Origin of the sequence: Rhizobium sp. WYCCWR 11128 (genome assembly GCF_013416305.1) — a bacterium.
In the GTDB taxonomy this organism is placed as follows: Bacteria; Pseudomonadota; Alphaproteobacteria; order Rhizobiales; family Rhizobiaceae; genus Rhizobium; species Rhizobium indicum.
In genome coordinates, this window is the sequence record NZ_JACCEZ010000009.1 from 1 (window position 1) to 230,686 (window position 230,686).

Annotated in this window: 215 protein-coding genes and 9 pseudogenes (1 of these 224 cut by a window edge); 81 read left to right on the top strand and 143 right to left on the bottom strand. The window is 60.5% G+C overall.

Annotated elements, in window-relative coordinates; translation table 11 throughout:
- The 3 genes and pseudogenes from HX898_RS24115 to HX898_RS24125 all read right to left on the bottom strand — a co-directional run.
- Positions 1–136 (bottom strand): annotated as a pseudogene (locus HX898_RS24115) (electron transfer flavoprotein subunit beta/FixA family protein); the annotation flags it as partial.
- Between the two features lie 19 nt (positions 137–155).
- Positions 156–761 (bottom strand): dimethylsulfoniopropionate lyase, encoded by a 606-nt coding sequence (locus tag HX898_RS24120; protein ID WP_180195963.1) that lies wholly within the window; start codon positions 759–761, stop codon positions 156–158.
- Positions 762–809: 48 nt separating this feature from the next.
- Positions 810–2,846 carry an NADH:flavin oxidoreductase gene (locus HX898_RS24125; RefSeq protein WP_180195964.1) on the bottom strand — a complete coding sequence of 679 codons (2,037 nt, stop codon included), beginning with the start codon at positions 2,844–2,846 and terminating at the stop codon, positions 810–812.
- 147 nt (positions 2,847–2,993) lie between these two features.
- On the opposite strand from HX898_RS24125, the gene HX898_RS24130 reads away from it, so the two are divergent.
- The 7 genes from HX898_RS24130 to HX898_RS24160 all read left to right on the top strand — a co-directional run bounded on the left by HX898_RS24130 (position 2,994) and on the right by HX898_RS24160 (position 10,838).
- Positions 2,994–3,623 carry a TetR/AcrR family transcriptional regulator gene (locus tag HX898_RS24130; protein ID WP_003562222.1) on the top strand — a complete coding sequence of 210 codons (630 nt, stop codon included), beginning with the start codon at positions 2,994–2,996 and terminating at the stop codon, positions 3,621–3,623.
- Between the two features lie 10 nt (positions 3,624–3,633).
- On the top strand, positions 3,634–4,428 hold the full coding sequence (locus HX898_RS24135; RefSeq protein ID WP_180195965.1) for a pyrroline-5-carboxylate reductase dimerization domain-containing protein: 795 nt from the start codon (positions 3,634–3,636) through the stop codon (positions 4,426–4,428).
- A gap of 67 nt (positions 4,429–4,495) precedes the next feature.
- Positions 4,496–5,497, top strand: a complete 1,002-nt coding sequence (locus HX898_RS24140) for an ABC transporter substrate-binding protein (protein WP_164068472.1) — start codon at positions 4,496–4,498, stop codon at positions 5,495–5,497.
- A 208-nt stretch (positions 5,498–5,705) separates the two neighbouring features.
- Complete coding sequence (locus HX898_RS24145) at positions 5,706–6,593, top strand: proline/glycine betaine ABC transporter permease (RefSeq protein WP_138388626.1); 888 nt, start codon at positions 5,706–5,708, stop codon at positions 6,591–6,593.
- Entirely contained in the window at positions 6,586–7,665 is a 1,080-nt protein-coding gene (locus HX898_RS24150; RefSeq protein WP_180195966.1) for a betaine/proline/choline family ABC transporter ATP-binding protein, read from the top strand. Before HX898_RS24145 ends, HX898_RS24150 begins: the two co-directional genes overlap by 8 nt.
- 172 nt (positions 7,666–7,837) lie before the next feature.
- Positions 7,838–8,842, top strand: coding sequence for an Ldh family oxidoreductase (locus HX898_RS24155; protein WP_180195967.1), 1,005 nt, complete (start codon positions 7,838–7,840; stop codon positions 8,840–8,842).
- A gap of 994 nt (positions 8,843–9,836) precedes the next feature.
- Positions 9,837–10,838: a helix-turn-helix domain-containing protein gene (locus tag HX898_RS24160; protein WP_180195968.1), complete on the top strand. Its 1,002-nt coding sequence runs from the start codon at positions 9,837–9,839 to the stop codon at positions 10,836–10,838.
- 27 nt (positions 10,839–10,865) lie between these two features.
- Here the strand turns inward: HX898_RS24160 and HX898_RS24165 are convergent, their stop codons facing one another.
- The 7 genes from HX898_RS24165 to HX898_RS24195 form a co-directional block, all read right to left on the bottom strand.
- On the bottom strand, positions 10,866–11,150 hold the full coding sequence (locus tag HX898_RS24165; RefSeq protein ID WP_180195969.1) for a hypothetical protein: 285 nt from the start codon (positions 11,148–11,150) through the stop codon (positions 10,866–10,868).
- A complete protein-coding gene (locus tag HX898_RS24170) occupies positions 11,147–13,441 on the bottom strand; it encodes an FdhF/YdeP family oxidoreductase (RefSeq protein WP_180195970.1) in 2,295 nt (764 codons plus the stop codon). Before HX898_RS24170 ends, HX898_RS24165 begins: the two co-directional genes overlap by 4 nt.
- 81 nt (positions 13,442–13,522) lie before the next feature.
- A complete protein-coding gene (locus tag HX898_RS24175; protein WP_180195971.1) occupies positions 13,523–15,451 on the bottom strand; it encodes a diguanylate cyclase in 1,929 nt (642 codons plus the stop codon).
- Positions 15,452–15,861: 410 nt separating this feature from the next.
- Positions 15,862–17,301, bottom strand: a complete 1,440-nt coding sequence (locus HX898_RS24180) for a coniferyl aldehyde dehydrogenase (protein ID WP_180195972.1) — start codon at positions 17,299–17,301, stop codon at positions 15,862–15,864.
- 21 nt (positions 17,302–17,322) lie between these two features.
- A complete protein-coding gene (locus tag HX898_RS24185; RefSeq protein WP_180195973.1) occupies positions 17,323–18,429 on the bottom strand; it encodes an NAD(P)-dependent alcohol dehydrogenase in 1,107 nt (368 codons plus the stop codon).
- Positions 18,430–18,485: 56 nt separating this feature from the next.
- Entirely contained in the window at positions 18,486–19,310 is an 825-nt protein-coding gene (locus HX898_RS24190) for a p-hydroxycinnamoyl CoA hydratase/lyase (RefSeq protein WP_180195974.1), read from the bottom strand.
- Positions 19,311–19,351: 41 nt separating this feature from the next.
- Positions 19,352–20,938 (bottom strand): AMP-binding protein, encoded by a 1,587-nt coding sequence (locus HX898_RS24195; protein WP_180195975.1) that lies wholly within the window; start codon positions 20,936–20,938, stop codon positions 19,352–19,354.
- Between the two features lie 202 nt (positions 20,939–21,140).
- Here HX898_RS24195 and HX898_RS24200 point away from each other — a divergent pair, with 202 nt between their 5' ends.
- Both HX898_RS24200 and HX898_RS24205 read left to right on the top strand, forming a co-directional pair.
- Positions 21,141–21,626 (top strand): MarR family transcriptional regulator, encoded by a 486-nt coding sequence (locus tag HX898_RS24200; RefSeq protein WP_180195976.1) that lies wholly within the window; start codon positions 21,141–21,143, stop codon positions 21,624–21,626.
- A 123-nt stretch (positions 21,627–21,749) separates the two neighbouring features.
- Positions 21,750–23,156: an adenylate/guanylate cyclase domain-containing protein gene (locus HX898_RS24205; protein WP_180195977.1), complete on the top strand. Its 1,407-nt coding sequence runs from the start codon at positions 21,750–21,752 to the stop codon at positions 23,154–23,156.
- A 256-nt stretch (positions 23,157–23,412) separates the two neighbouring features.
- On the opposite strand, the gene HX898_RS24210 is transcribed toward HX898_RS24205, so the two are convergent.
- The 5 genes from HX898_RS24210 to HX898_RS24230 form a co-directional block, all read right to left on the bottom strand.
- Complete coding sequence (locus HX898_RS24210; RefSeq protein WP_180195978.1) at positions 23,413–23,880, bottom strand: hypothetical protein; 468 nt, start codon at positions 23,878–23,880, stop codon at positions 23,413–23,415.
- A gap of 320 nt (positions 23,881–24,200) precedes the next feature.
- Entirely contained in the window at positions 24,201–25,325 is a 1,125-nt protein-coding gene (locus tag HX898_RS24215) for a hypothetical protein (protein WP_180195979.1), read from the bottom strand.
- A 321-nt stretch (positions 25,326–25,646) separates the two neighbouring features.
- On the bottom strand, positions 25,647–26,915 hold the full coding sequence (locus HX898_RS24220; RefSeq protein ID WP_180195980.1) for an ATP-binding domain-containing protein: 1,269 nt from the start codon (positions 26,913–26,915) through the stop codon (positions 25,647–25,649).
- Positions 26,912–28,726, bottom strand: coding sequence for an AAA family ATPase (locus HX898_RS24225; RefSeq protein ID WP_180195981.1), 1,815 nt, complete (start codon positions 28,724–28,726; stop codon positions 26,912–26,914). The genes HX898_RS24220 and HX898_RS24225 overlap by 4 nt, the downstream gene beginning before the upstream one ends.
- Before the next feature lie 308 nt (positions 28,727–29,034).
- Positions 29,035–29,934: an AraC family transcriptional regulator gene (locus HX898_RS24230; RefSeq protein ID WP_180195982.1), complete on the bottom strand. Its 900-nt coding sequence runs from the start codon at positions 29,932–29,934 to the stop codon at positions 29,035–29,037.
- A 237-nt stretch (positions 29,935–30,171) separates the two neighbouring features.
- Between HX898_RS24230 and HX898_RS24235 the strand changes: the two genes are divergently transcribed.
- The 8 genes from HX898_RS24235 (at position 30,172) to HX898_RS24270 (ending at position 38,730) form a co-directional block, all read left to right on the top strand.
- Entirely contained in the window at positions 30,172–31,635 is a 1,464-nt protein-coding gene (locus HX898_RS24235) for an aldehyde dehydrogenase (protein WP_180195983.1), read from the top strand.
- Positions 31,636–31,703: 68 nt separating this feature from the next.
- A complete protein-coding gene (locus HX898_RS24240) occupies positions 31,704–33,023 on the top strand; it encodes an ABC transporter substrate-binding protein (RefSeq protein ID WP_180195984.1) in 1,320 nt (439 codons plus the stop codon).
- Between the two features lie 4 nt (positions 33,024–33,027).
- A complete protein-coding gene (locus tag HX898_RS24245; protein WP_180195985.1) occupies positions 33,028–33,783 on the top strand; it encodes an ABC transporter ATP-binding protein in 756 nt (251 codons plus the stop codon).
- A complete protein-coding gene (locus HX898_RS24250) occupies positions 33,780–34,508 on the top strand; it encodes an ABC transporter ATP-binding protein (RefSeq protein ID WP_180195986.1) in 729 nt (242 codons plus the stop codon). The genes HX898_RS24245 and HX898_RS24250 overlap by 4 nt, the downstream gene beginning before the upstream one ends.
- Positions 34,505–35,413 (top strand): branched-chain amino acid ABC transporter permease, encoded by a 909-nt coding sequence (locus HX898_RS24255; RefSeq protein WP_180195987.1) that lies wholly within the window; start codon positions 34,505–34,507, stop codon positions 35,411–35,413. Before HX898_RS24250 ends, HX898_RS24255 begins: the two co-directional genes overlap by 4 nt.
- Positions 35,410–36,435, top strand: a complete 1,026-nt coding sequence (locus tag HX898_RS24260) for a branched-chain amino acid ABC transporter permease (protein ID WP_180195988.1) — start codon at positions 35,410–35,412, stop codon at positions 36,433–36,435. Before HX898_RS24255 ends, HX898_RS24260 begins: the two co-directional genes overlap by 4 nt.
- 40 nt (positions 36,436–36,475) lie before the next feature.
- Positions 36,476–37,261: a coniferyl-alcohol dehydrogenase gene (locus HX898_RS24265; RefSeq protein ID WP_180195989.1), complete on the top strand. Its 786-nt coding sequence runs from the start codon at positions 36,476–36,478 to the stop codon at positions 37,259–37,261.
- 23 nt (positions 37,262–37,284) lie between these two features.
- Positions 37,285–38,730: an aldehyde dehydrogenase gene (locus HX898_RS24270; protein WP_180195990.1), complete on the top strand. Its 1,446-nt coding sequence runs from the start codon at positions 37,285–37,287 to the stop codon at positions 38,728–38,730.
- A gap of 55 nt (positions 38,731–38,785) precedes the next feature.
- Here HX898_RS24270 and HX898_RS24275 read toward each other — a convergent pair whose 3' ends face one another.
- A complete protein-coding gene (locus HX898_RS24275; protein WP_180195991.1) occupies positions 38,786–39,964 on the bottom strand; it encodes a hypothetical protein in 1,179 nt (392 codons plus the stop codon).
- Positions 39,965–40,227: 263 nt separating this feature from the next.
- On the opposite strand from HX898_RS24275, the gene HX898_RS24280 reads away from it, so the two are divergent.
- Both HX898_RS24280 and HX898_RS33055 read left to right on the top strand, forming a co-directional pair.
- Positions 40,228–40,449, top strand: coding sequence for a type II toxin-antitoxin system ParD family antitoxin (locus tag HX898_RS24280; RefSeq protein ID WP_348649480.1), 222 nt, complete (start codon positions 40,228–40,230; stop codon positions 40,447–40,449).
- Between the two features lie 53 nt (positions 40,450–40,502).
- Complete coding sequence (locus HX898_RS33055; protein WP_348649481.1) at positions 40,503–40,751, top strand: hypothetical protein; 249 nt, start codon at positions 40,503–40,505, stop codon at positions 40,749–40,751.
- Here the strand turns inward: HX898_RS33055 and HX898_RS24290 are convergent.
- The 8 genes and pseudogenes from HX898_RS24290 to HX898_RS24320 all read right to left on the bottom strand — a co-directional run bounded on the left by HX898_RS24290 (position 40,748) and on the right by HX898_RS24320 (position 47,953).
- A complete protein-coding gene (locus tag HX898_RS24290) occupies positions 40,748–41,818 on the bottom strand; it encodes a lipocalin-like domain-containing protein (protein ID WP_180195992.1) in 1,071 nt (356 codons plus the stop codon). The two genes, HX898_RS33055 and HX898_RS24290, sit on opposite strands and share 4 nt — an antisense overlap.
- A complete protein-coding gene (locus HX898_RS24295) occupies positions 41,808–44,210 on the bottom strand; it encodes an FtsX-like permease family protein (RefSeq protein ID WP_180195993.1) in 2,403 nt (800 codons plus the stop codon). The genes HX898_RS24290 and HX898_RS24295 overlap by 11 nt, the downstream gene beginning before the upstream one ends.
- Entirely contained in the window at positions 44,207–44,866 is a 660-nt protein-coding gene (locus HX898_RS24300) for an ABC transporter ATP-binding protein (RefSeq protein WP_180195994.1), read from the bottom strand. Before HX898_RS24300 ends, HX898_RS24295 begins: the two co-directional genes overlap by 4 nt.
- 164 nt (positions 44,867–45,030) lie before the next feature.
- Positions 45,031–45,321, bottom strand: a complete 291-nt coding sequence (locus tag HX898_RS24305; protein WP_138334890.1) for a hypothetical protein — start codon at positions 45,319–45,321, stop codon at positions 45,031–45,033.
- Positions 45,322–45,477, bottom strand: a complete 156-nt coding sequence (locus tag HX898_RS24310) for a hypothetical protein (RefSeq protein WP_173863028.1) — start codon at positions 45,475–45,477, stop codon at positions 45,322–45,324.
- 536 nt (positions 45,478–46,013) lie between these two features.
- A pseudogene (locus HX898_RS33325) lies at positions 46,014–46,109 on the bottom strand (LysR family transcriptional regulator); the annotation flags it as partial.
- 80 nt (positions 46,110–46,189) lie between these two features.
- Positions 46,190–47,074, bottom strand: coding sequence for a DUF72 domain-containing protein (locus HX898_RS24315; RefSeq protein ID WP_180195995.1), 885 nt, complete (start codon positions 47,072–47,074; stop codon positions 46,190–46,192).
- Between the two features lie 606 nt (positions 47,075–47,680).
- A complete protein-coding gene (locus tag HX898_RS24320) occupies positions 47,681–47,953 on the bottom strand; it encodes a DUF982 domain-containing protein (protein ID WP_246697981.1) in 273 nt (90 codons plus the stop codon).
- 449 nt (positions 47,954–48,402) lie between these two features.
- On the opposite strand from HX898_RS24320, the gene HX898_RS24325 reads away from it, so the two are divergent.
- The 3 genes from HX898_RS24325 to HX898_RS24335 all read left to right on the top strand — a co-directional run bounded on the left by HX898_RS24325 (position 48,403) and on the right by HX898_RS24335 (position 51,990).
- On the top strand, positions 48,403–49,299 hold the full coding sequence (locus tag HX898_RS24325) for a vWA domain-containing protein (RefSeq protein ID WP_180195996.1): 897 nt from the start codon (positions 48,403–48,405) through the stop codon (positions 49,297–49,299).
- A 19-nt stretch (positions 49,300–49,318) separates the two neighbouring features.
- Entirely contained in the window at positions 49,319–50,632 is a 1,314-nt protein-coding gene (locus tag HX898_RS24330) for a protein kinase (protein WP_180195997.1), read from the top strand.
- Between the two features lie 74 nt (positions 50,633–50,706).
- A complete protein-coding gene (locus HX898_RS24335; protein WP_180195998.1) occupies positions 50,707–51,990 on the top strand; it encodes a metallophosphoesterase in 1,284 nt (427 codons plus the stop codon).
- 821 nt (positions 51,991–52,811) lie between these two features.
- On the opposite strand, the gene HX898_RS24340 is transcribed toward HX898_RS24335, so the two are convergent.
- On the bottom strand, positions 52,812–53,084 hold the full coding sequence (locus HX898_RS24340) for a hypothetical protein (protein WP_180195999.1): 273 nt from the start codon (positions 53,082–53,084) through the stop codon (positions 52,812–52,814).
- Between the two features lie 60 nt (positions 53,085–53,144).
- Here HX898_RS24340 and rpsU point away from each other — a divergent pair, with 60 nt between their 5' ends.
- On the top strand, positions 53,145–53,384 hold the full coding sequence (gene rpsU / locus HX898_RS24345) for a 30S ribosomal protein S21 (RefSeq protein ID WP_003554884.1): 240 nt from the start codon (positions 53,145–53,147) through the stop codon (positions 53,382–53,384).
- 262 nt (positions 53,385–53,646) lie between these two features.
- Positions 53,647–54,060 (top strand): GNAT family protein, encoded by a 414-nt coding sequence (locus HX898_RS33555; RefSeq protein ID WP_348649482.1) that lies wholly within the window; start codon positions 53,647–53,649, stop codon positions 54,058–54,060.
- A gap of 388 nt (positions 54,061–54,448) precedes the next feature.
- Here the strand turns inward: HX898_RS33555 and HX898_RS24355 are convergent, their stop codons facing one another.
- Complete coding sequence (locus HX898_RS24355; RefSeq protein ID WP_180196001.1) at positions 54,449–55,039, bottom strand: hypothetical protein; 591 nt, start codon at positions 55,037–55,039, stop codon at positions 54,449–54,451.
- A 277-nt stretch (positions 55,040–55,316) separates the two neighbouring features.
- Between HX898_RS24355 and HX898_RS24360 the strand changes: the two genes are divergently transcribed.
- The 3 genes and pseudogenes from HX898_RS24360 to HX898_RS33330 all read left to right on the top strand — a co-directional run bounded on the left by HX898_RS24360 (position 55,317) and on the right by HX898_RS33330 (position 56,566).
- A complete protein-coding gene (locus tag HX898_RS24360; protein ID WP_138390815.1) occupies positions 55,317–55,925 on the top strand; it encodes a J domain-containing protein in 609 nt (202 codons plus the stop codon).
- 189 nt (positions 55,926–56,114) lie between these two features.
- Positions 56,115–56,183: pseudogene (locus HX898_RS33560) on the top strand (hypothetical protein); the annotation flags it as partial.
- 50 nt (positions 56,184–56,233) lie between these two features.
- The gene (locus HX898_RS33330; protein WP_246697982.1) at positions 56,234–56,566 is read left to right on the top strand and encodes a hypothetical protein; all 333 of its coding nucleotides are present in this window, start codon (positions 56,234–56,236) and stop codon (positions 56,564–56,566) included.
- A 173-nt stretch (positions 56,567–56,739) separates the two neighbouring features.
- Here the strand turns inward: HX898_RS33330 and HX898_RS24370 are convergent.
- The 19 genes and pseudogenes from HX898_RS24370 to HX898_RS24460 form a co-directional block, all read right to left on the bottom strand.
- Positions 56,740–56,902 (bottom strand): annotated as a pseudogene (locus HX898_RS24370) (IS66 family transposase zinc-finger binding domain-containing protein); the annotation flags it as partial.
- Positions 56,903–56,959: 57 nt separating this feature from the next.
- Positions 56,960–59,254 (bottom strand): PBP1A family penicillin-binding protein, encoded by a 2,295-nt coding sequence (locus HX898_RS24375; protein ID WP_180196002.1) that lies wholly within the window; start codon positions 59,252–59,254, stop codon positions 56,960–56,962.
- A 239-nt stretch (positions 59,255–59,493) separates the two neighbouring features.
- Positions 59,494–60,378 (bottom strand): DUF1236 domain-containing protein, encoded by an 885-nt coding sequence (locus HX898_RS24380; RefSeq protein WP_180196003.1) that lies wholly within the window; start codon positions 60,376–60,378, stop codon positions 59,494–59,496.
- A gap of 100 nt (positions 60,379–60,478) precedes the next feature.
- Positions 60,479–60,874: a DUF1236 domain-containing protein gene (locus tag HX898_RS24385; RefSeq protein ID WP_180196004.1), complete on the bottom strand. Its 396-nt coding sequence runs from the start codon at positions 60,872–60,874 to the stop codon at positions 60,479–60,481.
- Positions 60,875–61,001: 127 nt separating this feature from the next.
- On the bottom strand, positions 61,002–61,274 hold the full coding sequence (locus HX898_RS24390; RefSeq protein ID WP_180196005.1) for a BON domain-containing protein: 273 nt from the start codon (positions 61,272–61,274) through the stop codon (positions 61,002–61,004).
- Positions 61,275–61,638: 364 nt separating this feature from the next.
- Positions 61,639–61,788: pseudogene (locus HX898_RS24395) on the bottom strand (LuxR C-terminal-related transcriptional regulator); the annotation flags it as partial.
- Between the two features lie 67 nt (positions 61,789–61,855).
- Positions 61,856–62,070, bottom strand: a pseudogene (locus HX898_RS24400) (LysR substrate-binding domain-containing protein); the annotation flags it as partial.
- Positions 62,071–62,465: 395 nt separating this feature from the next.
- Positions 62,466–63,827: an amidase gene (locus HX898_RS24405; RefSeq protein WP_180196006.1), complete on the bottom strand. Its 1,362-nt coding sequence runs from the start codon at positions 63,825–63,827 to the stop codon at positions 62,466–62,468.
- Positions 63,828–63,838: 11 nt separating this feature from the next.
- Positions 63,839–65,059, bottom strand: coding sequence for an extracellular solute-binding protein (locus tag HX898_RS24410; RefSeq protein WP_138390794.1), 1,221 nt, complete (start codon positions 65,057–65,059; stop codon positions 63,839–63,841).
- Positions 65,059–66,129 (bottom strand): GTP-binding protein, encoded by a 1,071-nt coding sequence (locus HX898_RS24415; protein WP_138390793.1) that lies wholly within the window; start codon positions 66,127–66,129, stop codon positions 65,059–65,061. Before HX898_RS24415 ends, HX898_RS24410 begins: the two co-directional genes overlap by 1 nt.
- A complete protein-coding gene (locus HX898_RS24420; RefSeq protein WP_138390792.1) occupies positions 66,119–66,454 on the bottom strand; it encodes a hypothetical protein in 336 nt (111 codons plus the stop codon). The genes HX898_RS24415 and HX898_RS24420 overlap by 11 nt, the downstream gene beginning before the upstream one ends.
- A gap of 56 nt (positions 66,455–66,510) precedes the next feature.
- Positions 66,511–67,392, bottom strand: a complete 882-nt coding sequence (locus HX898_RS24425) for a polysaccharide deacetylase (protein ID WP_129420989.1) — start codon at positions 67,390–67,392, stop codon at positions 66,511–66,513.
- A gap of 41 nt (positions 67,393–67,433) precedes the next feature.
- The gene (locus HX898_RS24430) at positions 67,434–68,543 is read right to left on the bottom strand and encodes an ABC transporter ATP-binding protein (protein WP_138390791.1); all 1,110 of its coding nucleotides are present in this window, start codon (positions 68,541–68,543) and stop codon (positions 67,434–67,436) included.
- 75 nt (positions 68,544–68,618) lie between these two features.
- Positions 68,619–69,851, bottom strand: coding sequence for an extracellular solute-binding protein (locus HX898_RS24435; RefSeq protein ID WP_138390790.1), 1,233 nt, complete (start codon positions 69,849–69,851; stop codon positions 68,619–68,621).
- Between the two features lie 112 nt (positions 69,852–69,963).
- Positions 69,964–70,731, bottom strand: a complete 768-nt coding sequence (locus HX898_RS24440; RefSeq protein ID WP_138390789.1) for a glucose 1-dehydrogenase — start codon at positions 70,729–70,731, stop codon at positions 69,964–69,966.
- Positions 70,732–70,744: 13 nt separating this feature from the next.
- The gene (locus HX898_RS24445; RefSeq protein ID WP_138390788.1) at positions 70,745–71,488 is read right to left on the bottom strand and encodes a glucose 1-dehydrogenase; all 744 of its coding nucleotides are present in this window, start codon (positions 71,486–71,488) and stop codon (positions 70,745–70,747) included.
- Positions 71,488–72,333 (bottom strand): ABC transporter permease, encoded by an 846-nt coding sequence (locus tag HX898_RS24450; RefSeq protein ID WP_138390787.1) that lies wholly within the window; start codon positions 72,331–72,333, stop codon positions 71,488–71,490. The genes HX898_RS24445 and HX898_RS24450 overlap by 1 nt, the downstream gene beginning before the upstream one ends.
- A 2-nt stretch (positions 72,334–72,335) precedes the next feature.
- Complete coding sequence (locus tag HX898_RS24455) at positions 72,336–73,235, bottom strand: ABC transporter permease (RefSeq protein WP_180196007.1); 900 nt, start codon at positions 73,233–73,235, stop codon at positions 72,336–72,338.
- A 59-nt stretch (positions 73,236–73,294) separates the two neighbouring features.
- Entirely contained in the window at positions 73,295–74,368 is a 1,074-nt protein-coding gene (locus HX898_RS24460; protein ID WP_138390785.1) for an ABC transporter ATP-binding protein, read from the bottom strand.
- A 594-nt stretch (positions 74,369–74,962) separates the two neighbouring features.
- Between HX898_RS24460 and HX898_RS24465 the strand changes: the two genes are divergently transcribed.
- Positions 74,963–75,973, top strand: a complete 1,011-nt coding sequence (locus HX898_RS24465) for a GntR family transcriptional regulator (protein WP_171598354.1) — start codon at positions 74,963–74,965, stop codon at positions 75,971–75,973.
- Positions 75,974–76,044: 71 nt separating this feature from the next.
- Here HX898_RS24465 and HX898_RS24470 read toward each other — a convergent pair whose 3' ends face one another.
- From HX898_RS24470 to HX898_RS24490, 5 genes are read right to left on the bottom strand one after another with little or no spacing between them, the layout of a single operon-like run.
- Positions 76,045–77,016 (bottom strand): biotin-dependent carboxyltransferase family protein, encoded by a 972-nt coding sequence (locus HX898_RS24470; protein WP_138390783.1) that lies wholly within the window; start codon positions 77,014–77,016, stop codon positions 76,045–76,047.
- Positions 77,006–77,881: a carboxyltransferase domain-containing protein gene (locus HX898_RS24475; RefSeq protein ID WP_138390782.1), complete on the bottom strand. Its 876-nt coding sequence runs from the start codon at positions 77,879–77,881 to the stop codon at positions 77,006–77,008. Before HX898_RS24475 ends, HX898_RS24470 begins: the two co-directional genes overlap by 11 nt.
- Positions 77,881–79,266 (bottom strand): acetyl-CoA carboxylase biotin carboxylase subunit, encoded by a 1,386-nt coding sequence (locus HX898_RS24480; protein WP_180196008.1) that lies wholly within the window; start codon positions 79,264–79,266, stop codon positions 77,881–77,883. Before HX898_RS24480 ends, HX898_RS24475 begins: the two co-directional genes overlap by 1 nt.
- On the bottom strand, positions 79,263–79,505 hold the full coding sequence (locus tag HX898_RS24485) for an acetyl-CoA carboxylase (RefSeq protein WP_180196009.1): 243 nt from the start codon (positions 79,503–79,505) through the stop codon (positions 79,263–79,265). Before HX898_RS24485 ends, HX898_RS24480 begins: the two co-directional genes overlap by 4 nt.
- 20 nt (positions 79,506–79,525) lie before the next feature.
- Positions 79,526–80,302, bottom strand: coding sequence for a 5-oxoprolinase subunit PxpA (locus HX898_RS24490; protein WP_180196010.1), 777 nt, complete (start codon positions 80,300–80,302; stop codon positions 79,526–79,528).
- A 285-nt stretch (positions 80,303–80,587) separates the two neighbouring features.
- Between HX898_RS24490 and HX898_RS24495 the strand changes: the two genes are divergently transcribed.
- Positions 80,588–81,496, top strand: coding sequence for a LysR family transcriptional regulator (locus tag HX898_RS24495; RefSeq protein ID WP_180196011.1), 909 nt, complete (start codon positions 80,588–80,590; stop codon positions 81,494–81,496).
- A gap of 120 nt (positions 81,497–81,616) precedes the next feature.
- Positions 81,617–81,864, top strand: a pseudogene (locus HX898_RS24500) (chloride channel protein); the annotation flags it as partial.
- A gap of 181 nt (positions 81,865–82,045) precedes the next feature.
- Here the strand turns inward: HX898_RS24500 and HX898_RS24505 are convergent.
- Positions 82,046–82,246, bottom strand: a complete 201-nt coding sequence (locus HX898_RS24505; RefSeq protein WP_138331155.1) for a helix-turn-helix domain-containing protein — start codon at positions 82,244–82,246, stop codon at positions 82,046–82,048.
- Positions 82,247–82,684: 438 nt separating this feature from the next.
- Between HX898_RS24505 and HX898_RS33335 the strand changes: the two are divergent.
- Positions 82,685–82,807 (top strand): annotated as a pseudogene (locus HX898_RS33335) (DNA polymerase IV); the annotation flags it as partial.
- Positions 82,808–82,912: 105 nt separating this feature from the next.
- Here HX898_RS33335 and HX898_RS24510 read toward each other — a convergent pair.
- From HX898_RS24510 to HX898_RS24550, 9 genes are all read right to left on the bottom strand, one after another.
- Positions 82,913–83,851, bottom strand: a complete 939-nt coding sequence (locus tag HX898_RS24510) for a choline/ethanolamine kinase family protein (RefSeq protein WP_180196012.1) — start codon at positions 83,849–83,851, stop codon at positions 82,913–82,915.
- A gap of 11 nt (positions 83,852–83,862) precedes the next feature.
- Complete coding sequence (locus tag HX898_RS24515) at positions 83,863–84,831, bottom strand: phosphotransferase (protein WP_180196013.1); 969 nt, start codon at positions 84,829–84,831, stop codon at positions 83,863–83,865.
- 12 nt (positions 84,832–84,843) lie between these two features.
- Positions 84,844–86,130: a Zn-dependent hydrolase gene (locus tag HX898_RS24520; RefSeq protein WP_180196014.1), complete on the bottom strand. Its 1,287-nt coding sequence runs from the start codon at positions 86,128–86,130 to the stop codon at positions 84,844–84,846.
- The gene (locus tag HX898_RS24525) at positions 86,123–86,887 is read right to left on the bottom strand and encodes a DeoR/GlpR family DNA-binding transcription regulator (RefSeq protein ID WP_065277039.1); all 765 of its coding nucleotides are present in this window, start codon (positions 86,885–86,887) and stop codon (positions 86,123–86,125) included. The genes HX898_RS24520 and HX898_RS24525 overlap by 8 nt, the downstream gene beginning before the upstream one ends.
- A 114-nt stretch (positions 86,888–87,001) precedes the next feature.
- Complete coding sequence (locus HX898_RS24530) at positions 87,002–88,825, bottom strand: ABC transporter ATP-binding protein (protein ID WP_180196015.1); 1,824 nt, start codon at positions 88,823–88,825, stop codon at positions 87,002–87,004.
- Positions 88,822–89,745, bottom strand: a complete 924-nt coding sequence (locus tag HX898_RS24535; protein ID WP_171598350.1) for an ABC transporter permease — start codon at positions 89,743–89,745, stop codon at positions 88,822–88,824. The genes HX898_RS24530 and HX898_RS24535 overlap by 4 nt, the downstream gene beginning before the upstream one ends.
- Positions 89,745–90,725 (bottom strand): ABC transporter permease, encoded by a 981-nt coding sequence (locus HX898_RS24540; RefSeq protein WP_180196016.1) that lies wholly within the window; start codon positions 90,723–90,725, stop codon positions 89,745–89,747. Before HX898_RS24540 ends, HX898_RS24535 begins: the two co-directional genes overlap by 1 nt.
- A 130-nt stretch (positions 90,726–90,855) precedes the next feature.
- On the bottom strand, positions 90,856–92,439 hold the full coding sequence (locus HX898_RS24545; protein WP_180196017.1) for an ABC transporter substrate-binding protein: 1,584 nt from the start codon (positions 92,437–92,439) through the stop codon (positions 90,856–90,858).
- 283 nt (positions 92,440–92,722) lie between these two features.
- Positions 92,723–92,866: a hypothetical protein gene (locus HX898_RS24550; RefSeq protein WP_180196018.1), complete on the bottom strand. Its 144-nt coding sequence runs from the start codon at positions 92,864–92,866 to the stop codon at positions 92,723–92,725.
- On the opposite strand from HX898_RS24550, the pseudogene HX898_RS24555 reads away from it, so the two are divergent.
- A pseudogene (locus HX898_RS24555) lies at positions 92,819–93,303 on the top strand (LysR substrate-binding domain-containing protein); the annotation flags it as partial. The gene HX898_RS24550 and the pseudogene HX898_RS24555 overlap by 48 nt on opposite strands.
- Before the next feature lie 365 nt (positions 93,304–93,668).
- On the opposite strand, the gene HX898_RS24560 reads toward HX898_RS24555, so the two are convergent.
- A complete protein-coding gene (locus tag HX898_RS24560) occupies positions 93,669–94,589 on the bottom strand; it encodes a LysR family transcriptional regulator (protein WP_180196019.1) in 921 nt (306 codons plus the stop codon).
- Between the two features lie 108 nt (positions 94,590–94,697).
- Between HX898_RS24560 and HX898_RS24565 the strand changes: the two genes are divergently transcribed.
- From HX898_RS24565 to HX898_RS24610, 10 genes are all read left to right on the top strand, one after another.
- Positions 94,698–96,308 (top strand): GMC family oxidoreductase N-terminal domain-containing protein, encoded by a 1,611-nt coding sequence (locus HX898_RS24565; RefSeq protein ID WP_180196020.1) that lies wholly within the window; start codon positions 94,698–94,700, stop codon positions 96,306–96,308.
- Positions 96,309–96,455: 147 nt separating this feature from the next.
- Positions 96,456–97,607, top strand: a complete 1,152-nt coding sequence (locus HX898_RS24570; RefSeq protein WP_138390770.1) for a transporter substrate-binding domain-containing protein — start codon at positions 96,456–96,458, stop codon at positions 97,605–97,607.
- Positions 97,608–97,619: 12 nt separating this feature from the next.
- On the top strand, positions 97,620–98,228 hold the full coding sequence (locus HX898_RS24575) for an ANTAR domain-containing response regulator (protein WP_164048381.1): 609 nt from the start codon (positions 97,620–97,622) through the stop codon (positions 98,226–98,228).
- Between the two features lie 248 nt (positions 98,229–98,476).
- A complete protein-coding gene (locus HX898_RS24580; protein WP_180196021.1) occupies positions 98,477–99,727 on the top strand; it encodes a transporter substrate-binding domain-containing protein in 1,251 nt (416 codons plus the stop codon).
- 147 nt (positions 99,728–99,874) lie between these two features.
- Positions 99,875–100,768 (top strand): urea ABC transporter permease subunit UrtB, encoded by an 894-nt coding sequence (urtB, locus tag HX898_RS24585; RefSeq protein WP_138331144.1) that lies wholly within the window; start codon positions 99,875–99,877, stop codon positions 100,766–100,768.
- 1 nt (position 100,769) lies between these two features.
- Entirely contained in the window at positions 100,770–101,909 is a 1,140-nt protein-coding gene (gene urtC, locus HX898_RS24590; RefSeq protein ID WP_138331143.1) for an urea ABC transporter permease subunit UrtC, read from the top strand.
- Position 101,910: 1 nt separating this feature from the next.
- A complete protein-coding gene (urtD, locus tag HX898_RS24595) occupies positions 101,911–102,660 on the top strand; it encodes an urea ABC transporter ATP-binding protein UrtD (RefSeq protein ID WP_138390769.1) in 750 nt (249 codons plus the stop codon).
- On the top strand, positions 102,660–103,355 hold the full coding sequence (urtE, locus tag HX898_RS24600; protein ID WP_180196022.1) for an urea ABC transporter ATP-binding subunit UrtE: 696 nt from the start codon (positions 102,660–102,662) through the stop codon (positions 103,353–103,355). The genes urtD and urtE overlap by 1 nt, the downstream gene beginning before the upstream one ends.
- Before the next feature lie 28 nt (positions 103,356–103,383).
- On the top strand, positions 103,384–105,135 hold the full coding sequence (locus tag HX898_RS24605) for a nitrilase-related carbon-nitrogen hydrolase (protein ID WP_180196023.1): 1,752 nt from the start codon (positions 103,384–103,386) through the stop codon (positions 105,133–105,135).
- 11 nt (positions 105,136–105,146) lie between these two features.
- Positions 105,147–106,304 (top strand): iron-containing alcohol dehydrogenase, encoded by a 1,158-nt coding sequence (locus HX898_RS24610; RefSeq protein WP_180196024.1) that lies wholly within the window; start codon positions 105,147–105,149, stop codon positions 106,302–106,304.
- Between the two features lie 248 nt (positions 106,305–106,552).
- Here the strand turns inward: HX898_RS24610 and HX898_RS24615 are convergent, their stop codons facing one another.
- The 14 genes from HX898_RS24615 to HX898_RS24680 form a co-directional block, all read right to left on the bottom strand.
- Positions 106,553–107,197 (bottom strand): nucleotidyltransferase family protein, encoded by a 645-nt coding sequence (locus tag HX898_RS24615; protein WP_180196119.1) that lies wholly within the window; start codon positions 107,195–107,197, stop codon positions 106,553–106,555.
- 194 nt (positions 107,198–107,391) lie between these two features.
- On the bottom strand, positions 107,392–108,099 hold the full coding sequence (locus HX898_RS24620) for an XdhC family protein (protein ID WP_138331136.1): 708 nt from the start codon (positions 108,097–108,099) through the stop codon (positions 107,392–107,394).
- On the bottom strand, positions 108,099–108,428 hold the full coding sequence (locus tag HX898_RS24625) for an XdhC family protein (RefSeq protein ID WP_138331135.1): 330 nt from the start codon (positions 108,426–108,428) through the stop codon (positions 108,099–108,101). The genes HX898_RS24620 and HX898_RS24625 overlap by 1 nt, the downstream gene beginning before the upstream one ends.
- Entirely contained in the window at positions 108,425–110,788 is a 2,364-nt protein-coding gene (locus HX898_RS24630) for a glycoside hydrolase family 3 C-terminal domain-containing protein (RefSeq protein ID WP_180196025.1), read from the bottom strand. Before HX898_RS24630 ends, HX898_RS24625 begins: the two co-directional genes overlap by 4 nt.
- Before the next feature lie 39 nt (positions 110,789–110,827).
- Positions 110,828–111,307, bottom strand: coding sequence for a MarR family transcriptional regulator (locus HX898_RS24635; protein ID WP_029874443.1), 480 nt, complete (start codon positions 111,305–111,307; stop codon positions 110,828–110,830).
- A gap of 55 nt (positions 111,308–111,362) precedes the next feature.
- The gene (locus HX898_RS24640) at positions 111,363–111,962 is read right to left on the bottom strand and encodes an isochorismatase family cysteine hydrolase (RefSeq protein ID WP_138331133.1); all 600 of its coding nucleotides are present in this window, start codon (positions 111,960–111,962) and stop codon (positions 111,363–111,365) included.
- Complete coding sequence (locus tag HX898_RS24645) at positions 111,962–113,011, bottom strand: ABC transporter ATP-binding protein (protein ID WP_180196026.1); 1,050 nt, start codon at positions 113,009–113,011, stop codon at positions 111,962–111,964. Before HX898_RS24645 ends, HX898_RS24640 begins: the two co-directional genes overlap by 1 nt.
- Positions 112,998–113,777, bottom strand: a complete 780-nt coding sequence (locus HX898_RS24650; protein ID WP_003554934.1) for an ABC transporter permease — start codon at positions 113,775–113,777, stop codon at positions 112,998–113,000. Before HX898_RS24650 ends, HX898_RS24645 begins: the two co-directional genes overlap by 14 nt.
- A 10-nt stretch (positions 113,778–113,787) precedes the next feature.
- Positions 113,788–114,702: an ABC transporter permease gene (locus HX898_RS24655; protein ID WP_029874446.1), complete on the bottom strand. Its 915-nt coding sequence runs from the start codon at positions 114,700–114,702 to the stop codon at positions 113,788–113,790.
- Positions 114,692–115,768: an extracellular solute-binding protein gene (locus HX898_RS24660; protein WP_180196027.1), complete on the bottom strand. Its 1,077-nt coding sequence runs from the start codon at positions 115,766–115,768 to the stop codon at positions 114,692–114,694. Before HX898_RS24660 ends, HX898_RS24655 begins: the two co-directional genes overlap by 11 nt.
- A 363-nt stretch (positions 115,769–116,131) precedes the next feature.
- The gene (locus HX898_RS24665; protein WP_180196028.1) at positions 116,132–118,369 is read right to left on the bottom strand and encodes a trehalase family glycosidase; all 2,238 of its coding nucleotides are present in this window, start codon (positions 118,367–118,369) and stop codon (positions 116,132–116,134) included.
- 16 nt (positions 118,370–118,385) lie between these two features.
- On the bottom strand, positions 118,386–121,070 hold the full coding sequence (locus HX898_RS24670; RefSeq protein WP_180196029.1) for a carbohydrate-binding protein: 2,685 nt from the start codon (positions 121,068–121,070) through the stop codon (positions 118,386–118,388).
- A gap of 12 nt (positions 121,071–121,082) precedes the next feature.
- Positions 121,083–124,625: a molybdopterin cofactor-binding domain-containing protein gene (locus tag HX898_RS24675; protein WP_180196030.1), complete on the bottom strand. Its 3,543-nt coding sequence runs from the start codon at positions 124,623–124,625 to the stop codon at positions 121,083–121,085.
- Positions 124,622–125,161: a (2Fe-2S)-binding protein gene (locus tag HX898_RS24680; RefSeq protein WP_245456294.1), complete on the bottom strand. Its 540-nt coding sequence runs from the start codon at positions 125,159–125,161 to the stop codon at positions 124,622–124,624. Before HX898_RS24680 ends, HX898_RS24675 begins: the two co-directional genes overlap by 4 nt.
- A 358-nt stretch (positions 125,162–125,519) precedes the next feature.
- On the opposite strand from HX898_RS24680, the gene HX898_RS24685 reads away from it, so the two are divergent.
- The 6 genes from HX898_RS24685 (at position 125,520) to HX898_RS24710 (ending at position 130,626) form a co-directional block, all read left to right on the top strand.
- Positions 125,520–126,656, top strand: coding sequence for an FAD-dependent monooxygenase (locus HX898_RS24685; RefSeq protein ID WP_138331127.1), 1,137 nt, complete (start codon positions 125,520–125,522; stop codon positions 126,654–126,656).
- Positions 126,653–127,456, top strand: coding sequence for an alpha/beta hydrolase (locus HX898_RS24690; RefSeq protein ID WP_171598339.1), 804 nt, complete (start codon positions 126,653–126,655; stop codon positions 127,454–127,456). The genes HX898_RS24685 and HX898_RS24690 overlap by 4 nt, the downstream gene beginning before the upstream one ends.
- Positions 127,457–127,526: 70 nt before the next feature.
- A complete protein-coding gene (locus HX898_RS24695) occupies positions 127,527–128,279 on the top strand; it encodes an Asp/Glu racemase (protein ID WP_348649483.1) in 753 nt (250 codons plus the stop codon).
- 13 nt (positions 128,280–128,292) lie between these two features.
- The gene (locus HX898_RS24700) at positions 128,293–128,934 is read left to right on the top strand and encodes an N-carbamoylsarcosine amidohydrolase (protein WP_180196031.1); all 642 of its coding nucleotides are present in this window, start codon (positions 128,293–128,295) and stop codon (positions 128,932–128,934) included.
- 45 nt (positions 128,935–128,979) lie between these two features.
- A complete protein-coding gene (locus HX898_RS24705; RefSeq protein WP_180196032.1) occupies positions 128,980–130,011 on the top strand; it encodes a leucyl aminopeptidase in 1,032 nt (343 codons plus the stop codon).
- Between the two features lie 132 nt (positions 130,012–130,143).
- Positions 130,144–130,626 carry a MarR family transcriptional regulator gene (locus tag HX898_RS24710; RefSeq protein ID WP_180196033.1) on the top strand — a complete coding sequence of 161 codons (483 nt, stop codon included), beginning with the start codon at positions 130,144–130,146 and terminating at the stop codon, positions 130,624–130,626.
- Positions 130,627–131,020: 394 nt separating this feature from the next.
- Here the strand turns inward: HX898_RS24710 and HX898_RS24715 are convergent, their stop codons facing one another.
- Positions 131,021–131,920, bottom strand: coding sequence for a LysR family transcriptional regulator (locus tag HX898_RS24715; RefSeq protein WP_138331121.1), 900 nt, complete (start codon positions 131,918–131,920; stop codon positions 131,021–131,023).
- A gap of 120 nt (positions 131,921–132,040) precedes the next feature.
- Here HX898_RS24715 and HX898_RS24720 point away from each other — a divergent pair, with 120 nt between their 5' ends.
- The 7 genes from HX898_RS24720 to HX898_RS24750 all read left to right on the top strand — a co-directional run bounded on the left by HX898_RS24720 (position 132,041) and on the right by HX898_RS24750 (position 139,366).
- Entirely contained in the window at positions 132,041–132,973 is a 933-nt protein-coding gene (locus HX898_RS24720) for a VOC family protein (protein ID WP_138331120.1), read from the top strand.
- Positions 132,974–133,068: 95 nt separating this feature from the next.
- On the top strand, positions 133,069–133,761 hold the full coding sequence (locus HX898_RS24725; RefSeq protein ID WP_180196034.1) for a hydrolase: 693 nt from the start codon (positions 133,069–133,071) through the stop codon (positions 133,759–133,761).
- A 62-nt stretch (positions 133,762–133,823) separates the two neighbouring features.
- The gene (locus HX898_RS24730; RefSeq protein WP_180196035.1) at positions 133,824–134,114 is read left to right on the top strand and encodes a XapX domain-containing protein; all 291 of its coding nucleotides are present in this window, start codon (positions 133,824–133,826) and stop codon (positions 134,112–134,114) included.
- Positions 134,114–136,096, top strand: coding sequence for an amidohydrolase (locus HX898_RS24735; protein ID WP_180196036.1), 1,983 nt, complete (start codon positions 134,114–134,116; stop codon positions 136,094–136,096). Before HX898_RS24730 ends, HX898_RS24735 begins: the two co-directional genes overlap by 1 nt.
- A 182-nt stretch (positions 136,097–136,278) precedes the next feature.
- The gene (locus tag HX898_RS24740) at positions 136,279–136,722 is read left to right on the top strand and encodes a DoxX family protein (RefSeq protein ID WP_180196121.1); all 444 of its coding nucleotides are present in this window, start codon (positions 136,279–136,281) and stop codon (positions 136,720–136,722) included.
- Positions 136,719–138,317, top strand: a complete 1,599-nt coding sequence (locus tag HX898_RS24745; protein WP_180196037.1) for an MFS transporter — start codon at positions 136,719–136,721, stop codon at positions 138,315–138,317. The genes HX898_RS24740 and HX898_RS24745 overlap by 4 nt, the downstream gene beginning before the upstream one ends.
- 68 nt (positions 138,318–138,385) lie before the next feature.
- Positions 138,386–139,366 carry an alpha/beta hydrolase gene (locus HX898_RS24750; protein WP_180196038.1) on the top strand — a complete coding sequence of 327 codons (981 nt, stop codon included), beginning with the start codon at positions 138,386–138,388 and terminating at the stop codon, positions 139,364–139,366.
- A gap of 146 nt (positions 139,367–139,512) precedes the next feature.
- Here the strand turns inward: HX898_RS24750 and HX898_RS24755 are convergent, their stop codons facing one another.
- Positions 139,513–140,241 carry an AraC family transcriptional regulator gene (locus tag HX898_RS24755; protein WP_246697983.1) on the bottom strand — a complete coding sequence of 243 codons (729 nt, stop codon included), beginning with the start codon at positions 140,239–140,241 and terminating at the stop codon, positions 139,513–139,515.
- Here HX898_RS24755 and HX898_RS33340 point away from each other — a divergent pair.
- Together HX898_RS33340 and HX898_RS24760 are read left to right on the top strand one after the other, a co-directional pair.
- A complete protein-coding gene (locus HX898_RS33340) occupies positions 140,215–140,514 on the top strand; it encodes a hypothetical protein (RefSeq protein WP_246697984.1) in 300 nt (99 codons plus the stop codon). The genes HX898_RS24755 and HX898_RS33340 overlap by 27 nt on opposite strands.
- Positions 140,515–140,708: 194 nt before the next feature.
- Entirely contained in the window at positions 140,709–141,542 is an 834-nt protein-coding gene (locus HX898_RS24760) for an AraC family transcriptional regulator (RefSeq protein WP_180196123.1), read from the top strand.
- A 95-nt stretch (positions 141,543–141,637) separates the two neighbouring features.
- Here the strand turns inward: HX898_RS24760 and HX898_RS24765 are convergent, their stop codons facing one another.
- The 4 genes from HX898_RS24765 to HX898_RS24780 form a co-directional block, all read right to left on the bottom strand.
- Positions 141,638–141,931: a type II toxin-antitoxin system RelE/ParE family toxin gene (locus HX898_RS24765; protein ID WP_180196039.1), complete on the bottom strand. Its 294-nt coding sequence runs from the start codon at positions 141,929–141,931 to the stop codon at positions 141,638–141,640.
- Positions 141,928–142,170, bottom strand: a complete 243-nt coding sequence (locus HX898_RS24770) for a type II toxin-antitoxin system ParD family antitoxin (protein WP_028739446.1) — start codon at positions 142,168–142,170, stop codon at positions 141,928–141,930. Before HX898_RS24770 ends, HX898_RS24765 begins: the two co-directional genes overlap by 4 nt.
- A gap of 850 nt (positions 142,171–143,020) precedes the next feature.
- Positions 143,021–144,049, bottom strand: coding sequence for a PHB depolymerase family esterase (locus HX898_RS24775; protein WP_171598333.1), 1,029 nt, complete (start codon positions 144,047–144,049; stop codon positions 143,021–143,023).
- On the bottom strand, positions 144,046–144,501 hold the full coding sequence (locus tag HX898_RS24780) for an NUDIX hydrolase (RefSeq protein WP_180196040.1): 456 nt from the start codon (positions 144,499–144,501) through the stop codon (positions 144,046–144,048). Before HX898_RS24780 ends, HX898_RS24775 begins: the two co-directional genes overlap by 4 nt.
- Before the next feature lie 140 nt (positions 144,502–144,641).
- Here HX898_RS24780 and HX898_RS24785 point away from each other — a divergent pair, with 140 nt between their 5' ends.
- From HX898_RS24785 to HX898_RS24805, 5 genes are all read left to right on the top strand, one after another.
- Positions 144,642–146,093 (top strand): CHAD domain-containing protein, encoded by a 1,452-nt coding sequence (locus tag HX898_RS24785; protein WP_246697216.1) that lies wholly within the window; start codon positions 144,642–144,644, stop codon positions 146,091–146,093.
- An 84-nt stretch (positions 146,094–146,177) separates the two neighbouring features.
- Positions 146,178–146,633 (top strand): NUDIX hydrolase, encoded by a 456-nt coding sequence (locus HX898_RS24790; RefSeq protein ID WP_138331109.1) that lies wholly within the window; start codon positions 146,178–146,180, stop codon positions 146,631–146,633.
- A gap of 372 nt (positions 146,634–147,005) precedes the next feature.
- Complete coding sequence (locus tag HX898_RS24795; protein ID WP_180196042.1) at positions 147,006–147,476, top strand: transposase; 471 nt, start codon at positions 147,006–147,008, stop codon at positions 147,474–147,476.
- A gap of 277 nt (positions 147,477–147,753) precedes the next feature.
- Positions 147,754–148,350 carry a hypothetical protein gene (locus tag HX898_RS24800; protein WP_180196043.1) on the top strand — a complete coding sequence of 199 codons (597 nt, stop codon included), beginning with the start codon at positions 147,754–147,756 and terminating at the stop codon, positions 148,348–148,350.
- 498 nt (positions 148,351–148,848) lie between these two features.
- Positions 148,849–149,115, top strand: coding sequence for a DUF982 domain-containing protein (locus HX898_RS24805; RefSeq protein WP_138331106.1), 267 nt, complete (start codon positions 148,849–148,851; stop codon positions 149,113–149,115).
- Between the two features lie 204 nt (positions 149,116–149,319).
- Here the strand turns inward: HX898_RS24805 and HX898_RS24810 are convergent, their stop codons facing one another.
- The 19 genes from HX898_RS24810 to HX898_RS24900 all read right to left on the bottom strand — a co-directional run bounded on the left by HX898_RS24810 (position 149,320) and on the right by HX898_RS24900 (position 167,734).
- Complete coding sequence (locus HX898_RS24810) at positions 149,320–149,922, bottom strand: hypothetical protein (RefSeq protein WP_180196044.1); 603 nt, start codon at positions 149,920–149,922, stop codon at positions 149,320–149,322.
- 145 nt (positions 149,923–150,067) lie between these two features.
- Positions 150,068–150,508: a SyrB-like regulator gene (locus tag HX898_RS24815; RefSeq protein ID WP_138331104.1), complete on the bottom strand. Its 441-nt coding sequence runs from the start codon at positions 150,506–150,508 to the stop codon at positions 150,068–150,070.
- A gap of 286 nt (positions 150,509–150,794) precedes the next feature.
- Positions 150,795–151,556, bottom strand: a complete 762-nt coding sequence (locus HX898_RS24820; protein ID WP_180196045.1) for a metallophosphoesterase — start codon at positions 151,554–151,556, stop codon at positions 150,795–150,797.
- Positions 151,557–151,978: 422 nt separating this feature from the next.
- Complete coding sequence (locus tag HX898_RS24825; protein ID WP_180196124.1) at positions 151,979–153,232, bottom strand: MFS transporter; 1,254 nt, start codon at positions 153,230–153,232, stop codon at positions 151,979–151,981.
- A 120-nt stretch (positions 153,233–153,352) separates the two neighbouring features.
- A complete protein-coding gene (locus HX898_RS24830; RefSeq protein WP_180196046.1) occupies positions 153,353–153,772 on the bottom strand; it encodes a hypothetical protein in 420 nt (139 codons plus the stop codon).
- A 523-nt stretch (positions 153,773–154,295) separates the two neighbouring features.
- Positions 154,296–155,360 carry a maleylacetate reductase gene (locus HX898_RS24835; protein ID WP_180196047.1) on the bottom strand — a complete coding sequence of 355 codons (1,065 nt, stop codon included), beginning with the start codon at positions 155,358–155,360 and terminating at the stop codon, positions 154,296–154,298.
- A gap of 9 nt (positions 155,361–155,369) precedes the next feature.
- The gene (locus HX898_RS24840; RefSeq protein WP_246697214.1) at positions 155,370–156,251 is read right to left on the bottom strand and encodes a dioxygenase; all 882 of its coding nucleotides are present in this window, start codon (positions 156,249–156,251) and stop codon (positions 155,370–155,372) included.
- A gap of 17 nt (positions 156,252–156,268) precedes the next feature.
- Positions 156,269–157,327: an SDR family oxidoreductase gene (locus HX898_RS24845; RefSeq protein WP_180196048.1), complete on the bottom strand. Its 1,059-nt coding sequence runs from the start codon at positions 157,325–157,327 to the stop codon at positions 156,269–156,271.
- Positions 157,328–157,331: 4 nt separating this feature from the next.
- Positions 157,332–158,315 carry a zinc-binding dehydrogenase gene (locus HX898_RS24850; protein WP_180196126.1) on the bottom strand — a complete coding sequence of 328 codons (984 nt, stop codon included), beginning with the start codon at positions 158,313–158,315 and terminating at the stop codon, positions 157,332–157,334.
- 10 nt (positions 158,316–158,325) lie between these two features.
- Positions 158,326–159,339 carry a Gfo/Idh/MocA family oxidoreductase gene (locus tag HX898_RS24855; protein ID WP_180196049.1) on the bottom strand — a complete coding sequence of 338 codons (1,014 nt, stop codon included), beginning with the start codon at positions 159,337–159,339 and terminating at the stop codon, positions 158,326–158,328.
- Complete coding sequence (locus tag HX898_RS24860; RefSeq protein ID WP_180196050.1) at positions 159,336–159,620, bottom strand: YciI family protein; 285 nt, start codon at positions 159,618–159,620, stop codon at positions 159,336–159,338. Before HX898_RS24860 ends, HX898_RS24855 begins: the two co-directional genes overlap by 4 nt.
- 20 nt (positions 159,621–159,640) lie before the next feature.
- Positions 159,641–160,396 carry an SDR family NAD(P)-dependent oxidoreductase gene (locus HX898_RS24865; RefSeq protein ID WP_246697985.1) on the bottom strand — a complete coding sequence of 252 codons (756 nt, stop codon included), beginning with the start codon at positions 160,394–160,396 and terminating at the stop codon, positions 159,641–159,643.
- A gap of 15 nt (positions 160,397–160,411) precedes the next feature.
- Complete coding sequence (locus tag HX898_RS24870; RefSeq protein ID WP_138331062.1) at positions 160,412–161,485, bottom strand: 2,3-butanediol dehydrogenase; 1,074 nt, start codon at positions 161,483–161,485, stop codon at positions 160,412–160,414.
- Positions 161,486–161,501: 16 nt separating this feature from the next.
- On the bottom strand, positions 161,502–162,269 hold the full coding sequence (locus HX898_RS24875; RefSeq protein WP_180196052.1) for an SDR family oxidoreductase: 768 nt from the start codon (positions 162,267–162,269) through the stop codon (positions 161,502–161,504).
- A 14-nt stretch (positions 162,270–162,283) separates the two neighbouring features.
- Entirely contained in the window at positions 162,284–163,072 is a 789-nt protein-coding gene (locus tag HX898_RS24880) for a glucose 1-dehydrogenase (RefSeq protein WP_180196053.1), read from the bottom strand.
- Positions 163,073–163,090: 18 nt separating this feature from the next.
- On the bottom strand, positions 163,091–164,071 hold the full coding sequence (locus HX898_RS24885; RefSeq protein WP_246697990.1) for an ABC transporter permease: 981 nt from the start codon (positions 164,069–164,071) through the stop codon (positions 163,091–163,093).
- Positions 164,071–165,036 carry an ABC transporter permease gene (locus HX898_RS24890; protein ID WP_180196054.1) on the bottom strand — a complete coding sequence of 322 codons (966 nt, stop codon included), beginning with the start codon at positions 165,034–165,036 and terminating at the stop codon, positions 164,071–164,073. Before HX898_RS24890 ends, HX898_RS24885 begins: the two co-directional genes overlap by 1 nt.
- 10 nt (positions 165,037–165,046) lie before the next feature.
- A complete protein-coding gene (locus tag HX898_RS24895) occupies positions 165,047–166,534 on the bottom strand; it encodes a sugar ABC transporter ATP-binding protein (RefSeq protein WP_180196055.1) in 1,488 nt (495 codons plus the stop codon).
- 66 nt (positions 166,535–166,600) lie between these two features.
- Positions 166,601–167,734 carry an ABC transporter substrate-binding protein gene (locus HX898_RS24900; protein ID WP_180196056.1) on the bottom strand — a complete coding sequence of 378 codons (1,134 nt, stop codon included), beginning with the start codon at positions 167,732–167,734 and terminating at the stop codon, positions 166,601–166,603.
- A gap of 358 nt (positions 167,735–168,092) precedes the next feature.
- Here HX898_RS24900 and HX898_RS24905 point away from each other — a divergent pair, with 358 nt between their 5' ends.
- Together HX898_RS24905 and HX898_RS33345 are read left to right on the top strand one after the other, a co-directional pair.
- A complete protein-coding gene (locus HX898_RS24905) occupies positions 168,093–169,016 on the top strand; it encodes an NAD(P)-dependent oxidoreductase (protein ID WP_281411967.1) in 924 nt (307 codons plus the stop codon).
- A gap of 72 nt (positions 169,017–169,088) precedes the next feature.
- Entirely contained in the window at positions 169,089–170,810 is a 1,722-nt protein-coding gene (locus HX898_RS33345; protein ID WP_173863041.1) for an extracellular solute-binding protein, read from the top strand.
- A gap of 192 nt (positions 170,811–171,002) precedes the next feature.
- On the opposite strand, the gene HX898_RS24915 is transcribed toward HX898_RS33345, so the two are convergent.
- The 7 genes from HX898_RS24915 to HX898_RS24945 form a co-directional block, all read right to left on the bottom strand.
- On the bottom strand, positions 171,003–171,776 hold the full coding sequence (locus HX898_RS24915) for an SDR family oxidoreductase (RefSeq protein ID WP_180196058.1): 774 nt from the start codon (positions 171,774–171,776) through the stop codon (positions 171,003–171,005).
- Positions 171,777–171,884: 108 nt separating this feature from the next.
- On the bottom strand, positions 171,885–172,781 hold the full coding sequence (locus HX898_RS24920) for an ABC transporter permease (protein WP_348649485.1): 897 nt from the start codon (positions 172,779–172,781) through the stop codon (positions 171,885–171,887).
- Between the two features lie 146 nt (positions 172,782–172,927).
- A complete protein-coding gene (locus HX898_RS24925; protein ID WP_180196060.1) occupies positions 172,928–174,439 on the bottom strand; it encodes a sugar ABC transporter ATP-binding protein in 1,512 nt (503 codons plus the stop codon).
- Positions 174,436–175,461 carry an ABC transporter permease gene (locus HX898_RS24930; protein WP_210273232.1) on the bottom strand — a complete coding sequence of 342 codons (1,026 nt, stop codon included), beginning with the start codon at positions 175,459–175,461 and terminating at the stop codon, positions 174,436–174,438. The genes HX898_RS24925 and HX898_RS24930 overlap by 4 nt, the downstream gene beginning before the upstream one ends.
- 15 nt (positions 175,462–175,476) lie before the next feature.
- Complete coding sequence (locus tag HX898_RS24935) at positions 175,477–176,583, bottom strand: sugar ABC transporter substrate-binding protein (protein WP_245506073.1); 1,107 nt, start codon at positions 176,581–176,583, stop codon at positions 175,477–175,479.
- A 47-nt stretch (positions 176,584–176,630) separates the two neighbouring features.
- Positions 176,631–177,692: a 2-dehydropantoate 2-reductase N-terminal domain-containing protein gene (locus HX898_RS24940; protein WP_180196062.1), complete on the bottom strand. Its 1,062-nt coding sequence runs from the start codon at positions 177,690–177,692 to the stop codon at positions 176,631–176,633.
- A 120-nt stretch (positions 177,693–177,812) separates the two neighbouring features.
- Positions 177,813–178,847, bottom strand: a complete 1,035-nt coding sequence (locus HX898_RS24945; RefSeq protein WP_180196063.1) for a 2-dehydropantoate 2-reductase — start codon at positions 178,845–178,847, stop codon at positions 177,813–177,815.
- A gap of 513 nt (positions 178,848–179,360) precedes the next feature.
- Here HX898_RS24945 and HX898_RS24950 point away from each other — a divergent pair.
- Complete coding sequence (locus tag HX898_RS24950; protein WP_180196064.1) at positions 179,361–180,467, top strand: LacI family DNA-binding transcriptional regulator; 1,107 nt, start codon at positions 179,361–179,363, stop codon at positions 180,465–180,467.
- Positions 180,468–180,537: 70 nt separating this feature from the next.
- On the opposite strand, the gene HX898_RS24955 is transcribed toward HX898_RS24950, so the two are convergent.
- On the bottom strand, positions 180,538–180,843 hold the full coding sequence (locus HX898_RS24955; RefSeq protein ID WP_180196065.1) for a putative quinol monooxygenase: 306 nt from the start codon (positions 180,841–180,843) through the stop codon (positions 180,538–180,540).
- A 993-nt stretch (positions 180,844–181,836) separates the two neighbouring features.
- On the opposite strand from HX898_RS24955, the gene HX898_RS24960 reads away from it, so the two are divergent.
- The 5 genes from HX898_RS24960 to HX898_RS24980 all read left to right on the top strand — a co-directional run bounded on the left by HX898_RS24960 (position 181,837) and on the right by HX898_RS24980 (position 185,147).
- Positions 181,837–182,088 (top strand): glutathione S-transferase domain-containing protein, encoded by a 252-nt coding sequence (locus HX898_RS24960; protein WP_180196066.1) that lies wholly within the window; start codon positions 181,837–181,839, stop codon positions 182,086–182,088.
- 59 nt (positions 182,089–182,147) lie between these two features.
- The gene (locus HX898_RS24965) at positions 182,148–182,333 is read left to right on the top strand and encodes a mannonate dehydratase (RefSeq protein ID WP_281411969.1); all 186 of its coding nucleotides are present in this window, start codon (positions 182,148–182,150) and stop codon (positions 182,331–182,333) included.
- A 177-nt stretch (positions 182,334–182,510) separates the two neighbouring features.
- Positions 182,511–183,956, top strand: coding sequence for an amidase family protein (locus HX898_RS24970; RefSeq protein ID WP_180196067.1), 1,446 nt, complete (start codon positions 182,511–182,513; stop codon positions 183,954–183,956).
- A gap of 56 nt (positions 183,957–184,012) precedes the next feature.
- Positions 184,013–184,501 carry a DUF302 domain-containing protein gene (locus HX898_RS24975; RefSeq protein WP_180196068.1) on the top strand — a complete coding sequence of 163 codons (489 nt, stop codon included), beginning with the start codon at positions 184,013–184,015 and terminating at the stop codon, positions 184,499–184,501.
- Between the two features lie 73 nt (positions 184,502–184,574).
- The gene (locus tag HX898_RS24980; RefSeq protein ID WP_180196069.1) at positions 184,575–185,147 is read left to right on the top strand and encodes a TetR/AcrR family transcriptional regulator; all 573 of its coding nucleotides are present in this window, start codon (positions 184,575–184,577) and stop codon (positions 185,145–185,147) included.
- 398 nt (positions 185,148–185,545) lie between these two features.
- Here HX898_RS24980 and HX898_RS24985 read toward each other — a convergent pair whose 3' ends face one another.
- A complete protein-coding gene (locus HX898_RS24985) occupies positions 185,546–186,499 on the bottom strand; it encodes an NADP-dependent oxidoreductase (protein ID WP_348649484.1) in 954 nt (317 codons plus the stop codon).
- A 362-nt stretch (positions 186,500–186,861) separates the two neighbouring features.
- Between HX898_RS24985 and HX898_RS24990 the strand changes: the two genes are divergently transcribed.
- Genes HX898_RS24990 through HX898_RS25000 form a run of 3 tightly spaced genes read left to right on the top strand, consistent with a single transcriptional unit; the run spans position 186,862 to position 189,360 of the window.
- On the top strand, positions 186,862–188,247 hold the full coding sequence (locus HX898_RS24990) for a TadE/TadG family type IV pilus assembly protein (RefSeq protein ID WP_180196070.1): 1,386 nt from the start codon (positions 186,862–186,864) through the stop codon (positions 188,245–188,247).
- Positions 188,244–188,774, top strand: coding sequence for a TadE/TadG family type IV pilus assembly protein (locus HX898_RS24995; protein WP_180196071.1), 531 nt, complete (start codon positions 188,244–188,246; stop codon positions 188,772–188,774). The genes HX898_RS24990 and HX898_RS24995 overlap by 4 nt, the downstream gene beginning before the upstream one ends.
- Before the next feature lies 1 nt (position 188,775).
- Complete coding sequence (locus HX898_RS25000) at positions 188,776–189,360, top strand: TadE/TadG family type IV pilus assembly protein (RefSeq protein WP_180196072.1); 585 nt, start codon at positions 188,776–188,778, stop codon at positions 189,358–189,360.
- 37 nt (positions 189,361–189,397) lie between these two features.
- Here the strand turns inward: HX898_RS25000 and HX898_RS25005 are convergent, their stop codons facing one another.
- The 11 genes from HX898_RS25005 to HX898_RS25055 form a co-directional block, all read right to left on the bottom strand.
- Positions 189,398–190,243, bottom strand: coding sequence for a hypothetical protein (locus HX898_RS25005; RefSeq protein WP_180196073.1), 846 nt, complete (start codon positions 190,241–190,243; stop codon positions 189,398–189,400).
- 127 nt (positions 190,244–190,370) lie between these two features.
- Positions 190,371–191,126, bottom strand: a complete 756-nt coding sequence (locus HX898_RS25010; RefSeq protein ID WP_180196074.1) for an SDR family NAD(P)-dependent oxidoreductase — start codon at positions 191,124–191,126, stop codon at positions 190,371–190,373.
- A gap of 11 nt (positions 191,127–191,137) precedes the next feature.
- Positions 191,138–191,902: an SDR family oxidoreductase gene (locus tag HX898_RS25015; protein ID WP_180196075.1), complete on the bottom strand. Its 765-nt coding sequence runs from the start codon at positions 191,900–191,902 to the stop codon at positions 191,138–191,140.
- Positions 191,903–191,911: 9 nt separating this feature from the next.
- Positions 191,912–192,946 carry a proline racemase family protein gene (locus tag HX898_RS25020; RefSeq protein ID WP_180196076.1) on the bottom strand — a complete coding sequence of 345 codons (1,035 nt, stop codon included), beginning with the start codon at positions 192,944–192,946 and terminating at the stop codon, positions 191,912–191,914.
- Positions 192,943–194,433, bottom strand: a complete 1,491-nt coding sequence (locus HX898_RS25025) for an aldehyde dehydrogenase family protein (protein WP_180196128.1) — start codon at positions 194,431–194,433, stop codon at positions 192,943–192,945. Before HX898_RS25025 ends, HX898_RS25020 begins: the two co-directional genes overlap by 4 nt.
- 31 nt (positions 194,434–194,464) lie before the next feature.
- Positions 194,465–195,751 carry an FAD-binding oxidoreductase gene (locus HX898_RS25030; protein ID WP_180196077.1) on the bottom strand — a complete coding sequence of 429 codons (1,287 nt, stop codon included), beginning with the start codon at positions 195,749–195,751 and terminating at the stop codon, positions 194,465–194,467.
- A 22-nt stretch (positions 195,752–195,773) separates the two neighbouring features.
- Entirely contained in the window at positions 195,774–196,652 is an 879-nt protein-coding gene (gene dapA, locus HX898_RS25035) for a 4-hydroxy-tetrahydrodipicolinate synthase (protein ID WP_180196078.1), read from the bottom strand.
- A 31-nt stretch (positions 196,653–196,683) separates the two neighbouring features.
- Positions 196,684–197,349 carry an amino acid ABC transporter permease gene (locus HX898_RS25040; protein ID WP_180196079.1) on the bottom strand — a complete coding sequence of 222 codons (666 nt, stop codon included), beginning with the start codon at positions 197,347–197,349 and terminating at the stop codon, positions 196,684–196,686.
- 9 nt (positions 197,350–197,358) lie between these two features.
- On the bottom strand, positions 197,359–198,021 hold the full coding sequence (locus tag HX898_RS25045; protein WP_027664544.1) for an amino acid ABC transporter permease: 663 nt from the start codon (positions 198,019–198,021) through the stop codon (positions 197,359–197,361).
- Between the two features lie 27 nt (positions 198,022–198,048).
- Positions 198,049–198,831: an amino acid ABC transporter ATP-binding protein gene (locus HX898_RS25050; RefSeq protein WP_180196080.1), complete on the bottom strand. Its 783-nt coding sequence runs from the start codon at positions 198,829–198,831 to the stop codon at positions 198,049–198,051.
- A 60-nt stretch (positions 198,832–198,891) separates the two neighbouring features.
- Positions 198,892–199,725: a transporter substrate-binding domain-containing protein gene (locus HX898_RS25055; RefSeq protein WP_168264758.1), complete on the bottom strand. Its 834-nt coding sequence runs from the start codon at positions 199,723–199,725 to the stop codon at positions 198,892–198,894.
- Between the two features lie 200 nt (positions 199,726–199,925).
- Here HX898_RS25055 and HX898_RS25060 point away from each other — a divergent pair, with 200 nt between their 5' ends.
- On the top strand, positions 199,926–200,645 hold the full coding sequence (locus tag HX898_RS25060) for a GntR family transcriptional regulator (protein WP_027664541.1): 720 nt from the start codon (positions 199,926–199,928) through the stop codon (positions 200,643–200,645).
- A gap of 4 nt (positions 200,646–200,649) precedes the next feature.
- Positions 200,650–201,432 carry a pyrroline-5-carboxylate reductase gene (locus tag HX898_RS25065; protein WP_180196081.1) on the top strand — a complete coding sequence of 261 codons (783 nt, stop codon included), beginning with the start codon at positions 200,650–200,652 and terminating at the stop codon, positions 201,430–201,432.
- Between the two features lie 267 nt (positions 201,433–201,699).
- Here HX898_RS25065 and HX898_RS25070 read toward each other — a convergent pair whose 3' ends face one another.
- Positions 201,700–202,248: a cupin domain-containing protein gene (locus HX898_RS25070; protein ID WP_003550363.1), complete on the bottom strand. Its 549-nt coding sequence runs from the start codon at positions 202,246–202,248 to the stop codon at positions 201,700–201,702.
- 144 nt (positions 202,249–202,392) lie between these two features.
- On the opposite strand from HX898_RS25070, the gene HX898_RS25075 reads away from it, so the two are divergent.
- Positions 202,393–203,727 (top strand): aspartate aminotransferase family protein, encoded by a 1,335-nt coding sequence (locus tag HX898_RS25075; RefSeq protein ID WP_180196082.1) that lies wholly within the window; start codon positions 202,393–202,395, stop codon positions 203,725–203,727.
- 84 nt (positions 203,728–203,811) lie between these two features.
- On the opposite strand, the gene HX898_RS25080 is transcribed toward HX898_RS25075, so the two are convergent.
- The 3 genes from HX898_RS25080 to alr all read right to left on the bottom strand — a co-directional run bounded on the left by HX898_RS25080 (position 203,812) and on the right by alr (position 207,337).
- Positions 203,812–204,834: an AraC family transcriptional regulator gene (locus HX898_RS25080; protein ID WP_180196083.1), complete on the bottom strand. Its 1,023-nt coding sequence runs from the start codon at positions 204,832–204,834 to the stop codon at positions 203,812–203,814.
- Positions 204,835–204,923: 89 nt separating this feature from the next.
- Positions 204,924–206,174, bottom strand: coding sequence for a D-amino acid dehydrogenase (locus tag HX898_RS25085; protein ID WP_180196084.1), 1,251 nt, complete (start codon positions 206,172–206,174; stop codon positions 204,924–204,926).
- A gap of 29 nt (positions 206,175–206,203) precedes the next feature.
- Positions 206,204–207,337: an alanine racemase gene (gene alr, locus HX898_RS25090; RefSeq protein ID WP_180196085.1), complete on the bottom strand. Its 1,134-nt coding sequence runs from the start codon at positions 207,335–207,337 to the stop codon at positions 206,204–206,206.
- Positions 207,338–207,463: 126 nt separating this feature from the next.
- Here alr and HX898_RS25095 point away from each other — a divergent pair, with 126 nt between their 5' ends.
- Complete coding sequence (locus HX898_RS25095; protein ID WP_003550368.1) at positions 207,464–207,928, top strand: Lrp/AsnC family transcriptional regulator; 465 nt, start codon at positions 207,464–207,466, stop codon at positions 207,926–207,928.
- A 16-nt stretch (positions 207,929–207,944) separates the two neighbouring features.
- On the opposite strand, the gene HX898_RS25100 is transcribed toward HX898_RS25095, so the two are convergent.
- Both HX898_RS25100 and HX898_RS25105 read right to left on the bottom strand, forming a co-directional pair.
- Positions 207,945–208,670: a LuxR family transcriptional regulator gene (locus HX898_RS25100; protein WP_180196086.1), complete on the bottom strand. Its 726-nt coding sequence runs from the start codon at positions 208,668–208,670 to the stop codon at positions 207,945–207,947.
- A 162-nt stretch (positions 208,671–208,832) separates the two neighbouring features.
- Complete coding sequence (locus HX898_RS25105; protein ID WP_180196087.1) at positions 208,833–209,477, bottom strand: acyl-homoserine-lactone synthase; 645 nt, start codon at positions 209,475–209,477, stop codon at positions 208,833–208,835.
- Positions 209,478–209,657: 180 nt separating this feature from the next.
- Here HX898_RS25105 and HX898_RS25110 point away from each other — a divergent pair, with 180 nt between their 5' ends.
- The 4 genes from HX898_RS25110 to HX898_RS25125 all read left to right on the top strand — a co-directional run bounded on the left by HX898_RS25110 (position 209,658) and on the right by HX898_RS25125 (position 212,172).
- Positions 209,658–210,008: a helix-turn-helix domain-containing protein gene (locus HX898_RS25110; RefSeq protein ID WP_180196088.1), complete on the top strand. Its 351-nt coding sequence runs from the start codon at positions 209,658–209,660 to the stop codon at positions 210,006–210,008.
- Between the two features lie 177 nt (positions 210,009–210,185).
- The gene (locus tag HX898_RS25115) at positions 210,186–210,857 is read left to right on the top strand and encodes a hypothetical protein (protein WP_180196129.1); all 672 of its coding nucleotides are present in this window, start codon (positions 210,186–210,188) and stop codon (positions 210,855–210,857) included.
- 125 nt (positions 210,858–210,982) lie between these two features.
- Positions 210,983–211,699, top strand: a complete 717-nt coding sequence (locus HX898_RS25120; protein ID WP_180196089.1) for a hypothetical protein — start codon at positions 210,983–210,985, stop codon at positions 211,697–211,699.
- Positions 211,700–211,767: 68 nt separating this feature from the next.
- Entirely contained in the window at positions 211,768–212,172 is a 405-nt protein-coding gene (locus HX898_RS25125; protein ID WP_180196090.1) for a hypothetical protein, read from the top strand.
- 142 nt (positions 212,173–212,314) lie between these two features.
- Here HX898_RS25125 and HX898_RS25130 read toward each other — a convergent pair whose 3' ends face one another.
- The 17 genes from HX898_RS25130 to HX898_RS25210 form a co-directional block, all read right to left on the bottom strand.
- Positions 212,315–213,016, bottom strand: a complete 702-nt coding sequence (locus HX898_RS25130; protein ID WP_180196091.1) for an aldolase/citrate lyase family protein — start codon at positions 213,014–213,016, stop codon at positions 212,315–212,317.
- A 16-nt stretch (positions 213,017–213,032) separates the two neighbouring features.
- Entirely contained in the window at positions 213,033–213,836 is an 804-nt protein-coding gene (locus HX898_RS25135; protein WP_180196092.1) for an SDR family oxidoreductase, read from the bottom strand.
- Positions 213,837–213,845: 9 nt separating this feature from the next.
- Positions 213,846–215,522, bottom strand: coding sequence for a hydantoinase B/oxoprolinase family protein (locus HX898_RS25140; RefSeq protein ID WP_180196093.1), 1,677 nt, complete (start codon positions 215,520–215,522; stop codon positions 213,846–213,848).
- Between the two features lie 11 nt (positions 215,523–215,533).
- Entirely contained in the window at positions 215,534–217,597 is a 2,064-nt protein-coding gene (locus HX898_RS25145) for a hydantoinase/oxoprolinase family protein (protein WP_180196094.1), read from the bottom strand.
- Positions 217,598–217,789: 192 nt separating this feature from the next.
- A complete protein-coding gene (nac, locus tag HX898_RS25150; RefSeq protein ID WP_180196095.1) occupies positions 217,790–218,728 on the bottom strand; it encodes a nitrogen assimilation transcriptional regulator NAC in 939 nt (312 codons plus the stop codon).
- 78 nt (positions 218,729–218,806) lie between these two features.
- Positions 218,807–220,015 carry an aspartate transaminase gene (locus HX898_RS25155; protein ID WP_180196096.1) on the bottom strand — a complete coding sequence of 403 codons (1,209 nt, stop codon included), beginning with the start codon at positions 220,013–220,015 and terminating at the stop codon, positions 218,807–218,809.
- A gap of 34 nt (positions 220,016–220,049) precedes the next feature.
- Positions 220,050–220,793 carry an ABC transporter ATP-binding protein gene (locus HX898_RS25160; protein ID WP_180196097.1) on the bottom strand — a complete coding sequence of 248 codons (744 nt, stop codon included), beginning with the start codon at positions 220,791–220,793 and terminating at the stop codon, positions 220,050–220,052.
- Positions 220,783–221,556 (bottom strand): ABC transporter ATP-binding protein, encoded by a 774-nt coding sequence (locus HX898_RS25165; RefSeq protein WP_003550376.1) that lies wholly within the window; start codon positions 221,554–221,556, stop codon positions 220,783–220,785. The genes HX898_RS25160 and HX898_RS25165 overlap by 11 nt, the downstream gene beginning before the upstream one ends.
- On the bottom strand, positions 221,553–222,539 hold the full coding sequence (locus HX898_RS25170; RefSeq protein ID WP_180196098.1) for a branched-chain amino acid ABC transporter permease: 987 nt from the start codon (positions 222,537–222,539) through the stop codon (positions 221,553–221,555). The genes HX898_RS25165 and HX898_RS25170 overlap by 4 nt, the downstream gene beginning before the upstream one ends.
- A 43-nt stretch (positions 222,540–222,582) precedes the next feature.
- Complete coding sequence (locus HX898_RS25175) at positions 222,583–223,455, bottom strand: branched-chain amino acid ABC transporter permease (RefSeq protein ID WP_018444573.1); 873 nt, start codon at positions 223,453–223,455, stop codon at positions 222,583–222,585.
- Positions 223,456–223,476: 21 nt separating this feature from the next.
- Positions 223,477–224,670, bottom strand: a complete 1,194-nt coding sequence (locus HX898_RS25180; RefSeq protein ID WP_113546883.1) for an ABC transporter substrate-binding protein — start codon at positions 224,668–224,670, stop codon at positions 223,477–223,479.
- Positions 224,671–224,929: 259 nt separating this feature from the next.
- Entirely contained in the window at positions 224,930–226,276 is a 1,347-nt protein-coding gene (locus HX898_RS25185; protein WP_180196099.1) for an FAD-binding oxidoreductase, read from the bottom strand.
- 1 nt (position 226,277) lies between these two features.
- Entirely contained in the window at positions 226,278–227,165 is an 888-nt protein-coding gene (locus tag HX898_RS25190) for a dihydrodipicolinate synthase family protein (RefSeq protein ID WP_180196100.1), read from the bottom strand.
- Between the two features lie 48 nt (positions 227,166–227,213).
- On the bottom strand, positions 227,214–227,921 hold the full coding sequence (locus HX898_RS25195; protein ID WP_180196101.1) for a GntR family transcriptional regulator: 708 nt from the start codon (positions 227,919–227,921) through the stop codon (positions 227,214–227,216).
- Between the two features lie 229 nt (positions 227,922–228,150).
- On the bottom strand, positions 228,151–229,185 hold the full coding sequence (locus HX898_RS25200; RefSeq protein WP_180196102.1) for an L-idonate 5-dehydrogenase: 1,035 nt from the start codon (positions 229,183–229,185) through the stop codon (positions 228,151–228,153).
- 9 nt (positions 229,186–229,194) lie between these two features.
- Positions 229,195–230,601 carry a TRAP transporter large permease gene (locus HX898_RS25205; protein WP_029874539.1) on the bottom strand — a complete coding sequence of 469 codons (1,407 nt, stop codon included), beginning with the start codon at positions 230,599–230,601 and terminating at the stop codon, positions 229,195–229,197.
- A 4-nt stretch (positions 230,602–230,605) separates the two neighbouring features.
- Positions 230,606–230,686: the end of a TRAP transporter small permease gene (locus tag HX898_RS25210; RefSeq protein ID WP_003550385.1), read on the bottom strand. It continues 492 nt past the right edge of the window; only the last 81 of its 573 coding nucleotides appear in the window; the start codon falls outside the window, past its right edge — the gene reads right to left on this strand; the stop codon is at positions 230,606–230,608.

Consider the following 230,686-nt stretch of genomic DNA (forward strand, 5'->3'; position numbering starts at 1 on the left):
CCTCTTCCACCGAGATCTCGTCGAACGGGTTCATCGACATCTTCACATTGGCAAGCTCGACACCCGTGCCATCCGGCTTCACCCGGATCTTCACGTTGTAGTCGACAACCCGTTTGACTGGCACGAGAATTTTCATGGGCAACCCCCCTTTATTTCTAAACTGCTGGCCGTTCGGCAAGTAATGCCCAGAAGGCGAAGAGCGGCGTGTCGAGCGACCTCATGGCATGCTTGATTTCGGGGACATTGTAGAAGGATCCGCCGATACCAGGCGAAAACCAGTTCCCTTCCCCCTGCTGGAACTCTCCCTCGGACAGTACGAGGTAGACCTCCTCTGGCGCATGAACGTGGTCGGGATAGCGCACCCGAGGCGCCATCAACGTCACGCCGATCCACAGATCGCTCCGCTCCTCCAATCCTCCCGGGCCGATAATCATCGCATTGGCATGCCCATCGACAAAATTGTCGCTGGCCGTGTGGTCATACTTGGTGCGCCGATGCCATTCAAGCATTGGCTCGATGCCTTTGAACCCCTCGATCAAACGCGTCAGCGAAGGATAGGACGTATCGAAGGAAAGCGCCACATCAAGCTGAGCACACACGGGCAACCGGCTTCCCGGCCCCGCACGCGCAGCCCCCGGGCGCTCCAGCGCTGCAAAAATCTGACGGACCGAGCGGCGGGCTTCCGGGGCCTTGGCGAACTGGTCGAAAGCCGCGAAAGTCGCATCCAGGAAGATCTGGAGGCTTTCCTTGCGTAAACTCATGTCATAACCTCCCGAGACGATCCGCCGGCAAGCGGCCCGCTCCTGCGATCAGATATCTTTCGCGATGCGCAACCCGTCATAGACGGCGGCATGCGTGTTGCGTGCGGCGACCGCATCCCCGATCCGGAACAGTTGGAACTTGCCGTCGGGATTGCGGATCACGGACTGGGGTTCTCCGGAAAGAAGCTGGTCGTGCGACATCTCGCCGAGATTGCTCGAGTTGGGCTTCAGCTCGAAATAGAGATCATCGAGCGGAATGGTCCCATGATTGACGACGATCTGGTCGAAGCTGTGCTGCCTGGCAATCCCGCCGTAATCGCTGCCGACATGGGCGACGAGCTGGTTGCCGCTCTTCTCGACGGCTTCCAGACGATAGGTGACGGTGAAGGTCACGTCATGTTTCTGCAGAGACCGCATATAGGGCACCAGGTTCATGGCCATGACCTCTGGCGCGAAGGACCGGTCCGGCGTCATGATCTCGACCTTGGCGCCTGCCTTAGCGAGAAACTCGGCTGCCTGAAGGCCGGCATGGTCGCCGGCATCGTCAAAGATCAGCACGTTGGTTCCAGGCTTCACGTCGCCGGAGATGATGTCCCATGACGAGACCACCAGCTCGTTGCCGCGGGCGAGAACCTCGGTATGCGGCAAGCCGCCGGTCGCGATGATGACGACATCGGGGTTCTCGGCCTCGATGGTATCGGCTTCCGCCCAAGTGTTGAAGTGGAAGGTGACGTCGTATTTCTCGCACTGGCTCATGCGCCAGTCGATGATGCTGATCATCTCCCTGCGGCGCTCGCTCTGGGCGGTGAGGCGGATCTGACCGCCGGGATTGCTCGCCGCTTCAAAAACCACGACCTGGTGACCGCGTTCTCCGGCGACGCGCGCCGCTTCCAGACCGGCTGGGCCGGCGCCGACGATGACGACCTTTTTCTTGGCCTCGGCCTTCGCCACGATATGCGGCATGGTCAGTTCGCGGCCGGTGGCGGCATTGTGGATACAGAAGGCCGCCCCGCCCTGGTAGATGCGATCGAGACAGTAATTGGCGCCGACGCAGGGACGAATATCGTCTTCCCGCTTTTCGATGATCTTACGGACGATGTGCGGATCGGTCATGTGGGCGCGGGTCATGCCGACCATGTCGACCTTGCCGGAGACGATCGCGTGGCGCGCGGTGGCGACGTCAGGGATTTTCGCCGCATGGAAGGTCGGGAAATTGGTTGCGGCGCGAATTTCGCCGGCGAAATCAAGATGCGGTGAATTCGCCATGCCCTGGATCGGGATCACGTCGGTCAGACCCGCATCGGTATCGATGTGGCCGCGGATCACGTTGAGGTAATCGATCAGGCCGCTTGCCTTCAGGCGCCTGGAGATTTCGATGCCATCGCCCTTGCCGGTGCCGCCGGGAAGACATTCGTCGGCGGTGTAGCGCACGCCCAGAATGAAGTCGTTCCCCACCCTTTGCCGGATCGCCTTGAACACATCGAGACAGAAGCGCAAACGGTTATCGAGCGAGCCGCCATAGGGACCGTCGAGTTCGTTGGTGAGCGGAGACGTGAACTGGTCGATCAGGTGGCCGTAGGCTTCCAGTTCGACACCATCCATGCCGCCCGCCTTCATGCGCTCGGCCGCGTCGGCGAAATCCTTTATGATGCGCTCGATGTCCCAATCTTCCATCTTTTTCGGAAAGGCGCGGTGGGACGCCTCGCGCTGATGCGATGGCGCCACGACCGGCAGCCAGTCGCCCTTGTCCCAGCGCGTGCGCCGGCCGAGATGGGTGAGCTGGATCATGATCGCCGCACCCTCTTCATGCACGGCGTCGGTCATTTCCCGGATCCAGGGCACGATCTCGTCCTTATAGGCGAGCAGGTTGTTGAAGACCGGCGGGCTGTCCCTGGAAACCGCGGCCGAGCCTGCCGTCATCGTCAAGGCCACGCCGCCCTTTGCCCGCTCCACCGTATAGGCGCGATACCTCTCCTTCGGCATGCCGTCTTCCGGATAGGCCGGCTCGTGGGAGGTCACGATGATACGGTTGCGTAGCGTCAAATGCTTGAGCTGATAGGGCTGAAGAAGGGGATCGTTCGACATGGGCCGTGGTTCCGGATTAAAAACGTCAGAGGAGACGCTAAGCACAATGTACATATGTGTCAATATTGAAAACATATGGGTCTCCGTTTTCGACACTCATGTACATTTTTCTTGTGCGCGGCTTGATAATTTGATAGGAGATAGCCCATGGATCAGGCTTTGAACGACACTGGCTGGCGCGGATCACAGGAGGGATGGCTGGAAGCAGCTTACCACTCGCTGCTCGATTCCGGCGTGGATTCGGTGAAAATTCTGCCGCTGGCGAAGAAGCTCAACCTCTCGCGCACGAGCTTCTACTGGTTCTTCAAGGACCGGGAGGAACTGCTGGCCGGGCTCGTGGCGCGGTGGCGCGACAAAAACACCGGCAACATCGTCAAGCAGTCCGAAGCCTATGCGGAATCGCTTGCCGAGGCGATGCTTAACGTCTTCGATTGCTGGCTCAACAATGATCTGTTCGACGCCAGGTTCGAGTTCGCCGTACGCAGCTGGGCACTGCAGTCCGACGAGATTCTCGCCGAGGTCCGGCAAGCCGACCAGCTTCGCCTGGAAGCCCTCAAGCGGATGTTTATCCGCTTCGGGCTACCAGAAGCGACATCAGATGTCCGAGCGCGAACAACTTACCTCGTGCAGATCGGATACATCTCCATGCAAGCCAGGGAGGAACTCGCCGTCCGCATGAAACGGATCCCCGAATATATCGCGATCTACACCGGCGAAGTGCCGCAGCAGAGGGAGCTCGATCGCTTCTTCTCGCGGCATGGCTACAGGCCGGGTTAGGGAGAGCCGGATGAGCGCTTCCCTGAGGATCGGTATCATTGGCGGCGGTGGCTGGCTTGGCGGAGCAATCGCCGGCTCGATCCTTGATGCCGGCCTGGTCGAACCTCGAAATCTCTCCCTTTCCTATCGCAGTGAGCAGCCGCGCCGTTTCCCGAATTCTTTCCTGACCACCGACAATCAGGCGCTTGCCGACCGCTCGGACGTGATCGTCCTTTCCGTCCGTCCTGATGACTGGCATGCTCTCGATGTCGATGCCGGCGGCAAGCTGGTCATCTCGGTCATGGCGGCCATCCGCCTGGACGCACTTTCCGAGCGCCACAACACCGGTCGCGTCATCCGCGCTTTGCCGAACGCCGCCGCCGAAGTGGCCAGGTCCTATACGCCATGGATTGGCGCGAGCGATGTCACCGAAGACGACCGGGCGCTCGTCCGTGCTATTTTCGAGGCATGCGGATCTGAGGACGAGGTCGCAAGGGAAAGCGACATTGATTATCTCACGGGTCTTTCCGGGTCCGGACCGGCTTTCCCCGCATTGCTCGCCGCCGCCATGATGCGCGACGCCATCGCAAATGGCCTGCCGGCGGAGATTGCGCGGCGCGCCGTCAACACGGTGATCACAGGCGCCGGCCGCCTGCTGGAGCGCCATGACGAATGTCCCGATGACGTCGTTCAAACCTTTGTCGGCTATCGCGGCACCACTGCGGCAGCCATCGAAGGCATGCGCGTTGCCGGGTTCGACGCTTCGGTTGCGGAGGGATTATCGGCGGCATTCAAGAAATCGGTGAGTATGGGAGACGCTTCCTGACAACCGTTGGAGTGGGTCCTGCGGCGCCCCGCTCAGCAAAACCGGCCGCTAAACAGAGGGAACGAGAATGAAAAAACTATTCGCATCGACATGTCTGACGTTCGGCCTGATCGGCGGGGCGTCTTTCGCCAGCGCCGCCGAATGCGGCACTGTCACCATCGCCAGCATGAACTGGCAGAGTGCAGAGGTTCTCTCCAACCTCGACAAGTTCATCCTGAACGAAGGTTATGGCTGTGAGGCCGAAATCACCGTCGGCGATACCGTCCCGACGATCACCTCGATGGCCGAAAAGGGCCAGCCGGACATCGCGCCCGAAGCCTGGATCGACCTGCTCCCCGACGTCGTCAAGAAGGGAACGGAAGAAGGCCGGATCGTTCAGGTCGGCTCTCCGCTGCCCGATGGCGGCGTCCAGGGCTGGTGGATTCCCAAATATCTGGCCGACGCCCATCCTGACATCAAGACCATCGGCGACGTGCTGAAGCATCCGGAACTCTTCCCCGCTCCTGAGGATGCGAAGAAGGGCGCCATCTATAACGGGCCGCAGGGCTGGGGCGGCACCGTGGTGACCACGCAGCTCTACAAGGCCTTCGAAGCCGACAAGGCCGGCTTCACCCTCGTCGATACCGGCTCGGCTGCCGGCCTCGATGGCTCGATCTCCAAGGCCTACGAACGCAAGGAAGGCTGGGCCGGCTACTACTGGGCGCCGACCGCGCTGCTCGGCAAGTATGAGATGGTCAAGCTGGAAGCCGGCGTTCCGAACGACGCCGCCGAATGGAAGCGCTGCAATACAGTCGCCGATTGCCCCGATCCGAAGCCGAATGCATGGCCGGTCGACAAGATCGTCACCCTCGTTGCAAAGCCTTTCTCGGAAAAGGTCGGCCCTGAAGTCATGGACTACCTGACGAAGCGCTCCTGGAGCAACGACACGGTCAACAAGCTCATGGCGTGGATGACCGACAACCAGGCGACCGGCGAGGACGGTGCCAAGCACTTCCTCAAAGAAAACAAGGACCTCTGGACCAAGTGGGTCTCGCCTGAGGCAGCCACGAAGATCGAAGCTGCTCTCTAGAACAGGATGATTTTAGGCCTGTTCGGCCTAAAATCTGAACCCTGTTCTAAGTTAAATAGTGAGAGCATGATGTCGTCCGAAAACCGCTCACACTTTTCGGCATCATGCTCTGACGCCGACTACTGCGGTGCGCTTAATGCGCACCGCCTCTCGCTGCCGATAAAATCAAAAAGACTGCCACGGCTCTTTGAAGAAAAAGGGGAACCGAATGGAATGGTTTTATAAATTCCCGCATATGGATGACGACGCCCTTCGCAATCTGAAGAAGGCGATCGATGACGGTTTTCGCACGTTTACCCGCACCTATGGCGACGCGATCGAAAGCCTCTTCTCGCCGCTGCAGCATTTCCTGATCGCCGCCGACCGCTTCATGACGCAGACGCCGTGGCCGATCATTACGGCAATCATCCTTGTTATCGCATGGTTTGCCAGCCGCAGCCTGAAGATCGTCCTCGGCTGTCTCGTCACACTGCTGTTGATCGGCTATTTCGACATGTGGGACGATACGATGCGGACGGTCTCGATGATCTTCGTCTGTACCGTACTCTCCATCGCCATCGGCATTCCGATGGGGATATTGATGGCGCGTTCCGACCGGCTGCAGCGCGTTATCAATCCGATCCTCGACGTCATGCAGACGATGCCGAGCTTCGTCTATCTGATCCCTGTCGTCATGCTGCTCGGCATCGGCAAGGTGCCGGGACTGATTGCCGTCGTCATCTACGCCATCCCGCCGATGATAAGGCTGACCGACCTCGGCATCCGCCTGGTCGACAAGGACGTGCTCGAGGCAGCCGATGCGTTCGGAACGTCGAGTTCGCAGAAGCTGTTCAAGGTCCAGCTGCCGCTGGCGCTTCCCACCATCATGGCCGGCATCAACCAGACCATCATGATGGCGCTCGCCATGGTCGTCGTCGCTTCGATGATCGGCGTGCAGGGTCTTGGCCAGCCGGTTCTGAAGGCGATCGCCAACCAGTACTTCACGCTGGGTATTTTCAACGGCCTTGCCATCGTCGGCATTGCCATCATCTTCGACCGGGTCAGCCAGGCGTATGGCAAACGGCTCCAGAAGCATCGGGAGATCGTCCATGGCTGATCAACGTTTCGGCGGCATCAAGATCCGCCATCTCTACAAGATCTTCGGTCCCAATCCCGGCGCTCATGTCGATGCTGTCCAAAAGGGATTATCGAAGACCGATCTCAACGAAAAGCACGGCCACGTGCTCGGCCTGAAAGATATCAATGTCGAGATACCCTCGGGCCGCATCCAGGTCATCATGGGCCTTTCGGGTTCGGGCAAATCGACGCTCATCCGCCACATCAACCGTCTGATCGATCCAACATCAGGCGAAGTGCTTGTCGACGGCGTCGATGTGGTGAAAATGAACGAGACCGAATTGCGGACGTTTCGCCGGCACCAGACGGCAATGGTGTTTCAGAAGTTCGCGCTTCTGCCGCACCGGAATGTTCTCGACAATACCATCTTCGGCCGCGAAGTGCAGGGCATGGAGCGCTCGAAAGCCGTCGATGTCGCCATGGGCTGGCTGGAGCGGGTCGGCCTGAAGGGCTTCGAGAGCAAATATCCCAACCAGCTATCGGGCGGCATGCAGCAGCGCGTCGGTCTGGCGCGAGCCCTCTCCAACGATGCGCCGGTTCTGCTGATGGACGAGGCCTATTCGGCGCTCGATCCATTGATCCGCACGGATATGCAGACGGTCCTTCTCGACATTCAGAAGGAGATCAAGAAGACCATCGTCTTCATCACCCACGATCTCGACGAAGCCCTTCGGCTGGGCGACCAGATTGCGATCCTGCGCGATGGCGAAGTCATCCAGCAGGGCACCAGCCAGGACATCGTTCTGCGTCCGGCCGACGCCTACATCGCCAACTTCGTCAAGGAGGTCAATCGAGGCAGGGTCATCCAGGTCGATGCCATCATGACATCCTTGCATTCCGGTGCGGTGCCAGGCGGATTGACGATCGCATCAGGCACGACCGTCGAAGACGCCGTCCGGATCCTGGCATCGGCGGCGCACGACGATGCCAGAGTGGTTTTACCATCCGGGGAAGCCTTGGGGCTTGTCACCTTCCGCCAGCTCGCGGGCGCGATGGTGAACTCGCAGGAGGTGGCTCCCCGACGCGACAGCGCGCTCTCGGTCGCACTTTGAAGCTCCCAATGCGGCCGTCTTTCCGTTTCGTTGGCGACGCCGATATCAGGCACGTCGCCATCTCTGGAACTGGGAAGTCGGCCGCCTGACGCCTGGGGATCCCGATGTCAAAACTCTTCCCGCGTCTGTTTTCGCTGATCGGCCTGGGCAGACGCGCGGCATTGGAGCTGTGATGGCCGGGCAGAAAATGAGAATGCCGATCGACGAGCTCCGCCACCTGGCGCTCGAAGCCTGCCTCGCCTGCGGCGGCAGCCCGGCCATGGCGAAGGCTCTCGTCGATGCAACGCTGTCGGCCGCCTGCTTCGGGCGCACTGAACTCGGTTTTCCGCATTTCGTCGATTATCTCACCAGCCTGCGCGACGGGCGGATCAACGGAGACGCCAAGCCCCGCTTCGACCATGTGCTGCCGGCCCTGATCCAGGCCGATGCGGACGGCGGCATAGCGCAGCTCGGGTTTGACCTCATTTACGACGACTTCGTAAAGCGTGTGAAAACCTTCGGCATTTCCGTCCTCACGCAAAGAAACAGCTATACCGCCGGGGAATTGGGATATTACGTCCGGCGCCTGGCTCAAGACGGGTTGATATCCATCGCCGCCGCCAACGGACCGGCCTTGATGGCCGCCGCCGAGGGCGGGGAGCCCGTCTACTGCACCAATCCGCTCGCTTTCGGCGTGCCTCTGCCGGAACCCTTGCCGCCCCTCGTCATCGACCAGGCGACGAGTGCCACGGCATTCATATCCCTTGCCGAGGCGGCAAAGGCGCAGTCGCCGATCGCTCAGGGCATGGCCATCGACGAGACCGGCGCAATCACCACCGATCCGGTCAAGGCGATGCTTGGCGCTCTCCTGCCCTTCGGCGGCTACAAGGGCGGCAATATCGCCCTTATCGTCGAGATGCTCGCCGCGGGTCTTTCCGGTGCGGCGTGGTCGCTTGATGCCGGCCACTTTCTTTCGGGCGAACACCCGGTGAATGCGGGAATGACCGTGATCGCGCTATTCCCCGCGGCCGTGGATGCAGGTTTCCCGGCGCGCGCCAAGGCCCAATTGGAACGGCTGCGCTCCAAGGGAGTCCGTATCCCCGGAGACAGAGCGATGCCCGCGAGCGCCGTGGAAACCGGTAGTCTTGACGTCGACATAGGCGTGTTGGAAACGATCCGTCGCTTGTGCCCTCAGTGAGAAAATCATTGCTCAGCCCAAAGCCGAATGCATCGCGCCCGGCGGCATCATGCGAAGTTCCCATCGTTGGTGCGAATTGAGAAATTGAAGATCTCTATCCACTTTCCGCAGCTCGTTGCGCAAGACAGGCGGCTTTCAAGCAAGTGCTTACCTATACATTTTGCGCAAGGTCAGTCCAGACTGCGTCACGAAAAGCCGGTTGGCCGACAATATCGGGACGTGACAATTGCTCCATAGCTGAGGAACAGTAAGATCAATCTCGACCAAGGCCATGATGGTTTACGGTCCCAAAGCCAAGCCCGTCCATCCATCACCCCCCGGATGGAAGGGATCATACATACGCACTCCATCCCGTGCGTATGCCTGCGTACCTGTCTGCCTGCCGAAGGTCCTCTTTAAGCGGTCCACTAAGACCCTTCGGCAGGCGACTGCGCGGCTCGCGAATTGGGGCGCGCTCTACAAGCTTCAGATGACGCGCATCTCGGCAAGATCGCCGCGGTTGAACCTGTGGCGTGGCGGATACAGCTGTAAAATCGCTCCTTCAGCGTAATCGTTTTATCAGCGGGTTGTCGTCATCGCCGGCAGCGTGACGTCTTGCCAATGGCCGCGGGTTCTGTCAGTTCCTGATCTGGATGGGAACTAATGCATTCAACGGGTTGGTCTTTTTGACATTTACCATGCCCGAATTCGGCCTGCATCAGCTGGCGCAAGCCGCTGATCTCGATGCCGGTATCACGCGGAGATCCACCTGCTCCGCTACAAGCTGCTGCACTCTATCCAACAATCGTCTAATATACGTCCAAGGCCGCTCATCCATGCCGTCTACAGGCTCTGATGAAGCGCCGCGGCGCAGGACGACCATCCATGACGACTGGCAAGGCTGGCAGAGGTACGCGCACCAATCCGACACTCTCGCCGGCCGCGCGTCGCGCTGGCACCTGCGAGCGGCGGAGAAGAGCATGTCGAAACAGCCAGATCGAACAATGGGAGCAGGATGACGGAAAATAGCACTGCGCCATTCTCATTTCGATTTAGCGGTTCGTCCTTCGATAATATGGTCGAAACGCTGGGGGGCGCTTTTGGCGCATTTGATGCAGAGCCTGTCGGCCGCGCCCAGGACTTCCATTGGGGATTGGATTTCTCGGTATGTGACAAAGCCGTCCTGCTCACGGGTTATCATGAGGCGGAGTTTCAGTTCAATATCGAGCCGACCGTCGATACGGCGGAGTATCTGTCGATCGTCGTGCCGCGCAGCGGCGGCATGGGGGTAACCTATGGATCGTCCCGCATCGCCGAGGCCGGGCAAGGAAAATTGCTTCTCTATAACAATTTCGAACCCAACAGCGTCATCATGCATGGGCAATCGAACGTCATCGACGAGTTGCTGATCAACTGGCCTGTCATCCTGCAGACGATCGGCCAGACTTTCGAGATGCCGTTCAGCGGGTCCCTCGATCTGCTGCCGGAACTGGATCTGTCCAAGCCGGAAGGCCGGTTGATCGGCAATCTCACGGAAACGATCATCTCAGGCATGCGCGACGATGGCCCCTTGCTGCAGTCGCCGATCGCCATGGCGCATATGACACAGGCGCTGGCCGATCTGGTCGTGCGCCTGGTGCCGCACCGGCTGTCGCATTTCCTTGAGAATCGCCCCGCCCTGATCGCTCCCCGGCATGTCCGCAGGGCGATCGAATTCATGCACGCCAATATCGATCAGCCGATTACCATGCCGAAAGTGGCCGAAGCCGCAGGCGTATCCAGCCGGGCGCTCGAAACCGGTTTTCGTGCGTTCAGGGGGACCTCCCCCGCCGCCTATCTGCTGACGCTTCGGCTGCGTGCCGCGCGCCAGGAATTGCTCGATCCCGAGAGCAAGGAGACCATGAAGGCCGTCTGCCTCAAATGGGGCTTCTTTCATTTCGGCCGGTTTTCGGCAGTCTATAAAACCACCTACGGAGAATACCCCTCCGACACCAGAAAGCGCGTGATGCGACGATAGCGGCCATGGCTTGCGGCGCAGGGGTGTTTACGCCTCGTCCCGCGGCGGCAACGTGTAATGCACTCTCATTGTCCTTAGATCCCGCTTCACGATCCGCAGCATCCCTTCGCGTTCCGCCAGGACGTTGAGTTCCCTGAGCACGAGAGAATGCGCAACCCCCAGCAGGCGCGCAAAGGCGCGGCTGTCACGCGCAATCCCCAGATCCGCGGCGACCAGGAGACCGGCCTGGATGGATGTCAGCTTGTTATCCCTGCCTTGCGCCGCAGCGACGAGAGCGAGAAAGCGATCGACGTCGGAGGCCTCTTCGCTCACGCGGCTTTTCGCTGGCGGAAGGACACCATGATGGATTTCGAGGTGGGCGTATCGCTTTCCGTACCTGCGCTGCCAAGCGGCACGAGCACGTTCAGTTCGGGATAGTAGCCCGCGATGCTTCCTCGCGGAATGTCATAGGGCACAAAGCGGAAATTCTCAGCGATGCGCTCGATACCGTCATCATGCTCGCCGACCACGTCGACCCGGTCACCGGCCTTGGCATTCATCGCCGTCAGGTCGGCCGGATGAATGAAGATGACCTGCCGCTCCCCGTAAACGCCGCGGTATCGGTCATCGAGACCGTAGACCGTCGTGTTGTATTGATCGTGCGATCGGAACGTCTGCAGGGCGAAGCGCCCCTCGCCCTTTCGCGCCCGCTGATGCACCGTCTCCTCCGGAAGCGCCTCCGAAGAGAAGGATGCCTTGCCTGCCGGCGTATCCCACTCCCGATGGGCCGCCGTGTTGCACAGGTGGAAACCGCGCGGCTTGCGCAGGCGCGCATTGTAGTTTTCGAAACCTGGAATGGTCGCCTCGATATGATCGCGGATACGGTCGTGGTCGTCGGCAAGCTCTGCCCAGTCGACCACGGCGGAGCCGACCGTCGCCTGTGCGATGCCGGCAATGATGCCGACTTCCGAGAGGAGATGCGGCGAAGCCGGGCGGTTGATGCCGGCGGAACCATGCACCATGCTCATCGAATCCTCGACGCTTATGAGCTGTGAGTTGCCCGCCGCATTCAGATCCATCTCGGTGCGCCCGAGGCACGGCAGGATGAAGGCCGTCTCGCCGGGCATGAGATGCGAATGATTGGGTTTGGTGGCGATGTGCACGGTCAGCTTCAGCCGCCGCAGCGCCTTTTCAACGAGTGCGCTGTCGGGCGTGGCGCGGGCGAAATTGCCGCCAAGCCCGATGAAGGCCTCCGCCGAACCATCGAGCATCGCGCCGATCGCGGCAAGGACATTGTGGCCATGTTCGCGGGGAACGGTGAATCGGAAATGCTTCTCCAGCGCATCGAGAAAATCGTCCGATGGCTTTTCGTTGATGCCGACCGTGCGGTCGCCCTGCACGTTGGAATGGCCGCGAACCGGGCACAGGCCGGCACCCGGCCGGCCGATATTGCCGCGCAGGAACATGAAGTTGGCGATCTCGCGGATCGTCGCCACGGAATGCAGATGCTGGGTCACGCCCATCGCCCAGGTGCAGATCACCCGCTCGGCGTTGACATAGACATCGGCCGCCCGTTCGATCTCCTGCCGGCTCAGTCCCGACTGGTCCTCAATGTCAGCCCAGCTGGTCACCTCGACCGCTGCCCGGTATTCTGCAAAACCCGCGCAGTGTTCGGCGAGAAATGCATGGTCGAGAACGGAGGGCAGGCCGGCGGCGACGGCGGCGTCTTCCGCAGCCAGGACGGCCTTTGCCATCCCGCGCACCGCGGCCATGTCGCCGCCGAGCTGTGGCTGCAGATAAAAGCTGGCGATATCGGTCGAACCGCCGCGCAGCATCTCGACCTTGTCCTGCGGATCGGAGAAGCGCTCCAGGCCGCGTTCGCGGATGGGATTGAAGACAACGACGCGCGCGCCGCGGATCGCCGCCCGGCGCAAGTCGCCGAGCATCCTCGGATGGTTGGTGCCCGGGTTCTGCCCGATCACGAAGATCGCATCGGCCTTTTCGAAATCCTCCAGCAGCACGGTACCCTTGCCCACACCGACAGCCTGACGCATGGCGATGCCGCTCGCCTCGTGGCACATGTTGGAGCAGTCGGGAAAATTGTTGGTGCCATAGACGCGCACGAACAGCTGGTACAGGAAGGCGGCCTCGTTGCTCGCCCGGCCCGACGTGTAGAATTCCGCCCGGTTGGGATTATCGAGGCCTGTCAGAATGCTGCCGATCTCGGCAAAGGCATCCTCCCATGCGACCGGCAGGTAACGGTCGCTCGCCGCATCGTAGCGCATCGGATGGGTCAGACGGCCGTTGAGTTCCAGTTCATAGTCCGTCAGCTGGCGAAGCTGCGACACCGTCCTTTCCGCGAAGAAGGCGGGCGTGGCCCGTTTCTCCGTCGCCTCCCAGGCGACTGCCTTCACGCCGTTCTCGCAGAACTCGAATGACGATCCGTGCTCCGGATCGCCCCAGGCGCAGCCCGGGCAATCGAATCCATCCGGCTGGTTCGCCTTCAGCATCGTCCGCGCCCCTGAAATCGGCATGCCGCTTTGAAGCAAACGCTTCCCGCAGCTCTTCAAAGCGCCCCAGCCGCCGGCTGCCGCCGATTTCTTACCAATGAATTTTGTGTCCATGCGCCCTGTATTGTCGAAGCGGGGAAAACATCAAGGGCGCACGCGCGATGGCTCGATAGGAAAAACCTATCAAGGATTCGTCTAACCGACGTCCTTGATGGCGTGCCGCTCCTCGGGCGAATGTGCCAGGATGCGATTGCGGCCTTGCGTCTTGGCGTCGTAGAGCGCGGCATCGGCCTCGCTCAGGAGGCGGTTCGGGTTGATCCTCAAGGTGGCTCCCGTCGCACAGGATATGCCGATGCTGGCGGTCACCCGGCCGAATTCGCTGCCGGTATGAACGATATTCTCCTGGCTTAGGAGACGCGCGAATTGCTCGGCAACGATCATCGCCCCTTTCGCACTGGTTGCAGGCAGCAGAACCACGAATTCCTCTCCGCCGTAGCGTGCGACGATGTCTGCCGGGCGGCTTACGGACTGGCGCAGGCACCTGCTGACGACACGCAGGCATTGGTCTCCGACGGGATGACCATAGGTGTCGTTATAGGCCTTGAAGCGGTCGATATCGACCATCAGAAGGCTGAACGGCGTGTTTTTCCTGGCGCTGCCTGCGGTCTCACGGGCGAAAGCCTCGTCGAAGGCCCGGCGGTTGACCATGCCGGTAAGTCCATCGGTCTCGGCGAGCGACTTCAGTTGCTCGGCCGACAGCCGGAGGGCGATTTCCGCCTGCTTGGTCGCCGTGATGTCCGAGACGACGGCCATCGCTGTGCCGTCTTCCGCTAACCTTGTCCGGATGCTGCGCCAGTCGCCGTTGTGAAGCTGAACCTCTTCGTCCTTGTTGCTGTGCAACGTAGCACTGACGGCCTTGATCCACTCTTCGCGGTCAGCGTCCGGGATACCGGTGCGCTCGCCGGTTTCGGCAACACGGCGAAGGATGTCGCTGATATGGGCGCCAACCACGCGGGCGTCTCCGGATAGCGGAAAGGCGGCGCGATACTGGTCGTTGCAAAAAACGAGAAAACCCTTGCTGTCGTACATGGCGATGCCATCGGACATGCCGGCCATCGCATGTGACAGCAGGTTCTTGCTCTTGCGCAATTCCCGCTCCAGGGCAGTCCGCTCCGTCACGTCACGCGTGACGCCGGCCAGGCCGATCACCCGTCCCTGCCTATCCTTCAGCGGCACCTTGGAGGCGAGCAGGTATCTGTCTTCGATACGCTCGACGGAGTCGATCAGGGGCACACCGGTGTCCATGACCTGCTGTTCGAGATAATAAAATTCTTCGGCGCGCGGCCGCGAGATAAGATTGAAATCCGACAATCCGGTCATCTCCGCCGTGGTTCTGAAACGAAAAAGGCGGATCATATTTTCATTGACGGTGATGAACCGGCTGTTTCGGTCCTTCACGTAGAGATAATCGGGCGACTGCGAAAATGCGGTTACCAGGATGCTTCGCTCCAGCTCCCATTGTTGCGTCTTCAACAGAACGAAACCACACAGCACCGTCGCCAGGCAGTTCAATACCGTCATCGGCAGACCGATGATGGCCAATACGCGGGCGTGCACCAGGGTGGGAAGCACCGCCATCAAGACAATAAGTGCGCCGCCGAGCGCGAGGCTCAGCAGCGCAACGTCCAAGAGCTCGGGAGATCTCTTCCGGATCCAGACGTTGGCAGCCAGGCCGATACCGGTCGCGACAGCAATTGCGATCAGACCGTCGATCATTGCGGCGCCGCCGACCCAGAAGCGGAAGACCATCGCCAGCGACGCCGCAAAGGCGGCCGCGATCGGTCCGCCAAACATGCCCGCCAAAGCAAGCGGCGAAAAGCGGATGTCGATATAAATGCCGGGATTGACTTCGACGGCCAGCAATATGGACCCGATGGAGGCGCCGCCGGCTATGATTCCGAAGGCGATTTTTTCTTGTATGACCGAGCGACGCTGAAATTGGATCGAGAAATGCGCCCAGAGCGAAATCGCCAGGCACACGAATGACAGGTTGCCACCGAATTGCGTCCAGATGCCATTCACTGCGTTGGATCCACCTTCCAATACATGTACCGAACCAATCATAGGGCAACACTGGTTTGAGCTTCGTTAAATCAAAGACCTATCAAGCCATATTCCTTCGCAGACGCGTCTCCCGGCCGGTCGGCAGCAATGCGACGACAGGAAAGCAGCCGTCCGCCCCGACGATCAGGTATGGGCACCCAGGCCCGCTGCCAGATTTGGCAACATCAATAGAAAAGTCATGCTTCAGCACCGCAGGAGACATCATGTCCGCAACGCCCTGCGGTTCAACGGCTAGCAGCCGAAGCATAAGGCATGTTTAACAACAGCATCCTCTGCGTCTGGACATGGAGCCTGATGACACAATCTAGCGTTATCCGGATAAGACTGCGCAATCGGGCCATTCGTTGCGAGCAGCCATCCCGTGCCGTCAGCAGCCGCGGCTGCCGACGGCATCGCCCGCCACTTCTCTTCTACTTGCAGATCGCCGCCGCCAAAAAGCCGCGCATCGCCTCGCCATAGGGCGGCCGCATCATGTATTCCGCTTCCACCATCCTGCTCTGGTGATATACGGCGCGCGGATGCGAGAAGGCGAGGAAGCCGAACTTGCCGTGATAGGCTCCCATGCCCGAATGGCCGACGCCGCCGAAGGGCAGTCCTTCCGCCGTGACGTGGCTCATACAGTCGTTGACCGTCACCCCGCCAGAGGTCGTATTGTCGAGGACGCGGGCCTCCTCCTGCTGATCCTGGCTGAAGTAATAGAGAGCGAGCGGGCGCGGCCTGGCATTGATACGATCGATGACGTCGGCGATATCGCGATAGGGAAGGACCGGCAGCACGGGTCCGAAGATTTCCTCCTGCAGCACGCGCATTTCTTCCGTGGGATCGAGGATCAGGGTCGGAGGCATGCGGTGCGCCGATTGCTGGGAGAAATTCTCTGCCGCCGGGTTGATCTCGACGACACGGGCGCCCTTGGCCCTGGCATCGTCGATCAGGCCCTGGATTCGGGCGAGATGGCGGGCATTGACGATCGAAGTGTAATCAGGATTTTCCTTCAGCGCCGGATACATCGCGCCGACCGCCGCGACCGCGTGCCCGGCAAAGGCCTCGACGCTTTCCTCGAGCACATAGACATGATCAGGCGCAAGGCAGATCTGGCCGGCATTCAGCGTCTTGACGGTCATGATGCGCCGCGCCGCGTCGGCGAGGTCGGCCGAGCGGCCGACGACGACGGGCGACTTGCCGCCGAGTTCAAGCGTCAGCGGCGTCAGGTTTTCCGCCGCCGCGCGCATGACATGATGGGCGACCGCGGTCCCGCCGGTGAAGATCAGATGGTCGAAGGCAAGCGATGTAAAGGCCGTGCCCGTCGCCGGTCCGCCCTGGACCACGGCGATTTCCGTTTCGTCGAAGGCGCCGGCGATGAGTTCCGCCATCAAGGCGGCCGAGGCCGGCGTCACCTCCGACGGCTTGATCATGGCGCGATTGCCGGCGGCGAGAATGCCGGCAAGCGGCGCAAGGGCGAGCTGATAGGGGAAATTCCACGGGCTGAGGATTCCGACAACCCCCTTCGGCTGATAGACCACCTCGGCCACCGCGTCCGGGAACAATGCCTCGTGCTGCTCGGGCCTCAGCCATTCGGCAAGATGGGCCTTGGCGTATTTGAGCGAACCGACGCAGGTAAAGACGTCGAGAAGCAGGCTCGCATCGACGCTGCGGCTGCCGAAATCGTCCGACAGGGCAGAGGCAATCGCATCCTTATGGTCGACAAGAAGGGCGATGACGCGGTCGATGCGATCGGTGCGGGTCACAATGCTCGGCGGCCCGTCCTTCAGGAAAGACGCCCTTTGCCGGTCAAGCAGCGCCTTCATCGTTTCGGGATTGGTATCGGTGACGATTGGGGTGACGGTGTTCATTGTTTCCTCCCTTGAACGGTGTCAGACGGCCGGCTGGCGCACGACCGGTTTCAGCACGATGCCCTTTTCCGAATCCTCCACCGCCTGGTTGATGTCGGCGAAATCGTAGAAGGTGATCAGCCTGTCGAAGGGGAAGCGGCCCTGCCGATGCAGGTCGATCAACAACGGGATCAGCACGTCGGGATTGGAATCACCCTCGACGATGCCGCGGACCCGGCGCCCGCCCGACAGGATATGGGTGAGGTCGAGCGTCAGCGTCGCGCCGTGGGGCGAGGCCCCGACGATGCCGCAAGTGCCGCGCGGCGCCAGCACCCGCACGCACTGGTCGATGACGGCGGGCACGCCGGAGGCATCGATCGAATAATCGACGCCGGCGCCGGTCAGCGCCATGATCGCGGCAACCGCGTCGCTCGTCTTGCCGTTGACGATGTCGGTCGCGCCGAGTTCCGCTGCAAGCGCCAGCCGCGTCTCGTTGACGTCGACGGCGATGATCCGTGAAGCACCGACGATCCGCGCCGCCATCACGGCGGCAAGACCGACGGAGCCCATGCCGAAAACCGCGAGCACTTTCCCCGGTTCGACCTTGAGCGCGTTCATGACTGCGCCGGCGCCGGTCTGGATGCCGCAGGCGAGCGGCCCGAGCAGCGCCAGATCGGCATCATCAGGCACTTTCACGATATTGCGTTCATGGCACAGCGCGTGGCTGGCGAAGGAGGATTGCCCGAAAATATTGCCGTGAACCCGCTCTCCCTCGCAGGAGAGCCCGCTCGAACCATCGGCGCGCGCACCGAAGAAGTTGCGCGGGAAGAATTCGTGGCAATAGGTCTCCTCGTGATCGTTGCAGCTCGGGCAATGACCGCAGGAATTGAAGGTCATGACCACGTGATCGCCGGGCTTGACCTTGGCAACGCCCGGCCCGACACGCTCGACGACGCCGGCGCCTTCATGGCCGAGCACGACCGGCTGCGGCACCGGCAGGTGCTGGTCACGCATGACGATATCGGTGTGGCAAACCCCTGTCGCCACGACGCGAACCAGGATTTCACCCTCGCGCGGCTCCTCCAGATCGAGCCTTTCCAGCGAAAACGGCGTATGGGGCGCACGCGCCACCGCAGCATGGATCTTCATTGCTTTCCTCCTCCCGATAATCGGCTCGTGAAACGCCCGGCGAGCCGGGCCTGTCCTCAGCGGCCGCGCTTATAGGCGCCGAGCCCCGGCTGATAGGTCTTGTCGTCGAGGAACTGTTTCAGCCCCTCGTCGCGCCCCTTGGTCTTGTCGAGAAGCAGCATCTGCTCCAGCTTGGCGTAGATGTAATCGTCGGCGAGATCCCATGGCAGGTTGCGCACCCGCTTGTAGGTGTCCTTGGCGGCCTTCAGCGTCACCGGGTTCTTTTCGAGCAGGCTGGCGCAGATCTTGCGGACCCGGCTTTCAAGCTCTGCCAGCGGCACCGCCTCGTTGACGAGACCCATTTCCGCGGCCTTGCGCCCGCCGAACAGTTCGCCGGTCATGATGTAATAGAGAGCGTCGCGATGGCGCATCACTTCGGCGACCGCGCGGGTGACGTTGCCGCCTGGCAGAATGCCCCAGTTGATCTCGGAGAGGCCGAAATTCGCCTCCTCGGCGGCGATGGCGAGATCGCAGGACACCAGCGGCGTGAAGGCGCCGCCGAAGCACCAGCCGTTGACCATGGCGATCGTCGGCTTTTCGAAATACATCAGCCGGCCCCACCAGTTGCCGGACTGGCGCCGCGCCTTCAGCGTGATGTCACGCGGCTTGTCGTCATTGTCGCGGAAATATTCCTTCAGATCCATGCCGGCCGACCAGGATTCGCCGGCGCCACGCAGGACGAGGACGCCGCAGCGCTCGTCGCCCTCGAGCTCGTCGAGCACTTCGAGCATCCTGATATTCAGGGCCGGGTTCATCGCATTGCGCTTTTCCGGACGATTGAGGGTCACGAAGGCGATGCCGCTGTCGAATTCGACCAGAATCGGCGATTTGTCTTCAGTCATGAGGTTACTCCATGGGTTTCGGCGTGATGCCGGGGGCCGCTTCACAGGGCCTGTCGTTGAAGGGTTTCGTCGGAATGGAACTGGCGCAGGACATGTTTCTGCACCTTGCCGGAGGCGGTGCGGGGAATGGTCTCGACGAAGAGGATACGCGCCGGGCGCTTGAAGGCGGCGAGCCTTGCCGCGCAATGGCCGGCGATCTCGTCGCCCGTTGCCACGGCACCCGGCCGCAGCACGACATAGGCGACGCCGCATTCGCCCCATCTGATGTCGGGAATGCCGACGACCGCGGCATCGAGAATATCGGGATGGCTTGCGAGCGCTGCTTCGATCTCGGCGGGATAAACATTCTCGCCGCCGCTGATGTACATGTCCTTCAGCCGGTCGACGATGCGATAGAAGCCGTTCGCTTCGCGGCGGCCGAGATCGCCGGTGCGGTACCAGCCGTCGGTGAAGGCGGCAGCGGTTTCCTGAGGCTTGTTCCAGTAGCCCGGCGTCACCGCCGGCCCGCGCAGCCAGAGTTCGCCGATCTCGCCTTCATCAACCTCGCGGCCGTCCTCGCCGACGATGCGAATGTCGAGCAGCGGCGCCGGAAGACCGACGCTGCCGGGATTGTCCTGCACGGCGCGCCGGTCGATCGGTATATGCAGCACCGTTCCGGCCTCGCTCATGCCGTAACCGTTGACCAGTGCAACGCAGTCGTCGAGATAGCTTTCGATCAGCGCCTGCGTCAGCGGTGCACCGCCGACGAAGAGCGCATGCAGGCCAACCAGGGCCGCAGCGCTATAGGCAGGGTCGTTGCGTAAGGCGAGCGCGATCTGCGGCACGGCGAAATAGTGAGTGATGGCACGCTGCCGGTCGGCAAGAGCTGCGAGCGTCCGCGCCGGCGTGAAGCGGTCGGAGATGACAAGCGTGCCGCCCAGCATCAACGTGGTTCGTGCGACGGCGATCAGACCGATCGTGTGGAAGAACGGCAGGTCGCACAGGGCGATGGATCCCGGCCCGATCTCGCCGACGACGGAAAAATTGATGGCCGCGAAAAAGGCGTTGCGGCGGGTGATGACGACGCCCTTCGGCTGTCCCGTCGTGCCCGAGGTGTAGAGAAGGACGCAGGGTCCATCGGCATCGGCGGGCACCGGAGCGACCGGAAGGCTCGCCTCGATCCGCGCGGCGAGCCCGGCTGGACCTTCGGCCGTCGATATCACCGTCATCTCAGGATCGGCGCCCGCTACGCTGGCCACGGTTGCCGCGAACTCCTCGTCGTGAACGAGCAGAGCCGGCGCGCAATCGGCGAGAATCGGCCGAAGCTCGGCGGCGTTGAGGCGCCAGTTGAGCGGTACGTAGATGGCGCCGGCACGCTGGCAGGCAAAGGCAAGAACGATCGAATCCACGGAATTGCGCGCCAGCATGGCGACACGCGCCCCGTCGCGGCGCGCTCCGAGTTCATCGCTCAGGAAGCCGGTGCAGCGGGCGATCCGCGCATCGAGCTCGGCATAAGTAAGCTGCCGGCCGGTGGCGATCTCGAACAGAGCCGGACGGTCCGGTGCGACGCGGCCACGGTAAAGGATCGGATCATCCGTCACCAGTCCGCAATCCGCCGACGAAGCCATCCCGGAAAAGGAATGCGCCATTTTCTCCTCCCATGCCCGCTGCTCCCCGCGGCAGGCATCAAATTTGTATGCAACACATACTAATATCTTTTCCCGGCAGGATGCAAGAGGCTGTTTAAAGCAAATCCGATCGCTCGAATGGCGCGCGGAAATCCGCAATACGTATATTGACTAACCTGCTGATTTTGATGGTTATGGCGCCTGGACGAGGCGAGAACGAACGATGGCCACAAAATCACCGCAGGACGATTTCGAGGGCGAAGATGCGCCCGCGACGCCGGGCCTCGACGTCGGCCGGCTTGGCGACCTGCTGGGGTTTCATCTGCGCATGGCGCATGTCGCGATCTATCGCGACTTCGCCGAAACCATGGAGGAACTGGCGCTGACGCAGAAGCAGCTGGCGGTGATGGAACTCGTCGCCGGCAATCCGGGCGCATCGCAGATCGACCTTGCCAATACGCTCGGCACCGACCGGGCGACGATGATGGCCCTCGTCAACCGGCTGGCAGCCCGCGACCTGATCGAGCGCCGCCCCTCCCCGGCCGACCGCCGCCGCCAGGAACTTCATCTGACGAAGGCGGGACACGCAATGCTCGCGCGGGCGCGTGCGCTGATCGATAGGCACGAGCAGCGTTTCATCGACCTGTTTTCGCGCGACGAACTGGATGCGCTGCTGACGGCGCTGAAGCGGATATACAAGGGGAACTGAAACCCGCCTTCGATTGGGAAGCAAGCAGCATCCAAGCCTTTAGATTTCTATTGGGTAACCCCCGTGTTATGATCCCCATCCTGGCGTCGTCCGCCGTGGGTTCTGCACACGGAGACTTGTCTGATGAGCGAAGTGGACGTACTTTTTGCCTCCCTGCGACAGGCGGCTGACCCGCCGACGGTCGAGTGCATCGAAAACGTCGTCATGCATGGCTCGGATCGCGAGCTCAATCGCATCAATGCGCTCGCTTTCGCCGGCAAGCACCATCTCGATGAAGAGAAAACCATCGCCGCGTTTCTCCATGCAGCCCGCATAGGCGCGTTCGAGATGACCTGGAATGTCCTTTGCCCAGGATGCGGCGGCGTCCTTGATAGCGGCGCAACCCTCAAAACCGTCGTCCACGAGACGTACCATTGCGCGCTCTGCGCGGCCGGATACGAGCCGACCCTCGACGAGATGGTCGAGGTCACGTTTACGGTCAGCCCGCGCGTGCGCAGGATTGCCGCCCACGACCCAGATCGGTTGCCGCCGCTCGAGTACTACCGGCAGATCTTCTTCAGCTCCGGCGTCGACCTGCCTGACGATCTCGAAGCGAGGTTTTCGCGCATCCAGCTGGAGATGATCGAGTTGGCTCCGGGCGAGAAGGCCTTCGTCTCCCTGCAACTGCCGGCGCAGTTCGTCATCATCTTCGATCCGGTGACACACTCGGCGCAGTTCATCGACGTGCAGGGCGAGCCCACCGACGAACGTCAAACCCTCTCGATGATCATCAGTCGGACGCATGCGCTGAACGAAACGCTGACCCTGCGCCCGGGCTCACTGCGGCTCACGCTTGAGAACCACACCGATCGCAGGGTGGTGCCGAATGTCTGCATCGCAGGAGACGAGCTGCACGACCTCTTGGGCCGCAGACGGCCTTTTCTGACAGCCAAGCGGCTGCTGACGAACCAGAGCTTTCGGGACATCTATCGGACCGACACGCTCGACGTCGACCAGCGCCTCAAGATCACCAGCCTGACTTTCCTCTTCACCGATTTGAGGGGATCGACCGCGCTTTACGAGCGCGTCGGAGATCTTGCCGCTTTCGATCTGGTGCGGGCGCATTTCCGGGTTCTTCACGAGATCGTCGCCACCGAGGCCGGAGCAGTCGTCAAGACGATAGGCGATGCCGTGATGGCCACCTTCCCGAGCCCGGACCGCGCCGTGGCGGCGGCACTCAAGATGCGGGAGGCCATGCTTCGGTTAAATGCCGAACACGGCAGCGACGATCTTCTCCTGAAGATCGGCATCCATGAGGGGCCGTGCCTCGCCGTCAACCTGAACGACCGGCAGGACTACTTCGGCCAAACCGTCAACATCGCCTCCCGCGTCCAGGGCCTTGCCGATCCCAATGTGATCATGACGACGGAGGCGATCGTCGAAGATGCCCAAGTTTCAGAGATCCTGCGCGACAGCGGCATCACATCGGCCTCCCGGATGGCGGAGCTTCAGGGCATCGGGCGCGAGGTGAGGATTTTTGCGCTGTCGTGAGATTGGTCTTCTCGTCGACGTCAAGCCAACTTGAGCGGTTTCCGCTAAGGCCCTTTGTGGACTTTCATTGGGCAATCATTCTTTGGCAGCTTCGCGCCTTCATTTCGGTCGTTGAGACCGCGTTGATCCTTACCTGGCTACGGTTCAGTGTCGGCCGTCAGAGTGGCGATGAATGGATGGGAAGGGGACTGTCTGCTTGCGGGAGAAGTTCGCCTGAAAGCGGACGTTTGTTGCTCAAGCCGCGGGAGCTTCCGGGCTAATGTGTGTTAAAGTCGTTGTACGGCGTCGCCAGCGCGATGCAGACATAGGCTTCCAATAGTGCCTGACGAATCTGGTCGGTTTCTTCGACAAAGCGGAAGTCCATGGCGCGGATGCGCGTCTTGGCTGCCGTAAAGGCGTCGGCATACTCGGGCAAGAGTATCTTGTCTGCCCGCCCCTCGCCTTTGCGATAGGTGGCTGTGTGGTTGACTGCTTCGGCCATCAGCTTCCAGGCGAAGGACGCCTGATTTTGCTTTGCCGACAAGCCGCAATGAAGCGCGTAGCGGTAGGCAATTCGGTTTGAGCGGCCGACGTAAAGGTGTCGTTCCCCCTCACTGAACAGGTAGATGCCGCTTTTCGCTGTCGTCTTGCGATTCGGTGGCGTACTCCTCAGCGGCTTCATGGCCATCAGGCGCTCGAAAGACGGATGTAGGCTTTGAACGACTGTGGCGAACTTCGGGTGCATGGTAACTCCGGCACAAAGCCCAGCATGTGCTGTGTATTAGCTATCATGTCATCCTGCGTGCCATATCTGGCTCCGAATGTCAGCATGCCGTTGTGCACGCATTCACAGAAGCTGCCGCATCTTTCGGGATTTCGTTATTTACCTCCGAATGACCGACACGAGGTCGGCTCCTGCCACGTCAACGATTCATCATGCAAAGGCTCTACTTGGTGGAGAGCGGTCGTTTCCTCTGTCCTTGCTGGGCTTCAGCTTCGTGGAAGCGCCGTTCGGAAAAGACTGCGGGTGAAATCGCACGTACCTCAAAAATCGACCGCATGAAATCAACATTCGTCACGTCTAAGTTGGAGCGCCATCTGTTCTAACAGATCCCGTGTCCACACGTTGAAAAGGCCACAAATTGAGAGAATTAGAAAGCGTGCCACCTGCTGGACATTGTACACCTCGTAAGGCCCCAGACGCTGTGTGTCTTTTCCAAAGGCATGTGCCGTCATGAAATTCCGCAAGTAACTGCAGGCGTGAATTGCGTCGGGAAGAGGGAATTCGATGTCTCGGACTATTTGCCCATCGCTATAGTCTGAAAATCGATCGCGTGCCGGCTGGATTGTAAGTTCGGTCTCATCTCCTCCCCTCACTACCCAATCGACGGTTCTCTCCGGATCGATGCCAACCTTTTCGAGCCGAGACTTGATGTCCTTCAAGACTGTCGGGTTCCACGTGTATTTGTCGTCCAACCATCGCGGCTTCTCCCGGCTGGAATTCACTTGCAGTTTCATCTCCTCGATAGCGGAGAAGGCAAGGTTTATGGCAATGGAACTACGGACATGATCCGAGAACTCGCCGGAATGTTTCTCAAAGATCTGCCCATACCGCGGGTGCGCCGACCAGGGCGTAATGGCTTCTGTTTCGTAGCTTTTTGAGAGTTTGTGGATCGCATAGACAATCCGGCTATCTGACCAAGCGTTGACCGCCATCGCAACGGCCACCGGCCTCTCCATCTTGAACGAAAAAACCTCAAAGAGCCCGTTAGTCTGGAAGATGTTTTTGAAGATGCTTGCCTGCTCGGACGCATCGTCCGGTATCTCGAAGCCCGAAGGGTTTCCGTATTTCTGATCCGGGAACCCTTCAACGACAACATTGGCGGCGCGGATGAGTCGGATGATGTTGTTAGCCTCGGTCCTTTCAGCCTCCACCACCAACAACTGCCCGTGAGTTTCGCCTTCCCCGAGAGAACCGAAATCCGCCAACGCCCTAGGTTGCGCAACTTCAGAATGCCCACTTTTATGAAACTTATAGCGTTTTGAAGGATCAGGAATGAAGCGAACGTTCCAACCGGTGCCCCGACAAAGGGACATCACCAACTTAGTTTGACTTGGTTCGAATACGAGAAAGCTACAGAACGACGGCACACACCAGCTCCAAGTTTCGATCCACTCGATGGTCAGCATAATGGTTGTTCAGCGAGGTCAGCAAGATCGCGCGGCGATACGGCACGCCAGTCTGAAACACCGGTAGAAACCAGTTTGCGATCCAAATGTCGGTTAACAGCTGAAGCGGCCCGGTAGCTCTCAGGATGATAACGCGACAACCTGCTGTTTTAGCGGGCTTGTGTCGGCCATTTATCGGGCCGATCTCGAGGAAAATGGCGTCCGTGTCCTTAATGATGCGGTCAACGACGCACTTGCACCTCGACACGATCAAGCCGAAGGCGCGGGATTCTAAATGACGGAGTGTCGCGGCTATACTGCCGCGCCCCCGCTTTAGCAAATCTATACGAACGGCACCGCGGCGAGGATGTTCTGGCCCTGGACGATGATGTTGCACCAGCGCCTGGCCCGCGTCACGGCATTGTAGAGCAGCCGGCGCTTGTGCTCGACATCACCGCCGACCTGATACGGCCATATGATGACAACGCCGTCGAACTCGCGGTTCTTGGCCTGTTGCACCGTCATTGCGGTGAAGGGATGCGCAGTGCCACCGCCATACTGCCTGTGCAACGCCACGTTTCGAGCGATCACGGCCTCGATCTCCGCACGGGTAAATTCCGTCCGCCCGACGGCATGGATTTGATTCTCCACCCACAGGATTGCAGCGCGCACGGGCCCCGACGGTGGCAGCGAGCGCAGCGCAACGCATGTCCCCACGGCGGTCGCGTTGGCAGCGAGTACAAGCCCGCCGAGGATGACCTGCGTCTCGTCTCGATCCGTACCCTCCCAATGGATCGAATACGGTCCATTTTGCTGCTGTCCACAGGGGCCTTGCCCGACACGCGCTACTACAGACTGCACAAATCCGCCTTGCAGCGCAGGCGTGATTACTGCGACGTTGCCCCCTTGGCGCCACGCGATGGCGTTGGCGAGCAAAGTCGCGGCCAGAGGAACGCTTAGGCCCGGCTGCAAAATGCGGAAGCCCTGTCCATTCACCGGCGCCTGGCCGTTCCGGATCGCCGTCGCGGCCGCCAGGAGGCCCCCAATATTCGTCCGACGCACCTGGACCAGCGTTTCGGGCTCTGCCGCACCCTGTAGCCAGGTCACCAGAGGATTCGGACGCAGCGCCTGGTCGAGGCATTGAAACTCATCTGCAGCGATCAATGCTTGGGTCGCGCCGGAAAGTGCGACCAACATCCGCAGTCGCTGCGGTCTCAGGTCCTGTCCCTCATCCACCAGCACGATCGGAAAGCTCGCGGCCGTCCACGCCCGGACCTGCGGCTGCTCAAGAAGCAGTCCGGCAGCATCGCAGACCGCATCGAACTCGCCTTCCGTGGCAGGCGCGATTCCGAGGACCGTTGCAAGGCCGCGCCAGCGCCGGTAGATGCGCCATGCGAAGGCGTCGACCGTGCGGCATTCCACCCGCCTCAAGAGGCCGGCAACGGTCCGAAGCCGATCCGACAAGCGGCGCCTCGCTCCATGCATGAAGGTCAGCGCAAGGACGCGCTGCCCCTCGATCAAAGGATAGGCAGCGAGCGTCTCAGCGAGCATCTCCATGAGACGATACGTCTTTCCGCATCCGGCAGCTCCCTCGACCGCCCGAACGTTCATGGTTGAAACACCCTGATCGTCGGATTAGCCGCATCTGCAGCAAACAGCGGGTTGATCTCTCCCTTCACGACATCCGTGATCGCGTTGAGCAGCGACCGCGCTCGCGCGCAGCAGGCTTCACTGGCGCCGATCGCGCCCGCGATGATCTCGTAGGCGGACGTGTCCTTCTTCAGCCCCCCGGCGGCGCGATTATCGCTCTTCAGGCGCGCGACCAGTTCTGCCACTGTGGTTGCCGGTTGGTCGATCTGGATCGCCGGAAGACAGGCATTCGCATCCGCATCGATGATCCAGCCAATGGTGTCCTCAAGCATCTCGCCATTCGCCCACCGAAGGATCACGCCCGAGTTCGGAGATCCGGCCGCCACAAGCGCCCCGGCGTATCCGACGCCCTCCGCATCCCCATCGACCATTGCTACGATGCGCGGGTGCAACGGTGCCATGGCCTCAACCGTCCTGACGACCGCACCATCATGCGTTGGGATCACGCCGACAAAAGCATCGAACCGGCACTCTTCGGCCGCCGCCCAGCTTTGATGCAGATCAACGGCACGAACCAGCAGCCCGAGCCACTCGTAGTCTGTGCGGCCTTCAGGGACCAAGACAAACTCATGCATGACGGCGGCGATCGTTTCAACGCGGTTGACCTGAAACAGCTTCCGGACGCTGTTCGGCGTCTCAGCAGGCAGCGTGGACGTCAGCAAAGGAACTGCTGTCAGAACGCCGCCGTCATTACGGAGAACCGCGACGCCCTTTGGGTCTGCGAGCGCCGCCACCATCGGTGAGTGCGTCGAAACGAACGTCTGTCGGGAAAGAGCCTGGATTCTATGAACCAGTCGGCGTTGTAGGGCCGGTGGTACGTGAAGCTCTGGCTCCTCAAGGGCCATCCAAAAGCCTTCATGGGCCCCAGCGCGCATCCGGCCGAACTGCAATAGCAGAAGCAGATGCTGGAGCGAAAGAAGGCCGCTCCCATGTCGCCTCGCCGGCAAGGGAAGACCGCCTCCCTGGTAAGCATAGTGCGAGACGACGGATTCAAGCAGACCGTCGCTGTCGGTAGCGGTCACGCGCAAATGGAGCGTGGGCGCCGTCCGGAAAAATCCGCGCAGTTCCTGATTCAGGCGGCTGACGATCGGCGCCAGGCGCTCGTCCTCCTCGAGTCGGGCTTCCGGGGCGCGCAATCTGTCCCGCTCGCTAAGGACGGACTCTGAGGGCTGGCCTTCGCCAGCCGCGATGACCCTACGAAACAACTCCGATCCGAACGACACCGTTCGGTCCCATGTACGAGCGGCCGGCACGAGGAAGAACCCGATGTCGCGGATCAGACGAGCGGAAAAGGCGGTGGCGCTCTCATCGGCAAAGACATCGCCCACCGCATCGTCATCATGGAAGTACCGGAGCGTTTCCACCTCAAGTGACGGCCTGTGAAATCGAGCGGCGAAAGCGACCTGGCAAGCGAGCTTCCACGATTGGTCTGCGCGCGTGGGCATCACCGCGCCATCGACCGGATTCCACCATTTGACGATCCCCCGATCGTCTCGAAACCAGTCCATATGCTGAGCCGGATCGTCGTCATCAAAGCCGATCACCGTCGCGACAAGGCGAATGCGATCCGCTGGCTGGGGATTGCTGCCGTAGAAGTCATGCTCGGTCAGTTGGCGGACCATTCGGTCACGCCCGAACAGGAGAGCTAATGCTTCGACGACCGTGGTCTTCCCGCAGTTATTTGAACCAACGAGGACGGTATGAGGTGAAAAGCGGACGACGCCTTCACGGATACCGCGAAAATTCTCGATCTCTAGTTTTGCGATTTGCACGAGTCTTCCCCCACATGCCTATAAAATATTTCCATGCTGTGCGATAGGCTTAGACGTGCATGCACCTGCCCTTAATGAGGAATAGCATATGACCGTCGAACGGACGCCGGTGTTCGTCCTCCCAAACGTGCCGCTCGACCAGGCGGTCGAATGCGGGATCGCGGCGATAGCGCCAGCTCACGACCTCGCGTCGGAGCCCTGAGGCGTGCCCCCGCGCGCAATAACCGCTATGGCGCATTGCACTGCTACGCCAGCTTGGGATTCCATGTCAGCATGGCAATTCCAGCTCTGACCAAAGAGCCCCGAATCTAAGGCCAATCGGCATAGCCCGAGGACAGCATGCTGTTTTCCGAGCCGGCCGAAGCGCGGGCGATTTCGCGGTAGCCGGCGGGGGAAAGGCCGGTCTTGCGCTTGAAGAAATGGCTGAAATAGGTCGGGTCGCGAAAGCCGAGGCTGTCGGAGATTTCCTGGATATTGCGGGCCGACCGCTCCAATCTGAGCTTTGCCTCCTGCACCACGCGCTCGTGCAGGAGCTGGATCGGCGAGCGGCCGAGCGCCCTTTGACAGGTGGAATGCAGCCGGTCGGCGGTGACGCCCAGTTCTGCGGCATAATCGCTGATCGGCCGGTGCTGGCGGAAACCGGCCTCGACCAGTTGCCGATATCTCTGCAGGATCGATCCCACTTCGCCCTGCCCGCGCTGTTCGCTTCTCTCGCCATCGGAGCCGCGCCACAGCGCCATCAGGATGAGCCTGATATAGGCGGATGCGACCATCCAGGAGGAGCGGGAGGGATCGCCCAGCTCCCGCACGAAGCCCGAAATCAGCGGGCTGATTTCAGTGACCGTCAAGGGATCCAATGCCTCGACCAGCTTGCGCTGTTCGGTGAAGATGCGCAGCGAATAGGATTCCACCTTGTCGCCGATCGCATCGACCATGATCTGCGGCGAAGCGCCGACCAGATGAGCCGCGGTTCCGGCTGATATCGACAGGTCGCATCGCGCCTGCGGCGGCAGGAAGGCAAGCAGCGGTCCGTGCAGCGGCCGATGTTCGCCATTGTCGAAGTGAAGTTCCCCATGCCCCTCGCCGAGCAGAAGGAAATGATGGAAATCGGCATAGAGACCTTTTTGAAAACGGATGCGCCGGTGCGACAGCGACGGAGCGTGCCACTCGCCCCTGGCATAATGATGAATCCCTCCGTCCGTTGCCAAGCTTCTCCTCCCATTCCTGCGCCAAACAATGGGGCAATCGCCGGATAAATACAATATTAACCCAATAAATCGCATTCCATCCGCGCCAGATCGGCGTAACCTTTTCTCCATCAGCCTTTGGGAGGAGGCACTTCAACAGATGCAGCAACGGTCAGGCAGCCCTCGTGGCGCCGCGTCCGCTCGTTTTCTCCCATGGCAACAATGCAAGCGTCATCACGTGGAACCAACACGTGGGGAATGGGTGGAACGGTGTTTTCGGAAAAGCTGATGATCAACAACGAGGCGATGGATGCTTCCGAAGGGGCCACCTTCGAACGCATCGATCCGTTGACCGGCGACGTCGCAACGATCGCCTCGGCAGGATCCGTTGTCGACATGACGCGGGCAGCCAATGCGGCAGCAGCCGCCTTTCCGGAATGGTCGCAGACCGGCCCGGGCGAACGGCGCAGACTTCTGAATGCCGCAGCCGACATCCTGGAGGCCCGCACATCCGAACTCGTTGCCGCCATGACCGGCGAAACCGGCGCCACCGCGCAATGGGCGGCGATCAATTGCGGGCTCGGCGCGGATATTCTTCGCGAGGCGGCGGCGATGACCACGCAGATATCCGGCGAGCTCATTCCTTCCGGCATTCCGGGAAGCCTCGCCATGGCGGTGCGCCAACCGGCAGGCGTCTGCGTCGGCATTGCCCCCTGGAATGCGCCTGTTATCCTCGGCACCCGCGCCGTCGCCATGCCGCTTGCCTGCGGAAATACGGTCATCCTGAAGGCTTCCGAACTCTGCCCGAAGACCCATGGCCTGATCGGCGACATCCTGCGGGACGCCGGCTTTCCGCGCGGCGTCGTCAATGTCGTTTCCAATGCGCCGAGCGATGCCGCCGCCGTCGTCGATGCGCTGATCGCCCATCCCGCCGTGCGCCGCATCAACTTCACCGGCTCCACCCGTGTCGGCAGGATCATTGCCGAATCCGCGGCAAGGCATCTCAAGCGCTGCCTGCTCGAACTCGGCGGCAAGGCGCCGTTCATCGTCCTTGCCGATGCCGATATCGACGAGGCCGTGCGTGCTGCCGCCTTCGGCGCCTTCATGAACCAGGGACAGATCTGCATGTCGACCGAGCGGATCATCCTGATGGACGAGATCGCCGACGGCTTCGTCGGCAAATTCCGGACGAAGGCGGCAACCCTCGTCGCCGGCAATCCCAAGGACGGCAACACGCCGCTCGGCACGCTGATCAACACTGAGGCCATCAGGCGCGTCAGGTCGCTCGTCGATGATGCCCTGCAAAAGGGCGCGGTGCTCGTCTGCGGCGGCCAGGCCAACGGCACGCTGATGGACGCGACCGTTATCGATCACGTGACGCCTGCCATGCGTATCTACCGCGAGGAAAGCTTTGGACCGGTCGCGGCGATCATCCGGGTCGGCAGCGTCGATGAGGCCGTGACGGTTGCCAACGACAACGAATACGGGCTATCGGCCGCCGTTTTCAGCGCCGACGTCAATGCCGCACTTGCCGTCGCCATGCGGCTTGAATCCGGCATCTGCCACATCAACGAAGCCACCGTTTCCGACGAGCCGCAAATGCCGTTCGGCGGCGTCAAATCAAGCGGCTACGGCCGCTTCGGCGGCAAGGCGGCGATCGATGAATTCACCGAGCTCAGATGGATCACCATGGCCTCGGGAAAACGGCACTACCCGATCTGAATTGAGATCGGCGGGATGAACACTGGGAACGGGCTGGGAGGCCCGCATCAAGAGGGAGGAATGAATTCATGAACGGCATTTTCCGCAACGGTAAATTCAACGCAGCGTCGCTGAGCCGCCGGTCCTTCATCGCATCGACCGTGGCGGGTGGTGCGGCGCTTGCGCTTTCCGGCCGCACCGCCTTCGCTGAGAGCGGCGATACGCTAAAGGTCGGCTTCATCAGCCCGCGCACCGGCCCTCTCGGCGGCTTCGGCGAGACGGACGGCTATGTGCTGGAACTGGCGCGCAAGGCGCTAGCGAACGGCCTGCAGGCGGGCGGCAAGACCTGGAAGGTTGATATTCTCGACCAGGACACCCAGTCCGATCCCTCGCGCGCCGGCCAGCTGGCGAAGGACCTGATCAACAACCAGGCGATCGACCTGATGCTCGCCGTCTCGACACCCGAAACCATCAATCCGGTGGCCGACGCCTGCGAAGCGGCCGGCATTCCGTGCCTATCGACGGTCATGCCCTGGGAAGCCTGGTATTTCGGCCGCGGCGCCAAGCCGGGCGCACCCTCGCCGTTCAAGTGGACCTATCATTTCGGCTTCGGCGTCGAAGAGTTCCACAAGGCCTATGTTTCGCAGTGGAACCTGATTGAGACCAACAAGAAGGTCGGCGTCATGTATCCCAACGACGCCGACGGCAATGCGATCCGCGCCCATCTGGCGCCGGCGCTCGCCAAGGAGGGATTCACCATCGTCGACCCCGGCGCCTATGAAACCGGAACCACCGACTTTACCGCGCAGATCGCTCTTTTCAGGCAGGAGGGCGTGGAGATCTTCAATTCGTTCCCGATACCGCCTGATTTTGCCGCCTTCTGGCGTCAGGCCGCACAGCAGGGCCTCACCCAGCAGATCAAGATCTGCCAGATCGCCAAGACGGGCCTGTTTCCGTCCGACATCGAGGCGCTCGGCGATCTCGGCCTGAACATCGGCAGCGCCGCCTACTGGCACAAGGCCTTCCCCTACAAATCCACGCTGACCGGCGTGTCCGGAACCGAACTCGCCGACGGCTATGAAACGGCCAGCGGCAAGCAATGGACGCAGCAGCTCGGCGCCAGCCTTGCGCTTCTCGACGCCGGCTTCGATGCGCTGAAGGCCAGCGCCGACGTCAAGAGCAAGGAGGCCGTCGCCAAGGCAATCAGCACACTGAAGACCACCACGATCGCCGGTAAGGTCGACTTCACCAGCGGCCCCGTCGCCAACGTCTCTCCCGGACCGATCATCGGCACGCAATGGGTGAAAGCGCCGGAGGGCTCGAAATTCGCGCTCGACTACGTCGTCACCGAAAACGCCACCGACCCCAATGTCCCGGTCGGCGCCAAGCTCACCGCTTACAATGGATAACCAAGTGCAGCGACAGGAAGCGCAAAGACGGCCGGGAGGAGCCTTTCTCTCGGCCAAGGGGATCCACAAGCGGTTCGGCGCGCTGGTGGTGCTGGAGAATCTGGATTTTTCCATGGGCGATGGCGAGGCGATCGGCATTGTCGGGCCGAACGGCGCGGGCAAGACGACCCTGCTCAGCGTGCTTGCCGGCGCCTTTCCGCCGAATGCGGGAAGCATCACCTTCGACGGCGTCGACGTCACGCGCCGGACGGCGGCGGAACGCTGCCGCTCCGGGCTCGTCCGGACCCATCAGATTCCCAAACCCTTCGGCGGCATGACAACCTTCGAAAATGTCTTCGTCGCCGCATCGCACGGCAATGCCGCAAGCCGCGATGAAGCCTATGAGCGCGTGGTGGATTCGCTTTCGCTCTGCGGCATGCTTGGCGTGGCCAACCGCTCCGCCGATACGCTCGGCCTGCTGGACCGCAAACGCCTGGAGCTTGCCCGAGCGCTTGCCACGCAGCCGAGACTGATGCTGCTCGACGAGATCGGCGGCGGCCTGACCGATGGCGAGGCGAGCGAGTTGGTGGAGACCATCCTGGAACTGCGCCGCCGCGGCATCGGCATCGTCTGGATCGAGCATATCGTTCATATCCTGCTGCAGGTGGCGGAGCGGCTGATCTGCATGGACGCCGGCAGGATCATCGCCGATGGCGAACCGAAAATGGTCATGAGCAATGCGGAGGTGGTCAAGGCCTATCTCGGAGGGACACCCGCATGAGCCTTCTCTCCATCCGTGACCTCGACGTCCGCCACGGCCTGCTGCAAGCGGTGCGCGGGGTCAGTTTCGATCTTGCCAGGGGTGAGGTGCTGGCGCTGGTCGGCGCAAATGGCGCCGGCAAGACGACGCTGCTCAGATCGATCGCCGGCGCCCATCTGCCATCCTCCGGCCGCGTCCTTCTTAACGACGAAGATCTGGCCGCCGTGCCCTCCCATAAGCGGATCGCCAAGGGCATCGCCCTGGTGCCGGAAGGCCGGCGCCTGTTTTCACAGATGACGGTGGAAGAGAACCTGCTTCTCGGAAAGAGCTCCGGCCGCAAGGGCGAGTGGAGTATCGATCGCGTCCTCGACGCTTTTCCAAACCTGAAACCCCGCCGTCACGCCAAGACCGGACACCTCTCGGGCGGGGAACAGCAGGCGACCGCCATCGGCCGGGCGCTGATGAGCAATCCCGACATTCTTCTCCTGGACGAGGTTTCGCTCGGGCTTTCGCCTCTGGTCGTCGATCGCGTCTACGCCCAGTTGCAGGCGCTGCTCACCTCGGGAACGACCATCGTGCTCGTCGAGCAGGATCTTGCCCGCGCCATGAGCGTCGCAAGCCGTGTCATCTGCATGCTGGAAGGACGCATCGTCCTCGACCGGCCGGCGGCGGCCGTCACGCGCGAACATGTCACCCAAGCCTATTTCGGATTGCACCGGGCAGCCGGCGAAAGGAGCGCATCGTGATCAACACCCTGCTCCAGGGCATTCTGCTCGGCGGTTACTACGCCGTCATCGCCTGCGGCCTGTCCTTCATGTTCTCCGTCATGCGGATCATCAATCTCGCGCATGGCAGTCTGGCGGTCGCCGCCGCTTACGGACTGTGGCTGCTGGCCGCCAAAGCCGGCATTCCGCCTTTCGCCGGCCTGCTGATCGTGCTGCCGGTCATGGCCGCCGTCGGCTGGCTGCTGCAGCGCTTCATTCTGGAACGCAGCGCCCGCGGCGGCACGCTGCTGCCCATTCTCACGACTTTCGGCCTGTCGATCGTCATCGACAACCTGCTGTTCGAGCAGTTCGGCGCCGACACCCGCTCGCTCGCGCCCTTCATCGGCAACCTGTCCTATGCATCCTGGCAACTGCCGGGCCACATCTTCGTCGGCAAGCTTGCCGTCCTGATGATGGTGACGGCAGTCCTTATTCTCGGCGGGCTGCAGTTCTTCCTGAGCCGCTTTGCCCTTGGTCGCGCGATCCGCGCCACGGCCGAAGATCCCGATACGGCAGGATTGGTCGGCATCGATGCCCGCAGGGTCAACGCCGTCGCTACCGCGATCACCATGGTCACGGTCGGCATCGCCGGCGCCTTTCTCGGGATGCGGGCAACCTTCAGCGCCTATTCCGGCGGCCCACAGCTTCTCTTCGCCTTCGAGGCGGCCGTCATCGGCGGCGCGGGATCGTTATGGGGCACACTTGCCGGCGGCATCGTTCTCGGCCTTGCCCAATCGCTCGGCGCGCAATTGCATCCGCAAGGCTTCCTGATCGGCGGCCATGCCGTGTTCTTGCTGGTGCTTTTCATTCGGCTGTCCCGGTTCGGCATGCCGGTTCTCGACAAACTTGGCGCCTCCCTGCGCGCCCGTCTCCGGAGCCCGACATGACCGTTCTCTCCAACGGAATATCGATAGAGCGTTGGACGAAGTCGTCGCGGGTGGCGCTTGGCTGCATGGCCGCGGTGCTTGCCCTGCTGATGTTTGCCCCAGCCGTCCTCGGCGCCGGCGCGATCGACCGGATGACGGCCCTGTTCATCTACGTGATCCTTGCCGCCATGTGGAATGCGCTTGCCGGTTTCGGCGGGCTCGTTTCGGTCGGCCAGCAGGTGTTCTTCGGCCTCGGCGCCTATTTCACCATCCGGCTTGCGGATGCGGGGCTCAATCCCTTCGTCGCGCTCTTTGCCGCCGCGATCTTGACCGGCGTCCTGTCGATCCCGCTTTCGCTGTTCATGCTGCGCCTGAAGGGCGGCGAGTTCGCGATCGGCATGTGGGTCGTCGCCACACTCGCCCACCTGCTCGTCAACCTCGACGGGCTGATCCAGGGAGAAACGGGAACCTCGCTGATCTCGCTCAACGTCTATGACAGCGGCACGCGGCGAGCGACGATCTACTGGCTCGCCTTGACGGCCATGGCCGCCCTGCTCGGCGCTCTCTTCATGCTGATGCGCAGCCGCGCGGGTGCCGCCATGCAGGCAATCCGCGACAATGAGGAGGCGGCGACCTCGGTCGGCGTGCGCGTGATCGCCACCAAGCGGCTGCTCTTCGTGCTTGCCGCCTTCGGCATCGCGGTCGCCGGAGGCCTGTGGCTGGCGACTGCCACGACCTTCCAGCCGAAGACCTATTTCAGCGTCCAGTGGACGGCCTACATGATCTTCATGGTGCTGGTCGGCGGGATCGGCAAGTTCGAAGGCGCGATCCTCGGCGCCATCCTGTTCTTCGTGATCGAGACCGTCTTCGGCGGAGCCGGCGTCTGGTACCTGATCGGCCTCGGCGCCACCGCCGTGATCTTCTCGCTCTACCTGCCGCGCGGCCTTTGGGGCGAAATCGAGCGCCGCTTCGATTTTCAACTTCTGCCGGTCGGCTACCGGCTGAAATTGCCCGGTCCGCATAAAATCAAATGGGAAGAATGAGCCGGCTTACATCCGGATTCTGTTGCGAAAGGTGACGTTCATGCTTTTTGGTAAAACAATCCTGGTGACCGGCGTGGCTTCCGGCATCGGCGCCCGCACGGCGGAACTGGCCGGCCAGATGGGTGCCGAGGTCATCGGCGTCGATGTGCGCGAGCCGGTGGGAGGAAGTGCCGCCTTCATCAAGGGCGATCTGTCCACGGCATCAGGCGTTGCCGAGATCGTCGCGCAGCTTCCGGTGCGCCTCGACGCGCTCGCCAATGTCGCCGGCCTTTCCGGCAGCACCGGTGTCGTCTCGACGCTCGCCGTCAATTTCTACGGGCTTCGCGCCCTGTCCGAAGCCGTGGCGCCCCGCCTACGCGAAGGCGGCGCCATCGTCAACGTCGCCTCGATCGCCGGCTACGGCTGGCGCGCCAATCTCGAGCGGGCAAAATCCTTGACCGCCATCGAAGGCTTTCCCGAAGTGGCGGCGGTTGTCGCCGAACACGGTCTCAAGGACGAGGAAGCCTACCCGCTCTCCAAGGAACTGCTGCTGCTCTGGACCATGCGTGCCGCCCACCAGCCATTGTTCAAAAACCGCGGTATCCGGGTCAATGCGGTCAGCCCCGGGCCGGTGGAAACGCCGATCCTCAAGCAGTTCCGCGCCGTGCTCGGCGACGCCAGGGTCGACAGCGACATCACCCGCGTCGGCCGCGCCGGCACTTCCGCCGATATTGCGCCTGCCGTGCTCTTCCTCTGCTCGGATGGCGCACGCTGGATCAACGGCACCAATCTTGCCGTCGACGGCGGCCTCGAAGCTTCCATCAACGCCGAAGTCCTCGGCTTCTAGTTCTTGTCCCAAGGAGACCTCCGATGAATATTTCCCTCCTCATAAACGGCGCAGACCGCGCGGCCTCCGGCGGCCGGACCTATGATCGCATCGATCCCTTCACCGAGAAGCTTGCAAGCCGCGCCGCCGCGGCAAGCCTGGACGACGTTGCCGCAGCCGTTAGTGCCGCCTCCGCTGCTTTCGGCGCCTGGTCGAAGACCGGCCCCGGCCAGCGCCGCGCGATCCTGATGAAGGCTGCCGATATCATGGATTCCAAAGTCGGCGAGTTTACCCGGCTGATGATCGAGGAGACCGGCGCCACCGCGCCCTGGGCCGGCTTCAATGTCATGCTCGCCGCCAACATCCTGCGCGAGGCCGGCGCCATGACGACGCAGATATCAGGCGAAATCATCCCTTCCGACAAAACCGGCACACTCGCCATGGGTGTTCGCCAGGCCGCGGGCGTCTGCCTGGCGATCGCTCCCTGGAACGCGCCCGTCATCCTCGCCACCCGCGCCATCGCCATGCCGATTGCTTGCGGCAATACCGTCGTCCTCAAGGCATCCGAACAATGCCCCGGCACCCACCGGCTGATTGCCACAGTGCTGACCGAAGCGGGCCTGCCGGCTGGCGTCATCAACGTCCTCACCAATGCACCGGAGGATGCGCCTGAGATCGTCACCGCGCTGATTGCCCATCCGGCCGTCAAGCGCGTGAACTTCACCGGGTCGACCAAGGTCGGCAAGATCATCGCAGAGACCTGCGGCAGGCATCTCAAGCCCGCCCTTCTTGAACTCGGCGGCAAAGCGCCGCTCGTTGTCCTCGACGACGCCGATATTGACGGCGCCGTCAATGCCGCTATTTTCGGGGCCTTCATGCATCAGGGGCAGATCTGCATGTCGACGGAGCGGATCATCGTCGACGAGACGATCGCCGATCAGTTCGTCGCCAAACTGGCCGCCCGCGCCAGCCAGCTTCCGGCCGGCGACCCGCGTGGCCACGTTGTCCTCGGCTCGCTGATCAGCCTCGACGCCGCGAAGAAAATGGAGGAGTTGATCGCCGATGCGACGACCAAGGGGGCAAAACTCGTGGCCGGCGGCAAGCGCTCCGGCACCGTGGTCGAGGCGACGCTGCTCGATCACGTCACGCCCGAGATGCGTGTCTACTCGGAAGAATCCTTCGGCCCGGTCAAACCGATCATTCGCGTCTCCGGCGAGGAAGAAGCCATCCGCATCGCCAACGACAGCGAATACGGCCTGTCCTCCGCCATCTTCAGCCGCAATGTCCAGCGGGCAATGGCGGTTGCGGCGCGGATCGAATCCGGCATCTGTCACATCAATGGCCCGACCGTGCACGACGAGGCGCAAATGCCCTTCGGCGGCGTCAAGGGCAGCGGCTATGGCCGCTTCGGCGGCAAGGCGGCGATTGCCGAATTCACCGATCTGCGCTGGATCACGGTCGAGGATTCCGCCCAGCACTATCCCTTCTGAGCAGGTTTTACAGTCATCACCGTGCCACGACGCCATTGCGGTCGTGGCACGGCTTTCAGCTCTCCAGCCATTGGGCGATGAGCTTGGCTGCCGCCCGCTTGCGGCCCACACGAATGTCGGCGGCGCCGGTGTCGAAATCCAGGCCGTTTTTCTCGCGCACCTGTCTCAACCATGTCGGAAAGGCATGAAGATTTCCGCACCCAAGAACGGGAAGGCCGAGATCGTTCCGGTAGCTCTTTTTCTCGCTTTCCGAGAACTCTCCGCGCTCGATGGTGCGCGCGTTCAGCTCCCACTGCCAGTCCGGATTCGGCCGGATCTGCAATCGCACGACGTTCCTGGCAATCAACGCATGGCCTTCGGTGCCACGCAGCGGGACCGCAATATGGATTTCCCAGTCCTCGTCATCGCCAAATGGCAGGCCCAGCTTTTGCGCAAGGGCGACGGATTCGGTGGCATTGCGGCGCCCAAGCTCAATGTCCTTGAGCTGCCGCGCCAGCAAGCGGAAACGCTCTTCATCCGGCTCGATATCCGGCAGAACTGTCTCGATATAGCGGTGCAACATCGCCAGTTGCTCGACGCGCCGCATCAGATCGTATTTGCCTTCGATCATGTCGGCAACAAGCTCGGCGCGGGTCGCCTTGTTGAGCAGGCAGATGAACACCATGCCCCAGAAGCTGAGATTGGTGACGTCGTAGAGGTCTTCGCCATAACGTCGGTCGTGGCGATAACCCAGGTGCTGGAAAACCTCGAGAATGCGCACCGCCTGATCGGCAAAGGGAACAAACTTTGCCTTTTTGTCGCGCTGGGCGGGCATCGTCGTATAATTGCCGACCTGCGCGATGAGCTTGAGCCGTGCCTTCAGCGCCTTGGCCGAAATCGTCTCGCCGCTGGGCAGGGCGCCGGTATCGTCGAAACCGAACACGAACAGCAGCTTCTGCCGCCGCGACATCGAGATGACGCCGCCAAAATCGAGAAACGGCAGCATCCGCCGGTAGGCCTCGAGCAGCAGCGGCATTTCCCTGTCTCCGACGGAGGGTGCGCCGCCAGCAACGCGCATGAAATGGAAATAGAAATCGATTTGCTCGCTCGAATCGAGCAGCCCGGGAACTTTGGTCGCCAGAGGCCCGATCCGATAATGGTTGGCCGGCCAGAATTTTCCCTGGCGCCGGTCGGCGAAGGCTTCGTTCTCGTCGGCGATGAATGTCCGCAGCAGCGTAGCGTCGGTGTCGGTCACGGTGTGTCCCTATCGATCAGACGGTCATGTCCGATCGTACGGACAGCCTCGAGATGTCCAAAGGGTCCTCGGCCACCCAAAACTTTTAGAGAAGTGGCTCATGTTGATTGAAACCTCACGCCGTGGCCTATAAATGCGCAACAGAATCGCAAAAGCGCTATCACTACGGGTATTTTTATAGCTTGTCTTTCTTTTTTGTTACAACATAATGTTGAGGGCGCGGAGAATCTCGCGCCGAAGCGCATATTTGCCAGGGACGGCACGTGATCGTGGCCCACCTGAAGCAGTTCGTCGACCAGCAGGTCGCCGGGCGAGGTTATGGTACCGGCAGCGAATACGTCCGCGAGTTGATCCGTCACGACAAAGATCGGCAGCATTTGCGTACTCTCCTGCTTGAGGGTGCTTCATCCGAGACGACCGAGCCGGTTGATGCCGCCTATTTCGATAACCTGCGAACCCGTGCCTCGCGGCAAAGCTCTAGGTGACCGCAAAGTCTATAGTTCCCCGCGAGTCGGCCCGCGGGGATGTCGAGAATGCCGTGGACTATTATGCTCGCGAGGCCGGCGCTCAAGTCGCGATTAGCTTCGTTGATGCGCTGCAGTCGACATTTGGTTTGATCGCAAGGCATCCTGCATCGGGTTCATTGCGCTACGAATGCAGGACGTCTGCAACCACCCCGTGGAGGCCGCCATTGCCGTTCGGACTTCTTCGATGTTGCCATACGGCCTGGCTGGTTCGCACCGTTCGACGGAGGAGCTGTTACCTACATGTGAGACGTAGCAGCTAATAGCCGGTCATTTCAAGATATCCGACACCTGACGCCGAGCCTGTGAAGTTAATCGGCCCCTCCCAATAAGGCATAGAGGTCGCCATCCAGGACTGCTCGTTCAGCGGCTTCGTCCTAATATCAAGTGACTTACCCGGCACGCGTATACGCCACTCTACCGGCATCCGGCGCCCATCGACCGTTGCCTCCCGCGTCGGCTCCAGGTGAACGTCGTCTTTCGACAAAGGCGTCGTCCGTCCGTCCGCGGATATCCAGTTCGCGGAGATGAACCCGTCCTCGTCATCACGAAGCCGAAAAGCCATCAGCTTATCGCCGGAATTCAGATGCAGTGAGAACCAGTCCCAGCCCGTCTGATTGGACGCAAGCGGCTGCGACGACCACTCCCGATCCAGCCAGGCTTTGCCGGTGACCTTGATCGGCGCTCCGAACGTCGTGATCGTTCCCGCCACCTCAAAGAAAGGCTGTGAGTAATAGTAGCTCGCCTGTCCGTTCGCCGACTTCACGGAGAAACCGTTGTCTCCCTGAAGAACGAGCGGGCCGTCGGCCTTGAGGTCCAGGGTGTAGCTGAAGTCCGGCCCGCCGGCGGAGACTGAAAGATTGCCAAAGGAGTCCGAGCCGGTTCGCTCGCTACCCTCCATCCGCCAGTCGTCTATCCAAGCCCGAAATGGTGCCGCGGCAACGCCCGCCTGCCCGACGCCTCCCCGCCCCAAGCGCTCTGCGACATACTGATGGTCCTGAGTGGTGATCGCTGCGTGCCCGATCCAGATCTGCGGATCCGCGAAACCTGCCTTGTCTCCCCGAGCCAGCGCAGAGCGAAAGAGCGTCCACTGCGCTCCATATTGCTTGCCATCCCCATCTTTAAGATTGGCGGTCACATACCACCACTCAATGCGATAATCAGGATGAGCGCCGTGATCGGCGGGGAAAGAAAGAACAGAGCCCCGCGCAGGGATCGCAAAACCTTGCGCATCCGATCCCAATCCGGCGAAGCCTTGCGCAAATGTCTGACCGCTTACGCAGATCATAGCCGCCGCTATCAGGACAGAGACCGACTTTCTACCGTTCATTGGCGAAAACCCTCAGCAGGTCCGCAGGATTGATCGAGGCCAAACGCCGAACCGGCACCAGCACCGACAGCAATGCAGCGACGAGAGCAATTGCACCCAGCCAAAGCCAATCCGTTGGAAACACCATCATTGGCAATCGCCAACCAAAGGCCTCCACGTTCACGATCGCAAGGAGGACCCATGCCAGGGCAAGACCGACGGGGATCGCAGCCACAAATGTTGCCAGCCAGAGTGCAAGTGTCCGGGCAACTTCATAGAGCGCCAGATCCCGTCGCCGCACACCCATTGCCCACACCGGAGCGAGCTGAGGAAGCCGAATTCCAGATAGCGTCAGGAGACTTGAGAACATCGCAAATCCTGCCACCGCAAGGGTGAGGACGTTCAACGCGCCCGTCACCTTGAATGTCTGATCGAAGATGGCTCTCGATTGCCGCTTAAGCGAAGCCTGGTCAACGATCGCGCTATCTGGCAGACCAAACTCCTCGACCAACTGGCGCTTGAGATCCTGGGCTCGCTCGGGAGTCACTCGGACACCGTAGCGAAGTTTCGAGACATCGGGGTAGTGGTCGACCAGGGTATTGATCCCGACGATCACTTGTCCATTCGGGTTCCCATAGTCCGAGTACACGCCGACCACGGTTGCGCTCCAGCCTCCAGGCATGAACAACGGCTGGCCGATCTTTGCTTCGCCGCGACGCCACATCTGTTCATTGATGAGAGCACCCTGCCCGGCGGCGATCTTATCCCAAACGTCATTGTCGGAAGCGATCAAGGGCCAGTGCTCCCGGTAGGTCGAATCGTCCGCGACACCAAAGATCTGGATCTGTTCACCAAGCACCTCGCCGTCGACACTCCAGATGGGCAAGAGCGCTCTCGAGCGTTGCGGAAGCCAGGCCCTAAGCCGTGCAGCTTCCGCCTCATCCTTGGCAGTAACGTAAAGCTCGGCGGCCAGGCGTTGATCGAGCCATCCGATGAACGTCAGCCGGAAACTGGATACCATCGTGCCAACGCCGATGTTCGCCGACAATGCCAGGAGCAGCGCCATCAAAGCCAGCGACAGGCCGGGAAGCTGTATGCGGGTGTCGGCCCAGAACCATTCCATGAGGGCGCTCCGTGCCAATTGCTGCGCTTTGGTCAGGATGACGGCAAGAAGTCCAGGCAGCATCAGAACTGTTCCAAGAAGCAGGCAGCCAAGTACCGCAAAACCCGCCGCCAGCCCGGACGCAGTAGTCGCCAGGATAGCCGCCAAGATCAGCAGAATTCCACCCGTTCCGGCTTGAAAGGCAAGCGATCTGGCTGACTCTCTTGCCCACGCTCGCGGCTGGGCGGCGTCCAAAATCGGCAGCTTCCAGACCCGCCACAGGCTCTGAGCTGACGAGACAGCGGTTCCTCCAAGAGCAATCGCCAGTCCAGCCAGCCACCACTCCGGCCGCATGGATAGCGAGCCTGACACATTGGCGCCGTAGAGGCCCCTGAGGGTCGCGGCGACACCCGGCATCAGGAGCCATGCAATGACGTAGCCGAGTATGACGCCGATCAAGCCGGATATCAGCGCCAGCATCGAAAGCTCGATCAGGAGCATAGTGGTCAATGCTCGAAGCGAGATACCAAGCGATCTGAGTGTACGAAAAGTGCCTCGACGCTGTTCGAAGGTCAGGCCCGTGGCCGAATACACGATGAAGAGCCCGACGATGAACGAAAGGAAGCCGAAGGCGGTCAAGTTGAGGTGGAAGCTATCTGTGAGGCGAGCGACGTCCGGTTGTTCAGCCGGTTCGCGGATCGTCAATCCCGCCTGATCGATTGCTTCGGCGGAAATCTTTTGATCGGCTGCGACCACCAGGCGGTCAATCTTCCCGTGCCTGTCGAGCAATCGATCAGCGACCGATATGTCGACGAAGGCAGCACCGTCGGGTACATTGCCAGCTATCTTGACGGTCATATCCGTGCTGCCGCGTAGACGCTCGGCAGTCGCGCTCGACACGAGCAACTGTCCGCGGGCTGAAAAGAAGCCGGATAGGTCTGGACTGCTGGCGACGGTCTCGTTCAGAGTGTCCCTTGGCATCGTCAGAGGTTCGATACCAACCAATCTGACCCTTGTGCTTCCGAAGCGGTAGTTGCCCTCGATCACGGGCGAAACATTCAGACCCGCTCGACGCAGGCTGCCATAGACCTCAGTCGCTATGCCGTCACCGTCCTTGGCGACGATCTGCCGGAGGTTGCCTTGCTCCAGAACCGAAGCCGCCCGGGCATAGTTCGCCCTCGCCTCGGCGTTAATAGCCTGAACGCCGGACCAGAGAGCCGTCGCAAGCGCAATCCCCATGACCAGCGTCAGAAGCTGGAGAGGTCTCCGACGCCAGTGTGACAGCAGGGCTGCAAATGCAACGAAATTCATTCGGCAATCTTCCCACCGCGGAGGACCACCGTTCGGTCCAGACGAGCTGCTAGCCTCATCGAGTGAGTGACGAGAAGCAGAGCTGATCCCACTGTTCGGGCCAGGCTGAGCATCAGATTGAGGACCGCATCGCCTGTCTGCTCATCCAGGTTGCCCGTTGGCTCGTCGGCAAGGATGAGAGGAGGTCGGGCCGCCAAGGTTCGCCCGATTGCAACGCGCTGCTGTTGCCCTCCGGAAAGCTGCTCGGGATATCGGGCAGTGTGTTCGCGCAGCCCCAACTTCTCGATCAACTGCTTTTCCCAAGCGTGATCGTACCGGTTTGCAAGCTTGGCGTGGAACGAGATGTTGGCTGCGACGCTCAGTGATGGGATGAGGTTAAACTGTTGAAAGATCAGGCCGACCCTCGTTCTCCGGTATCGGGCTCGTTCGTTTTCTGCAAATAGCGCCAGATCGCTGCCATCCATCACGACCGAGCCGCTATCGGCACGGTCGAGCCCGCCTGCCAGATGCAGCAATGTGCTTTTGCCGCTACCGGATTCTCCGGTTAGCGCAACACTTTCGCCCCCAGCGACTTCCAGGTCGATGCCCTTCAGGATCTCGATTGGTCCCTCGGCGGTGGAATAAGATTTTCTGACATCTGAGAGGGCAAGGATCATGTCGGTCCCTCGAGCACGGGCCTTGCAAAATGCAAGGACCCTTTGGTGACCTAGGAACTTTCGAGAGGGATCGCAAGATCCGTGCAACAGCGCAGACAAATCTCTTAAGCGGTCCTAACAACAAACGGTGCGGCCCTTTCATCGCCGGCGTCGGATCCGCCATATTAGTGTAGCGTCGGCCCGACCGGGTATTCGGGGTAACGGCAATGGAACGTCGTGATGAGGTTGACTGCGCGGGCTGCCACATCCTGCGTGAGCGTGATGTCGGTCGTCGCAAGATCGCCTGCTACCGACAGCAAAGCGGTGCCCACCGATCTCATCACCATTTCGAGGGCATCGTCACCTTGCTCGGCGGCCCACCTGGCATTCCGCTCAAGCGTGACAGCGAGCCGCTCGAGGATCGCTTGTCGCTCCGCCGCGGGGAGTTCATAAAAAAATGGGCCAACGACTGACATCTACCACCCCTCCTCAGCGCTTTGCATGATGGTCGCCGCAGTCGCCTCCGCCGCGCACAGAGACCGCCCGGCACCGGGCGACCTCTCGATGCGGCTCTTCGTGGTGTGGCGCAGGTAGCGTTTGCCGCTACGGGTATCGATAGAATTTCGTTTCAACGAAGTTGTCTCCTTTGATTGGAAAGGTGAAACGTTCGAGCTTCCGGAATCGTTGCGTACGGTCGCAGACGTTGCCTCTTTAGGCTGTTCTGGGTACGCGCGGAGACAGTCCTTCGTGTTCCATCGGCCGGCCGCATGAGAGAAGGAGCTTGCGCGCTCCGCGCCACCGGCTCAACCGCTCCGCGCGTCCCGATTGAAGATAAGGCTGAGGATGATGGCGGCGAGGAACTTGAGATCGGCTTTTTCGAACGCCAAGTTCAATTAGAAGAGTCCCTTCATGAACCGCGCAGATTCTTCCTTCGGGCCGAGGGCAAGCCTCTTCAAACAATGAACATACCAGGCGAAGGCGCGTCCGCGCCGGCGCCAGTTCGCGCACAGCTTGACCGGTTAAAAGGGCAGCCGCAGGAGGGTTAGCAAAGCGCCGCTCGGAACGAGCGGAACCCGGGACCGACTGCCCCCGGCAAGCTGTTCCGCATGAGGCGGCGCCCGCGCTGCCCCTCACCTCACCCTGCCCGGCCGCGGTCCCCCTCCTCGCCTCACCTGCCTGTTCGCGCCAATGACCGTGCGATATCGATCATGTCGTCGCGCGAGGCGGTCGTATGCTCCTTGTTCCAGGTGACCAGCCCGATCCTCAGTAGGGTCTGTTCCCTTGTCTATGGTCGATTAGAAGCCGGTGCGGCCAAGCAGACCGCCTGATCCTGGCGGCTGCGCCCTACGTGGCTGGTATCTTCATTAGCTCCGACAACCGGCTGGCATTCTTGATCGAATGTCCGTCGCGATCGTTGTTGAAGTAGACCCACACGGTCTTCGCCGAGCTTTGCCGAATGCGCTCGACCCACACGAGCAGTTCCGCATCGCTGTAATCGTGGCGATACCATTGCCTAGTCCCGTGGAACCGAACGTAAATGTCATCGGCAGTCCGAACAAGCTCATCCGGCAACCGGGGGCCGCTGCAAGAGCAGAAGATCGCCCCAGCGGCTGTAAAGGCTTCGAAGACCTCGTCAGTCCACCAACTCTTGTGGCGAAATTCGACAACGTTCCTGTGGCGCGGGTCGAGCTGCGATAAAATGGATTGCAGCATTTCCGAAGTGTAGTGCACGCTCGGCGGCAGCTGGAAGAGAAAGCAGCCCATCTGCGGGCCGAGAAGGCCGGCGATATAGCCGAAATCCTCGATCAGACTTTTCGTGTCCTCGAACCGCTTGATATGGGTTATCAGCTCGCAGACCTTGATCGTATAGACGAAGCCTGGGTCTGCCTGGCGGATCCAGGTCTTCACCGCTCCGATTGTCGGCCACGAATAAAATGGAGCGTTGAGCTCTACCGTTTCGAAGTGATCCTGATAGATTCGGAAATATTGGTTCGACGGGATATCCGCAGGATAGAACTGCCCCTTCCAATGCCAATAGTACCAACCCGAACACCCGATATGGATGCGGCCAGCCAGTCGATCCTCGGTCGGGTTGTTGGCCTGCGAGTCGCCAATCCGGACCTGATGCATTTTGGCGGACCGATCGACATTGGCATCGCGCTGCCTTTGCCGGCGTTCAGCGCGGCGTGCCCGGCGGGCTGCGATTTCTTCGGCATTGCGCTCCGCCAATCGGTTCCCTCCGTCCCGCCGTCAACTTTACCTGCAACGTCACACATGTTGCCCTGGTTTACTGTTCGGCGATCACCATGTTGACATGGCCAAGGTGGGTCTCGAGGCTCGGAAGTGTCTCCTTGGCGAAGCCGACCTGCGAAATCTCTCCCTTCAGTTCGGCTGCAAACTGTCAGGGCTGCTGTTTGTTCCACCATAGCAGCGGTCAGCAAAGCCATAATAACCAGGGCGCGAAATCTATGTCATCGACGTCGACGGGCCGCGAGGACAATTCACGTGGCACCCAAGGCGGTTCGCATGACCAGCACGTGAAGGCTGGCAGCAAAGCCATAAGAATAGCCACTGAGGCTAAACATCATTCTGGGCTGGCCCGCGCACCGGCGCAGGCTTTTCATTTGGGCGCAACTGCGTAAGGGCGAGGCGATGGAGTTCTACGATCGGCACCCCCCGCTTTCATACTATAACAGTGGGTATCTGGGTTTAAGCTCCTCCTTCGTTCCGACAGGGCCACGCGTTATCGCAAGACAAAGCTCTTGTTCAAGTTCAGCGCTCTTGTGGGACTTCGAGATCAAAATCGAGTGCTTAGCCAACTCGTGAGTGCAATTGTTACGCGATTTCTAAGCGCGGAGGATACCAGCTTCGATCGCCGCTTCCTGAAAGGCACGCGCTGCCGCGGCATGCTCCGCTTCTCCGCTTCTCCGCTTCTCCGCTGAGCGACTTCATGCAGGCGCGTTTTGCAATGGCGAACGACGTCCCGCCTTTTTCGGGCCAGCAGGTCATGAGGGTCTCAAGGGCCTCGCGGCTGTTTTGGACGCTTTTGAAGTGATCGCCGCCCGCGACGGCGATCTCGATAGGTGTTTGCCACATTTCCGTCGGCATCGATGCCTCCTGCCCATGAATCTGATGTACAAATGCCCCAGTGCGAACGGCGTTCCAACGCTAGGACCTTGGTCCGATAGGTGCAGTTGATCAATGCGGGTCATGATCGAGCGGGATTATCAAGATGAAGCGCGCATCCCCTCGATAGCGGATATGCCGACCACGCCCACCGGTGCCGAACTTTTGCAACAACACCGGGTGAAGGAGGGGCGGAAATATCCGCTGCGACCATTCAGGTCGCATAGCGAAGCGAGAGATCGGTTCCCTATCCCAGATAACTGCAGCGAGACCTCCTTTCGATCTTTGAAAAAATTCGACCTTAGATAACACCGCCGAGACCGATTGTTCTCGGATCCGACGACAGTAGGAACTTTCATGTCGCCGCCGTGTTGTCGTAACGGCGCTGGCAGATCTGCCGCGTAACGATACCTAACCATGGGAGCTGACCGATGAGTGATACGGAGCAACCGGACCAGCAGACGCCTCCTACCCCGGGGAGCCCGGCTCCCGCCGCGACACCAACCTCAACCGGGCCGATCTCGTCCACACCGGATGAGCCGGCGGTAGAAGCGTCGGCAGACAGCGCGCCAGCGCTATCAGCCGACAGCCAGACCCTGCAGGAGCGTCCAAAAACCAAAGGCGTGGCCGATATTGTCTTCCTCGTCGACGTTAGCGGCAGCATGGACCCCTGCATCGACGCGCTGCGGAGAAATATCGAAGCCTTTATCGACTCCTTAAGCCACGGTGACCCGAACAACGCCGCCCCTGTCAAAGATTGGCGCGGGAAGGTTGTCGGCTACCGTGACATTGAGGCCGCCCAAGCCGAAGGCCTGCCATGGATCGTCGACAATGACTTCGTGCGCGATGCCAGCGCGCTCAAGGCGCAGCTTGGCACGCTACAGGCAAACGGCGGTGGGGACGAGCCGGAGTCGCTTCTCGATGCTCTTTATAAGCTTGCCTCTATGGAGGCTGTGCCGAAGGGTTCGCAGACAGAGGATCCGGCGAAATGGCGCTATAGAAGCGATGCGGCGCGTGTTGTCATCGTCTTCACCGATGCTTCATTCAAGGAGACCATGAGCATTGCGGAGGCAAAGGGCGGCTCGTTGCAGGACGTAGCTAACCTTATCATGGCCAACCGAATTATTCTCAGCCTCTTTGCCCCGAATTTCGAGGGCTACGATCGGCTGAGCCAGATCGACAAGTCGGAATGGGAAGTGGTGGAATACGAAGGGCTGAACCCGCAGGAGGCGCTCCAGAAATTTACCTCCGACCCGGTTAACTTCCGTAACACCCTGAAGCAGCTGGCCGCCAGTGTATCCCGGTCGGCAGCGACCGTAGCGCTTTAGCCCGGCTGACCCGAAAGCCATGGCCAAGAAGCTGAAAATCGGCGACCGGATCCGGCAGTATCGCGTCACGAAAGTCTTCGGACCGGGAATGATGGCTATTTCCTATGGAGCTGAGAATTCCACCGGTGAGAAGGTTTTTCTCAAGCAATACAAGTCCCCTGCTCCGACGGTTGTCTGGTATGGGGCTTTCGTTGCTTATCAGAACGAGCTCGGAGCACGCGTCCGGAATGGCCGCGCTGCTCAATTTGCGGTGCGCCAGGTCGATGCATTCGAAGAGATCTGGGGCGGGCCTTGCTACTTTCAGGCATTCGAGTTCGTCGAGAATGGTGCCGACTTGCAGCAAATGCTCGATGAGGAGCGGGAGCAGCATCGTCGCACCAAGCTGGCCGCGACTCGTGATGCCACGGTTTGGGCACGTCACCTCACGTGGTCAAAGGTGTTCATGACCGGTATCGCGGCACTGCACGAATCCAAGGTCGTTCACGCAGATCTCAAGCCGGCGAACGCATATTTGATCACTGACCCGTCGATCAGCTCCGGCTACCAGCTTAAGCTGATCGATATGGACTTCTCCCTGTTGGCTGACCGCCGCGCGCCCTGGCACGGGCATCAGGGATATGTTGGCACTGACAACTATCGATCCCCCGAACATATGACGCGCGGCGCTATTCCGGGACTGGCTTCGGATATTTTTACCTGCGGGCTAATGCTTTACGAACTTCTCGCCGGCCATCATCCATACTGGACCGAGGACCAGGCTGATTATGCAAAGCTTGTGCAGAGCTATGCCGCCAAACCTCCGGCACTTGCCGGGTTGATGCCGGCACCGGCGAACAATGCCGAGGTCAGTGCCGTCCTCCACCGATGCCTGTGTCCAGATCCCGCTGCGAGACCGACGGCTGCGGAAGTTCGGGCAATTTTGAGTGGACGCGGCGCAGGCTCTGCCGTCTCCGAACAGAAAGCTGCTGCATCGACAACAGAAGGCATCGCTCCTCCAGCTTCCGCAGAGTTGATCATTTCCGAGAGGATCGAGCTGCTTGGTGCGGACGGACGTTCGCTCCAGATCGGGGTGATGACGGAACTTGGAAAACCCCTGTTGCGGCAGTTCGGGCCGGAAAGCGAGTTCTGGGATAATCGCCAATGTGTCCTGGAACGAAATCCCACACGGCAATGGGTGATATCTCCCGTGGATGGTGCGACCAACGAAACACTCGTGAACGGCCTGACCCTCACAGCTCCTCGTCCGCTCAGGCAAGGTGATCGAATTGCGGTCGGCCGCCAGGCCAAAGGCATCGCCAAGATGCCCCTTACGGTGCGGGCGCTCAACAAATGAACTCGGCCGGCGGACGTGAAGTGCCCGAGCCCGATCCTCCCTGCGAGCAGCCGGCGATAGCGGAGGCGCATCCGGTGATCACAGATGTGCCCAAGGATGAACTGGGGGCGCCGGGTCTTTCCAGGCCCGCCGCAGATGTTCCAGCTGTAGGCTCCGAACCTACACCTGCGGTTGCTGCGCCATTGGACGAAGAGCCTGCGTCCAGGACGGAAAGCCTACCGTCTGACCAGGCTCTTTCGAAGGTGACGGCCTTTGCTCCATTAGAAATCGTGGATGTGAATGACCTCGATTGGAAAGCTGTCCTCAACCGGGCCAGCCCGTCTTCCATCCGCTCCGAAATTCGGTCGACGGTTGAAAGTATGGAGGGTCTGCTTGACCGGGCCGACGGGCCAGGCATGTTGTTCGACAAATTCCGCGCCGATCCCACCGACAAAGTCATCAAGATTTCTGACTTCGATACCGAAATCCCGTTGTGGATCATCGGCGACTTGCACGGTGACCTTCTGGCGCTCGAGGCTGCACTTGGGGCAACGCGACAGCCGGACCTGCAGCCCGGAGAAGGCCCACCTCGGATCCTGTTTCTTGGCGATCTTTTCGATGACGAGGGTTTTGGCCTCGAAATCCTTCTCCGCGTATTTGAACTGATCGTAGACGCGCCCGACCGCGTGTGCGTCATCGCCGGCAATCACGACGAAGCACTGTCTTACGATGGCGTACGATTTGCCTCGAGCGTGACGCCAGCGGACTTTGCCGACTTCCTCAACTCTAACCTAACCCACGAATGGATCGAGCGGGCCGGTAAGCTTGCCGTGCGCCTGTTTACGAACGCTCCGCGCGCACTCTTCTTTCCCGACGGATTGCTTGCCGCCCACGGAGGCTTTCCGCTGGTTGACTTGCATCCCGCCCTCGCTGAATCGGGGGAATGGAACAACCCGATGTGCCTGTCTGATTTTGTATGGACAAGGGCCCATCCGAAAGCCCGCAGGAAGCTGCCAAACCGTTTCTCCCGCGGGAGCCAGTTCGGCTACGAGGACTTCTCTGCTTTTTGCTCTTTGAGTGCTGGTCTCGGACGGCCCGTCACACATATGGTACGCGGCCACGATCACGTGGACGAGAGGTATGCGAGCTTCCCCGCCTATCGGGCTAATCCACTGCTCACGACCGTCGCACTTTCGCGTCGGTTGAGCCGCGAGGCATTCGGCCCCTACGAGCGGGTTCCCACCATGGCGCGATATGTCGAAGGAGCCCTGCCGAGCGTGTATCGGTTGCACATTCCCGCGCAAATGATCCGTGCCTGTTATCCTCAGCCGGCCGCCGACAGCATCGACTATCACCCGAGCCAGGAGCCTCAACCATGACAGGCGTCATCCTGCGTTGTCCAAACTGCGGCACCTCCACTGCGACTTCCGGTGAGTGCGAGGCCTGCCACGAGGCACGAGTCCGCTTCTACTGTACGAACCATAACCCGGGGCATTGGTTAGATGCACCCGCATGTCCGCAATGTGGCGCAAAGTTTGGCGATCCGCTACGTCCGGCGACACCGTCGGTCCCCCCTCCCGTTCGCCCACGTCCGCCGGTCCCTTTTCGCAAAGCAGCGCCCCGCGCGGAACCACCACCGCTGGATGCAAGTCCCGGGCCATGGGGCCGGAAAGAGCGACGGAGGTCTGCCCACCCTGAGGGGGAGACCGACGGCGCCTCAGCGGGCGACATCCGCACGGCAAAAATGCTTGAGATGCTTCGAGCCCTCTCCCGCGCCGGTCGTATCACTCGAAGGTCAACCTATCCTGTTCCGGAAGCGCCACCTGCAAGGGCAGCAGCGGCGGGGTGCCTGATGCGCTTTATGCTCCTCGTGATGTTCCTGTTCATCATCTTGCCGCTGATATTTTCCCTGATAGGAGGCTCTCTACTTGGCGTACTCGACGGCTATTACTTCTAAGGATCGACGACCACGCCACGCTCCAAGCGGCTGAGGCCGGACGTCCGCGCCATCCGATCTATTTTTTGTACCTTATACGTGCCGCTCCACAAACTAGCATGCCGCAGCCGTGCGGATGGCTAACACGATCTCGCCAATCCTGCTCCAGGCCGCCAGGGGAGCAGGAGCTGAGCGTCATAGATGCGATACCAACGAAGGCTCGAATTCGCCCCGTGCCGGAAGCAACACTAACCATCGCCTCAGCTAATGCGGAAGGACACTTGCGACGAGTTTCTTGTTGCGCGTGTCCTGCATCTGGTGATCGGACGCCCGTTCAGCGCGCCGACGATTTTTGTGTTGCAGTCTGACCCTGACCTGCCTGACGACCTTGCCGAACAAGTCCAGCGGCATATCGACGTATTGGAGCTGCAGCGACGTTACGGACCATTCATTCGCGACGAAATATGCCAAATGCTTCAGCTCTCGCATGAGGCGCGCGCATCCGGAGGCGGCATTCGCGCCAATATCGTCTTCCAAGCCTTGATCATCAATGCACATGGATCTAATGAGCTGCGTCAGTGGTCCTAGGAGTTTAAAATGCAAGTTCTGGTACGTGACAACAACGTTGAGCAAGCGCTCCGTTTTTTGAAAAAGAAGTTGCAGCGCGAGGGCGTTTTCCGGGAGGCCCGACTTCGGGAGCGTTTTGAAAAGCCCTCCGAAAAACGTGCGCGTGAAAAGGCCGAGGGTATCAGGCGCGTCCGTAAACTCGCTCGCAAAAAGCTTGAGCGGGAAAGTGGTATTTCGGCTCCCAAGAAGGCGAGAGCTTCTGGTCGCTAGTAGTGATCGAATGACGCATGTTTCGTCTGTCGAGGAAAGGACTTTCTCGTGTCTGAGATGTTCCTTTCCTGCAGGCCGTGCCGGTAAGTACAGTGTCCAATGGGAAGTTGCTCACCGCGCCTTGATAAAGGTGTCAGGGGCGTCTTCGATCAGTTTCAGCTGGAGCGTGATGCGTGGGCCGGCTGGCTGAACTCCTCCGTTCCGGCTCAGTCGCTGATCCGCCCGCTGTCATGATGGTCGAACAGGTTAGCTGATCGGCGGGGTGGCGGCCCGACGTGGGCAGTGGCTCTTTGGCAATGCCGCGCCTGGTCGGGCTTCTGCGCTGCTGTACCGGTGGCGCCTCGGAGCGGAACGCGTCGGCTTCGCCGTGGTTCGTCTGGACGATGACGGCATGGGGAACGCGCAGCTTCACCGCATAGCGATGGCCCGGACGGGCTTGGGCCATGGATCAACATTCTTGCGTCAGATTTGCCACATGGTCTTCGCTCTCCACCATGTCGGACGGTTTTGGCTCGACCTGCTGCCCTCTAATGTGCATGCGAAAGATGTCTATAGAAGAATTGGCTTCATCCAGGAAGGCACAATGCGCCAGGCGCTTCGGTTGAAGGATGGAAGCCGTGAAGATTTGGTCCTGATGTCACTGCTACGCGAAGAGTGGAGTGAGTTCGACGGTTGAACCAGCGGAGCTTGCGACATTAGTGCCCTGGGCCTCACGAGCCAGATAAGCTCTGTCCAGCTCCGACAATATCGCTTGCAACAACATTGCCCGAAGCCCTGCCGCGCACGTACGCAGTACCTGACAAAATCCGTCCGTCAACAAGTTGACCATCTGTGAGCCTTTCAAGGTGGGTGAGCGTGCAAGCAGTTTGAGCCGTTCATACTCTCCGGCTAGTTTGATCGCGCCGGCGGCAATCGGGACGGCTCCCGCTCTCTACCGGATCAAGCCGGCCTCCACGAAACGTAGAAATGCCTGCGTATGCTGCAGGCAGTTGACATCTGTTGCCGGCGTCCGACCCAGCTGTTCCAGTTCGTGCAGAATGCGACCGAGGGTGAGGGTTCGGCGTTCATGATGATCGCGCCTCCACTGGGGTTCGATAGAGGATGACCCGACCGGTCGGTACGATCTGTGAGAGGAAATCAAAGTCGCGGACGTTGCCAGTCAGCACGCTCGCACCCAGCTGCCGTGCCTGCAAGAAAACCATGGCGTCATTGACGAAGCCGCGCTCATGTCCTTCCCCCTTTGGCAGGTTGCTCAAGCGAAAGAGCAGACCCGCCAACACGCCGGCATGTCCCCGGATGGCTGCACCTGGAGCGTGAAGTCGGTGTTCCGGAATGTCTTCGACCGTCGCCGCGATCGTTTCGAGCACCGCCTTTGTAGAGGCGTGCTTGGGGTCCAGTCGGCCGAAGGCATGGGTCAGCTCAGACAGGCAGACCGCCGAATGGTGGCATAGGCGATACGTAATCAGCCTATCGACCTCCACCGGCGAGCGCCCTTGAAGCACATCCAGATAGACGCTGGTATCCAGGAACAGAGGCCCTCCGATTGCCGGTTCGTCGGCAACCCAAGGAAGATCTTCGTCGGGCCTGCGCTCGAGCGACCCGACGTGCTTCTGGGGCTTTAGTGATCGGAGGGCTTCAGAGAGATCAAATCCCAAGATCGATATCCGTCGGGATGCGGCCCTTGCGGCCCACCAGACGCGGCAAATCATCATGGGAATGACGACGGGGAGATTGATGGATTCTCTGGGGCCGTCGGCTGGGCGGCGCAGATCCTCAAATGAAGGGCTCGACCGAAAACACAGCCATGGGTACTGAGCGCCGGTGACGAGCAAGGAGTAAAGATGCCGGAGCAGGAACCCCCTGTCCCGACTATCGGCGTGCCTATTGCACGGTTTGCTTGCCGGCTCGATGAAGACCGCCATATAACGCGCGATGACGTATGATTCGAAGATTTTCGTCGGCCTGAGGCCAACGAGCAAAAAATCAGCTCCGCTCCGCGAGCCTTACCAGTCGAAATGCCAGTGGGACGGTTGCGAAAGCGGCGGCGCCAATCGCGCGCCCGTTGGGCGAGATGCGGAGGGTTTGTACCTGTTGTTCTGCCCGCAACATGCGAGGGAATACAACAAGGGATATAATTTCGCGAGCAATCTGTCTGATCCGGTGACCGCCCGCTATCAGAGGGAAGCAGCAAACGGCAGCCGTAAGACGTGGGGGACCCGCCTTGATCAGGCGACAGAGATGCCGCTTCCTTCGACCGTTCGCTCCGGTACGGCAAAAGCCCTTAACGCACGCAAGATTGCTGCACGACATCAAGCTACGAAAGCTGATCTCCAGCGGCGTAAGCTCAAGGTATTGGAAGCAAAAGCCTTCGAAACGCTCGGTCTTTCGCAGGACGCGACGCCTGAGGAAATTAGACGACGCTACAAACTGATGCTCAAGATGCACCATCCGGACGCTAACCGAGGAGATCGAAACTCCGAAGATGAACTCCGGGCGGCAATCGACGCCCATAAGATCCTTAAGTTGAACGGGTTCTGCTAGATCTGAGACACGCTCTCTGCTGTCTATGATGAGTGTGAGCTGGAGGTTTTTGACAGATCGATGCAAAGCAACTCGGCAGCTGCCGTGCCGACGCTGCCGATCCCGCTGCTCGCCAAATTCCCGGTCATCGGCGAAGCGCTGTTCAACAGCCCCGTCATCACCTATCTCGCCATCATCCTGGTCGGGGTGATGGTCTATATCTACCGTTCCACCCATCTCGGATCGGCATTGCAGGCGGCCGGCGACAAGCCGGCGGCGCTGGATGCCGCCGGTGTCGACGTGGTGCGGACCCGCTCGGTCGCCGTGCTGTGCACGGCCTGTTCGCCGGCCTCGGCGGCGCTTTCATCGCCATTGTCGGCGCCGGCATCTTCGTGCCGTTCAAGACCCATGGTAACGGTTTCATCGGCATCGTGCTGGCCATGCTGGCCCGCGAGCGACCGGTCTGGGTTCTGTTCGGTGCGCGGCTGTTCGGCGCCTGCCTGTCGATGACCACGGCCCTGCAGGTGGCGGGTGTCGACATCCCCACCGACATCATCCAGATGACCCCGTTTGCCATGGTCATGCTGGTGCTGATCGTCGCCGGCCGCCGAGCCAATCTGCCGCTGGCGCTCGGCGCAAGCTACGTTCGCGGAGAGCGATGAGTCTCCCCGGCACTGTGCCGCTAGACGTGATGGCCGCGCGCGGCCATGGGTGATCTCAGCGGTTTCGGCAAAGGCACTGCGATATCGGCACGGTCTTTTGTGGGTTTCATCGCAACGCAGCTCATACTATTCCAGCCGGGCGAGCGCGCAGACTTGTGATGGGGATGGCGCTGCAACCCGGCCTGGATCAGTTGTTCAGGCGCTGGAGCCTGAACACCGCCGTCGGTATAGGCCCGCCAGGCATATTTTGAGGCGGCGGGTGACGATCACGCGGAACGGCGCCGGAACCACATCCAGCCGCTCAGGCACATCCTCGCCGATGCAATGCAAGCATCCGCCGCGAGCGCAGATCAGGCTTCCGGGCTCGCCCGGCTTGATCTAGCCGCACCCATATCATTTTTCGCAGAGCCGTCGTCCGCCGGAATATGGCTGATAGGTGCAGTCGGACGGCCGGAAGGAGCGGTAAGTGCGCGAGCAGGCGGCAATGTTACAGGATTGCGGTGCGCCTTGGCCATCGGTTGCTGCTTCTGTCGATCGCACCCCATTCAGCGTTGGTTCGGCCGTCGCCTGGCGGATGAAGTCACGCCAAATATGGGCTGGCAGGGCGCCGCCCGTCACCCCCTTCATCGGCGCGTCATCGTCATTGCCAACCCAGACACCGACGACGAGCGATTCCGTGAAACCGACGAACCAGGCATCACGATTGTTCTGGCTGGTACCCGTCTTGCCGGCTGCAAACGTGCCCGGGTCTGCTCCACGCCCCGTACCGCGCTCGACCACCAACTGCAGGAGCCCGAGGAGATCGGACTGGTAGGGAGAAAGATCGACACTTGGCTTTGATTGTGAGCCAACCCGAAACGTCTTCGTCTGCCCTGCCGCTTGAAAGTCGGCGATGCCCCAGGGTTTAACAGGTGCCCTGCCGAGTTGAACGGACGCATAGGCGCTGGTGAGGTTAAGCAGATTTACTTCGGATGTCCCGAGCGCCAAAGACGGCGTATTGGCAAGTGGCGCATCGATGCCGAGTTCGCGCGCTGCGGCGATCACATTGTCTAGGCCAACTTCTTCGGCTAGCGCCACTGAAGCGGCATTGAGCGATCGCGCGAACGCCTCGGCAAGCGTTACCCAACCACTATAGTTGCCACTGGAATTTTCTGGCGACCAACCGTCGACGTCAATTGGCGCATCCAGAACCCGGTCAGACAAAGTTAGCCCGGCCTTCAATGCTGCGTAATAGACGAACAGCTTAAATGTTGACCCCGGCTGGCGCATCGCAGTGACGGCGCGGTTGAACTGGCTTGCCTTGTAGTCGCGCCCGCCAACCATGGCCACGACCGCGCCGTCCGGCGTCATCGCCACCAACGCGGCCTGCGATGCTCCGACTGTCTTTCCTTCACCGTCCAGGGCTCTTTTCACGACTCTTTCGGCGATCTGCTGCAACTGCGGTACCAGCGTGGTGCGCACCGTCGTCGAACCTGGCGAGGAGCCGGCGATTTCGCTCGCTTGCGGCGAAATCCAGTCGGCAAACCAACTTCCCGAGCGCGGCGTCGGCGTCGTTGGATGTAGCTTGGCAAAGCTCCCCTTGGCCTCCGCCGCCTCTGGCGCGGTGATCTTGTCGTTCGTCGCCATTGCGTCGAGAACGACCATGGTGCGCTGCCGGGCGCCTTCGAAATTGTCGATGGGATTCCATTGGCTCGGTGCCCGCAGCAACCCCGCCAGCATAGCGGACTCCGGCAGGTTAAGGTCGCCGATATCCTTGTTGAAATAAATCCGCGCGGCGGCAGGCATGCCGGTAGCGCCCGCACCAAGATAGACACTATTGAGATAGCGCGTCAGGATTTCCCGCTTGCCGAGCTTCCACTCCAGCCAGACGGCAATGACCACCTCCTGTATCTTTCGTTTTATTGTTCGATCGCTGTCGAGGTACTGCAGCTTGATGAGTTGCTGGGTGATCGTGCTGCCACCCTCCACCACCGAACCAGCCTCCAAGTTCCGGAGAAGCGCCCTCCCTATCCCTCTGAGATCGACGCCGAAATGATCCATGAACCGCCTGTCCTCAATCGAAAGGACGGCATCGATTAGATGGGGCTGGAACTGGTCGTATCGCGCATGTGACTCTTGATAAGGCCCTTGCCTTACCAGCGGCGCGCCGTCAGCGGTTTCCAGCACCACGATGGGCTTTAACGTTCCCTCACGGATCTCGCCCCAGGGCACGTCTTTTAGCGCCCACACCAGAACGCTTCCTACGAGGAGGCAGACAAGAAAGGCCGATCCCATAGCGAATTTCCACCAGCCCGCCAGAAGCGACCGTCGAAGGCGACTTTCACGTGGCTCGACAAGCCGATTGCGAATACCACGTCCGGCTTTGGCGAGAGCAGTGGTCAGCCATTTGGTTGGAGCTGATGTGGCTCCCAACCGCATCGACCTCCTTAGCTTCGTTCTCAAAAACAAAGCCATCGTCTTGGTCTTCGCCAACGCAGAACTTGCCTGTAAATCTTGGCGCAGCGCATGCAACAGATTGCTCGCGGCCTGCCGAGTTTGGCCGAAGGATCCGTGGGCCTGCGGGTTGTCGGCTTGGGTGGTCCCCGTGGAATCCGTCGCGGCGATTTGGCTTGCCAAATCTGTTTTCTGGACGCGACCCGAGCTCGAGTCGCTGACGCTTTCACCTGAGGCTTCGGGAGGACTAGGCATCGGTTACCGCTAAAATGCAAACGCAGCATGACCTTTATAGCCGGGCGATGCGGTGTGTTCCACCGCAAAAGGCGCCCAAGGCAGAAGTCCTTGAGCGGATGTAAGATGGCGTGGAGATCGACTCGAAAAACGTCACCGCCGTTCAGGTCGGCGACAACAAGGACGAGCGACTGCAGCAGTGCACCGTCTGATTGCCATCTAGGATGCCGGCGGCGCAAGACGCCGCCGGGACATGCCTGTTAAACCTGGATGATGTAGACGATCGTTAGCGCATCGGGATCGACGATGACGATCCGGCCATCAGCAAGGATGAAGAAGCGGTAGCCTTCATACTGCGGAACGATCTTCACGATGCGTGGCGGCAGCGGTTCGAGACGAACCTTCTTCGGGATCGTCGTTCCGACGGAGACCGTGAAATTCACTTCCTTCACCGGCGCAACATGGACCTCCTTCACCACTGTGCGAATTTCGGTCTGCTGCTCGACGGAAATGTTGACGTTGGTCTTGGTGTTGGACGTCTGATTGTTCGTCGTGGTGTTGTTGTTGACGTTGGTTTGGGAAGAGCTTTTGTTCGTCGTCGAAGAGTTCTGATCGGTCGACTGTTTCGACGCATCGCCGCTTTGCGTGGTGGCGGCGTTGCCCGAGCCCTCTGCAGGCTTGGCATTTTGCGTGCTGCTCTTCGTGCCTGAGGTGGCCGAGCCGCTTGTATCGGTGCTGCCGGACTTGGCGGCGGGCTTCTGTTCGGTCGTGGTGGCGCCGCCGGCGTCTTGCGATCCGGACTTGGTTTCCGTCGAAGACTTGCCGGATGCACTTCCCTTTGTCGAAGAATTATCGTTCGAAGGCTGTTCGGCGCTCTTTTTCATGTCCGAACCCTGACCGGGTTTCTGCTGCGATGACTGGCCCTTGCCTTGCGGACAGGCTCCCGAAGCGTCTGGCGTGCAGTCGGTGCCGGTTCCGGTGGCGCTGGAGCCGGCCTTCGAGCCGGCGTCAGTGCCCGTCTGCGAACCGGGTTGGGCCTGGCCGCCGCTCTTGGTGTCCTGCTGGGCCGCCGCGGGCAGTGTTGCAAGCGGCGAGACGCTTAGTGACAGCGCTGCTACCAGCATGGTGAGATGGTTGCTTTTCATGATCAATCTCCGAGATTTCGGGCACGCGATGCCGCCACGCATTTTCATGCGTCGGATGCGTGCCCTGACTGTTGTAAAGGGCGGATGAAGCCGCCGATGGTCACTGAATGACCTGGATCACCTTCCGGGAGGAAGGTTCGACGATCACACGCTGATCGTTGACGATCGCGTATGCATATTTCGGGTCGTCGGGAATTGGTGTGACGACCACGGTCTCCGGCAGGGGCTGCCCGACGACGACCTTCTCCTTCACCACGACGCGCGTAGTCGGGGCAGGAGCCTGCTGGACATAGGTCACCACCTGCTGCGGCGGCGGATCGATAACGCTACCTGCCACGCCGCCGACGATGCCGCCGACAGCAGCACCGACCGGGCCGCCGACAATCGCACCCGTTGCAGCACCGCCTACTGCTCCTGTTACCGTCGAAGACTGCGCATAGGCAGAAGTCGATGCCAACAGGATGCTTGCGGCGATTCCTACTACTTTGATATTCATCTGTTTTCCTCCTTGGATGCGGATGGTTCCGCTGGGGAGCCAAACCGAAAGATCGAGGAAGTGTTCCAGACGTCGGACTTCAGGCCGGGGCCGGTCCGACCTTGGTCCTAGCGTAGGATCTGCCTGCCTACTGAGTGGGAATACGGCTGAGCATCCGGTCCTGGACGTTCTCCCAGCCAACGATCATCGCAGCAAGCGAGATAGCTTTGTCCCGGTCTGCGGCCTTGGTTATAAAGCCTTCGAGCAGGACGACAGGGCCGAGCATCCTGATCTCGATGGCACTGCTGTCGATATCCGGATCGGCGGAAAGGGCTGCTTCGATTGTGGCGATCGTGGATGCCGAACTATGGCCTTGCGAGCAGCGCTCTTCGTGATTGTAGTTATCGGGGCCGAACTTCATATTCTCCTCCTGTCCCGCCCCTCCACGGACCTTCACATTACCTCGCATAACATATGAGCAGCGTGTCCTGACGCCGCCAGCCGGACTTAAGTCCGGCTTTCCCTCGGCACGATCCGGCTTAGATTCTCCTGATCCTTGTTGAAAGGACGTCAGGGAGGTTCCAGCAACGTTGCCGACTCCAGTCAGAACCTCCCTGATGACGCTTCAATTTATCGACCAGTGTCGAGCATCCGAGCTCCGCAACGGATGCGGAATGCTTCGCATACGGTTAGAGGCGATGGATAGGAATGCAGGCGGCCGGTAATAGGGGAGTGCGCGAAAGCGAGGACTTCGCTCCTCTAATGCTTGTGACAAGCGGCAAAGGCTAGGAGCCCTGGCGCCATCTGATTGCCGCTTCCGTCCGATTGCTGGCGCCAAGCTTGGACAGTATTTCGGTCATGTGATGCTTGATCGTTTTCTCCTGCAGGTTCAGCCGCCGCCCGATATGCTTGTTGGAAAGTCCTTCGGCTACCAGCCCCCATACTGGGGTGTCCGCTTCCCTTCCTTTCCTGTGCGGTCCGTCCTTTCCAGAACTTGCCCCGGTTGGTACGGGCGACGGCCAACAGATATCGCTCATGGGCGATCGAGGAGAGCGCAAGGAGCCGATGTCTTCCACCGGCCTGATGAAGCCGAGATTGATCTGGCCGCTTTCCAGGCCGCGGATGATTTCGCCGGTATTGCCGTGTGCGGTATGGATGCGGATATCTGGGTACTTTCGGGCGATCTTTGCCAGAAACGCTGGCAGCACACCGGTGGTCGTCGATCCTGATCTGCCTTATGCGGCAAAAAGCCGGAAACCGGGATCGACAGCCCCCGGCGCGCCGGTCCGCTCCTTGAACCAGCGATCGCCGCAGTGCCGCTTTGGGGCCAGATGTGAACGCCTTGTAGGATTCGAACTGGCGATCCGGTCATTCACGTGCAGCGCTACGCCCCAAATACGTCCGAGACGACATCGCCTCTTATACCCGAAGGCACTTAGCAGCCCAGCGAAGACCACAGAAACTAGAGGGTGCTCGTCCGCTATGGCGATCTTTCTGAGGTGGCAACCGCTTACACGCAAGCGCGGAGCATCACGCTAGAAGGTAGTCCTCGCGAAGTCAGTCGAGACCGAGTGCTTCAGCAATCAGCAAGAATAGCACAGTCAGATTGGAGCTATCGTATGGCATCTTCTGTGGCCAGCGCGACCGAAAGCAAATGCTCGTCGCCATTCGGCAAGCCGGAAAGCAGCAGACCGACAGGCATGCCGGCATCGCCCACGCCACAGGGGATCGAGACACTGCAGCCGTCGAGGAAGTTGCCGATCAGCGTGTTGCGCAACGTCTTGGCATTGGTTTTCACGAAAAGCTCGTCGTTGATCAAAAGCGGTGCGGTCAGGGGCGCGACATGCGGCAAGGTCGGCGACACGACCAGTTCGCCCGGTCCGATGCTTGACGCAAATTCCGCCATCAGATGCTCACGGGTGGCCAATGTCTCGATATAGCCTGTCGTAGTGATCTTCTCGCCCAGCCGCGTGCGAGCAACCACGCGAGGGTCCATTCCCTCGGCCTCCGGTCCAGCCAAACGCTCCCGGTGCAGCACGAAGGCTTCCGCCGTCACCAGCGGGCCGTATTTCGCCATCAGCTCAAAGATTGCGGCATAGGCCGGAAACGCCTGCCGCCGAATTTTTGCCCCGGACTTTTCCAGCAGCTTCAAGGCCGCCTCGAAGGCCGACACCACGCCCGCTTCCGCATCATCGAAAACGATGGTTTCGGGAACGACGAGCGAAAGACCCTCGACCGAGCTACGGCGAACATCGGGTGCGCCGAGGCCGCGCATCGCCGCATCGATCCACACCGCATCCTGCACGGTATGGCAGAGCGGCCCGAGCGAATCGAGGCTTTTCGACAGCGGGAAAACACCTCGCATGGAATAGCGGCCGCGGGTTGCCTTGTAGCCGACGATGCCGTTGAAGGCTGCCGGGATGCGAACCGATCCGCCCGTGTCCGTCCCGATCGAAACCGGGACCAGTCCGGATGCCACCGCAACGCCGGAGCCGGACGAAGAACCGCCGGGCAACCGTGCACCATCGGTCGAGGCCGGGTTCTGCGGCGTTCCGTAGTGAGGATTTATGCCGAGCCCTGAAAAGGCAAACTCGCTCATATTGACACGGCCGATGCTGACCATGCCGGCCCCGGCAAGCGCCGTAACGACATCGGCGTCCCGAGTTGCGGGTACCGATGTCTTGAGCACGGTGGAGCCGGCCGTTGTTGCAAGCCCCTCGATATCGAAAAGATCCTTCCAGGCAACCGGAATGCCGTCGAGCAGGCCAAGCGAACGACCATCCCTGATGCGCTTGGACGAAGCTGCGGCTTCAGCCCTCGCCCGCTGTTCCAGCAGGTTGACGAAGATCGACTGGTCCTTGCAGCTGTTAATGGCGACAAATGTTTCCTCAGCGAGCGCCACCGGATCAAGCGCGCCGTTCTGGATCAGCACGGAAAGCTGGGCGACTGTTTTTCCACCGTGAGACGGCATCATGCATTCCCCTTCTACCGCCCGACAAGCTGCATCCACCGGCGGACGAGATAATTGTGTTCATCCATCGTCGTGTTCCAAACGGCGATGCAGTTTGCCCTTTGCCAGTATGACCCGCCGGCCCTTATGCTGCCCTTGCGAATTCGCACCGATCCATCCGGGCCGGGAAGATCGGTGGCGGCGGGGAGCCCCCCGTACCAGTAATCCCACTCTGCCGGCATCATGAACTGCCGGGAACGTTGCGGCGTCGAGATGTAATAACCCTGACGCGCGACGACGGCACCGGGCCAGCCTGATATCCACCAGTTCAGATATTCGTAGGCGACATCGAGCATCCGGCCACTCAGATCTTTTGACAGGCACAGACCGCCATGCCAGGCTCGGTAGCCCTCGACGGGGACCGCCTGCTCGACGGGAATGCCCTGCCCATTCAGAATGTTAATCCCCGTCGACCACATGCTCTGTACATCGGTTTCACCATCGACCATCAACCGAGCGGCATCCTCTGCCGTTCGCCAGAACTCCCGGAAGAAACCGTCCTTCTTGCGTGCTTCCAGTAGATCGATCAGCCGGTCGATTTCGGCCACCGTCATATTGCCGATATTGTTGAACGACATCAGTCCTGCCGCCTGCGCGGCCAGCGCAGCATCGAAAATGCCGATGGCCGGCTCATCGACCAAGGAGACGCGGCCCGCCCATTTCTCGTTCAGCAGCGACGCCCAGGAATTCATCTCGACGGTATGCTTCACCACGTCAGTACGGTAGGCGAAACTGTCGAAATTGTGCGTCGTCGGCAACATCGAAATGCGCGGCGATGGCGTATCGCCAAGCGCGAGGTTCGGCTGTACGAACAGCTTCTTGGCCGGTACATCGCCCTGTCCCAGCCGCGCGTTAGGCCCGATATGCCCGGTCTTGGTGAGATCGTTGATCTCGGACCACAGCTTGATCCGGCTGGTATCGATCGGCTGCACGGCGCGCCAGTACCAGACGATATCCAGATTGTGGAAACACTGGTCGTAAATGTCGTAGCTTCCAGGCTCCTGCGCCGCCTTGTGCTGCGTCGTCAGGAAGTCGTTGTTATCGAAGGTGACGTCGATGCCGAGATCCTGCTCGGCCTGCAGACGTAGTTCCTCCAGCAGGGAGATTGCCGTGCCGAGCACGCGCAGCTTCGGCCGGCCCTGAAGATGAAGCGCAGGCGTGGCAGGTGGTTGCGGGTTTGGATGATGCTTGTTCATCAAGAGGTCTGGACGTCCTGTCGTGCTGACGGTGCTCCCCCCGCCAGGGAGGGCTCCGGTCCTGCGAGGGTGAAGGCCTCGAAGGACCGTTTCAGCAGACTGGCATCGAGTCCGTCAACAATAAAGACGATATGCGAGCGGCGATCGTCCGAGGGCCAGGCAGCCATATGCGTGGGCGGGTGAACAAGATGCTGCACGCCATGGATGGCCACGGGCCGGGCCTCGCCCTCAAGATTGAGGATGCCCTTCACCCGCAACACCCGTTCGCCGTGCCGGTGGAGTAACATGGTCAGCCAGACGCCGAACGCAGTCCAGTCTATGGCCCCCTCGACGCTCATGACGAAGGAGGTGACGGCCGCCTGATGGGTGCCGCCGTCGGCCGTCTCCAGCATGGCCGGTGTTTCGCAATAAAAGCCGCTCGGCGATTGAGCGATGCTGCCACGTGTGGCAACAGCCTCGTCAAACAGCCCCGCGACATCCAGCTCCTTATCCGCCGTTGATAGCAGAGCGGCATCGGGGTTGATCCGCCGCAGCCGCTCCCGAAGAAGGTCCAGACCGTCTTCATCGGCAATGTCCGTCTTCGTCAACACCAGCCGGTCGGCGATCGCCGCTTGCCGGTTGGATTCGATATAGGTATCGAGCTGGCGCATGCCGTTCACGGCATCGACCGTCGCGATGACGTTGCCCAGCCGGAAGTGATGCCGCAACACCGGGTCGGCCTTCAACGTCGACAGCACGGGAAAGGGATCGGCAAGGCCGGTGCTTTCGATCACCACGCGCTTGAAATTCGGAATGAGCCCACGCTCGCGCCTGGAATGCAGGTCGCGCAGCGCATCGGCCAGTTCACCGCGAACGGTGCAGCAGAGGCATCCCGATTGCAGCAACACCATCGTCTCGTCGATCCGCTCAAGCAGATAATGATCGAGGCCGACTTCGCCGAACTCGTTGATGAGCACGGCCGTCTCTGCCAGCGCCGGGTCGGTCAGCAGCCGCTTCAGCAGCGTCGTCTTGCCCGAGCCGAGAAAGCCGGTGAGCAGGTTGACAGGAGTAAAGGCCGGGCTATTCGCCATCGCGCGCCGCCTCCATCCGCCCGATGATATCGATATTCAGGGGATCGCAGATCCGGCCTGAAAGCCGCTCGGCAGCCGGCCAGAGATGGCCGAGATCTTCGATGATCTCGCTTTTGCCGGTACGCGTCGACAACACAAAGGACGCCCCCTGCCAGTCCGACAGCGTCATGCCGAAACCCGCCAGCACCCGGTTTGCCACCCGCACCCGGTTGGCACGCTCGCGCCGCCGGTCGATCCGCTCGACATTGCGCGTGAAAACGCCGGGCCGCGCCACCGCATCGGCCCAGTGTTCATTTCCTCCGAGAACCCCGCACAGCGAGCACATAGTATTTCCTTGAATATGTGAAAGGAGCCGACATCGCCCGCTCCTCGTCTTGCCGTTTACTTCTTGCGCGGAAAGCGCTTGGCGAAATCGTCGGCGATCTCGTTCATGGTAACGAACTTGACGCCCGGATGCTTGCTCATATGCGCAAAAAGCCGCTCCAGCATCATCAGCACCTGCGGACGGCCGGCGACATCCGGATGGATGGTGATCGGGAAGACGGCATAATCCATTTCGCGATAGACCCAGTCGAACTGGTCGCGCCACATCTGCTCGATATCGTGCGGATTGACGAAACCGTGGCTGTTCGGTGCCTTCTTGATGAACATCATCGGCGGCAAGTCGTCGAGATACCAGGAAGCGGGAATTTCGATCAGGTCGGTTTCCTGGCCGCGCTTCAGCGGGACCATCCAGTCGGACGGCTTCTTCGAATAGTCGATCTTGGTCCAGCTGTCGCCGACACGCACGTAGTAGGGCGTGAAGTCGTTGTGCATCAGCGAGTGGTCGTACTTGATGCCGCGCTCAAGAAGCAATTCATTGGTGACGTTGGAAAACTCCCACCACGGCGCGACATAGCCGGTCGGCCGCTTGCCGGAAAGCTTGGTGACGAGATCGATGCACTTGTCGAGAATTTCGGTTTCCTGCTCGCGGGTCATCGCGATCGGGTTTTCATGGGTATAGCCATGAATGCCGATCTCGTGGCCGGCATCAGCCACCGCCTGCATCTGCTCCGGAAAGGTCTCGATCGAGTGACCGGGGATGAACCAGGTCGTCTTGATACCGAAACGCTCGAACAGCTTCAGCAGGCGTGGGCTGCCCACCTCGCCGGCAAAAAGCCCGCGCGAAATATCGTCCGGCGAATCCTCGCCGCCATACGATCCGAGCCAGCCTGCAACGGCATCAACGTCAACGCCGAAGCTGCAAAAGATTTCCTTCGCCATGGGTTATGTCTCCTTGTGGTTTCTTGTCAGAAAGTGTCGTTTCAGTGGACCGGAATGACGGTGGCTTCCGCCGGGTTCCAGGATAGAAGAACGCCGGAGCCGACCGGAAAGGCCTCGGGCTGATATTTGTCGATGTGCGCCTCGAGCGCGACGGAGCGCCCGTCCGGCAGACTGGCCGTCAGGTGCGAGACGTGGCCGACCACGTCGAACCGCTCGATCCGCGCATCGACGACATTGCCGCCGATCTTGCCGACAAGACGCTCGCGCAACTGTGCATCGGCCGCATGTACTTCGATCGCCTCGGCGGGAATGACCAGATTGACCTTGGTCTTGCCGGGCACTGTGCCATTGGCGCGCCCCGACAGCATGCCGACAGGCGTGGACACGGCGGTGTTTTCCCCGTCGGCGCCCTGCACCTCGCCCTGAAAGATTGTGTTGCGGCCGATGAACTGAGCCACGAACGGCGTGTTCGGCCTTGTATAGAGCTGATGCGGCGGGCTGATCTGCTCGATGCGGCCCTGATTCATGACGACGATGCGGTCGGACAGCGCCAGTGCTTCCGACTGCGCGTGAGTGACGAAGATGAAGGTGATGCCCAGTGTCTTCTGTAGCAATTTCAATTCGTTCTGGATCGCCTTGCGCAGATTGGCGTCGAGCGCGCCGAGCGGCTCATCGAGCAACAGTATATCCGGCTCCACGACGAGGCCGCGTGCAAGCGCGATGCGCTGGCGCTGGCCACCCGACAACTTGTCCGGCTTGCGATCGGCGATATCCTCCAGGCCGAGTGTCGCAAGGATGCGATCGACCTTGGCATCACGCTCCGCCCTTGCCAGGCCCTTGACCTCCAGACCGTAGCCGACATTGCGGCGCACGGTCATGTGCGGAAACAACGCATAACTCTGGAAGATCATCGAGGTCGGCCGCCCCTGCGGCGACACGTCGTTCATCCGCACGCCCTTGATCATCATGTCGCCGGAGGAAATCCCCTCGAAGCCGGCGATCATACGTAGCGTCGTCGTCTTGCCGCAGCCGGACGGTCCGAGAAACGCGATAAACTCGCCCTTGGTGACCGAAAGGTTGAAGTCGATGACGGCCGGTGTGCCGTTGTCGTAGACCTTGCCAACATTTCTGAGTTCGAGGTCGTAGATCATGGGTGTCGCTCCGGACGGTCTGGGATACGTCTGATTGTGTACCCTCCCCTTGAGAGGGGGAGGGTAGAAAGAAGCTTATGCGCTCAGGAACTCATCCCACTTCTGGATGAGGTGGTCGTATTCATCCGGCCACTGGTGCCAATAGGCGACATTGGCCGCGCGCTCCTCAAGCGAACCACCGTCCCGAAGATCGCCTTCCTTGATGCCGCGCTCTTCCGCGCCGACCCAGGGCTTGCCCTCATACCAGAAGGCATATTTCTCCGGTGCCATGACATCCTTGATGTTCGTCGATGGCGAATAGTAGCCCTGCTCGGAAACCGCGATGCCGGGCTCCCCGGAAAGCCAGTAGTCGGCGTAGGCGATAACGGCTTCCTTGTTGGTCGTACCGGCGATCATCGTTGGGCCGATCGCCCAGCCGCGATAACCTTCCTTCGGCACCGCGTACTTGCAGGGCTTGCCCTGCGCCTTGACGGCCATGACCGCCGGCTGCCAGGCGTCGCAGACGACCATTTCGCCCGATGCCATCAAGTTGACGAGCTCGCCGAAATCACCCCACAGCGCGCGGAACTGACCTTCCTTCTTCTTCGAAATCAGGAACGCAGCCGCCTCGTCGATTTCAGCCGCCGTGGCATTGCCGGGATTTTTTACGTTGGAAAGGCCGAGGGTGTTCATCGCCATGATGGCTTGGCCGAAAGCGATCAGCGGGTCGGTGTTGAGGCCGGACTTGCCCTTCCACTTCGGATCGAAGATCGCCGCCCAGGTGTTGGCTTCCTCGGCGCTGACGACGTCGGGATTGTAGCCGATCGAATCGTAGTTATAGACGGCAGGCACCATGTTGAGCGTGGTCTGCGCCTCGTCGGCCCAGATCTGGCCGGTGATCTGCGATTTCACGTCCCACTTGTCGCTCGGCTTGGTGAACACCTCGCGAATGTTCGCCCAGTTCTTCAACGATGCGGCCGGGATCACTTCGACATTGTCGGTCATGACGATCGACGGCAGACGCTCGGCGATGATTTCCCAGCAATCATAGTCCTTCGAACCGGACAGGATCTTGGTCTGCGCATCCGGGAAGGTCGCTGCCGTTCCAGAGGTGCCGCCGACGCCGGACGCCTTCTTGAATTCTTCAAGAATGCGTTCCTGAACCGTGACCGAAAGGCCGATAGTGCGCAGCTGCTGGCCGGCAAGGTCGGCCGCCTGCGCATAGGCTGCGCGCGACGACAGCAGATGCGTGCCGCCGCCCATGGCAAGCGCCATGACGCCTGCGGACCGCTTCAGAAGGGAGCGGCGATTGATTTCCATGTTGGACATGTCTCTTCTCCAGTTGATTGTTATTCCCCGGAACCCCGTTTGATCGCGGCCCCTTCCTCAGTCTCCGCAGGCCGCTGGCGGCGATAACAGCCACCGCTCAAGCCTCAACGGTTCAGTAGCGCCCCACGAGGAGGCCTCCATCCACGACCAGCACCTGGCCGGTCATGTATCTCGCGTCGTTCGACGCCAGAAATGCGATGACGTCCGCGATATCGTCAGGCGTGCCGAGCCGCCCCATCGGGATGAATTCGGCAGCCTTTTCAGCCCCAGCCGGACCCAGAGAATTTTCTTCGGACAGAAGCTGCGCCGTTCGGATGTATCCGGGCGCGATGCCGTTGACCCGCACGCCGTCTCGCGCCAATTCCACGGCCAGACCGCGCACGAGGCCGATGACGCCGGACTTGGCCGCCGAATAATGCACATGCTCGTCCCAGCCATAGGCGATGCCCATGATCGAGGAAAGCGCGACGATGCTGCCGGATTTGCGCGAACGCATGCCGGGAGCCGCCGCCCGCGCCAGCCGGAAAATGCCCTTGAGATCGATGTCGAAGGTCAGGTCCCACTTTTCGTCGGTGAGATTTGCCAGCGGCGTGCGGTGTGCGATTCCCGCATTGGCGACGACCACATCGATACCGCCGTGGCGGGTTTCTATGTCTGCCACCAGCGCCTCGGTGGCCTCGGTCGATCGCACGTCGTAAAGCTGGAATTCCGCCGATCCGCCAGCCGACAGAATGGCCTGCGCTGTCTCCATTCCCTGCTTTTCCAGAATGTCGGTGACGATGACGTGGTCGCCACGCGCGGCAAGCGCCTTGGCCGTCGCCTGCCCGATGCCGATCCCGGCGCCGGTGACGATGGCAATACGTTTCGATGGTCCAGTCATGGTTTTGTCCCTCTCACAGCATCACATCGCCGGAATTCGGCCCGAGCGTCTGGCCGACGAACAGGCTCGCTGCCGACGATGCGAGGAAGGCGACCGTTTCGGCCACCTCCTCAGGCTCGCCGAAACGCCCAAGCGGCAGTTGGGCCTTCTTGGCGGTGCGCCAGTCGTCGGACAGCGCCATCACCAGCGGCGTGTTGATCGGCCCCGGCGCCACGGCGTTCACCCGCACGCCGCGCTTGGAAACCTCGCGGGCCAGCGCCTTGGTCATGCCGATGATGGCCGCCTTGGCGCTGGAATAATGCACAAGCTCGACGCCGCCGATCTGGCCGAGTTGCGAGGCGACATTGACGACGCCCCCCTCGCCGCGGTCCAGCATCGCCGGTAGCACCGCCTTGGTCATCAGGAAGGTGCCGCGCACATGCACGGCGAACATCCGGTCGAAATCCTTGACCTCGAGATTTTCGAACAGCGCCTGATGGGCGATGCCGGCATTGTTGACGAGGAGATGCGTCTCGCCATGCGCCGTCACCGCAGCGGCGTGGATGGCAGCCACGTCGTCTTCGGATGACACGTCCCCGGCAATGGCGGCAGCCGTTCCGCCTGCCGCCTGAATTTCACCGGCGACCGCATCGGCCCGGACCAGCGACAGATCGTTGACCATCACCGCGTAGCCCTCGGCTGCCAGCTTGTGGGCGATGGCCCGGCCGATACCGGAGCCGGCACCCGTGACGATCGCGGAGCGCTTTTGCGTCACCATCACGCCTCCTCCTGGATTGCCGTCTGCTTGGCGCGGCGCACGGACAGCGTCATCAGCACGGCGTAGGTGCCCAGCAGCGCAAAGGAGAACAGTGTGGTCAGCACCCCGAAGGCGAAGACATTCGGATGCACTTCCACCGAGAAAGTGCCGTAGATGGCCAGCGGCAACGTCAGGTCACGGCCCGAGGCAAACAGCGTGCGCGAGAACTCGTCGTAAGACAGCGTGAAGGCGAACAGCATGGCCGACAGCACGCCCGGAAAGATCAGCGGAAAGGTGATCTTGCGGAAGGTCCGCGCCGGCGAGACCCCGAGCGACCAGGCCGCCTCTTCGACGCTGGGATCGAAGCGGTTGAAAATGGCCAGCATAACCAGAAAGGCGAAGGGGAAAGTATAGACGACGTGCAGCACGAAGGCCGTGCCCCACCAATGGCGGTCGATGCCGAGCGAGTTGGCAACCAGCGCCATGCCGAGGCCGACGAGCACGCCGGGCACCATCATGCCGAGCACGATCAGATAGAACACAAAGCCCGAGCCCTTGAACTTGCGACGGAACGCCTGCGCCGCCGAAACACCGAGAACCGTCGAGACGATCATCGTCATCACCGCCAGCCCCATCGACCGGACGAGCGCCTGCTCGATCGGCAACGGTGCGATGCGCGAGGGCGGCGTCAGACCGAAGAGATGCTTGTACCAGTAGGTCGACCATTCGATGATTGGAAACTGCGGTCCGCCTTCCGGCCCTGTCTGGAACGACAGGATCGCCAGAACCACGAGCGGCCCGTACAGGAAGACGAGGAAGAGCGCGGTATAGGTGCCGAGACCGAATTTGATGCCGGTTGCGTTCATGATCAGAGCTCCTTCCTGAGATCGACGATCCTGAGCAAGGCAGCGACCACGGCGCCCATGAGGATCGTCAGCACCACGCCTGCCACCGCCGCGAAGGCCCATTTGAGCGACCCGACCTGGGTAACGATGATGTTGCCGAGCAGGTTGACCTTGCGGCCCGAAAGTGCGGCCGAGGTGGCGAATTCGCCAAGAACCATAACCGAGACGAAGATGCCGCCGACGACCACGCCCGGCATGGACAGCGGCAGGATGATGGTGCGGAAGATGCGGCCGAAGCTGGCTCCCAGATCCTGTGCAGCCTCGATCACCGAAGGATCGATACGGCCGAGCATGAAAGCGATCGGACCGACCATGAAGACGCAGTAGATCTGCGTCATGCCGATGATGACCGACAGTTCGGAAAATAGCAGGATCTCGATCGGCTGCTGGACGACACCGATCTTCATCAGGATCAGGTTGATCGCACCTTCCTTGCCGAGCATCGGCCGCCAAGCCAAGACGCGGATAAGGAACGAGGTCCAGAAGGGAATGACGCAGAGGACCAGAAGAACGGTCTGGATCGTCTTGTTCCTGACGAACAGACCGACGAAAAGGGCGGCCGGATAGCCGACCAGCACCGTCGAGAATAGCACGATCAGCCAGATGCGCACCGTCGTCCAGAGCGCACCCAGATAGGTCTCGCTGCTGAAGAAGGTGATCCAGCTCCTCAGCGTCAGGGTCGGTTCGATCTTGAAGGTCGTCTGCGTCCAGAACGAGACATAGACCATCATCAGGATCGGCAGCACCAGAAACAGCACCATCCAGATCACGCCGGGCGCCAGCAGCCAGAACGCGGGGCCGGAGAACTTCCGTTTGCTGGTCGTTTCGACCTGCGCTTCATCGCCAACCGCGACCATCGTCATCTCTCATTCTCCAGAATAGGCAAGGGCGTTTGCGACCGGACTTTTCAGGCAGGGCGTTTTCAGGCAAAGACAAGAGCGTCCTCCCGCTTCCAGACCAGCGCGTAGCGGCCTTTCTCGACATAGGTTTGCGGTGCGGAGCGGCTGAGGTGCGATTCCACCTCGAACACTCGGCCGTCATCGAGCGCGAAGAAAGAATTGATTGCCGCCCCGGAATATTCGCTGGCGACGAAAATGCCCTCCAGACGAACCTCTCCCTGAAGGATCGGCGCATTCTGCTCGCGGATATCGACCCGGTCGTAGCGGATCGCATAGGCAGGCTGCGATGCCGGCTGGCGAAAGCCCCCCAGCGCAAATCGTCCGGTCGGACTGACGAAAACATCACCTGCAACACTGCCGGAAAACAGATTGTAGCAATTGAGAAAGCGCGCGACGGCAGACGATGCCGGGCGGTTGTAGAGGAGATCGGAGTGAGCGGACTGGGCGATGTGCCCACGGTCGAGCACCAGCACCGTATCGCCCATGGCGAGCGCCTCGCTTTCGCTACCGGTGACATGCAGGAAGGTGACGCCGCAGCGCTCGCGGATAGCACGCAGTTCGGTGCGCATCCGGGAGCGCAGATTGGCGTCGAGCGCGCCGAGCGGCTCGTCGAGCAGAACCATCTTCGGCTCGGTCACCAGCGTGCGGGCCAGAGCGACGCGCTGGCGCTGGCCACCGGAAATCTGCGTCACGGCCCGGTCTTCAAGGCCCGTCAGTCCGACCAGCGAAATGATGTCGCGCACCCTGGCCTTGACGCTGGCGGCATCGGTGACCGGGTTAAGCTCGCGGTTGACAAGGCCGAAGGCGATGTTTTCCGAGACCGAAAGATGCGGAAACAGGGCGAAATTCTGGAAGACGAAACCGATACCGCGATTGTGCGGCGCGATGCCGTCAATCCGCTTGCCGCCGAACAGGATCGCGCCCTGTTCCGGCTCCTCGAAACCGGCAATCACCCGCAGAAGCGTGGTCTTGCCGGACCCGCTCGGGCCGAGAAGCGAGATATAGGCATCATCGGGCAAGGCCAGTTCGACCCTGTCCAACGCCTTGAGGTCGCCGTAGGATTTCGAGACGTTCATGAGTTGAAGAGCTGCCGACATCGCTATCCTGCCAGTTTCAAAGGCAAGGAACATTCTTCCGGCAAAGCTTCGCCCATACCCGAACCGCTGATAGGTCCCGGCAGGCAAGCAAAAGCCGTTCGCGCAAACATCACACGCGCGTCAAGAGATGTTCCTTGGCGTTTTTAAGAAAGTTCCACCTGTTACGCTTCTTGCGAGCGCCTGCATTGCAAAAACTATGACATGAATGATTTTTGTATTCAATAGGCTTTTTACAAAATCAAGACATGTCGGCTCGGCGCACCCGAAGACACAGGGGCACCCTTCGAAAGCCAGCACAGCTTTTTCGTGCCGCAGACGATCTACGCAAGTCCAAACACACTTTGCACCTCATAAGAGAACTATTCCCAACAAAACTGGCAATAAACCGGAGCAGCTGATCAAGCAGCAGAATGCGGGTGCCTTATCAGGTCGACCTCAGCCCGAGGTCGCTACCCATTCATTCACTCTCTCGACAAAATGAATTTTATCGTGACATTGTATTCAATAATCATTTTATTTTTGCCCTGTCCTTACTCCCTGCAAATGCGTAAAACTGAATTTAGGACATCGGCCAGAGGGAAAGCGCCGGATTTCATGACCGAAGATCGAACCAGATCGACCGCACAGAAGCGATACGAAATCGCCGAGGATATTCTGCGCAGTAACATTATCGACGGTGTTCTGCCGGAGGGTCTGGTGCTGCTCGAAGGTCCCATTGCGGACATCCTGCAAATTTCCCGCGCGCCCGTTCAACGTGCGCTGCAAACTCTTGAAACCGAGGGGCTTCTGCATCGCTTCAGCGGCCGGGGCTATCTCGTCGGAGCGCCGAATCGAGGCATCGAGCCCAACCGCACTGATATCAAGGCGCTTGGACTGCACATTACGAGCCATGCCGACGAGGCACTCCAGAGCCGATCGTCCTGGGAGCGCATCTACAATACCGTCGAGGCGGATGTGGCCGGATGCGTCGTGTTCGGCCAGTACCGCATCGTCGAGATCGAGCTTGCAAACCATTTCAACGTCAGCCGCACCGTCGTGCGCGACGTGCTGACCCGGCTGCGCGAGCGCGGGCTCGTGCGCAAGAACCAAAGTTCGCATTGGATCGCCGGCCCGCTGACGGCCCAGATCGTCAAGGATCACTTCGTTCTGCGGCGCATGCTGGAGCCACAGGCTATCGTTGTCGGTGCAGGGCATATCGACCACGCCGTCCTGACCGATCTGTTTACCCGCCTCTCCACGCTGGAGCAGCAACAGCCGAAAGATTATCTCGGTGCGGTCGAGGCCATCCAGTCCAGCTTCATCGAAACCTGCGTTCTGGCGACTCCGAACGAACGGCTGAAGGATCTGATCCGCAACAATCTTCTGCCGGTGACGGCGACCGAGCGCCTGCTTCGCCGCCTTGGCCTTCCCGGCGATCCGGCGATCATCACCGAGCTTCGGCTGATCGCCGAGCTGCTGATGCGTGGCGCGGCGACGGCCGCTGCCGCTATGATGGAGAGCCACCTCGATGCCTCCGTCAACCGCACGATCGCCCAGATGAAGATCGTTGCGATCATTCCAGGCCCGAGCGTCACGGCCGATTATCTGACGCGGGTGATGGAATAGCGGCTGCGCCGACTTGCCTTTCCCGCTGCCACAGTCGCCATGTCGCAAAGCCCGCATCGGATCGCCCCTTCCTAGGCCAATGCCGTGCGAAGGCTGGTCAACAGGGCTTGCCGGTCCGCCCGCGCCTTAAGCGCCTCGTCCATCGTCACCTTGACGAAGCGGGTGGGCGTATGAGGCTGGAGCTGGCCGATAAGATCCATGTCGGCGGAGATGACCGTTCCAACCATGAAGTAGCCGCCACCCGAGACGGCGTCCCGGTGCAGGATGATCGGTTCGGTGCCGCCCGGGACCTGAATGGAGCCATAGGGATAGCAGCTGTCGACGATGTTCGACGGATCGGAACCCGCGCCAAAGGGTTGCTCGCGCTCAACGAAATCGAGCTTGCGTCCGCCCTTGAAGCGATAACCCATGCGGTCGGCCTCGTTGGCGACCTTCCATTCGTCGGCGAAGAAGTTTTGCTGCGATTCTTCCGTGACGCGGTGCCAGTAGAGGCCCGGCAAAACGCGAAGCTCCGCCAGCATGCCCGGCTTACGGCGCAAATCCTCGGTGACGGTCCGACCCTCGGTCGCAAGACTAGCAGTGCTGACCGGAAGTTCGTCGCCGGCTGCGATCGCCCGGCCCTTGTAGCCGCCGAGCGCGCCGATCGGATAGGTCGAGCGGCTGCCAAGTGCTTCCGGCACATCGATGCCGCCCGAGACAGCGATGCAGATACGTGCGCCGGATTTGAGGTAGTCGAAGGTCAGGGTCTGCCCGGCCTTGACCTTGAAGGCGGTCCAGCCGGGTTGCGCGACGCCGTCGACCTTGGCCGGCATCTCGGCGCCGGTGACGGCAACCAGTGCATCCTCGGTGAATTCAAGCTTCGGACCGATGAAGACGGCTTCAAGCCCGGCAGCACCCTCGTCATTGCCAACGAGCAGGTTTGCCGCCCGCATCGCATAACGGTCCATCGCACCGCCGACGGGTATGCCGAGGTGGAAATAGCCGGGCCGGCCGAGATCCTGGACGGTGGTGGCGAGACCATGGTGGAGAACCTTAATGGCCATTGAGCATGCCCTCCAGCGTGGCGTTGTAGCCGTCGATGTCCTTCTGGAACTCCCTGAGATCGAAGCTAACCTCGCGGATCGGCGGAGCAAACCGGCCCTTGTCGACATCCTCGACCGCCTGGTCGTAGGCATCGCGGCCGATCGGCTTGAACTTGACGATGTCGCCGGGGCGGAAGAACACCATGAAGTCTCGGAGATAGCTGGTGGTCTGGGTCGGATCGAAGATCGGCATCGGAGTGATGCCGAACATCTGGTAGCCGCCGGCACCGCGTACCGAGTAGATGCATCCGAAGCAACCGCCATGGCCGACGGTCAGTCTCGGGGTATCGGTGCGCGGGCGAAGGTATTTCGGAACCTGGATCTGCCTTTGGCGCTCGACCATCTGGTACATGAACGGCAGCCCGGCGACGAAACCAACCATGGAGACGAACCAGGGCGAACCCGAATGGGCGGCGACGAAATCATCGACCGAACCGAAATTGTTGATGCGGGCGGCGTAGTCGAGATCGGTACCCGCAGGATCCTGGTGGCGCTCGCGGAAGCGCATGAGCGTTTCGTGCGTCCAGGGATCATTGTAGAACACCGGAATTTCGACGATGCGGGTCCTGATCACCGGTTCGGCCTTGCTGGCGGCTCCTTCGATCGACTTTACCTCCCGCAGGATATCGTCGGGGTGGATGATGTCGGGATTGAACTTGATCTGGAACGATGCGTTGGCCGGGCAGATTTCGGTCACCCCCTTGATGCCACTTTCGCGAACCCCGGTTGCCATCGACAGGCTGGTGAAGAATGCTTCGAGCGACATCTCCTCACTGCATTCGATGAACAGATGCTCATCGCCCCCGAACGTATATCGTATGCTCATCAGGCAACCTCCGCGGTCTTGCCGGAAAGACCGGCGAATTCGGTTTCAAGCCATGTTTCGAGGAAGCGAGTGTGGAACGCGCCGCGCCGGACGCTCTCGTCGCTGGCAAGCGCCAGATGCAGCGGCACCGTCGTTGGAATGCCGGTAATCGTCAGGCCTTCGAGCGCGCTCTTCAGCCGCTCAAGGCATGCGTCGCGGCTTTCGGCCCAGACGATCAGCTTGCCGACGAGCGAATCGTAGAACGGAGGGATGGAATAACCTTCGTAGAGCATAGTGTCGAAGCGGATGGCTTCGCCCTCAGGAACTTTCAGCGTCTCGATCCGCCCTGGTGCCGGCATGAAATTGCGGGACGGATCCTCGGCATTGATGCGGCATTCGATGGCGTGGCCGCGCGCGACGATATCCTTCTGTGCGATCGACAGCTTGGCGCCGCCGCAAACCTTGATCATCTCCTGCACGAGGTCGATGCCGGTGATCATCTCGGTCACCGGATGCTCCACCTGGATACGGGTGTTGACCTCGATGAAGTAGAATTCGCGGGCGATCTCGTCGTAGAGATATTCGACAGTGCCCGCGCCGCGATAGCCGACCTCCCTGGCAAGCGCCACCGCGCTGGCGCACAGCTTTTCACGCACGTCCGCTGGCAGCAGGAAGGACGGCGCTTCTTCCCAGACCTTCTGGCGGCGGCGCTGCAGCGAGCATTCGCGCTCGAAGCAATGAACGAAATTCTCGCCGTCACCAAGGATCTGCACTTCGACATGACGCGCCTTGGTGATGACCTTCTCGAGATAAAGCCCGCCATCGCCGAAGGCGGCAGCGGCCTCCGCCGAGGCCTGCGGGAAATGCCTTTCCAGGTCCGCCATGTTGTCGGCGATGCGAATGCCGCGCCCGCCGCCACCGGCAGCCGCCTTGATCATGATCGGGAAGCCGGTCTTGTCCGCGATGGCGCGGGCCTCATCGAGGCTGGCGATTCGTCCGGCACTGCCGGGAACGGTCGGCACGCCGGCGCGGGCGGCCACCGCGCGAGCGGCGACCTTGTCGCCAAGCAGGCGGATCGCATCACCCTTGGGACCGATGAAGATCAGGCCCGCAGCTTCGACCGCGTCGGCGAAATCGGCATTTTCGGAGAGGAAGCCATAACCCGGATGCACTGCATCGACGCCCGTCGCCGTGGCGGCAGAAACAACGGCATTGATATTGAGGTAGGATTTGGCGGCGGATGGCGGGCCGATGTTGACGGCCTCGTCGGCAAGCTTCACGGCCAACATATCGGCGTCCGCGACGCTATGAACCTGTACGGTGCGGATGCCGAGCGCCTTTGCCGCCTTGATGATACGCACCGCGATCTCGCCGCGGTTAGCAACGAGGAGCGAGCGGATGGTCATGCTTCCACCTCTGCGATCACCTGACCTGCCATCACCGGCTCTTCATTGTCGACGAGGAAGCGGATGGCCGTGCCGTCGATGCCTGCCGGGATTTCCTGGAATGTCTTCATCACCTCGATCATGCCGATGGTGTCGGCACTTGCGACCGCGTCGCCGTCCGCCTTGAACGGGGCCGCGTCCGGCGCCGGCGTCCGGTAGAACGTGCCCGGCAAGGGCGATCTGATTTCGAGCTTGCTCATGTCTCTCTCCGCTTAAAGTCTCAGTGGCCTGCGATTTCCGAAACCGGCGCGATGCGGATGCCTTCGGCATTCAGCGCCGCGCGCATCTGGCGCACGATATCGAGCGCGCCAAGCGTATCGGAATGGAAGCAGATGGATTCAAAGGCGATGTCGACATCGCTGCCGGTGACCGTCCTGACCTTGCCTTCCCTGCAGGCGCGCACGACCTTTCGGGCGATCGCGGCGGGATCCGGACGCCCGGCATCGCGGGTAAAGACGATTGAGCCGGTGTCGTCGTAGTCGCGGTCCGCGTAGAACTCGCGCACGACCGGCTGGCCGGCTTCCTTTGCGACCCGGTAGGTTTCCGAACCGCCCATGCAGAAGATGTAGGCATTGGGCTCGACGGTGCGCATGTATTGCACGAAGATCTGCGAGAGTTCGGCATTGACAGCCATTTCCATATAGAGAGCGCCGTGCGGCTTCACATGCTGCAGGCGGGCGCCGTGGCGACGGGCGAACTCCCGCAGCGCGCCGACCTGATAGACCATGTCGTTGACCAGTTCCTTGGCCGTTCCGGCAATCTTGCGGCGGCCGAAACCCTGAAGATCGTTATAGCCTGGATGCGCGCCGATACCGACGCCATGTTCCGTTGCGAGACGAACCGTCTGGTCCATGAGGTTGGGATCGCCGGCGTGAAAACCGGCGGCAATATTAGCCGAGCTGATCAGCCCCATCAGCGTTGTGTCATCGGTATCGCCGACGCGCCACCGGCCGAAGGCTTCGCCCATGTCGCAATTGATGTCTACTGCATCGATCAACGTAGTGTTCCTCGCCTGCCTGCAATGGGGCCACGTTTCCGTCTGCCGCTTTTTTGACAAAATCAGGCTAGGACGAATTAATTCATTTGAAAAATTCAATTTTCATATGCTTACTATCTGAAAATCAGAATACAATGCTCAAATTCGGTGCGCCCGCGAAACACGTAATTTCAATCAGTTGAGACAAGTGCGCGCCGTTGCGTGCGGATATATGCTTCCTTTTTGGGTAGGCTCTTCTGATTTTCCGATGGCACGTTTTAGTTTATTGAATAGGAAGGCATCGTCATGGCGCTCAGTCTCCGGCAGCTTCGTTATTTTGTCGCGACCGCGGAACTCGGCCAGATTTCGCAGGCTGCGGTAGATCTTTCCATTTCGCAGTCCGCCGTGACGACGGCGATCAAGGAACTGGAGCAGACCGTCGGCGCCAGCCTGTTCATCCGTGCCCCACACGGCATGGACCTGACGGCAGCGGGGCGCCAGTTCCTGTCGCATGCCTATGACATCCTGAAAAAGGTGGATGAGGCAACGCACCTGAACGTCGTCAACAACGAAGTCGAGGGTACCCTGACGGTGGCGGCAACCTATACCGTCATCGGCTATTTTCTGCCCCTGCACATCGAACGGCTGCGGCGCCTCTTCCCCAAGCTCGATATCCAGCTCTTCGAATTGACACGGGAATCAATCGAGGAAGGTCTTCTGACCAACCGCTATGATATGTCGGTGCTACTCACCTCCAACATCCTCAACCCATCGCTTGTGACGGAAAAGGTGTTGAGTTCGACCCGCCGCCTGTGGGTGCCGGCGCAGCATCACCTGCTACAGGCAGATTCAGTGGGTTTGGAGGAAATCGCCGAGGAACCTTACATCATGCTGACCGTCGACGAGGCGGCCCATTCGTCGCTGAAATACTGGAGCGCCTCGCCCTACCAGCCCCAGGTGATCCTGCGCACGTCATCCGTCGAGGCGGTGCGATCCCTCGTCGCCAACGGCCAAGGCGTGGCAATCCTCTCCGACATGGTGCACCGGCCTTGGTCACTGGAAGGACGGCGGATCGAAACCATCAATGTGCGCGATCCGGTGCCGGCCATGGATGTTGGTCTTGCATGGCGTAAGAACATCGAACTTTCACCGCCGATGCTCGCCTTCCGATCCTATTTCCAGCAGGCATTCCACCTGCCAGGGAATGCGCGCTAAGACTATAGGTTTGTATTGCTCGCCTTGATGCCAGTCGAACCGGTGACGCCTCGCGATTTGCGGCGCGCCGACCGAACTGTCGCGACTGGGGCCTGGTTCTGACCCGTGGTGTCGGCGGTGGCGCTCGAAGGAAGGGCCCTGCGGTTGCCGTTCTTCGTCGAGAAGCTCGCCGCCAGCTTCCTGTCGGTGCTGGATTCGGAAGCAGGGTCGGTTCGCTGCTTGGTACCAGCATCACGTTGGCGGCCATCCCTGGCATGGCGCGTTATTTCGCGGGCGTAGTGCAGGCACCGATGACTGCCTTCGTCATCATCCTGGAAATGACCGGCGACCACCAGGCCGTTATCCCGATCATGGCAGTGTCGATGATCAGCTGCTTTGCCATTGGATCCTTGCGGTCGAGCAATACGGAACGGTCAAAGTCAGGCAGGCCGTTCCTACAAGCATTCTCTGCAAGGTGAGGCGCCCCGCAGCCACGGCCCCGCCGCGTGTCGATCCGGAGGTCCGGATACAACTGGCGAAAGAAGTGCCAACGTCCAGGCGCGTGGTTCCTCATTCGATGATCCTCTTGCGGAAAGCGGCGGCGATCAACGCAGTGTCCTTATAAACGTTGAACTCGTCCTTTAAGCGACCGATGTGCGTGCGCACCGTATAGGCGGAACAACCCAGGATTATCGCAATTTCCTGGGCGCTTTTTCCCTCGCACATGAGCGTTAGTACTTCCTTTTCACGCGGCGTTACTCGAGGCTCCATAAAACCACATATGGTGCTGCCGTTGCCAATTTGACAGCCGGGAATGAAGATGAGGAGCGTAAAGTTTGCGGCATTGCAATAGTTGATAATGCAGCGCAATATAACTGTCACACTCTGTGCAGTGAGAGGCGCCGTGCGAATGAGGATTTGCATATATAAGTCGGATAGAGCACCTGACCTTACCCTCTTGCTGCGAGAGGGCTTACCCGTACCCCTTGATACAAAGATAGACAAATGGACCAAAATTAAGGTCGTCACTGACAGGGAGATGAGCGCAGACCTTTTGGTTCAAATTGGAGGTCCGGGGTATTTGGTAGTTCGCCTTGGCACGATTGTACGACATTAGGCAATTGCACAGCCGTTGCGGCCGCGTTACCAAGATGCCATCGTCGCATCGCGGGTCTTTGTCTACCGAAACACGCACCCTCGCGCTTGTGAGCCGAGAAGCCGCTTGCTGAGAAAGTCTGGCGCTATTGCGAGACGCAGGACATCAGCGGCAAGACGGTGACCGGCAAAATCAAATATTCGGACGTCACCCGGCGCGAAGCGCGGACGACGGCCACCACACTGTGCCAGAGTGGCATGCTCATGCGATTATCGCGCGCCTAAGAAATGCGCTGGAATTCGAGTCAGGTTTTCCGCCGATCATCTGAAAAATCCACCGGATCAAACGGCCTTGAGATACTCGACCCAGCGCGGATCCTGCATGGCCACGCGAGCGCGCATGTGTTTCCAGGCGCCATATTTGTAGAAATCAAAATCGAGCGCCGAGACAACATTCTGGACCATGGCCCAAGTCGACCATTTCACATCGGCAAGCGCCCGATGCACGGCAAGACGGGCTTTCATTCGCGGATCGAAGCGGCCGAAATATTCCTCTATGACCTCTGCCTCCACGGCATCGGAGAAGAACATCTCGCCGCACCAAATGCCGATATCGTAGCAACGGTCGTTATTGGAGGCATATTCGTAGTCGATGAGCATCAGCGACTTGTCGTCGGCGACCATAAAATTACCCGCCATAGGATCGTTAAAGCAAGCAACGAGATCAATGCCGGAAGCTTCGAGAGCTGCGCGCGCGAGCCGGTATTGCTTGTAAAGCCAGGCAAAATCGATCGGAAAGGCACCGCCCAATTCGCGCACCTGCTCGATATGCTCGTCGATCATGTCAAAGACCGTCTTGGTCAGCGGCAAGCGGCCTGAATCGTTGAAGGTGCGGTAGAGCCCGACGACGGCTTTGCGCACTGTCGGATCCTGGAAATCGCGGTTGGTGCAGGCACGCCGACCTTCGATATAGTCGGCGATCTCGACACCCCTGTCAGCGAGATACTCATAAATCTTCGGGCCAATGCCGAGGTCCTGCGCCCGGCGGCTGGCGTCCAGCGCCGCCTTGCGGTCGATGAACATCTCGGTGCCGCGGCCGGGCACCTTGACGAAGAAATGGCCCTGTTCGCCAGCGACCCTGACCCGCCAGTTCGAATTGCTGATACCGCCGTGCACCGGACGGTAATGGAGTTCACGTTCAGACCACGGCTCAATTTCGCGCAGCAGGGATTCGATTTCCGCTTCCGCCTCGTTTGTCGCTTCCCCCAATCGTTTTTCCATGGTTTGATCCCTCAGAGTGTGCGGAGCATGAATTCGAAACGCGGATTGTGAAGCTCCATTCGGCAGCGCAACAGGCGCCATTGTGCATATTTCAGGAATTCGATACCGCCGCGCGGCGAAACCCTGTCCATCAGCATGCCCCACATGCCCCAGAAGAGATCGTCAGCAATGCCGTAAAGGCGGCAGCGGTTGAGCGACGTCTGGCGAAATTGTCCCTCGAAGATTTCGAGCGCCGGCTGCATTTCGCTGTCGAACTGGAAGGCCTCGTTGAGCAGGATGCCGATGTCGTAGAACGGATCGACATTGCGGGCCTCGTCGAAATCGACCAGTTGCACTCTACCATCCGGCGCGATCATGATGTTGGAGGCAAGACCGTCGGCATGGGCTGGTTTTTCATCGAAGCCGGTAGCGATGATCGCCGCTTCGATATCTCCGACGCATTCGCGCATCCACCATCCGTCTGCGGCAACCTCTGCGATGCCTGCATCGGCAAGCGCTTTTTCGACGACGCGGATGCGGTCGAACACTGTCCACGTTTCGCCAAGCGGCCTGCTGCCATGCAGGGCGCTCTTGGCGGCGATGACACTTTCCAGAACATCGCGCTTGCGCAGGTCGTCCATTCTGGCGGTATGCCAGGCTTCCGACAGGCGGTCGAAAACGACCGCCGACATTTCCGGGTTGTGCCAAAGGGGCGCCGGCGTCAGGCCCAGGGTTGAAGCCTGACGCGCGGCGCTAACGGACCTCTCCAGATCGATGAAATCCGACTGGTCCGTATGGAGAATTTTCAGGAAATAGGTGGCGGGCGCATCTCCCCTGGCAACGAACCAGCTCTGGCTGTCGACGGCGCGGTGCGTCGGCGAGGCGACACCCGCAATGCCCGGCGCATAACGCATGTCGGCGTTCGCCCAGCCCGAAACGGCGCGGATGGCGGCTTCAGCCTCCTTCTCATCCACTGTGGATGCTTGCCCGAGTGCCTTCATGCTCCCAATCCTTCAGTCGATGGTTTTCAGGATGTTGCCGTTGAGGCAGAATTTCCACAGCATGGCGCTGAGGATTTCCGCGCCCAGCAACCGGTCTTCCGGCGTGGTGAACTCCGTTGGGTGGTGGATGACGCCGCCGACGCTCGGCACGGCGATGACAACGGCCGGGGAAACGGCCGTCATGCTGACCGCGTCATGTCCGCCGATGGTGTCGAGCAACAAGGTTTCAAGGCCGAAGCCGGCAGCAGTATCCTGGGCCAGGGCAACCAGTCGCTCGTCCATGTTCCCGGCGCGGCGGCGGTCGATCGAGCGGACCTCGAAGCCGACATCCGCTTTCTTGGCGCAGAGGTCAGCTTTCTCGTTGAGCTGGGCTTCCGCCCAGGCAAGCACATCGGGCTTGGCAGAGCGCAATTCGATGAACATCACCGCCTCGCCGGGCACGACGTTGGGAGAATTCGGATAGACCTCGAGACGACCGCAGGAGGTGTGCAGGTCGATCCCGGCTTGGTCGGCAAAACCCTTCAACTCGGCGATCAGGTAGGCCGCGGCCAGGAGCGCGTCATGGCGCTCGGCCATCGGCGTCGGGCCGGTGTGCGCCTGGCGGCCGATGAAGGCGAGCCGGTATTTGACGTTGCCCCAGAAACGGTTGAAGATGGCAAAGCGCATGCCGTTCTTTTCCAGCTCGGCCGAACCCTCGATATGCAGCTCGATCAGCGCATCGGGAATAACCGGGCCGAAGGTGCCGGCATAACCGATGTCATCAAGAGCGTGATTGACGGAAATGCCGTCGCCATCCTTGCGGGCGAGCGCGAAATCGAGTGTCAGTTCGCCGGCATTGACGCCGCTGCCGAGAAGGCTCGGCTGGAAGCGGGCGCCCTCCTCGTTGGTCCAGTTGACGATGCAGAAATTGACTTTCGGCGTGACCCCAGCCGCGGCAACCTGCTTGCGTATGGCTTCGATCGCCGCGCAGGCGGCAATCACGCCGTAGGCGCCATCGAAGCGGCCGCCGTTCGGCTGGCTGTCGAGGTGCGACCCGCTCATGACCAGAGGTGCATCCGGCCCGGCCCAATCGAGGAAGCCGTACATGTTGCCCATCGGGTCGATCTCCAGGCGCAGGCCCGAATTCTTCAGCCAGTTCGCCAGCCAGTCACGTGCCGCCTTGTCTTCCCGTGACAGGGTCAGCCGCGTCATCGCACCACCCGGCCCGCCGCCGAAGACGGAGACTTCCTCCATCATCCGGTGCAGGGCTTCGGCATCGACCTCAGGCAGGGATCCCGGCTCGTTGCGGGTTTCAAGCATAAATCACCTTCACTTGCGCCTCTTCCAACTTTTCAAGGAAATCTGCCCGCGGAGGCGCATCGGTGATGAGCAGATCAACGTCACGAAAATTATAGGTGCAGAAATTACCCTGGCGGCCGAACTTGCTGCTGTCGGCGAGCATCACCACCTGCTTGGCATGGCGGCGCAACGCCCGGCGCACCAGCGCCTCGTCCTCGCCGAGGTCCATGAAACCGAGATTGACATCGACCGTCACCGCGCTGACGAAGGCGATATCGAAGAGATGTTCGCGGATCACATTGAGCGTATCGGTGCCGAGAAACGCCCGGTAGCTCGGCCGCAGAACGCCGCCGACCGCGACCACGTTATTGGATTCCACCCCCGACAAGGTCTGGATGATATCCAGCGAGTTGGTGTAGATATTGATCAGCGGCCGATCGACTAGATAGCGCGACAGCGCCAGCATCGTCGTGCCGCTGTCGAGGAAGATCTTGGTATGGTCGCGCAGCTCCCTGGCAGCGAGGGTTGCTATTTTTGCCTTTTCACGGGCATTGACGCGCATGCGTTGCGAGATCGGCTGATCGGCATCCCGACGCGGCGTCACGCCGCCGCCATAGATGCAGCGCAGGTGCCCTTCCATCTCCAGCTGCTTCAGGTCGCGGCGCACGGTTTCCGGGCTGACGGAAAATTCCGTCGCCAGTTCCTTGACCGTGACCCGGCCATGCTTGGCCAGCTCTTCGAGAATGTGTTGCAGACGTGCCTGGGGATGGTCGGTCATGAGGGCTTTCCCGGTCACAAGCCCATGGGCAAGTCTGTCGAACAGGCGTGTCCCGCCGCAGTTGCTGTTTCTTTCATCCTCTGATCCCCCGGGGTTTCGATGCAATTTGCGGTTTCAAGCTGCGGCATGGGAAAGCGTGTTTTCCACCAAAAAGCAAGCAGCCAGATCCTTGTTGCCGCGGGCGGTCAGGACCGGGCTTTGCTTGTGACAGCGGCCGAATGCGTTCGGGCAGCGGCTGGCGAAACTGCAACCGGGCGGCAGGTCGATCGGGCTTGGCGGCTCTCCTTCCAGCAGACACTCTTCCGGCTTGTAGCGGCGCTCCTCCAGCGTCGGCACGGCGCTGAGCAAGGCCTTGGTGTAGGGATGGCCTGGATCGAAGAACAGCCGGCCGTTGTCGGCGATCTCGACGACTTCGCCGAGATACATGACCGCAACGCGATTGCAGACACGCCGTACCATCGCCAGATCGTGAGAAATGTAGACATAGGTCAGGCCGTGCTGGGCCTGCAACTGCTCGAACAGCTTCAGCAATTTGAACTGCTCGGTCTGGTCAAGCGACGACAGCGTCTCGTCCATGATCAACACCTTCGGCTCCAGCACCATGGCGCGGGCGACGTTGACGCGCTGGCGCTGGCCGGCACTCAAACCCAGCGGAAGCTCATCGTAGAGCGTACCGGGCAGGCCGACCTCACGCATCACGGAGAGCACGCGGTCACGCAACTCCGCGCCCCTTACGATGCCGTGCGTCTTCAGCGGCTCCTCGATGATGGCGCCGATGGCGGTGCGTGGCGGCAGCGAATTGAAGGGATCCTGCAGCACCAGCTGAAAATCGCGCCGGAATTTCAAAAGCCCCTTGCCGGAAAGCCTGGTGATATCCTGTCCGTCGCAGAGGACCTGGCCGCTATCGGGCCGTTCCAGCCGGCTGAGCAAGCGCATGAGAGTGGACTTGCCGCAGCCGGATTCGCCAACGATGCCGAAGTTCTCGCCCGGAAAGACGTCGAAGGTGACGTTGCGCACGGCACGCACGGTGCTGTAGCTGGCAAAGGTGCCGCGCTTACGCACCCGGTAGGAACGCGTGGCATCGCGAATGCTGATGATCGGCTCGCGGGTCTCAGCCGACAGGTCGATGGTAACAGCTTCGCTCGTCCAAATCTTCGGGATCTGGCTGATCAGCTCGCGGGTATAGGGATGCTCCGGCGTGTTGACGAGTGCCTTCGTTGCCTGCCGCTCCACGACCTTGCCTTCGGCCAGCACCAGGATCTGATCGGCAGCGTCGCTCACCAGCGGCAGCGACGAGGATATGAAGACGATCGCCGTGTCGAAACGCGTGGTCAACTCCCGCATCAGGCGCAGCACCTGGGCGGCGACCGTAACATCAAGCGGCTGGGTCACATTGTCGGCGACGAGGAAAGCCGGATTGCTGACCAGCGCATCGACGATCAGGGCGCGCTGCATCATGCCGCCGCTGAATTGCGATGGATATTCGTGATAACGCATCTGCGGCGAAGGGATGCGCACCGCGCCAAGCAGATCGATGACCCGCTTCCTGGCTTCCTCATGCGCAATCTCCGGTGCGACCGCGCGCAGTTTCTCGACGATCTGCTGGCCGACCGGCAGGGTCGGATCGAGAGCCCCCGCCGGATTAGCGCCGACATAGGCGATCTCACGGCGCAGCGTGCGCAGCTTCTGTGCCGGCAGATCGAGGATGTTCTGGGATTTGTAGACCACCGATCCGGAGGTGACTTTCAGCGGCGGATCGATCCAGTTGACGAGTGCACGCGAGAGCACGGTCTTGCCGGCACCACTCGCGCCGATGATTCCGAGAATTTCGCGCGGGGCCAGATCGAAGTCGATATCGGAAATGATCGGACGCATGCTAGCGCCCGTTTCCAGGCCAACGCTCAGATCGCGAACCTGCAGAAGCGGTGTGCCAGTCACGATTTGCCTCCATAGATACGATTGCGAGCCCGTTCGAGCGATGCGCCCATCAGGTTGATGCTGGTCAGGCACAGACACAGGAACACGCCCGGCATGGTGGCGATCCACCAGGCATTGAGCAGATACTTGCGGCCGTCGGCGATGATGTTGCCGAAGGTCGGCGTCGGCGGCTGAACGCCCAACCCGATGAAGCCGAGGATGGATTCGAAGATCATCATCCGGGCGACATCGAGCACCGACACGAAGATGATCGGCGGCAGTACCAAGGGCGCCAGCAGGCGCACCATGATGCGGAAATCGGACGCACCATAGATTTCGGCGGCGCGCACATATTCCCGCTTGCGCTCGGTCATCACGACGCTGCGGGTGACGCGGGCATAGACCGGCCAGCTCGACAGGCCGAGGACGAGGATGATCGCCGGGATCGTCGGACGCGAGACGCCAAGCACGGTGATCGCCAGGATGATCATCGGGATCGACAGCTGGGCATCGGTCAGGCGCATGATCGCCATGTCGACGCGGCCGCCATAGTAGCCGGCGATCGTGCCGAGCGAACAGCCGATAATCAGCATGACGAGAACGGTGGAAAGCCCGATCAACAACGAGTAACGCAGGCCGACAAGGCTGCGCACCAGCATGTCGCGGCCGATCTGGTCAGTGCCGAGCGGCGCCGTCCAGCTCCATTTGTCGCCCATGAACGGCGGCGCATGCAGGCGCGTGGCGACACTCATCTTCGTGGGGTCGATGCCGCTCAGTTGCGGATAAAGCAGGGCCGCCAGAACTAAAACGATGAAAATCGCAGCGCCGACACGGAATTCGTTGGAGGCAAGGGCAATCCGCCAGATACGCCGCGCCACCGAAGCTCCGCGTTGTGTTGCCGGAACCGGGTTTGCCGGCATGTCTGTCTCTGTCACGCTCATCAATATTCCAACCTTGGATCGATCATGGTGGCAATCAGGTCGACTGCGATGTTGATGAAGACGAAGATCGCGCTGGTGACGATGGCGATCCCCTGGATCAGCGGGAAATCTCGCTGCAGCACGGCGTTGATGGTCAAAAGTCCAAGGCCCGGATAGTCGAAGATGAATTCGACGACGAGGACGCCGCCCAGCAGGCCGCTGATCTGGATGCCGATCAGGTTGAGCAGCGGAACGGAGGCATTCCGCAGCGCATGGGCGACGATGATGCGGCTTCGGCTAAGGCCACGGACATTGCCGACTGCAATGAAGGGCTCCATCATCACGGTAGCCACCGATCCGGTCAGCGTCCGGATCAGCACCGGCGCCAGTTCGACGGCAAGAACGATCGCCGGCAGGATGGTATAGGCAAAGCCGGAGTAGCCGATCGCCGGCAGCCAACCGAGCTTGACCGACAGAAGCATGGCAAGGACGATGCCGAGCCAGAAGTTCGGCAGCGATATGAAGATCGAGGAAATGTAGAAGGCGACGCGATCCGGCCATCGTCCGGGCGCCAGTCCGCCGGGAATGCCGACGATAAAGGAGAAGACCAGGGCGAAAAATATTGCCAGTCCGCCGAGTTGCAGCGTCATCGGCAGGGTGTCGCCGATCAGGGTTAGCACTTCGGCGCGCTCGCCGCGGGTGGAATCGCCGAAACTGGAACCGCCGGTGGAAGCACCGCTTGCAGGCCGCACGAAGGATTGCCCGAGATCCCCCCTGACGACGCCGCTCATGTAGCGGCCGAACTGCACGAGGATAGGATCACGCAGGCCCATGTCCTTGGCGATCTGCTCGATCAGCGCTTCCGGCGCCATGCCGCCGGCCATCAGCCGGACCGGATCGCCGGGAACCACACGCAGCAGCGTGAAGATAAGCAGCGTCACCAGAAAGACGATCAGCGCACCTTGCGCCAGCCGTCGAACCAGAAAACTGAGAATGAACATGTCATATCCTGGCAGCAATCGGAGCGATCCGCCCTGAGCGGCGACGGTCGCGGTCGTTTGTTGACATCATGAGCGAAACGAAAATCTCCGCGGCGCCGGCCTCCGGTGCCGCGGAAAACGCAAGCCAGCGTCAGCCGAACGCAGCCTTCGAGGCGTCCATGGACCCGTCAGGATAGATGAAGAGACCGGCCAGCGACTTGTCCATCGCGTGGATCATCACCGAAGTGAACAGTGACAGGGCCGGCACTTTTTCGGCAAGCATGGGCATGGTTTCGGTCTGCAGGATTTTCTTGCGCTCATCGAGCGACGGGGCACTGCGCTCCTTGTCGAGTGTCGCGTCGAGTTCCTTGTCGACGATGCCGGTGATGCGCTTCGAGGTCGAATGGAAATGCGTGCGCAGCACGAGGTCGGGTTCGGGCGAACCGGTGGACCAGCCGCAATCGACCATATGGCCGGGGCCGCCGCCCGGACGATCGTAGAGGCGTTCGTTCCAGGCGGCGATTTCCAGAACGGAGAGCGACACCTGAAAACCTTGTTCCTGCAGCATGGCGGTGATGACCTCGCCGTACTCCTTGGTCTTCGGGTAGAAGCCGACGGAGGTGATGTATTCCAGCGGCGGCAGACCCTCGCCCTTCGGGAAGCCGGCCTCGGCCAGCAGCGCCTGGCATTTTTCCGGGCTGTATTCCGGGTAGTTCGGCAGGTCGATATAGCCGAACTTCACCGGCGACACGTAATTGGACGACGCATGACCGGCCGAGCCCAGAATTTCGACGATCATCGAGCGGTCGATCGCGTGGCAGGCCGCCTTGCGGATGAGCGGGTTGTCGAACGGCGCCTTCGAGCAGCGGAACCAGAGATATTTGTTCTCGACCGAGACGACGCTGCTGATGGCGATCTTGTCGTTGCCCTCGAGCGAGGTCACCTGTTCCGGTTCCAGACGTTCGACGATCGAGGCCTGGCCATTGAGCAGGGACAACATGCGTGTCGTGCTGTCGCCGACGAAATTGAAGCTGATGCCGGGGATCTTCGGCGCGCCGAGGAAGTAGTCCGGATAGGCTTCGAGGATCGTGGCATTGCCTTCCTGCTTGACGAATTTGAACGGGCCAGTTCCGTTCAGGCGCTGCGTCAGCGGCCCAGTCGGGCCACCGGCGACATCGGTCGCCGACATGATCGGCAGGTACGAGGCGAGGAAGATGAACAGATGGGCCGGATATCCGCCCTTGGAGGTATCAACGATGACGGTGTAGTCGTCAGGGGTGGTGATAACAAGCGTATCGGTCGGGCCGGGATAGAATTGAGCCGGGCGGTCGGGGCCGGAGCCGTATTCGAAGGTCGCCTTGACGTCTTCGGCCTTGAAGGGTTTGCCGTCGTGGAATTTCACGCCCTCGCGCAGCTTGATCTCGAGCTTGTTGGGATCGAGAAGCTTGATGCTGGTCGCCAGTTCATAGACCACTTCGTCGGGCTTTTCGACCGTCATCGGAGTCCGCGTCAGGAAGCCCATGACGAAGCCTTCGATATTCTTCTGCGACAATGTCGTGTGGCCGGTCGGGTCCCAGTTGCCCGTAATATTTTCGGCCGACAGGAATACCACCGTCTTGCCGGATTGAGCAAAGGCCGAAGTGAACAGGAAATCCGGGTTGATCTGCAGGAGACCGGCACCGGCGCCAGCCGCACCGAGCCCGGCGAGGAAATTGCGTCTGCTGATGTCATTCATAAGCTGTTTCCCTTTTTTGTGGTTTTATGTGGCTTTCTTATTATTCCACGATATCGGGCATTTTTTCCTTTTTCAATGGGCTCTCGTAAATTAGAAAACCGCAATGCCATACTCTCGTCGCAAGCCGACTCCGACGACTTGTATTCTGTTGATTATAAGTGCATTTTCGGAAAATTCGATCGCTGCGGCGCTAGCGAAGATCTCAAGAATGGTGAATTTTTCAGCATTTATCTATTGCGCAGGCAGAATAAGCGGATCAGATATTTCTATAAATATCACAAAATCACATTTTGGCGCCTAAAAAATACGCAGGGAAAGGCAACGCGCAAATCTCGCCATCTCCACCGACAACAGTTGCTCCTTTTGCGGCCATTCCCACATAGGCGTGTTCGATTTCGACCGTGACGACATAGACATGGCGATTCATATCGGCCAGCCCGATTGGCCCGGTGCGGAAAGCATATTTCTTATGAACGAGATGGTAGCACCGATCGCGTCCCCGTCTTTTCTCAGTTCACATCCCATCGTGAGGGCCGAAGATCTGCTTCGCCTGCCGCTGCTGCAGATGGCGTCCCGTCCCGGGGCCTGGAGCCATTTTTTTGAAAGCCTCCAAGTCAACGGCACCCCATCGCAGGCCATGCGGTTCGAACAGTTCAGCAACGTGGCCCAAGCCTGCATTGCCGGACTGGGGCTCGCGTTGATGCCGCTTTTCCTCATCGACTCCGAGCTCGCAAATGGCCAGCTCGTTCAAGCCTTTCCACATCAGGTCAAAAGCACCAGCGCCTATTATGCGGTCGCGCCACTGAGCAGGAAGGACTTCCGCCCTGTCGGGCGTTCCGCGCATGGCTGCTGGACGAGGTCGCCGCGTTGCCAGGAAGGCGAATCGGCAGATGGCGGCGGTTGATGAAGCCACAGCTGAGACACCTTCGACAAATCGGCGACATAATCGTTGATCGATGCCTCGGATGGGTCCGCAATGGGCGCCGATAGCGGGAGAGCATTTAAAAGCTCTTGAAAAGATTTGAACCCGAAACCCAGTCCTCTACCTTCGGCATCATTGAAATTTCCGGCTCTTGATCTTCAGCGAAGGATTGGGATTGTTGCCTGTACACCTGAACCTGCCCGTGCGCCTGAGGGATGTCGGAATTCCAAAGAACGGACTGCCTCTGCTGGCGGACAATATAGGACGCTATGTTGAAACCCCTTTTGATCGTCCGGATAGAGGCATGCTACGATGCTGACGTATCGCGTGTCGAAGAAGCCTTAGCAAACAACGATCTTTCCCTTCGAACTGCCGCGGTGAGTAAGTCGACAGTCTTGCGAATTCGGGCATGACGCCGAAGGTCCTCATGAACCGACAGCCAGTAGCTGCGGCGCAAGAGGAACGACGGCTGCAGGACCGGGACAAGCAGGTGTTTTCCTGCAGCAAGATAGGCCGGCAGAACGCCCATTGCCATGCCGCTTTCAATCATGGCGCATTGGGCAATGATGCTCGTACTCGTGAACCGCATCGCCGGCTTCAGATCCGCAATGTCGAGATAGGCAAGCTCCCTCGTGTGGAGAAGCCCCGCGATGTAGCCGCAGAGCGTGTGGCCGGTCAAATCGTCCAGCGTCTGGGGAAAGCCGTTTCGCCGGAGATAGTCACGGGTGGCGTAAAAGCCCAACTCATAATCGGTCAGCTTGCGTGTCGCCAGGCTGCCTTCTTCCGGGCGATCGAGCGAAATAGCGATGTCGGCTTCCCGCGAAGAAAGCGAATAGGTCTGAGGTAAAGCAACAAGCTCGATGTCAAGGTTCGGATAGTCTTGCATGATGGCTGCAATGCGTCCGCCGAGGTAACCTACTCCGAGCCCCTCCGGTGCACCGATCCGCACGCGGCCCGTCATGCCGGTTGTCGTCTCGGCACCGAGCCCGCCGATCTCCTGGAGGACGATCGATTCCAGCTTGACCGCCGAGCGTCTGAGATCTTCGCCGGCCGACGTGATGCGCAACCGCCGCCCGGCCCGTTCGAATAGCTGAACCCCAAGGCTCTCCTCGAGCTTGGCTAGACGGCGGCTGATAGTTGAGTGGTCAAGCGCCAGGGCCTTTGCCGCATCGATAACCCGGCCAGTGCGAGCGACGTGCAGAAATACCCTGATATTGTCCCAATCCATCTTTCCAGAACTCCTTTTTGCACATCGTATGTGCTTCTCCGCGCCTTGTCTTCAGTGGCGTCGCCGATAAACCCGTTTTGGATATCGATCGTAAGGCGGAGAAAAGCGATGGAGGGAGATTATGATTACATTGTCGTGGGGGCAGGGACGGCAGGGTGTATCCTTGCGAACAGGCTGTCTGAAAGCCCAAGGAACCGCGTGCTGCTCCTTGAGGCCGGCAGCAAGGACAACTGGATCTGGTTTCATATTCCCGTCGGTTATCTTTTCACCATCGGCAATCCCCGCTCCGACTGGATGTTCAAGACGGAGGCCGAAGCCGGCCTGAACGGCCGTTCGCTGTCCTACCCGCGCGGCAAAGTCATCGGCGGCTCCTCCGCGATCAACGCAATGATCGCCATCCATGGTCAGGCGGCGGACTATGATGGATGGGCGAGCCTTGGTCTTGCGGGCTGGGGCTGGCAGGACGTTCTGCCCCATTTCCGGCAGATGGAAGATCACTTTATGGGGGAAAGCGCGCATCATGGCATAGGCGGCGGCTGGCGCGTCGAGGCCCCGCGTCTTTCCTGGCCGATCCTCGACGCCGTTCGGGAGGCTGCAGCGGAACTCGGCGTCGCCAAGATCGCGGATTTCAACACGGGTGACAATGAAGGATCCGGCTATTTTCACGTCAATCAGAAACGTGGTCGTCGGTGGTCTTCGGCAAGGGGTTTTCTGAAGCCGGTCTTAGCGCGGGCGAACCTGCGGCTTGAAACAGGCGTTCTGGTGGACAGGCTGGTCATCGAAGACGGTCGGGCAACGGGGGTGCGCTATATCCGCGACGGCGTCTTAAGAACGGCGACGGCAAGAGGCGAAGTCGTGCTGAGTGCCGGCGCCATCGGCTCCGTCCAGCTATTGCACCGGTCGGGCATCGGGCCGGCTGAATGGCTTTCTGCCGCGGGCATCGAACCGGCTCTCGCGCGGCCCGGCGTCGGGCGCAATCTCCAGGATCATCTGCAGCAACGCGCCGTCTACAGGATCAGCGGCGCCCGTACGCTTAATGAAACCTATCACTCGCTTCTGCGCCGTGGCCTGATGGGGATCGACTACGCCCTGCGTCGCCGTGGACCGCTAACCATGGCGCCGTCCCAACTCGGTCTGTTCATGCGCTCTGATCGGTCGCACGATCGCGCCAACATCCAGTTTCACGTCCAGCCCCTGTCTTTGGACAGGTTCGGCGAACCGTTGCATCGTTTTCCCGCGATCACCGTCAGCGCCTGCAATCTGAGGCCAACGTCGCGCGGCGAGGTGCGGCTGCGCTCAGCCGATCCCCACGCACCGCCGCTCATCGCCCCGCGCTATCTGACGACAGCGGAAGACAGGCGGGTGGCAGCGGACGCTATCCGCGCGACGCGGCGGCTGATGGCACAGCCCGCGCTGAGACCGTACCAGCCGGAGGAAGTTCTGCCGGGCATTGCCGTCGGCGACGACGACGCATCGCTTGCGAAGGCCGCCGGCGATATCGGCACCACCATCTTCCATCCGGTCGGGACCGCGAAGATGGGTCGCGCGGACGATCCGCTGTCCGTCGTCGATGCACGCCTGCGCCTCCACGGGGTAGCGGGCCTTCGCGTGATCGATGCGTCGATCATGCCGACGATCACCTCTGGCAATACCAATACGCCGACGGCGATGATCGCGATGAAAGGTGCTGCGATGGTCCTTGAGGATGCAAGCCGATAACCATGCACGGCCTTTCGTTCCGCTATTGTCACCGGACACGGAAACTGACATCATGGATCGGCTGGCTTCAATGAGCCGCTGATATTCCATGAGCAGGGTAGCTCTCGACCGGAAACGGGCGGGAGCTTTTTTATTTTTTGGTGGGCGATGATGCATTCAGAAAGTTGGCGGGTCGGTGTGCTGTTCTCCGAAACGGGTGTGACGGGAGCCGTGGAAACAACCCAGAGGGCCGCGACCTTGCTGGCGATCGACGAAATCAACGCGGCCGGCGGCGTGCTCGGCAGGACGATCGAGCCCGTCGTGTACGATCCGCAATCGACGCCCAATCTCTACAAGGAACTTGCAGTCAAGCTTTGCGACGAAGATCGGGTCCGGGTCGTTTTCGGTTGCCATATGTCGAGCACCCGCAAAGCTGTTCTGCCCGTCATCGAGGCCCGTGATGCACTGCTGTTTTACCCGACGCTCTACGAGGGATTCGAATACTCCCGTCACTGCATCTATACAGGTGCTGCCCCCAACCAGAACTCCGTCCAGCTCGTCGACTTCCTGACCGAGCACTATGGAAAGCGGGTTTTCCTGGTGGGTTCGAACTACGTCTATCCTTATGAATCCAACCGGACGATCAGCGACCTGTTTCTTCAGCTGGGCGGACAGGTGCTGGACGAGATGTATGTTCCCCTGAACCTCAAAACCGAGGACGTTGCCAAGATCATCCGGCACATTCGCGCGGTACAGCCGGATGTCATTTATTCGACGATTGTCGGCGACGGTATCATTCCCTTCTACACGGCGTTCAAGCAGGCCGGGTTCGATGCGGCGACAATGCCGATCGCGAGCCAATCGACCAGCGAGGCGGACGTGATCCGTATGCGGCCGGATGTGGCCGAGGGGCATATCACCGCAGCCCCCTTCTTCGCCTCTCTGGATACGCCCCGCGCCCGCGCTTTCGTCTCGGCTTACCAACAGCGATACGGCCTGCAGATGCTTCCGACCGCACCGGCCGAAGCGGCTTATTTCCAGGTTTATCTCTATGCGGCGGCTTTGCAGCGCGCCGGTGGCGACGGACTTGAGCAGCTTCTGCCGGCTCTCTATGATGTCGAGTACGATGCACCGCAGGGTGCGGTGAAGATAGACCGGACGACAAACCACACGCATCTGTGGCCAAGAGTGGCAAGGGTGAACCCCCAGGGCGGCTACGACATCGTCTACGATCCGTCGCTCCGGGTGGCGCCAGACCCGTTCATGCGAGAATATCGCCCGGACTTGACGCAGACTTTCCCGCATCGTGTTCAGGTTTGAGAGGGAGCGACGATGTCTTTCGCCCTTCTCAGAGATTTACGGGACCTCAAGGTTCTGGTCATCCACCCCCGGACATCCGAAGGAGAGTTTCTCGTCGATCACCTGCGCCGTATCGGTTGTACGGTCAGTTGCCTTTGGCCGGTGCCTGCCGAGTTGCCGCACGGCACAGATGTCGTCTTCCTCGCGATGGAAGATGAGGCGCGACCGGAAATCGAACGCCTGCTGAAGTCTTTCCCCAATCCTGCTCCGACCATGCTTGCCATCGTCGGTTACGAAAACCCCTCGACCTTGCAGATCGTCCTGGAAAGTGGGGCGCTTGCCATTGTCGAGAGACCGATCAAACCGTTCGGCCTGCTGACCAATCTCGCCATCGCCCGCAACCTCTGGCTGGAGCGCCAAAAGCTCGTCAAGGAAGCACGCAAATACAAGCGCAAGGTACTGGGAGACCAGAAACTTGCCCGGGCCAAAGCCATTCTGATGGCCAATCGCGGCACAAGCGAGAATGAGGCGTATCGCGAAATGCGCGAGCAGGCGATGGCTCGGCGCGTGCCGATCGATGAAATTGCCAATTCGATTATCAACGCCGAACAGCTCTTGCGCCCGTCGCAAAAACATGATTAGTTTTTCACGTGTTTCCAACAAAACACCTCCGGCACATCCCTTCGTTTGACGAAGCCATGTGTCGCTGTTGCACGCGGCGCAGCCGTGGTGCGGTGATGGCAAGGATGCCCGCAGGCTGTGACAGGCTTGGCGGGTTTTTTGTTGTCTGCTGACAGTGACGTCAGTTCTCTACTTATTTCCGGCATGAAAGCCTCGCCGTTTGGCGGGCCGTGCCGCCGCGTGCGCCAATCAAAAAAAGGGGAACCAAGATGGTGTTCAACAGACGTGAATTTCTGAAAACCGCAGCGACCGCTTCCGCGGCACTCGCCCTGCCGGCTCTGGGCAGCCGGGCCTTTGCAGCCGATGCCATCAAGGTCGGCGCTCTCTATTCGCAGACGGGCGGGCTTTCTGTCGCCGAGAAGCTTCTGGCAAACGGCGTCATGATGGCCGTGGCCGAAATCAACGCGACCGGCGGTGTTCTCGGTCGCCCAGTCGAGGTGGTCGTCGAAGACGGTGCTTCCGATCCGAAAACCTTCAGCGAGAAGGCTTCGAAACTGATCCTCAAGGACAAGATTTCGACCGTGTTCGGTTGCCACACATCGGCCAGCCGCAAGGCCGTGCTGCCGATCTTCGAGCGACGCGGCGCGATGCTGTTCTACCAGACGCATTACGAAGGCTTCGAGTGCTCGCGCAACGTCGTCTATTCCGGCGCCGTTCCGAACCAGCAGCTCTCCAACTACATTCCCTGGATCGTCGAGAAACTGGGCAAGAAGAAATTCTTCATCGTCGGCTCGAACTATGTCTATCCGCGCGAAATGGCCAAGGTTTCCAAGAAGCTGATCGAGGCGGCCGGCGCCGAATGGGTGGCGGATGAATATCTGGAACTCGGCCATTCGGAATGGGCCGTCATGGTCAGCAAGATCAAGGAGTCGGGCGCCGACGTGGTTCTGTCCAACGTGGTCGGCGACTCCATCATCGCCTTCTACCGAGAGTTCAAGAACCAAGGGCTCTCGCAGGAGGTTCTGCCGATCTGCGCGACGGTCACCTCCGAAATCGAGATCGCGGCGATGGGCGCCGAATATGCGGCCGGAAGCTACACCTCCTTCCCCTATTTCATGTCGATCGACACGCCGGCGAACAAGAGCTTCATCGACCGCTTCAGGACCTTCGTCAACGATCCGAAAGCCGTCACCTACCATTCTCTCGAAGCAGCCTATTTCCAGGTCTTTCTGTGGAAGCAGGCCGTCGAAAAGTCCGGCGATCTTTCGGCTGACGCGATCAGGGCCGGCATTCGCGGCCAAACCTACGAAGCACCCGGCGGCAAGGTGACCACCGACCCCGACAACCTGCATTGCTGGCTGACGCCGCGCATCGGGCAATGGCAGGCGGACGGTCAGAGCAAGGTGGTGAATGCCTACCCGGCGCCGATCAAGCCTCTGCCCTATTCGGCCTATGGCGAGACGGAGAGCAATCTGTTCTGCACCAGCAACGGTCTCGACGCCGCAAAGCTCAAGGGCTGACCCCTCCCCGCGTCGTCCCGCCATCCATGGATGGCGGGATCATGTCTCGAAGGCCGGCCCTCTCTTCCTCCGCGAGCTGTCATCCTGCCGTCAGGATGGGGAAGGCGCAGGAGAGTTCGGCCCGGCCTTCTCACGAACGGTGGCGCTATGCTCGACATTCTGTTTATCGGCCTCAGTCTCGGCTCGATCCTTCTTTTGGTGGCGCTCGGCCTTGCCATCACCTACGGCGCCATGGGCGTCATCAACATGGCTCATGGAGAGATGGTCATGATCGGCGCCTATGTCGCCGTCCTCTCCGGCATCTGGCTGAAGGCAAGCCTTCTGCTCGCCATCCCGCTGGCCTTCGTCGTGACGGCCCTGCTCGGTCTGCTGATAGAGCGGCTGGTCGTCCGGCGGCTTTATGGCCGTCTGCTGGACACGCTTCTCGCCACCTGGGGGATCGCCATCCTCCTGCAGCAGGCCGTGCGCCTCGAATTCGGCCTGTCCTTTTTCGGCATTCATGTCGAAGGTCTTGGGGCCGGCCTGCAGAACGTCGCGGTGCCTGCCTACCTGCAGGGCACGTTCAGGCTTGCCGGCGCTGACATCAACGCCTACCGCACCTTCATCATCGCCGTTACCGCCGCGCTGACACTGGCGACATGGTTCATTCTCTACCGGACGGCGGGCGGCATGCAGGTTCGCGCCATCATCCGGAACCCGAATATGGCCGCAGCCTGCGGAATCGACGTGAAACGCGTCAACGCCATGACATTTGCTTTCGGTTCCGGCCTTGCCGGCGTCGCCGGCGTCATGATGTCCGGCTTCAAGACGGTCTTTCCCGACATGGGCACGACGATGGTCGTCGACGGCTTCATGGTCGTCGTCACCGGCGGGGTCGGCAGCCTTTTCGGCACCATCCTGTCGTCAGGGCTGCTCGGCGAAATCAATGCGCTGGTCGCCATCGGTACGAACGACATCCTGGCACGTGCGGTCGTGTTCGGGGTCGTCATTCTCGTCATTCTCGTCAAGCCCAGCGGGCTGTTCTCGTTCAAGGGGCGCTGACATGAGCATCGAACGGAAATTCCAGGTCGCCGCCTATGTGCTCTTCATCGCGGTGATTTTTGCAGCGCCCGTTTTTGGCGACGAATTCTGGCTGAACCGCATTTCGAAATACTTGGTCTACGGCATGCTGGGCGTCGCCATCGCCCTCACATGGGGATATGCCGGTATTCTCAATCTCGGCCAGGGGCTATTTTTCGGTCTCGGCGCATACATGCTGGCCATGTCGCTGAAGCTGTCGAGCCTGACCAGTCTCCAACAGGGCTCCGACAAACCGGTTCCTGACTTCATGCTCTGGAATGCCGAGCCCGGCGCGCCGACGGAGCTTTGCTGCATCAATAAGGGCTCCTTCCTCTGGCTTCCGTTTCAAAGCCAGTCGGTGGGTCTCGTGCTCGGCATCGTGCTTCCGGTGGTGATTGCCGGAGCACTCGGCATGCTGGTTTTCCGCAAGCGCATTTCCGGCGTTTTCGTCTCGATCATCACGCTGGCGCTCGTTCTGCTTGTCCGTCTCGTCATGGTCGATGCGCAACCGGTGACAAACGGCTTCAACGGCCTGACGGATCTTGGTTGGCTGACGATCGGTGGCATCGAATTCGATCCCTATAGCCGGGCGACCTATTATCTGTGTGCCGCATGCCTGTCGCTGACGCTCATCGGTGCCCGCCTCATCGTTGAAACCCGCGCGGGCATGATCCTGCAGGCGATCCGCGACGATCATGTGCGTGCCCGGTATCTCGGCTTCGACGTCTCGCTCTACCAGGTGTTCTTCTTTGTCATTTCGGCGGGAATCGCCGGCGTTGCCGGCATGCTCTACGTGGTCGTCGCGGAGTTCGCCTCTCCGACCTTCATGGATCTGTCCTTCTCCGTGACGATGGTGGTCTGGGCTGCCGTCGGCGGCCGCTCCTCCCTGCTTGGCGCCTGCGTCGGCGCGATCCTGATCAACATGATCGAGGCGGAGGTCAGCGAGACCGAAGCGCTGGTCGAGGCATGGAAGGCGATCATCGGTCTCATCTTCGTGCTGGTCGTTCTGTTCATGCCGCGCGGCCTTGGCGGCGTTGCGCATGATGTGCTGCGATGGTTCGTCCGTCGGCGCAAACCAGGCAAGGCGTTTCCGGCATTGCCGCAGCAAAGCGAGGCATTGTGATATGAGCGCCATCGCATTGACCATCGACGGTCTTAGCGTCGACTTCGGCGGTTTCCGAGCCGTCAACAATGTCAGCATCACCGTTTTCGACGGCGAGTTGCGTGTGCTGCTTGGCGCAAACGGCGCGGGTAAGACGACCTTGATGGATCTGGTCAGCGGCAAGACCCACAGCACGCAGGGCAAGGTGTTCGTCTACGACACCGACATCACCAACTGGCCCGAACACCGCATCGCACGCGCCGGCATAGGCCGGAAATTCCAGATCCCCAGCGTCTTTCGCGAGCTTACCGTGCGACAGAATCTGGAGGTCGCCAATTGCCGCAACCCTTCGGTGCTTGCCAATCTTCGCTTCGGCTTTTCGCGCGCCGAGGCGAGCCGAGTGAACGACGTTCTGGCACTCATCGGCCTCGATGCCGAGCACGGCATGACGGCCGCCTATTTGAGCCACGGCCAGACGCAGTGGCTGGAGCTCGGCATGCTCATCGTTCAGGATCCCAAGGTGGTTCTGCTCGACGAGCCGACAGCCGGCATGACCCAGGCTGAAACCCGCAAGACGGCGCAGATCATCAACAATCTCAAAGGTCGCCATACGATTCTCGTTGTCGAACACGACATGGGGTTCGTCCGCGAAATCGCCGAGCGCATCACCGTTCTCCATCTCGGAGAGGTTCTGGCGGAAGGAAGCGTCGAAGATATCGAGCGCAATCCGAAAGTCCGTGAAGCCTATCTCGGTTCGAAAGGAATATCCTGATGCTGTCGTTGAAAGACGTGCACAGCTTTTACGGCCGCAGCCATATCCTGCACGGCATCACGCTCAATGTTCCGGCCGGCAAGGTGACAAGCATTCTCGGCCGCAACGGCACTGGCAAGACGACCCTGTTGAAAACCCTGATGGCACTGACCGACCGCATGACTGGCGAGATGCGTCTGCAGGGAAAGGACATGGCCGCATCCCCAACGCATGAAAGGGCAAGGGCCGGTATTGCCTACGTCCCTCAGGGCAGGGAGATCATTCCCGATTTTACTATCCGCGAGAACATCCTGATGGGCGCCTTTGCCCGCACCGATGGCAAACGCGAGATTCCTGCGCTGGTGCCAGAGCTTTTTCCATACCTGATGGCCAATCTCGATCGGCCGGGCGGCGTGCTTTCGGGCGGCCAGCAGCAGCAGCTCGCCATCGCCCGCGCGCTGGCCGCAGATCCGAAAGTGCTACTTCTCGATGAACCGAACGAAGGTATCCAACCCTCCATCGTCGAGGAGATCGAAAAGATCATCATCCGGCTCAATCGCGAGATCGGCATGACGATCATCCTCGTCGAGCAAAACGTCGCATTTGCGCGGCACGCCTCTCACCAGTTCGCAATGCTGGAGAAGGGAGGCGTGGTCGCGGCCGGCGCCATCGACAGGCTCTCCGACGCGCTTGTTCACCGGCATATGGCTGTCTGAAACAGACCGATATCCTTTCATAGAGACAATGGGAACGACAATGACATCGACACAAAGCTATACCGCGGCCACCATCCAATTCGAACCGACCATGTTCGAAAAGGCGCGCAATATCAGCCGGCTGGCAACCCTTTGCGAAGAGGCAGCGGAGGCAGGTGCGCGCCTGATCGTCACGCCCGAAATGGGCACGACCGGCTATTGCTGGTTCGACAGGGCCGAGGTGAAACCGTTCGTCGAGACTATCCCCGGAGCGACCACGGATGTTTTCCAGGCCATTGCCAGCAAACACCGCTGCTATATCGTCGTTGGCATGCCGGAAGTCGACCCGGCAAGTGATCTTTACTACAATACCGCCGTCCTGATCGGTCCAGACGGCGTCGTTGGCCGGCATCGCAAATCGCATCCCTATATCGCGGAGCCGAAATGGGCTGCCAACGGCGACATCGTCCACGAGGTATTCGAAACAGAGATCGGCCGGATCTCGATGCTGGTCTGCATGGATCTGCACTTCTTCGAGACGGCGCGCCTGGAGGCTCTCGCGGGAGCCGACATCATCTGCCATATTTCCAACTGGCTGCAGGAGCGCACGCCGGCACCCTATTGGATCAACCGCGCCTTTGAAAACGCCTGCTATGTCATCGAAAGCAACCGTTGGGGGTTGGAGAGAACCGTGCAGTTTTCCGGCGGAAGCTGCGTGATCGATCCCGACGGCACGGTCGCCGCCTCTATCGATACGGGCGACGGGATCGCCTATGGCACTATCGATCTCGCTCTTGCCCGCCGCCGCGAGGTCCTGTGCGAACCGGTTTTCGACTCTCGCCGGCCCGAACTCTACATGAACATGATGACCAACAGCTTCACCTGGAACCCGGGCGATTACTTCCGTCTCTACGGATACCAGCCGATACCGCGCGGACGCACATCGCGCGCCGCTGTCGCCCAGTTCGCCCCGTCCTCTGTCATCGCAGACAATATTGCCCGCATCACTCAACTGGCAGCCGAGGCGAAGGCGACGACAGCGCCGGACATTCTGGTTTTCCCCGAGCTGTCGCTGACCGGACTAGGGGGCCCTGAAACGCGGGCGGAGCCGCTCTCAGGCCCGACGGTATCCGCCTTCGTTCGTCTGGCAATGAAGCTTGGTTTCTATCTTGTCGCCGGATTTGCCGAGGCGGACGGAGACAAGGTCTATAACAGCGCGGTCCTTGCAGGACCCGAGGGTCTTGTGGGCAGCTACCGCAAGACGCATCTCGGCATTGCCGACAGCTGGGCGACGGCCGGCGACGAATGGAAAGTCTACGATCTTGCCATCGGCCGCGTCGGCCTGGCGGTCGGCCACGACGCGCTCTATCCGGAAGCCATCCGTTCGCTCGCGCTCATGGGATGCGACGTGGTCGCTTGCCCATCAGCCATAGCCGGCACTTTCACCGGCAGCCACAACGGCACGAAAATTCCGCATAACTATCCGATCCCCAAGGGCGCCGATCCCTACCACTGGCATGCGTTGCGCGTGCGCGGTGGCGAGAACAACGTTTATTTCGCCTTCGCCAATGTGCTGGATGCAGCGCGGGGATACCTGGGCAAGAGTGCTGTGTTCGGGCCGGATTCCTTTGCCTTTCCACGCCAGGAATCGGCAATCCTGGACGAGGACGGGATTGCGGCGGCAGCCGTCGACACCACCAATCTCGATACGCCGTATCCGACGAACATCGTCCGGCGAAAGGATCTTGTTGTCATGCGCCAGCCGCATCACTATCAGCCGCTGGTCAAATGGCATCAGTGAGAGACAGGCAGATGTCCACATTCACATTCGCAACCGTCCCGCAGATCATCGCGGGGCCAGGCTGCATCGCCAGACTTTCAGAGCTGACGAAAACGCGGCTTGGGCCGCGTGTTCTGGTGATTTCGGACGATGGGGTCTTCAAGGCGGGGCTGGTGCAGCCGGCCCTGGCGAGCCTTTCGGCAGGTGGCGCTGAAACATCCATCTTTACAGGCGTTGTGGCTGATCCGCCGGAAGCCATTATTCACGCGGCTGTGGCGCGGGCGATCGAGTTTGGCGCGACCGGTGTATTGGGCATCGGCGGCGGCTCGTCGCTCGATGTCGCGAAACTCGTGGCTCTTCTGGCCAAAAGCGGAGAAGCGCTCGGCAATATCTACGGGGTTGGAAACGTGACCGGGCAGCGCTTGCCGCTGGTGCTCGTGCCGACAACGGCAGGCACCGGATCAGAAGTCACACCGATTTCCATCGTCACCACGGGCGCATACCAGAAAAAGGGCGTCGTATCGCAGGTCCTGCTACCTGATACGGCCTTTCTCGACGCGGAGTTGACCCTCGGCCTTCCACCGGCCGTGACCGCTGCAACGGGGATCGACGCCATGGTGCACGCCATCGAGGCTTTTACCTCCGCGAGTACGAACAACAATCCGGTTTCCCGTGCCCTTGCCAAGGAGGCTCTTCGGCTTCTCGGGGCAAATATCGAGATTGCGGTCATGAACGGAAGCGATCTGGCCGCCCGACAGGCGATGCTGCTCGGCGCAATGCTGGCGGGTCAGGCCTTTGCCAATTCGCCGGTCGCTGCCGTCCATGCTCTCGCCTATCCGATCGGTGGCCGCTATCACGTTCCGCACGGCCTTTCCAACAGTCTTGTTTTACCGCATGTGCTGCGCTTCAATGCGATCACGTGTGGTGATGCCTATGCGGAACTGGCACCTTGTCTCTTTCCTCACCTTGAGCCTGCCAGTCAGGCCGAACGGCTTTCCGGTTTCATCGAAGGACTGGCATTGATCCCTGTGCGCCTGAACCTGCCCGTACGCCTGCGCGATGTCGGAATTCCCAAGGACGGGCTTCCTCTACTAGCGGAAAGTGCGATGGAACAGACTCGCTTGCTGGTCAACAATCCGCGCACGGTGTCGCTGTCGGATGCCGCCAGGATCTACGAAGTCGCTTGGTAAAAACGTGCCGGACGCCAGGGTCGCTCCATATGTGACAACGCCGATTGCCGGCAGAAGCAGACATTCGCGCCGTCCCCGACGCAGTTTGCGAAAGGGGAGCGTTGATCATACCAGCGTTGCCAGAAGTCCAGCGCAGGTCAGTGATGCAGCAGCTGATCCGCGACGCCCTACTCAATGCGTCAAGTGATTGATAAGCAAATTTATGGAACTATGGCTGTAGATCAGAACCAACGCGAAATGGAGTCGCGTCAGCTTTCCGCAGGAATGCCCCCGGCCGCGATGATGGCCTCGGGCGTGTCGACGTCGATCTGCGCCGCGTCGCCAATCTCGACCTCAATCACCGGCAGCCCGGAGGCTTTGATCAAATAGCGGGCGCCGACATCGCCCTTCAGCCGCAGAACCGCATTGTTCAGCGACCGCGGCAGGATAACGGGATTTCCGCGCTTGCCCTGCGAGACGGCACGAACGATCGATGCACCCTTGCCATCTTGAAAGGCCGTAATCAACCGGTTGAGATCGCTGCTGGTCACACCCGGCATGTCCGCGAGCATGACGAGGACACCGTCGGCACCATTCGCCTCGGCAGAGGCAAAGCCTATCACCAGGGAGCTTGCCATCCCGGACGCGTAATCCCGATTTGCGACGATGTTCAATGGGAGATCGGAGAGTGCCTTGCGGATGTCGTCCTGGCGGTGGCCGACGACCACAATGACGGATTCGGCATGACTATTGCTCGCAGCGAACGCCGAACGGCGGACGAGCGGCATCCGGTCAAACTCGGCCAGCAGTTTGGGGGCGCCGTTCGGGCCTATGCGCGTCGCCATACCGGCAGCCAGAAGTACGATCGCCACTATTGGCTTTATATCTTCAGTCGCGATGGATTGTCCCAGCATCCAGGCGGCCTGGTCTTCTCCCACATCATCCGAGTTCATGCGCGCATCCGTCACGTGGCGAAGCTCAGCCTGCTTTAGCCGCGCGAGGTCGCAGTCTTTCAGAACATGGCCTTTCGAAAAAGTGCCTTCCGGCAACCTCAGCGGATGAGCAAGCACACGCCCGTTAGCGTCGTCGGTGGATAACTGACCGAATTTCATGGTCCTCCATCCCCAGATAACGAAAGAGGGCGCGACCGAAGTGCTTGAATGACTTCGCCCAATATCGCCACGGCGATCTCGGCCGGATTGGAAGCCCCGATATCGAGCCCGATCGGAGCATGAATGGCTGAAAGCGCATCGGGGGTGAAACCTTCCAACGCAAGCCTGTCGGTCCTCGCAGCATGCGTCTTTCTGCTACCCAGCGCACCGATGTAGAAGCAGCCCGTCCGCAACGCCTCGGCTAGCGGAAGATCATCGATCTTCGGATCATGGGTGAGTGCAACCAAGGCCGTGTAACGGTCGAGCGGATCGAGCAGAAAAGCATCGGCAGGCCAGTCGGTGGAGAGCGGCACACCGGGGAAGCGTTCGCTAGTCGCAAAGGCCGTGCGCGGATCAATGATGCGCACATCGAAACCGGCAAGCCCTGCTATCTGCGTCAGATACTGGCCAATGTGCACGGCTCCGATAATGGCGATACGCGGCGCAGGTAAATAGACGTTCAGAAACCCTCTGCCTTCGGTTGCATCGAACGCCATCGAGCGGCCGGAGCGAAAGGCGTCTTCGATCAAATCTGCGATCGGCCCGTCAAGCGGATCACCCTTTAGAACAATGCGTTCGGTATGACTGTCAAGATCAGCCAGCAGAATCGCAGCGATCCGTTTGCGGCGCGCAGCGTTTAGGCGTTGCAGGCTCGCAAGCTGCATCAGTCGAGCCTTTCGACATAAACGCGGATACGCCCGCCACAGGACAGTCCAAGGCGCCAGGCGGTCTCGTCCGTGACGCCGAACTCTAGCATCTGCGCCGTGCCACCGACAATCACATCGAGCGCGGCCGTGACGACCGCACCTTCGACACAGCCGCCGGAAACCGAGCCTTCGAAATTGCCGTCTGCGTCGACGACCAGATGGCTGCCAACCGGACGTGGAGCCGAGCCCCAGGTTTCGATGACCGTTGCGATGGCAACGGCGCGACTTTCATCTATCCATGTCTCGGCCGTCAATAGTGGATCGTTTGGATGTGATGCAGTTGTCATTCGAGCGAATCTTCCACGTAAGTGTCGTTCAAGCTTGCGAAGACCTGGGCGATATCCGTCTCCCTGACGCTATCGCCGACGTACCAGCTCAGGGTGTCATACAAGCCGAGGAAGGAGCCCTTTGTCTTCGCGAGAAGCGCCGTGGCTTCCGCACTGGAGATCGAAAGCGTGGCGACAAAGAAGTCAACCAGAGCGGCCTCGGCCTTCGGATGGGCAAATACCAGCGCCGCTGGAGAGTTGGGCAAAAGCACGGGCAGTACTGGACGTTCCGGCCGGCATGGTAAAATGGCCTCCAGAAGGATATCACGTGATGATGCACCCACTTCTATGACGAAAGCCTCCGCGTCCAGCACCCATGCGGAGCGGACGGCGTCGAAGTACTGGAAGTCCCGTTCAACGAGGGTAAGGGGCACCATCTTCGCCTCGCCGGGCTCCAGATACAGTTTGCAGAAGGCTTTGAGTTCCCGGATCGGCCGTTTTAAGCCGGGTTTTACCGGACGAACGTAGAGCTGAACGATCTCTTTGGCCGCGACAGACCCGGTGTTGCGGATAGTAACGCTCGCGGTACAGGCCACGCCCGGAGCGACTTCCTGTATGTCGATCCAGAGATTCTCATAGCTGAAGGTCGTGTAGCTGAGACCGTGCCCGAAGGGAAACGCCGGGGCGATTGCCTTGAGATCGTAGAAGCGATAGCCGACGAAAACACCCTCGCTATATAGATGGCGCCCATGCTCACCGGGATAGGTGTGCCAGCCCGGAATGTCATGCATCTGCACGGGCATGCTGGCAGAGAGTTTGCCGCAGGGGTTCTGCTCGCCAAACACAACGCGGGCAATCGCTTCGCCGCCGCCCTGCCCGGCGTAGAACGCGGCGAGCACGGCATCGACATCCTCGAGCCACGGCATTTCGACGGTATCCGGCATCGAGAGCACGACGATAACCTTGCAACCGGATGCAGCCAGCGCATGAAGGAGGGCGTCGTGGCTGGCGGCCAGCTTCAGTGTGTCGCGGTCGTTGCCCTCGCCGTGCCGGCTCTTCTCGTTTTCCGCAAACACCACTGTGAAATCGGCAGAAGACGCCGCCTCGACGGTCGCCTCGATCAACGCCTGCATATTGACCTCTGCGGCAGAGGAGAATGGCAGATGCTGCACCTCGAAGTTAGTGCCTGCCCGCGCGGCAATCTGAACGAAGGGGCTGTCGACGCGATAGGGATTGGTCGTGGCCGAACCGGAACCTTGGATCACGGGGATGGTAGCGCCGTCACCAACGACGAGGAGTCGGCCGGTGCTATTCGGATCAAGCGGCAATGTCCGGCCTTCGTTGCGCAGCAAGACGATCGATTCCGCTGCAATCTCCCGCGACAGAGCGTGGTGCCGGTCGAGATCGGCGACCGTGTCGCGCCGCTCCTGCGTCTTGCATTTGCGCACGAACGCCAGAACCCTAGCGCAGGCGGCATCGACCACCTCGGGCGCCACATCACCAGCCTCGATCGCCGCCCGCAGGCGGGCCTTGCGTGGCCGGCTTTCCGGCATGTCGAGATCAGTCCCGGCAGCGACCGCCGCACCACGGTCCTTGATCGCGTGCCAATCGGAGACGACAAGCCCGTCATAGCCCCATTCCTCACGCAATACGGTGCCGAGCAACCAGTGATTTTCTGCTGCCTGGATGCCGTTCAGCCGGTTATAAGCGCTCATCACCGTCCACGGCGCACTCTTTCCGATCACCCGTTCGAAGCCCGCCAGATAGATTTCGCGAAGAGCCCGTTCGTCGACATCGGAGCTGGTCGCTGTCCGTTCAATCTCGGAATTGTTGCAGGCAAAATGCTTCAACGAGGCGCCGACGCCATTGTCCTGTAGGCCCGAGATGACGGCTGCGGCAATGTCCCCGCTGATGAGGGGGTCCTCGGAGTAGTATTCATAAGCGCGGCCGGCAAGCGGCGTGCGGCGGATATTAATGCCTGGCCCAAGCAGGAGATGAACGCCAAAATCCTGGCATTCCACCGCCAGCGCCTCACCCATGCGGTAGGCCAGATCGACGTCCCAGGAACAGCCAAGCAGATTGCCGTTTGGAAAGCAGGTTGCAGGACGTGTCGTGCCGAACATGCCGCCTGATGCATCGGCCTGTTGGCCGACAACCGCCAGAAACGCCTGGAGGCTGTCTTCGTCATTGTCGCCGGCGTCGATCTGGGTTGTGGAGTAGCGAACGCCATGGGCACCATCGGTCATGACAATCGATGGAATACCGAGCCGTTCGATCGATGCGGTCTTCCACAGCCCGCGTCCGCTCAGAAGATCGACCTTTTCGGCAACCGTCATCTGGCCGACAAGCGACTTGATTTCGTCTTCGCTGGGCTGAAACATGGTATTCTCTCGATGTGTAGAAACAGTCGTGGTCTCTTCTCAACAGATCTTCTGCAGGAGTTCCATCAGCATCATCCGCTCGGCAAGCGTCAGCGTGCTCAGCGTTTCCTGCGAGATCTGCAGCGCGACCGACAGGTTGCGGGCCACTGTCACCTCGCCTTCCGGCGTCAGCGTCAGCACCAGCCGGCGCGCGTCGGTGGCGTCGGGGGCGGTGTGAACGAGGCCACGCTTCACCAGTCGATCGACGACGCCCTTGATGGTCGCCATATCCATGGCGGTCTCGCGGCCGAGATTGCCCTGCGAACAGGGCTGCAGGTCCTTCAGCCTGACGAGCGCCGCCCATTGGGTGGTGGTCAGCTTCTCAGCCATCAGGCTCGCAAAGATCGCCACGTGCCGCTGGTTGGCCTGGCGCAGATAGAAGCCGATCTGCTCGCCAAGCGCATACTGTGCCTGCTGGCCGGGCGCCTCGGTCGCTGCGGTCTTTTGTCGGCCGCCTTTGTCTTTGAACGGAACGTCCATCGGATCTCTCAAATCTGCCTGTTCATCGTGGTGACCGGCAATGGCGCTGCCGAATTTACTCTCGCCATAATTTCAGAATGGCTTCTGTCGTTAGAATTTCAATCTGCTCCGAAAGCCTTGGCGCCAGGATCTCGATGACCATGGCGTGCGCCTTCAAGTCGCCGCTTGCCAGTGCGTCCTCGGCGAGGATGACCCGGTAGCCGGCGTCGACCGCATCAAGAACGCTGGCGTAGACGCAGACGTCGGTCTCGACCCCCGAGAAAATCAGGGTGTCCGTTGCCGATCCTTGCAAACGCGCAGTAAACCCGGGCGAGCCAAAGACCGAGTAGGTCTCCTTGTCGACGATGGAGCCTGGAGCGGCGATCGCTGTAAGCGGCGCGACCAGATCCAGCATGGCGATATCGAGCTCATCCAGCGTCACTGATGACCAGCGACGATAGTAGGTCTTCCAGCGGCCCAAGGCACCTTCGGCATTTTGGGGCACCATGAAGCGAGCAAAGACAGTCTCAGCGGGCCGCGCTTTGCTCAGCGCCACCACATTGGGAAGGATGCCTTCGATCGCTGGCGTATACCACGCCGTTTGCTCAGCGAAGAGGCGTTGCATGTCGATGACGACATGCAACGCATTCCTGGAGAGTGGCGCGGGTGCCATCATCAGTCGGCCACCGGGACGGTGTGTTCCGCGGCCCAGGTCAGGGTGATGGTGTCGCCATCGCTCAGGACTTTGCCATCGCGGTTCTGTGCAAACAGCTTCAGCGGCAGACCGTCTGCGGTTTCCAGCAAATAGGACAGCACGGGACCTGCATAGATGACGGTGGTAATGCGTGCCGTCAGGCTGTTGCCATCCGTCGGACCCGATGCGATCGACATCTTCTCGGGGCGCACGGCGAGCGTGACGTTCGAACCGCTTGCGGGCAACGTGCCGGTAGTCTGAACTACCGTCCCATCGGCGAGACGCACGGCGCCGTTGTCCACGGTGCCTGTGAGGAAGTTGGAATCGCCGAGGAATTCGGCGGCAAAGCGCGTCAGCGGTCGCTCATAGACGGTTTCCGGCTCGCCGATCTGGACGATGCGGCCCTTGTCGAGGATCGCTACCTTATCGGACAGCGTCAGCGCCTCTTCCTGGTCGTGGGTGACGAAGATCGTCGTCAGGCCGCTTTCGCGCTGGATGCGCAACAGTTCGACCTGCATTTCCTGGCGCAGTCGCCGATCGAGCGCCGACAGCGGCTCGTCGAGGAGCAGCACGCTCGGCTTGATGACCATGGCGCGGGCAAGCGCAACGCGCTGCTGCTGGCCCCCGGACAACTGCTTGGGCATGCGATCGGCAAAGCCAGGCAGATGCACCATTTCCAGCGCACGGTCGACTTCCTTGCGGGCGGCGGCGCCCTTGATGCCCCGGCGTTCGAGACCGAAGGCGACGTTCTGGGCAATCGTCATATGCGGGAACAGCGCGTAGGACTGGAACATCATGCCGATGTTACGGCCCCAGACCGGAATGTCGGTGACATCATTGTTGCCGATCGTGACGACGCCCTGGTCGGGCTTGATAAAGCCCGCGATGATGCGCAGCAGTGTGGTCTTGCCGGAGCCGGATGGGCCGAGAAGGCTGGTGAAAGAGCCTTCAGGGAACTCGGTGGTGATATCGGACAGGACCGGTGTGGTGCCGTAGGTCTTGGCGACGGAATTGACTTTAACGTTTGTCACTTGTGTCTCCGGGCTTGGCGAAGCGCGCAAAAATCAGGATGATCGTCATCGAGCCGAGCAGAAGCACGGTGGAGATCGCGTTGATTTCAGGGGTGAAGCCCTTGCGGATCGAGGAGTAGATCTGCACCGGCAGGGTGGTGTATCCGGGCGTTGCGAGGAAGTAGGAAATCACGAACTGGTCGAGCGACACGGCGAAGGCGAAGAGCGCGGCGCCAAGGATGCTCGGATAAAGCAGCGGTAGCGTCACCGAGAAGAAGGCGTGAACCGGTGTCGAACCAAGGCTCATCGCGGCTTCTTCAAGGTCGGCGCGGATTGTCTTGAAGCCCGTGCCGACGACCAGAACAACGTAGGGGATGGCGAGTGCCACATGGCCGATCAACAGGGCATGCATGCCGCGCCCGATTCCGGTCCAATAAAAGAAGATCAGCATGGCCGTGCCGGTGATCAGCCAGGGAATGGCAATCGGCGGCAGCAGCATCAGTTGCAGGAGACTTCTGCCGCGAAAGGTCCGGCGCGACAGCGCAACGGACGCCATGGTACCTAAAGCCGTCGCCAGAACCGCGGTGATACTCGCGATCACCAGGCTGTTCAGACCCGCCGTCAGAAGGATGCTGTTGTCCCAGAGCGCGTCGTACCATTGCAGCGAGAAATGGAATGGCAGCTCGTAAAGTGGCGAAGCGTTGAACCCCATCGCCATCATCACGAGAATGGGCGTGTAGAGGAAGATGAGGATAGCGATGAGATAGATTGGACCGAGCGTTTTCATGATCCCTTCCTCAAGCGACCGTCCCGCGGCGCAGGACACCGGAGAAGGTTGCGAAAATTGCGAGCACGACAGCCAGCAGCGTAAAGGACAGCGATGCGCCCAAAGGCCAGTTGAAGGCCTGGGTGAACTGATCCTCGATCACCGTTCCCATGGTCACGCCGACACGACCGCCCAGAATGCGCGGTTCCATGAATGAACCGATGACCGGAATGAAGATCAAAACGGCGCCGGAGATCAGCCCGGGAGCCGCAAGCGGCATCAAAATCTTGAACAGGATGGTCCACCAGCGCGCGCCGAGGCTTGAAGCAGCCTCAATGATCGCGTCGTCGATGGCCACCAGCGCTATGTAGCAGGTCAGGATCATGTACGGCAGGTAGCCGTGAACAAGACCAACCACCACGGCATAGCGCGTGTAGAGAAAGCCGATGGAACCCGCGTCCGGAGCAATCATATGCAGCAGACTGTCGAGAAAGCCGTTTTCGCGCAGCACCATGGTCCACGAAAAGACGCGCACAAGACCGTTGGTCCAGAATGGCAGGAGAATGAGGATCAACAACATCTCGCGCGTCTTGCCGAAGGTCGAGCGGACCAGTGCCACGGCCGCCAGGAAACCAAGCACCGCGCAGAACAGCGTCGTCCAGAAGCCGATCAGCAGCGACGTGATACCGATCCCGACCAGATAGGGTTGATCGATGAACGCGCGGTACTGCTTCAGCGTAAAGACGATCGGGGCCTTGCCCATCGGTGTCGCCGACATGAAGCTGAACACGAACATGGTCAGCAGCGGCAGAAAGACGGCAAGTGTCAGCCATCCATAGGTCGGCAGCAGCAGCGCCGTCGTCGAAACCCATGGCGGGAGCGGGCGCCGGCTGCGCGGACCCGAAGGTCCGCGCTCTGACGCTGATATCAGACGATCATTCTGCATAGAAGGCTTTCACTTCCTGCCAGACATTGTTGAAGGCTTCGCGCCGGTCGTCGGGAATGCCCGAGACAAAGGACGTCGTCTTCAAATATTCGGTCTTGTGTACCAGGCGGGTGAGATCGTCGGCAGGAAGTGCTGAAAGGGCTGCCGAATTCGACGAGGCGGGCGCCCCGATCTTGGTTGCCCATTCGACATAGAATGTCGGATCGATCATCCAGTTGACGAAGGCAAGAGCACCTTCTGGATTCGGAGCCGATGTCGGAACACCGAGACCATCGACCCAACCGACGCCACCTTCCTTAGGCACTACGAACTGAACCGGAAGTTTGGAAACGCGCTTGGAGCGAACCGAACCGCCCGACCAGAACAGCGACAGGTCGAACTCCTTGGCGGCAAACGACTTGTTCCACTGGTCTTCTGTCGACCACAGCAACTTGACGTTCGGCTTGATCGACTTCAGCGCGGCCGTAACAGCAGCCAGATCCTTGGGATCGTTGATGTCCTGCCCGCTCATTAGTGCGCCGACACCGACATTGATGATGGCGTCGTCGTCCATGGCAACGCGGCCCTTATAGGCCGGATCGGCGAGGGCAGCGTAGCTGTCGGGAACCGTCATGCCCTCGCGGATGGCAAGCGAGGTCATGCCCCAGACCCACGGAACGGCATAGCCCTTGCCGTCCTTGCTGAAGTTCGGGTTGGCGCGCAGGGTCTCGTCGACTGTTGACGCGTTTGGAACCTTGCTGAAATCGATCGGCTGCAGCAGGTCTTCGGCAACCGCCTGGGCGCAACGCGCAGCGTTGAGGATAACAAGATCATAAGCACCCGGATTGGTGCGCATCTTGGTCAGCATTTCCGATTCCGAGCTGTAGTAGTCGTGAACGACTGTGATGCCGGTCTTTTCCGTGAAAGCCTTCAGCGACCAGGCTTCGTCGGTGCCGTAGCCCTGCCAGTTGAGGACCGTGATGGATCCGGCCGAAATGGCTTTGCGCGGCAAGGTGGAGATGCTGACGCCAGCAATCAGTGCTGCGGACATCAACTTCATTGTGTTGCGTCTGGTGAGTTCAGTCATTGTGGCACCCCTCTTGAAGATACACAGTTATGGACCATCATGACCCGCGGTCATCGACCTCAACGGATCGGCTAGCTTGAAAACAAACAACGTGCCAAAGCGCTTAATCGTTTGTATGCATACTAAAAACAGATGAGCATTGTCCGTGGGGCGCTGACGTCTCGGCGAAATGAAGCGCGCGCTGCGACGCAGCGGCACACCACTTCTGTAAGAACAGCGCATCACTTCACTGAGCGGCCGGCATGAATCCACGGATCTCCTGCAAGCTGTTCGTTCAACCCTCTGACTTTAGCATCAGTCTTTTATTTTATTTGTATACAAACTATCTGTTAGGAATCGAGACCTGTCAAGCACTGCCTTGCTTTAGTGAGCGCTTGACGATGAAAAATAGACGTCGAGCCGGCGATCCTCCGCGTGTTCAGCAATCATGACGCGTATTCCGTCGCCGCCCGACAAATAGTTGATGTCCTGCCCGTTGATACGGGCGGCAAGAACATCGCCCAATGCCAAGCCTGGCAACTCGATGAAACCAGCCTCGGAGACCGGAGCAATCGTGCAGGCCATCCGCCCGGCGGCAAAGACGATGCGCGACAGCGTAGTGTGCAGATCTGTCTTCAGCGCTGCGCGCCCGTTCAATGTCATCACCAGTGTTCCTGACTTGACGGTCAGCCCGAGCGCTCCAGACGGCGAGACCACCGGCCCGAGCACCAAATCCTGGCCGGTGTTGCACATCGTCCACCCCGTCCAGGGATCGAAGTCGACGATCTCGGCGGTCGCCATCAGCGGCAGCATGGCGGCCCAGATGTAGAACGGATCGGTATCGCCCTGATCCATTGCTTCGCCGGTCACCGCGTTGTAATTTTCGGCGGCGATGCGATCGTCGCGCCAGTTCTTCATGAACAGATCGTAGCCCTGGCTGGCGAGCTTGCTGGCTTCGGCAACAAAGCCATAGCGGCGCAGGCCGAGCCAGACCATGTAGTTCACGTTCGGCCAGATGCGTCCGCGCCAATAGACATTTTCGGCGAAGGCAGGATCGTCGCGTGTTGCATTCGGAAGCACATAGTCGCCGCCGAAGGTGCTCTCGTCGCTAAGATGTTGGAGCAGCCGAGCCGCCTGCGCGGGCGTCGCCGCACCGCAAAGCAGCGGATAGAAGCTGGTTGGGGATAACGACCGCACGAAGCCACCGCGGCGCTGGCGATTGGCGAAGATGCCACGGCTTTCGTCCCATAACGTTTGCGAGATGAGCGTACGGCTACGCTCGGCAAGGGCGGCGAATTCGCGCGCATCGTCATGTTTGCCGAGCACGGCCGCCATTTTCGACAGCATTTCGGCGTCGAGAGCCGCGGCACAGTTCAGACCCAGATCGAAGGTCGACAGCGTACGGGTGATGGGATCGTAGACCGCTTCGTCATGGGTCGCGGAGTTGTCCATGCCGGTTTCGTTGCGCGCGCCAAAGGCTGTGCCCTTATAGAGGCCCTCGCCAACATCCGATGTTCCGCACGAGAGCAGACCGAAGCGGTCGGGATCGCGATTTTCCTGCCACCAACGCCGATTGCGCACCACCGCATCGTAGCTTGCCTGGATCATCGAACGTTCGCCGGTGCGCTGGTAGAGCTGCCAGACAACGAGCGCGCCAAACGGCAGTTGGCTGCGATCGACCCATGCATCGTTGGAGGTGACAATGCAAGCGATGTTGCCCTGCGGCGTCGCACCCGCCATTGCCGTTGCCATGTTTTCGCGCGCCAGATCGGCGTCGAACACGCCCGCAAGAAGGGCGGCGAAAATCTGGTCGTTGAACCAGACGGCGAATTTCCCGAGGTTCCAGATGCGGGTGACCGCGGTGTAGGAACGCGCGTTGGTTTCGTCCCAGATGGTGTTCCAGGCAACGACGTCACGCATCGCGTCGAGCGCGCCCTCGAACACACCGGTCTGCGCATTGGCGATCTCTGCCGGCGCGCCGGCGGCAAGGCAGGCCTGCGCCTTGGCAATCGCAAGCTCCGCGCTGTCGGCGACGGCTGCAGCATAGGCCCCCTTGCGCATCATCTCGAGATTGAAGCGCAAGGCGATCACCGGTGCCTCGTTCTGGCGGGTGGCGGTGTAGAAGTAGCCGTTTTCCTCGAAGTCCGCCCGCAGCGCGTCAATCGTGTCGTGACCGGTCACGTGCACCGGCGCCTCGGCTGTCGCGACCGCCACGAATCGCGTGCCAACCTTCAGCAGCGTGATGTTGCGGCCCGTATCATGGATCGCCACTTCGCCGCCCTCGGACGAGATCGCCAGCGTCAACCAGAAGCGCAGCCCCCACTCGGCCGACACCTTGCCGTTCCAGCTGCCGCGTATGGCGAAGGGATCGGTCTTCGTCGTCGAAAAGGCGACCGTCGTACCGCTGTGGTCGGTCTCCAGCTCGATCAGCGAGCCGTCGATGGCGTGACGGCCAAGGCGAACCGTGTCGCGCCGCGGCTCGATCGCGGAAGTCTTCTTGCTGCGGGTCGAGTACAGCACCGGCGTGATCCGCACGCCGAGCGGCAGGAAGACCATTTCAGCCGGCCGACTGGACCAACTGTTCCAGGCGCGCATCAGGGGAATCGTCGAATGTTGTGGCATGATTCTGGGCTTCCGGTCAGGTTTTAAGCGGGATGAGTGTCGGAGCTGCGGTCAACCCGCTCTTGTCGAGGCTCTCGCCGAGATAGGGTGTATTGTTGTAGTAGCGATTTGCCGCCGTGTTCGCGACGCGAAGTTCCAGCGAATGGACACCGGGGATCAGCCGCCCCAAAGCAAAACGGTAGGGCCGCCAGCCCCGCCGATCGATCTGCCGGCCATCGAGTTGGGCGACAACCACGGTTGCGACCTCCGGCAATTCGAGAAACCACTCCGCCTCGTCGCCGATCTCAAGCGCCAGCCGGTAGATACCCGTGCCTGAGAAATCGGCAAATCCCTGCGTCTCCCATCCGCTCTCGACCGAGATCGGCACGAATGCCGCATCGGCGCCTCGCGCGAAACTCCAGCCGACGACAAGCGATACGGCGCGCGCGGCATCGAGCGGCGGCTGGGCCGTGAGACGGCCCTCTCTTGCTATCCGCTGCGCCGTCTCGCGCAGCCGCATGCAGCGCACTTCCTGCGGGTCGAGCCTGACCGTCAGGCGGCTGAAGGCAGCGACATCCTCCACCTTGCCGGTCGTGGCGGACCAGATCTCGGAGTCGACGCCATCACCGAAGGAAATCTCGCTCACCAGCGGCGTTGCGCCATCGTTGAAGAGAACAATCCGCCACCAGCCATCGGCTTCATGCCCGACCCATTGCCGAGGACGATCCGGCGAATGGCAGACCACAGCCGGACCTGATAGCGGCAGCAACGACAGGAGCGCAGTGATATCTCGCCTCTCAGGCATGTGATCGATGTGCGTGGAAGCTATCGGGCTCAGCGGATCGTCGCCATCGCAAACGGTAGACAAGCGATCTCCTGACGACCAGACAACTCCGCCAGCAGCCTTGAAGGCGTCTAGCTCGCGCAACGTCTTTGCCGTCTCGAACACCGTGACCGATGGCAGGACAACAGCATCGAAGGAGAGACCGGATGCCAGCAGGCGGCCGTGCTCGATCCTTGCCGTCGCGAGATCGGCTTCGCTGACGAACATGAAGTCGCAGCCTTCAGCCAGAAGCCCTCCGCACCATGCACCGATGTGGGTGGCGTGGTTGTGACGTGGGCCTTCTGCAAAGGCGGTATGAAGCGGATAGAGGATCGCAACCGGCGTGCGCGGGGTGGCCGGTTCGATGAAGGCAGAAATGCGCGCGGTCTCCTGCGCGAACAGATCATGGTAGCTCCACCACGGCTCGAAATTGATGCCCGGTCCAAAATCGAAACGCGGATTGGCAAAGGGTGTCGGATCGTCGTCATGACCGTCAGTTTGGTATACGCCGTGCCACAGAAACTGCCGGGTGCCGAGGCAATAGAGCCGGATTGCCTGCGCCCTGATCGTCTCCAGCGTCAACTCCCATTGCCCCGCAGCGCGCACCGGCGTTCGCTCGGCACTGGCATATGTTTCGACGACGCAACGGCTGCGGCCATTCGATCGGGCAACGGAATCGCCTAGCTTCGGCGCAAGCTGAGCAACGAAGTTGTTGGAATCGACTGCCGTTTCATGCCTCAAAGCGTCGATGCCGAAGAAATCCACCGCAAGCGCCACCCTGGGGTCGATGCTGGTGAAGCCGCCGTTCAGCGACCACGAACTGATATGCGGCAGGATCTCGTGCCCGGTGAGCACAATCCCCCTGCCCTCGGCCCATCTGCGCAAAGTGCCGGAAAAGGCCTCGTTCATCAGCGCCGAATAGACGGCATAGAACCGCGCCCGTAACCGCAAGGTCCCAGGCCCGACGTCGCGCAGCAATGCCAGCAGCGTTTTGGCGAAAGGTTCCAAAGTGCCGCACGAAACGGCGTCCGGCAGGCTTGGCGCGAACAGCAGGCTGTTGCCGAGGCAACCGGAGATCTGATCCCATTTGTAAAAACCCGCCGCCGGTTGGTCGTAGAACACGAAGCCGACGGGATCGGGCACGAGATCGCCAAGCGTCTCGACCAGCGGATCAAGCCCGACCTCGATGAACCGCTCCGCGGCCTCCGGCAGGAGGTAGTTGATCAGCCGCGAAGTGGTCGACCGGGCGCTGACGAAGACCGTCAGCATCTGGCCGTCCTCGGCCGCGCCGTCGAAAGCGTAGGTGCAGGACACGCCGTCGCTGTCGACGATGGATGTCCGCGCCGTAACATCGACGATCTGATCGAGGCCGTCGATGCCGGCCGACGAATGCAGCAACGCCGCTTCAACCGTCCACTCACACCATTCGACCACGCTTCCTTCATACTGCCACTCGACGATATCGGCGCCCATTGTCCGGGTGAACGGCGGGTGGATGCCGCTGATCTGCCCTCGCCCATGCCCTGATGACGACCAGAACAGGTGACGCTCGCGCAAGTCGTCGCGGCCCGCGACAGTTCGGCCGCCGGCATGGCCGCTGATCCAGTTGTAATCGTCGTAGATTCCAAGCTTCAGCCCCAGCTTGCCGGCGATCTCGGCCGCGACGCGATAGGCGTCCAGATAGGCCGGCGACAGGTAATCATCGCGCGACATCGCAAGCCGGGCCTGGATCAGGATCGTGCCGATCCCCTTCAGCTTGAAATCGCTCAGCTGGTCGTGGCAAACCTCCTGCGTCGGGATCGAATGCCAGAACCAGTAAGCCGACGGGCGAAACGCGGCTGTCGGGTTCTCGAACAAGTCGCGGGGGTCGATATCCTGTCCGGTTCGGATCTGGTCCAAATCGTCTGCTCCCTAGTGGCTTGCTGCCGTCACCCGTTGCATGGCTTTCGTCGTTTCCGTCCAGGCCGGCTTGTCGGGCGCGAAACGCGCTCTCAGATAATCGGCGAGGTCTTTGATCTGGTTCTCGTTCAGTGTCTGGCGGAACGCGGGCATCGACATCACCTCGGGGGCTTCCCGGCCGGTGGTCTGCGCAAGGATCGCCGGCGCCTCGACACCGTTCAGGATCGCCTGGATGAGATTATCGGGCGTCGCGGCATGCAGATTGCTGTTGAGGGCCAGCGACGACAAAATCGAATTGCCGGTATGACAAGTAGCGCAGGCACCATTGAAAATACGCTCGCCCTTCGGCGAAATCCGCGCGGCGGAAGCCTTGGCCGCTTCACTCGCGGCAACGGCCGCCTCGCTCTGTGCCTTGGTCCCGGCGGGCCCCTCGTTGAGGCTTGCGAGATAGGTCGCCATGGCCCGGATATCGTTATCCGGCAGCGGCTGCATCACCTCGACGACATGCGCCATCGGGCCGGCGGCACTGCTATGATCGCGCGAGTGTCCGGTGCGCAGATAGTCGTAGAAGGCATCGGCCGTCCAGCCGACCGGGCCCTTGGCGAACGCATTCAGGGCCGGCGCCTCCCAGCCGTCGGCAAAGCCGCCGGAAAGCCGGGCGCTGCCGCTTTTCTCCGCGCCGAGCAAATTGCGGTCCGTGTGGCAGGCCGAACAGTGCCCCAGGGTCTCGACGAGATAGGCGCCCCTGTTCCACTGCGCATCGCGGGTCTCGACATATTTGAACGGCTCCGCTTTCAGGAACAGCGCGTTCCAGCCCGCCATCATCGCGCGGATGCTGTAGGGAAATTTGAGCTTCGTCTCCGGCGTCTTTCCGGCGACCGGCGCCTGCATCATCATGTAGGCGTAGAGCGCTTGAAGATCGGCATCCTCGGCGCCCGCGAACGAGGTGTAGGGATGGGCGGGATAGAGGTGATGGCCATCACGGCTCACGCCCTGGCGCATGGCGCGCTCGAAGGCCGGGTAGGACCAGGCGCCGATGCCGCTTTGCGCGTCCGGGGTGATGTTGGTGGCATAGACGGCGCCGAACGGCGTGTCGAAGCGCAGTCCGCCGGCGAAGGGTGTGCCGTCATTGCCGACATGACAGACATTGCAGGCGCCGGCCGCAGCCGCCAGCCGGCCGCGCTCGATGGTGGCGGCGCTGTAGACGTTCGCGTCCGGGCGCTGGATGGTGCCGATCGCCGGGCGCCATGGCGAGGCCATCGTGACGATGCCGGACAGAGCCGCGACCGCACCGACGGCGGACAGACCGATGTTCCACCAGTTCCGCTTCTTGACGGGCGGGGCGGCCGGCGTTTCGTCCGTCTTGCCGTTCAGCGCGGCCAGCACCAGTTCCGGCGTCAGCGGCAGCTCACGGAAGCGAATACCGGTAGCGTCGTAGACGGCGTTGGCAATGGCCGAGGCGCTGGGAACGGAGGCGGACTCTCCGACGCCGAGCGGCGGTTCGTCCTGCCGCGGCACCATTAACACGTCGATATCAGGCACCTCGGGAAAGGTGATCAGCGGATAGCCACCCCACTCCTTCGACTGCACGGCGGTCGACGAGAATTCGACCTTTTCCTTCAGCACCCGGCTGGTGGATTGAATGATATTGCCGTGGATCTGGTGGCGGACACCATCCGGATTGATCATCATCCCGGAATCCTGCGCGCACGTCACCTTGGTGACCGCGATCTCGCCAGTCTTCTTATTGACCGCGACATCGGCGACCCAGGCGGCCCAGGCGGCGGCTTTGCCCGGAAACGGCCCATGGATGTAGACGGCATAGGCGAACCCTCGCCCATAGAGCAGGTCGCCCTCGCCGCCGAGCGTGCCCCATGTCGTATGCGGTACCCAGTTTGCCCGTTCGGCCAGCGCACGCACTAGATCGACCGCGCGCGGATCGTGGAGGTAGCGAAGCCTGTACTCGACCGGATCGACGCCGGCCGCGGCTGCCAGTTCATCGACATAGCATTCGTGCGCAAACGTGTTGGGCATCGCCGACACGCCGCGGAACCAAGAGGCGCGCGCGATCGGCGGCATATCGTGCACGGTGACGCGGAGGTTCCCGTAGGCATAGGGCGGGATGGCCGTGCGATCGCCCATCTGCATGACGTCGGAGACTGGCGGCACCTTGCCGGTGAGGATCAAGGGAAGGGTCGGCGCCAGATTGGAGGGGTAGCGGGTTTCGAAATCATAGGCGGACGGACCGCCCTCCAGATCGAGCCCGCCGCGCACGTCCATGATCTGGGCGGCGCCCTTCGGCTCCCAGGCATGCTCCTGTTCGCGCGTCAGCTGGACACGGACAGGCGCCTTGACGGCGCGCGACAGCAGGGCGGCATCCGCAGTGACGTCATCGGCGCAATTGCGGCCATAGCAGCCGGCGGCTTCCAGCCGCTCGACCCGGATCAGCTCTTCCGGTATGTCGAGAAGCAGCGCCAGATCGCGCCGCATCGGGAACGGGTTCTGCGTCCCCGACCAGACCGTCAGCCCGCCTTCGTTGTAGTCGGCCACCGCGCAGGACGGCCCAATCGAGCCGTGCATCTGGTAGGGCCAGACATAGGTGCGGTTCATCGCCTGGGCGCTGCTGGCCAGTGCCATATCGACATTGCCGAGATCGGCAAGCTTGCGCGCGGTCGACGGATTGGCGCGCAGCGCCTTTTCCGGCGCGTTGAGATCCGGCCACTCGGGCGGCGCGCGCCACACGACCTTCAGGCTCTTCGCCGCCTCGATGGCGATTTCCTCGCGTGTCGCGACCACGCCGACGAAATCGCCGATGGCGACGACGCCGACAAGCCCGCGAATATGCGCGACCGATGCCTCGTCGATCGAAATCAGGCTGTTTCCGACATGGTCGCCGTGATCGAAACCGGCATAGGGCGGCCGCACGACGCGGCCATGCAGCATGCCCGGCACGCGGACATCATGCACGTAGGTCCAGCGCCCCGTCGCCTTCTCGGGAATATCGACGCGCGGACGCGACGAACCGACCAGCTTGTAGTCTGAGGCCGGTTTCAGGGCCGCATGCTTGTCGGTCGACAGCCTGGCATGGCTGCCGGCGACGATGTCGCCGAAGCTCAGTTGCCAGTTCTCGCCACCGTCGGAACGGATGATGCCGTCTTCCAGCCTCAGTCGCTCAAGCGGCACGCCGACCTTCTCGGCTGCCTTGGCCAGCAGATGATGGCGGGCGGTGGCGGCGGCCTGCCGCAGCGGCACCGCGGTGATCTGGATCGTTTCGCTGGCGATGGTCGCGCCCTGGTCGGGTGCGGCGGAGGTGGTGCCAAGCACCATGTCCACATGCTCGAACGGCACGCTGAGTTCCTCGGCGACGATTTGCGCCAGGGAAGTTCGGATGCCTGTCCCGAGATCGACGTGGCCGTTGAACGCGGTCACTCGGCTATCGGCGCCCACCGCGATATAGAGTTCGGCCGCATCGCCGAGCAGTGCATCGTTGACGATCAGCAGCGTGTCGGCGGCCGACATATAGGCCGATTTCGGCATTTGGCGGTGGTCGGTCACGGGGAGACCTCCTTCGCGGCTTTTGGCGAGACACCGTCCGGCATGGATCGGCGCGCTCGCTCGACCTTGGCATAGGCGACGGCCCGCCTGGCCGCGGCGAGTATTTCCATATGCGTTCCGCAACGGCAGAGGTGATGGCGCAGCGCCTCGCGAATCGTGTCCTCGTCGGGATCGGTGTTGCGATTGAGCAGGGCTGCGGTGGCGATGATCATGCCGTTCAGGCAATATCCGCATTGAGCAGCGGCCTCGTCGATAAAGGCCGCCTGGACCGGATGCAGATGCTCGGGCGTGCCGAGACCCTCGAGCGTGGTGACACGGCGCTTGCCGACCGCACCGAGCGGCACCGTGCACGAGCGAACGGCGCGACCATCGACAAGTACAGCGCAGGCACCGCATTCGCCGAGCCCGCAACCGTATTTCGGACCATTCAGGGAGAGGTCGTTTCTGAGGATATAAAGAAGTGGTGTTTCCGGGCTTGCTTCGACGCTCTCGACGGCGTCGTTCACATTCAAACTGAAGCAAACTGGCAGTGTCAAAGCAGGCCCTCCGCACCGGAGAACCAAACACAGACCACGCCTTTTTCCATCGGCCGAACCGCTACGCAGCAGACATCGCGCGGACGCCCACAAACCATAACGATGCGACAGTCACCGACTCTTCGCATCTATTGCCCCTTTTATTTTATTAAGAAGCGTATACGCTTTATAGTGACGAATGACAAGTCGGATTTCGCCGTTGCGATTTTGCTAGAATATTCAATTGCCGGGCGAATTGCCGCGCAATTTTGATGAAAATCAAAGCCTCGCTATTGCTATTTAGAGCGTATGCGCTAGAATTTTGCGAAGCCTCCAATCGTGGGAACAATGCGTCGAAAGACAGCTAGGAAGGGTCGCTATGTCTAACGGAAAAGAAAAGATCGCGATTATCGGCGCCGGCCTCGGTGGCGCCGTCGCGGGTGCGCTACTCCAGCACGCGGGTTTTGACGTCAACGTCTATGAACAAGCGCCGAGCTTCTCGCGCCTGGGCGCCGGCATCCATATGGGGCCGAACGTCCTGAAGATTTTCGAACGCATCGGCGTCGACAAGAAGGTCATCAGCATCAGCAGCACGCCGAGCCATTGGTTTAGCCGCGACGGCATTACCGGCGAATATACCGCGCGGGTTCCGCTCGAGGGCTACGGCCAGACCTATTGCACTGTTCACCGCGGCGACCTGCAGGCCATTCAGTGCGATGCGCTGCAGCCGGGCACCTTGCATTTCGGCAAGAAGCTGGCTCGCCTCGACGACAGCGGCACCGATGTGCTGATCGAATTCGAAGATGGAACCTCGGTGCGCGCCGATATCGTGATCGGCGCCGACGGCATCAATTCGCGCGTTCGCGAAACGCTGCTCGGCGAAGAAAAGCCGAATTACAGCGGCTGGGTCGGCCATCGCGCCCTGATCTCGTCCGACAAGCTGAAGAAATACGACCTGACCTTCGAGGATTGCGTCAAGTGGTGGGGTCCGGACCGTCACATGATGGTCTACTACACGACGGCCAGCCGCGACGAATATTACTATGTCACCGGCGTTCCGCATCCGGCCTGGGAATTCGATTCGGCCTTCGTCGACAGCAGCCGCGACGAGATGGCGGCGGCGTTCGAGGGCTATCATCCGATCATCCAGGCGCTGATCGAAAGCACCGATGGGGTGACGAAATGGCCGCTGTTCAACCGCAACCCGCTCCCGCTTTGGAGCAAGGGCCGCCTAGTGCTGCTCGGCGATGCCTGCCATCCGATGAAGCCGCACATGGCGCAGGGTGCCGCGATGGCTATCGAAGACGCCGCCATGCTGACCCGCTGCCTGCAGGAAACCGGCATCAACGATTTCCGCACCGCTTTCGGACTGTATGAGACTAACCGCCGCGACCGCGCGACGCGTGTCCAGAGCGTTTCGAACGCCAACACCTTCCTGCTCAAGCAGGAGGATCCCGCGTGGGTCTATGGCTACGACATCTATGCCGAGCCGCTGAAGAGCGAGACCGCAGCATGAGCGGCGGTGCGTTGTACGGGGCAAACGTCTTCGCCAACGGCATTCGGCAACACTATCTGCGCTACGGCGGAAACGGCCCTGCCGTCATCCTGATCCCCGGCATAACCAGCCCGGCGATCACCTGGGGATTTGTCGCCGAGCGGCTCGCCGAACGCTACGACGTCTACGTGATCGACGTGCGCGGCCGGGGGCTGTCTTCGACCGGTCCAAATCTCGAATACGGGCTCGACACGATGGCAGCTGACGTCGTCGGCTTCGCCTCAGCGCTCGGACTTTCCGCTCCGGCACTGCTTGGCCACTCGATGGGTGCACGCATTGCAATCCGCGCCGCCGTTTCGGCACCTAGGGCGTTCTCGCGGCTTGCGCTGATCGATCCGCCTGTGTCTGGCCCCGGACGTCGCGCCTACCCGAGCAAGCTGCCCTGGTATGTCGACAGCATCCGCCTGGCGCTGAAGGGCATCGATGCGGAAGACATGAAGGCGTTTTGCCCGACATGGACCGACGAACAGCTGAAGCTGCGCGCCGAATGGCTGCACACCTGCTACGAGCCCGCCATCGTCACCGCCTTCGAGGACTTCCACAAGGACGACATCTTCTCCGATCTCCCGAAGCTCAACCAGCCAGCCATGCTTATGGTCGCCGGTCGCGGAGGCGTAATCGAGCCGGTGGATGAGGACGAAATCCAGGCACTTTATCCAGCGGTGGAAATCGTGCGCGTGCCCAATGCCGGGCACATGATCCCATGGGATGATTTCGACGGTTTCTTTGCCGCGCTTGGAGATTTTCTCTCCCGTTATTGAAACGGCGACGGGTCGACGATCCGCCGCCGTTTGTTTGGCACCCGCTTTTGCAACGCAGAGGATTCCACCCGTGCAGAAATATTACCGTATCGGCCAGATCGTTCCGAGCTCCAACACAACGATGGAGACCGAAATTCCCGCCATGTTGACGGCGCGCCAGTCCATCCGCCCCGAGCGCTTCACCTTCCACTCCAGCCGCATGCGGATGAAGAAAGTGGTCAAGGAAGAACTGGCCGCGATGGACGCCGAATCCGACCGGTGCGCCGTCGAGCTTTCCGACGCCCGCGTCGATGTTCTGGGATATGCTTGCCTTGTTGCCATCATGGCGATGGGCCTCGGCTATCACCGCCAGTCGGAGAAGCGTCTAACGGGTCGCACTCAGGAAAACAACGCGAACATTCCCGTCGTTACCAGTGCCGGTGCGTTGATCGAGGGCCTGAAGGTGATGAAGGCAAACAAGATCGCCGTCGTCGCACCCTATATGAAACCGTTGACCGAACTCGTGGTGAATTACATCCGGGAAGAGGGTTTCGAGGTCATGGATTGGCAGGCCCTTGAAATTCCCGACAATCTCGATGTCGCCCGCCACGATCCAGAAAATCTCCCGGCCATTGTCCAGACACTCGATCTGTCGAACGTCGATGTCATCGTGCTGTCGGCCTGCGTGCAGATGCCGTCGCTGCCGGTGATTGCCAAGGTCGAGGCCATGACCGGGAAGCCGGTTCTGACCGCCGCTGTGGCGACAACTTACTGTATGCTCAAGAAGCTCGGTCTGGAAGCAGTCGTGCCGGGCGCCGGCGCACTTCTGTCCGGCGCATACTGAAGAGAGACCAATCATGCAGAGCGCAGAAAGCAATTATCAAGGCGTCTGGGGTAACCGCATCGGCTTCGGCCAGCGCCCTGCCCTGCTCGTCATCGATTTCCTGAAGGGGTACACCACCGAGGGCGCGCCTCTCTACGCCCCGGGCGTGGTTGACGCGGTCGCGCAGACGCCGGCGCTCATCCAGGCCGCCCGCGACGCCGGCATCCCGGTCATCCATACGCGCATCCTCTATCTTGCGGAAAACTGCGCTGACGGCGGCATGTGGGTGAAGAAATCGCCCGTCATGAAGGGAATGGTCGAAGGCAATGTGCTGGCCGAGTTCTGCGGCGGCGTCGAGCCTGCCAATGGCGAGCTCGTTATCGTCAAGCAGTATGCCAGCGCTTTCTTCGGCACCAGCCTTGCCTCGCAGCTGCATGCGCAGGGCATCGACACCGTGATCATGGCCGGCTGCTCGACCAGCGGCTGTATCCGCGCCACCGCCGTCGACGCGGTCCAGCATGGATTCCGTGGCATCGTCGTGCGCGAATGCGTCGGAGACCGGCACCCGGATCCGCACAATGCCAACCTCTTCGATATCGACAGCAAATATGGCGATGTCGTTTCGAGGGAGGAGGCGATCGCCGAAATCGCCAAGGTCAAGTCCGACTGTCCGTAACTGGACGAAACACCCAAGCCTTCAAGCAAAGATAAGGGAACGAGCATGGATCAATTCAGCTTCACGGAAATCTGCCTGCATCAGTTGAAGATGTCGGGCGTCCACGAGGGCGAAAAACTCATTGTCCTTACCCAGGGCAACGAGCGCCTCGATTACGCCGACGCCTTCATGGCGGCGGGCATGCGTCTTGGCGCCAAGATGTATCACATGCGTTTGCCGCCGGTGCCGCCGGCAGGTGCGTGGGCGGTCGGCCAGACAGGCCTCGCCGCCATGCCGGAAGCGGTAGAGGCCCTGAAGGCCGCCGACATGCTGATCGATTGCATCTTCCTGCTCTTCAGCCCGGAACAGATGGCGATCCAGGCGGCCGGCACGCGCATCCTGACTGCCGTCGAACCGCCGGAGATTCTCGCGCGCATGCTGCCGACAAAGGAACTGCGCGAGCGCGTCGAATTTGCCGGAGACCTGCTGTCCAAAGCGAAGGTGATGCGGATCACCTCTGCGCATGGCACAGATGTCACCTACAAGCTCAATACCTATCCCACCGTCACGGAATATGCGTGCACGGACGAGCCTGGCCGCTGGGATCACTGGCCGTCGGGCTTTGTATTCACCGGTGGTGATGACGACGGCGTTGATGGTACAATCGTCGTTGCTCCCGGCGATATCCTGCTGCCGCAGAACATCTACGTGCGCGACCCGATCATCTATACGATCGAAAACGGTTGGGTCACCGATATCCGCGGTGGCCTCGATTCCGAGCTGGTCAAATCCTACATGGCGGGTTTCAACGACCCGCGTGGCATGGGCATGAGCCATGTCGGCTGGGGCCTTAATCAGAACGCCAAGTGGCATCGAATGGTGCCCGGCGAATTCCCGGGCGGCATGGGCATGGAGGCACGCTCCTTCTACGGCAACGTGATGTTCTCCACTGGCCCCAACAACGAGCTCGGCGGCCCGAACGATACCGCCTGCCATCTGGATATGCCGATGCGCGGTTGCTCGCTGTTCCTCGACGATGAACCGATGGTTCTTGATGGCGACATCGCCGTCAAGGAAATGAAGCACAACTTCAAATAACTGAGATTACCAAGCCGCTCCGCGTGAAATCGCGCGGAGCGGATGCGGCTCGACACGCCTTGACCGGCGCAACCTGCTGTGGTGTTTCCTGCATTCCCGCCAAAGACGCCGAACCGATGGGCCGCTCCGACGATGACCGCAAAAGACACCGAACAGTTGCCCGAAGCGCTTGCGCCTCAGAATGGCTATCATGTCACGGAGCAAGTTGGACATCTGCTGCGCAAAGCCTATCAGCGTCATCTGTCGATTTTCCAGACCAATGCCAGCGATCCAGACCTGACATCGGTGCAGTTCGTGACGCTGTGCGCGCTGCATGACCTTGGTCCGAGTTCGCAGGTCGAACTCGTCAAGGCGACCTCCGTCGACCAGGCGACCATCCGTGGCATTGTCGAGCGGCTGAAGGCCCGCGGACTGATCGATCTTTCCAAGGACGAGGCCGACGGCCGCAAGGTGGTGATCTCGCTGCTGCCCAAGGGCGAGGCCCTGCTCGAGGAGATGTATCCCCGGGCACATCTCATCAGCGAAGAGACTGTTTCACGCCTCAATCCGGCAGAACGCATTGCTCTGTTGTACCTCCTGCGCAAAATCGCTGATGACGAGTGTGCAGAACTGTAGGTTGCGGATAGGATTCAACAGGAAACTCCTCAGATGGCACCATTACGGAGAAATCTGCAATTGAAAGGGGCAGGTGGTCGCCTACGTTGCCTGACAGCCGCATCGACTGGGATTGTGCGGTCCAGGTGTGAGCGCATGTCTGAAGGGGAGTGTCTTAGCGGCTGAATAATGTCATGGGCGCGGTTATGAAGAGGTAGAGATCATCGACATTCTCGATGCCCTAATGGTCGGTTTTTACTATCAGCCGCGCTTACCGGTAAAGCTATTCGCCTTGAAGGACCTGAACCGGCGATTTAGTACAAAGAGGTGATTTTTCAGGCGGATAAGCCCGTTTGGGGGCGGGGTCCTCACTAAAAGCTTCCCCGCCTTGTCACCTTGGCGTCGCGACCGCAACTCACTCCATTACGGCCATGAACGCCGGGACCTGCTGTTCAAAGAACTTCGAGAACGAGGCGATACGGGGCGGCAGCACCTGATACGGGGGGTAGTACAGGGTCAACCATAAGTCTGGCGGCGCCCAGTCCCGCAGGACGTGGACCAGCCGTCCGGTCCGCAGATGCTCGGCCACATGGAACTTGGGCAGCATGGCGACCCCGACGCCGTCGGCCGCCATGCTCGCCAGCACCTCTCCGCTATTGGCGCTGAATGCCCGGCCCGCAGAAATCGTGGCGCTACCACTGCCGTCCGACAGCGTCCAGGTCTCCCGCTTGCTGTCACCGCTATAGGCCAGGCAATCGTCGGGAATGAGCTCGTTCGGATGTTTCATGTCGAAAAACCGGCTGCCCGGCGCTGCGACGAGGATACGGCGCACGACGCTGATCTTGCGCCAGATCGTGAACTTGTCCGAGGGTGCCGCGGAAATGCGGATCGCCAGATCATAGTCGTCGTCAATAATGTTCACGAGCCCATCCGCGAGCGAGATCTCGAAGCTGATCTTCGGGTAGCGTTCCTTAAAGGCCGACAGGATGGGCGGCAAGGCCTGCTGGCCGAACCAGGTCGGCGCGCTGATCCGCAGGCGGCCATGATCCGCCTTGTGGGTATTCATCACGTCCTTGCGCGCATTGTCCAGTGCCTGCACCGCCGGCTGGATCTGGGCCGCGAAGATCGCGCCGTCGGTGGTCAGCGACACCTGGCGCGTGGTCCGCACGAAGAGTTGCACGCCAAGGTCTTCTTCCAGGGCGGCGATCGCCCGGGTGACGGCTGCCGGGGTCATGTCGAGTTCGCGCGCAACCTGCGCGAAGTTCCGCTTTTCGGCGGCCAGCAGAAAGGTTCGAAGCAGCTTGTAGTCGTTCATCGATTATTACATCCATCGCAATTCATTGACAATTATTATTGCAATTCCGACCGATGATCAACGGGCGTAGGTTTCAATCACACCAGACAAACCAACCCAGTCGCGGAAGGGCGAAACATCATGATCAAGGATATCAAGGGACTGCATCACATCACGTCGATGGCATCGGATGCCCGCCAGAACAACGCGTTCTTCACGGACACGCTTGGCCTGCGCCGCGTCAAGAAGACCGTGAATTTCGACGACCCCAACGTCTACCACCTCTACTACGGTGATGAAGCAGGCACTCCCGGCTCCGTCATGACCTACTTTCCTTTTCCCGACGTGATGCGCGGCCGTCCCGGCGTCGGCGAAGTCAGCGAAACCCAGTTCGCTATTCCCAAGGGCTCGCTCTCCTTCTGGCAGGATCGCCTGTCGGCAAAGGGAGTCGGCAACCTGCAGGCCGACACTGCCTTCGGTGCCGACCGCCTACTGTTCAAGGGGCCGGACGGTGAGGGGTTTGCTTTGATCGAAGCGGAAGACGATGGCCGCAGGGCCTGGAGCGGTGCCGGCATCGACGAAAGCGTCGGTATCCGCGGTTTTACCGGCGCGAAGTTTCGCCTGCATGATACCGCTGCTACGTCCGAACTGCTCGGTTTCATGGGCTACCAGCGCGCCGAGACGGATGGCGATGTCACCCGCTTCATCATTCCCGGCGGTAATGGTGCCGATACGATCGACCTCGAGCTTCTTCCGAAAACGCCTTTCGCAAGGCAGGGCGCGGGTTCGGTGCATCATATCGCTTTCGCCGTCGAGAACCGCGCAAAGCAGCTCGAAGTCCGCAAGGCCCTGATGGATACGGGATACCAGGTGACACCAGTCATCGACCGTGATTACTTCTGGGCTATCTACTTCCGCACACCCGGCGGAGTCCTGTTCGAAATCGCCACGAACGAACCCGGTTTCGACCGCGACGAAGACACGGCACACCTTGGCGAGGTTTTGAAACTGCCGGCTCGCTACGAGCCCTATCGTGACCAGATCGAAGCCGGCCTGGCACCGCTGGCTGCCTGACGTCGCTTTCCAACAATAAGGCGGCATAACTTTCAAGACGTGCCGCCCTCCCTGCCCCATTACCTACCTGCAACCCAATCTAAGGAAGACACGAGATGTCCAGCAAGCTTCAGGTTCTCACCCCGCAGAACAGCCAGATCATCTTCATCGACCAGCAGCCGCAGATGGCCTTCGGTGTTCAGTCGATCGACCGCCAGGTCTTGAAGAACAACGTCGTCGGTCTTGCCAAGGCGGCCAGGGTCTTCAACATCCCGACCACGATCACCACCGTCGAGACCGACAGTTTCTCGGGCAATACCTTCCCGGAGCTGCTCGCCGTCGTCCCCGACAATGATATCCTCGAGCGCACGTCGATGAATTCCTGGGACGACCAGAACGTCCGCGACGCGCTGGCCAAGCATGCCGCAGACGGCCGCAAGAAGGTCGTCGTCGCCGGCCTGTGGACCGAAGTTTGCAACACGACCTTCGCGCTCTCCTGCATGAACGACACCGACTACGAAATCTACATGGTCGCCGATGCTTCCGGCGGTACCTCCGTCGATGCGCACAAATATGCGATGGACCGCATGGTGCAGGCGGGTGTCGTTCCCGTCACCTGGCAGCAGGTCCTCCTGGAATGGCAGCGCGACTGGGCCCGCAAGGAAACCTACGACGCGGTCACGTCGCTAGTGAAGGAGCACTCCGGCGCCTACGGCATGGGCATCGATTATGCTGTTACGCATGTCCACGGCGGCGCCGAACGCGTCAAGCACGGCAAGCGGATCGGCCCGAACCCGGCCTCTATCTGATCTGAAACAGCCCCGCCCTGATCCACTTGGCGGGGCGATCTTTTTGGAAAAGGAACGCCCGGATGAAAATTTACCTTCTATCGCTGGCAGTCGGCCTTCTCGTCGGCGTCATCTACGGACTACTCAACGTCCGCTCCCCGGCTCCGCCCGTCATCGCTCTCATCGGCTTGCTAGGTATTCTCGTCGGCGAACAGATCGTGCCGCTGGCAAAAAATCTCTGGAGCCGCGAGCCCGCTGCCGTTTCCTGGCTTCATCAGGTCAAGCCGCACATGTTTGGTCACCTTCCGAAGGGTGGGCTTAATGTAGCGAAGGCGATCTCCACAGGCGACGATCTGACATTGGGGAAAAGCTGATGACGACACGGCGCAAATTCCTGGGCGCAGCATCAAGCCTCGCCTTTTCAAATCTGTTTACACCGGCCAATGCCGCCGATCCCATCAAGACCGGAGCTGCTTCCATGCACGCCGATATCGTTTTTCACAACGGACTGATCACGACGCTTGATCGCGCAAATCCGAACGCCACCGCTGTCGCCGTGAAAGACGGCCTGTTCCTCGAGGTGGGAACCGACAGCGAGGTGATGACGCTCGCCGGACCGGATACGAAGATCATCGACCTGAAAGGCAAGCGCATGCTGCCGGGTCTGATCGACAACCACACCCACGTCGTGCGCGGCGGCCTCAACTTCAACATGGAACTCCGCTGGGATGGCGTTCGCTCACTCGCCGACGCGATGGACATGCTGAAGCGGCAGGTCGCGATCACGCCGGCTCCGCAATGGGTTCGCGTAGTCGGTGGTTTCACCGAGCATCAGTTTGCCGAGAAGCGCCTGCCGACGATCGACGAGATCAACGCGATCGCGCCCGATACCCCGGTCTTTCTGCTCCATCTCTATGACCGGGCGCTCTTGAACGGCGCAGCACTCCGCGCCGTCGGCTATACCAGAGACACACCGAACCCGCCGGGCGGCGAGATCACCCGCGATGCCAACGGCAATCCGACGGGCCTTCTGCTCGCCAAACCGAATGCGGGCATTCTCTATTCGACCCTTTCCAAGGGACCGAAACTTCCGTTCGAATACCAGGTCAATTCCACCCGCCATTTCATGCGCGAACTCAACCGGCTGGGCATTACCGGCGTGATCGATGCGGGCGGCGGTTTCCAGAACTACCCGGACGATTACGCGGTCATCCAGAAGCTTTCGGATGAGGACCAGCTGACGGTACGCCTCGCCTACAATCTGTTCACCCAGAAGCCGAGGGAAGAGAAGCAGGACTTCCTCAACTGGACGCAGTCGGTGAAATACAAGCAGGGTAATGATTACTTCCGTCACAACGGCGCTGGCGAAATGCTCGTCTTCTCCGCCGCCGACTTCGAGGATTTCCGCCAACCGCGGCCCGAAATGGCGCCGGAAATGGAAGGCGAGCTCGAGGAAGTGGTTCGCGTGCTCGCTGAAAACCGTTGGCCCTGGCGCATGCATGCCACCTATGACGAGACCATCTCCCGTTCGCTCGACGTTTTCGAGAAGGTCAATAAGGACATCCCGCTCGAAGGTCTCAACTGGTTCTTCGACCATGCCGAGACGATCTCGGATCGTTCGATCGACCGGATCGCGGCGCTCGGCGGCGGCATCGCTACCCAGCACCGCATGGCCTATCAGGGCGAATATTTCGTCGAGCGCTATGGTCATGGCATCGCCGAGGCCACGCCGCCGATCAAGCGCATGCTTGAGAAGGGCGTCAACGTCTCGGCAGGGACCGACGCGACGCGTGTCGCCTCCTACAATCCATGGGTTTCCCTTGCCTGGATGGTGACCGGGAAGACGGTCGGCGGCATGCAGCTCTATCCGCGCGCCAACTGCCTCGACCGCGAGGTGGCGCTGCGCATGTGGACGGAGAAGGTCACCTGGTTCTCCAACGAGGAAGGCAAGAAGGGTCGGATCGAAAAGGGCCAGTTCGCCGACGTCGTCGTGCCGGACAAGGACTTCTTCACCTGCGCCGAAGACGAGATCTCGTACCTCACCTCGCAGTTGACCATGGTTGGCGGCAAGATCGTCTACGGTGCAGGCGACTTCTCGGCGCTCGACGAAAACAACGTCCCGCCTGCCATGCCGGATTGGTCACCCGTTCGCACGTTCGGCGGCTATGCGGCCTGGGGTGAACCGCAGGGTGCCGGCATGAATTCCCTGCGCCGGACCGCGATCTTCTCCTGCGGCTGCGCCAGTTCCTGCAACGTCCACGGCCACGACCACGCCGGTGCCTGGACGTCGAAACTGCCGATCGCCGATCTCAAGGGTTTCTTCGGCGCACTCGGCTGCGCCTGCTGGGCTGTGTGACTTTTCAACATAATCGATGGGCAGCGTTCAGATTGCTGCCCACGGAACATTGTTGCGAATATCGCAAGAGAATCTAAATTTTTGATGCAATTGTTGGCGGCAATCTTTGCGGCCAATATCGCTCCATCTGATGGAAACAACGCCGCCGCATGGACGAAGCGGCCAACATTGCAGGAGCCGACATGACTGATCACTCCCTCTCTTCCAACAGCTGGCGCCCGCGTATTGCCGGGGTCGTTGCCGCACCCGTAACCCGAACCTTTGCGCTCCTTGCCCTGTGCGCGGCCTATATCCAGGGGCCGCTGACCAAGCTTTTCGATTTCCAGAGTGCGATCGGCGAGATGGAGCATTTCGGTCTTCATCCGGCTGCCTTCTTCGGGGTCGCCGTGATCGTGTTCGAACTGGCGGCCTCGGCCATGGTGGTGTCGGGGATCCTTCGCTGGGCCGGAGCGCTGGCGCTCGCCGGGTTCACGCTCTTTGCCACCCTAATCGCCCTTCGTTTCTGGGAGCTGTCCCCAGGCATGGACCGCATGATGGCAACCAACGCCTTCTTCGAGCATCTCGGGCTCGCTGGCGCTTTCATTATTGTCGCCGCAAGTGATCTGACCAAGGGAGCTGGCAAATGAGCACTACCAAATCCTCCGGGGGCAGCTTTGCTCCCCTTGCCCAGCCAGTCTTCGCAGTTCTTTGGGCTGCAACCGTCCTCGGAAATACCGGCAGCTTTATGCGCGATGTCGCCAGTTCCTGGCTCATGACCGATCTATCGGCCTCGCCGGCCGCAGTCGCGCTGGTACAGGCGGCGGGAACCCTGCCGATCTTCCTCCTGGCAATACCTGCGGGCGTGCTCACCGATATTCTCGATCGTCGCAAGTTCCTGATCGCCGTGCAGATCTTGCTCGCGTCAGTCAGCGTAAGCCTCATGATCCTGGCAAATACCGGCATGCTTTCGGTCAGTGCGCTGATCGGCCTGACGTTTCTTGGCGGCATCGGCGCCGCGTTAATGGGGCCGACCTGGCAGGCGATCGTGCCGGAACTGGTGAAAAGAGAGGACGTCAAGAGCGCCGTCGCGCTCAACTCGCTCGGCATCAATATCGCCCGTTCGATCGGGCCAGCTGCCGGCGGCCTACTCCTTGCTGCCTTCGGCGCGGGCGTCACCTATGGCGCGGATGTTGCGAGCTATCTCGTCGTCATCGCGGCGCTCGTCTGGTGGCCCCGGGCAAAGAACGCCAATGATGCGCTGGCTGAAGGCTTCTTCGGCGCGTTCCGTGCAGGCCTGCGCTACACCCGCGCCAGCAAGCCCTTGCATGTCGTGCTTTTGCGCGCGGCGATCTTCTTTGCCTTCGCCAGTGCCATCTGGGCACTCCTGCCGCTCGTCGCCCGACAATTGCTCGGCGGTGACGCAGGCTTCTACGGTATCCTGCTTGGCGCCGTCGGCGCCGGCGCGATCGGCGGCGCATTGCTCATGCCTAAACTGCGCGAACGCTTTAATGCCGATGGCCTGCTTCTTGGTGCCGCTATTATCACAGCACTCGTCATGGGCGCTTTGTCGCTCGCGCCGCCGAAATGGGTCGCCATCATTGTTCTGCTCTTTCTCGGAGGCGCTTGGATCACGGCCCTGACCACACTGAATGGCGCAGCGCAGGCCGTGCTTCCGAACTGGGTCCGCGGTCGCGGCCTGGCGGTCTATCTCACCGTCTTCAATGGCGCGATGACGGCAGGTAGCCTTGGCTGGGGCGCCGTTGGTGAAGCTGCCGGGGTGCCGGGGGCGCTGCTGATCGGCGCGGTGGGACTGCTCGTTGCGGGCTTCATCATGCATCGCTTAAAGCTGCCGGCAGGCGACGCGGATATGGTGCCGTCCAACCACTGGCCAGAACCCTTGGTCGCCGAGCCTGTCGCCCATGACCGTGGACCTGTTCTGATCATCATAGAATACCACGTCGAAAAACATCATCGCACAGCCTTCCTGCATGCGCTGGATGACATGTCCCACGAGCGGCGGCGGGACGGCGCCTACGGATGGGGGGTGACGGAAGACTCCGCCGATCCGCAAAAGATTGTCGAATGGTTCATGGTCGAATCCTGGGCCGAGCATCTTCGCCAGCACAAGCGGGTTTCAAATGCCGATGCTGACCTACAAGGCCAGGTCCTCGCCTATCACTCAGGAACGGACAAGCCGGTCGTACGGCATTTCCTGACAATCAACCGGCCGGGGGCGGCCTAGCAACGCGGGAGAGCGGCATCCTCCACTACCCTCGAATCATAGCCGTTAAAGGATCACGGTACGCGAAAATGACCGAGAACTTCCCCTCCATCACCCGCCGCAGCGCATTGCTTTCCGGAGCTGCCGCCGCAGCCGCCATGGTACTTCCCGCATCGTTTGGCCTGGCGGCCAACGCTGCTTCGACCACCACCTCAGCCAAAGGAGATAATACAATGGGCTACATCACCACCAAGGACGGCGTCGAAATCTTCTACAAGGATTGGGGTCCGAAGGATGCCCAGCCGATCGTCTTTCACCATGGCTGGCCGCTCTCCTCGGACGATTGGGATGCGCAGATGCTGTTCTTCCTGGCAAAGGGCTTCCGCGTCGTCGCCCACGACCGTCGTGGTCACGGTCGTTCGGCACAGGTTTCTGAAGGTCACGACATGGACCACTATGCCGCCGATGCCTTCGCCGTGGCCGAAGCGCTCGACCTGAAGAACGCCGTTCATATCGGCCATTCAACCGGCGGCGGGGAAGTTGCTCGCTATGTGGCAAAATACGGCCAGCCGGCCGGCCGCGTCGCCAAGGCCGTTCTGGTTTCAGCCGTTCCGCCGCTCATGCTCAAGACCGAGACAAATCCGGGCGGCTTGCCGATGGAAGTGTTCGATGGAATCCGCCAGGGGGTGGCTGAGAACCGCGCGCAGCTCTTCGTCGATTTTCCCACTGGTCCGTTCTATGGTTTCAACCGCCCTGACGCCAAGGTCTATCCGGGCGTTATCCAGAATTGGTGGCGGCAGGGCATGATGGGCAGTGCCAAGGCCCATTACGATGGGATCAAGGCCTTTTCCGAGACCGATCAGACGGAAGACCTGAAGGCAATCATTGTTCCGACGCTCGTTATGCACGGCGACGACGACCAGGTCGTGCCCATCGACAACGCGGGCAGGCTGTCCGTGAAACTGGTCCAGAACGGCACACTGAAAGTCTACAAGGGTTATCCGCACGGCATGCTGACAACCCACGCTGACGTCCTGAACGCCGACCTCTTGGCATTTATCCAAGCTTGATTGGATCGTCCGGGTGTGGCTGTCTTCGCCGCACCCGGATCCGGCCGAACAAACCCGACGAAGCTGGCTGTCACTCAGGACAGTCCTGAGCGTTCTGTTCCGAAGCTGAGCTCAAAGCCCCGCGGCGCTGCTTGACGGCTTTTTTGTTAGTGTCGATTACGCAAGCGCCAGTCCGCAGGAGGCACTCCGGCGGCCTTCATGAAGGCTGCGACGAATTCATTTTCGTCCGGAAACCCGCACTCTGCAGCGATCCGAGCAATAGTTTCACCGGTTCTGCTCAGTTGCGATTGGGCTCTGCTCATTCGATATGACGCAATCCAGTCCGAAACAGACTGCCCGGTCGTGCTCAAAAATCCGGAACAGAGCTCATCGACTGAAAACCCGCACGCTTCGGCGATCTCATCGACCGGTGTGCCGCCCGATAGGTTCGCAGCTATGTACGCCTTAATGCGCTTTTCCTGCAGCGGAGACAGCTGACCGGTGCCCGACAGGTGCTGGATGGGGGACCGTCCGTAACGATGCGCAAGATGGGCACTTAACGCCAATCCGATATGAGGAAGCAGTGTGTCTCTGACCTCGTCCGGCATGTCGAACATCGGCATCAGCGCACCGCCGATGTTGCGGACCACCTGATCGTTAATCCCGCGGCAGGTCGTGAGGTCATCAATACGCGGCTCGCCTGCTTCCTCAGCGAGCTCGATAAAAAGCGCGCTTGGGATATGAAACGCGAGTGCTTCGAAGCGGCCACGAACCGAAATTGCGGCGCCATTCCTCAGACTGATGAGACACATAGAACCTCTGGAATAGGTCTTCAGGGGCGTCCGTGCTCCGTCCGGCAGGATGTCGCAATGATCAACGTCAACGAGATAGAGCATGACCAGAAAAGCGTCATCAGCTGGCAGGAAGATTGTATGTTCGCCATTGTCATAGGAGTGCTCGAGATGGACGACAGCGAGCTTGGCTTCGCAAAGAGGCCTGATTACCAGCGTCCTTACGGCATTAATCCCAAAACACGCCGCAATTCTCTCACTGACCGTCAACGCTTCACTCACATGTGTCTCGATCATCCTGGCTGGGAACTGTATAGCCGTCCCGACGAGATGCTGCGCTTCAAAGTTTCCTACACAGATTTCAAACGGCAATATTGAACAAAAGGATCCTCGCGGGGCCGATTTAACAAATTGTCGTGAGGCAACTTAGCGTGGGAAAGCTACCAAGCCGGCATGTCCCGTGTTCGAGTGTCTAAAAATGAAAGAAGTGCGTCGTGGTCCAAGTTCTCCCCCTCCGCCACCAATCTTCCACTGGAAACGCGACCGACGGGTTCGGGTGCTCGTTGAAGCAGTTGTCGATCAACCAAAGCCTACCTGGTTCAGACATCGATATCTTTCGGAAGGCGACAGTCAACACTCAACTCGATCAGGTCATGACGCCGGCAAACGATCGGGGGTTTGTCGTCGGGGTTTCCTCTCTCGGTGGCCACACGCGGCGCATCTTCCACAAACATCATGCGACCACCCACGAATTTACCGAGAACTCGATCTATATTCGCGATTTCTCGGACGCCTACAAGGCGGATCTCCGCGGTCCTTTCGATTTCGTGTTGTTTGAAATTTCACCTGCGTCCCTCGGCAAGATTGCCGATGATGCTGAAATGCCCGGCGTGACGTCGCTGTCAGTTGAAACCGCGTCAAAAGATATTGTGCTTGCCAATCTCGCTCGGGCGCTGATCCCGGCACTCGAAAAGCCAGACGAAGCCAACGCGCTGTTCGTCGAGCAAATGACAACGGCCATCGGAACCTACCTGGTCCAGCGTTATGGCGGCCGGCCAACGGTAGCCTCTGATAGGTCGGGTAGCCTTTCGCGGACGCATGAGGATCTGGCGAAAGGTTTGCTTCTTGAGAACCTCGACGGCAACGTGTCAATTTCCGAAGTCGCGCAGATGTGCAATCTGTCGCGCGGCTATTTCATTCGCGCTTTTCGTGAGACGACCGGTATGACGCCCTATCAATGGGTTCTTCGTGAGCGAATAGACCGCGCCCGCAACCTCCTACGGACCTCAAAGACTCCACTCGCCGAAGTGGCCATCGCCTGCGGCTTCGCGGACCAAAGCCATTTCACGCGCGTCTTTGCAAGTATCGTCGGCACCACCCCTGGCAATTGGCGGCGCAACACCTGATCCAGACGAGCCCTCTTGGAGATTTTCGAACCGGAAGCTCTTGACCCGATTCGAACCTGAGACACACCAAATCCCACAGTTCCATCCGAGGTGCGCTAAATTGATTCACTTGCCCAATCTTCATGCGCGTGGCGAATTCGTATTACAAAAATTGTCTCATCATCTTCGATCCGATAAACGATTAGATGAGCTTTGAAGGGATGAATTCTAACGGGCGGATCAATCTCATCCCGTTCGCGCGCGATGCGCGGATTGACAGCTATCAGATCAAATAATGCGAAAAGTTCATCGTGGTATCGGTTTGCCTGGCCTGCCCCGAACATGCGGACACCATGTTCGGCGATCGCAATAATGTCCTCTTCCGCTTCGGCAGAAAGCTTAAAACTCATGACTTGCTGGCACGAGCCATCGCTTCAGCAAAGAGTTCATCCTTTGATCGGATGCCGACACCACTTTGGAGCCCGGCCTCGACGAAGCTTTGCATGGCGGCGATCTTGTCGTTTCGCGTCTGGTCGCGTCGGATCAGGTCGCGCACGTAGTCGCTAGCATTCGAATATCGCCCGGTCCTGGCCTGGGCCTCCACCCAATCCTTCATCGGGCCTGGAAGAGATACGTTCATCGTGGCCATTGATAACCTCCATTTGAAGGCAACATAACCGATTTTGGCAAAGTTTGTCAAAGGCTAGAACGCCTTTGATGAGATGCGGACCACTTCATCTCGATAGCATAACCTTCAACGACTTAGCGACGCGTCGAGGCATATGGCGATTTACGGAACCAAGCACTTTTCCGCTATGGCACGTCACTATGCGGCTGCAGCAGGATCGCGCCTTTCCGTAGCAAATCTCAGCCGGGGCGCGAACGACGCCGGAGCGTAGCACCATAATGTAACAACATGATCACCCGCCGTCATGAGGGCACAAGCGCCCCTCTGTGGCGGAACGAAGCACGTAGCAGCACGGATGCGATTTGCACGAACAGTCCGTGCACGAGCTTGGACATTGAACGCGAGCGCCGCTTCCTCACTTCGTTTTGTTCAACTCGACAAGATCTCCGGACACCTTGATAGTGATCGTCGCCCGCGGGACTCCGCCAGGGCCCAGAAGGCTGCCTCGAACTCCCCTCGACGCCGGGCTGGACAAGGCCCTTCTTAAGGCCGTCGTGTAGCCGTGGCCCTCGGCACGGAAGGCCATAGTTAATCATCTCGCCTTCGGCCGTCCAGCTGTAGGGCGCCATGCGCGTTTGATAACCTGCGGAACTAAACAACGCCTGTCGTCTACATCGCCCCAACCTCTAGGTACTGAGAGATTCGAGCATGTGGTTTCGGAAGTCCCATCGGACATGTCTGATTCCGTGGACTTTGGATTCCGATCGGCACATCGTTGCCAATCCGGTATCAAAACGGGGAGAGGGCCGCAGGTCAACGACCTTGCGTTAACGGGAATAGACAAAATTTGGCCTCGCCACAGCGTTTTCGACTATAGCATAGGTCTCTTCAAGCCCCATAGTCGCAGCAATTCTGCTGGAGCCGAAATCTCTGCGGCAAAGACGTAAGGGTCTTCAGATCGTCTCGACTTCGTAGCGTCCCGCATTTTGATTGGAAGCCCGTGCCCCATGTTCCTGACCGAATAGAAGGCCAGCTTCAGACCGTCTGCGGCCCGCCACGATTGCAATCTGCCCCACGGTTTTTCCTCCGCACGTCCGCTGCTTTCGTCGATGCCCTGGACTTCGAGCCACTGTGCTATGCATGCGCTCGCGTTGACCGGGTTCACAGTCCTATCGTCCATGCCCTGCCAGATCGTTACCGCGGGCCACGTCTTGACCTCGGAAGAGATCTTCGTAACGGCTCGGCCCCAGCCGCCTGACGGCGGCGTCACGCCCGACTTCATTGCTCGTAACGCGGACATCGCATCTCGGGCCGATCCGACGGGCATGCCGGCAATAATCGCGGCGCCTGCGAACAATGGGGGATAGTTGGCAACGAGCGCGGCCGTCATCGCCCCGCCTGCAGACAGTCCTGCGATAAAGATCCTCGAGCGGTCGATGCGATGTTTTTCGCAAGTATGTTCGATCATCTGCTTGATGGAGAGCATCTCTCCACGGTCTCTGGCGACGGCGCTTGGGCGGAACCAGTTGAAGCATCGTTGCGAATTATTGGCGCTTCTCTGCTCAGGATAAAGGAGAACGAAGCCGCGGTCTTTTGCGAGTTTGGAGAAGCCAGCGGCACTATCCAGGCTTTCGGGTGTTTGTCGGCAGCCATGAAGCACGACCACAAGTGCGGGGTTTTTCGGCAGCCGCGCTGTCGGCACGAAGGTTTTCATGATTAGGCGGCCGGGATTGGTTCCAAATGCGGTCGTCTCGACCAGAGTCGGTTTCCCGGCACGGAGTGTCGGCGTCGCGCGTTTCGCCTTGTTTCGCGGCGCCTTGAGGGCCTTCTCGATCAGCCTGCTGAATTTCTTCTGGGATTTGAGGACCCGGGCTAGCGATTTGCCGAAACCGACTTTCATACGCCCACGCACTCGAGCTGCGACAACAGCATCCGCAAGCCCGGCTGCGCTGCTTCCCGCAGCGCGGTTTCCAAGGGGAACCATCGCGTCTTTCGGACATCCTTCTCCGGAAACTTGTCCGCGATCTTCGACACCTGGAGGAGATGCACGGCCACGTGGTACCGGTTGGAACTCGTGTCCTTCCGGTAAGAAAACGTACCGAACACGGTCTTGTCGACGACGCCTGCGACCCCGGCCTCCTCGAACGCCTCTCTCAGCGCCGCGGCGCTGCTGACCTCACCACCTTCGACGTGCCCCTTCGGAATGCCCCATCGACCGTTCCGTCGGCTGCCTACAAAAAGGATTTCAACTCCACCGTTTTCGTTCCGACGGTAGCACAGAGCACCAGCCTGTGCGACATCGCGACCAGACATGGTTTTCGTAAATTCGGTCTGGGCGTTTTCGTTGAGCATCGTCCGCCTCCGGTTTCGAAGCCCGCGCAAGCTAGCTGGGCGACGTTCGAGAGTCCAGTTTGCTTCATCACCTCGTGACGCGTCCGAACTATGACAGGACCTCCAGCGTTGATGAGCGTCCAATCAGAATGGAGCCTGCCTTGCCAACAGAAATCGAAATCAAGCTCGACCTCTCTAACGAAGCCCTTGAGAGCCTTTTGGGTTCCGATCTTCTCGGAGAGCCTGACGACGCACTGCAGCAGTCATCGACCTACTTCGAGACGGATGATCGTCGGCTGTCGCAGAAGGGGTTCTCTCTGCGCATCCGCTCTACCGGCTCTTCCCACGTCCAGACTGTGAAGGCATCCGGGCCGGCGAAATCGCTGTTTGTCCGTTCGGAATGGGAGACTCCCATTGAAGGCAAGGAACCCGTCCTCGACCATACGAGCCCTCTCATGAGAGAGTTCGGACCGGAACTTGAGGTGGAAGCCGCTTTCACCTTGTTCATTGAGCGCCGCATCTGGAACATCGAGTTGAACGGCTCTCGGCTGGAGGTGGTCGTCGATCGGGGAGACGTAGTGTCTGGCAACAGGCGCTCGCCTGTTCAGGAAATCGAGGTCGAACTGAAGGACGGGGATCCGAAAGACCTGTTCGTCTTCATTCGCAAGATCGACGCGATCGCACCTTTCCGGTTCGGCATTCAGTCCAAGTCCGAACGGGGTCTCGCGCTTCTGGACAGGCTGCAATTCATGTTCAAGGCAGAGCGCCTCGATCTCGAGCGAAACATCAAGGCATCTGCCGCCTTTCGAGAGATCGCCACGTCCTGCTTTCGGCAGTTCCGTCTCAACGAAGAGATCCTTCTCCAGCGACGAAATTCCGAAGCCCTTCATCAGGCGCGGGTAGCCCTGCGGCGTCTCCGCTCTGCGTTCTCCCTGTTCAGGCCGCTCCTGATGGGCGACGAGCCGAAAAGGATCCAAGAGGAACTTCGCTGGCTCGCTGGCGTCCTGGGCGAAGCGCGTAATCTCGACGTCCTGCTGATGAAAGCGAAGGACTCCGACCTTAGGGCCAAGCTCAAGGATGCCCGCAACAAGGCCTACGGCGACGCTGTCGAGGCTCTAGAATCGGCGAGAGGGCGCGCTCTGATGCTCGATTTCAACGAGTGGCTTCAATGTGACACCGATCGCGCCGGCGGCGGTGGCGCAACTTCTGAGGACCCGCCAGCTTCGGAGTTTGCCGCGAAGGCCCTCGAGAAGATGCGTAAGAAGCTAAAAAAGCATGGCAGTGCGCTGGCTGAGACCGACGACGAGCATCGTCACCAGGTTCGCAAGGACGCGAAAAAGCTTCGCTACGCGGCCGAGTTCTTCGGATCGCTGTTCGACGACAAGCGCGGCGCCCGTCGGTACCGGAAATTCATCGTAGCGATGGAGGCGCTGCAGGACCATCTTGGAGCACTAAACGATCTGGCAACCGGACCGGACGTGCTTGAGCAGCATGGACTGGCCGACCACCCTGCTCGAGATTCTGTCGTTTCCCACGAGGACAAGAATACGTTGATCCGCATGGCGCAGTCCTCAGTAGATGAGGTCATCGACACGAAGCGCTTCTGGCGCTGACATGAGGACGCCATGAACCTTAAGCGAAGGAACCTCGGTCTAGCAGGCACGGTCGAGAACGTCGATGAACATCGAGCAGACACGATGAATGAGATTGACGTCTATCCGAAGCCGATCCAGCAGTATGGTGCATTGTGTTTCCGAAACACACCCAAGGGGCCACAGGTGCTTCTCATCACGACGCGGGAGACGAGACGTTGGATGATCCCGAAGGGCTGGCCGATATCAGGTTTGAAGCCGCGCAAGGTGGCAGAACGTGAGGCCTGGGAGGAAGCTGGCGTGATCGGGAGGGCGAAGAAGAAGCCCTTCGGCGAGTTCCTCTATGACAAGCTGATGCAGGACGGAAGTGGAGCGCGACCGGTCGTTGCCGTCTTCCTACTGGAGGTCCGCCGTAGCCGAAAGCGCTTTCCAGAAATGGCGGAGCGAGATTCCGTGTGGCTGACGCCGTTTGAGGCCGCCCGCCGCGTAGAGGAGCCGGACCTTGAGCGCCTGCTGCTGAAGTTCGGACGAATGGTCGAGCGCGGGGGACGACTTCCCTAGCTCGACGGTCGCGGATTTTCGATCTCGGGAATTCCGGTTCCGCCTTTCGTCAGCCACGAGTTCCTGGAATGTGAACTTGTCTCTACTTCTCCAAGCTAGCTTCGACCTTCTTGCGGCTGTTGCCGACTTTTTAACAGTCTCCTTGACCTTCGACTTCGAGACCCGCTCTTTTTCCACCTCGTACCGAACCTCGTGATCCTGTCCTCCTTATAAGTTCTCGAAGGCGATCTGATAGCAAGAGGCAGGCGCACGTCATCGCAAGCCTTCTCTTCGGCGCAATCCCCGATCTATCCGCAAATTTGGAGATTGGTGTTAGTGTTGACTCTGGAGATCACTCAGCCGAAAACAGGCCGTGGCTAAAGAGGAATACTGATGGCTGACGAGAACAACATAGGACCGGCTGCTGTAATTGAGACGACGGACGCGGACGCAAAAACACCTGCTGCCAAGAAGCAGAAGCCGCCACAGAGCCAGAAGACAACCGTCGAACCGGCGCAATCTGCATCAAATGCAACTGCCGCAAAGTCGCAGGCCTCTAAGCGAAGGTCGTACAGCGAGCAAGAAAAAACCGGCAAGCTCAAGCTGATCGAGACGCAAGTCACCGAGGGCAAAAGCACCCTCAAGGACGCGATCAAGAAGGTCGGCATTTCCGAACAAACCTACTATAATTGGAAACGGACTGGGATGCCCGTAGTTCAAAGGAACGAGAAGCCTGTTCCGGCCGGTGATGAGCTGGCGGATCTTGTGCAGCTCGAAAAAGAGAACCAGAGGCTTCGCAAGCTTCTGGCGGAAAAATTGCGTTCGGAAAACTCGCAGCTGCGCAAGAGGCTCGGACTGAGCTAAGAATCGGCCACCCAGGCGGTCATTTTTTCCATTGGATCCGAACGGTTTCCACCCCAATCCCGGTATTTAAGGCCAACGACTGCGCGAAATTCTTCCGCTGGCCCGCTCCTCAAAAAGCCCGTGTACTCCGTACGGTATTGTTGGTGCGAAGTATCGTCGCTATCTCGCGCGGTGGCTAGTTGAAGCGCGCTGCAAGGCAATATATGGGTCCGGGGGCGGGAACGCAGTGGCGCCGGTTGGTGCTGGCTGCACGCGATTTACTTGAGGTTGAAACCGGATGAAAACGCCACAACGGAAATTCATTGTCGAATTCAAATCGGGTCGACGAGCGACGAAGGGGCAAACAAACTCAATTTGGGGTGACACTGATCTCAAGGCTTTTAATCGAGAAGTGGAAGATAAGGCGCCACATCCGTTCAATTCAAATGCGGCACATGGTCTGCCTGACGAAGGCGGAGACATGGCACCTGATGCGATGAATTCGGGTTCCGCGCGCGAACACCAAGGCGAGGCCAATCTTGCAGAAGCTTTGATAGCATCGAGCGACGGCGCAAAGGTCGACGTGCCAAAGCAACATGCGACTACCATTCCGACTGCCAAAGTTGTTGCGCAGGTGCAGGAGAGCCAGACGGTTTTCCAGCCCGAGAGAATATCAAACGGCACTCTTCGAAAGCGTGTTAGGCGCGGCCCCGTTTCGACGGGGAAGAGCAAGCCCCGAAGCACGAAATCCGTGACTGCTCGGGTTGCGGTTTCCTTCGAGGAAGTAACTGCCCTCGATGCAGAAAACAAGCGGCTCAAGAGGCTACTGGCAGAACAGCTTCTTGCACAGAACTTGCAGCTCACGAAGATGCTTGAGCGCTTTGATGTCGCGTAAAACTGCCCCGGAAAATGGCTGTCGCGCCAGATCCGAGCCTGATCGGCAATGAGGGTCGAGTGCTCGCCTGATGAGGGCACACCCTGCCGCGTCATCGACGATGTCTCTTAGGCGGCTCCGCCTCAAACGTACACGGTCCGCTTTTGCGTAAGACCTCGACAGGGTTTCCAGGAAAACCCTCGCAATGCGTCGACAGAGGATTGATTCGCGAGTCCGTTTGTGAATTCGCGCACTAACGCGCGATGATAGCCGTGGGGCTATCATGTAGAGCCGCCGTCGCGGGGGGCTTCCGTCTGGATTTCGTCGAGCCTTCGCGCGAACAGGCACCGCGTGCTGCGAGTGGTTTGTCGCAGATCGAATTTCAATAGTCATCTCGGCTGTGCCGCCGGTTCTCGGGACCTCGTTCATCGGTCACACAATCTTCAATTCCAAATTTTAAAGCATGCTCATATATTGCGGCAGGGATTGCAGCGTCAGTACCTTGAGGGGTCGAGCACAATGTGCTGGAATACATCGTCGGCATTTGCGCCGGTCGGGCTAGCTCTGCACGGTCCGGCAACGCACAAGATCGTACGCACGCTCGGCGACGCAGCGCATATCCTGATTAAGGATTGGCCATCCGATGAGGGCGAAGAATATGTCGCCGCCGTAAAAGCCTGTGTCGATGCAATTAGCGGGCAGATTGCTCCGGAACAATTCCGGGAAGCGCTTTTGCGTGCGGCCGATGAAGCGGGTATCGCTGCTCTAACTGTCGTTCGCCGATGACCACCAGTAGGAAAGCGGCGGCACAGTCTCAGCTGCCGTTGTTTTGCTGAGGGTCGAGCCCCCGGATCTAAGCAGCGAATGCCGCCAACGACAGTTTATATCTAAGGAGACGGATTGAAGCGGAGGATCGTCTCAGAAGCTGGCGTCAATGTCGACCTCCGCTTGTCCGCCAACCGGTTCGTCCAAGCCCCGCCAGGAGCAGGCTCACGATCGGTCGAATCGCTCGAGCATCTTTTCAAGCTGGACATTCTGCAAATGCAGCTTTTGCGCTAACTGACCTCTTAGTTGCCTGATCTCCTCGTCCACGCTTGCCACCTCATCGAAGAAGCTTTCACGAGAAGACGAGGATTGAGCACCTTGATCGCTATTTGCGACGTCAGTGCTCTCCGAACCCCTATCGGTTCGGGTTTTCTTCGCGCGTCCTTGCCGCCCTGAGGGTGGTGTTCGCGGAGACATTTTGCTTGTCTTGCCTTCCGGCGCAAACCTATGCGCATCAGTACCGGATCGACTGACCGCATAATCTGCCGGCGTCTGGACCTCTTCAACATCGACTGGCGGCGAGACTGCTCGGGCGACGCCGGGATCGCCGTCGGCTTCATTTGAAGTCGTCCTCGCCACGAGATCAACAGTTGCGTTCTCATCGTGGTCCCGACGACCCGATGCTTCCGTTGCGTCTGACGAAAGCGCCGACGTTTGCCCCGCGCCGCTTTCGCTCGCTTCGGTATCGGCACCAACGCCACTCTCTCGTGCTTCCACCGGCCGTCTTCGCGACGTCAACTGAGCAAGGAATTTCCATGGTGATTTCATAATGCTTCAACCTCGAGCAATCTGCACCACGACGTTGCCGCAGCTTTAGATCCGGGCTCGTGACGTGAGCCCGGCGAATTTCTCTGCTACCGAAGATGTAGTGGCTGAGGTCGATCTCGCAACCGCCTCCGCTATTTATGGTCGATCAATCGAGCGCGAGCCGCTTGCGCAGGTCGGCATTTTCCGCGCGAAGCTTATCTGCCAGGGTTTTGCGGAGCCTTTTATTCTCTTCTTCGAGCTGAATAAGATCTGCCATCTCATCCATAGACGAAACAGGCGCGCTCACGGTCGGCTCGGTTTGTTTCGGCGCCCTCTTCCTTCCGGTTTGCTTGACGGCGTCCTTCCCAGTGCTCTTGCTCGTGACTTGCGTTTCCCCCGCCGTCAGCTTCGCTTCCCCGGTTTGCTCGCCACGCGTCCTGCGACCGCTCGGCACCTTTGCCGTCTTCGCAAGAGATGCGGCTGCCGTTGCTTCGGCGGCTGCCTTCTGGCGTCGCGGTGCGCGCTGCTTTTTAGGCGCCGGCACTTTCGCCGTCACATCCGTCTCTGCAACCTCGGACTTGAGCCCCGTATCGTTCTCGTCAGCCATCAATCGTCTCCCTCTAACGGCAAGAGTTCTTTTCGGCTGAGTGAAAGGGGGAGTCAACATGAACGCTAAAGATAGCTCGCCGTTCTGAAACGCAGCTCTACTGCTCATATATATATATATATATATAAAGATCGGCGAAGAAGCGGAAGCACTCTCGCTCGCCTTGAAACGGTTCGAACCGCCGGCACGCCTTTATGATCTAAGTAGCCTTCTGATTTATCTGAGATACTGTGGCGTAACGCCCTACTATGGAAACCATTGAAACTCGATCTCCTTCTCTTGTCGATTAGTCGGGCCGCCACTCGCCGACCTGGATGGCACCGGTTGCGGTTAGTTCGGTGCATACGAAATGTGAAAGCTCATCGCGCCTGATTACGGCGGCGCTCAGCCGGCCAGTCCGATATGCTCCGGTATCCAAAGCTATGCGATTCGAGTAAACTTCGGGTCGCAGCGACTTCGTGATCGTGTGACCGTGCAAAACCACATGGCCAAAGACGTCCATGTGGTCGAGGAAGCCCGCCCTGATCCAGCGCAAGTCGTATTCGCTTTGATTTGCAAGCTGAACACCGGGACGTATTCCAGCGTGAACAAAGCAGAAGCGCCCGATCTCCTTGAATGTCAGCGCGTTTTCCAGCAAGTCCGCATGGTGGGGGAAGACGCGGCGGATATCTGCGGCGATGTTCTCGAAATCAGGCACCGGGCGATTGGAATATGCGCTCACCGTTGCGACGCCTCCCCAGTCCATCCAGTTGACGGCGTCCTCATGGGTGAGAGCGCCACGAAGGAGTTCACGCAGGTAAAAATCATGGTTGCCAAGGATCAGACGAGAACCCGGATAAAGGTCGAGTGTCGAATAGACCTGATCGAGTACCTTTGGACTGTAAGGGCCGCGGTCGATCAGATCGCCTAGGAAGATCACGACCGGCTTGGATTGATGATCACTCGAGGCAGCCGCGATGTATCCAAGCATGACCTCAAGAAGATCGGCGCGTCCATGGACGTCGGCAATGGCATAGATGTCGGACGGTAAGCTCTCGGTTGTAGTCACTATTTCTTCCTGCAAGTAAACATAGTGTGCGACGGTTTCCCTGGTGCTTGCAAGATATCGAGACTTGGAGCGGCGGGGACGGGACCAGGGCCAAGCCTTGGTGGTGGCAGCTCCTATAGGCCATGTCGGCCATGACGCGCCATCAAAAGTGAATGTTGGCGTGAAATTTCCGACCTGTCTTAGCCTGATTTGGAATGTCGTGACAGGATCACGTCACGCGCTAATGCGGCCTACGCCAGCACTGGCTTATCTCACTCACGTTCCGCTTGTTCTGTCCGTCGCTGTGGCAGAGCCGAAGATAGTTTTTGCCCTGATCCGATCGCCACCAGGGCGTCTCTTCGCCCCACGAGAAGGCGCTCATCCCCTGATCTTTGGTTAGCGAGTTACGGGGTGAATTGTTGCGGGGCGAGAAATGCCCCTGTTCACGTCGCCAACGCCTGCTGCCTCCGCCGCAGTCTGGGCCATAGGATCATCCAGCTCACCAAAGCAAGGTTGACGCAGTTCCAAAGGAAGCCATGCAGGAAAGCCAGGCGGTAAGAGCCGGTGGCATCGAAAATGTAACCAGCGGCTAAGCCCCCACAAGCCATGCCAAGTACGGTCGCCATCAACACCAGGCTAATACGGATACCTGCCTCACGTGGCGGCAAATATTTACGAATAATCACGGCATACATCGGAACTATGCCGCCTTGGAATAGCCCGAACAGGCCGGAGATCACGTAGAGCGACGACTTGCTGCTGAAAAACAGATATAGCAGCAGCGCTGCCGCCTGCATTGAGGAACCGAGGATCAACATCGGCCCGGCACCGATCCGATCGGCGACCGCCCCGGACGCCAATCGGCTGACCACACCCAGTCCAAGCATCAAGGCGATGATCTGCGTGCCCACCGCCACACCGTAGCCGAGATCCCCGCAATAGGCGACGATATGGACCTGCGGCATCGACATTGCCATGCAGCACGCAAAGCCCGCGACGACGAGAACGGCCTGCAGCGCATTTGAGCTCAGACCCAGTTCGTTGCGTGCTGCTTCGGTTGCGGCCTCGGCCTGGACATAGGTTCCGGTCTGTAGACGCCGCTTCAACAGCAGACCGATGGGCACCATCACCAGTGGGATGAAAATGCCGATTCCGACATGGGTTGCACGCCAGCCCTGGGTCGTCTGAAAATACTCGATAGCCATCGGCCAAACCGCCCCGGAAAGATAGCTGCCCGAGGCCGCAAAGGCGACTGCGAGGGCACGGTGCTTGCTAAACCAAAGAGAGAGGTCGGATATCAGCGGCGCGAAGCCGGCAGCTGATCCAAGGCCGATTACAGCTGAACAGGCGGCGAATTGCCAGATATTGGTGGTAAGGGCGGCCATGATGTAGCCAATGCAAAGCAGGAACGCCCCGATCAGCACCGGCACAACGATGCCGACCCGATCGGCCAGGCGACCCATCACCACCCCGCCAAAGGCAAAGCCAAGCATCGTGCAGGTATAAGGAAGCGAGGCACCGCCACGCACCGTGTCGAACTCGACTTGCAGGGTTGGAAGAAGCACCACGACGGACCAATTGCCGACGCAGGCAACGGTGCCGAGAATGAGCGTGAGTACCAGCCGCCGCCAGGCATATCCAGAGTCGACGTCGCCAGAACCAGCCCCACCTGCCGCAGCCATCTTCTTTTCAAACATGGCCACGGCGAGAACTCCTCAGGGTCCGATTATGAACTGAACGCTCTCGCCTAATGCCAAGTGCATCCGTCTCGTATGACGAGCTTCGGCGCTTTGAATACCTGTTTGATGGGCCCTTCCTCAAGCCCCCGCCATCATCACTTTTAATCTCGCCGCAATCGTCGCAATCTCCGGTGGCGAGGCATCGGGCCGCTTAAGCTCCGCGTCGAGCAGTACCGGCACGCTCGCCCCTTCCGGTAGCGCCGCCAACGCCATCCCGCGCTGACCATCGAGCCAATAAGGCTCTTCCTTCCGACCAAAGTGCGACAACGTCAGGAGCGGCTTGCCCTTGCGGTCGGCGCCGTATTGGAACTGCACATACTTGCCGGTCAAGACCGGGTTGATTTGGGCCACTTTGACTTCCCGAAGATCCAGCCTGGTTTCCCGCCGCGCCAACCGGCGACTGCGATCGCTTTTGAAGCCCCCTGCAAAGAGGACAATCCCGCCTGCCGCGACCCCTAGCACGATGGCACTGTCCACGAGCGTGCGGTTCCACAGCATGTCCAGCCAGTCCTAGCGACAACGCCGCTCGCTGCGCGATGTATTTCAGGCCGAGTCGCTCGGTCGCGAGCTTGCAGCCCGCATCCCAGTCTTACCAGTATTCATTGGCAAGAGTGGAGAACGTATTCAATATAGTTATAGAATCGCTGGAAGCCATTGCAGTTTTTCCTATTACAAACGGCGCCGCAAGCGATGATGCTGCAACAATTGCGGAATATTTCAGCACAGATCTACGGCTCAAGCCGCGATGATCATGGCTACGCATATTATCATCCTCCCGTGATCGCTCTCCATCCGAGCGATTAATGCGATTTCATCTTAAAAACTTGGCGTAGAATGGAAACGGCATATTTATCCATTTTGGATTTCTAGTTCCGCCGTTCCGTTGTATTCGTGAGATCTCTCGCACGACGACGACATGAGCTGCTTGCGATGCAACCCCGATGCCGAGCGGAGTAGCTTCGGCTATCGTCGCATTCGTAACTCGGTCTCGGAGCCCAGGAGTATAAGATTCCATCGACGATCACTGGAATGCTGGCGCCTCGCCACGATAGGCGCGGGCAAGCAGGCTGGTGAGGGCATCCTTTTCCAGCGCCCGCGGGTTCCAGTAAGGGTTTGCCATTGCTTGTTCGACGGCTGCTTCGACACCGTCCTTGGGCATGCCGAGGGATTGCAGCGACATGGTCGCACCGAGCCCGGATGCGAGATCGTAGAGGCCGGCAGCGGCATCTTCGGAGCCGAGCGCCCTGCTTATCCGTTTCATCGTGTCAGGTGTTGCTGTACTGTTATAAGCGACCGCGTGCGGCAGCACGGCGGTATGCATCGGCGCGTGCGGCAGGTTGAACATGCCGCCCAACGTGTGACAAAGCTTATGATGCAGCGCCATGCCGACGGAACCGAGGCAGACACCACACAACCACGCGCCGTACAGAGCATCGGCGCGGGCACTTTTGTCCTGGGGATCGTTTCGAACGAGCGGCAGAGCACGCGCAAGGGCGGCGATGCCCGCTTCCGCCATCATCGAGATGATCGGGTTGGCCTCCCGAGCATAAAGCGCTTCCACGGCATGGGCGACGGCATTGATGCCGCTCGTCACCGACAGCGAGACCGGCAGCGTCAGAGTCAGGTCGACGTCGTAGATGATCACTTCGGGAAGAATGCGGGGATCCGATTTCGTGACCTTGCGGCCGTTCTCGGTCTCACCAAGGATCGGCGTCGCCTCCGATCCGGCATAGGTCGTGGGAACCACGATCTGCGGCAGATCGGTGCGGAAGGCTATCGCCTTGCCGAGGCCGGTCGTCGACCCGCCGCCAATCGAAACCACGGCGTCGGCTTGCAGCTTTTCGACGACCTGCATTGCCTCGGCGGTGACTTCAATGGGCGTATGCATCGTCGCCTTCGGATAAAGTCCGGCAACGCGAGAGCCCAGATGCCGCGCAATATCGTCGGCCTGCGCGGCTTGTTCCGGCGTAGAGAGAACCAATGTGCGACGAACGCCCAGCCTTTCGGCCTCTTCTGCAAGCCGAGAAATCGTTCCATTGCCGAAGATGACGCGACCGGGATTTGCGTTGTAGACGAAATTCTCCAATTCGCCCTCCTATCGTGTCTGCGCTGACGGCACGAGCACGAAATCGAAATCCGAACGCCAGAGCGTGTTCCCATGCTCGACGCGCTCGAACGGTGCCACAAGCGTCTTTTTGACCCCGAAGACGGTGTCTGATTCAAGGTAGGGGTCGCCGCCGACGAAAGTGTGTGTCACGAGCTTTTGAAAGCCATCGGCGCGGACCATGTAATGCATGTGCGCCGGCCGGAACGGATGTCGCCCAAGGGCCGCGAGCATCTTGCCGACCGGCCCATCATCGGGGATCGGGTACGAGACCGGCTTGATGCCGACGAAGTTGTAGGCTCCGTCCGGGCCGGTGAGGAATACGCCGCGGTTGTTCCATTTTGGTTGGAGATCGGGCTGCTGAACGTCGTAATAGCCTTGGGCGTTGTCGGACCAGACATCAATGCGCGCTCCCTCGACGGGATTGCCATCGAGATCGAGGACGCGCCCGATGAAGAGACAGCTTTCGCCCTTGCGATCTAGGCAGATCTGGTCGCCCATCTGGCGTACCGGGGCGCCCTCCACATGGAAGGGTCCGAACACCGTGTTTTCGGTCGCCCCTTCTGGCCGTCTGTTGTTGACGGCATCAACCAGCATCGAAAGGCCGAGCGTATCAGAAAGGAGGATGAATTCCTGACGCTCCTGCCTACAGATCTGGCCAGTACGGGTCAGAAAATCGACACCGAATTCCCACTCCTCCTGGGTGAGTTCGATCTCACGCGCAAAATTATGGAGATGCTTGACGAGACAGGCCATCACTGCGGCAAGGCGCGGGTTGATATCCTTTCCCATTCTGGCGTTGACGGTCTCGATCGAGTTTTCTTCCGTGAAATAGTCAGTCGATGATATCGTTTTGCGCATGGTCTCAGTCATCAATTCCTCCTTCAACTTCACGGGATGATCCGATCCGCCCGCAGGCGGTCGAAGGCATCGGTGAAGGATTGGGTCGTGTCCTGGTAATCCATGAAGCCGAGTTTCCGGCTCCGGCCCATGTCGTTGAAAGTCTCGACCTGCCGTCCGAGGTCGGCGTCCGAATGCCAGAACGACGCGACGCGCGACAGCGCGTTGGGCTGAAGGCGGTACTTCCTGACCATCTCGTCCCAGATCGCCTCCGCATCCGCCATCTGGCTTTCGAGTGGATTGGGCACACCGGGATAGGCCGCTGCCTCGATATCGAAATAGGCGGCAATTCGCGGCCAGAGCCACTTCCAGCGAAAGACCTCGCCATTGACGACGTTGAAGGCCAGATTGGCGGCCGCTTTTGTCGTTGCGGCCCATTGCAGGTGTCTCGCAAGCAGGCGTGCATCGGTGACATCGGTCGCGGCCTGCCATTGTTGTGGCGAGCCGGGGAAAATGAAAGGCCTGCCGGTCTCCCTGCAGATCGATGCATAGACGGCGAGTGTCGCGGCCATGTTCATCGCATTGCCGACAGCATAGCCGATCAGCGTATGCGGCCGATGGATGGACCAGGTGAAGCCGTCGCGCGCCGCAGCGGCGAAAACCTCGTCTTCCTGTACATAATAGAAATTCTCGCCGGGCAGACGTTCCTGCTCCTCGCGGAACGGCGTTTCCGGCTGCGTCTTCGCATAGGATTCGAACGGCCCGAGATAGTGCTTGGTGCCGGTGGTCAGGACGACATGCTCGACGCTGCCGCCTTGCAAACCGTCAAGCACGTTGCGGACGATCGCACCGTTCACTCTGCAGTTTTCGACCTCCGTTTCCTGGCGTGCCCATGCGGTGATGAAGACGTGGCTCGGTCTTGTCCCGACCAGCGCACCGCGGACCGAGTCCGCATCGACCAGATCGCATTGCAAGGTTTCGACGCCGGCGATCGGGCTGACGGACCGCGACAGGCCGGAAACGCTCCAGCCGCCTTCCGCCAGCAGATACTGCGCAAGATTACTTCCGGTGATGCCGGTCGCCCCGACAATCAGTGCATGCTTACTCATTGGCTCAACCATTCAACAGGGTAATCTTGATGCTCTTCGTCGGATCCTGTCCGAATGCAAACGCCTGAACGGCGTCCGTGAGGGCAAAGTCGTGGGTCTGGATCGGCGACAGGTCGAGACCGGTCTTTTCGAGAAAGCGAATTGCTGCGGGCCAAACGCCGGGCGATCCGATGCATCCGCGCACCGTCAGGTTCTTCATCTGGATCTGGCCGATGACGACAGGAACCTTGCGACCGATATTGATGCCCACCATCGACATTCGTCCGTCTTCCCGGGCGTAGTCGAAAGCGGCGGCGAGAGACGCGTCATGGCCGGAAGCCTCGATGACGAGATCCGCGCCTGCGCCGCCGGTCAATTCCCGGATTTTGTCGGCTGCTCCGCCGTCGGACGGATCGATGGCGAACGCGGCGCCGAGCCGGATAGCAACATCCCGCCGCGACGCGAGCGGATCGACAACGATGACGCGTGCGCCCATGCCGATGGCAGCAGCCGCCGAGACCAGTCCGATCGTTCCTCCGCCCGAGACGACGACGGTTTCGCTGGCATTCGTACCGCCCGAGCGGAGCACGGCGTAGAAGCCGCAGGTGAATGGTTCGATCAGCGCCGCCTTCTTGTCATCGACAGCATCGGGAAGCTTGTGCAGCCATTCCGGATTTACCGCGAAATACTCACGATCGGCACCGCTCATCGAGAAGCCGAAATGGTGCAGCCGTTCAGGCGTCCGCACGACGCATTCGCCGACGACGCGATCTCCCTTTCTGAAGCCCGTGACGTTGCGTCCGACCTCGACGATTTCACCGCTCCATTCGTGACCGGGGGTCACGGGGTACGAGATCGGGATGATGTAGCGGCCAGCAAGCAACTCGTAATCGGAATGGCAGATGCCGACAGCCCGTGTCTGGACCAGCACCTCATTCGGCGAGATTTCAGGCACGGCCGCATTGACGATGACCGGCTTTTCCGGGGCCTCGAAAACAAGAGCCTTCATCATGTCCTCCTCAGACTGTTTCGACGGCACCCGTCCCGGCAGAGCGGACGATTGCCTCGAGCAAAGCGATGTTGTTGATCATGTCTTCGCCGGTGATCGGATAATCCGCCTTGCCGCGGACGGCGCGCGCGAAGGCGCGAAGATTGTCGCGCACAGGCTCGGCCGGAGGAACCTCGCGCACCGTGATCGGCTTATCCTTCCAGCCTTCTGTGACGATCCAGCCATCGGGGGCCTCGACATGCGCCTTGTCGCGCACCTCGATCCAGCCGAGGGTACCGTAGATGGCGAAACGGGAGACGAAGGGCGTCGCCAGCGTTGCCGATACATAGGCAGATCCGCCATTCACGAAGCCGATATGGGCGCTCATCGTATCGCCCTGCGGGATTTTGGAAGCCAGATTCTCGCAGATCACCCGTACGTCCCTTGCCGGGCCCATCAGCTTGACGGACAGATCCGTCAGATGGATGCCGGTCGCGGTCATCCCGCCTGCCGGCGCCTGATCGGCCTTGAGCCGCCAGTTCGACGGATCGAGGCCGAGGAATTTGTCGTGGCTGAAATTGGCTTCGATCTGCAGCAGCCTGCCGAGCTTCCCCTCAGCAGCGAACTGAAGGATCTCCGCGATCGGCGGCTCGAAGCGGCGTTCGTGACCCATGCCGAGAACCAGGCCGGCGTTCCGGCACAGGCCGACCGACTTTTCAGCACCTTGGCGGGTCAAGGCGAGTGGCTTTTCGCAGAAGACATGCTTGCCTGCGGCCACGACCTGCTCGATCTGCTCCTGGTGCAGTGCGTGCGGCGTCGCAAGAACGACGGCTTCGATCGTGTCGTCGGCCAGCGTTTCTGCGAGATCATGCGAAAACTGCAGCCCGAGTTCGGCCGCAAAGGCTTTGGCCTCGGGGCTTGGATCGACCGCGCGGACGAAATGCATTTCGGCGCCGCCGGCATTGACGAGGCTCGCCATCTTCTTGCCCCACCAGCCGAGGCCGACGATCGCGGCAATGACCGGCTTTTCTTCGACCACGGTCATCGATTGTCCACCCGCTTGCTGAAGGGATGGATATTAACGGTCTTCCAGACGCCCGCCTTGGTGAATGGGTCTGCGCTGTTGAAGGCGACAACCTCTTCCTTGCTGTCGGCTTCGAACAGGAATAGCGAGCCGATCATCGTTTTGTTGTCATCTGCAAGCAACGGACCTGATATGACCGTTTTCGTCTTTGCACTCGACAGATAGGCTTTGTGCGCGTCGTAGTTCGCAAGGCGCTTGTCGACCGCGCCCTCGTGGTCGAGGCAATGAACGATGTAATGCATTGTAGTGTCCTTTCAGAAAATCAGGCGATCGAGTAGCCGCCGTCGACCATCAGCACATGGCCGGTTATGCCGCTGGCGGCGTCGGAGAGGAGGAAGGCGACGGCGGAGGCAATTTCCTCCGGCTTGATGAGCCGGCCCACAGGCGTGTCGTCCAGCCATTGCTTCATCACCGCCGGCTGGGTGCGTCCGACCTCCGCCAGCATGACGGTGTCGGTATAGCCGGGGCCGACAGCATTGACGCGAACGCCCGAGCGCGCCCATTCCGCCGCAAGAACCTTGCACATATGGGCCACACCGGCTTTCGACACGTCGTAGCCGACATGCAATTCGGGACGAACGGCCTTCATGCCGGCAATCGAAGCCGTCATCACCACCGCCCCCTGCCCGCTGGCAATCATGGCGCGTCCGAAGGCCTGGACCGTCCAGAAAACGCCGTCGAGATTGACGGACATGACCGTCCGCCAGTCGGCCTCGCTGTGCTCCAGCGCCGGCCGCTCGTAGGACATGCCCGCATTTGCGAAGATCCCGTCGAGCTTGCCGAATTTATCGGCGACGGTCGCAGCCGCCGCCTCCACGGAATTCTTGTCGGCGACGTTGAAGGTGATGCATTCCGCCTTGCCGCCCGCCGCGCGAACGGCATCGCGGGTCTTCTCGACCGAAGCGGCACGATCGGCGGCAATGACCGTCGCGCCGAGAGACGCGAGGTAGAGGCACGTGGCGCTGCCTATTCCGCCTGCGGCCCCGGTGACCAGGATAGTCCGGCCGCTGATGTCCATGGGGTTTCTCATGGGTCAGGCCTTCATGTTGACGAGAATTTTCATATGCGAAGCCGCAGGATCGAGAAGTGCCTCGAAGCCCTTCTCGACGACGTCTTCGGGGCGGATCTGTGCGGTGACGATCTTCTCGACCGGGAAAATTCCAGAGCCGATCATTGCCGCAATTCGCGGCCAGATCTGCACCGGATAGCACCAGGTTGCCTCGACGGTGATGTCCTTGAGGGCCCAGAGCATCGCGTCGATCGCCGCCGGCTTGACGTGCAAGCCTACCTGAACGACCGTTCCCTGCCGCCGCACTGCCTTTGCGCAGAGGTTGAGCGAGGCTTCGGCACCGACGCATTCGAGCGCCACGTCGACGCCGACGCCTTCGTCGGTGTGTTCGCGGAAGAGCTTCTCGGTGTCCGTTTCGCGCGGATCGAAAACGATCGCCTCAGGGACCAACTGCTTGGCGAGAGCCCGGCGGTTCGGATTGAGTTCCGAGACGAAAATGGTGGTCGCGCCGGCCGCCTTGGTGGCGAGCAAAACGAGCGCACCGATCGGTCCGACGCCGGAGACGAGTACCGTGCTTCCGGCCTCCACACCGCCCCGGTCGACGCCGTAGAGCGCGACGGCGGCAGGTTCGATCATCGCAGCCTGGACATCTGACACGCTGTCGGGAACGGGGAATACATTGTAGCCGTTGACGACAGCGCGTTCGCCCATGCCGCCCCAATCCCAGGAGAGGCCGACGCAGGCCATCTTTTCGCTGAGATGAAAGAGGCCGCGGCGACCGTAATAATCGTCACGCGGGGAGATCAGGGGCTGGATCGAGACACGTGAACCGGGTGACACATGCGTGACGTTCTTGCCCACCTCGATGACACGTGCGGAAAACTCATGCCCGAGGATCTGCGGCAGCGTCGCGCCGGAATAGACATGCGGCGTTGCCGGGGTAACGATCGGACCGGCGATATACTCGTGCAGATCCGTGCCGCAGATGCCGCAGACCAGCGGCTCGATGAGGACCATATCGTCCCCCAGCGGCCCGCTCGGCGCCGGAACGTCCTCGACGCGGATGTCCTTCTTTGTGTAGTATCGTACGGCCTTCATGGGTATGTCCTTCTGATTATTGCGCAGTGTAACCGCCGTCGCAGACAAGGCTGCTGCCGGTCACGAAACGGGCTTCGTCGGATGCGAGGAAAAGTACGCAGTTGGCGACGTCGACGGGCTCGCCAAGCGTGAGAGGATGCTTCGATTTCATCATATCGAGATAGTGGTCGGGACCACCCGGATAGGTCTCACCCGCCTTCATGAACAATGGCGTCTTGGTGGAACCGGGATGAACGGCGTTGATCCGGATGCCGAAGGGGGCGTAGCAGATGGCATCCGTCTTGGTCATTGCCAGCACCGCACCCTTGGTGGCGTGATAGGGCGGCAGGTCGTCGTTTCCGATCAGTCCGTAGATCGACGAGAAATTCACGATGGAACCTCCCTTCGCCGCCATCATCGGCTTGACCGCATGCTTGGTGCAGAGAAAAACGCCGCGCACATTGATCGCGAAGATCCGGTCCCATTCATCGACGGTCACGTCATGCGCAAGTTTGTTGACGCCAGTGACGGCGGCATTGTTGACCAGAATGTCAAGCTTCCCCCAGGCCTTGACGACCTGCTCGATTGCCGGTGCCACCTCATCCTCTTTCGAGACGTCGACCTTGTAGAAGGCTGCCTCTACGCCTGCCTTCCGGATGGTCTCCGCGACATGCGCTCCCTGCTCCGCGACAACGTCGAAGATGGCGACCTTGGCGCCTTCCTCGGCGAACCGGTGGCAGGTTGCCTCGCCGATGCCGGTGCTTCCACCGGTGACGATAGCGATCTTATCCCTCAAACGCGACATCGGCTATCCTCCCCTCAGATCAGAACCATACCGCCATCGACCATGACGGTCTGGCCGGTAATGTAGTCCGAGGCATCGGACGCCAGAAACGTCGTAACGCCGGTGATATCCTTCGGCACGGAAACGCGTCCGAGTAGGATCGACTGCGAGAACTCGTTGATCGCCTGCTCCGGCTTGGAGGTCAGGCCGTGCTCCATGAACTCCCGGTCGAGCTGCTCCCAGAGTTCGGTCGCAACCACGCCAGGGCCGAAGCAGTTGACGGTGATCCGGTGCTCGGCAAGTGCACGCGCTGCCGCCTGCGTAATGGCGACGACGGCGAATTTCGATGCGCAATAATGCGCAAAGAGCGGGTAGCCCTGCTTGCCGGCGATCGACGCCGTGTTGATGATCTTGCCGCCTCCGCCCTGTGCAATCATCTGCCTTGCAGCCTCCTGCGTGCAGATCAGAACGCCAAGGCCGTTGATTTTCATGATCCGGTTGAAGTCATCTTCCGTGACATCCAGGAACGGGCAGGTCTGGCTGATGCCGGCATTGTTGAACATGACGTCTAGCCGCCCATAGTGGCGAACCGTTTCCGCAATCAGTGCCTTCACGCTCGCACGCTCGGAGACATCGACGCTGCTGGCGAACGCCTCGCCACCGGCGTCCTTGATCCTGGCGGCAACGGCAACGGCAGCATCCTTGTTGATATCCGCGATCACGACGCTTGCGCCCTTTGCCGCCAGGTCCGCAGCAATGCCGGCGCCGATTCCACGGCCGGAGCCGGTGACGATCACAACCTTCTTTACTTCCGACTGGCTCACGAAATTCTCCCTTTTGTTTCAGCGAACGGTGCGAACGTAGAGGCTCGCGGCGACGATGATCACGACGCCCTTGACGATGATCTGCAATTGAACCGGCATGCCGACCATCACGACGGCGTTCGACAACACCACAAGGATCGCGGCTCCGGCGAGTGCGCCCAGAACCGAACCCCGTCCACCGGAGAGCGCGACGCCGCCCATCACAGCAGCAACGATCGAGTCCAGCTCGAACCCCTTGCCGACGAAATTGTCGACGACGCCGACGAAGCCCGAAAGCGCCAGCCCGGCGACGGCCGCCAGGATGCCACAGATGATGTAGCAGAGGATGATGATGCGATCGGCGGAGATGCCGACGAGGCGTGCAGCGATCGGATTGCCGCCGGTGATATAGACGCGCCGGCCGAAGGCGGCGCGGTGCAGAAGGACTGCGAAGACCGCGGCGACGACCAGCATGACGATCAGATTGTACGGAATGCCCCAGACGGTACCCGCGCCGAGCGCCCGGAAGACAGGCGGCACGTTGCCAGACGGCGCACCCTGCGTCCAGGCGAAGCGCAATCCCTGCAGGACGATCATGGTTGCGAGCGTCGCCAGAAAGGGCGACACATTGCGCTTCGTCACCAGGAGGCCATTGGCCAATCCCGTTGCGGCTCCCATAAGCACGCAGGCCGCGACGATCATCGGCGCGTCGCCGTTCTGCCCGTTGAAACTCGTGGCAATGACCGCGGCCGTTGCCATCACCGAGGCGACGGACAGGTCGAGGCCGCGCACCAGGATAACGAAGGCCTGGCCGATAACCACGATCCCGAGCGGAGCAAGCTGCATCAGCATGTTGGAAACGTTGGCGCCGCTGATGAAAGCGGGGCTTGCGATCGTCGCTGCAGCTATCGCAAGAACGAGGAAAATGAAGATGCCGTACGACTTCGCTGCGGCAAGAATGGTGAAGCTTGGAGCAGAACGCGTCATAGCAACACCCTTGTTGGCATTGGCGACATTCATCACGCGACCCTCCGTTTTTCAACGTAGACAGATACCGCCGCGATAATCACCAGGCCCTGGGCGACCAGTTGGTAGTGCGTGGAGACATCGAGGAAATTGAGTAGATTGTTGAGCAGCGAGACCAGATAGACGCCCAGAAGCGTGCCCATCACGCCCCCTCGCCCACCCGCCAGCATGGTGCCGCCGACCACCACGGGCGTAATCGATCCAAGCGTGTAGTTTGCACCTGTATAGGGCTGCCCCACCCCGAAGCGGCTCACGAGATAGACGGCGGTCAAGGCGGCAAACAGGCCGGACAGCGTGTAGACGCCGATAATCACGCCCGTCTTCGGCAGGCCCATGAGGACCGACGCATGGGGATCGTCGCCGACAGCATAGACGTAGCGCCCGCTTCTGGTGTTGCGCAGCAGAAGTGCCGTGACGACAAACAGAAAGAGGACGAACGTGGCTCCAACCGACAGGCCGCCCGCAAGCCGCCCATAGGCAAAATAATCGAAATTCAAAGGCACCTTGCCGATCGGACCAAGGCCGTAGAGAAGCGCGATCCCCTGAAGCACCGCGCCGGTCCCGAGAGTGACTATCAGCGGGTGCACCCCGGTCAGGACGATGACGCCGCCGTTCACTGCGCCGATGACCGCTCCGAGCACGAGGACGCCAGCGACGACAGGAATGACCATGTTCGGGTCACCGTTGATCAGGCCCGAGGTCAGCATCGATGCCAGGCTGATGATCGAGCCGACGGAAAGATCGATGCCACCGGTCAGCACCGTCAGAGTCTGGCCGAGGCTCACCAAGGCGAGTCCGGTCGATTGTTCGTAGACGTTGAGAATGTTGTTCGAGGTCGCAAAGCGATCGGAAACCGCGAGGCCGATCAGGAACAGCAGGACAAGCAGGCCGACGACGACGGCGAGGCCGGCGCGCGAACCGCTGAAAAATCGGGATCTGGTGGAAGCGATGGCGCTCATGACAATATCCTCAAGCCGCCGCGTGATGGGTCGCGAGGCCGATGACGGCCTCTTCGTTGATCTCGTGGGCGAGAAGCTCGCCGGTGATTGTGCCTTCGCGCATGACGATGACGCGATCAGACATGCCGACGATCTCGGGAAGTTCCGAGGAGATCATCAGGATCGCTATCCCGCGATTGGCGAGATCGTGCATGATCCGGTAGATTTCGGCCTTTGCGCCGACATCGACGCCACGGGTCGGTTCGTCGAGGATCAGCACTTTCGTGCTGGTCCGGGCCCAGCGGGCGACGATGACCTTCTGCTGATTGCCGCCGGACATCAGAGACACGGCCGTCGAGGGACCGCGACAAGCAATCTTGTAGTTCTCGATTTCCGCGCGGGCGATATCGTTCTCGAGCTTGCTATCGATCAGGCCCAAGCGCGTCACGCTCGGCAATGTCGAGGCGGTGACGTTCGCCGCGATGTCGAGAAGCATCGCCAGCCCCTGTCCCTTCCGGTCCTCGGTCACCAGGCCGATGCCTGCACCGATCGCCCGTGCCGGCGTCATGGAAGCGATCTCCCGACCCTCGATGAGAATCCGGCCCTCCGATTTCTGCAAGGCGCCAAATATCCCGAAGGCGAGTTCGGACCGTCCCGAACCGACCATGCCGGCAAGCCCGGTGATCTCTCCGGCCCTGAGCGCGATCGATGCGGCCCTGACGCGGCCGGGAATGCTAAGGTCCTGGGTTTCCAGCACCACCGGGCGTTCGGCAGCCGGCCGGCGCGACGGAAAGAGTTCGGAAAGGGACCGTCCAACCATGAGAGCAATCAGTTGGTCGCGATTGACCGCCGCGATATCGCGTGTTCCCACATATTTGCCGTCCTTGAGAACCGTCACCCGGTCACAAAGCGCGAAGATTTCCTCGAGGCGATGGGAGATGTAGATGATGGCAACGCCGGCATCGCGAAGTCCTCGAAGACGCCCGAACAGGACCTCGACCTCATGTCCGGATATGACTGCAGTCGGCTCGTCCAGAATGAGCAGCTTGACGTCATGGACGAGCGCCTTGGCAATCTCGACCATCTGCTGGTCGGCCACCGAAAGGTCCTTGACCAGGGCCTTCGGGTCGATTTGAAGTCCGAACCTCGCAAGGAGCTCCAATGCGTCATTGGCCGTCCTGCGGTGGTCGATCAGACCGAACCGGTTTCTGCGCTCGTGGCCGATAAAAATGTTCTCGGCGACCGTCAGATGCGGGAAGAGCACGAATTCCTGGTAGATGACGTGAATGCCGCGTTCTTTCGCGTCACGCGGCTTTGCCCAGCGCACATCATTTCCGTCAAACCGGATCACCCCGCTGTCGGGCTGGTGAACGCCGGCGATGATACGGGTGAGCGTCGATTTTCCCGCACCATTCTCGCCGACAAGCGCATGGATCTCTCCTGCACGAACGTCGAGCCGCATATCCGTCAGCGCATGAACGCCTGGGAACGATTTGGATATTCCGTCGAGTGACAACATCGCCTGATCCTCGCGAGTCTTTGAAAAAACGGTGGGGCATTCACGCCCCGCCGAGTTCCTGGGAGGTTATTGCGGGTAGTCGATCTTGAATGTCGTCGGGTTGTAGTCGGGACCCATTCCGCCGGTGACCAGCATGTCGGCCGGCGAGTTCGGAAGCACCATGTCCTTGATGTGAAGATCGGGACGGATCGAGGGGGTCTCATCGCCATCGGTCGTGGCGATCTGTGCGTTGATCTCGTAGGTGCAGGGAACCTGAGCGCCGGCAAGCACCTTGAGCGCAACATCGATCGCGGTGCCGCCCATGGCCGGGGGATAGCCCACTTCGAGCATCGGAACCTTGTATTTCAAAGCCATCTGCAGCGGTCCGTTGACATCAGATGTGGTGTGCGGCGGGATTTCGCCCGGCTTGAAGCCTGCCTCGAGGAAGGCCTCGATGGAGCCTGGCGTCTGCAGGCCATGGGTCGAAAGCACGGCGTTGATGTCCTTGCCGTATTTCGAGATGACGGCCTGCATGACCTGCTTACCCTTCACGGGGCTCCAATCGGAGTAAACAGTGTCAAGAATCTTGATGTCCGGATACTGGTTCAGAACCTGCATGGCCGCCTTGACGCGCAGTTCGTTCGGGCTCGATCCCGCCTGACCGCCAAGGATGACGATGTTACCCTTGCCATGAAGCTTTTCGACGATCCATTGCGCGAAGAGACGGCCCATCATCGCATCCGATGCGGTGACAAAGGTGACGAAGTTGTCGGATGACACCCGCCGGTCGACCATCACGACGGGAATGCCGCGCTCCATGGCGCGGGACACGGCCGGATCGACCGCCTGTTCGGTATTGGCGCTGACGACAAGGAGATCGGCGCCGCGCGAAATGAGGTCCTGGATGTCGGAAACCTGTTTTGCGTCGTCATGACCCGCGTCGGTGATCAGCAGTTGCTTGATCTGGTCCTTGTGCTCGAAAGCGGCCTTTTCCATGGAATGCAGCATGACAACGCGCCAGCTGTCGCCAAGCCCGGCATTCGAAAACCCGATCACATAGGGACCGTCCTTCTTGTATTGCGATGTATCCTTGAAGCAGACATCAAGCGACGGGTTGAAAAGGAAGGTTCGCGGAACCCCGGCATAGGTGTCTGCGAGTGTCGGAGCCGTGCTCGACAGCAAAGCCAGTGAAGTAAACATACCGATAATTTTGGTTTTCATGGTCGATCCTCCTCGTGTAACTTGGTCAAACCGCATGACAACAAAGTATTGTTTCCGGAACGGCCAGCGCCTCCGGGTATGTCTCTCTGTTGACGGCCTATATTCCTCCCATAGGAACCGCCGTGCGATCCGATGTGAAAGCTAAGGGATGAACCGCATCTTTCACAAACCTATAATTATCCGAAATGGATATTTTAAGTCGCGCATTCTATTTCTGCCTCGCCATACTAAACCTGTGGGAGGAGTGACGCGCGTTCTGCATCTGCGGAAAACGGCGTGTTTGCACGCACCTCCTCGACAACAGCAGCATTGGTGACTTCACGCCGGGGCAATTTCCGGCAAGGAAGGGAGGTTTAAGATGGGTGAAACATTAAGGGTTGGATGGGCAGGCATCGGCAAGATGGGGGCCCCCATGAGCCGACGCGTGCTGGAAGCCGGCTACGCGCTATCGGTATTCGAACCATTACCGGAAAATCGCGCAACGATCGTCGCGGAAGGCGCCAATGTCGCTCATTCGCTGGAGGACCTGGCAGCCGCATCCGATATCGTGGTGCTGACAATTCCGAACGACGCCATTCTTCGCGATCTGGTTCTGTCGAAGGGCGCTCTGGCGGATGTTATGAAGCCCGGTCAGATCCTGATGGAAATGAGCACCGTCTCTCCCGAGATTTCCGCCGAGGTGAGCGCAGCACTCCGCGCCCGCGGTATCGCCTATCTTCGCGCGCCGGTATCCGGTAGCACGATGACAGCCTCGTCGGGGAATCTCTCGGTGATGGTTTCGGGACCGGACAGCGCCTATCGCAAGGTCGAACCGGTGCTGGCGTGTTTTTCCTCGAAGCAATTTTATCTCGGCGACGGAGAAGAGGCCCGTTATTTGAAGCTCGTTCTCAATGCGTTGGTCGGCGCAACTGCCGCCCTGCTGGGCGAAGCGTTGACGCTCGGCCTGAAAGGCAACCTTTCCGTCGAGACGATGCTGAGCGTCATTTGCGAAAGTGCCGTAGCGTCGCCGCTGATAGCTTACAAGCGCGACCTGTTGGTCAGCCGCAACTTCGATCCGGCCTTCTCGGTCTCGCAAATGATGAAGGATTTCGACCTCATCCTCGGTGCGGCGAAGTCGGACCATGTTCCGATGTACCTGGCGTCCATGATCCGGCAGCAGTACGAAGCCGCTTATGCGGACGGGCTCTCTGAAAAGGACTTCTTCGTGTTGTTCGAACAGTCCGAGAGGCTGGCTGGTCTTTCGCCACGCGAAGACAAGCCGCAAAACCTCACAGCAATCTGAGTGCACTCGTCAATCTTGCGTTTTCCTGTTTAAACTCTTTCTGAATGGATGCGCGACGGTGGGGAGGCCGACGTGAACGAATACGAGATGCTGCGCGTGATCGACTTTCTCGAAAAAACGCGACGTCCCTTCAGAGAGGTGGTGGAGATCTCCGACGACGATGCGGTGTGGAGAATCGTCACCTATCTCATCAAGTCGCATATCCTCAGTCAAACCGTTTCCATCTCGACGCTCGGCCAGGAATCGGGCCTGCCCTATGCTACGTCAATGCGGCTGATAAACCGGATGATCGAGGCGGGTTACATCCAACGCATCGCCAAGGGATCGACGGGCAAGAGCTTCGCGCTGCAGCCGAGCGACGGTCTACTGCGCTCCTTCCAGACCTATGCGCGCAAGACGAAGTCGCTGCTTGCTCAAACGCTTGGCCTGCGCGTGGGAGAAGAGGAAGATGAGTATTATTTCGGGGGAACGCCGCTCGGATCCCAGATCATTCCCCCGATGCGCCTGGTCCAGAAGAGGGCGGAGTCGCAGATCGAATTGCGGTTCCTGCTGAACGACGACAACTACTTCTCAGCGATGCGCAACATGTGGGCGGATTTCCGCAACAACCTTGCATCCCGCAAGAACTTCGATCTCCTCCCCCTGCCGGAACTGTACCGGCGTGCCCGCGAGAATGGTAGCAAGCCGGTCTCCGACTACGATGTTATCGCCCTCAACATGCCATGGCTCGGCGAATTCGCAGAGAGCGGCATCGTCCGCCCCATCGATACTTACATTCAAAAGACGGGCATCAATCCCCTCGACTTTCACCCGTCCATCTGGTCCACCGCTACCTGGGAAGGAAAGGACTACGGTGTGCCGGGCTACTGTACCATCGAAATCCTGGCAGCCCGCAGGGATCTCTTCAGCGATGCCGACCTGCCATTTCCAAAGACGTTCGACGAGGTGATTGCCGCCGGTCGGCGGTTTCACGCACCTGAGAATGGAATGTTCGGGGCCGTCTGGGACGGTGCGCGGGGCATGCCGATCGCGTCGAGCTTTCTCTTCTTCCTGGGGGCATGCGGTCAACCGGCAATCTCGCTAAGGAAGACCAGGTCGGGCTTCACGTTGGATGGCGTCGATCCGGACGAACTGAGCTGTACGATCGTATCGGACGCAGGTTTTGCCGCTCTGGACTTCATGCGGCGGCTGCTGGAGATATCGCCGCCCAACATACTCGAAATGGCCTGGGACCAAACGCTCGAGATATTCTTCAAAGGGCGCGCCAGCCTCGGCTATTTCTGGACGATGCGCACTGCCCGCTTCGAATATGACGTTCAATCTGTCGTAAAGCGCCGCGTCGAGTACCTGCCCCAGCCGTCGGGGCCGGGCGGCACAAGGGTTTCGCCAATAGGCGGCTTTCTCTTCTGTATTCCGACAAACCTCCCCGAAGAACGCGTTGAGCTTGCCGCCGACGCCATCGCCTGGATGGCCTCGCGCGAGGCGATGAAGGCGCATGTGAAGAACGGATTCCCGGTGGCGCCACGCTTTTCGGTCAGCGCCGATCCGGAAGCGGCGGCAAGCTCGCCGATTGTGCGGTTTGTCGACCAACTGGCCAAGAAGAACCTGCTGCATACCTGGCAGCGTCCCAATATCCCCCAATACACCACAATCGAGAAGGTTCTTGGTACGGAGATCCATGACGCTCTGCTTGGAAAAAAATCCCCACGAGCCGCTCTCGAGAGTGCGGCCGCGCTGGTGGAGTCCAGCTTGAAATCCAGGCACAAAAAGTGGGCCAGGCACCAGGTGCTTTAGACAAAACCTGGCTTCCTGATTTCACACCTGTAGCAAGGCGGATGGAATCAGGTACACCTCGCTGCCGCCCACCCATAGCAGCATGATTGCCATTGAAGGATGATCGGAGCCTGAGCAAACGCGCCACCGCGGCTGCGCACTTTTGGCATGGCCCTCGGTGGGGTTTATGCCGTCAAGCCAAGCTGCGTGTGGTTACGTCAACCGGCACCCGCCGTTGACGTCGAGAGTTGCGCCGATGAAGTAGCTTGAATCGTCTGTTGATAGGAAATGGATGGCAGCTGCTATTTCTGCGGTTTCGGCTGGTCGACCCATGGGTATCTTGCTCCACTCTATCGCGCGCATCTCGTCTGTTGAAATACCTCTCTTCTCGGCTTCAACGGCAAGCGCATTGAAGTGCATCGGCGTGTTGATATTGCCCGGTGCGACACAATTGACCCTGATATCAGGCGCGAGTTCCGCCGCCACACTCTGCGTCAGTGAAATCAATGCTGCCTTTGACGCGCAGTAAGGGCTGAAATACGCATGCCCCTCCCTCCCCCAGAAACTCGAGACGGTGGCAATGGATGCGTTGCCTGATTTGCGTAACAAAGGCACGCAGACGCTGATGAACTTCACGTTTGCCCGCAGATTCACATTATGGACTTTGTCCCAAACCGACATGTCCATGTGTTCGATGCCGACGGCATCGTGGTTGATTGCGGCGATGAGCCCGAGGAAACGCAAGGGGATCCCGGTTTGGGCAGCCAGTCTGGCGACGGAAACGATTTCTTCATCGTTTGTGAGGTCCATCTGGACGCCAAAATATTCGCCTATGAACTCTCTCGACAATGTATCGGCCAGAGCCTTTACGTCGTCGGTCCGATCGCAGAGCACGATCGACCAGCCGGATTCGGCAAATCGTCGGGCCGTGGCGCGGCCGACTTCCCCTGCTGCGCCCGTTAGAATGCAAAGTTTTCCGTCCTTCACGATGCTCTCCCTTGAATTTGCGGCCGCCGTCCTCGCGTCCCGCCGAACCCGGCTATGAGCTCAACTGATCGCAACGTTGAACGGCCGCATTGCCTGTCCGCCCAATCGCTACTTGATGATCCCGAGTTTGCTGCGATCAGTCGTCAGTGCGACGGCAAACAGAGCCGTCAGACCGAAGACGATATTTTGCGCGGTCGGCGCCACGCCGACGATGACGGTCAGGATCCGCAGCCAGGACGTGATCAGCCCGCCCACGACAGCCGGCATCAATCCGCCCACGCCACCCGATATGGCGGTGCCCCCAAGCACGACGCCGACGATCGATAGCAGCAGCAGATTGCCCGCCAGCGTCGGTGAACTGAACGTTGTAATCGAGACCAGGAACAGACCGGCAATCGCAGCGCATCCAGCAGATATGGCAAAGATGATCGTTCGCACCGCAACTGCATTGACGGCCGACATCATCGCCGTTTTTTCACCGGTGCCCAGCGCATAGATATCACGCCCCAGGCGGAGGTAACGCAGCATGAGCCCTAACACCACGACGATGAGGATCAGCGCAATGACGCTATTCGGGATGCCGCCGGTGCTGCCTGCAAGATAGGTCACAAGGATGTCGCTGTCCGGCACCGGCTCGGCGGTTGCGTTCGACAGGAGAAGCGACAGGCCGGAGAGCATGCTGAGCGTGCCGAGCGTGACGATGAATGACGGTAGTTGCAACCAGGCATGGATAAAGCCCTGTATGGCGCCGAACACCATCGCAATGACAACGACGACAACGGATGTCCACGGACCCAGGATCGGATTGAGCGCGACGACCAGAACGCCGGTCAGCGAGGCTACGCCGGCAACGGAAAGATCAATACTCCCGGCCAATATCGGCAAAGTGCCGCCGATGACGAGGGCGACGATCGGAGCTGCATCCGAAAGGAATCCGATCAGGGAATCCGGTTCCAGGACGCCGGGCGCTATGATGGCACTAATAGCCACCAGTGCGATCAGCACGCCCAATGGTCCGAAAGTTCTCCAGACCGTCGATCGATCGGCACCCAGGGTGCGGATAATGGAATTGTCTAGCGCTGTTCCCATGTTCCTGCCGTCCGTATAGCTATTGTTCGAGTTGCTCGGGCGATCGCCATCCAAAAAGGCGGTCAGACCATGGCTGCGACGATTTCCTCTTCCCTCGGCATCTCTTCAGCGGCCAGATCGAAGCGGGCCGTGATTTCGCCATCGCGCATGACGACGACGCGATCGGAGAGTTCCAGAAGCTCGGAGATCGTGTCTCCGACAAAGATGATCGCAAGGCCCTTGCGCGCCTGCTCGCGGATCACGTCAAACAGGTCGTCTCTGGCGCCGGGATCGAGCCCTCTGCTCGGATGATCAAGGAGCAAGACCTTCAGCTCCTTGGCCATCAACCATTTTGCCAACACGGTCTTTTGCTGATTGCCGCCGCTCAGGCTGGAGATCGGCGCGAAGGGTGTGTCCATCTTGACCTTCAGGCGCTGCATCCAGTGGAGTGCAGCCGGCCGCTCCTTGGAGCGACGCAGTACGAGGGAACGCAGACCATATTCAAGACCGAAGGTCAGGACAGCATTTTCCATGATCGACCGGCTGGGCAACATGCCCTCGCTTCGCCGATCCGCTGGGAGATATCCGATGCCGGAGCGGACGGCTGCCCGCGGCGACGTGGGCGTCAGTGCCTTGCCACCGAGCTCGATCGCACCGGTCTCGATGCTCTCTGCGCCGAACAGGGCTCGGCAAACCTCCTCGGCGCCGGATCCGAGAACGCCGGCAATGCCGAGGATCTCACCGGGGCGAAGGTCGAAACTGACATTACGGAAGTGTGACCCACAACCGAGACGGTCGATCTTCAGGACCGGCGGGGCATCGATCGGCTTGCGATCGGTTCTGACGTCGACGACGCGCCGCCGGCCGATCATCAATTCATAGAGTTCGCTACGGTCAACGGCGTCGCTCTTGCGTTCCGCAACCTTGCGGCCGTCGGTCATGACGATGATGCGGTCGCTGATTTCCAGCACCTCCTCAAGACGGTGCGAGACGAAAACGATCGTCGCATTGCCTCGGAGACGGTTTATCTGCTTGAAAAGCAGCTTGATTTCATCGGGCGTCAGCACCGATGTCGGCTCGTCGAACAGGATGATCGGCGGCCGATCGATCAATTCCTCGATGGCCAGCACCTTGGCAAACTCGACCTGCTGCCGTTCGGCAAAGCGCAGGTCCTCGACCAGAGCCTGCGTGGGCAGGTCGACCGAAATCTTGTGAAGCTGCGCGCGAGCCGCCTTGTTCAGGGCCGACCAACGATAGAGGCCGTTTCGCTTGGCCGGGTGCGGCTTGTCGAGGAAAATGTTTTCCGCGACGGTCAGGTTGGGGATCAGCGACTGTTCCTGATGCACCATCCCGATGCCGTAGCTGCCGGCTCTCTGGGCTGAATCCAGCACGATCGGTCTGCCATCGAGGATCAGCTGTCCCTGATCGGGCAGGGTCAGGCCCGCCAGAATCTTCAGGAGGGTCGACTTTCCAGAGCCGTTCTGGCCGATTAGGCCGAGAACCTGCCCATTGGGGATTTCCAGATCCAGGCCCTCGATCGCCACGACATTGCCGTAGGTCTTGCGAATGCCTTTGAGAACGAGCGAGCCGGTCATTTCACCACCCTCATTTTCCGGCGGCGATGCCAGCCGCCTGCGGCAACCGCGACGACGATGACGGCGCCGCTGATGATGTTGCGCGTGTATGGACCTGCCCCGATCTGGATGAGGCCATTGTTAAGTACTTCGAGGATCAGGGCTCCAAGCGCCGACTGCACGGCGCCGCCGCGCCCGCCCGTCAACACGGTTCCACCCAGAACCGCCGCGCTGATGGCGGGAAACAACAGGCCGCTGCCGATGTTGGCATTGCCTGTGCTGAGCTGCGCCGAGAGCAGTACGCCACACATGCCGGCCAGCAGGCCGCAAATGGCAAAAGCAATGACCTTGAAGCGCCGGACGCGCAGGCCGGAGGCCAGAAGCAATCCTTCATCGCCGCCGATCGCATAGATCATGCGGCCGAAGGTCGCGAAATTCAGGATGAGTTCGCTGACCGCGATGACCGCCAGGGCGATATAGACCACCAGGCTGATATCGAAGATCCGGAACCTGGCCAGATCGAGAATGAACGGATCGTTGATCTGCGGCACGCGGGCGGGGAAAAGCAAAGCTGCAATGCCCAAGCCGATAAACCAGGTGCCCAACGTCACGATCAACGACGGCATCTTCAGGACTGCATTCAGCACGGCATTGAAGAGCCCGAATCCCAGGCCGGCCGCAAGCGCGATGAGCAATCCCATGACGCCGTAATCATTGCCGTTGACGCCGTTTGCGACGAGCAGGGCAACGATCATACTGGTCGCCGCCATGATCCCTTCCAATGAAAGATCGATGGAGCCCATAATGACGACGAAGCTGATGGCAGCGGCGAGTATTGCGGGTACCGCCGCTGCCTCCACAACAGATTTGAGGTTGTCGATGGTGAAGAAGCTACCGCTGATCAGCTGAAAGCCCACGGACAGCACGATGAGCGCTGCGATCGGTGCAGCGATCTGGGCCAGTGGCAACTTGGTTTTAAGTTCGCCAAGAAGCGTCAACGACTGGCTGCCCGTTCTGGAGCTCATTCTGGTAGCGGCCTCCATCGACCTATCCTCCAATTACTTGTTGTCGTTTGCGCCTTCTGGAATCTGACCTGCCGAGTCCTTCCAGAAGTCCTTCTTGATGTCGGCGTAAGTGTATTTCGGCGCGTTCTTCTTCATCTCCAGGTACTTGTCGACGTTGTCCTTGGTGACAACATCCTGCTTGATGTAGAAGTCGCGCTGGGCATGCGTGAGCTTTTCCGGATCGATGTCACCGATGGCGGCGGCATAGGCGAGCGACATGGAAACGGCGCCCTGCAGAACCGGATCGTTCCAGACGGTGGCAAGCATGTCACCGCTCTTGACCATTTCCAGGCCGATATTCGAACCGTCGGAACCGGTCACCAGAACCTTGCCGTTCAGTCCCTTTTCCTTGAGCGCAGCGACGGCGCCGCGGCCCATCGCGTCGTTGGAGGCGAAGATGCCCTGCAACTGGTCGCCATAGCGAGCCATCCAGGTACGGGTGATGTTCTGCGCCTTGGTCTCCTGCCACTCACCCACTTGCGTGTCGACGAGCTCGAGCCCCGGGCATTCCTTGAGGGCCTTCTTTAATCCGGCGATGCGCTGAAACGCCGGCGGCGTCGACGGGACGCCCTGGATGGCGGCGATCTTTCCCTTGCCGTTCAACGCCTTGCAGAGCGCCATGCCCTGATAGTAACCCGACATGACACCGTCGAAGGATGTGTGTGCGACCCAGTACTTCGGATCGGTATCCCAGGGGTGGATGTTTTCTGGCCGGTTCCAGATCGTGACGACATGGACCTTTGCCTTGGCGGAGCGGTTGACGACCGCCTTGACGAACGCGTTTGAAGAAGGGTCGGTCGCGAGTGCGCACTGGTTGCAGCCTGTAGCGTAGGTAGCACCGAGCTGGGCGAGCAGCTGGTCCCCCTGGTAGTTGCTGGTCAGAACGACCGGCTCCTTGCCGAGGGAGTCACCGATATCCTTTACGCCCTGCATGTATTCGGACCAGTATTCGGAAGCGGTCTCGTCGATGCCGATGATAAGCTTGCCGCCCTTGGCCTCTTCAGCCCCGGCGTGGCCGAGCGAAAGTGCCACCATTGCCCAGGCGCCGACTGTCGTCAGAAGCCAGCGCGCGGATATGCGAGCTTTTTGATGCGATCTCATGTCATTCTCCTCCTCTTGTTAAACTCTGTCCACCGGTGGCTGCGTCCTCAGCGGTGATCGGCCACTGCCTCATAGGCTTCGATAAGAAGCTTCGAATTGTCCGGGTGCGCCTCGAGTTTGCCGGCCTCAATGTCGAACGCGACGTCCATGACGCGTTGATTGATCGGTGATGTCCGCCCATGGGCGCGCAGGATGTCGACCACCCAGCCATTGACCTCCTGAACCTCGGCCTTTCGGCCCTTGCGCCAGTCCTGCAGTGACGTGGTCAGCGTGTCCTCGCGAGAAAATGTCTTCAAAACCTCCTCGAAGATCTGGTCGACATAGCGCTCGGGATGGTTGGTCGTGACCGGCGGCATGCCGATGATCGGTACGATCTTCGAGCCATCGGCCAGAGCTGCTTGCATCGCCTCATATCCGGCGGCGCGCATGATTTCGAGCATGCCGGGCGCGCGGGCGGCGTCGGCCAGTGGCAGGTTGATGATCGCCGAGGGGATCAGCTCGGCCGCGTTGACCACGAGTTTCATCCACTTGGCGGAGCGAATATCGTCAGTAACCTCGACGGTGCCCGAGTTGCGCAGCAGTTCGGCTACGGCTTCGACGCGCGGCTGCGTCTTCGGATCGAGCGCGCCAAGGGCAAACCAGGATTCGTCGTGATCGTTCTGGCGGTTGGTGACACCCGGTACGAACATGTTCGAGGCGATCTCGATGACGGCGCCAATGGTGCGCTCGCGACCGACGATGCCGGCAATGTCCTCATGGGTCATGCCGTTCTGAAGGCCGACGACCAGACCATCGGGCGCCAGGACCGGCTCGATCAGCTGACACGCCCACTTGGTGTCGTAGGCTTTGACCACCAGAAAGACGATGTCGAAGGGCTCTTTGACCTCGGCGACCTGGCATAGATGCAGTGCGGGAACCTTGGCGTTGATGGTCCGGGTCGGCAGGTTGACGGTAATGCCATTCTCACGAATAGCATTCACATGATCGGGCCATTGCTCGATGAATGTGACATCAAGGCCGGCCAGAGCAAAATCGGCTCCAATGGACGCACCTTGTGCGCCTGTTCCGAGAAAAGCGATCCTCGGGCCGCCCCTTCTATCCCAACTCATATGGCATCTCCTTCTGACAGTGGTATGCGCGATTACAGGCGCATGATTTGAGAACACCTCTCCCGGCCGGCGGACCGTCCCAGGTTGCGCGTCGGCGAACTGACGCAATACTTCAGAGCCTCACGCGACGAGCAGCGAACTGTTCGAATGCTGGGGCGGCAGTTTCCCTGCCTCGATTGCGCGGGCAGCTTCCACAACCCGCTTGTTGACCGGCGCCATCTGGCCCGCTTTTTCGAGGGTCCGCACGACGTGCCCGTTGAGATCCAGAACCTCCCCGCGACGGCCCTTGCGCCAATCCTGCAGGACTGTCGTCAGCGTGTCGGCCATCATGAAAGTCTTCTGGACCTCGTCGAATATCTGGTCGACATAGCGCTCGGGGTCGTTGACGTTTGACGGCTGCATGCCGAGGATCGGCACCATCTTCGCGCCATCGGCAATCGCCGCGCGCATCGCCTCGTAACCGGCAGCCCGCATGACCTCGGCTATGCCAGGAACCTTCATCGCCTCGGCGAACGGCAGGTTCAGGATCGCCGAAGGCACCAGCTGGGCAGCATTGACGATCAGCTTCATCCATTTGGCCGAGCGGATGTCGTCTGTGACCTCAACCCTGCCGCTGTGGCGCAGCAGTTCTGCAATTTTCTCTACTCGACCCTGATTTGCCGGATCGAGCGCGCCGAGCGCGAACCAGGAGGTGTCGTGGTCGTTCTGGCGATTGGTCACGCCGGGCGTGAACATGTTCGACGCCATGTCGAACACGGCGCCAACGCAGCGATCCTCGCCAACTACGGACGCGATCGCGTCCTGCGTCATTCCGTTCTGCACGCCAACGACAAGGCCGTCAGTAGCCACGACCGGCTCTATCAGCTGGCACGTCCACCGGGTGTCATATGCCTTGACCACCAGGAAAACAATATCGAAGCGCTCGCGCAGTTCCGCCACTTGGCATAGATGCAATGTGCGAACGTTTGCATTGATCGACCGGCGTGGCATGTTGATCGTTATTCCGTGTGCCCGCATTGCCGCGACGTGCTCCGGCCACTGATCGATGAACGTTACATCCAGCCCGGCCAATGCGAAATCAGCGCCAATCGATGCGCCTTGAGCGCCAGTGCCGACGAACGCAATTTTCAAATCATGCGCCTCATCCCAAGCCACTGTGCGTCTCCTCCGCCTCTCATTGGCGTTTCATCAATCCGCCAGATCCTGCAGCACCGATACCGTCCCCAAATATCCATGTCAAGAGCAAACGTTTGCTCAATTACACCTTACATTTTTGAGGAGCCGCAGGTTTCTTTCGATAATTTCCTCATAACGCTGGGAAGTATCGCTACAAAATTTGGGCAACCGTTTGCATTTTCAATAGAAGTGATTAGCTTGTAGCCGGTGGGGATCATTGCACCGGAAAACAAATTAGCGCTGGCAAAATCCCTGCACGGCTACGATCGCAAGCCCGGTTGAAGACGTGTGGGGCATTTGCGATGCAGCCCGCGATGGTGCCCTCAGCCACCCGCCAGGCGAAATCGAGATAACGTGCGAAGCCAGTTGTTTGCGCATGCCATTGCGAGGTCGATCGACAACTTCCCGACGTGCGCCGCCTTGTGCGCAAAGGTTTGATCACCTACCCTTGCGCGCTTATAACGGACCATTTGCACATGATTGGACGGGAATATGACTGGTAACTCTGACACTGATCAGAAGAAGCGCTCTCGCGTCACGATCGTCGACGTTGCAAACAGCGCCGGCGTGCATATTTCGACTGCCTCGCGTGCGTTGAACCCGACGTCCCGTCATCGCATTTCGAGCAAGGTCGTAAAGAAAATCGAGAAGGTCGCCCAGCAGCTCGGCTACAGGCCCAATACGCTGGCCTCAAGTCTGCGCACTCAGAAATCCGGCACGATCGGCCTTGTCGTTCCGAGTCTCAGCGACCCTTTGTTCGCGCCCATCATTGCATCGATCGAAGAGCGTGTTGCGAACGACGGGTATATAACCTTTGTCGCAAGCTCAGACTATAAACCGGACAAATTGGTCTCGATCATCGAGCGCATGGGCGGCCAATACGTCGCCGGTCTCATCGTGGCGAGTTTTGAGCTGAACGACCCGTCGGTCGAGCTGTGCCTGAAATCGGGGATACCGACCGTGGCGGTCCTTCGCGATCCGCGGCACAGCCTAATTTCGTCGGTGGCGATGGACGATACCGCAGGTGTCCAGGCGTTAGTGGAGCACGTGCTAGAGCTCGGTCACAGGGATGTCGTGTACATTACCCCGCCATTGGCGGCATCAACGGCACAGAACAGGCTTGCAGGTTTCAAAGCCGGCGCCCGACTGGAAAAAGCGGCCGGTTGCCGATTTGATGTGATCGAAGCGCGAGCCTATGACGTCGCGGAAGGTGAGCGCATCATGCGGCAGATGCTGGCCGCGGGACTGAAGAGCACCGCAGTCCTGGCCTTTAACGACCTTCTCGCGGTCGGGTGCCTGATCGCCCTGAAATCTGCAGGGATTGCCTGCCCGGAACAGATTTCACTTACCGGTATCAATGATCTTCGGTTCATGGATTTGCTGTCACCGCCGTTGACGAGCCTGCATACGGCTGGCCGCGATCTTGGCTTTGAAAGCGCCGAGCTGCTCATGAGCCTGATAAGCAATCATAGTCAACCGGTGAAACGCGTTCTACTCACGCCGCATGTGGTCGTACGCGGCACGACGGGCCTGGCGCCAGCACCGGACAGAGCCGATCGTCTCACGCCGATTCGAACGGATCATGATGCCGTCGAATGAGCTGAGCCCCTCAGCAGTGCGATCGTTAAGCTATCGCGCCTTCCCGCAGTTCGTGGCTTGACGTTGCGAATTATCTCCTGCCGGAAATCATTGCCATGAAACGAATTTTGGGCTCGATCTCGAAGAACTCGTCTCCACGGGCGACGAATTCTTTCAGGTAGGGCATCTCCATGTGCTCTTCCCACGCCTGGCGATTTTTCCAGATCTCGTAGAATGTAAATTCCATGGGATTGTCGTTGTCCTGATGCAGATCATAGTCGACACACCCATCTTCTGAGCGGGTTTTCTCGATCAGCAAAAGCATCGCGGTCTTTGCCTCGTCGACCTTCTCAGGCCAAGTGACCAGATGCGCAATCACCGTAAGCTGCTGCGACATAGTTGCCCTTCCCTGGCTTATGTCCAATCCTGCCGCTCCGATGCGGTCTCGGCCGCCAATCGCAGGCCAGGATCCTTGAAATTGGGGATGATATCAGCGAGAGCCTGAACCGCGTCTGCCGAGGAGCATTTGCTTCTCAGCGGACGACTTAGCCGTCGGACGTATATCGCTCGCATCATAAGTGCAGTGAACGGCGCCGCATTCCGCGAGCCACGCCCAGAGCCTTTTCCAATCGAATGTGCCCATTTTTTCCTCCGAAATTGATGGATAACGCGGATGATCCCCAATCCGCTGGCATCCTCCATGCCTGCTTTCAGTCGACGTGATTGTGAGCGGGGTGAAGACGTTTTTCGAGAACGATTTTATCCGGTTCGGATATTTTTCCGCATGACGGCATTACAGCTGATGATTGGCGGGGCGGACTTTTGCTCACCTTGAAAGGAATCGAACCTCTCCCTCGTCTGACTTCCCCATTGGCGCCCACCATGTCACCTTCAAATCTACTTCGATCACCTTGTCCATGTCATTCCTCATGACACCGGCTCCCACCTTTGCGCGCATGCAACGAGATCATGACGACGCGCTCGACGCCCTCGAGTCCTGCGCCGCCCATCGCAACATTCATCATGTCGCCTTCCACTTCCACGCCAGGCATGCGGTTGAGCCCCGCCCGCACCGCGCTGTCGCGCTGCGAACAAGAGCGCGAACTGCAGCCCCGCGCGTACGAATTCCGCAACTGTCGTTCAGCCGTTCAAGCCTGCTGCGCCGGTAATCAACTGCATCTTGCCTCCTGGTCGGATTGCCCGGGAACACCCCGTCGATGGTGAGACGATGCGATGGTCGGCAAGGATTCAGTGACGGCTGCTTTTTTCTCCGAACCAGGTTCCTGCAGTCGACGTGCCTGGCTTCCGCCGACCAGAATCCATGGGCCTGTTTCCCGAGACTGCGGACGGCGCGGTCGATCCTCGCGCTGTAGAGGCGGCGCTCCTCAAGATGCACGAATTGCTAACGGTACTCCACACGCGAGTGGGTGAAACAGGGTATCTCGCTGCCGGCCACTTCACGTTCGCCGATGCGCAGCTGACCTCCACGCTTGCCGCCCTCCGGCTGTTTCTGAGGGTCTGCCGCGCGCTCGCCGCGAACCCGCAACTGACGACATATATGCTGCAGCACGCCGAGCGCTCCAGCGTAGTATCGACAGCCCCCTGGAGCAGCGGGACGAAGGTTACTCTCGCAATCATCTGACCTCATCGATGCGGCAACTTCCTGGCGGCTAAGGAGCGCGCCGAGGGTCACCCGTACCCCTGCTTGCCGAGCAGGGCGCCGCAAAGACAGCGGAGAACGGATTGGCGCATCCGCTCCGCCCGGCTCATGGACACGAACTGGTGAATGACGGAGGCCGCGGAACCCATCCCGGATACCCTCTTGTCAGACGCCTCAAAGGTCTCGCGGAATTGCGCGGGGTGATGACGGCGATTGCGCGAAATTGATTCCGCGTCGCGAACTCTAGCATTTTATGCGCGTCGAATTCCGTCCAAAGCCCGTTCATACAAATATCTATTGCATTACGGTCGTAAGTTAATATTATGACCGTAATGCAACCGAATAGGGGCCTTGCTCAAGACTTGGCGAGACGTCCTATCACTTGAAGTTACGTGAGGATTCCCATGCACAAGGAAGTTACGTCAGACCAGACCAGGGATGCCGATGGATTGGCCTCCATAGGTGTTGCACAAGCTGCCCGCGCGATCAGTGACGGCGACTTCGCGGCGGAGTCATACGCCGAAGCACTTCTCGATCGTGCCCGGAAGCAATCGGATCTCAAGGCTTTCATTACGATCGACGAACAGGCTGTACTGACTGCCGCCCGCGAAGCCGACAAGGCCCGATCCGCTGGCGTATCTGGCCCCCTGCTCGGCGTTCCTCTAGGTGTCAAGGACAGCTATTTGACAAGCGGCCTGCGCACGACACTTGGGGTCAGCAATCTGAAAGATTACGTGCCCTCACGGGACGCCGAGGTGGTAAGCGCGATTAAGGAAGCCGGCGCGATCGTTTTCGGAAAGAACAACCTTGTCGAGATGTCCTTCGGGTTGACGGGAGACAACAGTCCGTATGGCCAGGTAAAAAATCCTCGCGCTCCTAATCGCGTCAGTGGTGGGTCCTCAAGCGGGTCCGCGGCGGCCGTCGCCGCTGGCATCGTGCCCGCCGCTTTCGGAGGTGACACCATCGGTTCCATCCGGGTGCCGGCGTCGTTATGCGGTGTCGTCGGTTTCAAGCCGACGACGGGGCGTTGGCCGCGAACTGGTGTCGCACCGATTTCCCACGTTCTCGATACGACAGGCGTGTTCGCCCGTACTGTCGAAGACTGCGAGCTCATCGATCAGGTCGTCACGAAGGATCCTGCACCGATGGCCACCGAATTGGGTGACCTGAAGGGCGTGAAGTTCGCCTATGCGCCCAAGCAATATCTCGACCTCATCGATCCCGAGGTCGAGGGACGTTTCAAAAACGTCATTCACAGACTACGCGATGCCGGCGCCGAAATCGTCGAAACTGATTTCGGAGAGGAATTCTCAGCGCTTGCCGACACGACAACCTGGAGCATCTTCTTCCGTGAGACGATGGGTGCGATTTCCGCGTTTCTCAAAGAGAACGGTATTCCCACCTCCTTCGAGGAAATTTACCGGGACCTCAAGCCGGGTCTGAAGGAAGCGTGGCAGCACCATGTTCTGCCAAGTGGATCCAAATGGCTTTCTGAAGATGGCTATAACGCCGTATTGGCAAATGATCGGCCGAAACTTCAGCGCTTATTCAGCGATGCATTTGCGACAAGCGGGGCTGAGGTGTTTCTCCTCCCGACGACACCTTGCACCGCACCCGAGATCGGTAAGGAAAACCAGTTTCTGATCGCAGGTCAGGAAGTGACCTTCGCTTCCTTGGCGAAGAACACCATCCCGGCAAGTGGCGCCGGGCTTCCGGGGATCAGCCTCCCGATGGGCAACGCGGGCAACGGCCTTCCGATCGGCCTTGAAATCGATGCTCGCTTTGGCGGGGATCGCAGGTTGCTGTCAGTCGCCCGTCGTGTGGAGGCGCTCGCCATCTCGTCTCTCTGAAGACCAGCAGCACAAGACGAACAGATCACGAAGCCCAACGTAGAAGGACCATGAGAATGGCAAGCAAATCAGTCGACATCCAGAAGATTGAAGTAGAACACGTTACAATCCACTCCAGCAAAGTCTTCGACGCCGTTAAGTCGAATTTGGAAAGCATGCTTCCCAGGATCGACGACGGGATCTTTACGCTCCTTCGTTATCGGGAAACGACCCGAGCGCTTCGTGAACTGGAGGCGCTCCCGCCGCTATCGATTTTCGGATTTCGAGATCACGGCGCTGCGGTTCAAGTAGCCGGTCTTCAGCGTCAGGCGATACAATACGACATCGGCAATCCGCTTACCGCGACAAAAATGACCCGGCACCGCATCTCTGCCGGCCTCTATGCACCTATTCGCGTGCTCCTTCGCGAGGACAGCGACGGTGTCGCATTTGAGTACGATCGGCCGATCTCCACCTTCGGCCAGTTCGGGGACCCAGAAGTCCACGAAGTCGCGAGAAATCTTGATAAGGATCTGCAAGCCGCGCTCGAAACTGCAGCATCGTAGCCTGTCGGCACCCGCTGCTTTAAACGCGAGAACAATGTAATGCAGAGGCCTAACCAATTTACGGAACTCATAGATGCGCTTTGAAAAGGGTCACAAGGAGAACACGCGACGTCGGATCATCGACGTCGCGTCCAAGCGTTTTCGCAGGGAAGGTGTGGCGGCATCGGGCCTGGCAGGAATCATGTCGGAGTCCGGCCTGACAAACGGGGCATTCTATCCGCATTTCGATTCAAAAGAGACGCTCGTGAAGGAGGCCGTTGTCAGCGCTCTGAATGAACAGCTCGCAAATTTGGAGCAGGCCCGAACCGCAAGCCTTGGAATTGAAGATGTCATTCGCGACTATTTGAACGTTGCCCATCTGCAAGGTAGCGAAGATGGCTGCCCGTCGGCCGCACTCTTGCCTGAAATCGGGCGGCAACCCGAGTCGGCTCGGAAGGCTTATGAGGATGGATTGGCGCGTTACATCGAAGCGCTCGCGTCGTATCTTGCAGCCTCGCCATTGTCCTCACCATCCGAGCGCGCAATGGCGATCTTCAGCTTAATGGTGGGCACACTCCAGATAGCGCGAGCTGTTTCCGATCCATCGAGGGCGGCGGAGATCATTGAAGGTGGAGTCCAAGCTGCACTGACCTTGGCAAAGACATAGCCAGAGTGCGACGCGAGAGACCAGCTGTATGTGGAAGCGTTGCTCTTGAAGGGATTGAAACTGACGACCTGTAATACGATTTCCCATCAGTAGGAATTGTGTCGCCGCGGCTTCAGACTTAGGCCCGAGGGGAAAGACGGATTTCCGAGCGTCCGCTGCCATACGCCCAACACGGAAACAAGGTTGTTTGCCGAAGGGCCGTTTTTGTAAAACGTGGAGCTGGATTCAATGACCGGAATGAGGGCGCAGAAGCGAATCCGAGGCGCAGGAATGCGCAGCTCGTGTTTTATTGAGCACTCCCTGGACCCACCGCCTCCAGGGAGTACACGTCGAGACAATCATTGAGGAAGACGCGCCGGTCAAAGTCCGCCGCGAATATCCTCCTTCTCGCACCGTCCTCACGGGAGAACGCGGATGACCGTCTTTCCCGCGCGCCGCTCCGTCGAATTGAAGGTGGCGACCGCATTGCCCAGACTTGAAACCTTGCCGATGTTCGTCCGCAGCCTCCCGTCCCGGGCCCGACTAACGATCTCGGATAGCTGGGCACGATCAGCCTCAACGACGAAATCAACCGCCAGGCCATCCGCAGGTCGAATATCCGTCGGGCCGACGGCTGTCACAAGCGTTCCCCCGGCCCGGATCAGCGCTGCGGACCGCCCCTGAACATCGCCCCCAATGACATCGAATAGCAGATCGACGCCGCCGACGTCTTCCAGGGTGTCGTTTTCAAGATCGACGAATTCATTTGCACCAAAGTCGAGAGCCCTCTGGCGGTCAGCGGCGCGTCCGGTGCCGATGACATAGGCGCCGGCTTCCCGCGCAAGCTGCGTCACGATCGAGCCGACGGCGCCAGCCGCGCCGTGTGCGAGCACGGTCTGTCCCGCCTGAAGGCGGCCGTGCTGAAACAGTCCCTGCCATGCGGTCAGGCCAGATATCGGCAGGCTGGCGCCCACTGTGAAGTCGACGTTGCCGGGCAATGGCGCGAGATTGCGGGACTCCACCGCGACGTACTCAGCGAGTGTGCCGTCGCGAAACCAGTCAGTCAGGCCGAACACCCGCTGACCGATCGACAGTCCCGTGGTGCCATAGCCGAGCGCAGTGATCACACCGGCGAGCTCATGGCCGAGGATCGATGGCGTTCGAATAAAGACCGGGTTTAAGTGGCTAATTTCGGCCAGGAAGGGCGAAGTGAGCGCCCAATCCCAGGCCATGCCGACCCAGACGTCGGAAGGCTGGATCGGCATCGTGGGCGACTTCTTCAACAACGGAACATGTCCCCGCATGACGTTCAAAAACGCCCGCACGACCTCCTGATCCAGCGCTGAATGCGAATTCTTGATACGCACGATCATCGCTGGGTTATCCATTTCCAGCCTTGCGGAAATGTCCCACGCCAGCCTCGCCGGTCTGGTCTTCGGCACAAGAAAGAGCAGAACTTGCCCCCAAAGCGCTGATCTCCGTGCTTGAATAGCGCACGCTGTTGAACGAAACGCTGGAGAGGTCGCGGATGGCGCCGGGCGTGTTTCCGCTTCCGGCTTCACTCACGCATGCGATCCCGCAGCCTGAATGAGATGATATGTCATTCCACGGCTATCCATAATTCGCAGGCATATACAATTTGCGCAGAAAACACTGCGCCGACAGCTCACCGCCTCTCGGAAAATACAGGAATTAACAAAGGCTTAAGCACTTCGGATACTTCTTGCACATTAGTATGACTTATTTGACGGTGGTCTTTTTGCGCTCGGGTCTTTCATATTCACTTGCTCGGGTCTTCAAAACCCTTCGCGGTCTCGGACGGGACAGGGGCGGCAATGTCGCGATCGTCGTTGCCCTCACCCTGGTGCCGATGATCGTCGCAGTCGGCGCGAGCTTTGACTACATTCGTACCTACAATGTCCGTCAGAGGATGCAGAGCGACCTGGACACGGCCCTGATCGCCGCAGTCAAAGAGATCGATACCGACGACACCGACGCCCTCAAGGAAAAGGTTGCAGACTGGTTCCACGCGCAGGTGGAAAACAGCTATGCGCTTGGCGACATCGACATCGATACATCAAACCATAAGATCACGGCGACGGCCAGCGGCACGGTTCCGACGACGCTGATGAAGATCGCCAACATCGACACCGTCGACGTCAGCGTGGCAAGCGCCGTCAAGGGGCCGGCCACCTCCTATCTTAACGTCTATATCGTCATCGACACATCCCCGTCGATGCTTCTGGCGGCAACAACGGCCGGCCAGTCGGCCATGTATTCCGGCATCGGATGCCAGTTCGCCTGCCACACGGGCGATGCGCACACTATCGGCAAGACGAAATACGCCAACAATTACGAATACAGCACGGCCAAGAACATAAAGCTGCGCGCCGATGTTGCCGGTGACGCCGTCAGAGACGTGCTCGACATGATTGACGACTCCGACAGCAATCATCAACGCATCAAGGTCGGATTATATAGCCTCGGCGATACCCTCACGGAAGTTCTGACCCCGACGCTCAGCACCGACACGGCGCGCAATCGCCTCGCGGACGCAAGTTACGGCCTCACCAGCGCGACCTCGAAGGCAGCCACCTATTTTGACGTCTCCCTGGCGACGCTCAAACAGAAAGTCGGCACCGGAGGGGACGGAACATCCTCGGGCTCGCCGCTCAAGCTGGTTCTCCTGCTGACGGACGGCGTCCAATCGCAGCGCGAATGGGTGACCGACAAGGTGACATGGAAGAACGGGCAGGCGACGTATGGGGCATACTGGAACAAGGTGGCGCCGCTTAATCCGGATTGGTGCGCCTACGTCAAAAACCAGTCCGCCACCATGGCGGTTCTCTACACCGAATACCTGCCGATCACCTCGGACTGGGGTTACAACGCAACCGTCGGCTCGACCATGGCAAGCGCCAGCTGGAAGAGCACCTACGGTGGCACCATGCAAAGCGGCGTGTCGACCAGCATCACGAGACGCGACTACATCCCCTATGCGCTTTCCGACTGCGCATCCTCCAAGAGCTTGTTCATATCCGCGTCGTCGTCGACCGAGATCACCGCAGGTCTGTCGGCGCTTTTCACCCAATATCTCGCATCCGTCCGGCTGACCCAATGAGGCGAGGGAAACACTTCGCATCGCTGCGCCGCCTGCTTGGCGATCGCAAAGGGGTCGCTGCGATCGAATTTGCGATCCTGGCTCTGCCGCTCTTCATCATGATATTCGGCATTATCGAAGTGTCGCTGATGTTCTTCGTCAACTCGGCGCTGGACGCTTCGGTGCACAAGATCTCCCGGATGATCCGCACCGGCGAGGTTGCGTCCTCCAACATCACGCTGGCCGATTTCAAGGCCAGAATCTGCAACGACATGCTGCTGTCGTTCAGCTGCTCCAGCGGTCTGCTGGTCAAGGTGATCGTGCTTTCCGACCTCTCGTCCGCCGCCAGCACCGACCCCATCGACGCCAGCGGCAATCTCACTGTGACCGAGACCTATGATATCGGCAAGGGCAGCGACTACATCCTGGTTCAGACATTTCTGCCATGGACAGCCGTCGTCAATTTCTTCAGCCTGTCGAGCGCCAAGCTTTCGGACGGCCGCTACCTGCTCGGATCTTCCGTTCTGTTCCGCAACGAGCCTTTCTGACATGATCATAAAACGGAGCCTGTCCTTCTTCCGCTTTACCCGGTCCCGCGCCCGTCATCTCATGCGCGACCGGTCGGCGGCTTCGGGTGTGGAATTCGCGCTCGTGTTGCCGATCCTGGTGATGCTCCTGTTCGGCACCGTCGATCTCGGCCATGCACTCACAGTCAGCCGGAAGATAGATGAGATCGCCTCTTCCACAGGCGACATGATTTCACAGCAGGGCTCCTGGACGAAATCCGATGTCGCCAAGCTTCTCTCCGGCGCCAGCTTCATCCTGCAGCCCTATGACACGACAGGGCTGACGATCACGCTGGCGGTGGACGATATCGCCAAGAGCGGCAGCGCGACGGTCAACTGGTCTGCAGCGCTCAACACCTCCGCACTTACCTCCGGCTCGGCGAGCACAATCGAGGTCCCTTCGGAGATCCAGGATGACGGCGTGCAGGTGGTGCTGACCCGGGTGCAGTACACATTGACGACGCCGGTCTCGGCGTTCTTTTCAAACTTCACCGGGCAGAATGGCTACAGCTTCGATCGCCATTACTTCAATCGCCCGAGGGTCGGCGACAAGATCACCTACAACTGAGGCGGAAATCGAAGCCCTGCGGGGCGACAGCCCAGGCTCACTTGGGCAGCCTGACGATGCCGTATGGGTTGAACTTGAACTCATCCACTTCGTAAGTCGAATCGAAGGAGAGGCTTGCGTGGCGACCCTTGAGCGTCGGTTCAAGGCCCCGCCCTGCGATCTCGTCGGCCACCGCATCCATGATGGCGACGATCTGCCTTTCGTTGCCGGCCGTTTCAGGCACATAGACCTCCGGCAATCCGACGAGATGGAAACCGACGCTCTCCAGGTATTCCGGAACCGATAGCGGCCGCTTCGCAAAGGCCAGTCGGCCGATGCGCTGCTCAGCCAGTGGGTCGGCGGCCTTTACCGCCTCGGCGCCTTGGCGGATCAGCTCTCTCCATCGGTCGAGGCCATGGGCAATGCCAGCGCTCTCGCCCTTTACCGCAACCGCTCCCGCATCGATCAATCGCTCGACGAGGCGCAGCGCCAGCATCGAAACCTTCACCGTCTCCGCCTGTGGCATGCTCGGCCCGAGGACATAGAGGACCGACTGATGATCGGCGACGGCTTCCTCGTCTGCTGGGCTCCATGCATCGGCTTCGACCCGATCCCAGCACACGGCGAACGACTGGACCATCCGGTCATCAGGCTCGGACTGAGAATAGTCCTCGTCGATGCTGAAACCCGTCGCGAAGTCACGGATCGCCTGCAATGCCGCTTCGGACAAGGGGCTGAGGTCACGTTCCTTGCCGAGGAAACAAAGGACATGCCGGGGCGTCACCGACGATTCCTCCGCCTCGTTTTGGCTGGACGTTTCCTCGCCGGTTTCCGTGGCCGATGACGGTTTCCAGCCGATCATCGCCCCGATGGACCCCAAGAGCGCGCGACGCAGGAGATTCAAGATCGATGCCTTCCGTTCGGTCGAATGTTCGCAGCCTCCTCGCCTTGTAACCGGACGAAATCCGAAACAAAAGCAGGATTAAGCGTCCGACAGTCCGGTATGCCATCACCGAGCCCGCCCGGCTCGTTCAAGCCACGGCTTGCGCGCCGGTAATTTCCACGAGCGAGCCGCACATGAAGGCCGCTTCGTCCGATGCAAGGAAAGCAACGAGCGCTGCCACCTCCTCCGGCCTGCCGATACGGCCGTAAGGCACGAGTTTGTCGAGATCGGCGATCGTCCGGCCGGCGCGGGTGACGCCGGCTTCGAGCATCGGCGTGTGGATTTCACCGGGGCAGACGGCGTTGACCCTGACCTTGTCGGGCGCATAGTCGCGGGCGAGGTTCTGGGTGAAGGCGGCGACCGCCGCCTTCGTCGTGTTGTAGGCGATGTGGTTCGGCGCGGGGTAAAGCCCCCATTGCGAGGCCGTGTTGACGATCGCGCCGCCACCGGCATTGATCATTTGCGGCAGGGCCGCACGGCAGAGATGGAACATCGAATCCAGGTTGACCGCGAAGCTCGTCTGCCAGTCTTCATCCGAGAGGGACAGCAGGTTTCCGCGCCGGTTTATGCCCGCATTGTTGACCAGCACGTCCAGCCGGCCCTTGATCGCAAAGGCTTTCTCGATGAGGTCGACGCATTCCGATTTACGCGATATATCGGCTCCGATGGCGGTTGCCGATCCGCCCGCCGCCTCGATGAGCGAAGCGACTTCGCCTGCCGCCTGGGCATTGGCATCAGCCACCACCACCAGGGCGCCTTCGTCGGCCAACCTCTTCGATATGGCCGACCCTATACCGCCGCCGCCGCCCGTGACCACCGCGACCTTACCCACAAATCTTTTCATATCGAACCTCCCTACCTGATGTAACTGCCGCCGTTGATGTCGAACGTCGCCCCATTGACCGAGGCCTGCGAAGGGCGAAGTAGGAAGGCCACCAGCTCGGCGATCTCCGCCGTCTCGGCCATCTCGCCGATCGGGATATCGCCGACCGCCGCATCCTTTCCGTGCCTCACAACGAAATCCTCGGCCATGTCGGTGCGCACCCATCCGGGCGCGACAGAGACCGCGACGATCCCATCGCGCCCGAAGCTGCGCGCGATCGACTTTGTGAGATTGATCAGCGCCGCCTTGGTCGCTCCGTAAGGCATGGCGTCGGCCGCATAGCCGCGCTGTCCCGCGCGGCTTGCCATGTTGACGATCCGCCCGCCGCCATGGTGCTTGAAATGCGCGAGGGCTTCCTTGCAGAGATCGGCGGCTGCGAAGAGATTCACCTGGAACTCGGTCTGCCAGGCGATCCGCCAATCGGCGGGATCGGCTTCGATCGAGATCTCGCTGCGGATGCCGGCATTGTTGACGACGGCATGGATCCGCCCCGCCGCCGCGAGCGCGTCGCGCCACAACGCGAAGGCGCCGTCCGGACTGGAGAGGTCGGCCTGGACGATCAGGCCGTTTCCACCCAGCTTGCCGAGAAGGGCTTGCGCCCTCTCTCTGTCGCGCCCGTAATGGATCACGGGCCGCGCGCCTTCGGCAGACAGGCGCTCGACGATGGCGGCGCCGATCCCGCCCGATGCTCCTGTGACGAGGACCGTCTGACCGGTGAGGGGTTGAACGAGAGACATCTGGAGCTCCTAACCGAGAAGGCCGACCTGGGGACCCCAGGTGTCGGACAGAGCAAATCCTGCGGCGAAGGGATCGTCGTCGGAAATGCGCAGCTGCTCCCGGCCATAGACGAAGGCGCGGCCGGTTATTCTCGGCAGCACGGCGCGGCGGCCGCCCACCTCGGTCTCGCCGATCGCCTCCGCCAGGAATTCCCCGCCGATGATCGACCGCGACGTTCTGCGGTCTCTGACCGCAACCTCACCGCGGGCGTAGAGCGTCGCCAGGTTCGCCGAACTGCCGGTTCCGCAGGGCGAGCGGTCGACGCGGCCGGGCTGCAGCGTCGTGCAGGTCCGCACTGCCCCATCGGCCTCCTGTCCACGGAACATCACGTAGGCAATCTCATCGACGCCTGTCAGGACGGGATGGGCGACCGAGACCTGCCCTGACAGAAGCGACTTGAGCTCGATACCGGCTTCTGCGAGCAGCCGGGCATTGGCGGGCGCAATATCGAGGCCGAGTTGTTCGACATCCACGAGCGCGTAATAGACGCCGCCGAAGGCGACGTCGACTTTAATGCGGCCCCATTTCGGCGTCTCCACCTCCTTGTCCAGCACTTCGGCGAAGCTCGGCACATTGTCGAGGCTGACGGACAGGCACTGTCCGTCGCGGCAGACGACGCGTGCGACAACGAGACCGGCAGGCGTGTCCAGGCGGACGACTGTCTCCGGCTCCGACATCGGCACCCGCCCGCTCTCGAGAAGTGCTGTGACCACGCAGATGCAGTTGCTTCCGGACATCGGGTGGGCACGGTCGGCCTGGAGGACGATGAAGCCGGCATCCGCATCGCTGCGGGTCGGCGCGACCAGCAGGTTCACCGACATGGCGACGTTGGCGCGCGGCTCGAAGGTCACGAAGCGGCGCAGACTGTCGTCGACCGTGTTGATGTGGTTCATTTTGTCGAGCATCGTCGCGCCCGGTATCTCCGGCGCTCCTGCCACGATGACCTTGCCGACCTCGCCCTGGCAGTGGACCTGCAGCAGATCCAGCGTCCGGTTCCAGTTCATTCGGCCGCCTCCGGCTTGATGTACCAGCCCCAGGGGTCTTCGCTGGTGAAGCGGGTGATCTGCTTGGTCTCGAGATAGTTGTCGAGGCCCCAGCGTCCGAGTTCGCGGCCGATGCCGGATTCCTTGTAGCCGCCCCACGGTGCTTCCGTGAACGTCGGTTGCGAGCAGTTGATCCAGACGATTCCTGCGCGGAAGGCGGCGGCAACCCGCTCGGCGCGAGCATCGTCCTTCGACATCACAGCCGCGGCTAGGCCGAAGCGCGAGTCGTTTGCGAGCTCCACGGCTTCCTCTTCGATCTTGAAGGAGCGCACGCAGACCACCGGCCCGAATATCTCCTCCTTCCACGCGTCGCTGTCGAGCGGCACGTCGGTTAGCACCGTCGGCCTGAGATAGAACCCTCTGTCGAATCCTTCCGGGCGCGTGCCGCCGCAGGCGACAGTGGCGCCGGCCTTCCGGGCGCCTTCGATCGCCGCGACGACCTGGTCATATTGGCGTTTCGAGACGAGCGGGCCGAGAAGGGTTCCCTCGTCGAGACCATTGCCGATCTTGGTCCTGTTCGTCTCTTCCACCAGCCGTTCGAGCAGACGGCCATAGATTGCTTCGTGCACGAGAACGCGAGATGTGGCAGAGCAGACCTGGCCCTGGTTCCAGAAGATGCCGAACATGATCCACTCGACGGCCTTGTCGATATCGGCGTCCTCGAAGACGACGAAGGGCGATTTGCCGCCGAGCTCCAGGCTGACGCGCTTGATGTCGCGGGCAGCCGCAGCCATGATTTTCGAGCCGACCGGTCCGGAGCCGGTAAAGGCGAGCTTGTCGACCTGCCTGTGGTCGATGATCGCCTGCCCGGCGATCGAGCCAGCGCCCGTCACGATATTGAGGACGCCGGCAGGCAGGCCGGCTTCGTCGGCGACCGCCGCCAGCTCGAGCGCCGTCAGCGATGTCAATTCGGCGGGCTTGAGCACCACGGTGCAGCCGGCGGCAAGCGCCGGGGCAACCTTCCATGCCGCCATCAAAAGCGGATAGTTCCAGGGAATGATCGCGCCAGCCACCCCGATCGGCTCGCGAACCGCCTTGGACGTGAACCGCGCATCGGGAAGCGCGATCGCCTCCTCGGGATTGTTGTCGAGCTGTTCAGCCAGCCCCGCATAGAAGTCGAAGCAGCCCGCCGCGTCGGCGACGTCCCAGTCGGCCTCCGGAAACGGCTTGCCGTTGTCGAGGACTTCTAGGCGGGCGATTTCGGCCTGACGGGCGCGGATGCCGTCCGCGATGGCGCGGAGATATCCGGCGCGCTGGGCTCCCGTCAGCTTCGGCCAGCCATCCTTGTCGAAGGCGCGGCGCGCGGCCTTCACGGCGAGGTCGACGTCTTCGGCCGTTGCGGCGGCGATCCTGTGGATTACCTCCTCGGTCGCCGGATTGATCACCTCGCAGGTTCCGCCCTTGGCCGGTTTCACCCATTGCCCATCGATGTAGAGTTCGCTTCGCATAGTCACTCCCTTCGCCTTGCGCCGACGCCGCTCAGAAACGGTCGACGCGATAGGGTTTCATGTCTACGGGCGGTTCGACGCCCGTGATGAGATCGGCCATCAGGCGGCCGGTCGTCGCCGCATAGGTGAGGCCGAGATGTCCGTGGCCGGTCGCGTACCAGACGTTGCGGCGTTTGGCGGAAGACCCCATGACCGGCACGGTGTCGGGCAGCGCCGGGCGATGCCCCATCCACTCCGTTGCCTGCCGGACCTTCAGATCCGGCAATGCCTCCTGAGCCCTCTTCACCAGGATCTCCGCACGCCGATAGTCCGGTGGCGCGTCGAGACCGGCCATCTCTACCGTGCCGCCGACGCGGATGCCGCCTGCCGTCGGGGTGACCATGAAGGCGCGCGCCGGCCAGATGATCGAATGACGCATCGAGATGCCGGGCTCCATGATCTGCGTGTGATAGCCGCGTTCGGTTTCAAGCGGGATATGTTCCCGCAGCAGGGCAGAAAGCCGGGCGGTGAAGGCGCCGGCCGCAAGCACCACCTTGTCGGCAACAACGGTACGCCCGTCCGCCAATCGAAGCGCGGAGACGCCGGCGTCGCCCTGCTCGAAATCGACGACGTCCCCCTGAACGATCCTGCCGCCGAGCGCTTCGAACCTCTCCGACAGGGCGACGACAAGCCTGTAGGGATCGGCAATCGACCGGTTGTCGGGAAAGAGGACCGCCTTGCCGATCTTCGTCGTCAAAACAGGCTCGAGGTCCCGGATGGCGTTGCCGCCAAGGATTTCGTGCCTGAAGCCGAAGCGCTCCAGGATTTCCATATGCTCCCGATCGGCTTTGAACTCGGCGTCATCGGTATAGAGGCTGAGACATCCCTCGGCTGTCAGCATGTGTCCGAGGCCGGTTTCCTTCAGGAGCGCGTCCAGGTCTTCGTAGACGCGTCGGCACAGCACGGCGCCGGCTGCCTCCAGTTCCCGCAGCTTCGAGGGACGGCTCGCAGCCAGGAACCGCAGGAACCAGGGCACCAGTTTCGGCAGATAGCCGGGACGGATGCGGACCGGACCCTCCGGATCGAGCAGCCATTTCGGCATCTGCGCCCAGATGCCGGGACGCGAGGCCGGCATGAATTCGGTGACGGCGATGCTCGCCATATTGCCATAGGAAGCGCCGCGGCCCGGCGCCGCCTTGTCGAGCAAGGTGACGGCTTTTCCCCGGCGCTGCAGTTCATAGGCGATTGTGGTGCCGATAATGCCGGCGCCGACGACCACGATGGATGACACGGCCAACCTCGCAATTTCAGTGGTTTCGGGGCGGCTTGGCCGCCCCATAACTGTTACCAGTCGAGGCCTGTTACCAGTTGAGGATCGGCTGCATCGCCGCCTTGAATTCGGCCTTCTCCTCCGCCGTCAGTTCGCCGAGCGGCGCGCGGCAGGTACCGACCGGCGTGCCCTGGAGCTCGCAGCCATATTTAATCTTCTGGACGAACTTGCCGCTCTCGAGGATGTTCAGCGCTCTGTAGAGAACCGTCATCATCTCGCGGGCCTTTTCGAGGTCGCCGGAACGGAACGTCCGGTCGAGGTCGCAGCACGCTTTCGCCATGCAGTTGGCCGGACCGCAGATCCATGAATCCGCCCCCCAGAACATGAAGTCCAGCGCGATATCGTCGGAACCCGAGACGAGATCGATACGGCCCTTGTAGCGCGAATGGATATCGACAGCGCGCTGCAGAACCCCCGAGCTCTCCTTGATGCCGATCACCCGGCGATCGTCGGCGAGCGCATCCATCAAGTCGAACGAGATCTCGATGCCGTCCTTCGGGGGATAGTTGTAGAGGATGAGATTGACATCAGAGGCGTCGAGCACGGCGCGGTAATGCGCGAGCAGTTCGTCCTGCGTCGGACGCGTGTAGAAGGGTGTGGCGAGCAGAACGGTGTCATAGCCGATCTCCCTGGCGCGCGCCGTGTTCTCGATCACCTCGCGGGTGGCAGGCGCGTTGGTGCCGGCAATCAGTATCTCGCCGTCATTGGCGAAGTCCTTGACGAACTTGAGCACCTCGTCGCGCTCCTCGTTCGAGAGGGAGAAGTATTCGCCGGTCGAACCCATCGGCACCCAGCCCGTGACGCCGGCCGCACGCAGCGCCGTCAGGTGCTTTTCGAACGCCTTGAAGTCGATCTTGTTGTTCGTGTCGAAGGGAGTGATGAGCGCGGGCATGACGCCGGAAAGTTTCATGGGGAATTCTCCTGTCTGGGAACGACTATCTTCAGATTGCAAGCTTCTTCAGGATCCGGCCTTCCACGAGCGAGACGGCCCGCGTCAGAGGAAAGGCGATCGCGAAGTAGATGAGGGCAACGACCGTCAGCACTTCGACGGGACGGGCAGTGTTGTTGGAGATGTTCTGACCGACGAACATCAGATCCGCCATGCCGACGGCGGAAACCAGGGCGCTCTCCTTGAAGAGGCTGACGCAGTTCGACAGCAGCGTCGGGATTGCGCGCAGCACGGCCTGCGGCAGCACGACGTTCATCACCTGGCTCCTGCGCGGCAGGCCGAGGGCGACACAGGCGTCCAGTTGTTCCTGGCCGATGGATTTGAGGCTGGCCCGGAACGTCTCGCTGGTGATCGCCCCCATATAGAGCGTCAGCGCGATGACACCCGACGCCAGGTTCGAGAGCTCGACGCCGAGCAGCAGCGGCAGGCAGAAGAAGATCCAGAAGAGCTGGATAAGTACCGGCGTGCCGCGGAAGAACTCGACATATATGCTGGAGATTGCGCGAAGCGCGAGATTGCGCGACGTTCTGAGAAGACCGACGAGAAAGCCGAGAGAGCATCCGAGCACGATGCAGATGACAGTCAGCTTGAGCGTCATCCACAGGCCGAGCAGAAGTGCGTGTTCGAAACGCAGCAGGATGGAGAAGTCGAGCGTCATTCTGGCCTCCTAGCTGACAAGGATCTGGCGGCGGCGTTCGAGCAGGCCGACGATCTGGGTTATCGGGAAGGACACGGCGAAATAGATGAGAGCGACGACCGTAAAGGTTTCGATCGGGCGGTAGGTCTCGGTGGCCAGCGTCTTGCCCTGGTACATCAGGTCCTGGATAGCGACGATCGCGACCAGCGCGCTCTGCTGGAAGATGACGATACCGTTGGTTAGAAGTACCGGGATCGATGCGCGGAACGCCGTCGGGAAGACGATGTAGAGCACCCGCTGCAGCGGATTGAGACCGAGCGCGATACCGGCGTCGAGCTGTTCGCGCGGAACCGCCTGGATGGACGCCCGGTAGGCCTCAGCGTTGAACGCCATCAGATTGAGCCCAAGCGCCAGGATGCCCATTGTCACCGGGTCGAGGAAGACGTCGAACAGCATCGGCACGCAATAGAATATCCAGACGATCTGAACGATCGCCGGCGTGCAGCGGAAGAATTCGACGAACAGCATGAACGGCAGCCGCACGACCCGGTAGGGGCTCATGATCAGAAGGGCGAGCGCGAAGCCGAAGACGATGCCGATGACGTTTGCCGCAGCCGTCAGTTCCAGCGAAACCCACAGCCCCTGCAGAAGCGGAGCGATAGATACTGCATTGAAGTCGAACGTGTAGTTCACGATGCCCTCCTTGCCGCTTGATATGGCCTACTGCTTGATATGAAAGACGCGGTCGATGAATTCCTTCGTCCGCTCCTCGCGGGGGGCGCCGAGCACCTGCTCGGGAGGGCCGTCCTCGACGACCACGCCGCCAGCGCAGAAGATGACGCGAGAGGCGATGTTCTTGGCGAACCACATGTCATGCGTCACGATCATCATCGGCATGTCCTGGGCGGCGAGCTGCAGGATGACATGCTCCACCTCGCTGACGAGTTCCGGGTCCAGCGCCGAAGTGACCTCATCGAAAAGCATCAGCTTCGGGTCGAGCATCAGCGCGCGGGCGATGGCGACACGCTGCTTCTGGCCGCCGGAAAGCTGGGCCGGATAGGCATTGGATTTGGCGCCGAGGCCGAACCGCTCGAGCAGCGCCTGGGCTCGGGCCGTGGCCTTTGCCTTGGCTTCTCCACGCACCTTGCAGGGAGCGAGAACCAGATTCTGTATGACGTTCAGATGCGGAAACAGCGTGTAGTGCTGAAAGACCATGCCGATCGAACGGCGGACATTGGTGTCGATCTGGGTCTTCCTGCCCGCGCTTTCGGAAGAAATATAGGGTTTCCCATCGAAACTGACCGACCCGCTGTCGATCTGCTCCAGGCCCATCATCACCCTCAGCAGCGTGCTCTTGCCGCCGCCGCTCGGACCAATGACGACGACGCGTTCGCCGGGCTTCATTTCGATGTCGATGCCTCTCAGCACCTGAATGGCGCCGTTGCCGTAGCTTTTGTGAAGCGCCTGCATTTTCACGAGGGGAAGGCTGAAGGACGTGGTCATGCCAATCTCCGATGATCGAAGCTGGAAGGGCCGGCGCGAACCTCGCACCGGCCGGTGAGATTACTTCGCGCCCTTGAGCACGTCGTCGACCGCCTTCTTGATCAGCTCGTCGACGTGGCCGGTCGCGACCTTCTCTTCGAGGAAGATATCGACCACCTCGACGTCAGCAGCCGAAAGATTGTGCGGCAGACCGAAAGCGACCCCCTGCTTGGCGAGGGCCGGCGTCGGGTTGAGCGCCACTGCCCATTCCGGGTTCGACTGGGTGAAGAGCTGGTTGGTGTCGGAGGCGTCGACCAGGATGTCGGCGCGCTTCGAGGTGACCGCCAGGCGAGTCTCGTCGTTACCGGGAAGGCGCATGACCGTAGCGTTCTTCACCGCAGCGGAAATTGCCTTGTCCTGCGCCGTGCCGGACATGACGGCGAGCGTCACGCCCGCCTTGTCGATATCGGCGACCGAAGCGGCGCCGGCTGCAATTTTCGGATTGTTTTTGTTGTAAGCGAGCGAGATCTGGTACTCCATCGCCGGGATCGAGAACTGCACGGCCATGGCGCGGGCCGGCGTCCGGTTCAGCGCCAGCGACAGATCCCATTTGCCGGCCTGCAGGCCGGCAACGATGTTGTCCCAGGTCGTATCGACGAATTCGGGCTTCACCTTCAGGACATCGGCAAATTCCTTGCAGAGATCAGCGAAGAAGCCGGAATATTCTCCGGTCGCCGGATCGCGCATGACATAGGGCGGAGCAACCGCTGCGCCGCAGCGCAACACGCCCGCCTTCTGCACACCCTGCCAATATCCCTCAGCGGTCTCAGCCTGTGCGGCGGTGGCGGAAAGACCTCCCATGAGAGCGAGCGCGGGCAGCGCCCGCAAGGCGGACGTTATCAACTTCGAAAGCATCGGCATTCCTCTTTTGCTATGCGCGAAGCGCGCGGTTCCACTCGTCGGCTGTAGCCGTTTCTGTTATTTTCCTTGTCGGCTGCGTGTCGACTGAGAAAGATATGTCAACAGCGTGTCGACAAAGTCAAGCGGAAAAATTACATTGCCGACACGCGGCTTTTCTGGCCCAATGGGACCCGCGTCGAGAGAAAGGGACCTAAGTGTCTGATGAATCGGAAGTGAAACGAATCCGCGGGACCGGCTGGAAAAGCGTCTACGAGACGCTCCGTAACGAGATCCTGTCGCTCGCTCTACCGCCCGGTCAGCTTCTCGATGAGATGACGCTCGCCGAACGCTTCGACATGTCGCGCTCGCCGGTGCGCGAAGCCCTGATCCGGCTCGGCGCCGACGAGCTGGTCGTCACGCTCTCGAACCGGAGCACGATCGTAGCGCCGATCGAAGTGGCGACGTTTCCCAAATATGTGGAGGCGCTCGACATCGCGCAGCGCATGAATACGCGGCTTGCCGCCGCGCTCAGGACCGAAGCTGACCTTAAGATCATCGCCAAGCGGCTGAAGTCGTTCGAAGCGGCGGTCAAAACCGGCAATCACCTCGCCATGTCGGAAGCCAACAAGGAATTTCACATGGCAATCGCCCATGCCGGGAAAAACCAGTATCTGGCCTCATTCTACGAGAAGCTGCTGTCGCAGGGGCAGCGGATGCTCCACCTGCATTTCGAATATTTGGAGCGCACCCACGAGGGCTACCTCCTGACCGACGAGCACACGCTCATGCTCAATGCCGTCAGGGATAAGAACGTGGAGCTCGCCGACGAACTCGCCCACGCTCATACGCGCCAGTTCCAGGACAATTTCATCAACTTCATGCGCGAGAACTATACGACGGATGTCGCGTTAGGCCCGCTGCGGGCTGCGGAGTAGTCAAATGAAAATCGACAGTATCGGCTTCGTCGGCACCGGCGCGATTACCGAAGCGATGGTTCGCGGGCTTCTCACTGAGCCGGCCTATGCCTCCGAGATTCACGTGTCTCCACGAAGCGCTCACATCGCCGCGACGCTGGCAGACGAATTTGCCACTGTCAGAATTGCCAAGGACAATCAGGACGTCGTCGATCGCAGCGACATGGTATTCCTGGCGATACGGCCGCAGGTCGCCGAGGAGGTCGTGCGCGCGCTATCGTTCAGGGATGGCCTAATGGTCGTCAGCCTCGTTGCGGCGACGGAGCGCCAGGCCCTCTCCGGTTGGATCGGCGCCGACGTGCATCTCGTGCAGGCGATCCCCCTGCCCTTCGTCGCCGGCCGGCAAGGCGTCACCGCCGTCTATCCGCCTGATACCACTGTCGCCGCGCTTTTCGATGCGCTTGGAACGGCTGTCCAATGCCAGTCGAGGAAGGAATATGATCTTCTCGCAGCAGCGAGCGCAATGATGTCGACCTATTTCGGCATCATGGAGCAGGTTGCCGTCTGGCTGGAAAGAAGCGGCCTCGAAAAGGCGAAGGGACAGGCCTACATTGCCCCGCTCTTTGCAAGCCTCGCGCAGAAAGCGAACAGCCCCGGCAACGAACCGTTCAGCGCGCTGAGCCGCGAATTCGCGACCAAGGGCGGACTGAACGAGCAGGTTTTCTCCGACTTCGAGAAGAAGGGCGGCGTTGCCGCGCTGACCGCCGCACTCGACGGCGTGCTTGCCCGCATCGAGGGCAAGAACTAGAGCCTTTCCGGGTTAGATTGCAGCATTCTGCCGGAGCAGGTTTTCGTCAGGGCAAAGGCGATTGGCGAAGGGCATACCCCAAGATACGTCCGAGCCGATCGCCTTTGATCCTGGCGGAAAGTTGCCCGGCCCTTCGGGTTGGCTGAAACGGGCCGGCTGATCGACCGGCCGGCTTGGCCGTAGAGCCGGGCTACGACACGCGCCATCCGGTCGACCATCCGACTCCGTTTGAGCCAACAGAATGCTTCAATCTAACCCGGAAAGGCTCTAGAAAGTCGGCGGCGTGCAGGCGCTGATGACCTCGCAGGGCACCGGTCCGACGCAGCGGAAACGGTGCGGGCGCCGGCTTTCGAAATAGTAGGCGTCACCCGCTCCAAGGATCCGCCGCTCGTCATCGACCGTCACCTCGAGCCTTCCCGAGAGCACGATCCCGCCCTCCTCCCCCTCGTGAACAAGGGGAACTTTTCCTGTGTCCGCGCCCGGCTGGTAACATTCCTTGAGGATCTGTAGGCTGCGGCCGAACAGGTTTTCGCCAACCTGCCTGTAGGAAATGGCGCCCTTGCCGATCTCCACCAGTTCCTCGGCCGCATAGAAGGCCTTCCTTGGGCGCTCGGGCTCGAAGGCGAAGAATTCCGCCAGACCGATGGGAATGCCGTCCAGGATTCGCTTCAAGGCCCCGACCGACGGGTTGGAGGCGTTCGATTCGATGAGCGAGATCGTCGAATTGGGCACGCCGGTGCGCTTGGCGAGCTCGCGCTGGGAAAGCTTATGGGCGATACGGAGATGGCGAAGGCGGCTGCCGATGTCGACTGACATGATACGGTTCGTTTGTGTTGTCCAGAATATCCAAAATTATACCTTTCCATTTGTTGAATTTCAATAACTTGCACCAACAAAGAAAAGGACTTGTTTGAAAAGGAGAAATTGTCATTCTCGGCGCCATTCCCAAAGGAGGCCAGGATGGACCAGCTCAGCAAAACGAACGCACCCGTACTTGAAAATTTCTGGATGCCGTTCACCGCGAACCGGCAATTCAAGGCCACGCCGCGGCTTCTCGCAGCCGCGGAGGGAATGTACTACACCGACGTCGATGGAAATCAGGTGCTTGACGGCACGGCCGGGCTCTGGTGCTGCAACGCCGGCCACGGCCGCAAGAAGATCGCCCACGCCGTCGAGCGGCAGCTTGCAACGCTCGACTACGCGCCGACTTTTCAGATGGGGCATCCGATCGCCTTCGACTTCGCTGCGAAATTGGCTGCGAACGCGCCGGGTGGTCCAGAAGCCAAGCTCGACAGGATCTTCTTCACCGGCTCGGGCTCGGAATCGGTCGATACGGCGCTGAAGATCGCCATCGCCTATCAGCGGGCGATCGGCCAGGGCACCCGCACGCGGATCATCGGGCGCGAGAAGGGATATCACGGCGTCGGGTTCGGCGGCATTTCCGTCGGCGGTCTCGTCAACAACAGGCGGGTCTTCCCGCAAATACCGGCCGACCACATGCGCCACACGCTCGACATTGAGCGCAATGCGTTTTCGAAGGGCCTTCCCGCCCACGGCGTCGAATTAGCGGACGATCTCGAGCGGCTGGTACAGCTGCACGGCGCCGAGACCATCGCCGCCGTCATCGTCGAGCCGATGTCGGGATCGGCGGGCGTGGTGCTGCCTGCGAAGGGTTATCTGGAGAAGCTGCGCGCAACCGCCGACAAGCATGGAATCCTCCTGATCTTCGACGAGGTCATCACCGGATTCGGCCGTCTCGGCACTCCTTTCGCGACCGACTACTTCGGCGTTGTGCCCGACCTGATCACCACGGCAAAAGGCATCACCAACGGCACGATCCCGATGGGCGCGGTCTTTGCCAGCCGCAAGGTCTATGACGGCCTGATGGTCGGACCTGATAACGTGATCGAACTCTTTCATGGCTACACCTATTCCGGCCATCCGGTCGCCTGCGCGGCCGGGCTCGCGACGCTCGAGATCTACGAGGAGGAAGGGCTGCTGACCCGCGCATCCGAGCTCGCCGAATACTGGCAGGAGGCTCTCCATTCGCTGCGAGGCTCGCCCAACGTGGTGGACATCCGCAATCTCGGACTGGTCGGCGCAGTCGAACTGGCTTCTCGTGACGGCGCGCCGGGAACCCGCGCCTACGATATCTTCGTCGACTGCTTCAACAAGGGCCTGCTGATCCGGGTGACCGGCGACATTATCGCCCTCTCCCCGCCGCTCATTATCGAGAAAAGCCAGATCGACACGATCGTTTCGATCCTCGGTGATGCCCTGAAGCGCGCGGCATAGATCCGCATCCCGCCTGCTGCTCCCGTCGGCGATCGGACGTCTGGTCCATCGTCGACGGAACCATCCGGCACACCGAGACGAAGCTCAGCGTTTCAAGGTCTGTGACGGCAACTGGCCGAAGCGTTTCCTGTATTCTGCTGCAAACCGCCCCAGATGCGTAAATCCCCATCTGAGCGCGACGTCGGCGATGCCCTGCTTCGCGTCAGACTCGAGCAAATCGCGATGGGCGGCAACCATCCGAAGGTCATGCAGGTAGGCCATTGGGGTCGTACCCCTGAACTGCCGAAAACCCTGTTGCAAAGTACGAACGCTTACCTTGGCTGCCATCGCGATATCGTTGAGCGAAATCGGCTCAGCGATGTGTTCCTCCATGAAGTCGATGGCCCATTTCACATGGCGTGGGGCCGGCGCCGGAGCAGGGAGCGCAAGCTCGTTCGAATAACGATTGGGGCAGGTCTCCAGAAGCAGATAGATCGCCGCGTCGCAGAGCGAGCTGGCGGCCAGCGGCGACCGCTGCAGCGGTCCGTTCCCGCTGAGGCCGCGATGGAGGCCCGAGACAAGTTGCTGGAATACAAGCCCGGGACCGGTCGTCAGATCGATGTGAGGATGAAAATCGACGTCGCCGCTGATCGTTCTCTCGAACATATGCGTCAGGTGGCTGGTGATCTTCGCCTGATCGACGAACAGGCCGAAATGACGGCGGGGCCCAAACAGGCGAGCACCCGCGGCACGACCTGCCTCAAGGATCGTGCCACGCGCGGGAACGGAATAGATTTGCTCTCGCATGCCTTCGAAGGATGCGTTCCCTGCCATCGGCAGAAAAACGATCATCCTGTCGCTGGGCGCCTCCCGCCTGATCAGGATTGTGCCTTCGTAGGTACAGTCGGCTACCGTTACCTCTTCTCCCACGGAGACGAAATTGCAGTGATATGCAATCGGCATATTGCCTTCCGCCGCAACCTTGATCGGGGAGGTTGGCGTCGACAATATTTCCGAGAGTTCATCCGGGTCCGTTCCGCTGTGCGCCGTTTCCCGAAACAACATGCTCTGCACTGCCATCTGTGGGGTGAGGCTGCCATCGTTATGTATATGAGAATTAACGGACATTCGTGACCTCGAAAGACGAGGAACACAAGTGATAATGGATTTGCGCGATCATGTTCATCCCTCTTTTTTTGTGTTGCCCCGGGGCGGTTTCAGCCGTAGCGGCTGATGGCGAGATCCCTCACGTCGATTTCCGGCTGGCGGCCGCCGACGAGATCGCCGATGAGCCGCGCCGAACCGGTGCTCATCGTCCAGCCGAGCGTGCCGTGACCGGTATTGAGGAAGAGACCTGCGACCTTTGTCGGGCCGATGACCGGCGTGCCATCGGGCGTCATCGGACGCAGGCCGGACCAGAAGGAGGCCTTGGAAATATCGCCGCCGGGGAAAAGATCGGTGACCGAATATTCCAGCGTGCTGCGGCGGGCCAGGCCGAGATCATTGGTGTAGCCTGATATTTCAGCCATGCCGCCGACACGGATGCGATCGCCGAGCCGGGTGATCGCGATCTTGTAGGTCTCGTCCATGACGGTCGATTCCGGCGCGCGTGACGCATCGGCAATCGGGATGGTGAGCGAATAGCCCTTGACGGGATAGACCGGCAGCCTGATGCCGAGCGGCGCGAGCAGCAGCGGCGAATAGCTGCCGAGCGCGACCACCACCGCCTCCGCGCTCATCCGCTCACGATCGGTGATGACCCCGCGCACCCGGCCGGCCTCGACATCCAGCGCCTTGATCGTCGTCCCGTAAGCGAAACGGACGCCGAGCGCCTCGGCTTTGGCCGCCAGCGCATTGGTGAACTTGAAGCAGTCGCCGGTTTCGTCCTTCGGCGTCAATAGACCGCCGACAATCTTGTCGCGCACATGCTTCAGCGCTGGTTCGAAGCGGATGCAGCCGTCCCTGTCCAGCACCTCATAGGGAATACCGTCGGCAGCCAGCGCCTTGACATCCTTTGCCGAGGCCTCGAGCTGCTGCTGGGTGCGGAACAGCTGCAGGGTCCCCTGCATGCGTTCATCATAGGCGATGCCGGTCTCGGCGCGAAGCTCGGCCAGCGCGATGCGGCTGTAATCGGCGAGGCGCAGCATGCGGCTCTTGTTGATCGCGTAACGCTCGGAGGTGCAGTTCGACAGCATCCTGGCCATCCAGGAGAGCATGGCCATGTCGAGTTTCGGGCGCAGGATGAGCGGCGCATGTTTCATGAACAGCCACTTCATGGCCTTCATGGGAATGCCGGGCGCTGCCCATGGCGAGCAATAGCCGAAGGAGACTTCGCCGGCATTGGCAAAGCTGGTCTCCAGCGCCGGACCCGGCTGCCGGTCGACGACCGTGACCTCATGGCCGGCCTTGGCGAGCTGATAAGCGGATGTGACGCCGACGATGCCGGCTCCTAGAACGATGACTTTCATGATGTTCCCAATGATGGAGCCGCCGGCTCTTAGCGATATTGCCTGTCGTAACGATCGCCCAGGCCGGTTAGGATTTCGTAAGAAATCGTGCCGGCGTCGCGTGCGATGTCCTCGAGCGTCTGATGGCGACCAAGCACTTCGACGAGACTGCCAAAGGTCAGCGCGCCTTCGGGCAGTGCTGACACGTCGACGGTCGCGCTGTCCATCGACACGCGGCCGACGATCGGCAGGCGGATGCCCTTGAAATAGACGGCGCCGCGGTCGCTGAGGCATCGCGGCAGGCCATCTGCATAGCCGGCTGCAATGGTGGCGAGACGTGTTTCCCGCTGCGTGATATGCGCGCCGCCATAGCCGACCTTCGCACCCGCCGGCACGGTGCGCGTCTGCACGACGGCGACATCGAGGCTGACGACCGGTTCCATCGGGTTCTTCTGGCCGGCGTTCGGAGCGCCGCCATAGAGCGCGATGCCGGGGCGGGCGAGCACGCCGTGATAGGCGTCGCCCAGGAAAACGCCGCCGGAATTGGCGAAGGAAATATCGAAGCCGGGAAATTGGTCGGCGATGCGGGACATCTCGGCAAACTGCTCGCTGTTCTGTTCGCTGTCCATGTCATCGGCCGAGGCCAGATGGCTCATGATGAACAGGATTTCGACATTGCTGCCGTCGCGAAGAGCCGCCGCCAGCTCTCTTCGCTCTTCCCGCGGAAAACCGAGCCGCGACATCCCGGTGTCGAATTGCAGGACAGCAGGCAGGCAGCGCTTCAGAATGCGCGCAGCCGCTGACCACTGCCGCCACTGCGCCAGCGAATTGAGAACCGGGACAATGCCCATCTCGGCGCAGGCGATCTCGTTACCCGGCTGCAAACCGTTCAGCACGAAAATCTGGGCGTCCTGCGCAAGGGCCGGTCTGAGCCTCACGGCCTCGACAAATTGGGCGACGAAGAAATGCCTGCAACCTTCGCCGTAGAGCGTTCTTCCGACCCGATCAGCGCCAAGGCCATAGGCGTCGGCCTTGACGACGGCGCCGGCGCGGACCGGCGCCAGCATCGATACGAGCTTGCGATAGTTACGGCCGAGGGCGGCAAGATCGATCGTCAGATAGCCGGTGGCTCCCTGCGTGGTCGTCGCAATGCGTGTTCGGGAAACCAAAATATCGCTATCCATATCCACCCCTTTTCGATCTCACGGAGTTTATGAAATAATGAGCGAAATTGCCGATCATTCAGTAGTTGATTATTGCATGATCCGCCTGCTATCCGCATAATCGATAAAAATTTGGAATGATCTACTATGCCTGCTCTCGACGCGATCGATCGCAATATCCTGAGACTGCTGCGCCTTGATGCCCGCATGAGCAATGCCAAGCTCGCCGCCGAGATCGGCCTCTCTCCCTCGGCCTGCCTCAGACGCATCAAGATCATGGAAAAATCGGGCGTGATCCGTGGCTATACGGTGCTGGTCGACACCGGAAATGCGGATGAGATGATCGCCGTGATCATCAACATCACTCTCGAACGACAAACAGAGGACTATCTCGACCGCCTCGAGGCGGCGGTCCGCCGGCATCCCGAGATCCGGGAATGTTTTCTGATGACGGGTGGTTCGGACTACCTGCTGCGCGTGGAGGTCGCCAATGCCGGCGAGTTCGAGCGGATCCACAAAGAGATCCTGTCGACCTTGCCCGGCGTCCTCAGGATTCATTCCAGCTTCTCGATCCGTAATGTTCTGGCGACGCGCACGAGGGGCAGACGCTGAATCACGATCACCAAGCTTATATCAATTCGAGCGCCGTGGCCTTGGCGACCGCTTCGCTGGTCGTGGCGACGGTCAGTTTCCGGCGCGCCGAGGCGAGATAAAGCTGCACTGCGCTTACCGAAATGCACAGGCGAGCGCAAATCTGCTTCGCCAGCAGGCCATTGGCGGTCATCTGCAAACATTGCAGTTCGCGGCGCGACAATTGCGGAAAATCCGCAATTTTTCGCATGCCCGACAGAACCATCGCCCTGTCGTGGAGATGGTGGGCGAGAAACTGGAGGTCGCGCATGCTGTCCATGCGGAACTGTCGCCAGTAGGCGTCGGGATGATTGGAGGTGACCGTAAACAGCGATCGCTCCCCGTGAGGTCCTCGCACCGGCAGGGTAACGCCTTGCCGGCCGATACCGAAGGCCATTGCCTCCTTGAAGAAGCCATATGCCCGGCCTGAATCCCATTTTGACGCGGACCATTCCACGGGCAGAAAGCCGCGCCGGCCGAGGCGTACGACGGGATCGATGCTGAAATAATCCCGGGCAAGATATTGTTTCACCCACTCGGGCGGATAGGTCAGCATAAGCAGCGGATTGTTGGCTGCCGCCCCCGAGGAGCGGGTCACATGCAGAACCATGTGCGATATTGCATAGATGTGGCGGACCTCATCCAGCGTTGCTTCCAGATCATGCAATGTCGGCGATGCAGAGATCCGGTCAAGACAGTCGAAAAAACGAGAACTGCTCAGCATGAGATGGACTCGTGATTGTGTGTTTCCCTGACTACTCGCACCGGTAACATTTCTCGGTTGCCGCGAACAGATTATTCTAAAGCAACTATAGCGCGATGTGAAGAATGAGTTAAGGCTTGCTACGACATATCCCACTGCGGGGCAGCGAGATGGCGACTGCGCTTACCGCATTCTGCCATCGACAAGGGCTTTGGCAGGATTGGAAGGCGCTTGCTCCAGAAGCCGAGACAGGTTGACCCGAAGTGTCCGACAATTGTCTGCCGTCACGTCCCATAAGCCGACGTAGAGGTTGCCGATCTCGGGCCGGGATCGGGCAAGCGGCGTCGGTCTCCAGCCGATCCTGCGGTACACACCGATCATCGCGACGTCATAGACAGCGACGATACTTTCGATACCGGTGTCGAGGGCGAGATCGCAAAGCCCTGAGAGCAGCTCCGTGGCGACTGCGCGCGACGAATATTGATCGATGTGACCGGCAAGCGGATGAACGCAAAAGCGAGTACATTCCCAGGTCGTCGGGCTATCGACGTCGATGGGCTGATCGAAGAAATGCCGGAACTCGCTTTTGAGCATCGTCGCCCCCGTGGTCGGCAACAGGCGCAACGAACCCGTCAGTGTGCCTGAAGGCCGTTGCGTCACGAGATAGACGGGATCTTCCGCCTCGTCATATCGGTCCCTTTCCCACTGGTCCTTGACATCGACCTGCCATCCCAGTCGATCGCGAAAAACGGCGGCGCGCGCCCGAAACATTTCATCGAAAGCATGCCGATCGGTCTCAAGCATGTCTCTGGTGAGTATCCGCAACATATCTGGCCCTCCTGGTGCATTGACGTTTCACAACGGGAGGTCGATCCGAAGCAATCTGGATATTTCCCCAGATTGACCGGTGTTTCGCTTTGACATTCATTTTCGGACGAAATTTCTGATGTTTGACCGATCAAAGGTCGCTGTGGCTGCCAATTCAACGCAACCAAAGGAAGAACGCTCATGACCTACGATCCGGCGCGCGGCAAACGTATTCGGGAAGCAATATCTCGGGGCAAGATCCGGAAAGTGCACGCTCTTGCAGCCGAATTGAATGTATCCGTCGCTGCCGTCTCACGCTGGCAAAATGGCGGCCATACGTCCCTGGAAAGCGCCTGCGCGCTCGCGCGCCTGCTGGATGTTTCCCTCGACTGGTTGCTCTTAGGGCGAGGGACCATGGACGGGCATAGGAACAGCGCAATCTCCGCGACGGAATTGCTGTGGGTTATGGCGCTGCGCGGCCGGTCTGCGGCCGCCCAGTCCAATCTCATCGGGCTGCTCGAATCCATCCCTCCGGAGCACGCGTTACGCTAAGCACAATTTCGCGCGGTTTTTTCACCTTGCACTCAACAGCTTTAGGTTGCTCTAATGGATGGTATAAACGATCTTTCTAGTTAGGGTTTCAATGACAGCGTCGGCAGGAAGGCTGCCCACCTGCCCTCGCCGCGGCGAAACCCTTGTTTCACTCTCAACGCAGAAGGGTTGTTGACCATGCCTACATTGCTGACCATCAATGTGAAAAACTACGAGCCCCAGACGCAAGAATTCTACTTCTTCCAACAGCCGGCCATTTATACCGGTGGCGGGCAAGTCTATTCGAACAGCCTTTTTTCGCAATCGCTCGCCAACTACGATGCCTCGGGCTCGATCCTGACCTTCCAGGTCAACCTGCAATATTACGCCGGCATCCAGCAGGCGAACACGCCGCCGGCGATCGGCGCCGCTTCCGGCTACGCATCGGCCAGCCGCGCCATCGACCTCGCTCCAAAGTCGGGCGGCAGCGGTTCGCCGGCCGACTGGACGACCGCAACCGTCAACCCGCTTGGTCTTTCCGCACCGGCCTATGGGGAAGGCGTGCAATCTGGCGCCTTCCGCATCACCACACCGAGCTTTACCTCGCCGCCTTATTTCAATGTCGGCTCCGCGGTCGACGTCAATGGCGGCATCGTGCTCTCCAACTTCGTGCAGGCAAATCCGTTCAGCAATACCGATTGCCAGCCGATCCTGAAATATTATGTCCAGACCGGCTCCTATACGCCGGGCAGCGTCATGGATTTCACACAGTCGAGCGTGAACGCGGCGATCTCCGATTTCACCGGCGGCTACACCGTCTGCAACGTCACCCTGAACGCTAACGGCACCTGGAGCGTGCAGCGCCAGTAAGCCTCGTCCCGGGGATGCGGGTGAGAACAGTCCCCTCTTCACCCGCAACCTAGGTCATCCGCGCGATTGCTGCCGCCCGCCCGGGCGACGGATAGGCTGGATCTAAGACGGGAGTGTCGCACGCCATGACCAGTTCGTCCTACCAGATCATCGTTCGGAACCTGTCGCAAACCACGCAGTATTTTTATGTCTTTCAGAAGCAGGCTACCTTTCCGTCTTTGACGAGCCCTTCCATTTTCACCAGCAGCCTCGGCTGCCAAAATGTTGGCAATTACACAAGTTCGGGAGCGCAGATCAATTTCGGTCTGGACCGCCAGGTCTACGCAGGCGCTCTTAGCACCATGCAAGCGGTGCCGCCCTCGCAGCTTATCGCGCTTATCGCGCTCAATACCGCGACGCGATCCGTGGTCAGCAGTACCACGGCGGCCCGACCGGTTGCGCTCACTACAGCCAGCGGCTCACCGGACAATTGCACGACATTGACGCTCAACCCGCTGGGACTTTCCGTGCCCGCCAATCAAGCCGGCGTTGCGATCGGAGCGTTCGCCATGAACGTGCCGTCCTATACGCCGCTGCCGCTTCCGGAACTTTATTGCGGCGTCGCCACGCTGAACAACGATCAAGCGATCATTCTGTCGAGCTTCGTCGCTCCTGCCCCCAACGCCATCATGAGCTGCACACCGACGCAGATCTTTTTCGTGAAGACGGGCTACCAGCCGGTCGGAAGCACCGTGGCTTATGACGAGAGCAACGCGGCCTGCTGCGACTTCACCACCGGCTACGCCACCTACACGGTGACTTACAACGCCAACGGAACGTTTTCGGCGACAGGAGGACCATAGATCCAGAAATTCAGATCATCACCGACGCTTGAACAAATCCCTCACCCTGCAATCAAAGGAGCATAGCCATGTTACGCATCAGGTTGAAATTCGCTGGCCAAACAGCACGTCTCGGTAAGATCGCTGCCGGGCTTGCCATTGCCACCGTCTCTATCCTCGCAACCGCGTTACCCGCCGCCGCACAGCTCGTCTTTTCGTCCGATTGCCGGAACCATCAGCCCATCGTGGTCGCACCACCGCAGAATGCGATCCTGTTCACCAAGCAGCCAGTGCCCCATCCGAATGGAACAGCCTCGGTATTCGCGATCAACGGATTGGACACCTACGTCATTCCGGCCGGGGCCAACTCCTGCATCGTCGCAGCTCCCCATGCCAATGACAATTACTGCTTCATTGCCCGCAACGACAACACGATCGACGGCGTCGGTTTCGCCCCCATTCAAAATCCGGGCGGCCTGACCGCCTGCCAGTAAGGGGTGAATTTCCTACGCCAAACAATTCTCTCTCCGTCTGCTCCAGGGTTTAAGGCGGGGAGAGGAATAGTGACGGATCTTCCGCACCAAGCCCTTAAAAGTATTTGCGACGGAGGGTCAAAGTGGAAACCCGCCCCGCCTGCTATCGCGCCAGCGTCTGCCTGATGCCGGCAATCCCGCCACGCAGGAAGGGATCAGTGTGGATGTAGAAGAACTGCACCCCCTTCTCAAGCCAATGAGGCAGTTCATCGGCGGTGGCCAGCGTGCCTGCAACCTTGCCTGCCGCGCGGATCTTGTCGACCGCGACCGCGACCTTATCCATGACCACTTCAGGACGCGGCTCGCCGAAAGGCGGGGCCGGCGGATAACCCATATTCTGCGAGAGATCGCCAGGTCCGATGAAGAAGACGTCGATGCCATCGACCTTCAGCATCTCGTCGAGATTGTCGATGGCATCCACCGTCTCGATCATCGCCACCACCAGGCGTTTGTCGAAGTCGGACGGAAGAGCGTAACGGACGGCATCGACGACGGCGCGCGCCTGCTCGGCCGTGTCCACCATCGGCACCATGATGCCGTCAGCTCCCGCATTCAGATACCTGATGATGATCGGGCGTTCGTGCGAATGTGGCCGGACGATCGCCGCTCCGCCGACAGAACGGACAATCTGTGCAGTCATGCGCACATCGTCGAAACTCCAGGTTCCGTGTTCGCAGTCGACGAAGACGGAATCGGCGCCGAGTTCCACCAACCGGGCTGCGAGGCCCGACGACGCGTGGTGCGGCGTATACATGGTGATCGCCTCGCCGGCCAACAGCCTGGCGCGCAATTTGGCTCCGTTCATCAATATCCTCCCGGTTCTATTTTTTCGGCATATCCGGCGTATTGGCCGGCGCTCCGACCCAACGCGCAATTTCGATGTCGGCCGACGTGTCCCGCATGAATGTCGGGCAGATGTGAAGTTCGGGGATCACAGCGCTCTTGCTCAGGCTGGCGCAGAGGACGATCGCACGGGCGACGTCATGAGGATCCATCATGACGGCACGTTCCTCCTCCAGAGGCGGCCGCGCGCGATTGTCCATGATCGGCGTATTCGTCTCGCCGGGCAGGATCGTCGTCGCCCGGATCCCCTGATTGCGATAGGTGTTGTGCAGGAAGCTCATGAAATTCTTCACGCCGGCCTTGGCCGCACCATAGGCCGCTCCGCCGAGCAGGTTGGGGTTGATCACCGCGAGCGACGAGACCGTGATGATCGTCCCCTCGCCGCTTGCGATCATGTCCGGAAGGACCGCCTGGGTCAGGTTGAAGACGGCCGTCAGATTGACGTTGATGGTGGAGGTCCACTCGGCCTCGCTCAGAAAACGCGCGTTCAGCACCTTGCTTGCGCTGCCGGCATTGTTCACCAGGATGTCGACGGGTCCGACGCTGTCCTTGATCCACTTCACAGCCGCAAAGATCTCTTCACGCGTCTCGATGTCGAGCGCGCGCGCGATGGCCTTTCCCCCAGCCTTTTCGATCAAGGCCGCCACCTCGCGCAGCGGTTCGATCCGCCGCCCGGTCAGCACGACGGTGGCGCCGTCTTTTGCCATCAGCACGGCGGTCTCGCGACCGATCCCGGAGCCAGCTCCCGTCACGAGAGCGATTTTTCCTTCAAGAAGTCCCATGTCTTTCCCCTATTCGGCCGCAGCAGCGATCGGGCCAGAATAGCCGTAAATTTCCTTCGCAGCCTTCGCCGTAATTAGGTTTTCGGAAAGATCCTGCTCGATGAGTGCGCGCGAACGATCGCTCGCAGCTCCCCAACCGCCGCCGCCAGGAGTCTCGACCTCGAGGCGCTGGCCTGTCTTCAGGACCACCTTGCCCTTCGGGAACTGAGGCTTGCCGTCCTTCATGACCTTTCCAGCCGATCCGCTCTGGCCTTCGACGACACCGAAGCAAGGATGGCGGACACGCTCGGACGCGAGGTAGATGTTCATCGGGTTCTTGCCGAGGTTCCGCAGCACGACACGCTGGCCGAGACCGCCGCGATGCTTGCCTGCTCCGCCCGAGTCCGCGATCAGTTCCTTCCGCTCGGTCAGCACGGGAACGGCAACCTCGAACATCTCGATGGCCGTTACCTTGCAGTTCGAGGGGAAACTCAGCGTGTCCAGACCGTCGAGCTCCGCGCGCGCGCCCTGCCCGCCGTGGAAATTCTGGACCGAGCCATATTGCGTGCCGTCATTGCGCTGGCCGACGCAATTGGCAGCCCAGATCGGAGCACCGCCGCTGTCGCCCATGACCTTGTCGGGCACCACGCCTTCGAGCGCCTTGAAGATCAGCGAAGGAATGACGTGCCCGATCAGGTTTCGCGAATTGCCCGCCGTCCAATGCTGCGGATTGAGGATGCAGCCGAGCGGAGCCTCGTCGGTGATCGGGACGATGCAGCCCTCGTTATTCGGAGTCTCAGGGTCGAGCAGGCACTTCAGAGCATAGACGGAATGGGCATAACGGTAATTCGTCCGGCAATTGATCGAGTGCAGAACCTGGTCGGAGGTGCCGGTGTAATCGACATGGATCGAGTCGTCCTTGATGATAACCGAAGCCTTCAGCGTCACGTCTACATCGTAGCCGTCGAGCAGAACCTCGGCGGCGTAGCTGCCGTTCGGCCATTCGCGGATCGCCTTGCGGGTCTGCGCTTCGGAGCGAGAATGGATGGCGGTCGCCAGGCCTTCGACGTCGTCGAGACCGTACTCATCCAGGAATTTGACGAGTTCGCGGCCCATGACGTTGTTGGCGGCGATCATCGACTCGAGATCGCCCCGCACTTCGGTCGGAAGGCGGACCGACGCTTCGATGATGTCGAAGACGTCCTGGTTCGGAACGCCGGCCTTCAGCAGCTTGACGATCGGGAAGCGGATGCCTTCCTCATAGATGTCGCTCGCTTCGGAATGCAAAGGCGCCCCGCCGATATCGGGAAGATGGGCGATGGAGCCGGCATAGGCGACGACCTTGCCGTTCTTGAAGATCGGCGTGATCATCGTGACATCGGGAAGATGGCCGGTGCCGATCTCCGGATCGTTGGTCGCCAGCACATCGCCCTCTTCGAGCCTGTCTGCCGGGAACTTCGGCAGGAAATAATTCTGGGCCGCGGCCGGGAGCGAGGTGATGAAGACCGGGATCGACCAGGTGCATTGCGCCAGCGCCCGTCCCTTGCTGTCCAGCAGGACGGTGACGTAGTCGTGGTTCTCGCGGACGATCGGCGAGAATGCCGTCTTGCCGAGGACGTTGTCAGCCTGGTCTGCAATGAAGATCAGGCGGTTCCACATGACCTGAAGGTTGATCGGGTCGTTGAAATCGGTGGCGGGTTTCGACATCTGAGTACCCCTTAGTGAATATTGATCACGAGGTTGCCATGGGCATCCACATGGAAGACGCCGCTTGGCCCGACGACCGCAGTCGATTCCCGCTGCTCGACGATTGCCGGACCCTTGACCTCTTCGCCGACAGGAAGCTTGTAATGGTCGTAGACCGCAGTTTCGGTAAAGCCGCCAATCTCCTGGAAGTAGACCTGACGGCTGCCCTTCTTCGCCTCGGCAACGACGGTCTCGTGCGGGCGCGTGACCTGATCCTTTTCGCCGCCGGCGCGCAGGCGCCAGGTGATGACCTCCAGCGGCGCGGCAACGGTACGGCCGAACAGTTCACGGTACAGCTTGAAGAAATTGCCGCGGAGCTCACTGAGGAATTCCTCCTTCGGCAGGGTCCGGTCAGGCAGAACCACGGTGATCTCATGGCCCTGGCCGACATGGCGCATGTCGACGGTGTGACGGTTGCTGATGGTATCTTTCGGCACGCCCGCCGCCGACACGACTTCGGCACCTTGGGCGGAGAGTTCGTCCAGCAGACGGTTCATGGCGTCCATATTCCAGGCGTCGAGTGCCATCGGATGGCTTGCGGACAGATCGACCGCCACCGGAGCGATCAACAGGCCGATCGCCGAGCTCACGCCTGCACCGGTCGGGCAGATGATACGGGAAATGCCGAGCTTGCGGGCGATGCCATAAGCGTGGACCGGACCGGCGCCGCCGAACGCGACCATGGGCAGCGAACGAGGATCGACGCCGAGATCGGTCGCATGCATGGCGGCCGCCTTGCTCATGGATTCGTTGACGAGGTCATGGATGCCCCATGCGCAGCGCTCGACCGAAACATCGAGCGAGGCGGCAAGTTTGTCCATCGCCTCGTGAGCGGCCTCTCTGGATACCTTGAACGAGCCGCCGACGAAGGATTCGGTGCCCATATATCCGAGCAGGATGTCGGCATCCGTGACGGTCGGCTGGGTGCCGCCACGCTGATAGGCGGCCGGGCCGGGCAGCGCGCCTGCGGAGTGGGGGCCGACGTCGAGCAGGCCGAGAGGGTTCTTAGCGGCGATCGAACCGCCACCCGCACCGATCTCGATCATCTGGATCGACTGGATCTTCAGCGGGAAACCGGATCCCTTGCGGAAACGATGAAAATGAGCGACCTCGAGATCGGTGCCGACATTCGGCTCACCATTCGGGATCAGGCAAAGCTTCGCGGTCGTGCCGCCCATGTCGAAGGACAGGACGCTCGCCTCACCGGCCGTGCGGCCGAACTCGGCAGCGGCCACGGCGCCGGCCGCTGGGCCTGACTCGATCAGGCGCACCGGCAGTTCTGCGGCACGCCGGCTCGGCACCAGCCCGCCCGAGGACGTCATCCAGAGGACCTGGCGATCGATGCCCCTCGCAGCGAACTCACGCTGGAGATGAGCGACGTGGCCGGCCATCTGCGGCCTGGTATAGGCGTTGACAACAGTCGTCGACGCGCGGTCGAACTCACGCATCTCAGGGCAGACTTCCGACGAGAGCGAGGCGAAGATATCAGGGTCTTCCTCGCGCAACAGCGCTGCGACGCGCTGCTCGTGCTGCGGATATTTGTAGGCATGGAGAAGGCAGACGGCGACGGAGCGGATGCCCTTCTCCTTCAGGCGGCCGGCGATTTCGCGCACCGTCTCTTCCTCGAGCTCGGTCATGACAGAACCGTCGGCTGCGATACGCTCCTTGGCGCCGAAGCTGTTTGCACGGGTAACCAGCGGGTCGGGATATTTGATGTTCAGGTCGTAGAGGTCGTAGCGTCCTTCGTTGCGGATACGTAGCATGTCCTGAAAGCCGTCGGTGGTGACGAACCCGGTCTCGACACCCTTGCGCTCGAGAACCGCATTGGTGACGACGGTGGTGGCGCCCAGCACCTGAAGGTCATCGACGGCGATGGTGCCAGCGAATTTTTCCAGCAATTCGGACACACCCTGCACGACTGCTTCTGCAGGGTTCTTCGGCGTGCTCAGGACCTTGTGAAGGTGAAGGTCGCCCTTGTCGTCCAGGAGCGCAAAGTCGGTAAATGTACCGCCCGTGTCGAAAGCCAGTTTTGCCATGTTGTCCTCGAAGCGACTGTTCGGCGCGGCAGGCGCCGCAATGCGGATCCGATGCCCGGACCCGGTGTCTGCTTGGAGGTTATGGGAATGCCCGCCGCGTTGGCTAACACAACTACAGTCTGCCGCTATAGGGTTTGCTTATGGCGGAGCGGAGATACGCCGTCGGACTGCCGTTGCGAGGATCGGCGCCGGCTAAGCCGGCCTGATTCCGGGATGATGACTGCTCATGAGCTTGCCCACGACATCGAGGAGAACCGACCGTGCAGCGATGGCCGGTTCCGACAGGGGCAGATGATCGGCGACGCAGAGGGACACGGTCGCATCGATCACCGGCTTCGTCAGCGCCCTTACCTGCGCGCCTGAAAAGATCGCTGTCTCCGTGACAACCGAAGCCGGCAGAATGGTCGATCCAAGCCCGTCGAGAACCGCCGCGCTGAGAGCCGGAACGGATTCGATTTCCGAGACGACATCAGGGCTGGCTCTGGCTCTCGCCAGGGCATCGTCGATCAACCGCCTGAGCAGATGTGCCTTGCTGGGAAGAAGCAGCGGGATGTCCTGGAGGGCAGAAAGGGGAAGCGGCGCGCTGCTATCCCCGGGGAGTTCGATGCCCGGCGGCGAGACCAGGAACATTTCCTCGCGAAACAATGGCTGCAGGGTGACGCCCTTGATCGGGGCAGCGGCATAGATCAGCGCCATATCCATCTTGCCCGTCATGATCAGTTCGCTCAGGATCTGCCCGAAACTGTCATTGATGTGGACGACGATGTGGGGATGCCTCGCCTTCATCTCCTTGAGGATCGGCAGCGACAAGGCGCTTGACGAGGAATAGGTCGCAAGCCCGATCGAGACGCGGCCGGCCACCGACTTGGCGGACTGATCGATGTCGACCTGCGCCTGCTCGATCTGCTTCAACATCAATTGCGCGTGCCGATAGAGGATCAGCCCCGCCTCGGTCGGCGTAATGCCGACATTGCTGCGGATGAGGAGCTTGTGTTTGAAATGCGCCTCGAGAGCGGCAATCTGCTGCGACAGCGCCGGCTGGGCCGTCCGCAGAAGGCTTGCCGCTCGCGATACGCTGCCCGTATCGACGATCTTGACGAAGCTCTTCAGTTTTCGGAAATCGACGCTCATGGCCACCGGCTTCTTGTTTCACGAAAAAACGTAAAGCCTGCGGCCCGTGGGGCGCAAGTCCCACCGGCCTCTTTGCAGTCAATACAGGTCGGCAACGGCCCGTTCGATGCGATCGCATGCTTGCGTGATCACCTCCATCGACGTCGCGATCGAGAGGCGGAAATGCGGCGATATCCCGTAGGCGGCACCCTGCAGCGCCGCGACCCCGACGCCATCCAGCAGATAGAGCACGAAATCGAGGTCTGTCTCGATTGTCTTGCCTTCGGGGGTCTTCCGGCCGATGACACCGGCGCAGTTCGGAAACAGATAGAAAGCGCCGTCAGGTACGAGACAGGAGAGGCCGGGCACGGCATTGAGCCGTGAGCACGCATAATCGCGGCGCTCCTTGTAGACCTTCACGCTTTCCGAAACGAATGACTGGTCAGAAGACAGCGCATAGGCGGCTGCGGCCTGACTGACCGACGACGGGCAGGACGACATCTGCGATTGCAGCTTGTTGATGGCCGCAATCAGGGCGGCCGGACCCGCCGCGTAGCCGATACGCCATCCGGTCATGGCGTAGGACTTTGAGACGCCGTTGGTGAGCAGAACACGCTCCTTCAGTTCCGGGACGGCAGCAACCAGCGTCGTCATCGGCTCGTCCTTGAACCAGATCTGGTCGTAGATATCGTCGGAGAGCACGAAGACGTGGGGATGGCGCAGCAGCACCTTGCCGAGGGCTTCGAGTTCGCTCCTGTCATATGCCGCGCCCGTCGGATTGGACGGCGCGTTGAGGATCAGCCACAAGGTCCTCGGCGTGATCGCCTTTTCCAAAGCCTCCGGCGTGAGCTTGAAGCCTGCTTCCTGCGGGCATTCGATGATGACCGGCTTGCCTTCGTTGGCAATGACCATATCGGGATAGGAAACCCAGTATGGTGCGGGAATGATCACCTCTGCATCGTTTTCCACGCTCGCCATCAGCGCCAGGAACAGAATCTGCTTGGCGCCGCCGCCCACGCAGATTTCGTTGTCCGCGTAGCTGAGGCCGAGCCGGCGCTGGAAATCGCCGATGATTGCCTTGCGCAGCGCCGGCGTGCCGTTGACGGCGGTATATTTCGTTTCGCCCCTGTCGATGGCTGCGTGCGCCGCGGCCTTGATGTTATCTGGCGTGTCGAAGTCCGGCTCGCCGACGGTCAGATCGACGATGTCGCGACCCGCCGCCTTCAGTTCGCGAGCACGGGCTGCCGCAGCCGTGCTCGGCGAAACTTTGATTCTGGACACACGCGATGCAGGCACGAAAGTGCTCATTGGGATTTCCTCGTTTCTGGAGAGACGGATTGGCTCAGTGAACGGCTTCGGTTTCGCCGCGCATTTTCCCGGTCAGGAACAGTTCGCCGAGCTCGTCATGGGTGATGTCTTTCGGCAAGCCGTCCCAGATGACCTTGCCAAGTCTCAGGATGACCGCGCGCTCCGCCACTTCCATGGCCTTCTTGGTGTTCTGCTCGACGAGCAGGATCGTCATGCCGTCCGCGTGAAGTCGAAGAAGCTCGTCGAACACGATACCGATCGCGGCCGGCGACAGGCCGACCGACGGCTCGTCGACCAAAAGCACCTTCGGCCGCTGCAGCACCGCCATCGCCACTTCGAGCAGTTGCTGCTCGCCGCCGGACATATTGCCGGCAAGCGTCGCACGGCGTTTCTTGAGGATCGGAAAGAGGTCGTAGACGTAATCGCGGTCGGCCTTCACCTTGGCGTCGCGGAGGGTATAGGCCGCCATCTGAAGATTTTCGTCGACGCTCATGACGGGGAAATTGCAGCGCCCCTGAGGCACGAAGGAAATCCCTTCGCCCAGAATGGCCCGCGACTTGCTGCCGGCAATATTCTTGCCGCGCCAGTCGATATTTCCCTGCTTGATCGTGGTCATGCCGTAGAGGGTCTTGAGAAGAGTGGACTTGCCCGCTCCGTTCGGCCCCATGAGCGCCACGAACTGTCCGGCGGGCACGTCTAAATCGATGCCGTTCAGAATATCCAGATTGCCGTAACCTGCGCGCAGGTCGCGGATCAAAAGTTGCGAGTTACCCTCCAAGATAGGCCTCCCTGACGCGCTGATCCTGAATGATGTCGCCCGGCAAGCCTTCGACGAGCTTGGCTCCCTGGTCGAGCACGATGACGCGCTGGCAGATGCTCGTAACGACATCGATATTATGCTCGATCACCAGGAAGCTCACGCCGAGCGACTTGTTGGCATAGAGGATGGTGTCGACGACGCGTTCGATGATCTTCGGATTGATGCCGGCCATCGGCTCATCCAGCAGGATGAGCTTTGGTTCGGGCATCAGCATGGACGCGAACTGGATAAGCTTCTGCTGTCCGCCCGACAGATTGCCCGCCGGCTGGTGGCGCACATCCCAGAGACCCGCCATCTTGATCAGGTCGCGGGCTCTCTCCCTGAGACCATCGATGCGCTGGCGGGACATCTTTCCGAGGCCGAAGGTCGATGCAATGGACGGGAAGGTGAACATTTGACCGGCGATGACCAGGTTCTCCTCGACATCGAGCGACTTGAAGGTGACGGTCTTCTGGAAAGATCGCAGCATACGGCCTTCCCTGGCGATGCGGTTCAGGGACCAGCCGGTGATGTCCTGTCCGTCAAGGACGACCGTGCCGGCGTCCGGCTTCGCAAGGCCTGTGCTGCAATCGAAGAAGGTCGATTTGCCGGAACCGTTCGGCCCGATCAGGCCTGCGATCTCACCTCGGTCGATGTGAATACTGACATCGTTGACGGCCTTGACCGCGCCGTAGGACTTGCTGAGATTCCTGATTTCGAGAAGCGGAAGATGACTGGTCATTTCGCGCCTCCGATCGCATTCCAGAAGCGATTGATCAGCGGCGCGCAGCCCTTCTTGAACCAGAAGACGAGGACGAGAAGGCAGACGCCATAGGCGATCATGCGCAGTTCGGGGGTAATGCGCAGCGCCTCCGTCAGCCCGACGAAGAGCAGGCTTCCGAAGACAGTGCCGGAAATCATCCCGGCCCCGCCTCCGAGCACGATGATCAGCATCGTGGTCGAATAGTACATCTGGAAGGTCAGCGGGCTGACGACTGTCAGGTAATAGGCGTAGAGGCAGCCGCCAACCCCGGCAAACACGGCGCTGATCATAAAGACGATCAGCTTGTAGTGCCAGGTGGGAACGCCGAGAGATTCGGCAAGCGTTTCGTTCTCACGGATCGCCACCATGTTGCGCCCGGCGGGCGAGCGGACGATTGCCCAGACAGCGAGGGTGGCGAGGGTCCCGATGATCAGGGCAAGATAGTAGAAGTTCGTCGTGCCGGACACCGTGAAAGAAAGCGGGCCCAGTTCGAAATAGGGTTTTGGAATGCTCGATAGACCCATGTCGCCGCGCGTCAGCGAGATCCAGTTCTTGGCGATGGCCTGACCGATGATCACGAAACCGAGCGTACACATCACGAAGGACGTCGAGCGCAGACGCAAGGCGGGAATGCCGAGCGGAAGAGCAAGGGCTCCTGAGACGGCGCCTGCAGCGATGAGATTGACGTAGAAGGGCGTTCCGTAGGTGACGGCGAGAAGTCCTGCCGTATAGGCGCCGATGCCGAAAAACGCGGCCTGGGCCAATGACAGAAGACCGGTATACCCTACAAGCAGATTGAGCCCATGTGCCGGAAGCATGAAAATCAGGGCGATGATCAGGGAATGGGTGATGTAGCGACTGCCGATGAACGGCGCGGCGAGTGCTAGGACGACCAGGACTGCGGCGAGCGGTATGCGAAGGTCGCGTCTGCGTGCCTGTTGAGCGGTTTCCGTCAGAGACATGTCGAGTCCTCGGTCGTTCGAGAAAGGTCGGCGGGCGCAGCTGCTAGAAGCGCGCCTGCGTCGAAAAGAGCCCATGCGGTCGCCACATCAGCATCAGGATCAGCGTAGCGAAGCCGACAGTGTCGCGGAATTGCAGGCCGACATACGTCGCGACCAGGCTCTCGGCCACGCCAAGGATCATCGCCGCGACGAAAGTGCCGCGCACATTCCCCAAACCGCCCATGATAATGATCGGCAGCGTCTTGAACGTGATCAGTTCGCCCATGCCGCCATAAACACTGACATTGACCGGCGCCGTCAGAACACCTGAAAGTGCCGCGAGGGCCGCCCCCAGCATGAAGGTTCGAAGCACCACCTGCGGTACATCGATGCCGACGACGCTGCAGCATTCGACGTTCTGGGAAACGGCGCGCATCGCCATTCCGAGGCGGGTGTAGCTGACCATCAGCTCAAGGCCGATGAACACCAACAGGCAGACGACGAGAATGAGAATGCGCTGCTGGGCCAGACTGAAGCCCAGGATGGAAACCGGTTCGATATAACCTCCGGCGAAGAATTTGTAGCCTCCGCCGAAGACGAGAATGATGGTGTTCTGCAGGATCAGCGCGATGCCGAGGGTGGCGAGCACGCCCGACTCCGCGGGCGCGCCGACCATCCGGCGCATGACGAGTTGCCCGACCACATAGGCGACGGCGATTGTCGCAAGAACTCCCACGACAATCGACGCTTCATAGGACAAGCCGAGATAGTCGATCGAAAACCACGCCCCGAACGTGCCGAGCATGTAGTACTCGCCGTGAGCAAAATTGATGGCTCTCAGCACCCCAAAAATCATGGTCATGCCGACGGCGACGATGGCGTAAACGGAACCAGTAACGATTCCATTCACAGATTGCTCAACTATGGTCGAGAGCATGGGCGTACTCCTCCCGGCAGATTAGTTGGCAGGATATTGAATGTCCGCCGTATATGCACCCTTGATGCTCGGCTTGCCGTTCTCGATCTGCAGCAGGATCATCGGCAGGCGGGCCTGGTTGTGGTCGTCGAAGGTAACCTCGCCAACCGGGCTCTTATATTTGATCTTCGAGAGTGCGTCGCGAACCTTCACCTTATCAGCGCTGCCGGCCTGCTTGATCGCCGCGGCGAGGAGATTGACGGTATCCCAGTGAACATAGGCGTGGTTATTCGGGGCTTCGTTGTAGGTGGCCGTGAACTTCTCGACGAAAGCCTTGCTTTCGGGCGAGTCAAACTGCGGCAGCCATGCGGCGGCTTCGACGGCGCCTTCGAGCGCCGACGGGGCTGATTTGATGGTCTTTTCCGTGTTGAACTCGCCATTGCCGATCAGCGTGACCTTGCCGGCTATTCCGAGTTCGATCATCTGGCGGGCGATGATTGGCGTCGTATCGGCGAGGCCGTACATGATGATCGCCTGGGCGCCATTGTCGCGGATCTTGGCGAGAACGCTGCGGAAGTCGACTTCGCCTTCCTTGTAGTAGTCTTCGCTGAGGATCTCTCCCTTGAAGTCAGGCAGGTACTTCTTCGTGAAGGTGATCGCCGAGCGGCCATAGTCGCTGTCGACGGAGAGCACTGCAAACTTGGTAAAACCGCGCTGCTCTGCGGCATATTTAGCGACGATCAGCGCCCGGTTCTCATCTGTCGGATAGTTGCGATAGGTCCACTTGAAGCCACCGACACCGGCCTGATAGGTGATCTTCGGATTGGATGACGCCGCATTCAAGAGAAGCACTTCGGCATCTTCCGCGACGGGCTGGATGGCGAGCGTCACCGAGCTGGAAACATCGCCGATGATGAAGTCGACGCCATCCTGGTCAATCAGACGACGGGCGGCCGAGACGCCTTCGACCGGCGTGCCCTGGCTGTCGGCGTTGAGGAGTTCGATTTTCATCCCGTCGATGCCGCCGGCATCATTGATGTCTTTGACGGCGAGTTCGGCTCCGTGCATCGAAAATGCGCCGTAGCGCGCATTCGGGCCGCTCATCGGCGCAACAAGTCCGAGCTTGATCGTCCCGTCCGCTGCCAACGCGATAGCCGGCAGGCCGGAGACGGTCACTGCCAGCGAAAGGACTGCTGTAGAAATGAAAAGCGCTCTGCGGCTTACGGTAAGTTTCATGTTCCCACTCCATGTTCTCGGGTGCAAACGCTTGGGCATATGGCCCAGCGTACTCCTGACCGCTTTCCGCGGTTCTTATCGCGTCAGCCCAGCGCTGACACCGTCACAGTAGGTTCAGGGAAGCGTCGCTGGCCAACACAACTCCACTCTGCCGCTATAGCGTTTATTTATAGCGAACCGATCGATTCGGCATTGCCGGAACGGCTCGCCGTCCGGCCGGATGAGCCGTCGGGTGATATAATGGTGATGTCGTCACTCGTCACTCGGATCCTGCACTCCACTCGCGATAGGCGAGGTGGATCTTTGCTCCGATCGTCGTGAAAGGCTGCGGCGGCAATGCCGTCGGGGCAGCTAGGCGCGCGTAGACGCGGCCGAGTTCGGAATCATGTCCGAGCACCAGTTCCGCGGCCGCGATCCCTGATGCCGTCGAGTTCGACGCTCCAAGACCGTTGCAGCCGCATGCCGCGAATACGCCACGCTCGATCTCGCCGAATGCCGGAACATGATTGCGCGTGAGCGCCATCGCACCGGCCCAGCGATACTGCATCCCGACGCCGCCAAGGGTGGGAAAGCGTTTGGAGAACTTGCCGTCGTGGAGGCGGCCGGCCCGCTGGATCGCAGCGTCGCTGACTGCGAGGCTTGGATTATAGCTGTAGCGCGAGCGCACCAGGATTCGGTCGCCGGCGCCGGTGCTGATGCGGCGGACGGTCGTTCCCATCGGCAGGGCGGGAGTGGCGGCCCACTTCCGCTCTCCGCTGAGGCGCGAGGGGTCGAACGCCTCGGTGAGGGAGGCGTAGGTGAAGACGTGGAGCAGGCGTCCCGGGAAGAAGCCGAAGCTCTCCACATGTCCATTGTTTGCCATGATGATCTTCGCCGCCTGCACGGAACCCTGCGGCGTCCTGACCAGCCAACCCGTACCGGAGCGCTCGAACGAGAGCGCCGGCGTCCGCTCGTAAAGGGTGACAGGCTCCTTCAGGCAGTCGGCGACCGCGCGAATGTAGGCGGCGGGCTGCACGATGACAGTGCCGGGCATGAACAGACCGGAGGTGTAAACCGGCGATCCCGTTACCGCCCCGATCTCGCTGGTCTTCAGAAGCCGATGGTCTTCGCCCATGTTCGTCAGCTGCTGCGCATAGTCATCGAGGTGCTTGTCGCCTTCCGCGCTGATGGCGACGCTGTATCGGCCACAGGGATCGAACACCTCCTTGCCCCAGCCGTTTTCGGTCGCCATCTCGGTCGCCAGACCGATGGCCGAGCGCTGAATGAGCACGGATTGCCTGAACCTGGCCTCCGACTCTCCGCTGAAATCGTCGGACGAGACCTCGTGCGGCAGGTCGATGATGAAGCCCGAATTCGCGCCCGTAGGCCCCTCGCCGACGACGCCCGCTTCAAGGACCGCGACCCGCGCGGTCGGGTCCAGGCGTGAGATGCGCCGGGCCGCGGAAAGGCCGGCGAAACCACCGCCGATGATCGCGACGTCGGCAATGACACGTCCGGTCAGCATCGGCCGTGTCGTGCGTGGCGCAAGCATGGCCACCCAGCCCGAAACGCCTGCGCGTTTCGGAAGCCTGGATGCAACGAAGAGGTTCCTTGCGGCCTGGGTCACGTCAGATCGCTTCCCGCTCCATGAGCGTTTCGAGGGAGCGGCGAATGGCCGGAAGCTTTTCTGGGGCAAGCCCGCGCAGCGGTTTTCGCGGAACGCCGGCGCCGTAGCCCACCAGATCTGCCGCCGCATAGACGGACTGCACGTAATCGCCTTCCCAGATCAGCCCCATCGACGGCTCCAAGATTTTCCAGAGCGCGCGAACCTCGTCCCACTTGTACTCAGCGGCGGCCTCGACGAGGGCAACGCAGGTTTTCGGAGCGAAGTTTGCCCCACCCCAGATCAGGCCGTCGCATCCGGCATAGAGCGCATAGGGAACGAGAGGGTCGGCGCCGTTCATGACGAAACGGCCGGTGCGGATAAGTGCTGCCTGCTTTCCAAGATCGCCGCTGCTGTCCTTGACGGCACAGATGCCGGGGATTTCGCTCAGCTTGTCGAGAAGTTCGGGCGTAACAGCGACGCCGACCGCCTGGGGAACGTTGTAGCCGATCACCGGCAGGCCGGCCTTCGCAACCTCACTGTAGAAATCGACGATGCCCTGGTCGTCGGTCGGTCCTTCGAAGAAGGGCGGAAGAACCATGACGCCTTCGGCGCCCGCGTCTCGCGCGCGGATGGTACGCTCGACGACGTCTTCCACGAGGAGAGCGGAGGTCTGCGCAATCACCTTTGCCCGTCCGTTGACGATCCGCGCTCCGCGCCGGATCAGCTCCTCGGATTCCTCCTTGGAAAGGTAGACGTGCATGCCGGTGCCGGAGCTGAACAGAAAGCTCCTGACGCCTGCTGAGAGATAGCGCTCAACATTGTATTCGAGCCTTGCGTAGTCGATGCGTCCGGCATCGTCGAACGGCGTGGTGATGGCAAGGTTCAATCCTGCAAATTGGAAATCAGACATTCGTTTTGTGTCCCGCGTTAGGCCGTCGAAGGGTCAAGCCAAATGGTCCTAGAGGGTCGGCGTCTCCAGACCCTCTGGGGCCGCGTACATGGCCATGTTTCGTCGTGAAAGCTCGAGGTGAAGCCGCGCCAGTTCTCCGGCTGCGTCGGGATTGCGTTTCCCGATCGCGTCGATCATCTCGTCATGCTGTTGTGTGGCGAGCTCGAGCTCTTCCTGCATGCGAGGCGTGTTCGGGTGCTTGTAGAAGACCTTGCCGATGCGCGCATGGTCGATCTGCAGTCGCCGCAGGCTCGGAACCAGATAGACGTTGTGCGCCATCTCGCCGATCTGTCGGTGGAACTGGTCGTTGTAGAAGATGCGCCCCACGACGTCGCAATTGTCGACGGCCTTTCGAAATGATTGCTGCATCTGCTTAAGCACGTCGAGCTGCCCGCGCGTTCCATTCTCGGCCGCCAGCTTGCTGGCGGTGATGTAGATCATCGGTGCAAGGAGGAAGAAGTCATGCAGCGACTGGTGGCTCAGGGAACTGACGCGCGCAGCACGGTTGGCTTCCAGCTCGATATAACCTTCGCCAGCCATCTGCCGCATCAGCTCGCGAACCGGCGGGCGGGATAGCCCGAACTCCTCGCTCAGCGCCACTTCGTCCAACACCGCACCCGGCGACAGCTCCATCGTCAGGATGCGTCTGCGGAGCGCAAGACCCAGGTTGGCCTTGCGGTCGGGGTTGCCGATTTCGGAGAGAATGTCATCGTCCATCTCATAATCCTTTTGGAAGACATTATGTAGACATAAGATAGACGTCAAGAATTTCTTGAGAATCCGGAATCGAATCCGCTCGCCCAGTCAGCGAGAAAACAGGTTCGGGTCAGGAAAAGTTACTGCCTTCACCCGCAGCGAATGCTGCGTCGGCAAGGCGACCGGCAAACCGGAGACCTCGATTGCTCATCGACCCATCCGGCAACAGCTATGAGGTCGGCGACGCGCTCTAAAAGGTCAGTTGCACCTTGCAGGCCGCGGAGCGGTCGCCGGCGAGCGTGAAGGCTGCGGTGGCTTCTTCGAGCGGCAGGCTGTGGCTGATGATCGGCCGCACATCGATCTTGCGGCTGGAGATCAGCTCGACGGCAGTACCGAACTCCTCGTGGAAGCGCTGCGTTCCGTGGAGTTGAAGCTCCTTGCCGACGATGGCGTTGAGAGGGATCGGGACGTCTCCTGTGACGCCGACCTGCACGATCGTTCCGCGCGGCCTGATGGCGGCAATCGCGCCGCGGATTGCCGGGGCGGCGGCCGAGCATTCGAAGACGAGATCGAAATAGCCCTTTCCCGCCTCATATTCCGCAAGCGCAGCGACATCCTTCGAAACATTGATCGTGCGGCTGGCGCCCATCGCTTTGGCCCGGTCCAGCGCCGCATCCGCGAGATCGGTCACCACGATCTCGCTTGCGCCATGATAGGAGGCGACGGCAACCACCAGGGCGCCGATCGGGCCGGCTCCGGTGACCAGCACGCGTTTGCCTGTGATATGTCCCGCGCGCGATGCCGCGTGCAGGCAGACGGAGAGCGGCTCGCTGCAGGCCGCTTCTGCGGCAGTTGTCGCAACTCCGACCGCAAAGCACTGCTTGGCCGGCACCACCAGCCATTCCCGGAACATGCCCTGCTCATGCGGCAGGCGCATCGCACTGCCCATGAAGCGCATTTCCAGGCAGTGGATCGGCATGTTTTTCTGGCAATATTCGCAATGCCCGCAGGGCTGGCTGGGATTGACCGCCACCAGCGTCCCGGCATTCAGATCGACGCCCTCGCCTGTTTGGCTGACGGTCCCCGAGGCCTCGTGGCCGGGTATGATCGGCTCGCGAACCCGGACCGGGCCGAAGCCGCCATCCTGATAATAATGCAGGTCGGAGCCGCAAATCCCTGCGGCCGCCATTTTGAGAAGCACCTCGCCGGGACCAGGGGTCGCAACCGCGGCGGTCTCGATCCTGAGATCACCCTTTTGGTAAAGCCGTGCCACACGTGTCCGCATCTTCCGCTCCTATCTCAGCAGTCCAAGCTGCTGCGGCAGCCAGAGCGATATAGCGGGCACAAAGGTGATCAGGATCAGCGCCAGGAAGAGCGGCACCAGCCAGGGCAGGATCGCCATGGTCGTGCGTTCGACAGAGAGTTTCGCGACCCGCGACAGCACGAAAAGCACCATGCCGAGCGGCGGGTGCAACAGGCCGATCATCAGGTTCAGCGTCATGATGAGACCGAACTGGACCGGATCGATCCCGAATTTCAGGACGATCGGCAGAAGGATCGGCACGAGGATGGTGATAGCCGCGATCGTATCCAGGAAGCAGCCGACGAAGAGCATCAGCAGGTTCACGAGGATCAGGAAAACCCATTTATTGTCGGTGATCGACAGGATCGCATCGGACAGCAGCTGGGCCGCCTGGCTCACCGTCAGCAGCCAGGCGAAGACCGATGCCGCGGTGACGATGAAGAGAACCGATGCCGTCGTCTCGATCGTATCGAAACTTGCCTTGGCGAGCGTCGACGGCGTCATCGTGCGGTAGCGCACCAGGCCGAGGAACAGAGACCAGAGGACGGCTGCGACAGCCGCCTCCGTCGGCGTGAACCAGCCCATCGTCATGCCGCCGATCAGAATGACGGGCGTCATCAGCGCCATGACGGCGGAGAAGCGGAAATACCAGTCGAGGGCAAGAAGCAGGGCAAGGGCGATGCCGGCTGCGGCATTCATCGATACACCGGCACGCATCATCAAGTAGATGGCCAGTGGCACCGCCAGGACGACGACGATTTCCATCCCCGCCGACAGCAACTGCCTGACATCGAACGGCGCGTCCGAGCCCCAGCGCTTCTTATAAGCAAAGGCGGCGACAGTGATCATCATCAGCAGCGTCATGACGATGCCGGGCAGGATCCCCGCCATGAAAAGAGCGCCGATCGAGACGTTCGCCATCATGCCGTAGATCACGAACGGCAGCGATGGCGGGAAGATCGGGCCGAGCGTTGCCGAAGCCGCCGTCACGCCGACCGCGGCCTCGACCGGATAACCGTGATCCTTCATTGCCTTGATCTCGATCGTGCCGATACCCGCTGCATCGGCGAGCGCAGTGCCCGACATGCCGGAGAAGATGACCGAACCGATGATGTTGACTTGCGCGAGACCGCCCTTCATCCAGCCGACGAGAGCGACGGCAAAGGAATAGATGCGGCCGGTGACACCAGCTGAGTTCATCAGGTTGCCCGCGAGGATAAAGAACGGCACGGCGAGCAGCGGGAAGCTTTCGACGCCGGCGATCATGCGCTGGGCGACGATGATGTCGGGGGCGACGCCGTAAAGGACGATGTAAAGCACGGATGCGACAGCCATCGAAATGGCGACGGGCACCCCGATCAGCATCAACACCAGGAACGAACCAAGAAGCAGCAGCATCGGATCAACCCTCGACGGTCTGGAATTCTTCGGGGCGCTCCAGAACGGAGTAGCCGCGGCGCATGTTGGCGATGAAGACGATGAC

Excerpts from the sequence above, each read along its gene's own strand:
- HX898_RS24960 (WP_180196066.1), top strand. The coding sequence starts at position 181,837 with ATGCACGAATTGCTAACGGTACTCCACACGCGAGTGGGTGAAACAGGG.
- HX898_RS24170 (WP_180195970.1), bottom strand. The coding sequence starts at position 13,441 with ATGGACACAAAATTCATTGGTAAGAAATCGGCGGCAGCCGGCGGCTGG.
- HX898_RS24850 (WP_180196126.1), bottom strand. The coding sequence starts at position 158,315 with ATGAAGGCTCTTGTTTTCGAGGCCCCGGAAAAGCCGGTCATCGTCAAT.
- HX898_RS24235 (WP_180195983.1), top strand. The coding sequence starts at position 30,172 with ATGGGTGGAACGGTGTTTTCGGAAAAGCTGATGATCAACAACGAGGCG.
- HX898_RS24465 (WP_171598354.1), top strand. The coding sequence starts at position 74,963 with ATGACCGAAGATCGAACCAGATCGACCGCACAGAAGCGATACGAAATC.
- HX898_RS24305 (WP_138334890.1), bottom strand. The coding sequence starts at position 45,321 with ATGTCAGTCGTTGGCCCATTTTTTTATGAACTCCCCGCGGCGGAGCGA.
- HX898_RS24290 (WP_180195992.1), bottom strand. The coding sequence starts at position 41,818 with ATGAACGGTAGAAAGTCGGTCTCTGTCCTGATAGCGGCGGCTATGATC.
- HX898_RS24970 (WP_180196067.1), top strand. The coding sequence starts at position 182,511 with ATGCACAAGGAAGTTACGTCAGACCAGACCAGGGATGCCGATGGATTG.
- HX898_RS25110 (WP_180196088.1), top strand. The coding sequence starts at position 209,658 with ATGACCTACGATCCGGCGCGCGGCAAACGTATTCGGGAAGCAATATCT.
- HX898_RS25085 (WP_180196084.1), bottom strand. The coding sequence starts at position 206,174 with ATGAAAGTCATCGTTCTAGGAGCCGGCATCGTCGGCGTCACATCCGCT.
- HX898_RS24705 (WP_180196032.1), top strand. The coding sequence starts at position 128,980 with ATGGATCAATTCAGCTTCACGGAAATCTGCCTGCATCAGTTGAAGATG.
- HX898_RS24625 (WP_138331135.1), bottom strand. The coding sequence starts at position 108,428 with ATGACAACTGCATCACATCCAAACGATCCACTATTGACGGCCGAGACA.
- HX898_RS24740 (WP_180196121.1), top strand. The coding sequence starts at position 136,279 with ATGACTGATCACTCCCTCTCTTCCAACAGCTGGCGCCCGCGTATTGCC.
- HX898_RS24205 (WP_180195977.1), top strand. The coding sequence starts at position 21,750 with ATGAGCGAAGTGGACGTACTTTTTGCCTCCCTGCGACAGGCGGCTGAC.
- HX898_RS24765 (WP_180196039.1), bottom strand. The coding sequence starts at position 141,931 with ATGAGTTTTAAGCTTTCTGCCGAAGCGGAAGAGGACATTATTGCGATC.
- HX898_RS25025 (WP_180196128.1), bottom strand. The coding sequence starts at position 194,433 with ATGCGAAGCGAACTCTACATCGATGGGCAATGGGTGAAACCGGCCAAG.
- HX898_RS25205 (WP_029874539.1), bottom strand. The coding sequence starts at position 230,601 with ATGCTGCTGCTTCTTGGTTCGTTCCTGGTGTTGATGCTGATCGGGGTG.
- HX898_RS24940 (WP_180196062.1), bottom strand. The coding sequence starts at position 177,692 with ATGAGTTGGGATAGAAGGGGCGGCCCGAGGATCGCTTTTCTCGGAACA.
- HX898_RS24470 (WP_138390783.1), bottom strand. The coding sequence starts at position 77,016 with ATGGCCATTAAGGTTCTCCACCATGGTCTCGCCACCACCGTCCAGGAT.
- HX898_RS24435 (WP_138390790.1), bottom strand. The coding sequence starts at position 69,851 with ATGTCCAACATGGAAATCAATCGCCGCTCCCTTCTGAAGCGGTCCGCA.
- HX898_RS24565 (WP_180196020.1), top strand. The coding sequence starts at position 94,698 with ATGGAGGGAGATTATGATTACATTGTCGTGGGGGCAGGGACGGCAGGG.
- HX898_RS24900 (WP_180196056.1), bottom strand. The coding sequence starts at position 167,734 with ATGAAAACCAAAATTATCGGTATGTTTACTTCACTGGCTTTGCTGTCG.
- HX898_RS24650 (WP_003554934.1), bottom strand. The coding sequence starts at position 113,777 with ATGAAAACGCTCGGTCCAATCTATCTCATCGCTATCCTCATCTTCCTC.
- HX898_RS24860 (WP_180196050.1), bottom strand. The coding sequence starts at position 159,620 with ATGCATTACATCGTTCATTGCCTCGACCACGAGGGCGCGGTCGACAAG.
- HX898_RS24195 (WP_180195975.1), bottom strand. The coding sequence starts at position 20,938 with ATGGCGCATTCCTTTTCCGGGATGGCTTCGTCGGCGGATTGCGGACTG.
- HX898_RS24845 (WP_180196048.1), bottom strand. The coding sequence starts at position 157,327 with ATGAGTAAGCATGCACTGATTGTCGGGGCGACCGGCATCACCGGAAGT.
- HX898_RS25010 (WP_180196074.1), bottom strand. The coding sequence starts at position 191,126 with ATGAAAAGATTTGTGGGTAAGGTCGCGGTGGTCACGGGCGGCGGCGGC.
- HX898_RS24535 (WP_171598350.1), bottom strand. The coding sequence starts at position 89,745 with ATGAGCGTGACAGAGACAGACATGCCGGCAAACCCGGTTCCGGCAACA.
- HX898_RS24830 (WP_180196046.1), bottom strand. The coding sequence starts at position 153,772 with ATGCTGTGGAACCGCACGCTCGTGGACAGTGCCATCGTGCTAGGGGTC.
- HX898_RS24865 (WP_246697985.1), bottom strand. The coding sequence starts at position 160,396 with ATGGACATCAGCGGCCGGACTATCCTGGTCACCGGGGCCGCAGGCGGA.
- HX898_RS24220 (WP_180195980.1), bottom strand. The coding sequence starts at position 26,915 with ATGAACGTTCGGGCGGTCGAGGGAGCTGCCGGATGCGGAAAGACGTAT.
- HX898_RS24125 (WP_180195964.1), bottom strand. The coding sequence starts at position 2,846 with ATGTCGAACGATCCCCTTCTTCAGCCCTATCAGCTCAAGCATTTGACG.
- HX898_RS24770 (WP_028739446.1), bottom strand. The coding sequence starts at position 142,170 with ATGGCCACGATGAACGTATCTCTTCCAGGCCCGATGAAGGATTGGGTG.
- HX898_RS24405 (WP_180196006.1), bottom strand. The coding sequence starts at position 63,827 with ATGATGCCGTCTCACGGTGGAAAAACAGTCGCCCAGCTTTCCGTGCTG.
- HX898_RS24485 (WP_180196009.1), bottom strand. The coding sequence starts at position 79,505 with ATGAGCAAGCTCGAAATCAGATCGCCCTTGCCGGGCACGTTCTACCGG.
- HX898_RS24735 (WP_180196036.1), top strand. The coding sequence starts at position 134,114 with ATGACGACACGGCGCAAATTCCTGGGCGCAGCATCAAGCCTCGCCTTT.
- HX898_RS24190 (WP_180195974.1), bottom strand. The coding sequence starts at position 19,310 with ATGACTGAAGACAAATCGCCGATTCTGGTCGAATTCGACAGCGGCATC.
- HX898_RS24325 (WP_180195996.1), top strand. The coding sequence starts at position 48,403 with ATGAGTGATACGGAGCAACCGGACCAGCAGACGCCTCCTACCCCGGGG.
- HX898_RS24505 (WP_138331155.1), bottom strand. The coding sequence starts at position 82,246 with ATGGAGCCTCGAGTAACGCCGCGTGAAAAGGAAGTACTAACGCTCATG.
- HX898_RS25000 (WP_180196072.1), top strand. The coding sequence starts at position 188,776 with ATGATCATAAAACGGAGCCTGTCCTTCTTCCGCTTTACCCGGTCCCGC.
- HX898_RS24420 (WP_138390792.1), bottom strand. The coding sequence starts at position 66,454 with ATGTGCTCGCTGTGCGGGGTTCTCGGAGGAAATGAACACTGGGCCGAT.
- HX898_RS24905 (WP_281411967.1), top strand. The coding sequence starts at position 168,093 with ATGGGTGAAACATTAAGGGTTGGATGGGCAGGCATCGGCAAGATGGGG.
- HX898_RS24180 (WP_180195972.1), bottom strand. The coding sequence starts at position 17,301 with ATGAACACCGTCACCCCAATCGTCACCGATACCAATCCCGAAACGATG.
- HX898_RS24540 (WP_180196016.1), bottom strand. The coding sequence starts at position 90,725 with ATGTTCATTCTCAGTTTTCTGGTTCGACGGCTGGCGCAAGGTGCGCTG.
- HX898_RS24135 (WP_180195965.1), top strand. The coding sequence starts at position 3,634 with ATGAGCGCTTCCCTGAGGATCGGTATCATTGGCGGCGGTGGCTGGCTT.
- alr (WP_180196085.1), bottom strand. The coding sequence starts at position 207,337 with ATGGATAGCGATATTTTGGTTTCCCGAACACGCATTGCGACGACCACG.
- HX898_RS24630 (WP_180196025.1), bottom strand. The coding sequence starts at position 110,788 with ATGTTTCAGCCCAGCGAAGACGAAATCAAGTCGCTTGTCGGCCAGATG.
- HX898_RS24385 (WP_180196004.1), bottom strand. The coding sequence starts at position 60,874 with ATGAATATCAAAGTAGTAGGAATCGCCGCAAGCATCCTGTTGGCATCG.
- HX898_RS24610 (WP_180196024.1), top strand. The coding sequence starts at position 105,147 with ATGTCCACATTCACATTCGCAACCGTCCCGCAGATCATCGCGGGGCCA.
- HX898_RS24265 (WP_180195989.1), top strand. The coding sequence starts at position 36,476 with ATGCTTTTTGGTAAAACAATCCTGGTGACCGGCGTGGCTTCCGGCATC.
- HX898_RS24980 (WP_180196069.1), top strand. The coding sequence starts at position 184,575 with ATGCGCTTTGAAAAGGGTCACAAGGAGAACACGCGACGTCGGATCATC.
- HX898_RS24985 (WP_348649484.1), bottom strand. The coding sequence starts at position 186,499 with ATGATCGTGCGTATCAAGAATTCGCATTCAGCGCTGGATCAGGAGGTC.
- HX898_RS25105 (WP_180196087.1), bottom strand. The coding sequence starts at position 209,477 with ATGTTGCGGATACTCACCAGAGACATGCTTGAGACCGATCGGCATGCT.
- HX898_RS24855 (WP_180196049.1), bottom strand. The coding sequence starts at position 159,339 with ATGACCGTGGTCGAAGAAAAGCCGGTCATTGCCGCGATCGTCGGCCTC.
- HX898_RS25200 (WP_180196102.1), bottom strand. The coding sequence starts at position 229,185 with ATGCGGACACGTGTGGCACGGCTTTACCAAAAGGGTGATCTCAGGATC.
- HX898_RS24120 (WP_180195963.1), bottom strand. The coding sequence starts at position 761 with ATGAGTTTACGCAAGGAAAGCCTCCAGATCTTCCTGGATGCGACTTTC.
- HX898_RS25135 (WP_180196092.1), bottom strand. The coding sequence starts at position 213,836 with ATGGGACTTCTTGAAGGAAAAATCGCTCTCGTGACGGGAGCTGGCTCC.
- HX898_RS24155 (WP_180195967.1), top strand. The coding sequence starts at position 7,838 with ATGGCCGGGCAGAAAATGAGAATGCCGATCGACGAGCTCCGCCACCTG.
- HX898_RS24575 (WP_164048381.1), top strand. The coding sequence starts at position 97,620 with ATGTCTTTCGCCCTTCTCAGAGATTTACGGGACCTCAAGGTTCTGGTC.
- HX898_RS24755 (WP_246697983.1), bottom strand. The coding sequence starts at position 140,241 with ATGCTCTATCTCGTTGACGTTGATCATTGCGACATCCTGCCGGACGGA.
- HX898_RS24475 (WP_138390782.1), bottom strand. The coding sequence starts at position 77,881 with ATGAGCATACGATATACGTTCGGGGGCGATGAGCATCTGTTCATCGAA.
- HX898_RS24215 (WP_180195979.1), bottom strand. The coding sequence starts at position 25,325 with ATGCTGACCATCGAGTGGATCGAAACTTGGAGCTGGTGTGTGCCGTCG.
- HX898_RS25195 (WP_180196101.1), bottom strand. The coding sequence starts at position 227,921 with ATGGACGATGACATTCTCTCCGAAATCGGCAACCCCGACCGCAAGGCC.
- HX898_RS24620 (WP_138331136.1), bottom strand. The coding sequence starts at position 108,099 with ATGCAGCTTGCGAGCCTGCAACGCCTAAACGCTGCGCGCCGCAAACGG.
- HX898_RS25115 (WP_180196129.1), top strand. The coding sequence starts at position 210,186 with ATGCCTACATTGCTGACCATCAATGTGAAAAACTACGAGCCCCAGACG.
- HX898_RS24935 (WP_245506073.1), bottom strand. The coding sequence starts at position 176,583 with ATGAGATCGCATCAAAAAGCTCGCATATCCGCGCGCTGGCTTCTGACG.
- urtE (WP_180196022.1), top strand. The coding sequence starts at position 102,660 with ATGCTGTCGTTGAAAGACGTGCACAGCTTTTACGGCCGCAGCCATATC.
- HX898_RS24725 (WP_180196034.1), top strand. The coding sequence starts at position 133,069 with ATGTCCAGCAAGCTTCAGGTTCTCACCCCGCAGAACAGCCAGATCATC.
- HX898_RS24605 (WP_180196023.1), top strand. The coding sequence starts at position 103,384 with ATGGGAACGACAATGACATCGACACAAAGCTATACCGCGGCCACCATC.
- HX898_RS24430 (WP_138390791.1), bottom strand. The coding sequence starts at position 68,543 with ATGATCTACGACCTCGAACTCAGAAATGTTGGCAAGGTCTACGACAAC.
- HX898_RS24825 (WP_180196124.1), bottom strand. The coding sequence starts at position 153,232 with ATGTTTGAAAAGAAGATGGCTGCGGCAGGTGGGGCTGGTTCTGGCGAC.
- HX898_RS24510 (WP_180196012.1), bottom strand. The coding sequence starts at position 83,851 with ATGGAAAAACGATTGGGGGAAGCGACAAACGAGGCGGAAGCGGAAATC.
- HX898_RS25065 (WP_180196081.1), top strand. The coding sequence starts at position 200,650 with ATGAAAATCGACAGTATCGGCTTCGTCGGCACCGGCGCGATTACCGAA.
- HX898_RS24260 (WP_180195988.1), top strand. The coding sequence starts at position 35,410 with ATGACCGTTCTCTCCAACGGAATATCGATAGAGCGTTGGACGAAGTCG.
- HX898_RS25075 (WP_180196082.1), top strand. The coding sequence starts at position 202,393 with ATGGACCAGCTCAGCAAAACGAACGCACCCGTACTTGAAAATTTCTGG.
- HX898_RS25180 (WP_113546883.1), bottom strand. The coding sequence starts at position 224,670 with ATGAAACTTACCGTAAGCCGCAGAGCGCTTTTCATTTCTACAGCAGTC.
- HX898_RS24410 (WP_138390794.1), bottom strand. The coding sequence starts at position 65,059 with ATGAACAAGCATCATCCAAACCCGCAACCACCTGCCACGCCTGCGCTT.
- HX898_RS24390 (WP_180196005.1), bottom strand. The coding sequence starts at position 61,274 with ATGAAGTTCGGCCCCGATAACTACAATCACGAAGAGCGCTGCTCGCAA.
- HX898_RS24710 (WP_180196033.1), top strand. The coding sequence starts at position 130,144 with ATGACCGCAAAAGACACCGAACAGTTGCCCGAAGCGCTTGCGCCTCAG.
- HX898_RS25040 (WP_180196079.1), bottom strand. The coding sequence starts at position 197,349 with ATGACGCTCGACTTCTCCATCCTGCTGCGTTTCGAACACGCACTTCTG.
- HX898_RS25015 (WP_180196075.1), bottom strand. The coding sequence starts at position 191,902 with ATGTCTCTCGTTCAACCCCTCACCGGTCAGACGGTCCTCGTCACAGGA.
- HX898_RS25140 (WP_180196093.1), bottom strand. The coding sequence starts at position 215,522 with ATGTCGAAACCCGCCACCGATTTCAACGACCCGATCAACCTTCAGGTC.
- HX898_RS24360 (WP_138390815.1), top strand. The coding sequence starts at position 55,317 with ATGACGTATGATTCGAAGATTTTCGTCGGCCTGAGGCCAACGAGCAAA.
- HX898_RS24640 (WP_138331133.1), bottom strand. The coding sequence starts at position 111,962 with ATGATGGCACCCGCGCCACTCTCCAGGAATGCGTTGCATGTCGTCATC.
- HX898_RS24415 (WP_138390793.1), bottom strand. The coding sequence starts at position 66,129 with ATGGCGAATAGCCCGGCCTTTACTCCTGTCAACCTGCTCACCGGCTTT.
- HX898_RS24140 (WP_164068472.1), top strand. The coding sequence starts at position 4,496 with ATGAAAAAACTATTCGCATCGACATGTCTGACGTTCGGCCTGATCGGC.
- HX898_RS24460 (WP_138390785.1), bottom strand. The coding sequence starts at position 74,368 with ATGTCGGCAGCTCTTCAACTCATGAACGTCTCGAAATCCTACGGCGAC.
- HX898_RS24890 (WP_180196054.1), bottom strand. The coding sequence starts at position 165,036 with ATGAGCGCCATCGCTTCCACCAGATCCCGATTTTTCAGCGGTTCGCGC.
- HX898_RS25030 (WP_180196077.1), bottom strand. The coding sequence starts at position 195,751 with ATGGGGCGGCCAAGCCGCCCCGAAACCACTGAAATTGCGAGGTTGGCC.
- urtD (WP_138390769.1), top strand. The coding sequence starts at position 101,911 with ATGAGCGCCATCGCATTGACCATCGACGGTCTTAGCGTCGACTTCGGC.
- HX898_RS24685 (WP_138331127.1), top strand. The coding sequence starts at position 125,520 with ATGTCTAACGGAAAAGAAAAGATCGCGATTATCGGCGCCGGCCTCGGT.
- dapA (WP_180196078.1), bottom strand. The coding sequence starts at position 196,652 with ATGAAACTTTCCGGCGTCATGCCCGCGCTCATCACTCCCTTCGACACG.
- HX898_RS24810 (WP_180196044.1), bottom strand. The coding sequence starts at position 149,922 with ATGAAATCACCATGGAAATTCCTTGCTCAGTTGACGTCGCGAAGACGG.
- HX898_RS24515 (WP_180196013.1), bottom strand. The coding sequence starts at position 84,831 with ATGAAGGCACTCGGGCAAGCATCCACAGTGGATGAGAAGGAGGCTGAA.
- HX898_RS24445 (WP_138390788.1), bottom strand. The coding sequence starts at position 71,488 with ATGGTGACGCAAAAGCGCTCCGCGATCGTCACGGGTGCCGGCTCCGGT.
- HX898_RS25120 (WP_180196089.1), top strand. The coding sequence starts at position 210,983 with ATGACCAGTTCGTCCTACCAGATCATCGTTCGGAACCTGTCGCAAACC.
- HX898_RS24440 (WP_138390789.1), bottom strand. The coding sequence starts at position 70,731 with ATGACTGGACCATCGAAACGTATTGCCATCGTCACCGGCGCCGGGATC.
- HX898_RS25155 (WP_180196096.1), bottom strand. The coding sequence starts at position 220,015 with ATGAGCACTTTCGTGCCTGCATCGCGTGTGTCCAGAATCAAAGTTTCG.
- HX898_RS24150 (WP_180195966.1), top strand. The coding sequence starts at position 6,586 with ATGGCTGATCAACGTTTCGGCGGCATCAAGATCCGCCATCTCTACAAG.
- HX898_RS25070 (WP_003550363.1), bottom strand. The coding sequence starts at position 202,248 with ATGTCAGTCGACATCGGCAGCCGCCTTCGCCATCTCCGTATCGCCCAT.
- HX898_RS24955 (WP_180196065.1), bottom strand. The coding sequence starts at position 180,843 with ATGTCGCAGCAGCTTACGGTGATTGCGCATCTGGTCACTTGGCCTGAG.
- HX898_RS24870 (WP_138331062.1), bottom strand. The coding sequence starts at position 161,485 with ATGAAGGCCGTACGATACTACACAAAGAAGGACATCCGCGTCGAGGAC.
- HX898_RS24560 (WP_180196019.1), bottom strand. The coding sequence starts at position 94,589 with ATGGATTGGGACAATATCAGGGTATTTCTGCACGTCGCTCGCACTGGC.
- HX898_RS25170 (WP_180196098.1), bottom strand. The coding sequence starts at position 222,539 with ATGTCTCTGACGGAAACCGCTCAACAGGCACGCAGACGCGACCTTCGC.
- HX898_RS24790 (WP_138331109.1), top strand. The coding sequence starts at position 146,178 with ATGAATGAGATTGACGTCTATCCGAAGCCGATCCAGCAGTATGGTGCA.
- HX898_RS24800 (WP_180196043.1), top strand. The coding sequence starts at position 147,754 with ATGAAAACGCCACAACGGAAATTCATTGTCGAATTCAAATCGGGTCGA.
- HX898_RS25175 (WP_018444573.1), bottom strand. The coding sequence starts at position 223,455 with ATGCTCTCGACCATAGTTGAGCAATCTGTGAATGGAATCGTTACTGGT.
- HX898_RS24950 (WP_180196064.1), top strand. The coding sequence starts at position 179,361 with ATGACTGGTAACTCTGACACTGATCAGAAGAAGCGCTCTCGCGTCACG.
- HX898_RS25165 (WP_003550376.1), bottom strand. The coding sequence starts at position 221,556 with ATGACCAGTCATCTTCCGCTTCTCGAAATCAGGAATCTCAGCAAGTCC.
- HX898_RS24525 (WP_065277039.1), bottom strand. The coding sequence starts at position 86,887 with ATGACCGACCATCCCCAGGCACGTCTGCAACACATTCTCGAAGAGCTG.
- HX898_RS24320 (WP_246697981.1), bottom strand. The coding sequence starts at position 47,953 with ATGCCGACGGAAATGTGGCAAACACCTATCGAGATCGCCGTCGCGGGC.
- HX898_RS25080 (WP_180196083.1), bottom strand. The coding sequence starts at position 204,834 with ATGTCCGTTAATTCTCATATACATAACGATGGCAGCCTCACCCCACAG.
- HX898_RS24775 (WP_171598333.1), bottom strand. The coding sequence starts at position 144,049 with ATGAAAGTCGGTTTCGGCAAATCGCTAGCCCGGGTCCTCAAATCCCAG.
- HX898_RS24690 (WP_171598339.1), top strand. The coding sequence starts at position 126,653 with ATGAGCGGCGGTGCGTTGTACGGGGCAAACGTCTTCGCCAACGGCATT.
- HX898_RS24295 (WP_180195993.1), bottom strand. The coding sequence starts at position 44,210 with ATGAATTTCGTTGCATTTGCAGCCCTGCTGTCACACTGGCGTCGGAGA.
- HX898_RS24795 (WP_180196042.1), top strand. The coding sequence starts at position 147,006 with ATGGCTGACGAGAACAACATAGGACCGGCTGCTGTAATTGAGACGACG.
- HX898_RS25020 (WP_180196076.1), bottom strand. The coding sequence starts at position 192,946 with ATGAACTGGAACCGGACGCTGGATCTGCTGCAGGTCCACTGCCAGGGC.
- HX898_RS24660 (WP_180196027.1), bottom strand. The coding sequence starts at position 115,768 with ATGACTGAACTCACCAGACGCAACACAATGAAGTTGATGTCCGCAGCA.
- HX898_RS25095 (WP_003550368.1), top strand. The coding sequence starts at position 207,464 with ATGCCTGCTCTCGACGCGATCGATCGCAATATCCTGAGACTGCTGCGC.
- HX898_RS24995 (WP_180196071.1), top strand. The coding sequence starts at position 188,244 with ATGAGGCGAGGGAAACACTTCGCATCGCTGCGCCGCCTGCTTGGCGAT.
- HX898_RS24270 (WP_180195990.1), top strand. The coding sequence starts at position 37,285 with ATGAATATTTCCCTCCTCATAAACGGCGCAGACCGCGCGGCCTCCGGC.
- HX898_RS24975 (WP_180196068.1), top strand. The coding sequence starts at position 184,013 with ATGGCAAGCAAATCAGTCGACATCCAGAAGATTGAAGTAGAACACGTT.
- HX898_RS24875 (WP_180196052.1), bottom strand. The coding sequence starts at position 162,269 with ATGTCGCGTTTGAGGGATAAGATCGCTATCGTCACCGGTGGAAGCACC.
- HX898_RS24455 (WP_180196007.1), bottom strand. The coding sequence starts at position 73,235 with ATGACGATGGTCGCGGTTGGCGATGAAGCGCAGGTCGAAACGACCAGC.
- HX898_RS24380 (WP_180196003.1), bottom strand. The coding sequence starts at position 60,378 with ATGAAAAGCAACCATCTCACCATGCTGGTAGCAGCGCTGTCACTAAGC.
- HX898_RS24720 (WP_138331120.1), top strand. The coding sequence starts at position 132,041 with ATGATCAAGGATATCAAGGGACTGCATCACATCACGTCGATGGCATCG.
- urtC (WP_138331143.1), top strand. The coding sequence starts at position 100,770 with ATGAGCATCGAACGGAAATTCCAGGTCGCCGCCTATGTGCTCTTCATC.
- HX898_RS24580 (WP_180196021.1), top strand. The coding sequence starts at position 98,477 with ATGGTGTTCAACAGACGTGAATTTCTGAAAACCGCAGCGACCGCTTCC.
- HX898_RS24520 (WP_180196014.1), bottom strand. The coding sequence starts at position 86,130 with ATGCTTGAAACCCGCAACGAGCCGGGATCCCTGCCTGAGGTCGATGCC.
- HX898_RS24145 (WP_138388626.1), top strand. The coding sequence starts at position 5,706 with ATGGAATGGTTTTATAAATTCCCGCATATGGATGACGACGCCCTTCGC.
- HX898_RS24840 (WP_246697214.1), bottom strand. The coding sequence starts at position 156,251 with ATGACTGAGACCATGCGCAAAACGATATCATCGACTGACTATTTCACG.
- HX898_RS24815 (WP_138331104.1), bottom strand. The coding sequence starts at position 150,508 with ATGGCTGACGAGAACGATACGGGGCTCAAGTCCGAGGTTGCAGAGACG.
- HX898_RS24665 (WP_180196028.1), bottom strand. The coding sequence starts at position 118,369 with ATGCCACAACATTCGACGATTCCCCTGATGCGCGCCTGGAACAGTTGG.
- HX898_RS25130 (WP_180196091.1), bottom strand. The coding sequence starts at position 213,016 with ATGAACGGAGCCAAATTGCGCGCCAGGCTGTTGGCCGGCGAGGCGATC.
- HX898_RS25125 (WP_180196090.1), top strand. The coding sequence starts at position 211,768 with ATGTTACGCATCAGGTTGAAATTCGCTGGCCAAACAGCACGTCTCGGT.
- HX898_RS24635 (WP_029874443.1), bottom strand. The coding sequence starts at position 111,307 with ATGGACGTTCCGTTCAAAGACAAAGGCGGCCGACAAAAGACCGCAGCG.
- HX898_RS24745 (WP_180196037.1), top strand. The coding sequence starts at position 136,719 with ATGAGCACTACCAAATCCTCCGGGGGCAGCTTTGCTCCCCTTGCCCAG.
- HX898_RS24570 (WP_138390770.1), top strand. The coding sequence starts at position 96,456 with ATGATGCATTCAGAAAGTTGGCGGGTCGGTGTGCTGTTCTCCGAAACG.
- HX898_RS24780 (WP_180196040.1), bottom strand. The coding sequence starts at position 144,501 with ATGCTCAACGAAAACGCCCAGACCGAATTTACGAAAACCATGTCTGGT.
- HX898_RS25050 (WP_180196080.1), bottom strand. The coding sequence starts at position 198,831 with ATGACCACGTCCTTCAGCCTTCCCCTCGTGAAAATGCAGGCGCTTCAC.
- HX898_RS24300 (WP_180195994.1), bottom strand. The coding sequence starts at position 44,866 with ATGATCCTTGCCCTCTCAGATGTCAGAAAATCTTATTCCACCGCCGAG.
- HX898_RS24375 (WP_180196002.1), bottom strand. The coding sequence starts at position 59,254 with ATGCCTAGTCCTCCCGAAGCCTCAGGTGAAAGCGTCAGCGACTCGAGC.
- HX898_RS24160 (WP_180195968.1), top strand. The coding sequence starts at position 9,837 with ATGACGGAAAATAGCACTGCGCCATTCTCATTTCGATTTAGCGGTTCG.
- HX898_RS24550 (WP_180196018.1), bottom strand. The coding sequence starts at position 92,866 with ATGAATCGCCATGTCTATGTCGTCACGGTCGAAATCGAACACGCCTAT.
- HX898_RS24925 (WP_180196060.1), bottom strand. The coding sequence starts at position 174,439 with ATGACCGGCTCGCTCGTTCTCAAAGGCATTCGCAAGACCTACGGCAAT.
- nac (WP_180196095.1), bottom strand. The coding sequence starts at position 218,728 with ATGAGCGTCGATTTCCGAAAACTGAAGAGCTTCGTCAAGATCGTCGAT.
- HX898_RS25190 (WP_180196100.1), bottom strand. The coding sequence starts at position 227,165 with ATGTCTGATTTCCAATTTGCAGGATTGAACCTTGCCATCACCACGCCG.
- HX898_RS24700 (WP_180196031.1), top strand. The coding sequence starts at position 128,293 with ATGCAGAGCGCAGAAAGCAATTATCAAGGCGTCTGGGGTAACCGCATC.
- HX898_RS24175 (WP_180195971.1), bottom strand. The coding sequence starts at position 15,451 with ATGATTGGTTCGGTACATGTATTGGAAGGTGGATCCAACGCAGTGAAT.
- HX898_RS25145 (WP_180196094.1), bottom strand. The coding sequence starts at position 217,597 with ATGGCAAAACTGGCTTTCGACACGGGCGGTACATTTACCGACTTTGCG.
- HX898_RS25055 (WP_168264758.1), bottom strand. The coding sequence starts at position 199,725 with ATGCTTTCGAAGTTGATAACGTCCGCCTTGCGGGCGCTGCCCGCGCTC.
- HX898_RS24130 (WP_003562222.1), top strand. The coding sequence starts at position 2,994 with ATGGATCAGGCTTTGAACGACACTGGCTGGCGCGGATCACAGGAGGGA.
- HX898_RS24805 (WP_138331106.1), top strand. The coding sequence starts at position 148,849 with ATGTGCTGGAATACATCGTCGGCATTTGCGCCGGTCGGGCTAGCTCTG.
- HX898_RS33340 (WP_246697984.1), top strand. The coding sequence starts at position 140,215 with ATGATCAACGTCAACGAGATAGAGCATGACCAGAAAAGCGTCATCAGC.
- HX898_RS24330 (WP_180195997.1), top strand. The coding sequence starts at position 49,319 with ATGGCCAAGAAGCTGAAAATCGGCGACCGGATCCGGCAGTATCGCGTC.
- rpsU (WP_003554884.1), top strand. The coding sequence starts at position 53,145 with ATGCAAGTTCTGGTACGTGACAACAACGTTGAGCAAGCGCTCCGTTTT.
- HX898_RS24450 (WP_138390787.1), bottom strand. The coding sequence starts at position 72,333 with ATGAACGCAACCGGCATCAAATTCGGTCTCGGCACCTATACCGCGCTC.
- HX898_RS24885 (WP_246697990.1), bottom strand. The coding sequence starts at position 164,071 with ATGAATGTCGCCAATGCCAACAAGGGTGTTGCTATGACGCGTTCTGCT.
- HX898_RS24715 (WP_138331121.1), bottom strand. The coding sequence starts at position 131,920 with ATGAACGACTACAAGCTGCTTCGAACCTTTCTGCTGGCCGCCGAAAAG.
- urtB (WP_138331144.1), top strand. The coding sequence starts at position 99,875 with ATGCTCGACATTCTGTTTATCGGCCTCAGTCTCGGCTCGATCCTTCTT.
- HX898_RS24495 (WP_180196011.1), top strand. The coding sequence starts at position 80,588 with ATGGCGCTCAGTCTCCGGCAGCTTCGTTATTTTGTCGCGACCGCGGAA.
- HX898_RS24480 (WP_180196008.1), bottom strand. The coding sequence starts at position 79,266 with ATGACCATCCGCTCGCTCCTCGTTGCTAACCGCGGCGAGATCGCGGTG.
- HX898_RS24730 (WP_180196035.1), top strand. The coding sequence starts at position 133,824 with ATGAAAATTTACCTTCTATCGCTGGCAGTCGGCCTTCTCGTCGGCGTC.
- HX898_RS24895 (WP_180196055.1), bottom strand. The coding sequence starts at position 166,534 with ATGTTGTCACTCGACGGAATATCCAAATCGTTCCCAGGCGTTCATGCG.
- HX898_RS24930 (WP_210273232.1), bottom strand. The coding sequence starts at position 175,461 with ATGGAGGCCGCTACCAGAATGAGCTCCAGAACGGGCAGCCAGTCGTTG.
- HX898_RS24250 (WP_180195986.1), top strand. The coding sequence starts at position 33,780 with ATGAGCCTTCTCTCCATCCGTGACCTCGACGTCCGCCACGGCCTGCTG.
- HX898_RS24240 (WP_180195984.1), top strand. The coding sequence starts at position 31,704 with ATGAACGGCATTTTCCGCAACGGTAAATTCAACGCAGCGTCGCTGAGC.
- HX898_RS25100 (WP_180196086.1), bottom strand. The coding sequence starts at position 208,670 with ATGCTGAGCAGTTCTCGTTTTTTCGACTGTCTTGACCGGATCTCTGCA.
- HX898_RS24545 (WP_180196017.1), bottom strand. The coding sequence starts at position 92,439 with ATGAATGACATCAGCAGACGCAATTTCCTCGCCGGGCTCGGTGCGGCT.
- HX898_RS24425 (WP_129420989.1), bottom strand. The coding sequence starts at position 67,392 with ATGGCGAAGGAAATCTTTTGCAGCTTCGGCGTTGACGTTGATGCCGTT.
- HX898_RS24185 (WP_180195973.1), bottom strand. The coding sequence starts at position 18,429 with ATGAAGATCCATGCTGCGGTGGCGCGTGCGCCCCATACGCCGTTTTCG.
- HX898_RS24990 (WP_180196070.1), top strand. The coding sequence starts at position 186,862 with ATGACTTATTTGACGGTGGTCTTTTTGCGCTCGGGTCTTTCATATTCA.
- HX898_RS24655 (WP_029874446.1), bottom strand. The coding sequence starts at position 114,702 with ATGCAGAATGATCGTCTGATATCAGCGTCAGAGCGCGGACCTTCGGGT.
- HX898_RS24615 (WP_180196119.1), bottom strand. The coding sequence starts at position 107,197 with ATGCTGGGACAATCCATCGCGACTGAAGATATAAAGCCAATAGTGGCG.
- HX898_RS24210 (WP_180195978.1), bottom strand. The coding sequence starts at position 23,880 with ATGCACCCGAAGTTCGCCACAGTCGTTCAAAGCCTACATCCGTCTTTC.
- HX898_RS24750 (WP_180196038.1), top strand. The coding sequence starts at position 138,386 with ATGACCGAGAACTTCCCCTCCATCACCCGCCGCAGCGCATTGCTTTCC.
- HX898_RS24200 (WP_180195976.1), top strand. The coding sequence starts at position 21,141 with ATGGCCACAAAATCACCGCAGGACGATTTCGAGGGCGAAGATGCGCCC.